This window comes from Fusobacterium ulcerans ATCC 49185 (genome assembly GCF_900683735.1).
GTDB classification, from domain to species: Bacteria; Fusobacteriota; Fusobacteriia; order Fusobacteriales; family Fusobacteriaceae; genus Fusobacterium_A; species Fusobacterium_A ulcerans_A.
Genome location: NZ_LR215979.1, coordinates 3,114,262 through 3,344,947, shown reverse-complemented (window position 1 = coordinate 3,344,947; position 230,686 = coordinate 3,114,262). Strand labels below are relative to the sequence as shown.

The 230,686-nt window shown below is 30.0% G+C and carries 191 protein-coding genes, 1 tRNA gene and 5 pseudogenes (1 of these 197 cut by a window edge); 118 read left to right on the top strand and 79 right to left on the bottom strand.

The genetic code is table 11. The features are described from left to right. Positions 1 to 48 precede the first annotated feature (48 nt). Entirely contained in the window at positions 49 to 1,644 is a 1,596-nt protein-coding gene (locus E0E45_RS15000) for a hypothetical protein (protein WP_130891911.1), read from the bottom strand. 53 nt (positions 1,645 to 1,697) lie between these two features. Next, a complete protein-coding gene (locus tag E0E45_RS14995; protein ID WP_130891910.1) occupies positions 1,698 to 2,198 on the bottom strand; it encodes a hypothetical protein in 501 nt (166 codons plus the stop codon). Positions 2,199 to 2,397: 199 nt separating this feature from the next. Between E0E45_RS14995 and E0E45_RS14990 the strand changes: the two genes are divergently transcribed. After that, the gene (locus E0E45_RS14990; RefSeq protein ID WP_130891909.1) at positions 2,398 to 2,940 is read left to right on the top strand and encodes a flavodoxin family protein; all 543 of its coding nucleotides are present in this window, start codon (positions 2,398 to 2,400) and stop codon (positions 2,938 to 2,940) included. A 56-nt stretch (positions 2,941 to 2,996) separates the two neighbouring features. On the opposite strand, the gene E0E45_RS14985 is transcribed toward E0E45_RS14990, so the two are convergent. The 3 genes from E0E45_RS14985 to E0E45_RS14975 form a co-directional block, all read right to left on the bottom strand. Continuing rightward, positions 2,997 to 3,278 (bottom strand): HU family DNA-binding protein, encoded by a 282-nt coding sequence (locus E0E45_RS14985; protein ID WP_130891908.1) that lies wholly within the window; start codon positions 3,276 to 3,278, stop codon positions 2,997 to 2,999. After that, a complete protein-coding gene (locus E0E45_RS14980; RefSeq protein ID WP_130891907.1) occupies positions 3,271 to 3,567 on the bottom strand; it encodes an HU family DNA-binding protein in 297 nt (98 codons plus the stop codon). The genes E0E45_RS14985 and E0E45_RS14980 overlap by 8 nt, the downstream gene beginning before the upstream one ends. Positions 3,568 to 4,247: 680 nt before the next feature. Then, the gene (locus tag E0E45_RS14975) at positions 4,248 to 6,854 is read right to left on the bottom strand and encodes an EAL domain-containing protein (RefSeq protein WP_130891906.1); all 2,607 of its coding nucleotides are present in this window, start codon (positions 6,852 to 6,854) and stop codon (positions 4,248 to 4,250) included. Between the two features lie 508 nt (positions 6,855 to 7,362). On the opposite strand from E0E45_RS14975, the gene E0E45_RS14970 reads away from it, so the two are divergent. Beyond that, positions 7,363 to 7,803, top strand: a complete 441-nt coding sequence (locus tag E0E45_RS14970; protein ID WP_130891905.1) for a MarR family winged helix-turn-helix transcriptional regulator — start codon at positions 7,363 to 7,365, stop codon at positions 7,801 to 7,803. Between the two features lie 68 nt (positions 7,804 to 7,871). Beyond that, entirely contained in the window at positions 7,872 to 9,248 is a 1,377-nt protein-coding gene (locus E0E45_RS14965; RefSeq protein WP_130891904.1) for an MATE family efflux transporter, read from the top strand. A 141-nt stretch (positions 9,249 to 9,389) separates the two neighbouring features. Here the strand turns inward: E0E45_RS14965 and E0E45_RS14960 are convergent. The 9 genes and pseudogenes from E0E45_RS14960 to E0E45_RS14920 all read right to left on the bottom strand — a co-directional run. Beyond that, a pseudogene (locus E0E45_RS14960) lies at positions 9,390 to 9,542 on the bottom strand (Tn3 family transposase); the annotation flags it as partial. Between the two features lie 471 nt (positions 9,543 to 10,013). Beyond that, entirely contained in the window at positions 10,014 to 10,247 is a 234-nt protein-coding gene (locus E0E45_RS14955) for a hypothetical protein (protein ID WP_130891902.1), read from the bottom strand. Between the two features lie 211 nt (positions 10,248 to 10,458). Continuing rightward, positions 10,459 to 10,731: an HU family DNA-binding protein gene (locus E0E45_RS14950; RefSeq protein ID WP_130891901.1), complete on the bottom strand. Its 273-nt coding sequence runs from the start codon at positions 10,729 to 10,731 to the stop codon at positions 10,459 to 10,461. Continuing rightward, positions 10,724 to 11,026: an HU family DNA-binding protein gene (locus tag E0E45_RS14945; RefSeq protein ID WP_130891900.1), complete on the bottom strand. Its 303-nt coding sequence runs from the start codon at positions 11,024 to 11,026 to the stop codon at positions 10,724 to 10,726. The genes E0E45_RS14950 and E0E45_RS14945 overlap by 8 nt, the downstream gene beginning before the upstream one ends. 441 nt (positions 11,027 to 11,467) lie before the next feature. Continuing rightward, positions 11,468 to 12,103, bottom strand: coding sequence for a lactate utilization protein (locus tag E0E45_RS14940; RefSeq protein ID WP_130891899.1), 636 nt, complete (start codon positions 12,101 to 12,103; stop codon positions 11,468 to 11,470). An 83-nt stretch (positions 12,104 to 12,186) separates the two neighbouring features. After that, positions 12,187 to 12,990, bottom strand: coding sequence for a Cof-type HAD-IIB family hydrolase (locus E0E45_RS14935; protein ID WP_130891898.1), 804 nt, complete (start codon positions 12,988 to 12,990; stop codon positions 12,187 to 12,189). Between the two features lie 144 nt (positions 12,991 to 13,134). Continuing rightward, positions 13,135 to 13,515, bottom strand: coding sequence for a RidA family protein (locus E0E45_RS14930; RefSeq protein ID WP_130891897.1), 381 nt, complete (start codon positions 13,513 to 13,515; stop codon positions 13,135 to 13,137). A gap of 161 nt (positions 13,516 to 13,676) precedes the next feature. Then, a complete protein-coding gene (locus E0E45_RS14925; protein ID WP_130891896.1) occupies positions 13,677 to 14,513 on the bottom strand; it encodes a class I SAM-dependent methyltransferase in 837 nt (278 codons plus the stop codon). A 342-nt stretch (positions 14,514 to 14,855) separates the two neighbouring features. Further along, positions 14,856 to 14,930, bottom strand: a tRNA-Gln gene (locus E0E45_RS14920). A gap of 189 nt (positions 14,931 to 15,119) precedes the next feature. Here E0E45_RS14920 and E0E45_RS14915 point away from each other — a divergent pair. The 4 genes from E0E45_RS14915 to speD all read left to right on the top strand — a co-directional run bounded on the left by E0E45_RS14915 (position 15,120) and on the right by speD (position 20,961). Further along, complete coding sequence (locus tag E0E45_RS14915; protein WP_130891895.1) at positions 15,120 to 15,428, top strand: hypothetical protein; 309 nt, start codon at positions 15,120 to 15,122, stop codon at positions 15,426 to 15,428. A gap of 202 nt (positions 15,429 to 15,630) precedes the next feature. Continuing rightward, positions 15,631 to 18,903, top strand: a complete 3,273-nt coding sequence (locus tag E0E45_RS14910; RefSeq protein WP_130891894.1) for a DUF4132 domain-containing protein — start codon at positions 15,631 to 15,633, stop codon at positions 18,901 to 18,903. Between the two features lie 495 nt (positions 18,904 to 19,398). Then, the gene (locus E0E45_RS14905) at positions 19,399 to 20,571 is read left to right on the top strand and encodes a bis-aminopropyl spermidine synthase family protein (protein ID WP_130891893.1); all 1,173 of its coding nucleotides are present in this window, start codon (positions 19,399 to 19,401) and stop codon (positions 20,569 to 20,571) included. 15 nt (positions 20,572 to 20,586) lie between these two features. Then, positions 20,587 to 20,961: an adenosylmethionine decarboxylase gene (speD, locus tag E0E45_RS14900; RefSeq protein WP_130891892.1), complete on the top strand. Its 375-nt coding sequence runs from the start codon at positions 20,587 to 20,589 to the stop codon at positions 20,959 to 20,961. 61 nt (positions 20,962 to 21,022) lie between these two features. Here speD and spoVG read toward each other — a convergent pair whose 3' ends face one another. Genes spoVG through mfd form a run of 5 tightly spaced genes read right to left on the bottom strand, consistent with a single transcriptional unit; the run spans position 21,023 to position 26,262 of the window. Further along, positions 21,023 to 21,307 carry a septation regulator SpoVG gene (gene spoVG, locus E0E45_RS14895; RefSeq protein ID WP_130891891.1) on the bottom strand — a complete coding sequence of 95 codons (285 nt, stop codon included), beginning with the start codon at positions 21,305 to 21,307 and terminating at the stop codon, positions 21,023 to 21,025. Between the two features lie 32 nt (positions 21,308 to 21,339). Beyond that, positions 21,340 to 22,200, bottom strand: coding sequence for a 4-(cytidine 5'-diphospho)-2-C-methyl-D-erythritol kinase (gene ispE, locus E0E45_RS14890; protein ID WP_130891890.1), 861 nt, complete (start codon positions 22,198 to 22,200; stop codon positions 21,340 to 21,342). Then, positions 22,200 to 22,490, bottom strand: coding sequence for an RNA-binding S4 domain-containing protein (locus tag E0E45_RS14885; protein ID WP_096404487.1), 291 nt, complete (start codon positions 22,488 to 22,490; stop codon positions 22,200 to 22,202). The genes ispE and E0E45_RS14885 overlap by 1 nt, the downstream gene beginning before the upstream one ends. A gap of 58 nt (positions 22,491 to 22,548) precedes the next feature. Beyond that, positions 22,549 to 23,307: a nucleoside triphosphate pyrophosphohydrolase gene (mazG, locus tag E0E45_RS14880; RefSeq protein ID WP_130891889.1), complete on the bottom strand. Its 759-nt coding sequence runs from the start codon at positions 23,305 to 23,307 to the stop codon at positions 22,549 to 22,551. Positions 23,308 to 23,310: 3 nt separating this feature from the next. Further along, entirely contained in the window at positions 23,311 to 26,262 is a 2,952-nt protein-coding gene (gene mfd, locus E0E45_RS14875) for a transcription-repair coupling factor (protein ID WP_130891888.1), read from the bottom strand. A 307-nt stretch (positions 26,263 to 26,569) separates the two neighbouring features. Between mfd and E0E45_RS14870 the strand changes: the two genes are divergently transcribed. Next, entirely contained in the window at positions 26,570 to 28,066 is a 1,497-nt protein-coding gene (locus E0E45_RS14870) for a glutathione ABC transporter substrate-binding protein (protein WP_130891887.1), read from the top strand. A 405-nt stretch (positions 28,067 to 28,471) separates the two neighbouring features. On the opposite strand, the gene E0E45_RS14865 is transcribed toward E0E45_RS14870, so the two are convergent. The 9 genes from E0E45_RS14865 to rpmH all read right to left on the bottom strand — a co-directional run bounded on the left by E0E45_RS14865 (position 28,472) and on the right by rpmH (position 35,396). Next, positions 28,472 to 28,978, bottom strand: coding sequence for an adenylate kinase (locus tag E0E45_RS14865; RefSeq protein ID WP_130891886.1), 507 nt, complete (start codon positions 28,976 to 28,978; stop codon positions 28,472 to 28,474). 106 nt (positions 28,979 to 29,084) lie between these two features. Further along, entirely contained in the window at positions 29,085 to 29,720 is a 636-nt protein-coding gene (locus E0E45_RS14860) for a CatB-related O-acetyltransferase (protein WP_130891885.1), read from the bottom strand. Between the two features lie 144 nt (positions 29,721 to 29,864). Then, positions 29,865 to 31,715, bottom strand: coding sequence for a tRNA uridine-5-carboxymethylaminomethyl(34) synthesis enzyme MnmG (gene mnmG, locus E0E45_RS14855; protein ID WP_130891884.1), 1,851 nt, complete (start codon positions 31,713 to 31,715; stop codon positions 29,865 to 29,867). Positions 31,716 to 31,786: 71 nt separating this feature from the next. Continuing rightward, positions 31,787 to 33,157: a tRNA uridine-5-carboxymethylaminomethyl(34) synthesis GTPase MnmE gene (mnmE, locus tag E0E45_RS14850; RefSeq protein ID WP_130891883.1), complete on the bottom strand. Its 1,371-nt coding sequence runs from the start codon at positions 33,155 to 33,157 to the stop codon at positions 31,787 to 31,789. Positions 33,158 to 33,166: 9 nt separating this feature from the next. Continuing rightward, positions 33,167 to 33,952: a protein jag gene (locus tag E0E45_RS14845; RefSeq protein WP_130891882.1), complete on the bottom strand. Its 786-nt coding sequence runs from the start codon at positions 33,950 to 33,952 to the stop codon at positions 33,167 to 33,169. Positions 33,953 to 33,955: 3 nt separating this feature from the next. Beyond that, entirely contained in the window at positions 33,956 to 34,582 is a 627-nt protein-coding gene (locus E0E45_RS14840) for a YidC/Oxa1 family membrane protein insertase (RefSeq protein WP_130891881.1), read from the bottom strand. Continuing rightward, the gene (gene yidD, locus E0E45_RS14835) at positions 34,579 to 34,824 is read right to left on the bottom strand and encodes a membrane protein insertion efficiency factor YidD (RefSeq protein WP_130891880.1); all 246 of its coding nucleotides are present in this window, start codon (positions 34,822 to 34,824) and stop codon (positions 34,579 to 34,581) included. The genes E0E45_RS14840 and yidD overlap by 4 nt, the downstream gene beginning before the upstream one ends. 2 nt (positions 34,825 to 34,826) lie before the next feature. Next, positions 34,827 to 35,177, bottom strand: coding sequence for a ribonuclease P protein component (rnpA, locus tag E0E45_RS14830; RefSeq protein WP_130891879.1), 351 nt, complete (start codon positions 35,175 to 35,177; stop codon positions 34,827 to 34,829). 84 nt (positions 35,178 to 35,261) lie between these two features. Continuing rightward, positions 35,262 to 35,396, bottom strand: a complete 135-nt coding sequence (gene rpmH, locus E0E45_RS14825; protein ID WP_005978558.1) for a 50S ribosomal protein L34 — start codon at positions 35,394 to 35,396, stop codon at positions 35,262 to 35,264. Between the two features lie 848 nt (positions 35,397 to 36,244). Here rpmH and E0E45_RS14820 point away from each other — a divergent pair. From E0E45_RS14820 to E0E45_RS14730, 19 genes are all read left to right on the top strand, one after another. Further along, a complete protein-coding gene (locus E0E45_RS14820; protein WP_130891878.1) occupies positions 36,245 to 38,035 on the top strand; it encodes a replication initiator protein A in 1,791 nt (596 codons plus the stop codon). A 185-nt stretch (positions 38,036 to 38,220) separates the two neighbouring features. Beyond that, complete coding sequence (yaaA, locus tag E0E45_RS14815; RefSeq protein ID WP_130891877.1) at positions 38,221 to 38,427, top strand: S4 domain-containing protein YaaA; 207 nt, start codon at positions 38,221 to 38,223, stop codon at positions 38,425 to 38,427. Between the two features lie 33 nt (positions 38,428 to 38,460). After that, on the top strand, positions 38,461 to 39,588 hold the full coding sequence (recF, locus tag E0E45_RS14810) for a DNA replication/repair protein RecF (RefSeq protein ID WP_130891876.1): 1,128 nt from the start codon (positions 38,461 to 38,463) through the stop codon (positions 39,586 to 39,588). Then, the gene (locus E0E45_RS14805) at positions 39,542 to 40,084 is read left to right on the top strand and encodes a DUF721 domain-containing protein (protein WP_130891875.1); all 543 of its coding nucleotides are present in this window, start codon (positions 39,542 to 39,544) and stop codon (positions 40,082 to 40,084) included. The genes recF and E0E45_RS14805 overlap by 47 nt, the downstream gene beginning before the upstream one ends. Positions 40,085 to 40,087: 3 nt before the next feature. After that, positions 40,088 to 40,357: an extracellular matrix regulator RemB gene (remB, locus tag E0E45_RS14800; RefSeq protein ID WP_130891874.1), complete on the top strand. Its 270-nt coding sequence runs from the start codon at positions 40,088 to 40,090 to the stop codon at positions 40,355 to 40,357. Beyond that, positions 40,350 to 42,257 carry a DNA topoisomerase (ATP-hydrolyzing) subunit B gene (gene gyrB, locus E0E45_RS14795; protein WP_130891873.1) on the top strand — a complete coding sequence of 636 codons (1,908 nt, stop codon included), beginning with the start codon at positions 40,350 to 40,352 and terminating at the stop codon, positions 42,255 to 42,257. The genes remB and gyrB overlap by 8 nt, the downstream gene beginning before the upstream one ends. A gap of 111 nt (positions 42,258 to 42,368) precedes the next feature. After that, positions 42,369 to 44,879 (top strand): DNA gyrase subunit A, encoded by a 2,511-nt coding sequence (gene gyrA / locus E0E45_RS14790; protein ID WP_130891872.1) that lies wholly within the window; start codon positions 42,369 to 42,371, stop codon positions 44,877 to 44,879. Positions 44,880 to 44,903: 24 nt separating this feature from the next. Next, positions 44,904 to 45,674: a hypothetical protein gene (locus E0E45_RS14785; RefSeq protein ID WP_130891871.1), complete on the top strand. Its 771-nt coding sequence runs from the start codon at positions 44,904 to 44,906 to the stop codon at positions 45,672 to 45,674. A 20-nt stretch (positions 45,675 to 45,694) separates the two neighbouring features. Then, positions 45,695 to 46,153: a metallophosphoesterase gene (locus E0E45_RS14780; RefSeq protein ID WP_130891870.1), complete on the top strand. Its 459-nt coding sequence runs from the start codon at positions 45,695 to 45,697 to the stop codon at positions 46,151 to 46,153. Between the two features lie 49 nt (positions 46,154 to 46,202). Next, the gene (gene pheS / locus E0E45_RS14775) at positions 46,203 to 47,219 is read left to right on the top strand and encodes a phenylalanine--tRNA ligase subunit alpha (protein ID WP_130891869.1); all 1,017 of its coding nucleotides are present in this window, start codon (positions 46,203 to 46,205) and stop codon (positions 47,217 to 47,219) included. Positions 47,220 to 47,233: 14 nt separating this feature from the next. Further along, the gene (pheT, locus tag E0E45_RS14770; protein WP_130891868.1) at positions 47,234 to 49,621 is read left to right on the top strand and encodes a phenylalanine--tRNA ligase subunit beta; all 2,388 of its coding nucleotides are present in this window, start codon (positions 47,234 to 47,236) and stop codon (positions 49,619 to 49,621) included. Positions 49,622 to 49,639: 18 nt separating this feature from the next. Next, entirely contained in the window at positions 49,640 to 50,848 is a 1,209-nt protein-coding gene (locus tag E0E45_RS14765; RefSeq protein ID WP_130891867.1) for an L-serine ammonia-lyase, iron-sulfur-dependent, subunit alpha, read from the top strand. A gap of 120 nt (positions 50,849 to 50,968) precedes the next feature. Further along, a complete protein-coding gene (pth, locus tag E0E45_RS14760; protein WP_130891866.1) occupies positions 50,969 to 51,529 on the top strand; it encodes an aminoacyl-tRNA hydrolase in 561 nt (186 codons plus the stop codon). Between the two features lie 98 nt (positions 51,530 to 51,627). Next, positions 51,628 to 52,938 (top strand): electron transport complex subunit RsxC, encoded by a 1,311-nt coding sequence (rsxC, locus tag E0E45_RS14755; protein WP_130891865.1) that lies wholly within the window; start codon positions 51,628 to 51,630, stop codon positions 52,936 to 52,938. A gap of 37 nt (positions 52,939 to 52,975) precedes the next feature. After that, on the top strand, positions 52,976 to 53,920 hold the full coding sequence (locus tag E0E45_RS14750) for an RnfABCDGE type electron transport complex subunit D (RefSeq protein WP_130891864.1): 945 nt from the start codon (positions 52,976 to 52,978) through the stop codon (positions 53,918 to 53,920). Further along, positions 53,910 to 54,443, top strand: a complete 534-nt coding sequence (locus E0E45_RS14745; protein ID WP_130891863.1) for an RnfABCDGE type electron transport complex subunit G — start codon at positions 53,910 to 53,912, stop codon at positions 54,441 to 54,443. Before E0E45_RS14750 ends, E0E45_RS14745 begins: the two co-directional genes overlap by 11 nt. Next, positions 54,443 to 55,054 carry an electron transport complex subunit RsxE gene (gene rsxE / locus E0E45_RS14740; RefSeq protein ID WP_008699068.1) on the top strand — a complete coding sequence of 204 codons (612 nt, stop codon included), beginning with the start codon at positions 54,443 to 54,445 and terminating at the stop codon, positions 55,052 to 55,054. Before E0E45_RS14745 ends, rsxE begins: the two co-directional genes overlap by 1 nt. A gap of 3 nt (positions 55,055 to 55,057) precedes the next feature. Further along, positions 55,058 to 55,642: an electron transport complex subunit RsxA gene (gene rsxA, locus E0E45_RS14735; RefSeq protein ID WP_005978520.1), complete on the top strand. Its 585-nt coding sequence runs from the start codon at positions 55,058 to 55,060 to the stop codon at positions 55,640 to 55,642. Positions 55,643 to 55,659: 17 nt separating this feature from the next. Further along, positions 55,660 to 56,661 carry an RnfABCDGE type electron transport complex subunit B gene (locus E0E45_RS14730; RefSeq protein ID WP_005951810.1) on the top strand — a complete coding sequence of 334 codons (1,002 nt, stop codon included), beginning with the start codon at positions 55,660 to 55,662 and terminating at the stop codon, positions 56,659 to 56,661. A 188-nt stretch (positions 56,662 to 56,849) separates the two neighbouring features. Here the strand turns inward: E0E45_RS14730 and E0E45_RS14725 are convergent. Both E0E45_RS14725 and E0E45_RS14720 read right to left on the bottom strand, forming a co-directional pair. After that, positions 56,850 to 57,800, bottom strand: a pseudogene (locus tag E0E45_RS14725) (IS91 family transposase); the annotation flags it as partial. Positions 57,801 to 57,815: 15 nt separating this feature from the next. After that, on the bottom strand, positions 57,816 to 58,058 hold the full coding sequence (locus E0E45_RS14720) for a transposase zinc-binding domain-containing protein (protein ID WP_130889764.1): 243 nt from the start codon (positions 58,056 to 58,058) through the stop codon (positions 57,816 to 57,818). A gap of 259 nt (positions 58,059 to 58,317) precedes the next feature. Here E0E45_RS14720 and E0E45_RS14715 point away from each other — a divergent pair, with 259 nt between their 5' ends. From E0E45_RS14715 to E0E45_RS14705, 3 genes are all read left to right on the top strand, one after another. After that, positions 58,318 to 58,587 carry a DNA-binding protein gene (locus tag E0E45_RS14715; protein ID WP_130891862.1) on the top strand — a complete coding sequence of 90 codons (270 nt, stop codon included), beginning with the start codon at positions 58,318 to 58,320 and terminating at the stop codon, positions 58,585 to 58,587. A gap of 354 nt (positions 58,588 to 58,941) precedes the next feature. Beyond that, the gene (locus E0E45_RS14710) at positions 58,942 to 64,218 is read left to right on the top strand and encodes an autotransporter domain-containing protein (protein WP_130891861.1); all 5,277 of its coding nucleotides are present in this window, start codon (positions 58,942 to 58,944) and stop codon (positions 64,216 to 64,218) included. Positions 64,219 to 64,470: 252 nt separating this feature from the next. Further along, positions 64,471 to 65,667 (top strand): MFS transporter, encoded by a 1,197-nt coding sequence (locus E0E45_RS14705; protein ID WP_130891860.1) that lies wholly within the window; start codon positions 64,471 to 64,473, stop codon positions 65,665 to 65,667. A 38-nt stretch (positions 65,668 to 65,705) separates the two neighbouring features. Here the strand turns inward: E0E45_RS14705 and E0E45_RS14700 are convergent, their stop codons facing one another. From E0E45_RS14700 to E0E45_RS14685, 4 genes are read right to left on the bottom strand one after another with little or no spacing between them, the layout of a single operon-like run. After that, positions 65,706 to 66,605 (bottom strand): MurR/RpiR family transcriptional regulator, encoded by a 900-nt coding sequence (locus E0E45_RS14700; protein WP_232044130.1) that lies wholly within the window; start codon positions 66,603 to 66,605, stop codon positions 65,706 to 65,708. Positions 66,606 to 66,638: 33 nt separating this feature from the next. Continuing rightward, entirely contained in the window at positions 66,639 to 67,481 is an 843-nt protein-coding gene (locus E0E45_RS14695) for a DMT family transporter (protein WP_130891858.1), read from the bottom strand. Positions 67,482 to 67,502: 21 nt separating this feature from the next. Beyond that, on the bottom strand, positions 67,503 to 69,173 hold the full coding sequence (locus E0E45_RS14690) for an amidohydrolase (RefSeq protein ID WP_130891857.1): 1,671 nt from the start codon (positions 69,171 to 69,173) through the stop codon (positions 67,503 to 67,505). Then, complete coding sequence (locus E0E45_RS14685) at positions 69,170 to 70,717, bottom strand: Na+/H+ antiporter NhaC family protein (protein WP_130891856.1); 1,548 nt, start codon at positions 70,715 to 70,717, stop codon at positions 69,170 to 69,172. The genes E0E45_RS14690 and E0E45_RS14685 overlap by 4 nt, the downstream gene beginning before the upstream one ends. A gap of 350 nt (positions 70,718 to 71,067) precedes the next feature. On the opposite strand from E0E45_RS14685, the gene E0E45_RS14680 reads away from it, so the two are divergent. Then, complete coding sequence (locus E0E45_RS14680) at positions 71,068 to 71,526, top strand: GNAT family N-acetyltransferase (RefSeq protein WP_130891855.1); 459 nt, start codon at positions 71,068 to 71,070, stop codon at positions 71,524 to 71,526. 139 nt (positions 71,527 to 71,665) lie between these two features. On the opposite strand, the gene E0E45_RS14675 is transcribed toward E0E45_RS14680, so the two are convergent. Next, on the bottom strand, positions 71,666 to 72,928 hold the full coding sequence (locus E0E45_RS14675) for a Glu/Leu/Phe/Val family dehydrogenase (protein WP_130891854.1): 1,263 nt from the start codon (positions 72,926 to 72,928) through the stop codon (positions 71,666 to 71,668). 459 nt (positions 72,929 to 73,387) lie between these two features. On the opposite strand from E0E45_RS14675, the gene E0E45_RS14670 reads away from it, so the two are divergent. The 20 genes from E0E45_RS14670 to E0E45_RS14575 all read left to right on the top strand — a co-directional run bounded on the left by E0E45_RS14670 (position 73,388) and on the right by E0E45_RS14575 (position 95,491). After that, positions 73,388 to 74,383, top strand: a complete 996-nt coding sequence (locus tag E0E45_RS14670) for a 2-hydroxyacid dehydrogenase (RefSeq protein ID WP_130891853.1) — start codon at positions 73,388 to 73,390, stop codon at positions 74,381 to 74,383. An 83-nt stretch (positions 74,384 to 74,466) separates the two neighbouring features. Continuing rightward, the gene (locus tag E0E45_RS14665; protein WP_130891852.1) at positions 74,467 to 75,951 is read left to right on the top strand and encodes a S8 family serine peptidase; all 1,485 of its coding nucleotides are present in this window, start codon (positions 74,467 to 74,469) and stop codon (positions 75,949 to 75,951) included. 139 nt (positions 75,952 to 76,090) lie between these two features. Beyond that, the gene (locus tag E0E45_RS14660) at positions 76,091 to 78,097 is read left to right on the top strand and encodes a BglG family transcription antiterminator (RefSeq protein WP_269472039.1); all 2,007 of its coding nucleotides are present in this window, start codon (positions 76,091 to 76,093) and stop codon (positions 78,095 to 78,097) included. A gap of 37 nt (positions 78,098 to 78,134) precedes the next feature. Then, positions 78,135 to 78,449 (top strand): OadG family protein, encoded by a 315-nt coding sequence (locus tag E0E45_RS14655; RefSeq protein WP_130891851.1) that lies wholly within the window; start codon positions 78,135 to 78,137, stop codon positions 78,447 to 78,449. A gap of 31 nt (positions 78,450 to 78,480) precedes the next feature. Then, positions 78,481 to 78,888 carry a biotin/lipoyl-containing protein gene (locus E0E45_RS14650; RefSeq protein ID WP_130891850.1) on the top strand — a complete coding sequence of 136 codons (408 nt, stop codon included), beginning with the start codon at positions 78,481 to 78,483 and terminating at the stop codon, positions 78,886 to 78,888. A 14-nt stretch (positions 78,889 to 78,902) separates the two neighbouring features. Then, on the top strand, positions 78,903 to 80,045 hold the full coding sequence (locus tag E0E45_RS14645; RefSeq protein ID WP_130891849.1) for a sodium ion-translocating decarboxylase subunit beta: 1,143 nt from the start codon (positions 78,903 to 78,905) through the stop codon (positions 80,043 to 80,045). Between the two features lie 71 nt (positions 80,046 to 80,116). Then, positions 80,117 to 81,082 carry a glutaconate CoA-transferase subunit A gene (gctA, locus tag E0E45_RS14640; RefSeq protein ID WP_130891848.1) on the top strand — a complete coding sequence of 322 codons (966 nt, stop codon included), beginning with the start codon at positions 80,117 to 80,119 and terminating at the stop codon, positions 81,080 to 81,082. A 1-nt stretch (position 81,083) separates the two neighbouring features. Continuing rightward, entirely contained in the window at positions 81,084 to 81,881 is a 798-nt protein-coding gene (gctB, locus tag E0E45_RS14635) for a glutaconate CoA-transferase subunit B (RefSeq protein ID WP_130891847.1), read from the top strand. Positions 81,882 to 81,905: 24 nt separating this feature from the next. Continuing rightward, positions 81,906 to 83,663, top strand: a complete 1,758-nt coding sequence (locus E0E45_RS14630; RefSeq protein WP_130891846.1) for an acyl-CoA carboxylase subunit beta — start codon at positions 81,906 to 81,908, stop codon at positions 83,661 to 83,663. A gap of 18 nt (positions 83,664 to 83,681) precedes the next feature. Next, a complete protein-coding gene (gene gltS, locus E0E45_RS14625) occupies positions 83,682 to 84,911 on the top strand; it encodes a sodium/glutamate symporter (protein WP_130891845.1) in 1,230 nt (409 codons plus the stop codon). Positions 84,912 to 84,939: 28 nt separating this feature from the next. Further along, positions 84,940 to 85,740: an acyl-CoA dehydratase activase gene (locus tag E0E45_RS14620; RefSeq protein ID WP_130891844.1), complete on the top strand. Its 801-nt coding sequence runs from the start codon at positions 84,940 to 84,942 to the stop codon at positions 85,738 to 85,740. Between the two features lie 74 nt (positions 85,741 to 85,814). Continuing rightward, on the top strand, positions 85,815 to 87,140 hold the full coding sequence (locus E0E45_RS14615) for a 2-hydroxyacyl-CoA dehydratase subunit D (protein WP_130891843.1): 1,326 nt from the start codon (positions 85,815 to 85,817) through the stop codon (positions 87,138 to 87,140). Positions 87,141 to 87,150: 10 nt separating this feature from the next. Continuing rightward, complete coding sequence (locus E0E45_RS14610; protein WP_130891842.1) at positions 87,151 to 88,299, top strand: 2-hydroxyacyl-CoA dehydratase subunit D; 1,149 nt, start codon at positions 87,151 to 87,153, stop codon at positions 88,297 to 88,299. A 14-nt stretch (positions 88,300 to 88,313) separates the two neighbouring features. Further along, positions 88,314 to 88,904 carry a leucine-rich repeat domain-containing protein gene (locus tag E0E45_RS14605; RefSeq protein WP_130891841.1) on the top strand — a complete coding sequence of 197 codons (591 nt, stop codon included), beginning with the start codon at positions 88,314 to 88,316 and terminating at the stop codon, positions 88,902 to 88,904. Between the two features lie 76 nt (positions 88,905 to 88,980). Then, entirely contained in the window at positions 88,981 to 89,961 is a 981-nt protein-coding gene (locus tag E0E45_RS14600) for a biotin--[acetyl-CoA-carboxylase] ligase (protein WP_130891840.1), read from the top strand. A 54-nt stretch (positions 89,962 to 90,015) separates the two neighbouring features. Continuing rightward, entirely contained in the window at positions 90,016 to 90,999 is a 984-nt protein-coding gene (gene bioB / locus E0E45_RS14595) for a biotin synthase BioB (RefSeq protein WP_130891839.1), read from the top strand. Beyond that, positions 90,989 to 91,675 (top strand): dethiobiotin synthase, encoded by a 687-nt coding sequence (bioD, locus tag E0E45_RS14590; protein WP_147391526.1) that lies wholly within the window; start codon positions 90,989 to 90,991, stop codon positions 91,673 to 91,675. Before bioB ends, bioD begins: the two co-directional genes overlap by 11 nt. Then, positions 91,668 to 93,005, top strand: coding sequence for an adenosylmethionine--8-amino-7-oxononanoate transaminase (bioA, locus tag E0E45_RS14585; RefSeq protein ID WP_130891837.1), 1,338 nt, complete (start codon positions 91,668 to 91,670; stop codon positions 93,003 to 93,005). The genes bioD and bioA overlap by 8 nt, the downstream gene beginning before the upstream one ends. A gap of 21 nt (positions 93,006 to 93,026) precedes the next feature. Then, positions 93,027 to 93,842: an EFR1 family ferrodoxin gene (locus tag E0E45_RS14580; RefSeq protein ID WP_130891836.1), complete on the top strand. Its 816-nt coding sequence runs from the start codon at positions 93,027 to 93,029 to the stop codon at positions 93,840 to 93,842. A gap of 494 nt (positions 93,843 to 94,336) precedes the next feature. After that, positions 94,337 to 95,491 (top strand): antiporter, encoded by a 1,155-nt coding sequence (locus E0E45_RS14575; RefSeq protein WP_130891835.1) that lies wholly within the window; start codon positions 94,337 to 94,339, stop codon positions 95,489 to 95,491. 126 nt (positions 95,492 to 95,617) lie between these two features. Here E0E45_RS14575 and E0E45_RS14570 read toward each other — a convergent pair whose 3' ends face one another. The 9 genes from E0E45_RS14570 to E0E45_RS14530 form a co-directional block, all read right to left on the bottom strand. Then, entirely contained in the window at positions 95,618 to 96,139 is a 522-nt protein-coding gene (locus E0E45_RS14570; RefSeq protein ID WP_130891834.1) for a GNAT family N-acetyltransferase, read from the bottom strand. Positions 96,140 to 96,256: 117 nt separating this feature from the next. Then, positions 96,257 to 96,733 carry a GNAT family N-acetyltransferase gene (locus E0E45_RS14565; RefSeq protein WP_130891833.1) on the bottom strand — a complete coding sequence of 159 codons (477 nt, stop codon included), beginning with the start codon at positions 96,731 to 96,733 and terminating at the stop codon, positions 96,257 to 96,259. Positions 96,734 to 97,058: 325 nt separating this feature from the next. Continuing rightward, on the bottom strand, positions 97,059 to 98,147 hold the full coding sequence (locus tag E0E45_RS14560) for an AI-2E family transporter (RefSeq protein WP_130891832.1): 1,089 nt from the start codon (positions 98,145 to 98,147) through the stop codon (positions 97,059 to 97,061). A gap of 561 nt (positions 98,148 to 98,708) precedes the next feature. Then, entirely contained in the window at positions 98,709 to 99,257 is a 549-nt protein-coding gene (locus E0E45_RS14555) for a GNAT family N-acetyltransferase (RefSeq protein ID WP_130891831.1), read from the bottom strand. A 16-nt stretch (positions 99,258 to 99,273) separates the two neighbouring features. Continuing rightward, positions 99,274 to 100,599, bottom strand: coding sequence for an MATE family efflux transporter (locus E0E45_RS14550; RefSeq protein WP_130891830.1), 1,326 nt, complete (start codon positions 100,597 to 100,599; stop codon positions 99,274 to 99,276). Further along, positions 100,596 to 101,219 (bottom strand): AAA family ATPase, encoded by a 624-nt coding sequence (locus tag E0E45_RS14545; RefSeq protein WP_130891829.1) that lies wholly within the window; start codon positions 101,217 to 101,219, stop codon positions 100,596 to 100,598. The genes E0E45_RS14550 and E0E45_RS14545 overlap by 4 nt, the downstream gene beginning before the upstream one ends. 62 nt (positions 101,220 to 101,281) lie before the next feature. Then, entirely contained in the window at positions 101,282 to 101,470 is a 189-nt protein-coding gene (locus tag E0E45_RS14540) for a cysteine-rich KTR domain-containing protein (RefSeq protein WP_130891828.1), read from the bottom strand. Continuing rightward, on the bottom strand, positions 101,467 to 101,961 hold the full coding sequence (locus E0E45_RS14535) for a MarR family winged helix-turn-helix transcriptional regulator (RefSeq protein WP_130891827.1): 495 nt from the start codon (positions 101,959 to 101,961) through the stop codon (positions 101,467 to 101,469). The genes E0E45_RS14540 and E0E45_RS14535 overlap by 4 nt, the downstream gene beginning before the upstream one ends. Before the next feature lie 333 nt (positions 101,962 to 102,294). Then, on the bottom strand, positions 102,295 to 103,395 hold the full coding sequence (locus E0E45_RS14530; protein ID WP_130891826.1) for a replication initiation protein: 1,101 nt from the start codon (positions 103,393 to 103,395) through the stop codon (positions 102,295 to 102,297). A gap of 256 nt (positions 103,396 to 103,651) precedes the next feature. Between E0E45_RS14530 and E0E45_RS14525 the strand changes: the two genes are divergently transcribed. From E0E45_RS14525 to pepV, 5 genes are read left to right on the top strand one after another with little or no spacing between them, the layout of a single operon-like run. Continuing rightward, complete coding sequence (locus tag E0E45_RS14525) at positions 103,652 to 103,972, top strand: PTS lactose/cellobiose transporter subunit IIA (RefSeq protein WP_005951865.1); 321 nt, start codon at positions 103,652 to 103,654, stop codon at positions 103,970 to 103,972. Beyond that, on the top strand, positions 103,972 to 104,937 hold the full coding sequence (locus E0E45_RS14520; RefSeq protein ID WP_130891825.1) for a N(4)-(beta-N-acetylglucosaminyl)-L-asparaginase: 966 nt from the start codon (positions 103,972 to 103,974) through the stop codon (positions 104,935 to 104,937). The genes E0E45_RS14525 and E0E45_RS14520 overlap by 1 nt, the downstream gene beginning before the upstream one ends. Before the next feature lie 13 nt (positions 104,938 to 104,950). Next, positions 104,951 to 106,261 carry a PTS sugar transporter subunit IIC gene (locus tag E0E45_RS14515; RefSeq protein WP_130891824.1) on the top strand — a complete coding sequence of 437 codons (1,311 nt, stop codon included), beginning with the start codon at positions 104,951 to 104,953 and terminating at the stop codon, positions 106,259 to 106,261. Positions 106,262 to 106,296: 35 nt separating this feature from the next. Next, positions 106,297 to 106,602, top strand: coding sequence for a PTS sugar transporter subunit IIB (locus E0E45_RS14510; protein ID WP_130891823.1), 306 nt, complete (start codon positions 106,297 to 106,299; stop codon positions 106,600 to 106,602). A gap of 20 nt (positions 106,603 to 106,622) precedes the next feature. Beyond that, on the top strand, positions 106,623 to 108,020 hold the full coding sequence (gene pepV, locus E0E45_RS14505; protein ID WP_130891822.1) for a dipeptidase PepV: 1,398 nt from the start codon (positions 106,623 to 106,625) through the stop codon (positions 108,018 to 108,020). A gap of 193 nt (positions 108,021 to 108,213) precedes the next feature. Here the strand turns inward: pepV and E0E45_RS14500 are convergent, their stop codons facing one another. After that, a complete protein-coding gene (locus tag E0E45_RS14500) occupies positions 108,214 to 108,567 on the bottom strand; it encodes a macro domain-containing protein (RefSeq protein WP_130891821.1) in 354 nt (117 codons plus the stop codon). Between the two features lie 151 nt (positions 108,568 to 108,718). Further along, complete coding sequence (locus tag E0E45_RS14495; protein ID WP_130891820.1) at positions 108,719 to 109,615, bottom strand: LysR family transcriptional regulator; 897 nt, start codon at positions 109,613 to 109,615, stop codon at positions 108,719 to 108,721. 166 nt (positions 109,616 to 109,781) lie between these two features. Here E0E45_RS14495 and E0E45_RS14490 point away from each other — a divergent pair, with 166 nt between their 5' ends. The 4 genes from E0E45_RS14490 (at position 109,782) to E0E45_RS14475 (ending at position 114,711) form a co-directional block, all read left to right on the top strand. Beyond that, positions 109,782 to 111,170, top strand: a complete 1,389-nt coding sequence (locus E0E45_RS14490) for a dihydroorotase (protein ID WP_197730061.1) — start codon at positions 109,782 to 109,784, stop codon at positions 111,168 to 111,170. A 261-nt stretch (positions 111,171 to 111,431) separates the two neighbouring features. Then, positions 111,432 to 112,844 carry a sodium:solute symporter family protein gene (locus E0E45_RS14485; RefSeq protein WP_130891818.1) on the top strand — a complete coding sequence of 471 codons (1,413 nt, stop codon included), beginning with the start codon at positions 111,432 to 111,434 and terminating at the stop codon, positions 112,842 to 112,844. Positions 112,845 to 112,855: 11 nt separating this feature from the next. Then, positions 112,856 to 114,076, top strand: a complete 1,221-nt coding sequence (locus E0E45_RS14480; protein WP_130891817.1) for a M20 family metallo-hydrolase — start codon at positions 112,856 to 112,858, stop codon at positions 114,074 to 114,076. Continuing rightward, positions 114,073 to 114,711: an aspartate/glutamate racemase family protein gene (locus tag E0E45_RS14475; RefSeq protein ID WP_130891816.1), complete on the top strand. Its 639-nt coding sequence runs from the start codon at positions 114,073 to 114,075 to the stop codon at positions 114,709 to 114,711. The genes E0E45_RS14480 and E0E45_RS14475 overlap by 4 nt, the downstream gene beginning before the upstream one ends. 66 nt (positions 114,712 to 114,777) lie before the next feature. On the opposite strand, the pseudogene E0E45_RS17960 reads toward E0E45_RS14475, so the two are convergent. Beyond that, positions 114,778 to 115,058, bottom strand: a pseudogene (locus E0E45_RS17960) (IS3 family transposase); the annotation flags it as partial. Between the two features lie 256 nt (positions 115,059 to 115,314). Between E0E45_RS17960 and E0E45_RS14465 the strand changes: the two are divergent. From E0E45_RS14465 to E0E45_RS14435, 7 genes are all read left to right on the top strand, one after another. Continuing rightward, a complete protein-coding gene (locus E0E45_RS14465; RefSeq protein WP_130891814.1) occupies positions 115,315 to 116,112 on the top strand; it encodes a DUF5131 family protein in 798 nt (265 codons plus the stop codon). A gap of 84 nt (positions 116,113 to 116,196) precedes the next feature. Further along, positions 116,197 to 116,667 carry a heme utilization cystosolic carrier protein HutX gene (gene hutX / locus E0E45_RS14460; RefSeq protein WP_130891813.1) on the top strand — a complete coding sequence of 157 codons (471 nt, stop codon included), beginning with the start codon at positions 116,197 to 116,199 and terminating at the stop codon, positions 116,665 to 116,667. A gap of 244 nt (positions 116,668 to 116,911) precedes the next feature. Next, a complete protein-coding gene (locus tag E0E45_RS14455; protein ID WP_130891812.1) occupies positions 116,912 to 118,249 on the top strand; it encodes an APC family permease in 1,338 nt (445 codons plus the stop codon). Between the two features lie 33 nt (positions 118,250 to 118,282). Next, positions 118,283 to 119,464 (top strand): M20 metallopeptidase family protein, encoded by a 1,182-nt coding sequence (locus E0E45_RS14450; protein WP_130891811.1) that lies wholly within the window; start codon positions 118,283 to 118,285, stop codon positions 119,462 to 119,464. Between the two features lie 164 nt (positions 119,465 to 119,628). After that, positions 119,629 to 120,252: a GntR family transcriptional regulator gene (locus E0E45_RS14445; protein ID WP_130891810.1), complete on the top strand. Its 624-nt coding sequence runs from the start codon at positions 119,629 to 119,631 to the stop codon at positions 120,250 to 120,252. Between the two features lie 36 nt (positions 120,253 to 120,288). Next, a complete protein-coding gene (locus tag E0E45_RS14440) occupies positions 120,289 to 121,620 on the top strand; it encodes an APC family permease (protein ID WP_172604205.1) in 1,332 nt (443 codons plus the stop codon). A gap of 357 nt (positions 121,621 to 121,977) precedes the next feature. Then, a complete protein-coding gene (locus tag E0E45_RS14435; RefSeq protein WP_130891808.1) occupies positions 121,978 to 122,370 on the top strand; it encodes a hypothetical protein in 393 nt (130 codons plus the stop codon). A 266-nt stretch (positions 122,371 to 122,636) separates the two neighbouring features. On the opposite strand, the gene E0E45_RS14430 is transcribed toward E0E45_RS14435, so the two are convergent. From E0E45_RS14430 to E0E45_RS14410, 5 genes are all read right to left on the bottom strand, one after another. Then, entirely contained in the window at positions 122,637 to 123,035 is a 399-nt protein-coding gene (locus tag E0E45_RS14430; RefSeq protein ID WP_130891807.1) for a PepSY domain-containing protein, read from the bottom strand. 374 nt (positions 123,036 to 123,409) lie between these two features. After that, positions 123,410 to 124,408 carry a hypothetical protein gene (locus E0E45_RS14425; RefSeq protein WP_130891806.1) on the bottom strand — a complete coding sequence of 333 codons (999 nt, stop codon included), beginning with the start codon at positions 124,406 to 124,408 and terminating at the stop codon, positions 123,410 to 123,412. Between the two features lie 119 nt (positions 124,409 to 124,527). Further along, positions 124,528 to 130,395 carry a hemagglutinin repeat-containing protein gene (locus E0E45_RS14420; RefSeq protein ID WP_130891805.1) on the bottom strand — a complete coding sequence of 1,956 codons (5,868 nt, stop codon included), beginning with the start codon at positions 130,393 to 130,395 and terminating at the stop codon, positions 124,528 to 124,530. A 169-nt stretch (positions 130,396 to 130,564) separates the two neighbouring features. Further along, a complete protein-coding gene (locus E0E45_RS14415; RefSeq protein WP_130891804.1) occupies positions 130,565 to 134,002 on the bottom strand; it encodes a hypothetical protein in 3,438 nt (1,145 codons plus the stop codon). Between the two features lie 562 nt (positions 134,003 to 134,564). Further along, positions 134,565 to 135,086, bottom strand: a complete 522-nt coding sequence (locus E0E45_RS14410) for a hypothetical protein (protein WP_130891803.1) — start codon at positions 135,084 to 135,086, stop codon at positions 134,565 to 134,567. Between the two features lie 47 nt (positions 135,087 to 135,133). Here E0E45_RS14410 and E0E45_RS17740 point away from each other — a divergent pair, with 47 nt between their 5' ends. After that, positions 135,134 to 135,283: a hypothetical protein gene (locus E0E45_RS17740; RefSeq protein ID WP_172604204.1), complete on the top strand. Its 150-nt coding sequence runs from the start codon at positions 135,134 to 135,136 to the stop codon at positions 135,281 to 135,283. Here E0E45_RS17740 and E0E45_RS14405 read toward each other — a convergent pair. From E0E45_RS14405 to E0E45_RS14375, 7 genes and pseudogenes are all read right to left on the bottom strand, one after another. Then, the gene (locus tag E0E45_RS14405) at positions 135,270 to 136,274 is read right to left on the bottom strand and encodes a filamentous hemagglutinin N-terminal domain-containing protein (protein ID WP_172604203.1); all 1,005 of its coding nucleotides are present in this window, start codon (positions 136,272 to 136,274) and stop codon (positions 135,270 to 135,272) included. The genes E0E45_RS17740 and E0E45_RS14405 overlap by 14 nt on opposite strands. A gap of 510 nt (positions 136,275 to 136,784) precedes the next feature. Then, positions 136,785 to 137,237: a toxin-antitoxin system YwqK family antitoxin gene (locus tag E0E45_RS17955; RefSeq protein ID WP_269472048.1), complete on the bottom strand. Its 453-nt coding sequence runs from the start codon at positions 137,235 to 137,237 to the stop codon at positions 136,785 to 136,787. Between the two features lie 808 nt (positions 137,238 to 138,045). After that, positions 138,046 to 139,253, bottom strand: a pseudogene (locus tag E0E45_RS14395) (FprA family A-type flavoprotein). A gap of 49 nt (positions 139,254 to 139,302) precedes the next feature. Next, a pseudogene (locus E0E45_RS14390) lies at positions 139,303 to 139,469 on the bottom strand (rubredoxin). A 65-nt stretch (positions 139,470 to 139,534) separates the two neighbouring features. Continuing rightward, positions 139,535 to 140,005, bottom strand: a complete 471-nt coding sequence (locus E0E45_RS14385; RefSeq protein ID WP_130891800.1) for an electron transfer flavoprotein subunit alpha/FixB family protein — start codon at positions 140,003 to 140,005, stop codon at positions 139,535 to 139,537. Between the two features lie 76 nt (positions 140,006 to 140,081). Further along, entirely contained in the window at positions 140,082 to 141,215 is a 1,134-nt protein-coding gene (locus E0E45_RS14380) for an acyl-CoA dehydrogenase (protein ID WP_130891799.1), read from the bottom strand. A 568-nt stretch (positions 141,216 to 141,783) separates the two neighbouring features. Next, on the bottom strand, positions 141,784 to 142,329 hold the full coding sequence (locus E0E45_RS14375; protein WP_130891798.1) for a hypothetical protein: 546 nt from the start codon (positions 142,327 to 142,329) through the stop codon (positions 141,784 to 141,786). A 655-nt stretch (positions 142,330 to 142,984) separates the two neighbouring features. On the opposite strand from E0E45_RS14375, the gene E0E45_RS14370 reads away from it, so the two are divergent. The 18 genes from E0E45_RS14370 (at position 142,985) to E0E45_RS14280 (ending at position 169,555) form a co-directional block, all read left to right on the top strand. Then, complete coding sequence (locus tag E0E45_RS14370) at positions 142,985 to 143,992, top strand: hypothetical protein (protein ID WP_130891797.1); 1,008 nt, start codon at positions 142,985 to 142,987, stop codon at positions 143,990 to 143,992. Then, positions 143,976 to 144,743 carry a hypothetical protein gene (locus tag E0E45_RS14365; RefSeq protein WP_130891796.1) on the top strand — a complete coding sequence of 256 codons (768 nt, stop codon included), beginning with the start codon at positions 143,976 to 143,978 and terminating at the stop codon, positions 144,741 to 144,743. The genes E0E45_RS14370 and E0E45_RS14365 overlap by 17 nt, the downstream gene beginning before the upstream one ends. A gap of 106 nt (positions 144,744 to 144,849) precedes the next feature. Further along, positions 144,850 to 145,488 carry a hypothetical protein gene (locus E0E45_RS14360; RefSeq protein WP_130891795.1) on the top strand — a complete coding sequence of 213 codons (639 nt, stop codon included), beginning with the start codon at positions 144,850 to 144,852 and terminating at the stop codon, positions 145,486 to 145,488. Positions 145,489 to 145,624: 136 nt separating this feature from the next. Beyond that, positions 145,625 to 146,224, top strand: a complete 600-nt coding sequence (locus E0E45_RS14355; protein ID WP_130891794.1) for a hypothetical protein — start codon at positions 145,625 to 145,627, stop codon at positions 146,222 to 146,224. Then, a complete protein-coding gene (locus tag E0E45_RS14350; protein ID WP_130891793.1) occupies positions 146,217 to 146,834 on the top strand; it encodes a hypothetical protein in 618 nt (205 codons plus the stop codon). The genes E0E45_RS14355 and E0E45_RS14350 overlap by 8 nt, the downstream gene beginning before the upstream one ends. 26 nt (positions 146,835 to 146,860) lie before the next feature. After that, a complete protein-coding gene (locus E0E45_RS14345; RefSeq protein ID WP_130891792.1) occupies positions 146,861 to 147,496 on the top strand; it encodes a hypothetical protein in 636 nt (211 codons plus the stop codon). Between the two features lie 14 nt (positions 147,497 to 147,510). Then, entirely contained in the window at positions 147,511 to 147,876 is a 366-nt protein-coding gene (locus E0E45_RS14340) for a hypothetical protein (protein WP_130891791.1), read from the top strand. 188 nt (positions 147,877 to 148,064) lie between these two features. Further along, positions 148,065 to 150,152, top strand: coding sequence for a hypothetical protein (locus E0E45_RS14335; RefSeq protein ID WP_130891790.1), 2,088 nt, complete (start codon positions 148,065 to 148,067; stop codon positions 150,150 to 150,152). Beyond that, complete coding sequence (locus E0E45_RS14330; protein ID WP_130891789.1) at positions 150,076 to 151,815, top strand: ShlB/FhaC/HecB family hemolysin secretion/activation protein; 1,740 nt, start codon at positions 150,076 to 150,078, stop codon at positions 151,813 to 151,815. The genes E0E45_RS14335 and E0E45_RS14330 overlap by 77 nt, the downstream gene beginning before the upstream one ends. Positions 151,816 to 151,830: 15 nt before the next feature. Beyond that, entirely contained in the window at positions 151,831 to 157,179 is a 5,349-nt protein-coding gene (locus E0E45_RS14325; RefSeq protein ID WP_130891788.1) for a filamentous hemagglutinin N-terminal domain-containing protein, read from the top strand. A 32-nt stretch (positions 157,180 to 157,211) separates the two neighbouring features. Then, positions 157,212 to 158,543, top strand: a complete 1,332-nt coding sequence (locus E0E45_RS14320) for a hemagglutinin repeat-containing protein (RefSeq protein ID WP_130891787.1) — start codon at positions 157,212 to 157,214, stop codon at positions 158,541 to 158,543. Continuing rightward, positions 158,516 to 163,036: a hemagglutinin repeat-containing protein gene (locus E0E45_RS14310; protein ID WP_420026345.1), complete on the top strand. Its 4,521-nt coding sequence runs from the start codon at positions 158,516 to 158,518 to the stop codon at positions 163,034 to 163,036. Before E0E45_RS14320 ends, E0E45_RS14310 begins: the two co-directional genes overlap by 28 nt. Next, positions 163,017 to 164,870, top strand: a complete 1,854-nt coding sequence (locus E0E45_RS14305) for a hypothetical protein (RefSeq protein ID WP_130891785.1) — start codon at positions 163,017 to 163,019, stop codon at positions 164,868 to 164,870. The genes E0E45_RS14310 and E0E45_RS14305 overlap by 20 nt, the downstream gene beginning before the upstream one ends. 102 nt (positions 164,871 to 164,972) lie before the next feature. Beyond that, positions 164,973 to 166,328 (top strand): WG repeat-containing protein, encoded by a 1,356-nt coding sequence (locus E0E45_RS14300; protein WP_130891784.1) that lies wholly within the window; start codon positions 164,973 to 164,975, stop codon positions 166,326 to 166,328. Then, a complete protein-coding gene (gene fliB, locus E0E45_RS14295) occupies positions 166,318 to 167,502 on the top strand; it encodes a flagellin lysine-N-methylase (protein ID WP_130891783.1) in 1,185 nt (394 codons plus the stop codon). The genes E0E45_RS14300 and fliB overlap by 11 nt, the downstream gene beginning before the upstream one ends. A 22-nt stretch (positions 167,503 to 167,524) precedes the next feature. Further along, complete coding sequence (locus tag E0E45_RS14290; RefSeq protein ID WP_130891782.1) at positions 167,525 to 167,956, top strand: hypothetical protein; 432 nt, start codon at positions 167,525 to 167,527, stop codon at positions 167,954 to 167,956. A 60-nt stretch (positions 167,957 to 168,016) separates the two neighbouring features. Continuing rightward, positions 168,017 to 169,045, top strand: coding sequence for a glycosyltransferase family 9 protein (locus E0E45_RS14285; RefSeq protein ID WP_130891781.1), 1,029 nt, complete (start codon positions 168,017 to 168,019; stop codon positions 169,043 to 169,045). 129 nt (positions 169,046 to 169,174) lie between these two features. Then, positions 169,175 to 169,555, top strand: coding sequence for an RrF2 family transcriptional regulator (locus tag E0E45_RS14280; protein WP_130891780.1), 381 nt, complete (start codon positions 169,175 to 169,177; stop codon positions 169,553 to 169,555). Between the two features lie 516 nt (positions 169,556 to 170,071). Here E0E45_RS14280 and E0E45_RS14275 read toward each other — a convergent pair. Next, entirely contained in the window at positions 170,072 to 170,503 is a 432-nt protein-coding gene (locus E0E45_RS14275; protein WP_130891779.1) for a C-GCAxxG-C-C family protein, read from the bottom strand. A 265-nt stretch (positions 170,504 to 170,768) separates the two neighbouring features. Between E0E45_RS14275 and E0E45_RS14270 the strand changes: the two genes are divergently transcribed. From E0E45_RS14270 to E0E45_RS14235, 8 genes are all read left to right on the top strand, one after another. After that, positions 170,769 to 172,232 carry a DNA-3-methyladenine glycosylase 2 family protein gene (locus E0E45_RS14270; protein ID WP_232044126.1) on the top strand — a complete coding sequence of 488 codons (1,464 nt, stop codon included), beginning with the start codon at positions 170,769 to 170,771 and terminating at the stop codon, positions 172,230 to 172,232. A gap of 23 nt (positions 172,233 to 172,255) precedes the next feature. Then, the gene (locus tag E0E45_RS14265; RefSeq protein ID WP_130891778.1) at positions 172,256 to 172,795 is read left to right on the top strand and encodes a methylated-DNA--[protein]-cysteine S-methyltransferase; all 540 of its coding nucleotides are present in this window, start codon (positions 172,256 to 172,258) and stop codon (positions 172,793 to 172,795) included. 23 nt (positions 172,796 to 172,818) lie between these two features. After that, positions 172,819 to 173,610, top strand: coding sequence for a hypothetical protein (locus E0E45_RS14260; protein ID WP_130891777.1), 792 nt, complete (start codon positions 172,819 to 172,821; stop codon positions 173,608 to 173,610). Between the two features lie 194 nt (positions 173,611 to 173,804). After that, entirely contained in the window at positions 173,805 to 174,686 is an 882-nt protein-coding gene (locus E0E45_RS14255; RefSeq protein WP_130891776.1) for a carbohydrate ABC transporter permease, read from the top strand. Beyond that, positions 174,676 to 175,494 carry a carbohydrate ABC transporter permease gene (locus E0E45_RS14250; protein WP_130891775.1) on the top strand — a complete coding sequence of 273 codons (819 nt, stop codon included), beginning with the start codon at positions 174,676 to 174,678 and terminating at the stop codon, positions 175,492 to 175,494. Before E0E45_RS14255 ends, E0E45_RS14250 begins: the two co-directional genes overlap by 11 nt. Before the next feature lie 16 nt (positions 175,495 to 175,510). Further along, the gene (locus tag E0E45_RS14245) at positions 175,511 to 176,593 is read left to right on the top strand and encodes an ABC transporter ATP-binding protein (RefSeq protein WP_130891774.1); all 1,083 of its coding nucleotides are present in this window, start codon (positions 175,511 to 175,513) and stop codon (positions 176,591 to 176,593) included. 34 nt (positions 176,594 to 176,627) lie between these two features. Beyond that, positions 176,628 to 177,932 (top strand): ABC transporter substrate-binding protein, encoded by a 1,305-nt coding sequence (locus E0E45_RS14240; RefSeq protein ID WP_130891773.1) that lies wholly within the window; start codon positions 176,628 to 176,630, stop codon positions 177,930 to 177,932. 20 nt (positions 177,933 to 177,952) lie between these two features. After that, positions 177,953 to 178,723, top strand: coding sequence for a sugar phosphate isomerase/epimerase family protein (locus E0E45_RS14235; RefSeq protein WP_130891772.1), 771 nt, complete (start codon positions 177,953 to 177,955; stop codon positions 178,721 to 178,723). A gap of 65 nt (positions 178,724 to 178,788) precedes the next feature. Here E0E45_RS14235 and E0E45_RS14230 read toward each other — a convergent pair whose 3' ends face one another. After that, positions 178,789 to 179,784 (bottom strand): MBL fold metallo-hydrolase, encoded by a 996-nt coding sequence (locus E0E45_RS14230; RefSeq protein ID WP_130891771.1) that lies wholly within the window; start codon positions 179,782 to 179,784, stop codon positions 178,789 to 178,791. 235 nt (positions 179,785 to 180,019) lie between these two features. On the opposite strand from E0E45_RS14230, the gene E0E45_RS14225 reads away from it, so the two are divergent. Then, positions 180,020 to 180,940, top strand: a complete 921-nt coding sequence (locus E0E45_RS14225) for an AEC family transporter (protein WP_130891770.1) — start codon at positions 180,020 to 180,022, stop codon at positions 180,938 to 180,940. A gap of 52 nt (positions 180,941 to 180,992) precedes the next feature. Here the strand turns inward: E0E45_RS14225 and E0E45_RS14220 are convergent, their stop codons facing one another. After that, a complete protein-coding gene (locus E0E45_RS14220) occupies positions 180,993 to 181,340 on the bottom strand; it encodes a cupin domain-containing protein (RefSeq protein WP_130891769.1) in 348 nt (115 codons plus the stop codon). A 566-nt stretch (positions 181,341 to 181,906) separates the two neighbouring features. On the opposite strand from E0E45_RS14220, the gene E0E45_RS14215 reads away from it, so the two are divergent. Continuing rightward, entirely contained in the window at positions 181,907 to 192,763 is a 10,857-nt protein-coding gene (locus E0E45_RS14215) for an autotransporter-associated N-terminal domain-containing protein (protein WP_130891768.1), read from the top strand. A gap of 95 nt (positions 192,764 to 192,858) precedes the next feature. On the opposite strand, the gene E0E45_RS14210 is transcribed toward E0E45_RS14215, so the two are convergent. From E0E45_RS14210 to E0E45_RS14200, 3 genes are read right to left on the bottom strand one after another with little or no spacing between them, the layout of a single operon-like run. Beyond that, the gene (locus tag E0E45_RS14210) at positions 192,859 to 193,116 is read right to left on the bottom strand and encodes a DUF3795 domain-containing protein (RefSeq protein ID WP_130891767.1); all 258 of its coding nucleotides are present in this window, start codon (positions 193,114 to 193,116) and stop codon (positions 192,859 to 192,861) included. Between the two features lie 16 nt (positions 193,117 to 193,132). After that, positions 193,133 to 193,966 (bottom strand): MBL fold metallo-hydrolase, encoded by an 834-nt coding sequence (locus E0E45_RS14205; RefSeq protein ID WP_232044125.1) that lies wholly within the window; start codon positions 193,964 to 193,966, stop codon positions 193,133 to 193,135. Positions 193,967 to 194,021: 55 nt separating this feature from the next. Continuing rightward, the gene (locus E0E45_RS14200; RefSeq protein WP_130891766.1) at positions 194,022 to 194,555 is read right to left on the bottom strand and encodes a helix-turn-helix domain-containing protein; all 534 of its coding nucleotides are present in this window, start codon (positions 194,553 to 194,555) and stop codon (positions 194,022 to 194,024) included. A gap of 362 nt (positions 194,556 to 194,917) precedes the next feature. Between E0E45_RS14200 and E0E45_RS14195 the strand changes: the two genes are divergently transcribed. From E0E45_RS14195 to E0E45_RS14185, 3 genes are all read left to right on the top strand, one after another. After that, positions 194,918 to 195,934: a PTS sugar transporter subunit IIC gene (locus E0E45_RS14195; RefSeq protein ID WP_130891765.1), complete on the top strand. Its 1,017-nt coding sequence runs from the start codon at positions 194,918 to 194,920 to the stop codon at positions 195,932 to 195,934. A 20-nt stretch (positions 195,935 to 195,954) separates the two neighbouring features. Beyond that, positions 195,955 to 197,166 (top strand): L-serine ammonia-lyase, encoded by a 1,212-nt coding sequence (locus E0E45_RS14190; protein WP_130891764.1) that lies wholly within the window; start codon positions 195,955 to 195,957, stop codon positions 197,164 to 197,166. A gap of 533 nt (positions 197,167 to 197,699) precedes the next feature. Beyond that, positions 197,700 to 199,037 carry a GGDEF domain-containing protein gene (locus E0E45_RS14185; protein ID WP_130891763.1) on the top strand — a complete coding sequence of 446 codons (1,338 nt, stop codon included), beginning with the start codon at positions 197,700 to 197,702 and terminating at the stop codon, positions 199,035 to 199,037. Positions 199,038 to 199,208: 171 nt separating this feature from the next. Here the strand turns inward: E0E45_RS14185 and E0E45_RS14180 are convergent, their stop codons facing one another. The 3 genes from E0E45_RS14180 to E0E45_RS14170 are packed head-to-tail and all read right to left on the bottom strand — an operon-like array spanning position 199,209 to position 201,390. Next, complete coding sequence (locus tag E0E45_RS14180) at positions 199,209 to 199,835, bottom strand: lactate utilization protein (protein WP_130891762.1); 627 nt, start codon at positions 199,833 to 199,835, stop codon at positions 199,209 to 199,211. Positions 199,836 to 199,846: 11 nt separating this feature from the next. Continuing rightward, the gene (locus E0E45_RS14175; RefSeq protein WP_130891761.1) at positions 199,847 to 200,575 is read right to left on the bottom strand and encodes an MBL fold metallo-hydrolase; all 729 of its coding nucleotides are present in this window, start codon (positions 200,573 to 200,575) and stop codon (positions 199,847 to 199,849) included. A 26-nt stretch (positions 200,576 to 200,601) separates the two neighbouring features. After that, positions 200,602 to 201,390 carry an IclR family transcriptional regulator gene (locus E0E45_RS14170; protein ID WP_130891760.1) on the bottom strand — a complete coding sequence of 263 codons (789 nt, stop codon included), beginning with the start codon at positions 201,388 to 201,390 and terminating at the stop codon, positions 200,602 to 200,604. Between the two features lie 327 nt (positions 201,391 to 201,717). Here E0E45_RS14170 and E0E45_RS14165 point away from each other — a divergent pair, with 327 nt between their 5' ends. The 6 genes from E0E45_RS14165 to E0E45_RS14140 all read left to right on the top strand — a co-directional run bounded on the left by E0E45_RS14165 (position 201,718) and on the right by E0E45_RS14140 (position 206,537). Then, positions 201,718 to 202,695, top strand: a complete 978-nt coding sequence (locus tag E0E45_RS14165) for a 2-keto-3-deoxygluconate permease (protein ID WP_130891759.1) — start codon at positions 201,718 to 201,720, stop codon at positions 202,693 to 202,695. Between the two features lie 45 nt (positions 202,696 to 202,740). After that, positions 202,741 to 203,019, top strand: coding sequence for a UxaA family hydrolase (locus tag E0E45_RS14160; RefSeq protein WP_005979865.1), 279 nt, complete (start codon positions 202,741 to 202,743; stop codon positions 203,017 to 203,019). A 19-nt stretch (positions 203,020 to 203,038) separates the two neighbouring features. Then, the gene (locus E0E45_RS14155) at positions 203,039 to 204,199 is read left to right on the top strand and encodes a UxaA family hydrolase (RefSeq protein WP_130891758.1); all 1,161 of its coding nucleotides are present in this window, start codon (positions 203,039 to 203,041) and stop codon (positions 204,197 to 204,199) included. Between the two features lie 91 nt (positions 204,200 to 204,290). Next, entirely contained in the window at positions 204,291 to 205,184 is an 894-nt protein-coding gene (locus E0E45_RS14150) for a fumarylacetoacetate hydrolase family protein (RefSeq protein ID WP_130891757.1), read from the top strand. A 32-nt stretch (positions 205,185 to 205,216) separates the two neighbouring features. Further along, positions 205,217 to 206,113 (top strand): dihydrodipicolinate synthase family protein, encoded by an 897-nt coding sequence (locus E0E45_RS14145; RefSeq protein WP_130891756.1) that lies wholly within the window; start codon positions 205,217 to 205,219, stop codon positions 206,111 to 206,113. A gap of 91 nt (positions 206,114 to 206,204) precedes the next feature. After that, entirely contained in the window at positions 206,205 to 206,537 is a 333-nt protein-coding gene (locus E0E45_RS14140) for a nucleoside triphosphate pyrophosphohydrolase (RefSeq protein WP_130891755.1), read from the top strand. A 38-nt stretch (positions 206,538 to 206,575) separates the two neighbouring features. On the opposite strand, the gene E0E45_RS14135 is transcribed toward E0E45_RS14140, so the two are convergent. The 5 genes from E0E45_RS14135 to E0E45_RS14115 all read right to left on the bottom strand — a co-directional run bounded on the left by E0E45_RS14135 (position 206,576) and on the right by E0E45_RS14115 (position 210,432). Then, positions 206,576 to 207,019 carry a GNAT family N-acetyltransferase gene (locus tag E0E45_RS14135; protein ID WP_130891754.1) on the bottom strand — a complete coding sequence of 148 codons (444 nt, stop codon included), beginning with the start codon at positions 207,017 to 207,019 and terminating at the stop codon, positions 206,576 to 206,578. A gap of 42 nt (positions 207,020 to 207,061) precedes the next feature. Further along, positions 207,062 to 207,682 (bottom strand): suppressor of fused domain protein, encoded by a 621-nt coding sequence (locus E0E45_RS14130; RefSeq protein WP_130891753.1) that lies wholly within the window; start codon positions 207,680 to 207,682, stop codon positions 207,062 to 207,064. A 100-nt stretch (positions 207,683 to 207,782) separates the two neighbouring features. Then, positions 207,783 to 208,445 carry a hypothetical protein gene (locus E0E45_RS14125; protein WP_130891752.1) on the bottom strand — a complete coding sequence of 221 codons (663 nt, stop codon included), beginning with the start codon at positions 208,443 to 208,445 and terminating at the stop codon, positions 207,783 to 207,785. Positions 208,446 to 208,460: 15 nt separating this feature from the next. Further along, positions 208,461 to 209,006: a DUF2271 domain-containing protein gene (locus tag E0E45_RS14120; protein ID WP_130891751.1), complete on the bottom strand. Its 546-nt coding sequence runs from the start codon at positions 209,004 to 209,006 to the stop codon at positions 208,461 to 208,463. A gap of 136 nt (positions 209,007 to 209,142) precedes the next feature. Then, positions 209,143 to 210,432 (bottom strand): serine dehydratase subunit alpha family protein, encoded by a 1,290-nt coding sequence (locus E0E45_RS14115; protein ID WP_130891750.1) that lies wholly within the window; start codon positions 210,430 to 210,432, stop codon positions 209,143 to 209,145. A 501-nt stretch (positions 210,433 to 210,933) separates the two neighbouring features. Between E0E45_RS14115 and E0E45_RS14110 the strand changes: the two genes are divergently transcribed. From E0E45_RS14110 to E0E45_RS14080, 7 genes are read left to right on the top strand one after another with little or no spacing between them, the layout of a single operon-like run. Beyond that, on the top strand, positions 210,934 to 211,644 hold the full coding sequence (locus E0E45_RS14110) for a GntR family transcriptional regulator (RefSeq protein ID WP_130891749.1): 711 nt from the start codon (positions 210,934 to 210,936) through the stop codon (positions 211,642 to 211,644). A 1-nt stretch (position 211,645) separates the two neighbouring features. Then, positions 211,646 to 212,128 (top strand): PTS N-acetylgalactosamine transporter subunit IIB, encoded by a 483-nt coding sequence (agaV, locus tag E0E45_RS14105; RefSeq protein WP_130891748.1) that lies wholly within the window; start codon positions 211,646 to 211,648, stop codon positions 212,126 to 212,128. A gap of 10 nt (positions 212,129 to 212,138) precedes the next feature. Next, on the top strand, positions 212,139 to 212,555 hold the full coding sequence (locus E0E45_RS14100) for a PTS sugar transporter subunit IIA (protein WP_130891747.1): 417 nt from the start codon (positions 212,139 to 212,141) through the stop codon (positions 212,553 to 212,555). Next, positions 212,545 to 214,068, top strand: coding sequence for an arylsulfatase (locus E0E45_RS14095; RefSeq protein ID WP_130891746.1), 1,524 nt, complete (start codon positions 212,545 to 212,547; stop codon positions 214,066 to 214,068). Before E0E45_RS14100 ends, E0E45_RS14095 begins: the two co-directional genes overlap by 11 nt. 15 nt (positions 214,069 to 214,083) lie before the next feature. Continuing rightward, positions 214,084 to 214,866, top strand: a complete 783-nt coding sequence (agaW, locus tag E0E45_RS14090; RefSeq protein ID WP_130891745.1) for a PTS N-acetylgalactosamine transporter subunit IIC — start codon at positions 214,084 to 214,086, stop codon at positions 214,864 to 214,866. Further along, positions 214,856 to 215,662 carry a PTS system mannose/fructose/sorbose family transporter subunit IID gene (locus tag E0E45_RS14085; RefSeq protein ID WP_130892359.1) on the top strand — a complete coding sequence of 269 codons (807 nt, stop codon included), beginning with the start codon at positions 214,856 to 214,858 and terminating at the stop codon, positions 215,660 to 215,662. The genes agaW and E0E45_RS14085 overlap by 11 nt, the downstream gene beginning before the upstream one ends. A gap of 29 nt (positions 215,663 to 215,691) precedes the next feature. Then, positions 215,692 to 216,591, top strand: a complete 900-nt coding sequence (locus E0E45_RS14080; RefSeq protein WP_130891744.1) for an endonuclease/exonuclease/phosphatase family protein — start codon at positions 215,692 to 215,694, stop codon at positions 216,589 to 216,591. Between the two features lie 77 nt (positions 216,592 to 216,668). On the opposite strand, the gene E0E45_RS14075 is transcribed toward E0E45_RS14080, so the two are convergent. The 5 genes from E0E45_RS14075 to E0E45_RS14055 all read right to left on the bottom strand — a co-directional run bounded on the left by E0E45_RS14075 (position 216,669) and on the right by E0E45_RS14055 (position 222,929). Next, the gene (locus E0E45_RS14075; protein WP_130891743.1) at positions 216,669 to 218,045 is read right to left on the bottom strand and encodes a Na+/H+ antiporter NhaC family protein; all 1,377 of its coding nucleotides are present in this window, start codon (positions 218,043 to 218,045) and stop codon (positions 216,669 to 216,671) included. 53 nt (positions 218,046 to 218,098) lie between these two features. Next, a complete protein-coding gene (locus E0E45_RS14070; protein ID WP_420026344.1) occupies positions 218,099 to 219,307 on the bottom strand; it encodes a trans-sulfuration enzyme family protein in 1,209 nt (402 codons plus the stop codon). A gap of 48 nt (positions 219,308 to 219,355) precedes the next feature. Further along, positions 219,356 to 220,348 (bottom strand): ketol-acid reductoisomerase, encoded by a 993-nt coding sequence (gene ilvC, locus E0E45_RS14065; RefSeq protein ID WP_130891741.1) that lies wholly within the window; start codon positions 220,346 to 220,348, stop codon positions 219,356 to 219,358. A gap of 152 nt (positions 220,349 to 220,500) precedes the next feature. After that, positions 220,501 to 221,184: a FadR/GntR family transcriptional regulator gene (locus E0E45_RS14060; protein ID WP_172604202.1), complete on the bottom strand. Its 684-nt coding sequence runs from the start codon at positions 221,182 to 221,184 to the stop codon at positions 220,501 to 220,503. A 191-nt stretch (positions 221,185 to 221,375) separates the two neighbouring features. Beyond that, a complete protein-coding gene (locus tag E0E45_RS14055; protein WP_130891739.1) occupies positions 221,376 to 222,929 on the bottom strand; it encodes an ABC-F family ATP-binding cassette domain-containing protein in 1,554 nt (517 codons plus the stop codon). A gap of 205 nt (positions 222,930 to 223,134) precedes the next feature. On the opposite strand from E0E45_RS14055, the gene E0E45_RS14050 reads away from it, so the two are divergent. From E0E45_RS14050 to E0E45_RS14025, 6 genes are all read left to right on the top strand, one after another. Next, positions 223,135 to 224,037 carry an AraC family transcriptional regulator gene (locus E0E45_RS14050; RefSeq protein WP_130891738.1) on the top strand — a complete coding sequence of 301 codons (903 nt, stop codon included), beginning with the start codon at positions 223,135 to 223,137 and terminating at the stop codon, positions 224,035 to 224,037. Between the two features lie 171 nt (positions 224,038 to 224,208). Next, complete coding sequence (locus tag E0E45_RS14045) at positions 224,209 to 225,030, top strand: HpcH/HpaI aldolase family protein (protein ID WP_197730060.1); 822 nt, start codon at positions 224,209 to 224,211, stop codon at positions 225,028 to 225,030. A gap of 21 nt (positions 225,031 to 225,051) precedes the next feature. Further along, positions 225,052 to 226,035, top strand: a complete 984-nt coding sequence (locus E0E45_RS14040; protein WP_130891736.1) for a tripartite tricarboxylate transporter substrate binding protein — start codon at positions 225,052 to 225,054, stop codon at positions 226,033 to 226,035. Between the two features lie 59 nt (positions 226,036 to 226,094). Beyond that, positions 226,095 to 226,568, top strand: coding sequence for a tripartite tricarboxylate transporter TctB family protein (locus E0E45_RS14035; protein WP_130891735.1), 474 nt, complete (start codon positions 226,095 to 226,097; stop codon positions 226,566 to 226,568). A gap of 9 nt (positions 226,569 to 226,577) precedes the next feature. Continuing rightward, positions 226,578 to 228,053 (top strand): tripartite tricarboxylate transporter permease, encoded by a 1,476-nt coding sequence (locus E0E45_RS14030; RefSeq protein ID WP_130891734.1) that lies wholly within the window; start codon positions 226,578 to 226,580, stop codon positions 228,051 to 228,053. Positions 228,054 to 228,067: 14 nt separating this feature from the next. Continuing rightward, positions 228,068 to 229,501 carry a four-carbon acid sugar kinase family protein gene (locus tag E0E45_RS14025; protein WP_130891733.1) on the top strand — a complete coding sequence of 478 codons (1,434 nt, stop codon included), beginning with the start codon at positions 228,068 to 228,070 and terminating at the stop codon, positions 229,499 to 229,501. A 100-nt stretch (positions 229,502 to 229,601) separates the two neighbouring features. Here the strand turns inward: E0E45_RS14025 and E0E45_RS14020 are convergent, their stop codons facing one another. Next, positions 229,602 to 230,686, bottom strand: partial view of an anaerobic sulfatase maturase gene (locus E0E45_RS14020; protein ID WP_130891732.1) — the 3' portion only. 28 nt of this gene lie beyond the right edge of the window; 1,085 of the gene's 1,113 nt are visible here — the last part of the coding sequence; the start codon falls outside the window, past its right edge — the gene reads right to left on this strand; the stop codon is at positions 229,602 to 229,604.

The following is a 230,686-nucleotide window of genomic DNA, read 5'->3' as shown; positions in this document are numbered from 1 at the left end:
TTATTATAGATCTTTATTAAAATATATGTATATGCTCAATAATAATTTTTATTCTGTTATGTATATTTTAAGTGGCTGACTGCACTTAATATTCCCTAAAGATTTCAGATTTGAATATTCTCCAAGCTCTATATACTCTTTGTAATCAGGTTCGCTCTCATCACATGGAACTATTTTATATGGCTCTTTTAAATTCAGAATATTATCCCTCATGACTTTCATATACTTAAATAAATCAGGATTTAGTTTCCTCTCCAATCCAAATTTTCTTCCTGGAGTAAGCACTCCAGCTGAATAATATTTAATATCAAAATATTCAAGAGTTTCTCTTTTTATTTCTAGCTTTATTCCATTTTTTACAATGATATTGTCATTCATCAATATTTTCATTTTAGCCATGATTACACTTTTTATACTATTTTTTACAAATTCTTCTCTCATTACTCCATATTCCAGATTTCCATAATTATTCATAAATATAATCACATCATTAAGCTCTTCAGTAAGAAAAGGCAATTCATATGGAGGTGCTTTTTTTCTTTTTACCCTCCTTCTCTCCGCCCTAATTCCTGTAGATATATCTATTACAGCTCCGATTCTATTTATAGCATGAACTGCCCATTCATCTTCAATTAAATATGTCTGTATAAGACTTTGCTTTCTTTTTCTTTCATAGTCATCATTATACAAATAATTTGTCAGAAGTATATAATACAGAACTTCTACATGCTCAGTAAGGTCTTCTTTATTTTCTATTTTTCTTGCTGCAATTTTTTTTATTTCTTTTTCTTCTTCAGCTTCTTCAAATGCCTGACAAATCTTATCTTTTGCATTTTCTTCTAAGATTGCAGGGGATATCCAGCCATCTTCCAAGATAAATTTTGAATAGATTCTTTCTATTACTTCTTTGGTAAATTCAGGATGTCCCCAGATATTTTTTAAATCATGAAGTTCTCTTGGGGGTCTTTTTTCATCTTTTATTTCTGAATTTATTCCAGAACCAATAGGATTCCATAATACAGTTTTGTCCTTTCCTCCAGTGGCCATATACACATATTGTGCAATAAAACCCCCATATTTATTTCCTGTAAGATGTATTTCATCTCCCTCTTCAAAATAGTTTTCCTGTACATATTTATAGAGCCAATATCCTGCTATTAGATGAGCACAGTTTCTCTCATAGATTTTCATATCATCAAGTGTAATTTCGTTCTTTTTTACGTCGATTAACTTTTCTCCCCCATTAAATGCAATAACTATTTTATTCTTTTTTTTGAAAACTACCCCTCTAAAACTTCCTTTATATCTGTTATTAGGAATTTTTTCTGTTTTCTTTAGATACAATCTATATATATCACTGTATCCTGTACCAAAAAGAAATTTCCACCCAGAAAAATTGAAAACAGGTTTTTTAGATTTTTCAAGACTATATCTCATAAAAACTCTCTTATCATTTCCTGGATACTCACTTAATTCTTTTCTCTTTAAATTTACACTTGGACTCAATATATTCCATAGTTCTTTTTTATCCAATATATTTGTCACTAAATCATCAGATCCAGCCTCTTCTATGCTTCTTTTGCTTAGATTTTCCCAGTTTAAATAACTCATTTGACTAAAAAAGGCATAATCTATATCTCTCATCTTTTGTCCTCCTAAACTGCATCTGTAATGATTTTTTATATTTCTATTATATACTATTTTTTCAATTCTTCCATCAATTTAAAAACTTCATCTATGCTCATATCAAACATTCTGCTGTTTTCATCTATTACAGAAAAATATTTTCTCACTTTTTCTATTCCAAATTCTTTTTCTAATTCTTTCCAGTATTTTGACTCCTTAGGAAAAAATCCCAAAGTGTCACTCCCTATTGAATCCATCCAGAAACGAATCTCATAATCAGGACTTAATACCTTATTCAATGCCTTGATAGTACTATCTCTGTCTGCTCCTTCTCCTTTATATTCTATAATATATTCCTTTCCTTTGAATTTTATAACTATATCAAATCCCTTATCATTTTCTGCTTCTCTTGCCTCTCCATCTAAATCTCCAGTCTGAAGAAATTTTTCACAGTATTTTATTATCTCTTCATCATATTCACGCCAGTCTATCCACAAAATTCCTTCATCTTCCCAAAGTATATCAATTCTCTCTTCTAAATCTGCCTTTAAATATTTTCTTATATTGTCCATCTTTCCTCCATAAGTATTGATTGTATTCTCTATTGTTTTATCCTCATTTTAATTTATTTTTTCTATATAGATATAGTTTACATTATTTTTACTATAAAATAAAGCTCCCCTTTTTAATCTACATTATTTTTACTATAAAAAAATATCTAAATACAGTATAATCAAAGTAGGTTAAATTTAAATATAGGAGGTAATTCTTATGAAAATTTTGATATTAAATGGAAGTCCGAGAATAAATGGGAATACTAGAACTGCTTTAAAAGCTATTGAATCTGGAATAGATACTTCAGGTAATCAGGTAGAATTTGTAGATATAACTAAATACAAATTAAGCGGATGTACTGGTTGCAACAGCTGTCATACTAATGGTGGCACTTGTATCATAAAAGATGACTGTATACCTCTAGTAGAAAAAATATGTGAAGCTGATACTGTAATATTTGGTTCTGCTGTTTACTGGTGGGGAATAACTGCCCAGCTTAAAATGCTTATTGATAAAATGTATTTTAAAAACACTGTTCTGCCTAAACAAAAGAAAAATATAGGAATAATAGCTGTTGGAGCTGATGAACTAAGTGGAGAGCAATATGATCTTATCAGCAGACAATTTAAATGTATCTGTGAATATCTGGATTGGAATCTCATAATAGATGAAGCTATCTCTGCTGCTGAAATAGGAGATATGGCTAAACAAACTGGAAGAATGGAAGAATTAAAAGAAATTGGAAGAAAATTAAAATAGAGTAATATAAATTTTATTACTATACATATACATATTAAAAGCTGGCTAAAATAAATTTAGTCAGCTTTTTCTTTAGTTAGTTTCTTAGAGGGTGTAAATTTTATACTCTTTTTAGGATATATTTTCATGAGTTCCTTTGTAACTGGGTTTGCTATTATTCGAGGTTTTCTCTCTAATATTTCAAAAGTTCCCTTTCCTACAAATTTTACTTTTCCACTTAATATTAAGGCTTCTTCTACAGTTTCAAGAAAAATTCCTATCTCTTTTATAGCTTGAGTTATATCAATCTCATTCTTGCTCATTTTTTGATATACTTTTGCAAGTCCTCTTTTATTCACTGCTCTCACCTCTTTTATTTACTAATTCTATCAATCCTTCTCCTGCTCTGAATTTTATTATTTTTTTAGACTGAGTATATTTTTTTTCAGGCTGTTTTGGAATAGATATTTTTCTTGGTTTTACATTTTTTTCTTCAAATACTCCCCAATTTTTAAATGTTACTTTTTTATCTTCATCTATTGCTTTTAATAAAGCCTTCCAGAAATTTTCTATTTTCTCTTTTGCTTCTTTTTTACTTTTTATTCCATTTCTTTCTTTATAGAATTTAATAAATCCTGATTCTGTCATTTGTACCTCCAATAGAATTATAGTATTTTCTCAAGTAATTTTGTCACATATACTCATGATTATTTTTAATATGACACTCAGCTTTTTTAATTTAAAAATATTCTATTCAAAAACATTCTATAAAACTAGTTTTTTAAAATTATGTTCTCTTTAATATAATAAAGCGAACTTTTAAAAAAAATTTTCTCATCCTATTATACTCTTTAATATTAAAAATATCAACTTAAAAAACAAATATGATCCTAGAGGGTCATAAAAACACTATGTAGAAAAAATAAAGGTTTTTACTCTGTTAGTGTTCGCTTTATTATATTAAAGAGAACTATTGATTTTTTATTGTTTTTTTCAGAGGTTTTTTCTTCCCCAAAAACAAAAAAGCAGAGGTTTTTTCTCTGCTTCCTTACTTATTTCGTTTTAATTATTCCAATCAATAGCTTTTTTAAAGCTTTTTCTATTTCTACTTTTCCTGCTAAAGTATCCTTTATTAACTCCCCCAAGATTTTCATAATTTTTAGCCTAAACTTTATCTACAATTCTTCCAAAATTTTCATATAACTTCAACAGTCCTAAATTTCCTAAAATCTATTTGTAGCTATGAGCTTTCATTAAATTTAACTAGTATTTTTTCAATATTATTTCCTTATTGTACTAGAATATCCTTGTAAGTCATCTGCCTTTCCTCATACTTTCTTATTTAAATAATGTATCTTGTATTTATTTCCTCCCCATTCCACTACTTTTGCTTTAATTTGAACAGGAGTTCCATCTAGCAAATTGGTTTCTTCATTATAAAATCCTTTCGTACAGTTAGATATTTTAGCACATCTTCCACATGGTTCTGAAGCTTTCCACATGAAATTATAGCATTTCTGTCCTATACATTCTTCTCTGGTTTTTCCAAATTTTTCACAAGCAGGCTGATTTATATACATAATTTCTGAAGTTTCTGCATCTGAAATAAAGACCATATCAAAAATCTGATCTAATATCCATTCAATATTTTTCAAATGATTAATAGGTGAATATTTTTCCATTCCTTCTGTGAAAACCTTATAACTGTTTTTTCCAGAAATTTTAGCAGCGAGAAGAGCCATATCTGCATTGTAATATAAAGAATCATAATCATCTCCAAAATATGTTCTGCACACTCCAGCAGAACATGTTATAGGCAAATCATTCCCTATATTTTTTATCATATCAAAAAACTTATTCAGCTTGTTTCCAAGAGCTTTTTCAGAAATAGTTCCTAAAACAAATACTACAAATTCATCTCCACCTATTCTTGAAATATTATCTACTTCTAAGAAGCTTTTTTTCAGACTGTCAGCTATTCCTTTAAGTACTTCATCTCCTTTTACATGTCCATGTATATCGTTTATCTTTTTAAAATTATCAATATCAATAATTATAAAAGTTCCCTCTACATTTCCACCTTCAAGGATATCATTAACTCTTGCTTTTATCTCTCGTCTGTTAAATAATCCTGTAAGTGGATCATGTTGCGAATGATATTTCAAATCAAAAATCATATTTTTTATATTTGAATCAATCTCATCAGATTCTACTACTTTAAATAGCTCCTTGTCTTCTAAATTTAAAAGTACATCCATTTTATCTGGAGAAATAATTTCTTTCTTATCAATAAAAAGTTTATCCAATTTTTCTTCAGATATTGGAGGGGAATAATAGTACCCCTGTGCGTACTGACAGCCTATATTTTTTAGTGTATAAACCTGTTCCTCAGTTTCCACACCTTCAGCAACTACTACAAGATTAAGTTCTTTTGCCAGATTCATTATTACTTTCAGCATAATTTTGCTGTTTTTATCTTTCTCTATGCTATGTACAAATTCCATATCTAATTTTAAAACATCTATTGGAAGCTTTGCCAGCATATTTAAAGAGGAATACCCAGTTCCAAAGTCATCCATTTCTATGACAAATCCAATTTTTTTAAGTTTTTTAACCCCTTCTATTATCTGCTCAGAATTTTCAGTATAAGCTGATTCTGTTATTTCCAGATGAAGAGCCCTAGGAGATATATTGTATTTTTTTACCAATTCCAAAAGTATATCAGCAAGATTATTATTATACAAATTTATACGAGATACATTTACAGATATTGAAAGATTGTCATAACCATTATCTGACCATTCTTTTAATTTTTTACAAGCCTCTTCCCATATAAAGCGGTCTATCTTTGTGATAAAACCATTTTTTTCAAAAAGATCTATAAATATTCCTGGCACTATCATTCCAAACTGAGGATGATCCCATCTTACCAAAGCCTCTGCTCCCACTATTTTTTCAGTTTTAAAATCATACTTTGGCTGATAATATGCCTTGAATCTTCTATTTTCAAGAGAATTTTTCATATCATTTATCAAAACCTGCTCTTGAAGAAGTTTTTTACGAACAGTATCATCATAATAGGCAAATTTTTCATGGTATTTATCCCTTACCATTCCTGCTGCAATTATAGCTCTATCACACATTAGCTCTATAGAAATTTCTTTATCTTCTACTTGATATATTCCATAGCGTATCACAATATTCATACTTTTATTAAATTCTGATACTCTCTTAGATATTGTTTTTAAAATATTTTCTATATTTTTTATATCAGCAACACACATAAGGAAATGATCTGCTTCTGATCTTCCACATATTCCAAATTCACTTATTACATCTTCAATAACTCTAGCTGTATATTTAAGGAGTTTATCTCCCTCTTTGCTTCCATATATATCATTTACAAATTTGAATTTCTCTATATCAACAAAGACAATAGTAAAATTCTTTGTTAAAAAATCCTTGAAAAGATTAGTACATTTAAAATAGAAAAACTCCTTGTTATATATTCCTGTAAGAGAATCTTTTTCTACTTTATTTATAAATGAAGATGTTTCACGTATTTTAATAATATTAGCTAATCTATGAAGAATAATAACTGGTCTATAAGGTTTTACTAAAAAACCTGCTGCTCCCCTTGATAAAGCTTCTACCTCTATAGCTTCATCTTCTTTTTCAGCAGTTACCATAACAGGTATATATACTAATTCTGGATCTTTTATTTTTTCAACTAGAAAATTATAACATTCTTCTACTGGAACAGTTATGTTTAAAAGCACTACTGAAATATTGTCTTTTTCCCTTCTCAATACTTCCAGTGCTTCTTTTCCATTTTCTACCTGTAAAACCTTGTAATCAAAGTCTAATATATCTTTTAATATCAATCTATTATTATAATCACTGTCAACTATCAACACCACTTTTTTTATGGGCATTATTTTCTCCTTTTATATTTCTCTTTTTAAAAAGAGAAAACTTTATTTATTTTATATTATTTATTTTAATTTCTTTGATTATTTTTTAGAATTAAAGATTGCTCTAGTTATTCAGATTATATATCCTTAATTCTAAAAATTCAACTAAATCATTCTTATTTTCTAAAAAGATTAACAAAACAAGCAATAAAGCATCTCAAAATCTTATATATATTATCAACTCAAATTATTTTATTATTATCCATATCCATATTTTCCTAGAAAATTTACATGCACTGTTCCCAAAAGATTTATTCTTTTAAATTCCTCTCATCTCTGAATGTTTATAAGCATATTTTTTCACATCTTCTACATCAAATAATTATTTATATTTCATATAAATTCAATTATATTTAAATACAAGAAGTAAATATAAAATACTTATTAAAAAAAATTTTATTGACAATTTTATATTATATCTATATACTTATTGGTAGAATTCTACCTAATTAAAATGAAGGAGTAAATTATGAAGAAAATAACTCAAAAATTTGGTTATGACTTTTATATAAGAGAAATTGGGCATAATATAAAATATACTAATGATCGAAAGCTTCTTGACCATAATATCACAAATCAGCAGGCACGTTTATTGGGAGAAATATATAATAGGCTTACAAATAATTTAGAAATAAGCCGGCTTATTTTGAGTAATTTAATGAACCTTAGTGGCCCTTCTGTTACAAGTCTTTTAAATGGACTTGAAAAAAATGGCTTTATTATACGACACCCAGGTAGTGAAGATGAACGAACAATAATAATAGAAATCACTTCTAAAGCACAAAAACTCATAGATAAATCAAATGATATATTTAAAGAGACAGAAAAAAAACTTTTATATAATTTTTCAAATGAAGAAAAAAAAATATTTTTAAAATTATTAGAAAAAGCTTATCTAAATATGAGTTAATACTCTTTAAAAACTTTTTTATATTTATTTAGGTAGAATTCTACTTTTTTTTTAATGGAGGAAATAAAATGGAAAATAAAAATAACACTTTATATTATTTAAAAGAAGCTCCTGTATCTAAAGCTATTTTTCATATGGCTATTCCAATGATTTTAAGTATGATAATTAATATAATTTATAATATTACAGATGCATTTTATATAGGAATGTTAAACAGTACTTCTATGCTTGCAACTATGGCTCTTGTTCTTCCATTTACTACAATTCTCATGGCTATTGGAGAAATATTTGGGACAGGAGGAAGTACATATATTTCACGTTTATTAGGCGAAAAAAATTGGGAAGGAGTAAAAAAAGCATCTGTTGTTAATTTTTATCTTTCAATATTTGCAGGGTTTATATTTATATTAATTATTATTCCAATGACCCCTTCAATTTTGAAAATACTTGGTTCTTCTGGAAGTAATCTTATTCCTACAAAGAATTTCATAACAGTCTATACAATAGGTGCACCATTTATTATTACAAACTTTACTCTTGCTCAAACTTTGCGTGGAGAAGGAGCATCTAAAGAATCATTAATAGGAATGTTAATCAGTATAATAATAAATATACTTCTTGACCCTATATTTATATTTTTATTTCAAATGGGAACCTCTGGTGCTGCTCTTGGTACTGTTATAGGAAATATTTTCGCTGTAATATATTATATTTGGTATTTAACAAAGAAAAGTACAGTTCAAAGTACTTCGTTTAAATATTTTAAGCCTGATAAAGATATTTTGACAAATATTTTCAAAGTAGGAATATCAGCATTTTCCTTATGCTGCTTTCTTATTATATCTGGATTAGTATTTAATAATTATACTATGATGTATGGAGAACATGTAGTTGCAGCATTTGGAATTGCAAATAGAATATGTCAGATTTCGGATTTTATAGGCATAGGTCTTTATGTTGGAGTTGTGCCACTTATAGCATTTGCTTATTCTGCTGGAAATACAGAGCGACTTAAAAAAATATTAAAAACTACAGTTTCATATTTAACTATTGCTATTCTAGGAATTTCATTTGTTTTATACATTTTAAGGAATCAAGTGATGAGCCTATTCAGTATTCAAAGTGATTTAATCGATGTAGGGACAAAAATATTAGTTATTCTATTAATTTCTACTTTATTTGCTGGAATATCTGGGATGTTTACAAGTATGTTTCAAGCATTTGGTAAAGGAATACAATCTAATATAATGTCTGTTACAAAGGGAATAATTTTTATTCCTATCATTATCATTGGAAATATTTTATTTGAGTTGGATGGTGTTATTTGGTCAATAACTATTTCAGAATTTTTAACATCTTTAATAGGACTTTTATTATGGATTTTCAGCAGAAAAAGTATTATTGATTCACCATTAGAAGAGAGAATTTCTGATAGTCTATCATAACTTTCATATATTAATATTTTTTACTTAAAAACCATAAAGGCCTCAGTTCGTTTTTCCTGAAAAAAGTCACTTTTTCATTAATTTTTTTAAACTTTATATTATTTATTTCCAAGGTTTCAAATACATAAAGTTGTGTTAATCTAAATTTTTTATTCTTGGTTTAAATTTGAAGCCTAAAAGGTATGTTAACGCAAACATCTGCTCTACATATTCTGCTGTATCAGTAGAATGTTCATAAATTTCAAGTTCAGTTTCATGATATAATAATCCATCTAAAATATGATTACTATCTCTACCTTCGAGCATTTGAACATAGTAGGGTGTCTATAGATTACCAATGTGTCTGTATATATCCCCACCTATATTCCCATTGTGAGCATTATAATATGCTGATTCTAACATGTTCATTTGAAATAAATCTGTAGTCCAAATTAAAGCTTAAAATTTTAATTGAATATAAGGATAACAAATGGGAGTATTTTAATTTGAAGAAAGTATAATAGAAACAAAAGATGGATTAAGAGAAATCATAATCAAGGCTTAAATAATCAACATTTAGGTCTTGATTTTATTGATATAGTTTAATATTTTGGGAAAAAAGTCACAAAAATTGGAGCTATCCCTATACTAATAAAAATCTATCTATATGATCTTTGCTAAAGTGTCTGTTTATAATTTTTTCCACATATTAAATTTTTTTTTTATTGTAAGGAGAGTGATTTTTTTATTTCATTCTATCTCCATTTGCAAATATTAAGCTTCTGCTCAGTATTGATATTCTTTCCCATACTTCCTTGTTATTAGAATTCCTTCATCTTTCATTCGATATATAGTACTTCTATGTCTTCCTGTTATTGCTGCCGCCTTATTTACTGTTGTCCACATTCCTAATTCTTCCTCATATCTCCTTTGAATATATTTTTCACACTCATTTCCCTTTTCCAATTTTTCAAATGCATTGTCTTCAATTATTTTTGCTAGTTCTTTTTCTTTTGTCATTTTTTTGTTCCTCCATAAATTTTAATCATATACTAAATATCTCTTTTTAATATACATAACTGATATTATACTTGTTTAATCCTTAAAGTCAAGAAATAAAGTCTTTCTCTTAACTCCATTTAACTAGGGTTATGCACATTTGCTTTTACAAAAATAAAAAACACTAGAATTTCTTCTAATGTTTCTTTATATATTTATACATTTTTATTTTTTAACTAAACTTTATACATTTAGAAACTCTTAATCTTACATTTTTTCTAGGATGAATTTCTATTTTTTCCCTTGTTTGTGGATTTGATATTTTTCTTGGCTTTTTCTCTATTACTTCAAATACCCCCTTTTCTACTAATTTTACTTGTCCATCAATCAACAAAGCTTTTTCCAGAATACGAAGAAATTCATCTATATTTTTTAAAGAATCCTTACCTGTTATATTTTCTTTACTTAATGCACTATAGACTTTAGCAAATGATTTTTTATCCATTTATTTCTCCTTTTTCTGACATTTTATTTATTCTCTCTCTTAATCCAGTACCACATTTAAAACTTAGAACTTTTTTAGGTGAAGTATAGAATGCTTTTTTCTCATTTGGAATTTTAACTTTTCTTGCTTTTACATTTTTTACCTCAAATTTACCCCAGTTCTTAAACATGACCTTTTCTTCTTTCAAAACTTCCATAAGTACTGACCAAAAAAAATATATTTCTTCTTTAGCTTTCTTTAAATTTTTTAATTTTCTCTCTTTTTTATAGAATCTTATAAATTCCTCTTCTCTCATAAAGCTTCTCCCTTCTTAATTTTAAAATCTAATTTATTCATAAATTACTTTAACCATAAAAATTTTTTCTACTGTTCGCCTTTATAGATAAAGAAGAACACTTTTACAAATTAGATTTTAAGATATTTTTCAAGGGTGATAAAAAAATATTGACAAATTAATTATAAAATAGTACTATGATTAAAAAAGTATAGTTTCAATAAAATTAAGCGTTTCTAAAGGTATAAAAAACTAAAAACTAAAAAGTTCTCTTTTATCTATAAAAGCGAACCATTTTTTATTTTTTTTCATTTCAAAACACTTTCTAATTCTTAGTTTAATCTCTTTTTATCATTTTTTTCTTAAGAATATTTTTATCCCATTTTTCTTAATTTTTTTACAATAAAAAAAGACTGCCAAAATTAGTTATCCACTAATTTATAACAGCCTCATATAAATTTTCTAGAATCCTAAATCCTCTTTTACTAAAATAACTTTTATTCTTTCGTTATGTCTGCTGTAACGTGTAATCAGTATCTGACAGCACACTGTATCTGGTTTTTTACAATCATAACAACATCCAGTCTTCTTACATGGAGTATCTATATCAAATCTCTGAGCATTAAGAGGTGCTGCAGTATTTCTAGCACGGGACATGGCATCCTCTACACTTTTTACTACTTTATTCATTCCTACTACGAGGACTACATGCTTTGGTCCATAGCATAAAGCTGCTACTCTATTGGAATTTCCATCTATATTTACCAACACTCCGTCTTCTGAAACAGCATTACTGCTGGCAAGAAAATAATCACAAAAGAAAATATCACGCATAAGCTTTTCAGCTTCTTCTTTAGAAGAACTCTGTTCTCTGTCTATCACAGTATAGTTTCCATTTTTTACAGCATCTTTTAATCCTATTTCCTCTATGCTGGCTGATCCTCCCCAGCCTACACTGCTTCCCTCTGGAATAAGTTCAAGAGCTTTTTTCAAAGCATCTTCTTTTGTATCCACAAAATATGCTTCCATATTCCTAGATTTCAAAGCTTTAACTACCTGCTCTCCACGTAGAGAATCTCTTATTTCTTTCACTGTCATAGTATTTCCCTCCCTGTGTAAAACTAAATCTATACTTATTTTATTATTGAGCATATACATATTATTATATTTTAATTATATCTCTACATTCCAAGTTTTTCAAGCATATGTAAAAGTCCTTCACTGTCATTATCCAAAGTTATTTTATCTGCATGTTTTTTTACCTCTTCTGGAGCATTTCCCATAGCTATCCCCATTCCAGTTGCTTCAAGCATATCTATATCATTATAGTTATCACCAAAAGATATAGTATCTTCAATAGGAATATTCTTCACTTCACATAATACTTTTACAGCATTGGATTTTAAAGCTCTTCCATCCATTATTTCCAGATATGTATCCTTTGATCTATACACTGAAAGTTCTGGATGCTTTACTTTTAATATATTTTCTATTTCAGCTATCTTTTCAGGCTCTCCCATACACATTATCTTATGTACTTCTGTATCTTTTTCAAGAATATCTGTAAAATTTCCTTTAATACATTTCAAAGTAGTAATGTCCTCTTCTTGTTTTATCCAGTAATCTCTGTCATCAAAAGATATCCATGAACTCCCTGAATATATACTTATGCACATATTATTCCATTTCTCTCTGATATATCCTGTTATTTCTTCAGCTTTTTTTTGACTCATTCCATTACTCTTCAGAATCTTTCTATCTGTATCTAATACTAATCCCCCACTATATGCAACTATGGGAGATTCTAAACCAGCAGCTTTCTGTATTGTATATATTCCCTCTGGCATTCTTGCTGATACCAGAATAAAGGGTATCCCCTGATTTTCCAGTTCCTTTATTTTTTTCTTAGTATTTTTTCTTACCTCATGTGTTGAATCTAAAAGAGTTCCATCTATATCACTGAATACCATTTTGTATTTCCCCATCATCCTTCCCTCCTGTAAGTATCACTTTAATCTCATTTAGCTTCATATTTTCAATTATTCTATATTTATTATAACTAAAAATAAGCATAAAGTATATTTTATATTTTAGAGAAATCAGATTTTTAAATACTATTATTATAATTACTATCTTTTAGCAATCATTTCAATTTCAACTTTTGCTCCCATTGGCAATCCTGTTACTGAAAAACATGATCTGGCAGGATAAGGACTCTTAAATTTTTTCTTATATAATTCATTCATCAATGGAAAATCACGCATATCTGTGAGGAATACTGTACATTTAATAACATTAGAATTATCAAGTTCAGCAGCTTTTAATACAGCTTCTAAATTTTTAAAGCATTGTTCAAATTGTTCCTCAAAATTTCCATCAATAAATTCTCCAGTTGCTAGATTCATAGATGGCTGACCTGAAAGATAAATCACTCCATCAGCTTCTGCAGCATGTGAAAATGGAAAAGTCATTCTAGTATTTTCTGGTACATTATATACAATTTTTTTCATAATAAATACCTCCTATTCTAATTTTCAATATAATTATTTAGAGTTCTAATACAGTATAATAAAAAATAATAATATAGTTGATATTTCAACTAAATTTAGTATAATTCATTTTAGTTGAATAGTCAACTATTTTTATAGTTATATCTTAGACCTATACAATACTAAATTTTTTCTGCATAAATACATAAAGTAGAATTATTTTGACTTTCTTTTTCTCCTGCAACATTATTAAAAAATCTGAATTCTGAAAAACCTCCTGTTCTTAATTCCATACTTATAGATTCCTTATCAAAGATATGGTTCCAGATATTGTAACACTCACAATCATTTTCTGTTATGATTATATACTGCTCTAAAGATGTCAATGTATCTCTGTATATTTTATTTCTTTGAATACATGAATATGGTATTTCACTCCAAAATCCACTGTCTTCATATGTTATCTCTGTTTTCTTTTCAAAATCTCTAAAGAATGCTTTTGTAAATACATCTAAAATCAATATTCCTCCACCTTTCAAAGATTTATATACTTTATTCAACAAAATTTTTCTCTCTTCTGGAGAAAGCACTCCAAAATCACAATATATTAAAATTGCCATATCAAACTCATTCTCATAATCTATTTCCAGATAATTCATATATTTATATTCTATCTTCAAGTTCTTTTCTGCTGCTGAATTTACAGCATACTTTATTGATCTCTTTGAAAAATCTATTCCTGTTACTTCAAATCCTTTCTTACAAAACTTCTCTGCATATATTCCAGGACCGCATCCTAAATCAAGGATCTTCCTTCCTTTTATCCCAGGTACTAGAGAAGTTATCCACTCTGCTGATTTTTCTATAAAGTTATGATTTCTTGAAGCACTTTCTATATCTGGATTAATATGAGCTTCCAACATAAATTTAGATATATGCTCATCATCCCAGAATTTTTTACTGCTTGGTGTATATTCTATTGGCATTTCTTTGAGGTATTTCATTATTTTTTTGTTCATAATATATCTCCCTTTTAATTTATTTAGTGATATGAGAATAAAAAAAGCTGTGGTTTTACCCACAGCTGGAAAATCATTATGCCCAGTGTGAAATAAAATGGCTGAAATCATATGAACACAAAAAAGCTGGTATCAACAGCTTAAAAATTTTGTTCAATTATGATTTACCTTTCATTTCCACGACATTCTCATATTACTGATTGTATAATATCAAGTATGTTGGATTACCTCACCTCAAATAGAATATTTTCTCATATCACTGAGAATATTCTACTACAGAAAAAATTTTTTGTCAAAAAATAAAAAAACTGTCTTATCTAAGACAGCTTGATTTCTAATTGGTGGCTGGGCTGGCTGGATTCGAACCAGCGCATGACGGAGTCAAAGTCCGTTGCCTTACCGCTTGGCGACAGCCCAACAACAGTATAATAGTATCAAATTTATCTCTGTTTGTCAATAAAATTTTTAAAAAATTATAAAAAAAGTTTACCTTTAACCTAGTTTCACTCCACTTTACTTGGTGCTTCTGTTTTATTTTCTAAAAAAAAGATATGATATATGTATCTAAAGAGCTCTTAGAAAACTAAAATATCAGGAGGTCAATTAATGACAAAAGAAAACTCAATAATTAAAACAGTGGTAGAAAAAGAAAAGGCAAAAGTTACTAATTCTATTAAAAGACAGGAATCTATAGAAAAAGAACTTCAAAATTCACAAGCTGCATTGGAACATTTAGCCGAACAGATTGAAGCAGGAACTCCTATCCCAGATGATTCAAAATTTGAAAACTATGAAGAATGGCAGACATTTCTTGAGAAAAAAATCAAATCAAAAAATTCCTCTCTGGAAACTATTGATAAGCAAAAAAGCCTTCTGGCTGCTTATGAATTTTATATTAAAAACAATGCTGAATAAAAAGTGATAGAAAAGCTGTAGGTATACATATACCTGCAGTTTTTTATTAAAATAATATTTGTTGTAAAAATACTATTTTAAGATATTTTACTTTAATTGCAACTGTGAATTTACAAAATTTCAACTTCACTTTCTTGTTTTTCAACTGTAAAAATGATATATTTTGAGTAATCTATAAATAAAATTTCAGAAAGGAAAAATTATGACTAAAAATGAATTATGGGAAATCTGGGAACTTGCAAAAAAAGGAAATACATATTCTAGGAAACCACTTCCTGTAGAATATATAAAAGAAGCTGAGGAATATATAAATGGCAGCAACAGTACTATTGAAAAGAAAAAAACATCTTGGTCTGCTGTATACCCTATGGTATTGCTTAAAGAGCTAGGGGGAGAAAATGAATCTATTGCTAAAAGGATACTTTTTGTTATTTCACAATGGAGAAGAGAAGGAGTTATAAGTGATTACTACTATATGTTTAATGATATAGATATTGCAGTAAAAATCGGTTACTCTCTTCCTGAAATTATTGAAGAGTCTATCATTAGATTTAAAAAAAATCTTTCTGTTGATTCCATAGAACCTTCTCTTGAAAAATTATGGAAATACTTTACTGATGAAAATTTTGCAAAATTTGCTGATAATCTTTTTAAGAATAATATAGATACTCTTATAGAAAAGAAAAATGAAAATCATATGTTTTTCACTCTTCTAATTACTGCTTCTCTTCTTTATAAGAAAGATCCAGTAAAATATGAAAGATATCTGAAGCCAATAATGGATTATGCAGAAAAATTTGCTGATATCTCTACATGTATGATTTTATCTAAAATTTATCCTATTTCAAAAGAAGCTGAAACTCTTCTTGTCAAATTGATAAAAGAAAATGAAGGAGCTAGAGTAAATATATATAAATTTGGTTTTCACAGAGATTTTAAAAAATTAAAAAAATTCTGTGATGATAAAAATATTCCTGAATCTTATCCTCTTTTACTTCTTATTCTTGAAGTAATGAATGAGTATAAAAGTGATACCAAAAAAATTGCTCAATATTTTACAGAAGCATATAAAGAAAATAGAGAAGAGTTTATGAAAGTTTACTATAGATTATCTAACAAGATTAACTCTATCAAATCTCTTTTCCTCCTTGCTGTTATGGTAAAAAACAATGGTGAAGAAGAGGAATTAAAGGAAGAAAAAATAAATGCTGATATTATGAGATATATAGAAGCTGGATTTAAAAATAAAAACACTAATATTTTAGAATATTTAAAAGGAAATATTTCTAAGGAAGAAGTAATAAAAAAACATATGAAAGATAATATTCCAATGATTGAACATTTTTATACTGCAGTTGCATCAATGTATACTCACAGTTCTATTGCCAGAAAATTCTGGGATATCTATATGGCAGTTGCAGGAAAAGACACTTATCATTCAAGTGAAATAATGCTATATAACTATTTCGTTGATGGAAGATACAAATGGCTTGATAAATCCCCAATAAACAGTGCTGAAGTTTTAATGAAATATAAATTTCCATTTAAAAGGATACTTGCCATCTACTGTATAGCTGGAGATGGAAACTGGAATGGAGAAAATCTTAATATGGCTGATGCTGTAGAAATCACAAGAGGACATGAAGATGAAGCCTTAGAACTCCTTGATGAGTGGAGAAAACTTGAAAAATGCTCAAGTGATGAAACTGCTTATCAGACAAGGCTTATGGAATTGTTATTTGATAAAAGTGATGTTTCAGACTACTCTCTTCTTGTAGAAATGATTAATCATAAATCTAAAGTTATTAAGAAAAAAGCTGAGGATATAATTACAAGACATAAAGAAGAAACTGAAAAACTTCTTGAATCTGCCAAAAATAAGGCAAAAGGTGAAACTCTTCAAATAATAAATCGTATTATGAAATTCTGGAATAACGAACACCTTTTCCATGATGGTTTCTCTTTTACTAATGAATCAGCAATAAAATTTTGTACAGAAAACTTTGATACAGCCAATGCTAAAGTTATTTCATGGCTCCCAAAAGATATACTCTCTGGAGTACGTTTTGCTGATATGAGTGGTACAGCTCCTGCTGTAATTATGGAATTTATCCTTGTAGAATATATGTCTTTAGCTGCACCATATCGTGTAAAAGCAGCTGATAAAGTTGCGGAGATACTAAATATGCAGGACATTCAAAAAACTCTGGAAGGAATATACAATATATGGCTGGACAATGGAGCTGATACAAAACTTAAAATGATTTTACTTCCTTATTGTGTTTTTGCTTCTGATACACAGATACTTAATTTAAACAAACAGCTTCTAAAATGGGCAGAGGCTTCTCGTGGGGCTTTAGCTGCATTTGCTGTATCTGTTGCAGCATTAAATGGAGGAAGTGTAGCTCTTATGATGGTGGACAGTATATCTGGAAAATTTCCTAACAATCAGGTAAAAAAGGCTGCTAAGCTGGCCTTCTCTGCTGCTGCTAAAATACTTGATCTTCCAGAAGATGTGCTTTCAGACCGCATTATTCCTTCTCTTGGATTTGATAGAGCTGGTAAAAAGGTTCTTGATTTTGGAGCTCATACATTTACACTTAGCTTAACACCTGATTTTGTACTTTCAATCTATGATAATGGAAAGGCAAAATTTGTTAAATCTCTTCCTAAACCAACTGGTGAAGATGACCCTGTAAAAGCTGAAACTGCTAAAAAAGAGCTTTCTGAACTTAAAAAACAGATAAAAGCAGTAGTACAGACTCAATCTAACAGACTGAAAAAAGTTCTTATGAATGGACGTTATTGGAATAGTGAAAGTTGGAATACTCTATTTGTAGAAAATCCTATAATGCACCAATTCGCCATTGGACTTATTTGGGGAGTATATGAAGATAATAAACTGACACAGTCATTCAGATATATGGAGGATGGCACTTTCAATACAGTTGATGAGGAAGAATTCACTCTTCCTGAAAATGCTCAAATTACTCTTATACATCCTGCAGAATTAGGAGAGGAACTTACTTCTTCTTGGAAAACTCAGCTGGACGATTATGAGATAGTTCAACCAATAGAGCAATTAGATCTCCCTGTTATTGAGCTTGCTGAAAATGATATGGCTGGAAAAAAAATAATACGTTACTCTGATAAATATATCACTGCTGGTAAAATGAATTCATCTGCTAAAAAATATGAATTTATTCGTGGAGAAGTTCTAGATGCTGGTTCTTTCTTCTGCTACCACATTGTTGATAAATTCCTTAACATCTATGTTCATATCAATGTTGATGATATGTATATGGGGCAGGATTTCGAGGAACAAATAAGTATAAAAGAAGTTACTTTCTGCCGTCTGCCAGAAGCTGGAGAACCACTTGATGATATAAAAGACAATATGATATTAGATGTATCTTCTCTTTCTCTGAGATTTGTAAGCAGTGTTATAGGATTGCTTGATAAGATAACAGAATAAAATTAATAAAACAGTTGAAGTCTTAAAATGATTTCAGCTGTTTTTATATAATAAAATAATGCCATTAAGAGTTCATCTTGAAATAAATATCTTAATATGTTATTATAAATAATATTGTAATATAAATTAAAAAAAGGGGAGGATTTGATGTCCTTAAATGTTTCTGACTAAACCAACTAAATAAAAAGTTGTTTTTTAAAAAGCTTACAAACCTTATTATTCGGTAGGTTTTTTTGTGATGTCTTTTTAAAAATGGATAAGAAGCATGGATATCATTAACCCAAACTTTATTATAAATTAATCATATATTAAGTCTATAATTATTTTAAAATTTTTATTATATTTTAAAATTAATTTATAAAGGCTTAATATCCATTATATTTGTTATTTAATTTAAGTGATAAAAGGTTATAGTGACTTTAATGTTATTATAGCCTTTTTTATTTTTATCCATCTTTCTTTTTTATTTTAATTAAAAATGGAGGATAATAGTCAATGCTTAATTATATAGAAAAAATTAAAAAAAAAGTAAACCTAGAAGAAGGAAATAAAACTATAGAAAATATATTGATAACAATATACCTACAGGAAGGCATATCAACTAAAGAACTGGCAAAAATAAATTTTCTGCCCCTCCCTGTTACAGCTGCTGTAAAAAAAGAATTTATTAAAGAAAAACTGGTTATTCAAGACAGGGGAACAAGGCTGACTCCTAATGGAATATCCTTTGTAGAAAATAAATTAGGATTTAAAAATATAAATAAAGAACTTTATCTTAAATTACTTACAGATACTCAAAAAGAACATAAAGTAATTAACGAAATAAAGGAAGAAATACATAAGATTTTTCAAGGTCGCCCCCAAGTAGATGTGACTTTAGATCAATCAAAATCAAGTGTAGATACTTCTTTAAAAAGAGCTATGCTGTGTCTTAAAAATTATGACCTAATTGGAAAAAATATTTTATGCCTAGGTGATGATGATTTAGTTAGTGTTGCTCTAGGTTTTTTGTTAAAAAAACTTTTTCCTCATACTTTTTATCAAGATACTAAAATTACTGTAATAGACATTGATAAAAGGATTATTGAATATATAAATGATATAGCTGTGAAGGAGTCTCTCCCAATTAAATGTGAATATGTAGATTTAAAAGCTCCTCTATCTAATAAATTTAAAAATAGATTTGACTGTTTTTTTACAGATCCACCTTATACATTAGAAGGAATGAACCTCTTCCTTTCAAGAGGAATAGAAGCTTTAAAGAATCATAGCAATCTCAATATCTATTTTTCTTTTGCTCATAAACCACCAGCTTATCAATTAAATATACAGAAAAGTTTTCTAACTATGAAGCTTGTTATTTCAACTATAACTCCTAAATTCAATACTTATGAAGGAGCTGGGATCATTGGAAATATAGGGCAGATGATAGTACTTAAAACTACTGATATAACAAATCCATTAATAAAAAATGCTCATAATGGTTTTCTGTATACTGGAGAATTTATGAAAACAGTACGTTTTTATAAATGCAGAGAATGCGGAAAAATAACAAAGATAGGTAATTATGAAAAAATAAAAAATATTGAAAGTCTAAAAAATACTGGATGTTACAAATGTAACAATAAGATATTTGATTTAGTTCAAAGAAAAAATATAACTACTTAAAGTTAAGGAGAATTTATGTTTAAATTAAAACAATTAGGAAAACATCTTTTAGTTGAATATTATGACTGTGATGTTGAAATATTAAAAAATACATTATTAATTGAAAAATATATGATAGAAGCAGCTGAAGCAGCCAGAGCTACAATAGTAAAAAGTGTATTTCATACTTTTAATCCTTGGGGTGTCAGTGGGGTAATTGTTATTGAGGAATCTCATTTAACCATTCATACATGGCCAGAATACAAATATGCCGCTGTTGATTTATTTACCTGTGGAGATATACTAGACCCTTTAGCAGCTTTCACTATTTTAGAAATAAAATTAAAAGCAGAAAGATTTGATTTAAAAAAGATGGCCAGAGGTTCTTTAAAAGAAATTTTTAAAAGATAAAAAAACAACCTGAAACCGTTTAAGGCTTCAGGTTATTTTTTTCCCCAGATTTTTTAATTAATTATTCTTCTACAACTTCTTCTTCTAGATCCATTTCATTGTATCTAGCTATAACTGAATCAGTTATTTCTTTTCTTAATTCAGGAGTGATTGGATGAGCTATATCTTTGTATTCACCATCAGGCATCTTTCTTGATGGCATAGCTACAAACATCCCCTTTTGACCATCGATTATCTTTAGACCATGGATAACAAAACATTCATCGAATGTTACATCAGCATAAGCCTTCAATTTCAATTCATTCTCATTTTTTACTGCCCTTAGTCTAACGTCTGTGATTTTCATAATTAATGCACCTTCCCTTATTTTAGTATCATCTATAAAGAACTGCAAAGATGTACTTCACAGTTTTTAAAATGCTCTTTTAATATTTTATATATATTTTCTTTCTCATTTTTGTCAGCGAAAGTATAATATGCACTTCCACTTCCTGACATAAAGAATTTCATATTACTTAAAGCTGCTAATCTTTTTCTGAAATCTATTATGTTTTTATCTTCAAGTAAAAGACCCTGTTCTAAATGATTTTCTATATTATTTTCCACTGTAGACAGGCTGTTTTCCTTTAGTCCCAGAACTATTCTATCTATATCAGCATCTTTTTTATTATTGAGCATATACATATTTTTATATGCTTTTCCTGTAGAAACTCCAAAATCTGGTTTTATAACTATCAACGCACTGTCCAGATTGTTTTCTATTATTTCAATACTTTCTCCTATACCTCTAACTCTGGCAGATTTATTTATCAGAAAGAATGGAATATCTGCTCCTACACTCTTTCCTATATCTATCATTTTTTCCATAGAGAAATACTTTCCATGAAAATCATTCAGCAGTTTAAGCAGGAATGCTCCATTGGAACTTCCTCCCCCAAGCCCAGCCTGATGTGGTATTCTTTTTTTAAGATACACATATACTTTTCTTCTTTCCAGATTACTTTCATTATAAAATCTGTCATATATCTTATACAAGATATTTTCTTTTCCTGTTGGTATAGACTTCTTGTTAGTTTTAATAGTTAATGTTCCACTTATATCTTCTATTTCTCCAGTCATAGTATCACTTAAGCTGATAGGCACCATTACCATATCTAGAAGATGATAGCCGTCTTCACGCCTGCCTGTCACATTTAAACCTATATTTATCTTTCCGTTGGAATTCAAAGAAAATTTCACTAGAAAATATCCTCCTCACTATCCAGATCTATTTTTATACCTCTGCTGTCTAGAACTTTTATAAGTTCAGAAGTTTTTTCCTTAGCTACATTTCCAGCAGGAACTTCCAGTATTTCAAATTTAAAATATTTATTGAAATATTCCAATTCAAGAATCTGTCCTACTTTTACCTCTGTTCCAGCTTTTGCTACTTTACCATTTAATTTAGCTTTTCCACCATCTACTACTACTTTTGCAATAGGTCTTCTTTTAATTATTCTGCTTACTTTTAAAAATTTATCCAATCTCATATATTATGTTCAAACCTCCTGTTCTTATTAATTATATATACTATATTTTTTGCATATGTCAATGTTTATTTTTTGCTTCATTCCAAAATTTTTCCATTGTATCTAATGAAGAAGTCGTTAAATCGCAGTGCTTTTCTACATACCTAAACCTTGTATCAAATTTTTTTATTGTCTTCTCCAAAGCATCTGTTGAATTTATTTTTAAAAATCTTGAAAGATTTACTATAGAAAAAAGTAAATCTCCAAGCTCCTCTTTCATATTTTCATCATCATTATTGCTGATAGCCTGTTTCAGCTCTTCCAGCTCCTCTTCCACCTTGGCTATAACATCTTTAGTGTCAGTCCAATCAAATCCTACCTTAGCAGCTTTTTTCTGTATTTTTTCCGCCTTAGCAAGTGATGGAAGATATATAGGAACACCATCTAATGCTGATTCTCTCTTTTCATGAATCTTCTCTGTTTTTTTGATTTCTTCCCAATTTACAAGTACTTCATCTGAAGTTATAGAATCATCTTTTTCTTTGAATACATGAGGGTGTCTTCTTATCATCTTTTCATTTATCCCTCTTGCTACATCTTCTATTGAAAATTTTCCCTCATCTTCACATATATCAGCCTGAAATACCACATTCATCAGAAGATCTCCCAGTTCACCTTTCAGTTCCTCTCCACCTTCATCCATAGCTTCCAGCACCTCGCAAGTTTCTTCCATAAGGCATGGTTTAAGAGTTTCAAGGGTTTGTTCCCTGTCCCATGGGCATCCCCCTTCTCCCCTCAATCTCTTTATTATTTCTACAAGTCTGTCAAATTCTTTCATTTACTACATCACTCCCTCATACTCATTAAAAAATCTGTTGATATTCCCTCTGTAGAATACCCCTTCCTCTCTATTGAGATATTTCAGATTTCCCATTGTCATCATTTGAGATATTTTTTCTATATTTACTTTTTCATTTAGAAATCTTACAAAGAATCCGTTTTTTTCCTGTCTGATTACAGAAATTCCAAGTTCTCTAGCTTTAATCTTAACTCCTATATAGTAGAAAAGATTTACTACCTCTCTTGGAGGATTTCCAAATCTATCTCTTACTTCAGACTCAAGTTCTTTTAATTCTTCCTGAGTTTTTAGTTCAGCTGCTCTTCTATAGATTACTATTTTTTCATCTTTTTCTATATAGTCATCGGGAATAAATGCTGGCATATCTATTTTTATCTCCATTTCCATCTCTTCTTCTGGAGCATTTCCTTTGATACGCTGTATCTCTTCATTCAGCATTTTTATATACAAATTATATCCAAAAGTCTCAAGAGCTCCATGCTGCTTATCTCCAAGTATCTCTCCTGCTCCTCTTATTCTCATATCTTCAAGAGAAAGCTGGAATCCTCCTCCTGAATCTCCAAGATTTTTGATGGATTCCTCTCTTTCCTTAGCTTTCTTAGTCTGATGCTCCTTAGTGAGAAGATAACAGTATCCCTTTCTTCTTCCTCTTCCTATACGTCCTCTCAGCTGGTATATTTGAGATAATCCCAGTTTTTCCACTCCATCTATTATCATAGTATTTGCATTTTCTATATCTATACCATTTTCAATTATAGTAGTAGAAACAAGCATATCTATATCTCCATTTTCAAAATCTTTTATCTTATTTTTTATTTCCTTTGGAAGCATCTGCCCATGTATATAGTCCAATTTCAGATAATTTGGAAGAAGCTTTCTAAGTTCATTGGTTTTACTTTCTATATTTTTTACAGAATTGAATATGTAGAAAACCTGACCTTCTCTGGCTATCTCACTCATAATTATCTCTTTTAGTTTTTTATCATCTTTATCTATAAACATTGTTTCGATAGGCTTTCTTCCTTCTGGAGGAGTATCTATTACAGAAAGATCTCTTATTCCCAAAAGTGAAAGATTCAATGTTCTTGGAATAGGTGTAGCAGTAAGGGTTATCATATCTATTTTATTTTTCAGTTTTTTCAGCTGTTCTTTAGCTTTCACACCAAATTTTTGTTCCTCATCTATTACTACAAGACCTAAATCTTTAAATTTTACATCTGATGAAAGTATTCTGTGAGTCCCTATGACTATATCAATAGTCCCTGCTGATATTTTTTTAAGTACCTCTTTCTGCTCTTTTTCACTTTTTAATCTGCTCAATATTTCAATAGTTACAGGATAGTTTTTAAATCTTTCTGTAAATCTCTCATAATGCTGTTGTGCAAGCACTGTTGTAGGAACCATTACAACTACCTGTTTTCCATCTATAGAAGCTTTAAAAGCTGCTCTCAAAGCTATCTCTGTCTTACCATATCCCACATCTCCACAGACTACTCTATCCATTATTCTATCTGATTCCATATCTCTTTTTACATCTTCTATAGCTTTTAACTGAGAAGCTGTTTCTTTATATGGAAAGCTTTCTTCAAATTCCTCCTGCCATACTGTATCATGAGAAAAAGCATACCCCTTTTCAAAAGCTCTCTTTGCCTGTATCTCAATGATTTCTTTAGCAAAAGCCACCATTTCCTCTTCCAGCTTCTGTCTTTTTCTTTTAAATCCTCTTCTCCCTAACTGGTATATATCAGGTATTACTCCAGGAGTAGATACATATTTTTCAATTTTATTTATTCCTTCAACAGGAACAAAAAGTTTATCTTCATCAGCATACTTTATCTTTAAATAATCCTGTCCATTCATAGTTTCTATCCCTTGATAGATACCTACTCCATAATTTTCATGAATTATAAAGTCATTTTCTCTGATTTGAGATACATCTTTATATTTTAAATTTACCTTTTCCCTTGCTTCTCTCTTTACTTTGATTCCTTTTAGTTCTCTGTCAGTGAGTATAAGCCTGTCTTTTTCTCTATATCCTTCATAATGAGGATATCTCTCTATCTCAATATTATAGTTTTCAAATATCTCCTTATATCTCTTTTCCTCTTCTGACATCAAAAGTATATTTTCTTTCTGGCTCAATTTTTTTATATAATCATAATCCTCAAATTTCTTTATTTCTTCTTCTGAGAATCTTTTTATTTCTACTTCCTCACCAGTTTCCAACAGTTCCTCAAATCTTCCTCGAAACTTTTCTTCCTCTTCCCTCTCTCTGAGTATATTTTCCTCTAATTTATATCTCAACAATTCATTATTTTCAAAATATATCTTCAATCCTTTAATTTTACTCTTTTTAACCAAATCAAAAAAAGATATTTTTCCATCTTTATTATTGTTTATATACACATTGATATTATCAAGTGTTTCTATACTCTTCTGACTTTCAAGATCAAAATATGTTATTCTCTCTATCTCATCTCCAAAAAATTCAACTCTTACAGGATAATCTCCATCACTTGAAAAGATATCCAAAATATCCCCTCTTACGCTATACTGCATTCTTTTTTCAATCATATATGCTTTATCAAATTTATTTTTTATAAGATCTTCCTGTATTTTACCTATGCTCATTTCCTTTCCCTTTACAAAAGAAAGCTTGTCTCCTTCCAATGCATAATCTCTGAGAAATGCTTCTAAAGATATGAGTATGGCAAATTTATTTGGGGATTTTAAAAGTTTAAGCAAGTCATAGTTAAGTTTTTCAAACTCTTCATTTTCATAACTGCTTTCAATTTTTAAAATTTTTCCATCATAAAAATCACTGAGGGTATTGTAATAATCCTCAATGTTCTTGTTGGATGAGCATAGATATACTATGTTTCCTTTTATATCTTTGAGCAGGAAAGGTATCCTTCCTCTATATTCTGTTATCATGACTCACTCCATAAATTTATTTTTTCATGTATATATTTTACTCTGTATTTTCAACTTTTCATAGTGAAAAAATATTTCTGTTTAAATATTTTGAAAAATACTCTTTTCCATATGTATATGTTCAATAATAAATTATCTTTTAACCAATTTTCACTATCTCCCAAACTAACCATATATATTTATTTTTTTCCTTTACAAATGGAAAAAAACATAATATAATCAAACAATAAAAAATATTTATTCATTTTTATCTAAAAAGAAATTTTTTTTTTAAAATTATATTAAAATAATAAAGGGGGAAACAACTATGAACAAAAAACTACTTGCTCTGCTCACAATGGCAGTCCTCACAGTATCAAGCTTTACTCTTCAAGCAAAAGAAACAAAACTTGTGGTAGCACAAAACTCAGATGCAAAAAGTCTGAATCCTCAAGTTTCAAATGACATTCCTACTCATAGAGTAAATATAAATATCTATGATAGACTTATTGAAAAAGACAAAGATATGAATTTGGTACCTGGATTGGCTGAAAGCTGGGAACAGGTAGACCCTCTTACTCTTGTACTAAAAATAAGAAAAGGGGTTAAATTCCATAATGGAGATCCTCTTACAGTTGGAGATGTAGTATTTAGTTTAAAACAGGCTACAGAAGCTCCTTCTTTAATGGCATATTTTGGTGACCTTGATAAAATAGAAGCTGTAGATGAAAATACGGTTAAAATAACAACTAAAGTTCCTTATGGACCTCTTGTTAACTACTTAGCCCATGTAGGTGCTGGTATAATGAGTGAAAAAGCTGTAAAGGCTGGTGGAAACGACTATGGACAGCATCCAGTAGGAACTGGACCATTTATGTTTGTATCTTGGACTTCTGCAGACAGAATAGTTCTAAAAGCTAATCCTGATTATTATAAAGGAAAACCTGGAGTTGACTCATTGACATTCAGAGTTATTCCAGAAGGAACAAACAGAACAATAGCTCTTGAAACTGGGGAAGCTGATATTGCTTATGATATAGATCCTATTGATATGGATATGGTAAAAAACAATCCTAAATTAAAAGCAGACCAGAATTCTGCTATGAGTATGACATATCTTGGGTTCAATACTCAAAGACCTCCTTTTGATAAAAAAGAAGTTAGACAGGCTATAGCTTATGCTGCTGATGTTGACAGTATCATAGATGCTGTTTTCTTAAAAGCTGCTAAAAAAGCTAATTCTCCTGTATCTCCTAATGTATTTGGATACAATAAAGATGCTAAACTTTATACTCAAAATATAGCTAAAGCAAAAGAATTATTGACTAAAGCTGGATATCCTAATGGATTTAAAGCTAGAATATGGACAAATGATAAAAGTGTAAGAAAAGATACTGCAGTTATCCTTCAAGATCAACTTAAACAAATAGGCATAGATGTACAGATTGAAGTTCTTGAATGGGGTTCTTATTTAGACAGAGTTGCTAAAGGGGAACATGATATGTTTATACTTGGATGGTCTTCTAGTGCTGACTCTGACTCAGCTATGTATGCTTTATTCCACTCTAAAAACTTAGGTGGAGCTGGAAATAGAACTTTCTATAAAAATCCAAAAGTTGATGAACTTCTTGATAAAGCAAGAGAAAGTACAGTTCCAGAAGATAGAATTAAATACTATAAAGAAATTCAAGATATAATTCAGGAAGATCTTCCTATGTTCTCACTTGTTTATCCTGATGAAATTACAGGAATGCAGAAAAATATAGAGGGATTTGTTTTCCATCCAGAAGGAACACACTATCTTGCACCAATTACAAAAAAATAATATAAATTAAAAATAAACAGCTGTCAAATTAACTTTGATGGCTGTTTTTATATTAAAAAAACTTTTTATATAAACCCCGCAGGGTTGAGGCTTAGTTTAGTAAACTAAGAAGCAAATCACCAAAACAGCAACGATTAAAAGGATAATTATTAAAGTACCCCCTTCAATCTTATTGTTATCAAAATGAAACTCCAGTTTAAACATACTAAACCTCCTTAAATGAATGTAATTTATCTACTATCAATAAGAAACGCTAATTACTTATTGATATGAAAAAGGCTTTCACATAGTGAAAGCCTATCTCATAGCGTTTTTTATTACATTCATTTAAGTACCCTTTCAGGTATCTTTATTATACCACATTTTCTTAAAAAGTCAATTTCATGCTTTTTTACTCTCTCTAAATTAAATTTCTATCACATATTCATCATCTATCAATATATAATCACAATCATATTTTTGACACATTTCAAAATTTTTAATATTTTCTTCTATCATCATTTCCTTTGTACAAAATGAATCATTAGCTCTTTTTTCAATAATATTTGCATAGCCTTTTATTTTAGAGAAATTTTTTTGAATATATTTTTCTGTCATAATAAGACAAAAGTATCTCATATGTTCCAAATATTTTTCCTCAAAATCTTTCTTCCAATCAAATGGTATATAACATCCTTCTACTATAAGATTTTGTTTGTTTTCAACTGCTGTCTTTATCATTTCTCTAACAACAGGCCACAAATAAGCAGTTAGTTCATTATCATCATTTGGAGTAAGAGCTGTTTTCCCACTCCTTATCAATCCCATTTTTAAGTGGTCAATGGATAAGTATGGAAACTTATATTTTTCTAATAACTTTTGTGCCATAAGTGTTTTTCCAGTATGTGAGCTTCCTGCAATCAATATAATCATAATTTATTCTCCCTCATTATATAAAAAAGAGAATAGCTAAAAACTCTTTTTTACTTAATTTAGTAGCCATTCTCTCTATAATTTAAAATGTTTTATTCTAGTATTATTATACTTTTTCTAATTTAGATAAATTTCCAGCCTGTATATACTCCAAGCTTTCAGCAATTTTCTCTTCTGGCCAGTTCCACCATTTCATTTTAAGTAATTTATCTATTATATCATCTGAAAATCGTTTTTTTATTATTCTGGCAGGACTTCCTCCAACAATTGTATAAGGTGGTACATCTTTAGTTACAACTGCTCTTGTTCCTATAATAGCCCCATCTCCAATAGTTACCCCTGATAATATCACAGCTTCATAGCCAATCCATACATCATTTCCAATTATAATATTTCCTTTGTTATCCCATGAATCTCTTACATTTATTTTATGTCCCCATTCTTCACCAAATAATGGAAAAGTATAAGTAGATAAAGAATGCAGTGTATGATTGCCACAGTTCATTAAGAATTTAGCTCCGCAGGCAATGGAACAAAATTTTCCAATGATAAGTTTATCTTTATTTATTGGATAATGATACAGCACATTATTTTTTTGAAACTCAGTTGGATCATTGTAAAAATCATTATAAATTGTGTAATCTCCAATTTGAATATTGGAATTTGTAATTACATTTTTTAAATATACTATCTGTTTATCATTTGTTCTTGGATATATTTTATCTACATCTGGAATAGTCATCACAATCTCCTTTTAAAATTTGATCTATTTTAAAACTACTCCAGAAAAAACAATGCAAAGCTTCATTTTTTCACCTCCATTAAAGTAACAGAGAATTTTTTATTAATATGTATATACATAATAATAATATATTTATTTTTATTTTTATTTTAAATACCCAACTAAAAGGGCTATATCATTTCCTGTAACGCCACTTATTCTAGAAGCCTCTCCTATTGAAAGTGGTTTTATTTCTTCCAGTCCACATCTAGCTATATTAGATATTCCTTTTACTTCAGAGAAATCAAAATCAACAGGTATTTTTACTTCCTCAAGTCTTTTAAATTTCTCGATTTGCTCATTTTCCCTTTGAATAAATATCTCATATTTTATTATTGTTTCTATCTGATTTTTTATAAATCCAGGATAATCATTTATCTCTGTTATATCTTTTAAGCTGTCATAAGTTACCTCTTTTATTTTTAAAAGATCTCCTATTTTGACACCTTTAGTAAGTTTCTGATCTGATCCAAGTTTTTCAAGAAGTACATTAGCCTGTACCATTGGTACACTTATCTCTTTTAATCTTGCTATTTCATCATTTACTATTTTTATAGAATTTTCTAGGTAATCAAGTTTTTCAGAAGATAGAATTCCTATCTCCTTAGCCTTTGTAAAAAGCCTCATAAAAGCATTATCAAACCTAAGAGTTAATCTATATTCAGATCTTGATGGAAGGACTCTATAAGGCTCTGGTGTCTTCTTGTGAATTATATCATCTATAAGTACACCTATATATCCTTCACTTCTGTCAATAATAACTGGTTCCTTTCCATCTACCTTTCTGGCAGCATTTACTCCAGCTATAAATCCCTGACATGCAGCCTCTTCATAACCAGATGTTCCATTTATCTGACCTGCAAAGTAAAGCCCCTCTACTTTTTTGCACTCCAGACTTGGATAAAGCTGAGCTGCAGGAGCATAATCATACTCTACTGCATAACCATATCTCATTATCCTTGCATTTTCCAGTCCTGCTATAGTTCTCATCATAGCTTCCTGAGCAAATGGAGGCATTGCAGTAGTAAGTCCATTTACATATACTTCCTCTGATTCTGCTGATTCCAGTTCCAAAAATATCTGATGATTAGATTTATCTGGAAAGTTTATTACTTTTCTATCTAGTGATGGACAGTGTCTAGGTCCATGAGTTTTTATTATTCCGCTTACTATTGGTGAATACTGCAGCATTTCTTTTGCTACTTCTATTGTTTTTTCTGTAGTATAAGTTAACCATGTAGGAACTACACTATTTCTATCTTTATTAGTAAATATAGAGAAATACCTTGGGTGTTCCTCCCCTTTTAATTCCTTCATTTTACTAAAATCTATGCTTCTTTTATCAAGCCTTGGAGGTGTAGCAGTCTGATATCTTTCAATATTTATTCCATGCTCTCTTAAACTATCAGAAAGTTTTTCAGCTGAGTTTTCTCCCTGTCTTCCAGCAGAATAAGCCACATCCCCTATTACTATTTTTCCCTTTAAAAATGTACCAGTAGCCAGAACTACACATTCAGCATAATATTTTATTCCAAGTCTTGTTATTATTCCTTTTATTTTTCCATCTTCAACTATAATTTCATCTACACAATCCTGAATTATTTCAAGATTATCTGTATGTTCAAGAATTTTTCTCATCTCTGTTCTATAGAGATATTTATCAGCCTGTCCTCTTGTTATTCTTGCAGCTGGTCCTTTGCTTTCATTCAGATGCTTCAACTGGAGATTAAATTTATCAGTGTGTCTTCCCATCTCTCCACCAAGTATATCCATTTCAGCAACAAGATTGCTTTTTCCTGGTCCTCCTATTGAAGGGTTGCATGACATCATAGCAATAGTATCAAGATATAGAGTAAACATAGCTGTTTTCTTTCCAAGTCTTGCTGCTGCCAGACTTGCTTCTACTCCACCATGCCCTCCTCCTACTACTATCACTTCATATTGTTTCATTCCCATTTTTTGTTTCCTCCAAATCTTAGGTATTAAAAGTAAGAAGAGAGTGACTAATTTTAAGCCACTCTCATTTATTATTTCCCTACACAGAAATTACTGAATATGTGATCCAGCAGATCTTCACTCGATATCTCTCCTGTTACTTCAGATAATGAATCCAAAGCTCCTTTGATATCAACTGCCATTAGATCCATAGGAAGTCCATTCTCTATAGTTTCAAATATATTTTCAATAGACTGCTTTGTTTTTTCCAGGGCAGACTTATGTCTTATATTTGTTATTGTCACCTTTTGAGAACTGTCTTCTACATTTTCTTCAATGATATGGTTATATATTTCTTCTTCCATCTCATCTATTCCTTGATTTTTTATAGCTGATATTTCCAGCCATTTATTTATCTTAGTCAAAGGTGAAAGATCTATATCTTCTCTTATATCTATCTTGTTCAGTATCCCTATAACTTTTTCAGCTTTTATAGCTTCATGTATTCTCATATCTTCCTCGTCTAAGACTCTTGAACCATCTACTACAAATAGTATCAGATCAGCACTTTCAATAAGTTGTTTAGATTTTTCTACTCCGATATTTTCTACAAGGTCATCTGTTTTTCTGATACCAGCAGTATCTACCAATACAAGAGGTATCCCTTTCAGGTTCACCACTTCTTCTATTACATCCCTTGTAGTTCCAGCTACATGAGTTACTATAGCTCTCTCCTCTTTCAATACAGAGTTGAGTATGCTTGATTTACCAACATTAGGTTTTCCAACTATTGCAGTTTTTATACCCTCTTTTATCATTTTTCCCTTATCATATGACTTGATAAGAATATCTGTAGTATCCATTACCTCTCTCAAATTACCTACAAGGTTTTCTGGAAGAGGATCATCTATCCCCTCTTCTGGGTAATCAAGTACCACATTTATGTGAGCAGCAACATCTAGCACTAGTTTTTTCAAATGTCCAATCTGCTCTTTTAAATCTCCTCTCAATTGATCCAATGAGAGAGATACTGATTTTTCTGTTTTTCCATGAATTATATCCATTACTGCTTCTGCCTGTGTCAGATCCAGTCTTCCATTTAAAAAAGCTCTTCTAGTGAATTCTCCACTTTCTGAAATTCTTGCACCATTTTTCAATACTGTTTCCAGTACTTTTTCAGTGATGACAAAACCTCCATGACAGTTTATTTCCACTATATCTTCTTTTGTATATGTATTTGGAGCCTTCATTATTGAAACAAGAACTTCATCTACTAAATTTTCTCCGTCATAAAGATGTCCATAATTTATACTAAAATTTCTCAAATCTTCAACATTTTTTTTAGATTTTGGTTTAAATATTTTCCCAAGTATTTCTAAAGCATGATTTCCTGAGATTCTAACTATTCCTATACCACCTTCACCACGTGGAGTAGAAATAGCTGCTATTGTATCGAAAAGCATGGTTCCTCCCTATTTTTTTCTCTTGATAACTATATATCTCTTAGGGTCTCTACCTTCACTGAATGTATCCAGTTCTGGATATTTATTTACAACTTCATGTATTACTTTTCTTTCTCTAGGAGGCATTGGATTAAGTCTTACAGCTTTATTAGTTTTCAATGCTTTTTCAGCCATTTTCTTACCTAATTCTCTTAAAGTCTGATTTCTTTTTTCTTTAAATCCTTCTACATCCACTTCTATTCTGTATTCTTTTAATAGAGAGTTCAATAGATACTCAAAACTATTTAAAGTCTTTCCTTTTTTTCCTATTATTATCCCATTATCTTCTCCATAAAGATTAACAAGATAGGTTCTGTCATGGACTTTATTTACATCTACACGAAGGTTAAGCCCTATATATTCAAGAAGCTCTTTTGCTTTAGCTTCCACAAGGTCACTTGCATCCACTGCTTCTTCCAATTTTTCTTTTACTATTTCTTTATGCTGCTTCTCTTTAACTTCTGATTTTTCTTTATATTCTTTGTGCTCTTTATGTTCTTTAATTTCTTTTTTCTTATGTTCTTTTATTTCCTGCTTAACCTCTTTTTTAGGTTCAGGTTTTACTATTTCTTTTTTTAATTCTTTATCTATTTCTATTTCATAAATACCTTCTCTATTAAATAATCCTAGAAAAGATAGGCTTTTCTGTTTTTCTTTTACTCTTACTACATGTTCTGGTGATGCTTCTAATATTTTTAAAGCTCTAGTTATAGCTTGTTCCTTATTCATGGCTTTGATTTCTATAACATTACTCATAAATTACTCTCCTCTTTTCATAATCAGATACTGCTGAATAACTCCTGCCAAACTTGATGTTAACCAATAAATTTGTAATCCAGCTGGCATTTTATAAGAGATAAATACCATCATGATAGGGAACATATACATCATATTTTTCATTTGAGGATTATCTGATGATCCCATCACTTTCTGCTGTACAAATGACACTACTCCGTTTAATACTGGAAGGATATAGAAAGGATCTGGTTTAACAAGTTCCATCCATAGGAATGTTGAATCTTGAGGTACAATTCCCCCTCTTAATACTCCAAACAATGCCCATAATATTGGTAATTGAACCAATAGAGGCAGACATCCACCAGCTGGGTTAACTTTATGCTGCTGATAAAGCTCCATTGTTTTCTGGTTAAGCATTTTAGGATCACCTTTATACTTTTCTTTCAATTTATCCAATTCAGGTTGTAACTTCTTCATACTTTTCATAGACTTATCTTGTTTTAAAGTCAATGGAAGAAGTATTATTTTCATTAAAATAGTTACTCCAATAATAGCAAGTCCAAAATTCCCTGTAAGATTGTGCATAAAAACCAGCATAGCTTCTATGACACCTTTTAATAATCCATAAATACCACTAATATATTTCATTTATCCTCCCGAAATTTTTTCTTTTCTCTCTTTTCAGGTACAGGGTCAAACCCTCCTGGGTTAAAGGGGTGACACTTTATTATCCTTTTAATTCCCAGATATACACCTTTAACAACACCAAATCTCTCAACAGCCTCATATGTGTAGGCTGAACAAGTAGGAATAAACCTGCAGTTTTTTCCTAAAAATATTGATATATACTTTTGGTAGAATTTTATCATACAAAGTATAATTTTTTTCATATTTAACTTTCCTGACTTTTAAAAAGTCTGCTGCTCTTCATTACTTTCATGAGATCTTTTTCCATATCCTGATACTTGAGAGTTTTCACTTTCTCTCCAGCTGTCCTCTTGGCTACGAAAATGATATCATATCCGTCCTTGAGCTGATCTTCAAATTTACGATAATACTCCCTAAATAATCTTTTAAGCCTATTCCGACAAACCGCATTTCCAGTTTTTTTACTTACAACGAAACCGCATCTCTTCAAATTTTCTTCATTCTTTTTAAAAAAAATAAGAGAGTAATAACCAAAACTTTTTCTTCCAGAATTGTAGATTATTTGAAACTCTCTGTCTTTTTTTAAATTATTCATAGTATTAAAACTCCCGATAATTTTGAATTATTATTTCACGATAACTATCTCTTGTAAAAACCCGGTGGTTTAAAACACCGGGTTCTATGCTGATAATACTTGTCTTCCTCTAGCTCTTCTTCTTTTTAAAACTTTTCTTCCATTTTTAGTAGCCATTCTAGCTCTGAACCCATGATCTTTCTTTCTTTTAGCTTGATTAGGTTGGAATGTTCTTTTCATTTTTTCACCTCCAAAAAAATTCTATATTTCAGATAGTAATTTTAAAGGAAAATTCTTGTTTTGTCAAGTGATTATTAGAAAATTTAATAAATTTCTACAGAATTTTTTCAAAAAAACTATAATTTTTTTTATTATTGCTTATATACATATATAAGAAAATCAGTTATTTTAGATATTTACAGTTAAATTTTTATATAAGATTTTCTAAATTATTTTCTTTTCAAAAAAAATAAAGAGACCAACCAAAAAAAATATTAGTTGTTATATTGTTTTTTTGTTTAATGTAATGACCAATATAAAAATTGGTCTATCAAAAAACCATTGATATCATTGAAGAAATATTCAAAAAAGATATGTATTTTATTTTTATTGATATACACATCATATATCTTAGTAAATTCAAGGATTGGAAAAAATAAAAATCTTGAGACTCCTCAAAAAAACTAGAAAGAAAAATATCAAAAAATATTATTATCAATATACACATTAGGTAAACCAGTATTTTCAATGAATTAAAAAAAATATTATTATCCATATACATTTTTAATCTTTATTTTATTTGAATTTTATGTTAAAATAAAATTCTGTTGTTTATTATTGAGTATATACAAAAGATCAAAACCTTGATTCTTAAGGGATTATAAAGAATTGGAAAAACACTTCTTTTTTAGAGTATATGTTAAAAATCCTTAAAAATCAAGAGCTTATATTTATACAAATTTAATATACTTATGATATAAAAAATATTATTGTGGATATACATAAAAAATGTTATATTATTCATTATATACATTTTATTAGGAGTATGCCTTATACATTTACTTACGACTTAGAGGGGAGAATAATTTATGAAAAAAGATGACTCTGCAGATAATAATTTTGAAATTTTAGATAGTTTCAAGATATCACAAAGTGGATCACTAGTAGAAGATATAAGGAATGTTGAAATAAAACTTAATACAGTTCCTGATATAGAAGTGAGAGAAGTGGTTATCAAAGAAACAGGAAATTTCTTAAATCTTAAAGAGAATATTATTAATATTCCTGTTGAAATGATTGTATTTCCTTTCTTTACTCCACAAAAACAAAATAAAAGGGTAAATTTTCAATATTCATTTGAAGATCTGGGAGTTACAATGTATTGTACTCTTGTAGCAAAAGATAATGCTGACAAAGTTTTCCAGCCTTCAACATTTGAAGAAAAAATATATACATATCTTATTTCAATGTATGAGATAAAAAAAGAGCTAGAGGATTCAGATGAATATATAGAGTTTGAAATTTCAGATTTTATAGTAAGCTTCCTTGGAAATAAAATGAATAGAACTTACTACTCAAAAGTAGAACAAGCTTTGAAAAATTTAAAAAATACAGAGTATCAATTTATCGTTTCTAATCATACAAAGCTTGGAAAATATAAATTTGAAGATGAGGAATTTAAACTTCTAACATATCAAAAACTTAAAAAAGGAAAAAAAATATATTATAGAGTTACTTTGAATAAAAATATAAGACAGAAGATAAAAGATAAAAGATATATAAAATACAATTCTAAATCACTTCTTGAAATATTGACAAAGGATCCTATTGCAGGAAGAATATATAAATACATAAGTAAAATAAGATATGAAAGTATGGATGGAAGAATAAATCTTAGAACTCTTGCAGCAATAATCCCTTTGAAAACAGAACAGGTCACTGAAAGAGTAAATAAAAATGGTGAAATAAAACAATATATCCTATGCAGAGTTAAGCAAGTATTGAAAAGAATAGAAAAAGCTTTTGATGTACTTGTAGAGATGGGATATATTATTAAATATAATTCAGACTACATAAAAGAAGAGGACAATTACTATATTAACTACATTTTCAATAAAGAGAAAGATGGAGAATGTCATGTATCTTCTTTCCTTGAAAATAAAAGTGCAAAGGATATGGGAAGAAAAAGACCAACAGCAATTGCAGCTAAAAATAATTTAGACATAGAAGATGCTGAAGTGGTTGAATATGGTTCAAAAGAAAAAATATCTAAACCAGAGATTAAACATAAAGAACCAGCTATAGAGTTTCCAGGAGATATAATGGAAAAGGTGCAAAAAGCTAAAAGAAACATCTATGTACAGAGGGCGTGGGACAGAAGAACTGACAATAAAATAAAGAAAATATGCAGAGAAGAGGGAGAAACAACAGCAAAAGAAGTTCTTTCTATACTGTATAAAAATCTTAATGGAAATATAAAAACAACTCTTGTACAATATATTAATGGGATACTTAAAAATATTTCTGCTGATGAAAGCAGTAGTAACAAACAGAATCTTACTCTTTTCAATAACATAGTAAAAGAAAAAGGATTGAAGAGTAAGAAAAAGATTAATCAAGCTAGAAGAAGTGTTAAAAAACCTGTTATAAGCAGTATTAAAGATATAATAAATGATACTGATATACCAAAGGATTTAATGGCTGAATATAATAACTATGATGAATTTGAAAAATTAAAGATAGAGGAAAAAGCATTGAAAATATGTTCACAGGAAGAGGGAATAGATGTTAATTTTCTTCTTACTATGAAATCAAAATCTAAGAATATATACTTAAATACTATAAAAAGATATATTGAAAGAGTAATAAAAGATGAATAATTAAAAATAAGCTGATCAGAATGTTTTGAAGATATATTTTTGATCAGTTTTTTTATTAAAATATTTATTTTTATTATTATTCATATACATATTTTTGAAATATAAAAACTATTAAAATATCAAAAAATATGGTATTATATATAGTGGCATCGTATTGCTTGAGTATAATTTTTTAAGGGGGAAAAATGGAAGAAGTAAAAATATCTACTGAATTTATTAAACTGGATCAATTTTTAAAGTGGACTGGGATATGTGATACTGGAGTAGATGCTAAATTTTTTATAACTGAGGGAAATGTAAAAGTTAATGGAGAATTAGAGATAAGAAGAGGTAAAAAACTTTACCCAGGTGATAAAGTTGAAGCTGAGGGAAGAGTTTTCATAGTAAAATAATTATGAGATATTGATTGGCCTGAGGTGAAAGGGTTGGAAATACTAGAGATAAATTATGTAAATTTTAGAAATCTTCAAGATGGAAATGTAAAATTTTTTCCTAAACTTAATCTTTTTTATGGAAAAAATGGTCAAGGAAAGACTAGTCTCCTGGAAGCATTGTATTTCAATTCTACAGGTAAGAGCTTCAGAACCAGTAAAAGCAATGAAATGATGAAGTATGGACATAAACGAACAGGTGTTTATATAGTTTATAAAGATAATATAGGGGAAAAGACCCTTACTGTAAAATTTAATAATGAAGATAAAAAAGAATATAGCTACAATGGGAAGAGAGTACAGTATGATGAATTTTATGGAAAGCTCAATGTAGTGACATATATTCCTGAAGACATAGTACTGATAACAGGATCTCCTTCTGTCAGAAGGAATTTTTTTGATGGGGAGATAGCTCAAACCAGCAATGAATATTTTCAAGAACTGAAAAACTTTAATAAGATATTGAAAATAAGAAATAAATATTTAAAAGAAAAAAAGCATAAAGAGCCTGAATTTGCTATATATCAAGATGAATTTGTAAAATATGGAGCTAAAGTTATAGAGAAAAGAATGGAATATGTAAAAAAAATATCTATCATTCTTAATCTAAATTATAGAAAACTTTTTGATGATAAAAAAGAACTGAGTCTTCAATATCAATGCCATCTTGGAAATATGAAAAAGATGACTCTGAAAGAAATAGAAGATGCACTTAGAAAAAGGGTAGAGGAAAAATTAGGTCAGGAATTGAGATATGGTTTTTCACTTTCAGGACCTCAAAAAGATGATTTTTTATTCTTTCTAAACTCTTATGAAGCTAAATCAACAGCTTCTCAAGGAGAAAAAAAATCAATTATTTTTTCTTTGAAGCTTTCAGAAATAGATATGGTACTGAGAGAGAAAAAAGAGAGTCCAATTCTTATAATTGATGATATATCTTCATATTTTGATTCTAACAGAAAAGATAGTATACTGAACTATCTGGAAAAAAGAAATATACAGGTTTTTATTAGCTCAACAGGAGGACTTGGAATAGACACTAAAAATTTCTATGTGGAAAAAGGTGAAATTAGCTATGATAGAGATAGAGAACATAGGGAGAATGATAGAAAGGGCAATTGAAAAGAGCAGAAGATTAAAAGAGGGTATCCTCAAAGCTCAATGGAAAAATATTGCAGGAAAACTTTCTGAGAAAAGTCAGGTTCTTTACATAAAAGAAAATGTACTTTATACTGCTGTGGAAAACTCATCAGTGCTTCACTTTATGGAGATGAATAAGAAAAAATATATAGAAAAAGTTAATGAAATATTAAATGCAGATATAATAAACGATATGTCATTTCGTATCTCTAAAATAAAAGAAGAAGAGATATATGATGATATGTATATGGATAATAATAATTTATCTGAAGAGAAAGTTTCTGAGGATAAATATTTAAATATAGATTTTAATGAAATGGATATATCTCAAAAAATAGAGCATCTGAAAAAATCTGCTGAAAAAAAGGAGCAGCGTTTATTAGAAGCGGGATATAAAAAATGTCCAGAATGCGGAGCATATTTCAAAGGCACAGAAGATATGTGCAAAATATGCCGAGATAAAAAAGGCAGAGGATGAAGTATGTATATTTATTTAGAAAATGAACTGATAATTTCAGCAAAGGATATTATAAGTATTATTGATTATATACATTTTAAAAGTAATGATAATAAAGAGTTTTATAATAGTGAAATAAAAATTAAAAAAATAATAAATTTAGCTCCAGAAGAGGAGAAAAGTGTAGTGATAACTGATGATAAAATATATTTTACATCATATGCATTATCAACTCTGATGAGCCGAGGAAATGAGTATCTTAGAATAAGCGGAGGTAGTAATAGTAATGAGTAGTAATTATCAAGCGGAAAATATTACGGTCCTTGAAGGACTGGAGGCTGTAAGAAAAAGGCCTGGAATGTATATAGGTACCACTTCTGAAAGAGGACTTCACCATCTTGTATGGGAAATAGTAGACAATGCTGTAGACGAAGCTCTTGCAGGATATTGTGATAAGATTATTGTAAACATACTTCCAGACAACATTATAGAAGTAATTGATAATGGAAGAGGAATACCAGTTGGTATCCATCCTAAGTACAATAAATCAGCTCTAGAGATAGTACTTACTGTCTTACATGCAGGAGGAAAATTTGAAAATGACAACTACAAAGTATCTGGAGGACTTCATGGAGTAGGGGTATCAGTAGTAAATGCCCTTTCAGAATGGACAGATGTAACTGTAAAAACTGATGGGAAAATATGGTATCAAAAATATAATAGAGGTATACCAGAAGAGGATGTAAAAGAGATTGGAGTGACAACAGAACATGGGACAGCAGTAAGATTCAAAGCTGACCATGAGATATTTGAAACTCTTATTTATGATTATAATACTTTAAAAAATAGATTAAAAGAGTTGGCTTATTTAAATAAAGGTTTAGAAATACATTTGAGTGACAGTAGAAAAGAACCTTATAAAAAAGAAGAATTTAAATTCGAAGGAGGTATAGTAGATTTCCTTAAAGAGATAACTGAGGAAACTGAAAAACTTATACCTGAGCCAATATATATGTCTGGAGAAGTTGATAATGTAGCTGTAGACATTGCTTTCCTTTATACAGTAAATCAAGCAGAAGTTATATACTCATTTGTAAATAATATCAACACTCATGAGGGAGGAACTCATGTAAGTGGATTCAGAACTGCTCTGACAAGAGTAATAAATGATGTAGGAAAGGCTCAAGGATATCTGAAGGAAAAAGATGGAAAACTTCAAGGAAATGATATCAGAGAAGGAGTTACAGCAATTGTTTCTGTAAAAGTTCCTCAGCCTCAATTTGAAGGGCAGACTAAAACAAAACTTGGTAACTCAGAGGTTACAGGTATAGTATCAACTTTAGTAGGAACTAATCTGAAAATAGTTCTGGAAGATAATCCGAATGATACTAAGATAATAATAGAAAAAATACTTAATTCTAAAAAAGCCAGAGAAGCAGCTCAAAAAGCTAGAGAGCTGGTACTTAGAAAATCGGTTCTGGAAGTTGGATCACTTCCTGGTAAACTTGCTGACTGTTCATCTAAAAATCCAGATGAATGCGAAATTTACATAGTTGAGGGAGATTCAGCAGGAGGATCAGCAAAACAGGGAAGAGATAGATCTCATCAAGCTATACTTCCATTGAGAGGAAAAATACTGAATGTTGAAAAAGCAGGACTTCATAAATCACTTGAAAATAACGAAGTAAGGGCTATGATAACAGCTTTTGGTACAAGTATTGGTGACAGCTTCAATATAGAAAAACTTAGATATGGAAAGATAATACTTATGACAGATGCTGACGTAGACGGTGCTCACATTAGAACATTACTTCTTACTTTTATATACAGATTTATGGTAGATCTTATCTATAATGGAAATGTATATATTGCACAGCCACCTCTATATAAGATAACTACTGGTAAGCAGATAAGATATGCTTATACAGATAAGGAACTTAAAGAGATAACAGAGGTTTTTGAAGGGGATGACAGAAAATATACTCTTCAAAGATATAAAGGGCTGGGAGAGATGAATCCTGAACAGCTATGGGATACTACTATGAACCCTGATACAAGAACACTTCTGCAGGTAACTATAGATGATGCAAGAGCAGCAGATATGCTTTTTGATAAATTAATGGGAGATAAAGTAGATCCTAGAAGAGAATTTATAGAAGAGAATGCAGTATATGTAAAAAATCTTGATATCTAATAATATGTATATGAATAATAATAAAATATTAATATATGAAAAATTTTTAGAATCAAAGAAGAAATGTATATATTCTGCTTTAGAAGCTGAGAAATTTTAGGAGGATTAATAATGTCAAATGTTAATAATAGATATATAGAAGACGAGATGAAAGAATCATATCTCGATTATTCCATGAGTGTAATTGTCAGCAGGGCACTTCCAGATGTAAGAGATGGAATGAAACCAGTTCACAGAAGAATACTTTTTGCCATGAGCGAACTTGGAATGACTTATGATAAAGCATATAAAAAATCTGCCAGAATTGTTGGGGAAGTTCTAGGTAAATACCATCCACATGGAGACTCAGCAGTATATGGAACAATGGTAAGAATGGCTCAGGACTTTAACTACAGATATTTACTTGTAGATGGGCATGGAAACTTTGGATCAATAGATGGGGACTCAGCAGCAGCCATGAGATATACAGAAGCAAGGATGGCTAGAATCAGTAATGAACTTATGGATGATATTGATAAGAATACTATTGATTTCAGAAAGAACTTTGACGATTCATTAGATGAACCAACAGTGCTTCCAGCAAAATTACCAAACTTACTTCTTAATGGAGCAACAGGAATCGCAGTAGGAATGGCTACAAATATTCCTCCTCACAACCTTGGAGAACTTGTAGATGGAATACTTGCTCTTATAGATAATCCAGAACTCACTCCTTTAGATTTAATGGAGTATATAAAAGGACCAGACTTCCCTACTGGAGGGATAATTGATGGTCAAAAAGGTATCAGAGATGCCTATATGACTGGAAGAGGTAAAGTAAGAGTAAGGGGTAAGGTAGAAATAGAAGAACAAAAGAATGGAAAAGCTTCTATTATTATCAGAGAAATTCCATATCAATTGAATAAAGCTACTCTTATAGAAAGAATAGCTGACCTTGTAAAAGATAAAAGAGTAACTGGAATAACAGATTTAAGAGATGAGTCTGACAGACATGGAATCAGAGTAGTTATAGAAGTTAAAAAGGGTGAGGAACCAGAGCTTATATTGAATAAGCTATACAAATATACAGAACTTCAAAATACATTTGGTATAATTATGCTTGCTCTTGTAAATAATGCACCAAGAGTCCTTAACCTTAAAGAGATACTTCATGAATATATTAAACATAGATTTGAAGTAGTAACAAGAAGAACTAGATTTGATTTGGATAAAGCTGAAAAAAGAGCTCATATATTGCAAGGTTATAGAATAGCTCTTGATAATATTGATAGAATAATCGAAATTATCAGAGGATCATCAGATGGAAACCAAGCAAGAGAACTTTTAATAGAAAAATATGCTTTCTCAGATGTTCAAGCTAGAGCTATACTGGATATGAAGCTGCAAAGACTTACAGGTTTGGAAAGAGGAAAGATTGATGCTGAATATGCTGAAATTGAAAAATACATAGCTGAATTAAGAGAAATTCTTTCTGATGATTCTAAGATATATGAAATCATAAAAGAAGAACTTCTTTATTTAAAAGAAAAATACAATGATAAAAGAAGAACTCTTATTGAAAATGAAAGAATGGAAATACTTCCAGAAGACCTTATAAAAGATGAAAATGTGATACTTACTCTTACAAATAAAGGATATGTAAAGAGAATGGAAGTAAGTAAATACAAAGCTCAAAAAAGAGGTGGAAAGGGAGTAGCAAGCCAAAATACTATAGAGGATGATTTTGTTGAAAGTATAGAATCAGCTTCAAACTTAGATACTCTTATGATATTTACAAATCAAGGAAGAGTATTTAATATAAAAGTTTATGAGATTCCAGAGACATCTAAACAGTCAAGAGGAAAACTTATGAGCAATATTATCAGAACAAGAGAAGATGAAAAGATAAGAGCTGTCATCAAAACAAGAGATTTCTCTAAGGAGAATGAAGTTGTATTTGTTACTAAAGAAGGATTGATTAAGAAGACTAATCTAAATGAATTTAAAAATATTAATAATTCTGGATTAAAAGCTATCAAATTAAAAGAAGATGATGATATAATATATGTAGGACTAATAGAGAAGATTGATCAAGAACAAGTATTTATTGCTACAAAACAAGGATATTCTATTAGATTCAACAGTGATAATGTAAGACCTACAGGAAGAGATACTATGGGAGTTAAATCAATAACTCTGAGACCTGGAGATTCAATTGTATCAGCACTTCTAATCAAAGATGAAGAAGGAAGCATTCTTACAGTAACAGAAAATGGATATGGAAAAAGAACAAGAATAGATGAATATCCATTACAGGCAAGATCAGGTAAGGGAGTAATTAATATAAGATGCAATGCTAAAACAGGAGCAGTTGTATCAGTACTTCCAGTAACAGAAGGAGAAGAATTAATGGCTATTACTTCATCTGGTATAGTTATTAGAATGCCTCTTGATACAATTGCACTTTATGGAAGAGCTACTCAAGGTGTAATTATAATGAAAGTTGATGGAACTGAAAAAGTAGTATCAATAACTAGAGTACAATCTGAAGAGGAAGAAATAGATGAAATATCAGAATCTAGTTCTGTAGAAGCAGAAGATAACATAGAAGAAGCAGAAGTAGTAGAAACAAAGGAAGACTAATATTTTAAAAATGGGGTGGTATATATGAGAAAAGCTTTACTATTATTTGGAAATGAAATGGAAAGAGATAATCTTATTGAAAGTGCAGTTTATTTACAAAACAGTTTAGGCTTTAAAATAATGCCTCTTTACATCAAAGATATGTCTAGAGACAAAATAATAGCTGCTTCTACTGATGGAATGATGATGAGTGGAAGATCACCTTTTATAATGCAAGGCTGGGCTGATATGGAGAAACAGGAGATAGAAGATATTGAAAAAGTTCTTAAATTAAAAGGAATTGAATCTGAACTTGAAGTAGATATTGGTCTTGTTCCTGAGATAGTTACAGACAGAATGAAAAGCTGTGATACACTTCTTATTGGAAAAAATGAAGCTATTACTGAAAGAATAGTGAGCATTTTGAAAGGAAATTATAAATCTATAATTTTTATAGGAGAAAAACCTTTGAAAAAAATGGATAAGGTAATTATAGCTAATGATGATGGAGTAAAAATTAATAGAAGCTGTTACCAGTTTACTAATCTCTTCCCAGAAGTTAAGGAATTTACTTCATTTGTAATCAATAAAGAGATTGAAGAAAATCATCTTATAGGTTATCTTGAAGGAAAAGGAAAAACTATAAAACATGAAGTGCTTAATACAGCAGATTATGATGAAGTTCTTGAAAAGATAAATGGATATGATTTCTTTGTAATGGGAAATCTGAGCAGAAGTTATTTCTTTGAAAAGATAATTGGAAAAAATGGTATAAAATTATTAGAAAAGAGTAAAACACCTATATTTATAGGATAGTTTTTAGATAGGAATAGATCATGAAAATATTAGTTATATCAGATTCACATGGAAAACTGGAAAAGTTGATTTCTGTATATGAAAGAGAAAAACCTGACATGGTAATATGTGCTGGGGATTTCAGTGATGATGCAGAGGAGCTTTCCTATGTCTTTCCAGAAAATACCTACCATATAGTTAAAGGTAACTGCGATTATTATGATATGCAGAGAAGTGATGAGATGGTTCTTGAGCTAGGGGGATATAAAATCTTCCTAGCTCATGGTCATCATTACAGGGTAAAGCTTGAATATGAAACAATAGAAAAAAGAGGAAGAGAATTGGGCTGTGATGTGGTTATATTTGGTCATACACATAGACCATATCTTGAAAAAAAGAAAGGTATAACCCTATTCAATCCAGGGGCTGTACTGGGAAACGATTATGGAATAATAAAAATAAATAAAGAAAGTATTGATTTTCTTCTAAAAAGAATTTAAAATAATTAGATATATAGAAGATTTTTAGCCTTTGACATAGGGAGGAAAAATGAAGGAAAAGGTAGCACAATTAAAGGAACAAGCACAATCTAGCATAGAGAGCGCTGCTTCTTTACAGGAACTGGAAGAAATAAGAGTCAGCCTGCTAGGAAAAAAAGGGGAACTAACAGAGATTTCAAAAGGAATGAAAACTCTTTCTCCAGAGGAAAGACCAGTTATTGGGCAATTAGTAAATGAAACTAGAGAATTTATCAGTCAAATGCTGGATGAGAAGAACAATCAGTTAAAAGAAAAAGAAAAGAGAGCAAGACTGGAACAGGAAATCGTGGATATCACTCTTCCAGGAGAAGATATTGAACTTGGAACAAGCCATCCTATCACAGAAACAATGAATTTTATGAAAGATATATTCATTGAAATGGGATTTGATGTTGCAGATGGACCAGAAATAGAAAAAGTTGAGTATAACTTTGATGCTTTGAATATTCCAGAAACACACCCATCAAGAGATATAACAGATACTTTCTATATTTCAGATAATGTAGTATTGAGAACACAGACATCACCAGTACAAGTAAGATATATGCTTGAACATAAACCACCTTTCAGAATGATATGTCCTGGTAAAGTTTACAGACCTGACTATGATGTATCTCATACACCAATGTTCCACCAAATGGAAGGATTGATGATAGGTGAAAATATTTCTTTCGCTAATCTTAAAGGAATATTGACTCATTTTGTTAAAAAAGTTTTTGGTGAAACAGAAGTAAGATTTAGACCTCACTTTTTCCCATTTACAGAACCAAGTGCTGAGATGGACGTACAATGTGCTGTATGTAAAGGTAAAGGATGCAGAGTATGTAAAGACAGTGGATGGCTGGAAATAATGGGATGCGGAATGGTAGACCCAGAGGTATTGAAGGCAGTAGGTTATGATCCTAATGAAGTAAGTGGATTTGCTTTTGGAGTTGGAATAGAGAGAGTAACTATGCTGAGACATGGAATAGATGATCTTAGAGCATTTTTCGAAAATGATATAAGATTCTTAAAACAATTTAAATAATTCTGGAGGGAACAATGTTAATTTCTTTAGACTGGTTGAAACAGTATGTAGACATAAAAGAAGATATAAATCAGCTGGAAAATGCACTGACTATGATTGGTCAGGAAGTAGAAGCTATAGATGTTCAAGGTAAAGACCTTAACAATGTAGTTATAGGGCAGATCATTGAATATGGAAAACATCCAAATTCAGATAAACTTACTCTTTTGAAAGTGGATATTGGAGAGGAAGAAAAGCTGCAGATAATATGTGGAGCTCCAAACCATAAATTAGGAGATAAGGTAGTAGTAGCTAAAATTGGAGCTGTACTTCCTGGAGATTTTAAAATCAAAAAAAGCAAAATAAGAGATGTTGAATCTTGTGGTATGCTTTGCTCACAAGTTGAGTTAGGGATAGGAGAAGATAAGGATGGAATAATAATTCTTCCTGAAGATGCTCCAATAGGTGAAGAATATAGAAAATATGCAGGAATGGATGATGTTATATTTGAACTTGAAATAACTCCAAACAGACCTGACTGTCTTTCTCATATAGGAATAGCCAGAGAAGTAGCTGCTTATTATGGAAGAAAAGTAAAATATCCATCTTATGCTTTGAATGAAGTTATAGAATCTACGAATAACTATGCAAAGGTAAGAGTAGAAGATAAAGAAAGATGCAAAAGATACATGGGAAGAGTTATAAAGAATGTAACTATTGCTGAGTCACCTGAATGGCTTAAAAAGAGAATAAGAGCAATGGGATTAAAACCTATCAACAATATAGTTGATGTTACAAACTTTGTAATGTTTGAATATAATCAACCTATGCATGCTTTTGATTTAGATAAATTAGAGAACCAAACTGTAGTAATAAGAGCTGCAGAAATTGGAGAAAAAATAACTACTTTAGATGGAGTAGACAGAGAACTTAATAATGGAGAACTTGTAATAGCAGATGAGGTAAAACCAATAGCTATTGCTGGTATTATTGGGGGACAAGCTACTCAGATTGAACCTGAAACTAAGAACATATTTTTAGAAGTAGCATATTTTACTCCTGAAAATATTAGAAAATCAGCAAAAAGACTTGGAATTGTAACTGACTCTGGATATAGAAACGAAAGAGGCGTTGATATTGAAAATATTAATGAAGTTATAGACAGAGCTGCTGCTTTAATGGCAGAGGTTGCTTCTGGAGAAGTTTTAGATGAAGTAATAGATAAATATATGGAAAAACCTACAAAATTTGAAATACCTTTAAATCTTAATAAACTTAATAACTTTATAGGTAAAAAATTAGAATTTGACCAAGTGGGAAAAATTCTTACAAATTTAGGACTTGGAATTAAAACTTTATCTCAGGACACTCTTGTAGTAACACCTCCTGCTTATAGACAGGACTTGACTAGACCAGAAGATCTATATGAAGAAGTAATAAGAATGTATGGATTTGAAAATATAGAAGCTGTAATGCCAGTAGAAAATATTGAGTCTGGATTGAAAGATGTAAAAATATCAGTTGCTGATAATCTGAAAGAGATACTTAAAGAGATAGGATTACATGAAGTTATAAATTATACATTTATTCCTAAGGAAGCTTTAGATATTCTTCATATAAAAGATAAAGCAATAGAAATTAGCAATCCTTTAAGTGAAGATATGTCTATAGTAAGACCTACTTTAGTATATAGTCTTCTTGCAAATATAAGAGATAACATAAATAGAAATCAGTTTAATTTGAGATTCTATGAGGTATCAAAAGTATTTACACCAGCTGAAGAATTGGCAAAAGAAGATTTGAGAATCTGTATTGCAATATCAGGAAAACCAGAAAGAACTCTATGGAATCCAAAACCAGAAGCATATAACTTCTATACTATAAAAGGATATGTAGAAAAACTTCTTGAATATACAGGTATCAGTAGATACAAGCTTGAAAGAAGCACTAAAGAGATATTCCATCCTGGAAGAAGTGCTGACATTAGAATAGGAAATGATATCATTGGAACTTTTGGAGAGATACATCCAGACGTTCAAGAGGCTATGGATATAAAAAGAGAAAGAGTTTATGTTGCTGACATAGATTTAACAAGAGCATTAAAATATATGAAAAATGTTGTAAAATATGAAAGAGTAGTAAAATATCCAGAGGTAACTAGAGATTTGGCCATCGTACTTGATAAAAATGTACTTGTAGGAAATATGATAGATGACCTGAAAAAAGTTTCTCCTCTAATAGAAAAAATAGATATATTTGATATCTATGAAGGAGAAAAAATAGATGCAGATAAAAAATCGGCAGCTATCAGTATAGTACTTAGAGACAAGAAAAAAACTCTTACTGAAAAAGAAATAAATAATGTTATTGAAAAAGTGTTAAACACTATCTCTAAAAATTACAATGGAGAGATAAGACAATAAATATTTAGGAGGGTTAAGATGGATTCCTTAAAAGAGTTATTCAAGATAGGAAATGGGCCTTCAAGCTCACATACAATTGGGCCAGAAAGAGCAGCTAAAAAGTTTAAAGAGAGAACACCAGAGGCAGCAAGATATATAGTGGAGCTGTATGGATCTCTAGCACTGACAGGAAAGGGACACCTTACTGATTGGATAATAAAAGAAACTTTAAAACCAGCTGAAACTGAAATTGTATGGATGCCAGAAGTAGTATATGACTATCATACTAATGGGATGAAATTCAAGGCTTTAGACAATAGTGGAAATGTAGCAGATGAATGGGTAGTCTTCTCAGTGGGGGGAGGAACTATCATGGAATTAGGGCAAGAAAGAAGAGGACCTTCAAAAATCTATCCATTTTCAAAGATGGATGACATCAAAAAATGGTGTGAAGAAGGAAAAAAAGAATACTGGGAATATGTTGTAGAACATGAGGGAGAAGAGATATTTGACTTCCTTAAAGAGATATGGGAAGCAATGGAGGCAGCTGTTGAAAGAGGAATAGAAAAAACAGGGGTACTTCCAGGAACTTTGAAATTATCTAGAAGAGCCCAAGGGTTCTATAGAAAAGCAAGAAATAATCATGGAAGAGGAGGATTCCTTGGAAGAATATTCGCTTATACATTGGCAGTATCTGAAGAAAATGGAGCTGGTGGAAGGGTAGTAACTGCCCCAACATGTGGAGCTTCTGGAATCATTCCAGGACTTTTATATGCGCTTAAAGAAGAGTATGAGATATCTGAAAAAGAACTTCTCAAAGGATTGGCAATAGCTGGTCTTATAGGAAATATAGTAAAAGAAAATGCTACTATATCAGGAGCTGAAGGTGGATGTCAGGCTGAGGTAGGAACTGCATGTGCAATGGCAGCAGGTATGGCATGTTTCCTTTTAGGAGGATCACTGGATCAGATAGAATATGCTTCAGAAATGGCATTGGAACATCATTTGGGACTTACTTGTGACCCAGTAGGTGGATATGTACAGATTCCTTGTATAGAGAGAAATGCAGCAGCTTCTGCTAGAGCATTGGACTCAGCAGCATACAGTCTTTATACTGATGGAAAACATACAATTTCTTTTGACCAAGTGGTTATAACTATGGGAGAAACAGGAAAAGACTTGAAGAGTGAATATAAAGAAACTTCTTTGGGAGGACTTGCAAAATTCAGATTTAATGCTGAATGTTAAAATAAATTTATAAGAATATATCAAGAGGCAGTTTCAGAAAATCACAGAGTTTTTTGAGCCGCCTCTTAAACTTTTTATATAATATGGAGTAAAAGTACAGAAAAAAGGAAGGAATAAGGTATGAAACTAGTTGTAGGCCTTGGTAATCCGGGAGATAAATATGCCAAGACAAGACATAATATAGGTTTTGAAGTTATCAATAAATTGCAGAAAGACTTGAATATAATAGGAGAAAAGGATAAATTTCAAGGTCTTTTAAGTGAGAAAAATATAGATGGAGAAAAGGTTTTATTTTTAAAACCTCAGACATTTATGAATCTCAGTGGAAATTCGATAGCTGCTGTTGTAAATTTTTATAAAATAGATGCTAAAAATGATATGATAGTAATCTATGATGATATGGACCTTCCAGTAGGAAAATTGAGAGTAAAAGAGAAGGGAAGTTCAGGAGGGCATAATGGAATAAAATCTATTATTTCTCATTTAGGTGATGAGTTTTTACGTATTAAATGTGGCATAGGAAAGAGTAAAGATGACACTATTGATTTTGTCCTAGGTCAGTTTGATAAAAGTGAACAAGAAATTGTTGATAAAATGTTGGAGAATGCTTCTGATTGTGCTTTAGATTTAATAAGAGATATTGAATTGGGCAGAATAATGCAGAAATATAACAAAAAGTAATGACTTACACTAGAAAAAAATAACGAAAACATATTGTTAAATAGATATAAATGTGGTAAACTGATTAGTAGAAATTAACTTTATGAAAGGAGATTCATATGAGATTTTTTGGTTTCAGAGGTGGAGTGCATCCGCCTGAAAATAAACTACAGACAGAAAATATGCCAGTAGAAAAACTAGCAGCACCAAAAATGTTGTATATATCTTTGTTACAACATATAGGATCACCACTAGATCCAATCGTAGCTATTGGAGATAAAGTACTTAAAGGTCAGAAAATAGCTGACTCTCAAGCATTTTTAACATCTCCTATACACTCACCAGTAAGTGGTACAGTTAAAAAAATTGAAGAACATGTATTTCCATTAATGGGAAGAATTAAGACTATCATGATTGAAAATGATGGGGAAGAAACTTGGGCAGAATTAACTAAGATAGAAAATTGGGAAACTGCTGACAAGAAAGATTTATTAGCAATGATTAGAGAAAAAGGAATTGTAGGTATTGGAGGGGCAAGTTTCCCTACTCATGTAAAACTTAATCCACCTGCAGATGTAAAGATTGATACTTTACTATTAAATGGAGCAGAGTGTGAACCTTACCTTAATTCAGACAACAGACTTATGCTTGAACATCCAGAAACTATAATTGAAGGTATTAAAATCATCAAAAAAGTTTTAGGAGTAGAAACTGCTATCATAGGTATTGAAGAAAATAAACCTGAAGCAATAGCTTCTATGAAAAAAGCTGCTGAAGGAACTGGAATAGAGATAGCTCCTCTAAAGACAAAATATCCTCAAGGAGGAGAAAAACAATTAATTAAAGCTGTTTTAGATAGAGAGGTTCCATCTGGTAAACTTCCATCAGCAGTAGGAGTAGTAGTTCAAAATACAGGAACTGCCGCTGCTATATATGAAGGATTAGTAAATGGTACTCCTCTAATTGAAAAAGTAGTTACAGTTTCAGGAAAAGCAATAGCAAATCCTAAAAATATAAAAATAGCTATTGGAACACCATTTTCTTATATACTTGACCAATGTGGAGTAAACAGAGAGGTAATGGATAAATTAGTAATGGGTGGACCAATGATGGGAATGGCTCAATTCTCAGAAGAAGCTCCAGTAATTAAAGGAACTTCTGGATTGTTAGCTCTTACTAAAGAGGAGACAAATCCTTATAAACCAAAAGCTTGTATAGGATGTGGAAAATGTATAGGAGCATGTCCAATGCTTCTGGAACCTATCATGTTTGCAAGACTTGCTGCTTTTGAACAGTGGGAAGAAATTGGAAAATACAACCTGATGGATTGTATTGAGTGTGGATCATGTGCTTATATATGTCCTGCTAACAGACCATTGACAGAAGCTATTAAAATAGGTAAATCAAAATTAAGAGCAATGAAAAAATAACATACAGTAAAGTTATTAAGTTATTAGGAGGGTACAAGTGACTAATATTTTGAAGATGGGGCCATCACCTCATATAAGAACATCAGAAACAGTTGAAAAAGTAATGTATGATGTAATAATATCTTTAATACCAGCATTTTTAGTTGCTGTATATGTTTTTGGAATAAGAGCATTTATAGTTACTTCAGTTGCTATATTATCATGTATTGTTACAGAGTTTGTTTGTCAAAAAATAATGAATCAGGATATATCTGTATTTGACGGAAGTGCAATTCTTACAGGTATTCTATTTTCTTTTGTTATACCAGTTAATATGTCTCTTATTTATGTAATTATTGGGTCAATAGTTTCTATTGCTCTTGGTAAAATGGTATTTGGAGGACTTGGACATAACATATTTAACCCTGCATTAGTAGGTAGAGCATTTGTTCAAGCATCTTGGCCAGTGGCTATCACTACTTTCACTTTAGATGGAAAAGCTGGAGCTACAGTATTGGATGCTATGAAAAGAGGGCTTCCTTTAGATGGAGCTTTATTAGAAGGTGGAAACCAATATGTTCAAGCTTTTGTAGGTAGAATGGGAGGATGTTTAGGAGAAACTTCAGCTCTTGCTCTTCTTATTGGAGGAATATATCTTATATATAAAGGACATATAGACTGGAAAATGCCTGTTTTAATAATAGGTACAGTATTTATTCTTACTTGGGCAATGGGGGGAGATCCTATAATGCACATCCTTTCAGGAGGGTTATTCTTAGGAGCTTTCTATATGGCAACAGATATGGTAACAAGTCCATATACACCAAAAGGTAAAGTAATATTTGCATTGGGATTAGGATTACTTATATCTTTGATTAGAATGAAAGGTGGATATCCAGAAGGGGTAGCTTATTCTATTCTTATCATGAATGGAGTTGTTCCATTAATCAATAGATATACTGCACCTAAAAAATTTGGTGAGGTGAAGTCTAATGAAAAATAGATTTGTGCATTATGGAGCAGTTCTTTTTATAATTGCAGCTGTATCAGCTGGAATACTAGCTGTAGTAAATGATCTAACTAAAACTGTAATAGAAAAAAATGAAATTGCAGCTGTAAACTTAGCAAGAAAGAATGTTCTATCTTCTGCTGATACATTCAAACCTGAAGAATCAGTAAAAGCTGAAGGGTTAGAATTCATACCTGGATATAATGCAGCTGGAGAGCTTACAGGTTATGTTGTATCTGTTGCTCAAGGTGGATATGCTGCAGATATCAACTTTGTTTTAGGAATTGATAAAGATGGCAAAATTGCAGGATTGGACATCATAGGAAGTCAGGAAACTCCAGGACTTGGAGCTAAAGTTATGGATAAAGCATGGCAGGCTATCTGGGTAGGAAGAGATTCATCATATGTGTTCAATAAATCTACAGATGCATTTGCAGGAGCTACTATATCTCCAACAGCAGTTTATACTGGAATGATGAGAGCTTTGACAGTCTATGACAAAGAGGTGAGAAAATAGTGGAGAAAAATAACTATGGAAAAATATTCTTTGAAGGTATATTTACAGGAAATCCTGTATTTATACTTCTATTGGGACTATGTCCTACACTTGGAGTTACAAGTTCAGCAATAAATGGTATGTCAATGGGATTGGCTGTTGTAGCTGTTCTTGCTTGTTCAAATGTTTTAATCTCTGCATTTAAGAAATTAATTCCTGATCAAGTTAGAATTCCTGCATTTATCATGATCATAGCTTCACTAGTTACAATTGTTGAAATGATTATGAAGGCATATACTCCTGATCTTTATAAAGTATTGGGATTATTTATTCCTCTTATAGTTGTTAACTGTATAGTATTGGGAAGAGCAGAAAGCTTTGCATCAAAAAATGGTGTACTAGCATCTTTAGTTGATGGAGTAGGAACAGGACTTGGATTTACTTTATCTCTTACAGTATTAGGTGCTATCAGAGAGGCTCTTGGTAACGGATCTGTATTCGGTATCAATTTTGCTCCTGCAAGCTTCACTCCTGCACTTATATTTATACTTGCACCTGGAGCTTTCCTTACAATTGGATGTATCATAGCAACTCTTAATTATCTAAAGATGAAAAAGAGTAAGGAGGGATAGAAAGTGACTTTTGGAAGTATTTTTAGTATTATAGTAGGTTCTATATTTATAAATAACGTTATCTTTGCTAAATTCTTAGGTTGTTGTCCTTTCATGGGAGTATCTAAAAAGATAGATGCTTCATTGGGAATGGGAATGGCAGTAACTTTCGTTATCACATTGGCTTCTGGGATAACTTGGCTTGTATATCATTTTTTACTTGCTCCATTTGGATTAGACTATTTGCAGACTATAGCTTTTATATTAATCATAGCAGCATTGGTTCAATTCGTTGAAATGGCTATTGCTAAGACTTCACCAAGTCTTTATAAAGCTCTTGGAGTATTCCTTCCTCTTATTACAACTAACTGTGCAGTACTAGGGGTAGCAATCATCAATATACAAGAAGGTTTCAATTTTATTGAAACATTAGTAAATGGATTTTCTGTTGCAGTAGGATTCTCACTAGCATTAGTATTACTTGCTGGTATCAGAGAAAGAATAGAATACTCAGCTATTCCAGCACCATTTAAAGGAGTACCAATTGCATTTATATCAGCTGGTCTTCTTGCTATGGCGTTTATGGGATTTAGTGGAATGCAAATATAAATATTTTGGAGGTTAATATGAACGCAGTAATAATGCCTGTGTTGGTTTTAGGACTAACAGGTCTTGCTATGGGGTTGTTCTTGGCCTTTGCTTCAAAGAAATTTGAAGTTGAAGTGGACCCAAAAATAGAACAAATAATGGGTATTCTTCCTGGTGCAAACTGTGGAGGATGTGGATTTCCTGGATGTGCTGGATATGCAGCAGCAGTTGTAAATGAAGGTGCAGGAATGTCACTATGTGCCCCAGGAGGAGCTAGTGTAGCTGAAGGAATAGGGCAGATTATGGGAGCTACAGTAGAAGTATCTGATGAAAAAATAGTTGCTAAAGTATTATGCCAAGGAGATAATACAAGAACTACTAAAATATATGAATTTGATGGAGAACTTCAAACTTGTGCTGCAATGATGCTTTATGCAGGTGGAGATAAATCATGTGTTTATTCATGTTTAGGACATGGAGACTGTGAAAGAGTATGTCCAGTAAATGCAATTAAAGTAAATGATAAAGGAATTGCTGAAGTAAATGAAGATAAATGTATCTCTTGTGGATTATGCCAAAAAGCATGTCCAAAGAAAGTTATCTCAATGCTTCCTCAAAATAAAAAAGTTACAGTACTTTGTTCTTCTAAAGAGAAGGGTGCTACAGCAAGAAAAGCTTGTTCAACTGCTTGTATAGGATGCGGACTATGTAAAAAAGCATGTCCAGTGGATGCTATTACAGTTGAAAATAATCTTGCTAAAATTGATCCTGAGAAATGTATCCAATGTGGTCTATGTGCTGCTAAATGTCCTACAAACGCAATAAAAAGCGAAATAAAGGAAGTTAAAAAAGCTGAAATCATAGAAGAAAAATGTGTTGGATGTACTCTATGTGCTAAAGTTTGTCCAGTAGGAGCTGTAGAAGGAGAACTTAAAGCTAAACATAAAATAGATCAAGAAAAATGTATAGGATGCGGATTATGTTTTGATAAATGTAAGTTAAAAGCTATCAAAATGAATGTAATTGAAAGAAGAGATTAATTGTATATAACCAATAATAAAAGACACTCATAATTAGTTGGGTGTCTTTTTTTATTTCTTAGGAAATTATAATTTGATAAATTTGTTGAAAAAATAAAAAATATTAATTATTTTGTATTCATATTAGATATATTAATTGAATAAGATTAAAATTGACAGCACAAAAAAGCTGATTGTTAATCAGCTATTTAGCGATATTCTTTCCAGCAAATGGAGCCTGTATGTATATTAAAATAAGATATTTTTTTAACTTTCATTCTGGTATTACATTTAAAACAATAAAAAGGATTTACTCCAAAAGCTTTCCATATTTCAAGTTGATAAAAAGTAAAATTGGAATATTTAGAGACATATTTTCTCATGAATTTCATGATGTTTTTAAGTTCTGATTTAATATTTCTAGAATAGATTCCAAAGCGCCTAATCATTTTGAAATGTTTAGGGGGAATGTGAATAATTAATTTGGAAAGAAATGTTTCTGCATCTAAAGTAAGCTCAATTCTTTGTTTATCATCAGCAAGACTTTCATAATAGAAAGTAACCTTATTATCATAAAAATCAATAATTTTATATTCTGCGATAGGAGCTCTTGCTAGATATCTGCCAATATATTTAATTGCATAAATATTATTATTTAAATCATTTTTTGCAACATTGAAAAAGAATCTTGTATTTTTGCGATAAAGGTAGTTAGCAGCAGCATAAGCTTTAGCTTTAATTTCAGGCTTGTCATAATTTCCAGATTTAACAATATCAATAACCATTTTTTTCCATTGTCCAGCAATGGAATTGACATGAAAATATTTTTTTTCAAGAAATTGGTAGTTTTTATTGAAACCACCTAAAGTAACAATAGCATGAATATGAGGGTTCCATTTAAGATCGCGTCCAAAGGTGTGAATAACAGTAATCAATCCATAATGAATGATATCTGAGTTAGTAAAGTATTTAGAAGAATATTTTGAAATTTTATGAATTCTTTGATTTTTTGCTTTAATGTTATGAAATTGATATTTAAAAACATCATTAACAGCATAAGCAAGCTTAGTTAAAAGATCTCTATCATAGAAGAAAAACATTCTAAGTTCTTCAGGAATAGTAAAAAGGACACTTCTATGTTTAACATCAATAAGAGAAGTGGAAGTTTTTTCAGTTCAAACAGCAGAATAACGTTTACCGCAGGAAGGACAAAATCTAGATTTACAAGTAACTTTAATTTTATGCGCATCATGACAATTAGGGCATTGAAGAGAGAGAAAAGATTTATCAATAGAACAAGCTAAGAATTTTTGAATAGTCTGTTTAACATCCTCAAAATGCTCATTTTTAAAATATTTCTTGATTTTACCTAAAAGATTTGTTATATTGATTTTAGAGATAATATGTTTGATTTGCATGTATGTCTCCTTTGTATAATTAGGGTGGTAACTATATTATACAAAAAAGAGAGCTGAGTAAAACATTTTTTTAAATGTTACTCAGCTTTTTTTATATATGAGATAAATTTAAATTGTGAAACCTTGTTAAATGGTATTAAATTAAGCAAATAAATTCTTTTTTATACTTGACTTTTAGAATTAAATAACTATAATATCGGTTGAATATATTTATTAAATGACTTTTATAAATATATGAAAAATGATTTTGGAGGATTTGATGAAAGAAAAAAGTTACAGTGAAACAATGGAAGAGTATATGTTCAAAAAACTAGAAGAAGGAAATAATTTTGAACTGCATATTCAACAAGTTTATGTGAATGAGTTAGGAGAATGGACAGATGTAAAAAAAGCTGCAAAAGCTACAAGAAGGCATACTAACACTATATACTATATGGCAAAAAATAATATGCTGATAACAAGAAAATATGGTAATAGAATCTCAATATTCAGCAGAAGTTTAATATTTGCTAATGGAGATAGAATGTAAAAAAAATTATATTATAGGGAAGTGAAAATGAATTACAAAATTACTTGCTTTAAAACGATCTTTAAATCGGAATTTTAATTATTGTTCGTGTAAATGTATAAACACGAACTTTTTTATTATACAATTATACTCTTTAAATTATATAATTTCAAGTTTAATTTTTTAAAAAAATAAATAGCTTGAAAAAATAAACTTATTTAAAATAGTCTATATTACGAGATTATTGTTCGCCTTTATACATAAAAGAGAACCCTATATTCTATAGAATGTGAAATTATTATAGGGGACTTTTCAAAGTATCCACAAAATTTGAAGAAAGAGTAAAATATGTTATTTTAACTGGGAGGAAATAATATGAAGAGAAGCAGTATTGAATCATCATTGAAAAGATTTTTGAAAAGAAAGGTAAAAATAACTCTGGGGATGGTAGTAGCATTTTTAATTACAGGAGCTGTAGGATATGGGGCAGATGATATAGCAGCACAAGGACAAAAAAAATCTTATAAAGAAGATGATATTAGTGGAAACCCTAAAATTATAGGTGGTTGGAATTATATAACAGATCCAACTAAAAATGAAGATCATTCAACTGATGAAACAAGTATTACTTTAGAAAGTGGAACAATAGATGAACTTATAGGTGGAAACCATCTAAAGAAAGTTGATTATAAAGGAGGAGCATATTTATATAGTATAGGAAATACAAGTGTAATTATGAATGATGGGAAAGTTCAATATTTAATAGGTGGAAGTAAATCTAATGGAACTAAAGCTGACATAACAAATGGAAAGACAAAAGTAATTGTAAATGGTGGAACAATAGGAGAAGCTAGTGCTAATATAGCCCTTATTGGTGGAAACTATATAAAATCTACCTCAGGACAAGGGACGCTAATAACAGCAAAAACAGATGGAACAGATGTAGAAATAACTGGGGGAACATTTAAGAATAAAGTTATTGGTGGAAGTTTTGCAGAAACTTATGGAACACCAGTAAGCGGACTATCAGTTGAAGATAAAGAAACTAACCTTAAAATATCAGGTGGAACTTTTGATAGTTTGGTAATAGGTGGAGGAGCGGCAGCTGGAACTGGGAATACAAGTACAGTAGGAACTTCTAACTTAGAAATAACAGGAGGAACTTTCAATGCCAATATATATGCAGGAGGAGCAGCTTTAGAAACAGTAACTGGAAATGGAGGATTAGGAACGGCTAATGTAACTAATTCAAATTTAACTATAGGTGGAAGTAGTGGAAATCCAAAATTAAATGGAGCAATTTATGCAGGAGGATTGGATTCTGGAGTTTCTAATGTTATAAAATTAATTATAAATAAGGTAACAAATATTTCACCTACTGGAGCTAATAAAAGTAGTAAAATAGGGATATATGGTGGTTCTAAAGCAGGATCTGCAAATACTCATCTTGTTGATGGAGATACTATAGTTGAAGTTTTAGATTCTGATCTTTATGCTGATATATCTGCTGGGGGAGGTTCTTTTGGAGCAGGAAGTACTTTAAAAGCAGGAGATTCTAAAATCACAGTATCAAATACAAGTGTTAGTGGATATGAAGATAATAAAAATAATACATGGACTGGGCGTATTTTTGGAGCGGGAAAAATTGAAGGAGGGGCTTCACTTGAGCAAAAATCTACAAATGTTGTAATAAATAATGTAACAGGAAAAACATATAATATTGATGCAGAAGGAGAAATCGGAAATACAATAGGAGCTCGTGTATATGGTGGTGGACAGAATTATAAAAAGGCTGTGGATTCACAATTAAAAGTAGAGTCTACTAAAGTTACTATAAATGGAAAAGACACTGCTCTTGCTGAAGTATATGGAGGAAGTATAATTTCTGGAACAGGAAATAAAGGAACAGCAGTAACAGGAAAAACAGATGTTACAATTAATGATGGAAAAATTGTAGACTATGTGGTTGGAGGAAATAACACAAACTGGAATGGATATTCTGTAGTAGGAATTGAAGATAAAAATGGAAACCATAAATATGTTAATAATAAAAAATATAATGATGGAAGTACAAAGATTACTATAAATGGTGGAGATATGTCTACAGCAGAAATTATAGGAGGAAGTCTTACTGATTATGGATGGTATTATGAATCTGAAGATAATGTTATACATGATGCAGTAGTTTATGGAACAACAAATATAGATGTCAATGGTGGAAAACTTGGATTAGTAGTAGGTGGTGGAAAAGCTTTATATTATAATGTTGATGCCCTTAAAGATAGTGTTAAAGTTTATCCAACAACAAGTAATGTAATAGGAACAACTAATGTAAATATAACAAATGGAGAACTATTAGAAAATATAATAGGTGGAGGATATGCATTCAGTAATCAAGATAGTGTTAAAAGTATAGCAAATGTAACTGGAACAACTAACATAAATATATCTGGTGGAACTATAGAAAAAAATATCTATGGTGGAGGATTTGCTGATGGAAAATCAGCTACAGCAAATGTAGAAGGAGATACAAATATAACAATATCTGGTGGAGATATTAAAGGAAATATATATGCAGGAGGACTTACAGCAAATGACGGAACAGCAGATGTAACAGGTAATACAGTTGTAACATTCTTAAATGGTTCAACTTTTGCAAATCATGTATCTGGATTAATTAAAAATATTGTAACAGATGGAATATCTGATGATGCTAAAATAGAATCAAAATCTACTTTAGCATTTGGCAATGATAAAGAAAAATTTGAGGGTGAATTTAAAGGAACATTCTCTGATTTTGATGTTCTTCGTACAGGAAAAGATTCTAAAGTAACTATAGGAGAATTGAATAAGGATAATATAAATAGAGATATAGAAATTACAGGATCAGGAAGAATAGAAACTAAAATTAATAATGTAGGTGGAGATATAGCACTTTCAGGTGGAACATTAGCAACTGATACTATAAATCTTGGAGGTAAAAAGCTTACTTTATCAAGTAAAGGAATACTGGAAACTAAATCAGAAAATATCTTTACAAATGCTCTTGATACTGAAGCTACAACAGTTAAAGATAGCGGAAATGTAAAAACTGATAATTCAATTGTATATGAAGGTGGAAGTGTAGCTTTAAATGACAGTAAATATAATTTAGATTATTTGACTTCAGCAATAGAAGCGATGAAAACTAAAAGTGAAAGTAAAACGTCTATTTTAATGCTTGGAACTTTAGTAAATACTGCTGGAGAAATACAAGGAAGTATAGGTATTGATACAGCTGCTGGATTGGGAGATAGTGCATTTTTAGATAATGTAATTGTAAAAATAGATGAAGGAAAGAGCTCTTTAGTAATTGGGGATAAAAGTGAAGGAGAAATAGAAGATACTGCAAGTACAAACAGCAATTTAAATGCTTCAACATTAAATTTTGAGAGCAAAGAAGATGGGGAAAAGTCGATAGCTATTAAGGAAGATTCAAAACTAGTACTTGGAGGATCAGGTGATGGAGAATTAGTAACAGTTAATGGAGCAGCAGCAGCAGAAAAAGTAAGTATTAATGTAGAAGCTGGAACATTGGTTTTAGGAAGTGCTTTAAGCAGTGGAGCTAATCAGACACTAAGTGCTGGGGTTAAAATAGGTTCTGGAACATTAGAAGTAAATGCAGGAAATCAAAATGTAACTGGAACGATAACTAGTGATACAACAGGAACTGTAGCAGTTAATAAAGATGCTGTTTTAACAGCAAAAGAAGTTTTAAATAAAGGAACTTTAAGTGTAGCAGGGAATGCTGAAATTAAAACTCTTACAGGTGGAGAAAATTCAACAATAACAGTAGGAGACAGCAGTTCAGCAGGAAAATTAGTAGTTGAAACTTTAAAACTAGATGGTGGAAAAATGTTCCTTGACCCAGCTTGGGTAGAAGGAGAAAATAACCCTATAGAGAACGCTTCAAAAGGAGCAGTAATATTTGATAAAGATGAAATAGATGGTCAAATAGCAGTGGGACAAAACTCTGTATTAGTAGTAGGAGATAAAGATACTGACTGGGCAGAAAAAGCTTTTGAAAATTCAGGGCTAAAATGGAAAGATGATATTACAGCTGCATTGGCAATTAGAGGAAATCAAACTTTAAGAACACTTGGAACTGTTGCAATAAATGATGGAAGTGGGACAAATGCAGGAAGTATCAATGTAGATGGAAGTTTAATTGGTCATAATGATGGAAATTATAAAGGAGCAGGAGAATTGAATTTTGCTGATAAATCTCTATTAATAGTTGATGTAGGAAGTTTGGATGGAGGAGCTGCAATATCTGGTGTCACTAAATTAAGTGTAGCAGATACTTCAAAACTATATCTTGAAAATGCAACAGTGGGAACTCATACTATTGTATCAACAGCAAAAGCAGAAGTTGGAACAAATATTGCTGAGAATTCATCTTCTGTATGGTCTAATGACAATATCATAAGCAGTGACAGAATGCTTAATGTAAGTGGAACTACAGAAGGAAATGATTTTATAGTTAATGCAACAGCTCAAAAAGCTCAAGATGTACTTCTAGGAGTAGTTGTACCAAATATGATTAATAATATTTGGGAAACAAAGGGAAATACTAATACTTCAAATGAAGGAATAAGATTCCTGTCATTAGCGGCGGATAAAGAAGTGATAGCTGATACAGCAGAAGCAGTGAGAACCATTAACAGTGCAGTACAAATATCAGCAGCAGGAGTAGTAAATAGAACTGCAATAGATACAGTAAGAAGAACTTCTGATACAGCAATAAATAATTTGTCATTAAAGAATGAATCTAATGTAAAAGAAGGACTATGGGCAGAGATGTCTTATGGAAGCACTGATGTAAGCGGAGTAAAAATAGGAAATACAGATACAGAATATAATGGAAGATATGAAGGTATAAGCGTAGGAAGCAACTTTAAAACTTGGGAAAACGGAGCTTTAGGAGGAGCATTCCATTATGTATTAGGAGAGAATAAATCTGATGAAGGAGTAAGCAGAACAAAGAATGAATATGAATACTTTGGATTATCTCTATACAGCAACTGGAGAAAAGGAAACTTTAACATCATAGGAGATTTGGGATATTCAATGGGAGATAATGAAATAAAACAAGATACATCAATAGTAGGAAGAATAAAAGCTGATGTAGATACAGAAGTAGCAACAGCAGGAGTAAGAGGAGAATATCTGATTCAAAAGGATAACTTTAATATTATGCCATATGCAGGACTTCGTTATGTAAGATTAAATGTAGATAGTTTTGATACTAAAAATGGAAATGGAAAAATGTTCCATACAGAAAAAGAAGATGCAGATCTATTCTTAGTACCAGTGGGAGTAAATATCAGTACACAAGCAGTAAATCAAAATGGATGGACAGTAAAACCTAAATTAGATCTAGCATACATAGGAGCTTTAGGAGATAAAAAATCAGAAACAAAAGTAGGGGTAGCTGGATACTCTGCAATAGATGAAATTAAAGTAAATATGGCAGACAGCTCAGCATTTTCTGGAAGTTTAGGAGTAGAGTTTAAAAAAGATAACAAAACTTTCGAAGTAGGATACAGTCTTTATTCATCAAAACATGAAACAGAAAATAGAGGAACTTTGTCATTTAAATATAATTTCTAATTGGTATTTGATGAAGCAGAAGCAAGAATTTTAAAGAGCTAATTAAAAATAGCAAAGGGCAGATTAATTTCTGCCCTTTGTTTTTCCAATGTTAAAAATCTACCTTTTAACATTGCTTATTTAATAAATTGACAATTAGAATAAAAAATGATATATCTTAATTAATATATATTCTATATTAAAAAATGACATTTAAAGAATATTTTTTAATATAACTAAAAATTATTTTCTTCACATAATCTGGGAGGTAGAATGGAGAAAAATATTATATTTAGAAATAAGATTTTTTTTTCTATAGGATTAATTATTACAGTATTAGGGAACATAACTTTTAATTTTTCCACCAATCTATACCTCTTGGAAAAAACAGAAAAAGGAATAGTTTTAGCAACAAATATATCTTTTTCAATTTTACCTTTAATAATATCAGCTCCAATTATGGGAAAAATTATTGACAAGATTCAAGAAAAGAAAAAAGTAATACTTTTTAGTAATTTCAGTAATTTATTGTTGATGACTACTATGTTTATTTTATGGGATAAAATAAACACAGTTTATATGATATATATAGGAATATTATTAAATAATTTTTTTTCTTTTTTAATATATTTAACATTTAAAGCTTCAAAACCACAGTTATTTCCTAGAGAATGGTTGATAAAAGCTAATTCTATTTCTTCAGCAATTGATTCAATTTGTGGAGTATTATCACCAATAATAGGAGGATTTTTATATTCTATTCTAAAAATACATTCTATTTTAGGGTTAAATATAATATGCATAATAATAGCTATTTTAATTAATACACTATTAGTTTTTGAGAAAAAGACACTTAATGAAAATTACACAGTTAAAGAACATAAAATTGAAAATATAGATATTTTAAAATTGATTGTAATTATAGGAATAATATTTAATATAGGATATGGATTGTCATTTTCAGTTACAATTCCATATATAATAAATAAAATTTTTCAATTAAATAGCAGATTATATGGAACTATTCAAAGTTTTTTTTATATGGGAATGATAGTGGGAGCTACTTTGTTCGCTGTTCAGATAAAGGAAGTTAGGGTAAGACAATTTTATGGAATATTTTATAGATTAGGAATAATCTTTATATTATTTCTATTACCTTTATTTATTAATTTTAATTCGAGTATAAATGTGATTATTTATGCAATAGCAATGATTTTATTTGGAGTAGAGACATCTTGCTTTGATATTTATTTAATGACATTTGTGCAAAAAAAAATATCAGAGGATATTATTGGAAAATATTTAGGAATTTTTATAAGTATAAGTAAAATGTTTTTTTTGATGAGTATATTTATTTCAGGAATAATAATTGATTATATATCTTACAAAATAATTTTTATAATTGGAATATTTTTATTTACTATTAGTGGTATTGCAATAGAATTACTGAATAGAAATTATAAAAACTAAAAAATAACCCAGCTCCATAATTTTGGAACTGGGTTATTTTAATATGTAGAAGAAGGCTCCTCATCTTCATAAAGAAAACTTTGATCCTTTTCATTTTGTTTGAAATATTGAAAATATCTATTTCTATCCCCTTCAAAAAGTTTTAAAAGAATAACATTACATACTTCAGCATGAAGTATGAAAGAGTTGAAGAAACTTGTATTATCTGTTTCAACTGGGATAAATATTGAAGCATAAGATGCAATTTTAGTAAAAAGATTATTTGTAATAACCACAGAAGGAACTTTTTTAGCATGAAGAAGCTCCATCATCTGCACTTCATCTTTTAGATATTTTGGTACACTGAAGAATATTACACAGTCATCTTTTGTTACATGGGCTATTTTTTCAAATAGGCCATATCCCCCTTCAGATATAGTTACAGCTTCAAGTCCGAGAACCATGCAATGCCACCCAAGCATTTCAGCAACAGCTCTGCTGCTTCCTACACCTATGACAAATATTTTTTTTGATGTCTGCATAAGTTTTACTACATTATCTATTTCTTCTAAATCAAGATCCATATAAAGTTTCTGCATATTCTTTATATCAGCATTTATCATTTTTTTAACACTATTATTATCCTCTCTGTCATTGTTCCAGTTATCCAGCATTTTATCAATGACACTCTTTCTTGCCTCTAATTCTTCTGCAAGATATTCTTTAAGTTCATTATATTTAGAAAATCCTATTTTCTTAGAAAATCTCAATACAGTTGCATCACTGACATTAAGTTCTTTTCCTAGTTCCAGTGAAGTCATCATAATAACTTTTTTAGAGTTTTCACATATGTATTCTGCTATCTGTTTTTCAGCTTTAGTAAGATTATTATAATTCTTCCTATATAGCTTTGCAATTCCGGTCATAGATAATACCTCGCATTTCTTTTCTTTTATCATAAAATAATTTAAAGATAAAAGCAAGGAATATTTCTAGACATTCATGCATATAAGAGCTAAAATGATGATACCTGTTCCTATATATTGACGCATTGTGAGCTTTTCTTTAAAGAAAAGAAAATTCACAAAATTAACTAAAAGTATGACTGAAATACTATATGCTGGGAATACCAGATAAGCAGGAAGTACAGCTACAGCTTTTAGTTGTGCCAGAGTAGTAATCTGATTGGGTATTCCTATAAAAAATCCAATAAGTATCTCTTTTTTACTCAGATTTTTAATGCTTTTTATGCTTAATATAATACTGAATATAAAAGAAAAAATAAATGTATAAAAAATAAAATGTCCTTGCAGATATGAACTGCCAAAGTGACCATATATTTTTGCCAAAGTGTCTACCATACCTCCAGCTAAAAATAAAGCTATAAGAAGAAAGGGAGAAACACTGGCATTTCCATCAGTTTTATCCTTTTTGTTGATGTAGTATATAGAAAAAATAGCCAGAATACATCCTATTATCTGCATTTGATTAGGGTATTCCTTAAAAAGGATAACGGATACAAGGATGGGGATAAGAAGCCCCAGTCTATTATATGTAGTAGTGAGGGGGGCTCCATTTTTTTTCATATTTACCTGCATAAGATAGAGGCAGGCAATATATAATACAGCATTTACCACAGCGAGAAGAAGTGTATATATGTAATCTCCACTAAAAGAGAATACGCTTTCCCTTCGAATGACAAAGTATGCCAATATACCACCAAAAAGATAATTAAAGGTATTTACATTGAAACGGTTGCTTTTTTCTTTTTCTGACAATCTTATGATGAAAGTCATAAATGTATTTGATAAAACTGCTATGATTAAATACAGCATTCATTCACTTCCTCAACTTCTCTATCTTTGATAGATGATTTTTCCATCAAGCATAGTGAAATCAACTTTGATATTTTTTATCTCTTCATCTGGTACTTGAGAAAGATCTCTGTCTATAATTACAAGGTCTGCTAATTTATCAGCTTCTATACTTCCTTTGAATTTCTCTTCTCCATTAAGTACAGCACCATTATATGTCATCATTCTGAGAGCTTCTGCCTTAGTTATTTTTTCTTCATCTCCAAGAGAATATCCCCTAGAACCTTTTCTAGTTACAGCTGCATACATATTTATAAATGGATTCAGATTTGAACAAGGCATATCAGTAGTTAAAGAAACTATTATTCCATTATCTTTGTAAGTCTTTAATGGAGTAAATGATGTTTGCTTATCTCTAGGGAGCAGAGAATCATATCCATCTGCTTCTACATAGATGAAGCTGGCTTGTGCAGCTACCATTATTCCTACTTCACTCATTTTTCTAAGAGTTTCCTCACTTGGATAATAAGCATGTATTATAGAGTGCTGATGTTTTCTAGGATTAGCTTTCACAGCTTTGTAGATAGCATCTACAGCTTTATCTATGGCAATATCTCCCATTACATGGATACCTATATCCCACCCAGAATCATGAGCTGACTTTATATATTCATCAAGTTTAGTGATATCCAATCTTAATGGAAATTCTCTCAATGAATCTTCCCCTTTATAATTCCAAGATTTTAGAGCTGTCATAGATGTAAGGCCTCCATCTATAGCCATTTTTAATGAAGAGTAACGTATCCAGTTATTTCCATAACCAGAAGAGAAATTATAATCATTAAGAAGCTGATCAAGTTCTTTTTCATTTTGCTGCAATGTAAATCCATGCCAATTAGGCATAAGATTTATTCTGCATTTAAGTTCATTTTTCTTTAATAAATCATGGTAGGCTTTACATACTCCAGAACTTACTCCTGGTTCTGTAATACTTGTAATTCCATATTTATTATATTCATTTATTGCAAGAGATATAGATTTTTCTAATACAGGAATAGAAGGCTCTCCTTCTCCTGCTCCAAAATCATCACTTCCAAAAGGACCAGGCATAACTTTTCTAACTAAAAGAACAGCATTTCCATGAAGGACACCAGTAGGTTCTCCATTTTCATCTTTTTCTATATGCCCTTTTGGAGGATCAACAGTATCTTTAGTGATTCCAGCTAATTTTAATGCTTTAGAATTTACAGAACAAGCTCCAAATATTCTTTCCAATACAACAGCATTATCAGGAGATGCAACATCCAAATCATAACGATTAGGAGCTCTGTTCTCCTCAAATTGAGATTCTATCCAGCTGCCTCCTTGTATCCATGTTCCCTCAGGAACTTCTTTTATTCTTTCTATAATCTTTTCTTGGAGCATTTTCATACTGTCAATACCAAAAAGGACAATTCCCTCAAGCATTAAACCAGTTTCCCAAGCATGATTATGAGCATCATTGATACCAGGGATAAGGCTTCTTCCTTTTAAGTCTATCAGTACAGTATTTTCAGTTTTCATTGACAGTATTTCATCATTGCTTCCAACTGCTGCTATTTTATTACCTGATACAGCTGCAGCCTCATAAACACTGTCTTTTTCATCTACTGTATGAACACTCCCATTATAGAAGATATAATCTGGAAAATATATTTTTGATTTATTCATCATTGTACTCCTCCTAAAATTTTACCATTTCTTTTTTCAGCTATTTTAGAAAATATGAAAAGAGCTGCTACTATTAATATTGCTGTAACTATAAGTCCTAGTATTGGAGAAATAAGTCCACCTACAAGGAAACCTACAATTGAAGATATTCCGACAGTCATACTGTAAGGAAGCTGTGTTTTTACATGTTCCACATGGTCAGAACCAGCTGCTGTAGATGCAAGTATAGTTGTATCTGATATAGGAGAACAGTGATCTCCAAATACTCCCCCACTTAAAGAAGCCCCTATCATAAGTTCCATTGGTACTCCAAATGTGTGAGCTATTGGCAGAGATATCGGCATGATTATAGCCCATACACCCCAAGAACTTCCAGTAGAGAAACCAACAAAAGCACCAACTACAAACAGGAATGCAGGCATAAGACCAGCAGCTATATTGTAATGTGCAACTATATTTATTAAATATCCTTTAAGGTCCATAACCCCTGTCAATGAACCAATAGACCATGCTAATACCAATATGATTGGAATGTCAGAATTTAAAGCTACTCCTTTACAGAACATAGGAACAATGTCAGCATATTTAAATATTTTAGCCTTTGCACCCATTATTCCAGCAGCTATTGAAGCAACTAAAAACCCAGTAGTGATAGAAAGAGATATATTTGAATTAACAAAAGCTCCTCCTATACCATTTTCACCAGCTTTTCCAGTCCATAATATCATAGCTATCAATGTAGCAAATAATGCAAGAAGTGGAATAACAAAACTAGCCAGTGTTATGTTTGAATCTTTAAATAAAGTTTCTTCATCCAAATCGTATTTTCCCATTGGGTTGTCATTTTCTCCTATAAGTTCTCCAGTTTCAATAGCTCTCTTTTCAGCTTTGTACATAGGTCCTATATCCAGATTGAATATAATAACAAAGAATAGAGCAAGCATACCAAACATAGCATAAAAATTGTATGGAATAGCTTTCAGATATGTAGTCCAAGGATTATCTGTTATCCCTAACATAGCAAACTGAGTAGCTATCAGCCCAATTGCATAAGTACTGTAACTTGTGATAGGAGAAAGAGTCGCAAAAGGACACCCCATAACATCACAAATATAAGCAAGTTTAACTCTAGATATTCTAAGTCTTTCAGTTATTGGTCTCATAATAGCCCCAAGTGTAAGAGTAGGTTCTGTAAAAATGAAGGCAAATGCTGCAAAGTAAGCTGTAAGCTGAGCGCCCTTTCTTGTTTTTACTCTCTTAGAAGCATAATCTCCAAATGCTTTTGCAGCACCAGAAACCTTTATCAAATATACAAATCCCCCACAAGATACAATAAGCATTATCATACCTGCATTCCAGCTGTTTCCAATCAGTGGAATAAAAAAATCAGAAATCATTTTTGGAAATCCAACTATAGGATTCCAATCAGAGATGATTGTAGTACCAATCCACAGACCTAAAAAAAGTGAAAAAACTGTTTGTTTTGTCACCAGTGCCAGTATAATAGCTACTAGCGGTGGGATGACAGATAAAATTCCGTACTCCATAATTTTGCCCTCCTTGATTTTAGATATTAAGTTATTAAATTTAACCAATGTAGTCATTACTATATTTATAATTTATAAATGTAGTAAAGTCAAGATAAATTTTTTTAAAAGTTTGTAATAAAAACTTTTTTTTAGGGTAATTATATAAAAAAAATAGAATGAAAGAATATTAACAATATAAATAAAAATTTTAGATAATATATAAAAAATTGTAAATATTTGATTGATCTGCTACAATTTAATAAGATAAAAGTTGTAAGAAAAAGGGGGGATTATTATGAAAATAAAAAAAATAGATAGAAAATCATATATATTTTTGGAAAAAATTAGATTAAATCAGGAGGAATTAAATGAGTGAATCAAATCAAGTAATTACTTTAAGAGAAATCAATGAAGATAATTATGATGAATGTATTAAGTTGGAAGTCAATGAGGAACAGAGCGCTTTTGTTGCTTCAAATATCTATTCCATAGCACAGGCATATATCTACAGGGAAACAGTTAAACTTTTTGGAATATATGCTGAAGAGATGCTCATAGGTTTTGTTATGCTTAATATGGAAAAAGATAAAGATGAGTATTGGATATGCCGTTTTATGATAGATAGAAACTATCAAAAAAGAGGTTATGGAAAGAAAGCTATGAAAGAGATAATTGAGTTTTTTAGGAAAGAAAAAGTCAAAAAAATAAATCTATCTTTTGAACCAGAAAATATACTTGCTATGAGATTATATTCTACTTGTGGATTTAAGGAAACAGGAGAAATGGATGAAGATAGGGAGATTATAATGGAAATGAAAATTAAATAGACTGGAATAAAAATTATTTAATTAATATTAAGAGGAAGAAAAAATATTGATTACAGAGAAATAAAGGAAAGAGAGAGTTGCATAACTCTCTCCTTCAGATATTGTAATTATTTAGATATTTTATTTTTTAATACTTTAATTAATACCATCCTCTAATTTTCATAACTTCAGCAATTTTTTTAATAGATTTCATATATGTAGCTTGTCTGAAAGAAACATTCTTTTCCACTTTTAATTCCCAAATTGGTTTGAAAGCATCTACCATAGCTCTTTCTTCTTTTTCCTCTACTTCTGCTTCTGTCCAATAATATCCATATAGGTTTTGTACCCATTCAAAATAAGATACTGTAACTCCTCCAGCATTTGTTAGAATATCTGGAGTAACTATGATACCTTTTTTATAAAGAATTTCATCAGCTTCTGGAGTAACTGGTCCATTAGCTCCTTCACAGATTAGGAGAGCTTTAATTAATTCAGCTTCTTTAGCAGTGATTGCATTTTCCAGAGCACATGGAGCAATAGCATCAACATCTAATGCCCAGAATTCATCCATAGTAATTTCTTTAGAATCAGGAACTTTTGTCAAACTTCCTTCAGCTTTGGCAGCTTCTAGTTCTTCAAAAGTAAAACCTTCAGCTTTATATATTGCAAAAGCTCCTTTTCCTTTTTCAAACTCAGCAACTGATACAACTTTTCCACCTAATTTCATAATATTTTTTACACTGAATTTTCCAACATTTCCAAATCCTTGAACAGCTACAGTTGCTTTAGACAGATCTTTTCCTAATGCTTTGAAAGTTTCTCTCATGGTTACTGCAACACCAAATCCAGTAGCTTCATTTCTCCCGGCAGATCCCCCATAACTTAGAGGTTTACCAGTAAATACTCCAATTGTCTGTTCCCCAGCTAATCTGTTGTATTCATCTTGCATCCATGCTATGATTTGTCCATTTGTATTAACATCTGGAGCAGGAATATCCATTTTTTCCCCTAAATAGCGGAACATTCCACGTACCCATCCTCTAGAAAGCTGTTCTAATTCTCTCTGAGATAATTCAGAAGGATCAACAGTAATTCCTCCTTTACCTCCACCATAAGGGATTCCAGTTACTTGGCATTTAATACTCATCCACATAGAAAGAGCTTTTACCTCATCAGCATTTACATTTTGATGAAAACGGATTCCTCCTTTGAAAGGTCCTACTGCATCATTGTGAGCTGATCTGTATCCCTTAAATGTTTTGAGAGAACCATCATCCATTTTTACTGGAATAGAAATCTCAATAATTCTTTGAGGTTCTTTTAACAATTCATATACAGCTGGATCAGCACCTAAAGCATCACATGCTTTTTTAACTTGTGCCTGAGCGCTCAATAGTGGGTTTAAAGTTTCTTTTACCATAAAATCCTCCTTAAAATAATTAAATAAAATATAGATTCCAAATTTATTGTGTCATTGCCCTTTACATTGTATTATAATTATAGCGATAAAAGAAAAATAGTCAATTTCAATAAATGAATTTTAAAAATTAAGAAAAGAAATATATGATATAAATATATAAAATATATTATTTTGTTAAAAAGTTCGCTTTTTTATGAGTATATTTTAAATTTATTAAATATATTTAGTATATTAAGATTGAAATAAAATTTTGAAAGACCATATAATTTTTCTCATTAAAAAATATAAATAATAAAAAAATAGAAAAATATGATAAGTAAACTTCAAATATTAAGGGGAATGAAGCAAAGAAATTTAAGTGTATGCTATCTTGACGAAATGAAATAAAAATGATATAAGTGATTAAATAAAATTGTAAATAAAAACAATAGTGTTTTAAAAATTGAAGGAGGAATTATAATGAAAGTGATTTTTTATGGAGTTCGTGATGTAGAGGTACCTATTTTTGAAGCTGTAAATAAGAAATTTGGCTATGATATGACTTTAATTCCAGAATATCTGACTGATGAAGCTACAACAAGAAAAGCTCTTGGAAATGATGCTGTAGTATTGAGAGGGAACTGTTTTGCTACAAAGGAAAGACTGGATATCTATAAAGAAATGGGAGTACAGTATGTTTTGACAAGAACTGTTGGAGTAAATCATATTGATGTTCCTTATGCAAAAGAATTAGGAATGAAAACTGCCTATGTTCCTTTCTATTCTCCAAATGCAATTGCAGAACTAGCACTGAGCTTAGCGATGAATCTATTAAGAAATATAAGTTATACTGTAAATAAAACAAAGGATAGAAACTTTACTGTAGATAAACAAATGTTCTCAAAAGAAGTAAGAAACTGCACTGTAGGTGTTGTTGGATTAGGAAGAATTGGAATGACAGCTGCAAAACTTTTCAAAGGATTAGGAGCAAATGTGATTGGATATGACTTATTTCCTAAAACAGGGGTAGAAGATATTGTAACACAAGTTTCTATGGATGAATTATTAGAAAAATCTGATATTATTACTTTACATGCTCCTTATATCAAGGAAAATGGAAAAGTAATTACAAAAGAAACTTTAGCAAAAATGAAAGATGGAGTTATCTTAATCAATACAGGAAGAGGAGAATTAGTAGATACTGCTGCTTTAGTAGAAGCTTTAGAAAGTGGAAAAGTATCTGGAGCTGGAATTGATACTTTGGATAATGAAGTATCTATTTTCTTCAAAGATTTTGGAAATAATGAATTAGAAAATCCAGACTTTGAAAAATTAGTACAAATGTATCCAAAAGTGTTGATTACTCCACATGTAGGATCTTATACTGACGAAGCTGCTTTAAATATGATAGAAACAACATTTGATAATATAAAAGAATACCTGGAAACTGGAGATTGTAAGAATAAAATAAAATAAATTTTATAAAAAGGGAGGTTTGTAGAGGCAAAGCTCCCTTTCATTTAAAATAAAAAAGTTGAAATTGAAAGAAAGGGAATAAAATGGGATCAAAACAACACTATAAAATAAAATTAAGAGAAGGAGCAGATAGCTGCTCTTGGGAAGAAGAGTTAAAAGAAAAAGGAATCTTCTTTGAAAAAAAAGAATATTTTCCTGAATATATTATTTATAAAATTGAAAAACCTAGTGAGGATATTTTAAAAGAAATTTCTCAAAGAAGAGAAATTTCTAAAATTGAAGTAATGCATCATTATTTTTTAAATTTTCAAACTCATTCTATAGAGGCACAAATGCCACCTTTTGAAAAAGCTTCTGTTAATAAAAAGTATCCTGTAGTTGGAGTTTTGGATAATGGAATTGCAAATATTGAAATGCTGTCTTCTTGGATATATCGAGATGAAAAACAATATTGCCCTGAAAGACAGCATCCTACTCATGGAAATTTTGTGGCAGGAGTAATCTTGTATGGTGATGAATTAAGCGATAAAAAATGGATTGCAGGAGAGAAAATTAAAATTTATGATGCAGCTATTATACCAGATTTTAGTCTTTGTCAATTGGAAGAAGATGAACTTTTGTTTAGACTGAGAAAAGCAGTTGAGGATCATCCTTGGATTAAAATATGGAATTTGGCAATTAGTATTCGAGTTGCTGTTGATTTAGAAAGAATCTCTGAGTTTGGATTGCTATTGGATTATTTGCAGGAAAAATATGATATTATTATTTGCAAATCTTGTGGAAATGGAGAATTTATAAAGGATAAAGAGGAAAAAGGGAGTATTTTACAAGGTTCTGACACAATCCGTTCCTTAGTGATTGCTTCATGTAATCAAGAAGGGGAGGTTTCTAGTTTCAGTTTAAGTGGAAAGGGGCATAAAATTTTAGAAAAACCAGATATTGCAATGTATGGAGGAGACGTTTTCTGGGATGCAAATGGAAAAAGAAAAGTAGCAGGAGTATATTCTTTTTCACCAAAGGGTGAAATTGTAAGCTCTTTTGGAACAAGTTTTGCCACAGCTCGTATGACTTCTCTGTTGGGAAATATTCTTTTTTGGAAAGAAAATGCTTCAGCTCTTTTTCTGAAAGCAATGGTAATACAAACTGCAAGTCATGGTGAAAAATATTTTTTAGGTTATGGATGTCCTAAAGATACTGATGGTATTAAGAAAGAATATGAAAACTCATATGTTTTAGAAGGGTATTTATTAGAAGAAGAGAGGATAACACTAGCTTATAGAAATGGAAAAATTCTATGTACTCTGGCATCTGATATCATTTTAGACTATTATCAGGAAGAAGATTATGTTCTTTGTGATATTGATTTAAGTTTTGAAAAAAATGGAAAAAAATATGAAGAAAATAATCTTTTTGGAAAGTATGACAGACTTAACAATTTGAAAAAATATGAAATTCCTATGGAGGAAGAAGAGGGAGAAATAGAAATTATTTTTTCGAAGAGATGGAGGAGAGATAAATATAAAGTGAAAGATAGAGGACTTTCGTATTGCTTTATTTTTCAAAAATAAAAAAGTGAAAAAAGATTTTTTGAATTTGAAATTTCACAAAAAAGTGAAGAAATTAAAACTACATTTTTTAGAAAATAGGTTGTATAATGAAAGGGAAAAATGAAATAATAGTTTCATAAGTAAAAATAATGTTTTATTTTTGGAGGGAATTTCTTTGGCACTAAATAAAAAACACTTTGAAATTTTAAAAGAGTTAAAGAAAGAGGACGATTTAAAGCGAATCGCAAATATATTTAATCAAACAGAAAGAAGCATTAGATATAAAATTGAAGAGTTAAATGAGAATCTAGGTCAGGAAAAAATTTTTATAAAAAAAAGAAAAATATTCTGCCTTCTGGATGAAAAAGATATTTCTTCACTGATTAAAGGATTGAATGAATATAACTATATTTATGAACAAAAAGAAAGAATAGATTTATTGATTTTAGAAAGTATTCTTCAACAAGATGAATTTCAAATTGAAGAACTTGCAGATTTACTACAGATAAGTAAATCTACATTGAGAGCAGATATTAAAATATTAAGTCCAAAGCTATCTAAAATGGGGATTCATTTGGAGCAATATAATAATAAAAAATACCATTTAAGTTATAAAAACAGTGATTTGATTTACTACTTATCAATTTTTCTATATGAATATGTTATCTTTGATGAAGGAGATGGCAAGGTAAGTTTTAAAAATACTAGCTATTTTGAAAAAAGAGTTTCTGAAAAATTGACAAAACAGTATTTGGAAGTTTTGGAAGATAGTTATCAAAAAATTAAAAGTATAGATCTGCCTTATATTGATGAAACATTAAACTTATTAATATTATTGATTTCTGTTTTAAAGTTGCGAAGTTTAAATACAGAAGAACTAGGTGTTTTAAATAGAAAAGTATTAAGAGAAACAAGGGAATTTAAAATTTTACAGAAAACTTTTGAAGAGTTTTCAGAAACACAGCTTTATTTCCTAACAGACTATTTACTGCGTATTTCTTGTGATGAAAAAGAAATTTTTTCACGACATCGTAACTGGCTGGAAATAGAACTTGGAGTTTATCGTTTAATTAAAGAGTTTGAGCATTTAAAGCAAGTTCAGCTTGTAAGAAACAGAAGATTACTGGATGATATTTTATATTATATCAAGCCGCTTATTTATAGAAGTTCCAAAAAAATTGAATTGAAAAATAGTGTTTTAAAAGAAGTAAAGTTGGTATATGAAGATACTTTCCACTATTTGAAAAAAGCTTTTCATAGTTTTGAAGCTTTATTAAATCTAGAAGTATCTGATAATGAGATTGGATTTTTAGTACCAATATTTGAAGTTGCTTTGCGAAATCGTATTAAGCAGGCAAAAAAAATAGTAGTGGTTTCTTCCTACAAAAGAAATTTAACCAATTTCCTATTGGCCCGTTTAGAGGAAGAGTTTTTAGTAGAAATAATAGAAGTAGTTTCTGTTAAACAACTGGATAAAATTCAAGGAGAAGAAATTGATTTGCTGGTTACAACATTAGATTTAACACAGATGAATTTGCCATATCCAGTATGTCAAGTCAATCCTATTTTGACAGATGTAGATAAAGCTCATTTGGAAGAATTTGAACTTCTGCCTCAAGATAAAAAGATTCCTCTGGAAAAATTGATGGGATTAATTGAAAAAAATATAGATAGTGAAAATTGGAATGGAAATAAATTGCGTGAAGAATTACTCCATACATTTCCTAATAACATACTAGATGAGAGAGAACAGGAGCCTCAAGAGGAATTGAAGATTTCTAAAAATATAAGAACTTCTATTAATGCTGTTGAGTGGAGAGAAGCTGTCAGGGCTGGAATGGAAATTCTATGGAAGCAAAAGTATATCAAAAAATCATACATGGAGGATAGTGTAAATAAGAAGGAAGAAGATAGTTTGATATTTTTCTTAAATGAAAAAACAGCTCTTTTTTATACAGAACCAAAAGAAAATGTTATTAAAACAGGTTTTTCTCTAGTAGAAGTAAAACATCCTTTATTGGTAAGGCAGAAAAAGATAAAGTATTTTGTATGTTTTGCTCCAAAAGGAGATTCAGAGGATCAGAGTTTACTGTTTCAGTTAAATGATTATTTTGAAGAAGAAAGAATTGAACAAAAGTTAAAAAAACAGGAAAAAATACTTAAGTAAAAAATATTTAAGTAAATAACAAATAAGGAGGAAAGAAATGATTACAACAGAGTACATTGGTTTTCTAGAAAGCTTATTCAGCTCATTGATAGGAATGGTTATTGTATTTATAGCTTTGATTTTTTTAGCCATTTTCGTTATGGTAGTATCAAGAATAATTTCAGTGTTGGAAAAGAATTTAATCAAACCAGCAGATACAACAAAAAATACAGCAGCAGTATCAGCTCCAGCAGCAAGTCCTAAGAAAGATAATAAAGAAGATGTAAAAATTGCTGTAATTACAGCTGCAATCAGTGAAGAAATGAAACAGCCAGTAGATAAATTTATTATTACAAGCATTCAAAAGATTTAAAAAAACTTAAAACATGAAAGGAGAAGAGATTATGAAGTATGTAGTGACAGTAAATGGAGAAAGATATGAAGTTGAGGTAGAAAGAGTAGATGGAAAATCATCATCTTTATCTAGAAAACAAATGGAAAGAGGAGTAAAAACAAGAGTAGAAACAGAACCAGCAGTATCAGCAGCACCAGTATCAGCCCCATCAGCGGCAGCTCCAGCAGCATCAAATGCAGGAGGGGGAAGTGCAGTTATAAGTCCTATGCCAGGAGTTATCCTAGATATAAAAGTAAAAGAAGGAGACAGCATATCTGAAGGACAAGTTGTTGTTATTTTAGAAGCAATGAAAATGGAAAATGAAATTGTATCAGAGTTTACAGGAACAGTATCTGCAATTAGAGTAAAAAAAGGGGATACTGTTGATACTGATGCAGTATTGGTAGAAATTAAATAACGGAGGAGGCTATAATGGAGTTTGTTAAAATTTTAGAAATTATGATGGCAAAATCTGGATTTGTTGCATTAACATGGCAAAATCTAGTAATGTTTCTCATATCATTTGTTTTAATTTATTTAGCCATTGTAAAACAATTTGAACCTCTGCTATTGTTGCCAATTGCCTTTGGAGTTTTCTTGACTAACCTGCCTTTAGCTGGTTTGATGAATGAAGCAGATCCTTGGTATGCATCTGGGGTTTTACGAATTATTTATAATGGAATTAAGAGTAATCTATTCCCTTGTTTGATTTTCATGGGAATCGGAGCAATGACAGATTTTGGACCATTGATTGCAAATCCAATTAGTCTCTTGCTGGGAGCAGCAGCACAATTTGGAATTTATATAACTTTTATGGCTGCAAATGCTCTGCCTTTCTTTTCTGCAAAGCAATCAGCAGCAATTGCAATCATTGGAGGAGCCGATGGACCAACTTCTATCTATTTGGCAAATAACTTGGCACCAGAATTGTTAGCGCCAATTGCAGTGGCAGCATATTCTTATATGGCGCTTATTCCTTTAATACAGCCGCCTATTATGAAGCTTTTGACAACAAAAAAAGAAAGAGCTGTAAAAATGAAACAATTAAGAAAAATCAGTAAGATAGAAAAAATTGTTTTCCCAATTGGAACAGTTTTATTTACATCTTTATTATTACCTTCTGTAGCTCCTTTACTAGGTATGCTAATGTTAGGGAATATTTTTAAAGAATCTGGAGTTGTTCAAAGACTTTCAGATACTGCTCAAAATGCATTAATTAATATAGTAACAATTATGTTGGGAGTTACAGTAGGAGCAACAGCAAATGGAGAATTATTCTTACGTTTGGAAACAATTGCAATTATCTGTATGGGATTATTTGCTTTCTGTATGTCAACAGTTGGAGGAGTTTTACTTGGAAAAGTTCTTTATCTGATAACAGGTGGAAAAATCAATCCATTAATTGGTTCAGCAGGAGTATCTGCAGTACCAATGGCTGCCAGAGTGTCTCAAACAGTTGGATCTTCTGAAAATCCAACAAACTTCTTATTGATGCATGCTATGGGACCAAATGTTGCAGGAGTTATCGGTTCTGCAGTAGCAGCAGGATATTTTATGCTGATTTTTGGAAAATAATATTAAAAAAATTTTAGTCTATATATAACACAGTGAAAATTATTGATAAAAAAATTTAGGAGGAGATTACTGTGAGTAAAGTAATGTCATTGCATGATGCAGTCAAAACTTATGTAAAATCAGGGGACAGTATTTGTATTGGTGGTTTTACAACTAATAGAAAACCATATGCAGCAGTGTATGAAATTTTAAGACAAGGATTAGGAGATTTTACAGGATATTCTGGACCAGCAGGTGGAGATTGGGATATGTTGATTGGAGAAGGTAGAGTAAAAAACTTTATCAACTGTTATATCGCAAACTCAGGATACACAAATGTATGCAGAAGATTTAGACATGAAGTAGAAAAAGTTGGGAAAATGAATTTAGAAGACTATTCTCAAGATGTTGTTATGTATATGCTTCATGCTTCATCATTAGGGTTACCATTTTTACCAGTAAAATTAATGCAAGGATCAGATATAGTAAACAAATGGGGAATTAGTAAAGAAGTAAGAGAAAAAGATCCAAAACTGCCAAATGATAAATTAGTAGAAATAGAAAATCCTTTGGTTCCAGGAGAAAAGGTAATAGCAGTACCAGTACCTAGGTTGGATGTAGCAGTTATTCATGTGCAAAAAGCTTCAATAAATGGAACTTGTTCTATTGAAGGAGATGAATTCCATGATATTGATATTGCAATTGCAGCAAAAAGATGTATTGTAACTTGTGAAGAATTAGTAACAGAAGAGGAGATTAGAAAAGAGCCAAGTAAAAACTCTATTCCTCAATTCTGTGTAGACGCAGTAGTTCATGTACCATTTGGGGCACATCCTTCTCAATGTTATAATTACTATGACTATGATGCTAATTTTTTCAAGATGTATGACACAGTAACAAAAACAGAAGAAGACTTTAAAGCCTTTTTACAAGAATGGGTATATGACATCAAGAATAATGATGAATATATTGATAAACTAGGAGCGAGCAGATTAACAAAATTGAGAGTAGTACCAGGATTCGGATATGCTGCAAAACTAGTAAAGGAGGCAAAATAAGATGGTAAATTATAAAAATTATACCAATAAAGAAATGCAAGCAATTACTATTGCAAAAGAAATCACAGATGGACAGATTGTAATTGTAGGAACAGGACTTCCATTGATTGGAGCCTCTTTAGCAAAAAGAATCTTTGCTCCAAATTGTAAACTAATTGTGGAAAGTGGACTTATGGACTGCAGTCCAATTGAAGTACCTAGAAGCGTTGGGGATAATAGATTAATGGCTCACTGTGGAGTTCAATGGCCAAATATTCGTTTTATTGGATTTGAAGCAAATGAATTATTAAATGGAAATGACAGAATGATTGCTTTCATTGGAGGAGCACAAATTGATCCTTATGGAAATGTAAATTCAACTTGCATTGGAGATTATTATCGTCCAAAAACAAGATTTACAGGATCAGGAGGAGCAAATGCAATTGCAACATATTCTAACACTGTAATTATGATGCAGCATGAAAAAAGAAGATTTATGGATAAAGTTGATTATATAACAAGTGTAGGATGGGGAGATGGACCAGGAGGAAGAGAGAAGTTAGGACTTACTGGAAATAGAGGTCCAGTTGCTGTTGTAACTGACAGAGGAGTATTGAGGTTTGACGAGGAAACTAAAAGAATGTATCTAGCTGGATACTATCCAACTTCATCTATTGAGGAGATTATTGAAAATACTGGATTTGAAATTGATACTTCAAGAGCTGTTTTATTAGAAGCACCAAGTGAAGAAGTTATTAAAATGATTAGAGAAGAAATTGATCCAGGGCAAGCATTTATTAAAGTGCCAGTAGCAGAATAAAAAGAGATGAAAGGAGAATAATATATGGGAAATTACTCAATGCCTAATTATTTCCAGAATATGGAACAAATTGGAAAAGAATTAACAAAAATTGATGAAGAAAATGAAAAGTTAGTAAAAGATGTAGAAGAAGAAATAAGTAAATTGATAGATGAGATGCATGATGCAGGAACTCCTGATGAAAAAATTGCTGAAAAAGGACAAATGACGGCTTTAGAAAGAATAGCAGAATTAATTGATGAGGGAACTTGGTGTCCATTAAACAGCCTTTACAATCCACAAGAATTTGCAACTGGAACAGGAATTGTAAAAGGATTGGCAAGAATAAATGGAAAATGGGTAGTAGTAGTTGCCTCTGATAATAAAAAAATTGTTGGAGCTTGGGTTCCAGGGCAAGCAGAAAATTTATTAAGAGCTTCTGATACTGCAAAATGTTTAGGAATTCCTTTAGTATATATTTTAAACTGCAGTGGAGTAAAATTAGACGAGCAGGAAAAAGTATATGCAAACAGAAGAGGGGGAGGAACTCCTTTCTATAGAAATGCAGAATTACAGCAATTAGGAATTCCAGTTATTGTAGGAATTTATGGAACAAATCCAGCTGGTGGGGGATACCATAGTATCAGTCCAACTATCTTGATTGCTCACGAAGATGCAAATATGGCAGTAGGAGGAGCTGGAATTGTTGGGGGAATGAATCCTAAAGGATATATTGATCAAGAGGGAGCAGAACAAATCATAGAAGCAACTGAAAAAGCAAAAGGAGCAGAGGTTCCAGGAACAGTATCTATTCATTATGATGAAACTGGATTTTTCAGAGAAGTATATTGTGATGAAGTTGGTGTATTAGAAGGAATCAAAAATTATATTGATTGCTTACCAGCATATGATTTAGAATTCTTTAGAGTAGACGAACCAGCAGAACCTGCATTAGATCCAAATGATTTATATTCTATTATTCCAATGAATCAAAAGAAAATATACAACATTTATGATGTTATTGGAAGACTAGTGGATAATAGTGAATTTAGTGAATATAAAAAAGGATATGGACCTGAAATTGTAACTGGACTTGCTAAAATAGATGGACTTTTAGTAGGGATTGTTGCAAATTTCCAAGGATTGTTGATGAAATATCCTGAATATAAAGAAAATGGAATTGGAATTGGTGGGAAATTATACAGACAAGGTCTTATAAAAATGAATGAGTTTGTAACTCTTTGTTCAAGAGATAAATTACCAATTATTTGGGTACAGGATACTACAGGAATAGATGTAGGAAATGAAGCAGAAAAAGCTGAATTACTAGGATTAGGACAATCTTTGATTTATTCAATCCAAAATTCGAAAGTTCCTCAAATGGAAGTTACATTGAGAAAAGGAACTGCAGCAGCTCACTATGTATTAGGAGGACCTCAAGGAAATTCGACTAATGCTTTCTCATTAGGAACTGCAGCAACTGAAATTAATGTAATGAATGGAGAAACAGCAGCAACTGCAATGTATTCAAGAAGATTAGTAAAAGATAAAAAAGAGGGAAAAGATTTAACTGCAACTATTGAAAAAATGAACAAACTAATTAATGAATATAAAGAAAAATCAACTCCAAGGTATTCAGCAGAAACTGGAATGGTGGATGAAATCGTAAATCTATACGATATTAGAGCTTATATGATAGCATTTGTAAATTCTGTTTATCAAAATCCAAAAGCAATTTGTGCTTTTCATCAAATGCTTTTACCAAGGGCCATTAGAGAATACAATACATTTACAAAAAAATAAAATAAATGGGGGAATCATATGGAAAGAATGGCGTTACAACTAGGCATGTTTGAAACATTGGCTTTAGCAGTTTTAGCAATTTACTTAGGAAATTTTCTTAGAAAAGTGTTTCCTGTCTTAAAGAAGTATTGTCTACCAGCGTCTGTAGTTGGAGGAACAATATTTGCAGCAATTTCCTTGATTTTATATTATTCTAATGTAGCAGAGTTAACTTTTGAATTTAAAGCAGTAAATTCATTATTCTATTGTATTTTCTTTGCTGCAAGTGGGGCAGCAGCCAGTTTATCTTTATTGAAGAAAGGTGGAAAACTAGTTGTCATTTTTGCTATTTTAGCAGCAGTTTTAGCAGCATGTCAGAATGCTTTAGCACTGTTTGTTGGTAATTTATTGGGAGTAAATCCATTAATTTCAATGATGACAGGAAGTATTCCTATGACAGGAGGTCATGGAAATGCAGCAGCTTTTGCTCCAATTGCAGTGGAAGCTGGAGCAAGTGCAGCAATGGAAGTAGCTATTGCGGCTGCAACATTTGGCTTGATTTCAGGATGTATTTTAGGAGGACCTTTTGGAAACTTTATAATTAAAAGACATAAGCTGGAAGATCCAGCTTTAGATGGGAAGGATGATACTTCAGAATTAGGAGAAGCAGCTCCTACACAGCCAATTGATAAAAACAGTGTTGTTAATGCAATGTTTTTAATGTGTATTGCTTTAGGAATTGGGCAAGTATCAACTCTGGTTTTGAAAAAATTTGGAATCAGTTTTCCAATTCATGTAAGCTGTATGTTAGGTGGAATTTTAATTAGATTATTTTATGATAAAAAAGCTGGAAACCATGAAGTGTTGTATGAGGCAATTGATACAGTTGGAGAATTCTCATTGGGATTATTTGTTTCAATGTCTATTATTTCAATGAAATTATGGCAATTATCTGGATTAGGATTTGCTCTAATTATACTATTATTTGTTCAAGTAATCTTTATTATATTCTTCTGTTATTTCCTAACTTTCAACTTGTTAGGAAGAAACTATGATGCAGCAGTTATGGCAGTAGGACATACAGGATTCGGATTAGGAGCTGTTCCTGTTTCTATGACTACAATGCAGACTGTTTGTAAAAAGTATCGATACTCTAAACTAGCCTTCTTTGTTGTTCCAGTAATTGGAGGATTTATAAGTAATATTTCCAATGCAATTATTATTACTAAATTCTTAAATATTGCAAAGGCTATGCTTGGAATAGGATAGTAGTTACAAAGAAAAAAGGGAGCATAAAATGAGTAAATTTACAATGGGAGTTGATGTGGGATCAACTACATCAAAGGCTATTATTTTAAAAGATGGAAAAGAAATTATTTCGCAATCTGTAATTGCAGTTGGAACAGGGACAAGTGGACCTGCTCGGGCTATTAAAGAGGTATTAGAAATGGCAGGATTTTCTTCAATTGATGAGTTAGATTGTGCTGTAGCTACTGGTTATGGAAGAAACTCATTGGAAGAAGTGCCATTGCAAATGTCAGAATTATCTTGTCATGCAAAGGGTGCCTACTTTCTTTTCCCTAAGGTAAGGACAATTATTGATATTGGAGGACAAGACTCAAAAGCATTAAGTGTTGGAAGTAATGGAATACTGGAAAATTTTGTTATGAATGATAAATGTGCAGCAGGAACAGGAAGGTTTTTAGATGTCATTGCTAAAGTTTTAGAAGTCAGTTTATCTGATTTAGAAACTCTTGATGAAAAGTCTAAAGAGGATGTTATAATTAGTTCTACTTGTACTGTATTTGCAGAATCAGAAGTCATTTCTCAATTAGCAAAAGGAACAAAATTTGAAGATATAGTAAAAGGAATCCATACATCTATTGCAAGCAGAGTAGGAAGTTTAGCAAAACGTGTAGGAATCAAAGATCAAGTTGTTATGACTGGTGGAGTAGCATTGAATCATGGAATGATAAGAGCTCTTGAAAAGAATATTGGCTTTAAAATCTATACAAGTGAATACTGCCAATTAAATGGAGCAATAGGAGCAGCACTTTTTGCTTATCAAAAATGTTTAAATGCAGAAAAAAATAAATAATATGAGGTGGACCTTGCTCGTATTTCACGAGCAGGTTCTTTCATTTATAAAAAAAGAAGTAGGAGGAAACTGAAATGGCTGGAAAAATGGAAAAATTACCTAATAAAAAACCAAGAGCAATTGATGGACATAAACCTGCTGCTGCTATTTTAAGAAAAGTAGTAGATAAAGTATATGCAGAAGCTTGGGAAGCTAAGAGAAGAGGGGAATTAGTAGGGTGGAGCTCTTCTAAATTTCCAATTGAATTAGCAAAAGCATTTGATTTAAATGTTGTTTATCCTGAAAATCATGCAGCATCTACAGCAGCAAAAAAAGATGGATTAAGATTATGTCAGGCAGCAGAAGATATGGGATATGATAATGATATTTGTGGTTATGCAAGAATAAGTTTAGCTTATGCAGCTGGAGAACCAACAGATGCAAGAAGAATGCCACAACCTGATTTTTTGCTTTGCTGCAATAATATTTGTAATATGATGACAAAATGGTATGAAAATATTGCAAGAATGCATAATATTCCTTTAATTATGATTGATATTCCATTTTCAAATACAGTAGATGTACCAGAAGAAAAAGTGGATTATTTGATTGGACAATTTAATTATGCAATCAAACAATTGGAAGAATTAACTGGAAAGAAATTTAATGAAGAGAAATTTGAAGCTGCTTGTACAAGAGCTAACAGAACTGCAGCAGCATGGCTAAAATCATGTTCTTACATGAGTTATAAACCATCTCCTTTGAGTGGATTTGATCTGTTTAACCATATGGCAGACATTGTAGCAGCAAGATGTGAAGAAGAGGCAGCTATAGGATTTGAATTGCTGGCACAAGAATTTGAACAATCTATAAAAGAAGGAACTTCAACTTGGGAATATCCAGAAGAACATAGAATTTTATTTGAAGGAATCCCTTGTTGGCCAGGACTTAGACATCTATATGAACCATTGAAAGACAATGGAGTAAATGTAACAGCAGTTGTATATGCTCCAGCATTTGGATTTAGATATAATAATGTAAGAGAAATGGCAGCAGCTTATTGTAAAGCTCCTTGCTCTGTATGTATTGAAACAGGGGTAGAATGGAGAGAAACTATGGCAAAAGAAAATGGTATCAGCGGAGCTTTAGTAAACTATAATCGTAGTTGTAAGCCATGGAGTGGAGCTATGCCAGAAATTGAAAGAAGATGGAGAGAAGATTTAGGAATTCCAGTAGTAAATTTTGATGGTGATCAGGCAGATGAAAGAAACTTCTCAACTGAGCAATATAAAACAAGAGTGCAAGGTCTAGTAGAAATCATGGAAGAAAGAAAAAAAGAAAAAATAGAAAAAGGTGAAGATGTATATACAAACTTCGAAAATACAAAAGAAACAGATTGGACAAAACCAACTTTAAAATAGGAGGATAAAAATGGACGAAATTAAAGAATTGTTAGAACAATTTAAATATTATGCAAATAATCCTAGAAAGCAATTAGATAAATATCTTGCTGAAGGAAAAAAAGCAGTAGGAGTTTTCCCATATTATGCTCCAGAAGAAATTGTGTATGCAGCAGGGATTGTACCTTTTGGTGTATGGGGAGGACAAGGTTCTATTGAAAGAGCAAAAGCATATTTCCCAACATTCTACTACTCTTTGGCATTACGTTGTTTAGAAATGGCTTTAGATGGAACTTTAGATGGACTATCAGCTTCTATTGTAACAACTTTAGATGATACTTTAAGACCATTTTCACAAAACTATAAAGTGGGTGTAGGACAAAAAATTCCTATGATTTTCTTAAACCATGGACAACATAGAAAAGAAGAATTTGGGAAGACTTACAATGCAAGAATTTTCAATAAAGCAAAAGAAGAATTAGAAAGAATTTGTGGAGTAACAGTTACAGATGAAAACTTGAAAAAAGCTTTTGAAGTTTATAATGAAAATAGAAGTGAAAAAAGAAGGTTTATCAAGTTAGCAGCAAAACATCCACAAACAGTTAAAGCATCTGACAGATGTTATGTATTAAAAAGTTCATACTTTATGTTAAAAGATGAACACACAGCTTTATTAAAACAATTAAATGCAAAATTAGAGGCCCTTCCAGAAGAATCATGGGATGGAGTTCGTGTAGTAACAAGTGGAATTATTACAGATACTCCAGGATTATTAGAAGTATTTGATGCTTATAAAATATGTATTGTTGCAGATGATGTAGCTCATGAATCAAGAGCTTTAAAGGTAGATATTGATTTATCAATAGAAGATCCTATGTTAGCTCTGGCAGATCAATTTGCAAGAATGGATGAAGATCCTCTTCTATATGATCCAGATATTTACAAAAGACCAAAATATGTTGTTAACTTAGTAAAAGAAAACAATGCAGATGGATGTCTGTTATTTATGATGAACTTCAACGATACAGAAGAAATGGAATATCCTTCATTAAAACAAATTTTTGATGCAGAAAACCTTCCGCTTATCAAAATGGGATATGACCAGCAAATGATAGATTTTGGACAAGTAAAAACACAATTAGAAACTTTCAATGAAATTGTACAATTAAATAGAATGTAGGGGAGGTAGAGGAAATGAGTCAAAATATATGGGAAAATGATGATTTTATTTTTAAAGGTGATGAGCTGAAAGGAATGACAGATAAAGGAAAAGACAAAGTCAAGACACAAGGCTTCACTGATATGGTAATTCCTCCAATAACTCCTGAAGGTGTAGCAATTAAAAGAATTGGAGATAATGCTTTTTATAGAAGAGGATTAACTTCTGTTGTTATTCCTGATACTGTAGAAAGTATTGGATATGACGCTTTTGGAGTATGTAAGTTAATAGAAGTAAAATTACCAAGCTCTTTAGTTACAATTGAAGGATTTGCTTTTTATAGAAATAAATTGAAGAAAGTAGAATTTGGAAAAGCAGTAAAAATTATTGAACCAAGTGCTTTTGCTTTGAATGAATTAGAAGAAATTTCTTTTCCAGAATCATTAGAGGTTATTGACACTTCAGCTTTTTATAAAAATGAATTAACAGCATTAAGTCTTCCAGCAACTATCAAAAAAATAAATATGTACGCATTTTGTAAAAATAATATCACAGAAATAGAGATTCCTAAATCTATAGAATTTTTACATGCAAAAGCTTTCGAGGAAAATACAGAATTAAAATAGGAAATTAAAATGAAAAAGAGGCTGACTTATTATTAAAATGGACAACCTCTTTTTTAATAGAAGATAGGAGGGACTTATGGCTTTATATCAATTTGATGTTCTGGATTCTACAAATGAGTATATGAAGGAAAATCGAAAAAAATTTCAAGACTATGATATTGTCCTTGCTAAAAACCAAACAGCTGGAAAAGGAAGACGTGGAAATATTTGGATTTCTACTGAGGGAATGGGTTTATTTACTTTTCTTGTTAGGAAACAGGAAAAAGAAGAAAATATTAACTATATGAAACTACCTTTGTTAGTAGGGCTTGCAGCTATTCGGGCATTTCAAAAAATAAAAAAAGCAGAATATCAATTTAAATGGACCAATGATATTTATTTACAAGGTAAGAAATTAGGAGGAATTTTAGTAGAAAGGCGAGAAAATGACTTTTTAATTGGAATAGGATTAAATATTAATAATCAGATTCCTTTAGAAATTAAACATATAGCAATTTCTTTACAAGAATTAGGAGAACAGGAGTATTCTATTCCTGATATTGTTTTGGAAGTAGTAGAACAGTTTCGAACTCTTTGGAAAGAATATACCTCAGGGAATTGGAAAGAGATTTTGACAGAAATTAATAAAATCAATTATTTATATGGAAAAAGAGTTGCTTTAAGAGCAGGAAATCTTTTTATAGAAGGAATTGTACAGCAGATTAATAATGAGGGTGAAATTGAGATTATGTCTGATGGAAAGATAAAAAGTTTTGCAATGGGAGAAGTAATCAGAGAACGTCTTATCTTTCCTTTAGAAGCAAATATAGAAAGCTTTGCAAAAGCTTATATTTTAAAGGAAGCTAGCTATGATGTTATTATATGTCTAGTTGGAGAATTTAATGAAAATTGGATGGAAAAACTGGAAACTTTACATTTGAAAGTAGAAAAGAATATAAGTTTAGAAGAAGCAATGAAAAAATATCAGGCAAAGTCTTTCTTAGATTTTCCAAATATCTTTCCGTTAGAGAACTATTCAGAGGAAAGAATTAAGAAAATTGCAAAAATGTTTGTTTGAGAAGGTACAAATATGGTAGCATAGAAACAGGGAATTAAAATTTAGGGAGGAAGCATGAGAGAGTTTGTACATCAATTGAAAGAACAGGTATTAAATGGATATTCAATAACGAGAGAAGATGCAGAAAAATTATTAAGTTTATCAATAGAAAAAGAGGAAGATTTACATGAATTATTAAAAGCAGCCAATGAAATTAGAGAAAAATTTTGTGGAAACTTTTTTAATCTATGTACTATTCTAAATGCAAAGTCTGGGAGATGCTCAGAAAACTGCAAATATTGTGCTCAGTCAGCTCATTTTAAAACAGCAGCAGAAATTTATCCTTTAGTAGTGAAAGAAAAAGCTTTGGAAGCAGCGAAAGAAGTGGAAGCAGAAGGAGCCCATAGATTTTCCCTGGTAACAAGTGGAAGAGGATTAAATGGAGGAGAAAAGGAATTAGATCAACTAGCAGAAATTTATCAATATTTACAGAAGAATACAAAGTTAGATTTGTGTGCTTCACATGGAATATGCACTAAAGAAGCTCTTCAAAAATTAAAAGATGCAGGAGTGAAAACTTATCATCATAATTTGGAAAGTTCAAGAAGATTTTATGGGACAATTTGTACTTCTCATACTTTTGATGATAGAGTAAATACAATTAAATATGCACATGAAGTTGGAATGCAAGTATGCAGTGGAGGTATTTTTGGATTAGGAGAAACAGAGGAAGACAGAATAGATATGGCTTTTGATTTACGAGAATTAGGAGTTCATTCTATTCCAATTAATATTTTAACTCCAATTCCTGGAACACCTTTAGAAAAGAATGAAGCTGTAGATCCAAGAGAATTATTAAAAGATATTGCCATTTTTAGATTTATTTTACCAAAAGTATCAATTCGATATGCAGGTGGAAGAGTGAAATTGGGAGAATATGCAAAGTTAGGACTAGAAGGAGGAATTAACTCTGCTTTAACTGGAAATTTCCTAACTACAACAGGAAATACAATAGAAAGTGACAAAAAAATGATTAAGGAACTTGGATATGAATACTAAAGGGTATTTTGTCATAGGAACAGATACAGATATTGGAAAAACTTTTTGTAGTACTTTGTTATATCATGGAGTGCGAAAGAAAAAAGGCATGTATTACAAGCCAATCCAAAGTGGAGGAATTTCTAAAAATGGAAAACTATATGCCCCTGATGTCTTATCTCTATGTCAAATTGAGAGAATGGATTATCAGGAAGAAATGGTTACTTATGTTTTAGAAGCAGAAGTTTCTCCTCATTTAGCAAGTGAATTAGAAGGAACAATAATTGAGATTGAAAAAATCAAAAAGCATTTTACAAAACTTTGTGAACAGTATGATTATTTAATTGTTGAAGGAGCAGGAGGGTTACAAGTACCTTTGATTCGTGATCAATATCATATTTATGATTTGATTAAAGACTTTGGCTTTCCTGTGATCTTAGTAAGTAGTGCAAAAGTTGGCTCTATTAATCATGCTATATTAACAATAGAATCTTTAGAAAAATTAGGGATTTCTCTTCATGGGATTCTCTTTAATAGAGTAAAGGATACAGAGGAAAGTAAAATCTATGAGAAAGACAATATTGAGATTATTTTAAAACATTCTCCTACAAAGAATCATTTAATTATATTGGAAAATACAAGAGAAATTCAGGAGAAGAAGTTAAATTTATTTTTAAAAGGAGAAGCAAATGGCTAAAAGAAGTCAATTACAAGAGAAAGATTTAAAATATATATTTCATCCTTGTGCTCAAATGAAAGATTTTGAAGAAACACCACCTTTAATTATTACTAAGGGAGAGGGATTATATTTATTTGATGAAACAGGAAAAAAATATATGGATTGTATTTCTAGTTGGTGGGTTAATTTATTTGGACATGCTAATCCTAGAATTAATAAAGTAATTTACAATCAAATTAACACTTTAGAACATGTTATTTTTGCAAATTTTGGACATGAACCAGCAATTGAGCTATGTGAAAATTTAGTAGAGGTTTTACCTGAAGGAATCAATAAATTTTTATTTGCAGATAATGGTTCTTCTTGTATTGAGATGGCTCTGAAATTAAGTTTTCAATATCATTTACAAACAGGAAATCCACAAAAAACAAAATTTATTTCACTAGAAAATGCCTATCATGGAGAAACTATAGGAGCTCTTGGTGTGGGAGATGTAGATATTTTCACAAAGACCTATAGACCTTTGATTCAAGAAGGAAGAAAAGTTCCAGTTCCATATTTAGATTCTACAATGACAGAAGAAGAATATTCAAAATATGAGCAGGAATGTATTTCAAAGCTGGAAAGTTTAATTGAAAATAATCATCAGGAAATAGCATGTATGATTATAGAGCCTATGGTACAAGGGGCAGCAGGAATGAAGATGTATTCCAGCTATTATTTGCAGAAAGTAAGAGAATTGACAAAAAAATATAATATTCATTTAATTGATGATGAAATTGCAATGGGATTTGGAAGAACAGGAAAAATGTTTGCTTGTGAACATGCAGGGATTACTCCAGATATTATGTGTTTAGCAAAAGGATTATCCAGTGGATATTATCCAATTGCTCTTGTATGTATTACAAGTGATATCTTCAATGCATTTTATGCAGACTATAAAGAAGGAAAATCTTTTTTACATTCTCATACTTATTCTGGAAATCCACTGGGATGTAGAATTGCAGTAGAAATTTTAAAAATTTTTAAAGAAGAAAATATTATGAATATGGTAGAAAAAAAGGGAAAATTTCTACAGGAGAAGATGAAGGAATACTTTCATGAAAAAAATTATATAAAAAACTATCGAAATCTAGGAATGATAGGAGCAATTGAATTAAAAGAAATCAAAGGAATCGAACGAGTTGGTCGTCATATTGCTGCTCTTGCTTTAGAAAAGGGAGTATTAATACGACCAATTGGCAATATTGTTTATTTTATGCCTCCTTATATCATTACAGAGGAAGAAATAGAAATAATGCTGCAGGTTTGTCAGGAATCAATCGAAGAATTTTTACAAACAATATAGAAGAAAGGAGGGTGAGTTAAAATGAAAGTTAAAAAAGTATGGGCTGCATATTTTAGTGGAACAGGAACAACAGAAAAAATAGTATGTGGACTTGCAAAATTCTTAGCAGAAAAATTAGAAGCAGAATTCTGTTGCTTTGATTTTACTCTTCCCAAAGCAAGACTAGAAAAGAGTCCATTTCAAAAAGAAGATCTAGTAGTTTTTGGAACACCTACAATTGCTGGAAGGGTACCAAATGTTTTATTAAAATATTTGGCAACTATAGAAGGAAGAGGAGCTTTAGCAGTTCCTATTTCTCTTTATGGAAATCGAAACTATGATGATTGTTTGATAGAGCTTCGAGATATTTTAGCAAAAGATGGATTTTATCCAATTGCAGCAGGAGCCTTTATTGGAGAACACTCTTTTTCCAGAATTTTAGGAGCAGGAAGACCAGATACAAAGGATATGCAGATTCTTATGGAATTTGCAGAAAAAATTGTAAAGAAAGTGGAAACAGAAGATAAGACTTTAATTGAAGTAAAAGGAACTCCAGAGCCTTATCGCTGGTATTATCAACCACGGGATAGAAAAGGAAATCCTGTGGATATACGTAAGGTAAAACCTTTGACAAATGATAAATGCACAGACTGTAAAATTTGTGCAGAAGTTTGTCCTATGGGTTCAATTTCCTTTGAAAATGTAAGGGAAGTTCCAGGAATTTGTATCAAATGTTGTGCTTGTATTAAGAAATGTCCTGAAAATGCAAAATATTATGAAGATGCAGGATATTTGTATCATCAACATGAATTAGAGGAAGAATATACTAGAAGAGCAGAGCCAGAATATTTTGTATAAAGACTTTTAGAATGGATTAAAAAACTATCCTCCATCTTAGTTGTCTAAAATAGAGGAGGTAATATAGAAAAATATTCATATTTTTCTGAAAATCAGCTCCGCTGGCAACGGAGCTTTTTTATGCCATAACTTTGAAAAAGAATTTGCTTGAAAATGCTCTTTAAATCAATTATTAAAAATAGTTCGCATATATGTATAAACACGAACTTTTATGTTATGTAATTATACTCTTTAAACTTTGAAATTTCAAGTTTAATTTTTTTAAAAATAAAATTCAAAAAAAGTATTAAACCCTTTAAAATAGCCTATATTATAAGGGTATTGTTCGTGTTTATACATAAAAGAGAACTCTATATTCTATAGAATTTAAAAAATAAAATAAGATCATTTTCTATTACTTTATTGTATTATTTTTAATAATATATTACAAAAATAATAGTAATATAGTTTTAAAAATCTTATATAAATTACATTATATTATTTAGGAGGTACGAATGGAAAGTATTGTTAAAATGTTTTTTTCTAATGGAGTTCTTATGATTTTTCTAGCATTAATGTTGGGATATCTATTTGGAAGAATATCTTTTGGAGGATTAAAATTTGGAACATCAGGGGTTTTAATAGTAGCACTTATATTTGGACATTTTGGGATGAAAGTTCCTGGTATAATTGGTTCAGTTGGACTTGTTTTGTTCTTAGGAAGTGTTGGACTATCAGCAGGACCATCTTTTGTTAGTAATCTTAAAGCTAACTTTTGGGGATTCTTAGGTACATCTTTTGCAATTTTGCTGTCAGCAGCTTTAACTATAGCAATGGCTGTTAAGTTTTTTGATATTCCTGTTGATTTGGCATTAGGAATTGCAGCAGGAGCTTTAACTTGTACAGCTTCTCTTGCAGCTACTGTTGAGATCACATCATCAACTGTTGCAAGTGTAGGTTATGGATTGGCATATGTTTTTGGAATAATAAGCATAGTAATGTTTGTACAAATAGTTCCTAAATTTTTAAAGGTTAACATTAAAGAAGAAAATGATAAGATGGTAGATCCACCTTTATCTCAAAGATTATCTAATTTAAAAGACTTAAAACTTATAGTAGTTGATGGACCAGGAGTATTTATTGTCGCATTTGCAATAGTTATAGGAGTTATAATTGGTTCTATAAAAATTCCTTTAGGTTCTGGAACATTTTTCTCTCTTGGAAATGCAGGAGGAACAATTATTGCAGGAATTATAGTATCTGCTATTGGAAGAATAGGAAAAATCAGTTTACAACCTGTAAAAACTACACTTATGCCTATAAGAGATTTAGGAATTTCTCTTTTCCTATTGCAAAATGGTGCACAGGCAGGAGCAGGATTTATAGCAACTTTATCTAAATATGGTGTAAAACTATTTATAGTTGGTGTAATTATGAGTTTAGTTGCAATTATTGCAGCTTATATAGTTGCTAAAGTTATATTTAAAATGCCATTGTTTGCTGCTCTTGGAGCAACAACTGGAGCAATGACTTCAGCACCAGCATTGAATGCTCTTATTTCAGTTTCTAATGATGACAGAGTAGCAGCTTTTTATGCAGCTTGTCAACCAGTTGCAACTGTAGGACTTGTTATATTACCACAAATTATGGTTTCTATTCTAGGTAAGTAATAAGATGAGCAAAAGGTATAGTGAATAAAGCGCTATATAAATTAATAAGGATTGACTTCTGTACAATGCAGAAATCAATCCTTTTAACTTTTATGGATAAAAATTTATTAAAAACTTTACTTTATATTATTTGCTGTGCTTGCTTATTAACTTTTGTAAATCTTTCCAAATAAATATTGTGGACATAGCAGAAGTATTGTCAAAATAATTAATAAAATCATTGAGATATACAGCTCCTAAATATTGATAAATCTTTTCAGCTCTGTTATTTCCTCTAAGAATAGAGATAGTCATACTGTCATAATTATTTTCCAAAGCAAAAGCAGCAGTTTTTAAGATCAGAGATTTTCCAACTCCTTTACTTTGAAATTCAGGAGATACGTGAAGCGAATCTAAATAAAGACAATTTTTAAGATGTCTGTAAGGTTTGCTTGCTGCAAGAGATGTAATAGCTCCTGCATCATCTAAATGAACAAAAATGACATTATTGTCATTTTTTAAATACTCTTCCCATTTTTTTTCTGCCTGACTATAAGTTAGTGAATTGAGATAATCATCTGGAAGAATATTTTTGTAAGTTCTTCTTCGGCTGTCTATATAGATTTTAGAAATGATTTCTATATCATTATTCTTAGCTTTTCTAATCATATCAACTCCTTGTGTGATATCCCTCAGCAAAAATTATTATTGACTATATACATATTATTTTATGATATAATTTAAAATAGAAATGATATACTTAAGTTTAATTTCTTATATAAAATTTTATCTTAATATATATTTTTCCATGACATAGTTAGTAAGAAAAATTCCTTTTCTTTCTACTTGCTGTTCTTTTATTAAAGTATATCCCAGCCTTTCAAAAAAGGGCTTTGCTGTGATTGAAGCTTCTGTTATTATTGTGCATATACATATTTTATCTGCATATTCTTCCAGTTTTTTAACTATAGCTGAGGCGATTCCCTTGTGCAGATAGTCTTTGTGTATAAATAATCTATTAAGATAACCAGTTTTTTCTATATCTCCAAAACCTACAATTTCTCCATTTATTTCAGCTACAACAGTAAAATTTTCAGAAAGAGATTTTTGCCAGATATCATATTTTTCTTCAATATAATTATCAGGAGCCCATACAGAAAGCTGTTTATCATTGTAGTCCTTTTTGTTTACAGTTCTGACTGTATCATAGAAAAGTTTAAGTAAATTAAGGCAGTCATCAGACTTATATTTTCTTAATATCATAGGCTCACCTCTTTAGAATATTATATAGCTAAAGTTAAAAGAAAACAACAAAATAAAATATATAAATTTTAATTTTAACTTTAAAGAGTAGTGGAGAAAAAATTATGGAATATAGTTTAAAATATATAAATTTAATAAATAGGTTTTTATGTTAATATTTTTTAGATACCATATTTTGGAAATAATCTGTTTGACAATGTCTAGTAAAAATCTAGGGAATGAAAAATTATCCTTTAAAAAGGAAAATAATATTTTTTCAATATTCACTTATAAAAAATAATAAGCTGATAGTCATAAATAAGTTTTAACTATCAGGCTCATATGTTTATTTAGGAAGATTATTATATAATTTAATTTTTTTGGTATCATGGAGTATTGTTAAAATATAGCTAATAATTGGAAATGAAATCATTCCTAAAACTCCTAACAGCTCATACCCAATTAAAACAGCAAGTAATACAACAATAGGATTAATATTAAGCTGTATACTTAAAATTTTTGCTTCTAATACCCTACGTATGATAGTAATTACAATATAAAGGATGAAAAGTCCACTAGCTAAAAAATAGTTTTTGTTTAGTAGTTCAATAACTGCCCATGGTATCATAATACCACCAGTTCCCAAAACAGGTAGAGCATCAAATAAAGCAATTCCTAAAGCAATTCCAATTGGATTATTTACTTTTATAATACTAAGTCCTATTGCCAGTTCAATGAATGTAATAAAAATTAAGATTAAAGATGCCTTAAGGTATTTTATTACAGAGTTTTTTAATAAGGGACTTATCTCTATGTAAAATGTATGAACCTTATTAGGTAATTGGTATTTCAAAAAAGAAACTACAATGTCATACTGAATCACTATAAAATATGAAAGTAGTATAGTCATTAAAATAGATAAAAAGCTAGAAGTTAACTGGTTAGCCATACTACCTAAAAAAATAAGACCATATTGTGAAATTGAAAATACTAAGTTTTCTACCCATGATACTATACTCATTTGTAACTCTGCCATATTTGGATGAAATTCATTTGGTATGAAAGAACATATCTGGATAATATAATTACCTAAAGAGTTAAGTACTGGTGCAATAGTATTTTTATAATAATGAGGGAAACTTTGAAAAATATCTTCTAGTAAATTTGTAATTTCTATCATACCAAATATGAAACCACTCCCTAGTGATAAATAAAAAAGAAATAGTATGATTGTGGATAATCCTTTCTTTTTTAGTCCTAATTTTTCTTTTAATAAATGTATAATTGGTTGCAATATAGTAGAAATAAATAGAGCAATCCAAAAAGGCATAAATAATTTTGCTGTAAAAATTGTCAGTAATATGAGTATGACAATAACAATAATATAAGCAATATTTATGATAAAGCATTTACGCTGTATAATTTTTTGTAGCATATTAGACCTCCTAATCAATAATTTTAAATAATTTATTTAATATATATTTTATAAATATCTTTTGGAAATACTTCTGAAATTGTTTTTTATTCTCTAAATAACCTTCTATTTTATATAGAGTAATTTATTGTATTGGTAGATTTTTATCTTAAATTTCTGAAAAAATTTTCTGTCATTTAGTATTTTAAGTGGGAGGTCAATTCATCCAAATATCTTTATTTTTTAATAATGTAATTTCAAAATTTCTTCACCTAATGATATTAATAGAAAAATATCTAATATTTTATAAATAGTTTCTTCTTAAAGATTTATAAAGCACACTTTTCTTCCAAAATCATATTTGTTAGTATATATTTTTTCATATTTCAATCAGTTCTTATATTCCTAGTTTATTTTACTGTAATTTAGATTTTTCTATTGGATATTGTCTTATCTTTATATCCAAACATATACCATTTTTTTATTTAAGGTAGCTGATTGACATAGGTAATGGAGGGAATCATAACTTTTTTGACTAATTTATTTTACTATTAGTTTTTTTAACTTTAATATCATTTCTTTTTATTTTAAATCCATTTTAGTTAATACAAATGATATTTTTTTTAATTTCAGGTTATTTAATAGTGCCTGAAAGTTATTTATATCTAACTTTACATCAGTACACAATACTTCCATTATTAAATTGTTATAGTTTAGAAAGAAGCCTGTTTCATAATAACCATTATGAAGATAAAATTTTTTACGAGATTTCCTTTGTTCAATATTTTCTGCTTCTTTATCAATAATCTCCATATCTAAAACAATCTGACAATTGACATACTGTTTTTTCATCAATGCCAATACCTTACTTCCATAGCCCAATCTGCGTTTAGAACCCTCTATTGCAAAAAAAAGTATATAAGCAGTAGATCTTTGAATAGATAGAACATAAAAACCAATAAAAGTATCATTATCATAAACAGCAGTTACTTCAATTGTATTTTGGGAAATTAACTGTATCATTTCATGAAGTTCCATACGTTCTTCTTTTGGGAATGCCTCATTATTTAAACTTTCAAGTATTTTCATATCTTTAAAATCAGAAGCAACATTTTTAATTAATAAATTCATATTTACACCTCAATTTTTAATAATGATATTTTTTCTGTTTATAAATTAGAAACAAGACTGTAACAATTGTCGCCATAATTTCTGCCCCAACAATAGAAAACCAAATACCATCTAACTGCCAAATTAATGGAAAGACAAGCACAGCTACAACCTGAAATACCAAAATACGTATAAAAGCAATGAGAGCAGAGACTAATCCATTATTTAGTGCAGTGAAAAAACTGGAACCCCAAATTCCAAATCCAGAAAATAGGAATGAAAAAGAATAAATCATAAAAGCATACTGTGTCATATGCATCAGTCCATGGTCATAACCTACAAATATCATTACAATAGGTTTTGAAAGCAGTTCTCCTATTACAAACATAGAGATAGCAAATCCCATTATAATGATAAGGCTTTTTTTACGTAAATTTTTTAATTCACCATAATCTTTTGCCCCATAATGATAACTTATAATAGGAGCTGTTCCCACAGAATAACCAATAAACACTGCTTGAAACAGTAACGCAACATATAATAAAACCCCATAAGCTGCAATGCCATCTTCTCCTGCATATTTTAATAATTGTACATTATAAAGCATACTAACAACAGAGGTAGAAATATTGGTCAATAATTCAGAAGACCCATTTGAAATAGTTTTCAATAAAGCTATACCATCAAAATTTGTTTTAGTAAGTCGGAGTAGACTACCATTGGGACGAACAAAATAAATTACAGGAACAATACCACCAATAAATTGGCCAATTGCAGTAGCTGCAGCTGCACCTACTAGTCCCCATTTAAATACAACAATAAATAGGAAATCAAGTATAATGTTTGTTATTCCTGCTCCAATTGCAACATATAAACCAAGTTTTGGTTTTTCTGCTGTAGCAAACAGACATTGAAACTCACATTGTAGAATATATGCAGGGATAGCAAGTAAAACCACTTGTCCATAGGTGATACTATCTTCTAATAGCTGGCCCTCTGCACCTAATACAGATATGATCCAGCGTAGTACTATAATACCAAATACAGCTAGAATAATACCAAATATTGCAGATGTATAGATTAATAAAGAAAACTGTTTACTGGCTTTTTCTCGTTTGCCTTCACCCATTGTTTTAGCAATCAATGCTCCACCACCTGTTCCAAATAGAAATCCTGTACATCCTAATATCAAAAGAAAAGGCATAACAAAGTTAATTGCAGTAAAGGGTATTTTACCTATAAAGTTTGATACAAAGTAACCATCAACCACACCATAGATAGAGCTGATAATTAACATGATGATGGTAGGAAAGGTAAAATGTAAAAGTCTTTTATAATTAAAATGATCTGAGAGCTGAATCATTGTTTTAACCTCCTAAACCAGCTTTCTATAAATACTGCAATTGCTGATGTTAATTCTTTTAAGTTCCAATTGGAAGCATTTACAATAAGGTGATAGGAAGTATGGAGTCCCCAACTTTTGTGGGTAATAATTTCACGAACTTCAGCACGGTTTTTATCAATGCTACGAATTTTTTCTTCCATTTCTTTTCTAGATAAATTTTCATTCTTTGTAGCTCGTTCTATACAACGGCGAATTTTTGATTTCATATCAGCACAGATAAAAATATTAAAAGGGTGATAATCCTTAAGTAATTCATCCGCATTTCGCCCAACAATAACACAATTTTTTCCAGCTTTTGCAATTTCTTTGATTACTTGTGTTTGCTCTACTAATAGATCAACTTTGATAGATTGCATTATATTCACCATTGTAAAGGAACAACAAAAAGTTAAGGGAATAGTTTGCCATCTTTTATTATCTAATATTTCAGACACATAGTTTTTATCCATATCATGTTTATCTGCAATAGCAGTAATAATTTCTTTGTCATAATAATCAAAACCAAGTTGATCAGCAAGTTGTTTTCCTATTTCTCTGCCACCACTTCCAAATTCTCGACTTATGGTAATAATTTTCATTGTATAGTTCCTCCATTTTTGTTTTATATATAAAAAGCCGATAATCATATCTAAAATACTGATTATCGGCTCTGTGTCTTTGCATCTGGCTCTTTACTTTCCAATATATTCATTTTTTCTACATCTATAAGTGTTTCATATTTACACTTAGGACAAAATAATGGAAAGTTTTTTAATATTGTATCATTTCGAATTTTTATTCGAGTTTTGCTTTTACAGAAAGGACATAGAATCCATTGTTCTAAACTCATTTCTGTATCTCCTTATTTATTAAATCAAAATTTATTATTTCATTTTGATAAATCATATTAAGTTCTGCTTGTAACAAACGCTGTTGTTTATTGGAAAGCTCAAGGAACATTTGACGTTCTTCTTCAGACATTTTTAATAATGCACGTAGTTCTGCATTAACTAATGGGGTAACAATATTTTTACATATATTTAACCCTTGCTCTGTTAATATTACAGCTTTACTATTTCTTGCCCCTTGTATTTGCTCAAGTTTTATATATCCAATTTTTACAAGATTCATGATTGCTGAATTAACTGTTTGCCTTGGAAAATACCACATTTCAGCAAGAATATTTTGTGTATAGACTTCATTTGCTTCATTCAAGGTGTATAATATCCAAAAAGATACTGAAGATAAATGACAATGAGTAGCATAAGTTTGATACAATTGGTCTTGCATTCTCCAAATACGATTTAATTCTAAATTTTGTTCTTTGACTATTTTCAACATAGCTGTTCCTCCAAAGTTTAATGTGGAATTTTAATTTTATTATAAATCCGAAATCGGATATTGTCAAGATAAATTATATATATTAATATTTGAGAAGAATAATATGTTTTGTTACAGATAAAATTATAGTGTATAAATTTACATTATAAAAATAAAGTAAATGATAAAATATAATATGGAAAATAAATATGGAATATAGTAAAAAAGATAATTTTAATAGTCTTAGTTATAGAATTCCAATTATATAGCTTAGATTCATAAGGAAATATAGTTTTACTAGGAAATTTTCTTTCTGTTTTTTATTGTAAAGAAGAGGGAGAACTTCCTGTTAGGTTAATCTATTTTTATATCATCTTCATTCATCTTTTGTCTGAACACTTCTATATATGAAAAATCATTTTTGTTATATGTTATCTTCATTGAGATATCTTTTCCATCACAAACAGTTGATTCACCATCTTTTAAAGAATAAATTTTAATAAGAAATTTTAAATTTGATGGATAATGGCTTTCTTTTTGTGCTATCTTTAATACTTCCATATGGAGTTCAAAAAGAGTTTTAAATTTCTTTTTAACTGTAAGAAATGCTTTTTCTACAGGAGTATTCTTAAGCAGGAGTTGCTCCAGATAGATATCAAAATTTCCAGTGAAATTCTTTAAAGCATAATCTGTGTTGTTTCTAACATATTCTTCCCCATGTTCTGCTAAAGCTTTTAATACAATAGAGTATATTTCAGTAAAATTTTTAACCTCTTTTCCTATTTTCGTCATAATATCATTTATTATAATGGTATTACTATTTTCTACTATCTGTTTTTCAAGAGTGATTCCTAGTATTTTTGCACTTTTATAATCTCCATTTTTATTCTTAGTATATAAAAGGGGAAGATGCCCATTATCTTCAAGATCTTTCAATACTGGCATAAGCAGGTTTTTTTCAATATCATAATATCTTTTATATGATTCTTTGATTTCAAGAAGATTTCTTAAAGTTTCCATAGGAATATATACACTGTTTTCAGTAGCTCTTTTCACATATTGATATAGACGATATGAAAATTTTTCTCTGAATGTAAGCATTCTATTGATTCCAAGTTTTTCATAGTTAGTTCCTTTTTTAAAAGAACTGGCTATTTCATCTGGGAATATCAGTGTTATATCATCACCAGATATATAAAAAGATTGAAGTATATTTAAATATGCAAGATATTTAGAATTAGTTGAGGAAAGGATAATATATTTATTCATAAATGAATTAAGAAATTTTATTCCCTCTTCCTGAGTTTCAAAATCTAGATACTTTAAAAATTCTTTAAAAGGAAGAGTTACATTTTTATCTTTTATAGTTAAAGACTTGATAAGAGTTCTTTCTTTTCTGTTGAGATATTTGGAAAATTCTATCTGGATATCTTTTTGAAGTATATCAAAATTCATAAAAAGCTCCTTCCTAAAAATTTTTTTATATTTTTGAATATTTTTTTTCTTAAAGTTAAACGAAATAAGAATATTTTATTTTCGTTATACCTACTAAATCATACCATATACTATATTTTATTTCAAGAATAATAATTAAATTGGAACTTTAAAAACGATATACGGTCATAAAAATGTGATTTTTGACATTTTATTTGACTAGTGCTAATATAAGTATGACCTTAAAAAAATCAAAAATATCAAGGAGGTAATGAACATGGATTTAGATTTAGAAGAAGTGGCAATGACAATAGTAGGTAACGCTGGTGAAGCAAGAAGTTTAGCTTATGAAGCATTAAGAGAAGCAAAAACTGGAAATTTTGATAAAGCAGAGGAACTTTTAAAAGAATCAAGAGAAAAATCTCTTGTAGCTCATGGGATGCAGACAGAACTTATATGTAATGAAGCAGATGGGAATGGAATAGCTATGAATCTTCTTATGGTTCATGCTCAAGACCACCTTATGAACTCGATCCTTGCTAGAGAATTAGTTGAAGAACTGATAGATGTATATAGAAGAATAGGAGTGGAAAAATAATGAAAAAATGGGCTATGATTGCTACGTGGAGAATGGCTGTTGAAGGGGTTACTCTGGGAGCTGATATATTAAAAAATGGTGGAAAATGTCAAGATGCTGTAGAAAGAGCAATAATGGAAGTTGAAGATTATCCATTCTATAAATCAGTAGGGTATGGAGGACTTCCAAATGAAGTATGTGAAGTTGAACTGGATGCTGCTTTTATGGATGGAAAGACACTTTCTATTGGAGCAGTAGCTGGAATAAAAGACTATAAAAATCCTGTGTGTATAGCAAGAAAACTCAGTGCAGACAGATTCAATATATTCCTTGTTGGAGAGGGAGCAGAGGCTTATGCTCATAAGAATGGTTTCATAAGACAGAATATGCTTACTGAAAGAGCGAAAAAAACTTGGGAATTAAGAATGAAAGAGATAACTGAAAAAAATCTTTCCCCTTATGATGGACATGATACAGTATGTATGATAAGTATAGATTCAGAGAAAGATATGGCAGCGGCTACTTCTACAAGTGGGCTGTTTATGAAAAAAAGAGGTAGAGTAGGAGATTCACCTGTATCTGGTTCAGGATTCTATGTGGATAATGAAGCTGGTGGAGCAGCAGCTACTGGACTTGGAGAAGATATAATGAAAGGATGTCTTTCTTATGAAACAGTTCAAAGAATGAAAAGAGGGATGTCCCCTACAGAAGCAGCTCAATCAGCAGTTGCAGACTTTTCTGATCAATTGAAAAAAAGAAGAGGTCATGCAGGGGCTATATCAGTTATAGCAATGAATAATAAAGGTGAATGGGGAATTGGAACTAATGTAGAGTTTTCATTTGTTGCAGCTGATCCAGATAATGAACCTAAAGTATATCTTGCATATCCTATAGAAGGAAACAATGAAGTAAAAATTGAAATAGCTTCAAAAGAATACATGGAAGCTTACAAAAAAAACATACAAAAACCATTAGAAGAAATATAAAAAGGAGACGATGATGAGTAAAGTTATAACTATACTGGAAGACAAACTTGTTCCTGTAGCTGCATGGATAGCACAGAACAAATATATCAATGGAATAAGAAGAGCATTTATAATGATGATGCCTCTTTTAATGATTGGATCTATATTTTTGATGATTTCAGCTTTCCCATTACCAGCATATCAAAGAGGTATGACTAGTTTATTTGGTGAAGGATGGAAGGATGTTCTTGATATCCCTGTAAGTGCTACATTTTCACTTATAGCTCTATATGTAGCTTTCTTAGTAGCTCAACAGCTTGCTAAACAATTTGAGCTGGACAGCATTGCAGTAGGGCTTCTGTCTTTAGCTTCATTCTTAATACTTACTCCATTGGGATATTCCACTGAACATGGAGCAGTTATTACATTTGACTGGCTTGGAAGTAAAGGGATGTTTGTGGCTATGGTTATTGGAGTATTAACAGTAAAAATATTTCAATTTTTCGTTAATAGAAATATTCTTGTAAAAATGCCTGATGGTGTACCACCTGAAGTTATAAAATCATTTGAAGCTCTTATTCCTGGAACAGTTATCCTTGGAGCAGCTCTTATTTTAAGACTTCTTATGATGCAGACAGATTATGGAACAATACATGACTTTGTATATAGAATGTTGGCTTTACCATTAAAATCTCTTGGAACTTCATATATAGGTTCTATATTTACAGTTTTTGCTATATCAATTCTTTGGTCTGTTGGAATAAACAGTGGTTCAATGGTAAATGGATTTGTAAGACCTTTCTGGTTGGAAAATCAAGTAGAAAATATAGCAGCACTGCAAGCTGGACAGCCTCTTCCTCATGTAATAACAGAGCAGTTTTTTGATATGGTATGGATGGGAGGAGCAGGAGTTACTCTTTCTCTTCTTATAGCTATATTAATCTTTGCAAAAAGTAAACATATAAGAAGTGTTGGAGCTATTGGAACTATTCCAGGAATATTTAATATAAATGAGCCAATTCTATTTGGACTTCCAATAATCCTTAACCCTATTATGCTCATACCATTTAATTTAGTTGCTATGGTAATGGTAACTACACAGTATATAACAATGAATCTTGGAATTGTATCAAAACCTTTGGGAGTAGCTTTTCCTTGGCCTACACCAGCAATAATCAGTGGATTTTTAACAGTAGGAGATATTACTGGATCTCTTATTCAAATAGTAAATCTTATCATTGGAGCAATGATTTATCTTCCATTCCTTAGAATAATAGACAAGGCTAGTAAAAAAGAGGAAGATGAAATGGAAAGATTAGAGCAAATGGAAAATGAAGGAAAATAATTAGAAATTTAAAATAAATAATTAGGAGGAAAACTATGAAGAAAATATTATTATTATGTGATGCAGGAATGTCAACAAGTCTTATGGTTAAAAAAATGAAGGAAGCTGCTGTAAAAAAAGGAATAGAAACTGAAATAAATGCTTTAAGTATAGCAAAATTTCAAGAAAACCTTAATAACTATGATGTATTTCTATTAGGACCACAAGTAAAATATAAAAAAGCCGAACTAGCAGCAGTAGCAGAAACTGTTGGGAAAAAAGTAGAAATCATCAATACTATGGATTATGGTATGATGAAAGGAGATAAAGTTTTAGAACTTGCTCTTTCTTTAATTGACTAATTGCACCACAGGAGAAAACTATGGATATAAAAAAATATATCGATATACATTTTGATGATGCTTTAAAAAGTATCCTTGAAATTATAAGAATAAAAACTGTAAAAGCAGAGAAAATAGGGGATGCTCCTTATGGAGCAGAGCTTAAAAGAGGTTTGAACAAAGTACTGGAAATAGCTCAAAGCCTTGGATTTAAAGTGAAAAATCTAGATAATTATATTGGATATGCTGAGTATGGAGAGGGAGAAGAATATATAGCTATTTTAGGGCATATAGATGTAGTGCCCGAAGGGGATGAAGCTAGCTGGAGTGTACCCCCTTATGAAGGGTGTATAGTAAATAATCAGCTTATAGCAAGAGGAGCTATTGACAATAAAGCTCCTATCATATCAGCTCTGTATTCTCTGAAAGCTGTAGTGGATACACATCCAGAATTTAATAAAAGAGTGAGGGTAATATTTGGAACTAATGAAGAGAGCGGAGATGAAGATATCAAATATTATCTGGCAAGAGAAAAAGAACCAAAATATGCTTTTACTCCAGATGGAAGATTTCCAGTAATATTTTCTGAAAAGGGGATATATACATTTTCATTTAGAAAAAAGATAGACTGGAAAAATTCAAAACTGATAGAGATAAAAGCAGGAACAAGATCAAATATAGTACCTGAAAAATGTATAGCTAAAGTGAGAAATATACCTAAAGAGAATATAAAGAAAGTTCTCAGTGAAATAAAAATATCAACTAAAGCAGGATATACAGTAAGTTATGAAGAAGATACAGCAGAAATAATCTGTACTGGAATATCAGCTCATGCAAGTTCACCTCATAAGGGAGTGAATGCACTTTTAGGAATGTATAGATTCCTTGATCTGATTATTGGGAAAGAAGATGCAGCAAAAGGATTTATATCATTTATTTCAGGTTATATTGGTGAAAGTTCAGATGGAGAGAAACTGGGTATAAAAACTGTCAATGAAGAAGTAGGAAATCTGACAATAAGTGCAGGGATAACAAATATTAAAGATGATGAGATATTTGTAAAATTTAATATAAGATATCCTGCTTCTATAGATGAGAAAACTCTTGATTCAAGTTTGAAAATAGCAGGAGAAAAAGGAGGAGTTGTATTCTTTAAAGAAAATCATAATGCACCTCTTTATTTTGAGAAGGCTCATCCTCTAGTAAAAGAACTACAAGATGTATATACAAGTGTGACAGGAAGAAATGAGGAACCTGCTGCATTAGGTGGGGGAACATATGCGAAACTAATGCCTAATACAGTAGCATTTGGTCCTAATTTTAAAGAATATAATGGTAAACCTCATAGCTTTGATGAATGTATGGATCTTGATATGTTGAAACAGGGAATGGAAATATATGCAAGGGCTATATTGAAGCTTGGAGTATTGATTAAATAATTAATAAATAAAAGAGCTATTACAAATTTGTGATAGCTCTTTTATATTTTGAAAATAAATATAAAAATTTAAATCTAAGAAATAAAAATTTTATTTTTAGTAAACCTTAAATCCTTATCTTCTTAATTTTTAGGTTTTAAATTTTCGTTATATTTTTACCAAGATTAAAAGTTCCATCATCAAATAAAACTGCTTATAGAGCTTTATCTCTGAGATATCTATAGGATTCAAAAGAAATAAAAGGAAAAGTTATAGATTTACAATTATTTTCTACAGCCAATTGAAAGGAATTAATATAACAATTGGTTGAAAGCTCTTCTCCATTCAAAACAACTTCCACAATATGGAGCACATATTTGGGATCAAGTAGACCAGCAGTGGTAATTACAGCTTTCTTATATTCATTGAGAATAATAAGGTCACTTTTGTAATGAATGTTACATATCTCACATCCATCCAAAGGAGATGAATTGGCAGCATTGATAATGGCATTTACAGACATTTTGGCAATATCATCTTTTATTATATCTAGACTCATATCATTCATCTTATTCCAAAATCACACCTAAAATCACCATCATAACATTTTCAATAAAAATATGAAATATATTAGCATAATTATAAACTAATAAAAAAATAATTTGGAAAAATAAATTTTACCAAGCTACTTTTGAGTATTTTTCCAAAAATATAAAAAATTAAAAAATAATATAGGGAGATTTTTGGAGAAAATTAGTAAGTTTTTCAATGAAATTCTCCATAACTTTTTTACTTAATGAAATGGAATTAAGCTGTCTTACTAAAAAAATTTTCCTTGTAGGTAAATGTTCTAAATTTAAAATGGAAATATTATTTTGAGATAAATCTCTTAATTCATAAGCTACACATTTTGGTACAATGGACCAAGCATTATTTGATTGGAGAAAAAACTCTATGAGATTTGCAGAGTCCACTTTAATTTTTGGAAAAATGATACTGGGAAAATTTTCATTGTGCCATAGATCAAAATCAGGTCCCCAGTCTAGAAATATTTCATTTTCTAATTTTAAATCATTTAAGGTAGTTTTTTCATTAAAATCAGAAAATCGCTTATCATAGATTAATACCATAGATTCAGAAAATAAATATTTTGTAATTAAGTTTTTTGATGCAAATGGTCTAGAAACAAGACCTAGATCCAATTGGTGGCTATCTAGCATATTATATATGATGTGATTCCAATGGGAACTTATAGAAAATTTAGTGTTATGTTGACAAGAATAATCTTTTATAAATTCTTTCAAAAGGTATGAATTAATACTATGGGGCATAGATATTTTAATGATATTGGGAGAAAGATTATTTTTCCATAGATCAATATCTTTCAGAACAGAAATATATCTATTGGCAAACTCTATAAATTCAATACCTTTGTGTGTGAGCTCTATTTTCTTGAGCCCTTTTTTTCTTAAGATAAGGGGTTCTCCTATTTCATTTTCTAGTGCAATTAGTCTATTGGTAATGGTAGATTGAGATACAAATAGTTTATTAGCTGCCATGGAAAGACTTCCAGTTTCTATAATCATAGTAAATGCTTCTATTTCTAAATTATTCATAATAAATCACCTCTTTTTATTAAATATTAGGTTTTATAATATTTAATATGTGATACTAATATTATTTTTTTATAAAATCTTATGATATATTTTTTAATAAGACATATAGATTGATATTAACACAAAAAAAGTAAAAACTCAATAAAATATTAAGGAGGTAAATATTATGAAATTTGATTTGTTGATTAAAAATGCAAAAATTTATTTAAATGGTACCTTTTGTTGTGGAAATGTTTTGGTAAAGGCTGGAAAGATCTCAGAAATAACTGATAATATTGAGGGGATTCAAGCTGAAAAAACTATAGATGCAGCTGGAAAATACTTGTTGCCAGGAATGATAGAATCTCATATGCACATAAGGGAACCTGGAAGACCAGATAGAGGAACTTTTTTTACTGAAACCATGGCAGCAGCAGCAGGGGGAGTTACCACTATTTTAGAGCATCCTATAGCTAACCCACCTCAATATTCTAAAGAAATTTTAGATAAAAGAATAGAAGATGCCAGCGATAAATGTGTGGTGGACTTTGCTTTTTATGGGGCAGCAGGAGCAAAATTTCCTGATAAAATAAAAGAAATGGGAGAAACAGGAATAGTAGCTTTTAAAACTTTTTTACATGAAGCTCCAGAGGGAAGAGATACAGAATTTATAGGGTTAACAATGGCCAATGATGGGGAAATGTATCATGGGTTTAGAGCTGTTGCTAAAACTGGTAAATTATGTGCAGTCCATTCAGAAAATAACGATATAATTACCAGTATGATAGCTAAATTTAGGGCAGAGGGTAAAACTGATCCTATTTATCATTGTTTGTCAAGACCAAAATTTGCTGAAATTGAAACTGTATCTAAATTATTGTTGTTGGCAAAAGATACTGGAGTAAAGCTAATCTTCTGTCATACAACAGTTCCAGAGGCCATGGAAATGATCAAAAAAGCCAAAGGTGAAGGAATGGAATTATACTTGGAAACTTGCCCACAATATTTATTTTTGACAGAGGAAGATGTAATAAAGCATGGAGTTTATGCAAAATGTAATCCACCTTTGAGAAAACAAGAAGATGTAGATGGATTGTGGAAATATGTTACTGATGGAACAGTGGATTTTATTGGCAGTGATCACGCTACATATACTGTGGAAGAAAAGGAAAAGGGAAGGGATGATATATTCAAAGCTCCATCAGGATTTTTAGGAGTAGATTTGAGATTACCTCTAATGCTCAATGCAGTAAATGAGGGGAAACTTTCCTTTGAAAAATGTATAGATTTACTGTCTACTAATATAGCCAAGGCTTTCAAAATATTTCCACAAAAAGGAGTAATAAATGTTGGATCAGATGCAGATTTTGTAATAGTAGATATGGACAAAACTATTACTGTGGATAAAAGTAAAAATTACTCAAAGGCAAAAGAAATTTCTAGAGTTTTTGAAGGTAAACAATTGAAAGGAACTCCCATTTATACCATTGTCAGAGGAAAGGTAGTAATGAAAGATGGTGTTGTTGATGAAAAGGCTAAAGGTTGGGGGAAATTAATAGAAACTTATAATAAATAATTTGAAAATAGCTTTGTTAGGTTAGGAGTTATGTTATTTTGTAAATAATGGAAGCTTTAGAGAACAAATAAATCATTGCTACAAAGATAATATTCTAAATAAAGCTTAGAAAAAGGAGGTAATTATGGGCAATATTATACCTAATTCATTAAAATTATTTTGGTTATTCTTTTTAGTATTGAGTTTTTTACCATTGATAGCAGCAATAGTAACAGATAAAACGGATAAAGATAATAAAAAATAATTTTTAAGGAGGTAAAGATGATATATATAGGAATTTTAATAACTTACCTTGCTTTGTTGGTTTTCATTGGTTATCGAGCTTCAAAATCTATAAAAAATAGTGAAGATTGGTCTGTAGCTGGCAGGACTTTGGGGGTGATACCCAGTGCAGCAGCATATTTTACAACAGTATTGAGTGCAGTATCTTTTATTGGTTATATGGGATATTATTATAAGTTTGGCTGGGGTGGCTGGTGGAATTGGGCAGGTACATTGATATTTACTGTGCTTTTGGCAGCAAGTTTTGCAGCTAAATTAAGAAAATTTGGTGGAGTGACAATATCAGATTTTTTAGATGAAAGGTATGGTAAAGTACATGGTGGATTAGCAGCAGTATTGATATTATTCTCCACAGTGGTATTTACAATGACTCAATTGATTGCATCAGCATCAATTATAAAGACTATAACAGGAATTTCTACTCAATGGTCAGCAATAATAGTAGGTTGTGTATTTATATTGTATACTATCATGGGGGGAATGGTTTCTGTTGCTTGGACAAGTGTTCTGACCACTGTTCTTATATTATTTGGAACATATTCTTTACTTTTTTCTATATTAAAGGCCACTGGAGGAATTGTTAATCTTCATGTATCATTATATAATATGGATAAGACACTTTTGGACCCTTTTGCAGGAGGGAAAATAAGTGTAGGATTAGCAATATCATGGTGTATCACTTGGGGAATAGGGAACTTTGGGTTACCACAATTGATAACAAGATTTAATGCTTGTAAGGATGCCAGTGTAGCTAGAATGAGTCAAGGAGTATCAGGAATATTATTTATATTATTTTACTTACCTTTAATGCTGATCGGTCTAGGAATGAGGATTTTAATGCCAAATATAGAGAATATTGATTTGGTAGCAAGTACTGCTATGGTAAAAATGGTGAATCCAGTGGTTGGAGGCTTGGTATTGGCTGCTATCTTAGGGGCTGCAATTTCCACAGCATCTTCAGTATTGTTGCAAGCTGGGACTGTAGCCACAAGGGATATTTATCAAAAATTTATAAATAAAGATGCTTCTTCAAATAAAATATTGAAAATATCTAAGGTAACTACCTTGGTAGTTGGGGTAATAACCATAGTATCTGCCCTTTATAATTCTTCTACTGTTTTGATGATACAGGCAAATATGGTTGGAATACTAGGTTCTATGCTGGCAATGACAATAATCATTGGGTTTACTTCCAAGAGATCTAATTCTCAAGGAGGATTAGCAGGAATGATAGTAGGAGTGGCAACAGCTATAATTTGGTATATATTGGGAAATCCCTTTGGTTGGATGCCTATATTACCAGCCATCTTGACATCAAGTATAGCAAATTTATTAGTAAGTTATATGACTCCACCACCTCCAGAGCGAGTAATGGAAAGATTCTTTAAATAAAAGGTGATAAAATGAAAATTAATATAAAAAGATTAATGGAAAATTTACATAAAACTGGAGATATTGGTTATAAGGAAAAAGATGGAATTACAAGAGAAGGTTTTAGTCAAGAATATTATCAAGCTTTGAATATTTTGGAAAGATTATTTTTAGAAAGTAATTTAAAAGTAATCAAAGATGAAGTTGGTAATATTTTGGGAAGAAGAGAGGGGAAAGATGTTAATAAAAAATCTATAATGATAGGTTCTCATTTGGATACAGTAAAAAATGGAGGGCTATATGATGGTAATTTAGGTATAATAGCAGCTTTGGAAGTTGTAAAATGCCTGAATGAAAATAATATATCTATGAAACATCCTATAGAGATAGTTGCTTTTAATGCAGAAGAAGGTAGTGAAATGGGAGGAACCTTTGGAAGTCGTGTAATGACTGGTAGACAAAATCTCAAAGAAAAAGATTTAGAAGAAAAGTTGTCTCATTATGGCTTAAACTTAGAAAATATTAAAAATTCAACTAAAAATATGAACAAAGTAGGTGTGTTTTTGGAATTACATATTGAGCAAGGAGGATTTTTAGAAGAAAACAAATATGATATTGGAATAGTAGATGGAATAGTAGGAATTACAAGATATAAGATAACCATAAAGGGAGAATCCAATCATGCAGGAACTACTCCAATGAACTTAAGAAAGGACCCAATAAAAGTATTGGGAAAAGTTATAGGGAAAATTAATGATTTGACTTTGGAATATAAACATCCTTTTGTAGTTACAATTGGAGATTTGGAAGTAAAACCTGGTATGTATAATGTAATCCCTAGAGAAGTCACTTTACTATTGGAATTAAGAGATTTGGAACAAAAAAATATAGATGATTTTATATTAAAATTAAAAGAATATTCTCAACAATTTTATAACTTTAAGTTTGATTTTCAAGAAACAATTAATAAACCTTCTAGATTATTGGATAAAAATATCATAGAAAAAATAAAAATAGTAACGGAAAAAAATAATTATAGAGGAGTTGAAATGTCAAGTGGTGCAGGACATGATGCAAAAGAATTCACCTATAAGGTTCCTACAGGAATGATATTTATACCCAGTGTTGGGGGAATAAGTCATTCACCATTGGAATATTCGACAGAGAAACAAATAGCCAAAGGAACACAGATATTGTTGGACACAGTTTTAGAATTGGATAAAGAAGAGATTTTAGGAGAGGTGATTCTATGAAAGTACTTATAATAAATCCCAATAGTGATGTAAAAATGACCAAGGCAATAGATGAAAGCGCTAGAAATTTTGTAAAGGATAGATTTATACTGGAGAGCATTTCTTTGGAAGATTCTCCTGCCTTTGTAGGAAGTTATGAAGATATTGCAATGGTAGGAAAGGGATTGATAGAATGTATAAAAAAAAATCAAGATAAATATGATGCCTTTATAATAGCTTGCCATCTTGATCCTAATCTAGATGCAGCCAAGGAAGTATCCAATAAATTAGTCATTGGAATTGGTGAAGCTTCTATGAAAATAGCTTCACTTTTAGGAAAAAATTTTTCTGTAATAGGTTCTAGTAATAAAACTACTCATTTGAAAAAGGAATTGGTAGCTAAATATGGCTTAAAGAAATATTTGAAGTCTGTAAGGACTCCAGATGAAGGGCTGGAAAATTCTACTTTGGAAGAAAAATTAATCTTTGCAGCTAAAAAAGCAATAGAAGAAGATAAGGCAGAAATTTTGGTACTAGGCTGTGCTGGATTTGCAGGAATAGATAAAACTATAGAAAAAATAGTTAAAGTGAAGGTATTGGATGGAATAGTTTGTGCTTTGATGATAGCAGAAGGAATGGTTAATTATCAAAATTAAACAATGAATTATAATGAAAAAAGAAAGTAAAAGATTTCTAATGAACCCTTTTTTAGACAAGTTATTTTAAACATTGATTAATAAGGATTGATTCCTGTATTGTATAGGAGTTAATCCTTTTAATTTTACCTTTATTTTTTAGTATTATAATAATCTATATATTCAGATATTGTTGATTTTAAATCTTCTATTGTCCTATAATTATTTTCTTGCTCATAGAACATTTCTGATTTCATTATGTCAAAAAAACTTTCCATTACTCCATTGTCTAGACTACTTCTTTTCCTTGACATACTTTAAAGCACCTTTCTTTCTTCTAAATTTTTTATGTAAAAGTTATGTTGATATAGTATGAGGAAATAAAGAAAAGATTGCACAATATATAAGAAAATAGTTGTAAGAAGATATAGTAAATAATCAATTGATTTTGAAGAAAAAACTAACTAGAGTACACTAGCTATTTAAGCTGCTAAATGAAGAATTATGTGGCTGGCAAATCATTATAAATAAAATATGAAAGTTATGAGATATAAAATTTGAAATCAAAGAATAAAAATGTTATTATGCAGATAAAGAATAGAAAAGCTTCATATAGGAGAAAAAATGAGTGAAATATGGAATCCATGGCATGGTTGTTATAAGAAAAGTGAAGGGTGCTTAAACTGCTATATGTATTATTTGGATGCTCAAAGAGGACAAAGAAGTGATGTAGTATACAAAGTAAAAAATAATTTTAACCTTCCTTTGAAAAAAGATAGAAAAGGGAATTATAAAATAAAAAAAGGGACTCTTCTTTATACTTGTATGACTTCAGATTTCTTTCTGGAAGAAGCAGATGAATGGAGAGAAGAAATATGGGATATAATACGAATCAGAACTGATATTATTTTCTGGATACTGACAAAAAGACCTGAACGAATAAAAGAAGTACTTCCATTTGATTGGGAAGAGGGATGGGACAATGTATGTATCAATATTACAGCAGAAAATCAAAAGAGAGCAGATGAAAGAATACCTATTCTTTTAGAATTGCCATTTAAATATAAAGGAGTAGTAGTAGCTCCTATTTTAGGAAATATAAATATCGAAAAATATTTGGAAACTGGAATAATAACTGATGTAAGTGCCAGTGGAGAAAATTATGTTGGAGCCAGACCTTGTGATTATGACTGGATAAAAAATCTTTATGAACAGTGCAAGAAATATGATACAACTTTTAATTTTTTTGAAACAGGAGAGCATTTCATAAAAGATGGAAAGAAATACCATATTCCTAAAAAATTACAAAGGGAACAGGCAGAAAAATCTGGATTAAATTATAAAGGAAAGAAAGCTTCAATAATACTTAAAGAAATAACTGAAGATGAACAGATGCAGCTTTTTAATATAAAAAATAATTAATCATAAATTTCAAAAAAATGTTGGATTATAAAAATATTTGTATTATAATATATTTCTATATTCAAATTATACTAGGAGGAATTTATGAAAGAAAAAATTGAAGAAATATTGAAAAATGAAGAGGGAGTATCTTTATCAAAAGTGTCTAAAGACTTGAATCTATCATTTATAGAGGTATTAAGACATGCACCTACAGTAAGAAAATATGACATAGCAAAATTAGATGAACTTTTTGATATATTGAGAAGTTGGGAAAAAGTATTTTTACTTGTTGTTACACCTAGTTTTGTTTTAGAGATAAAAGATAAATTTCCAAAAGGATTCTATTCACATGGATTTTTAAATTTTCATGATGAGGCATCTTCAATAGGAGGGCATTTATCAGCTTCTAAAATAAAGGAAATATTTATTGTGGAAGATGTAATGTATGGAAGAAAAAGCTGTTCTATAAAATTCTTTGGAGAAGATGAAAAAGAAATATTTGCTGTTTATGTTCCAAGAGATGAAAAGAAAGAACTTATAAAAGAATGTTTAGAAAGTTTCAATAACTTATAATAAAAAATTATTTCCCTTATAGCCGATTTTGCTGTAAGGGATTTTTTTATTTAATAAATACATTTTTTTAATAAAAAAAATACTTAATTTTATCATTTTTTTTAAAGAAAAAAGTAAAAAAACTAATTTAATAAAAATAAAATCTTGACTTTAAAAGAAAAAAGTCATATAATCACATTAAAAAAATGTATACATTTTATAGCGTTAAATGTATACATTTTAAAAAACATGTGGAGGGGTTTGAATGGCACAAGAAGCAGTGAATTTAAAAAAAGTTTTGACAAGAACAGATTTAATGTCTCATGCAATTGGTTCTGTTATAGGAGCTGGAATTTTTTCAACTTTACCTATCGCAATAGGAATGACTGGAAGATCAGCTGCTTTAGCATTTATTTTAGCAGCAGTGATAATAATAATATCTTTAGTTCCAAGAATTCTTGTTAATGGAAGTGTAAGATTAAATGGAGGTACTTACGCTCATTTAGGATTATTTGGCTATAAAAGATTAGCAGGGTCTTTTATAATAATAAGTATAATAGCAAATATTTCAATTAGTTGGTATGCAATTACTTTTGCTCAATATTTTAGCTCATTAGTCCCTGGGATGAGTATTAAATTTATTGCTGGAGCATGTTTAACATTATTTACAATTACCAATATAGTAGGGATTAAAGAAGCTTCAAGGGTTCAAAATTTAATGGTTCTTATATTAGCAATTTCTTTGTCTATGTTTTGCTTTTTTGGTATTTTTCACATTCAACCTGGTTTTTTTGAACCTCAATCTTTTATAACAAATGGACCAATGGGAGTTCTTACAGCAGCTGGAATGTTAACTTTTGCTTGCAGTGGAGCTGATGGGATAATTCCACTATCACCAGAAGCAAAAAATCCAACTAAGGACATTCCATGGTGTATTATTGTTTCAACTTTGGCAGTAGCTATTTTATATGCAATTATGGCTGTAGTTGCTTCAGGTGTATTTCCTTTAGCAGAAGTAATAAATCAACCATTAAGTTTAGTTGCATCTAAAATTCTACCAGGTCCTTTATACATATTCTTTATTGTAGGAGGAGCATGTTTTGCTTTGGTAACGAGTTTAAATTCTCAGATAGCATGGGTTACTAAACCAATACTAAAAGCATGTAATGATGGATGGTTTCCTAAATTTTTTGGTCATGTTAATGAAAAATTTAAAACACCTCATAATCTAATAATAGCTTTGTATATTTTGGGAATGCTTCCAATAGTAACTGGGGTAGATCTTGATTTTATAGCAGGAACAAGTGTGTTTACAAATAGATTTACAGATTTCATGATAGCAACAACAATAGTTTCAATTCCAAAAGTAATACCAGAAGAATGGAAAATAAGTAGATATCATATATCAGATTTAAAGCTAAAAGCTTTTGCAGTTTTAGCAATTATAACATCATTATTTGCATCATATTTAACATTGAGAGGTTTATCAAGAAACGCAGTAATAATAAATTTGGGAATGCTTGCGTGTGCGCTGTTATTTGGAGTTTTAAGAATGAAAAGTGGAAAGATACATATGGATATTTTATATGAAAAAGCTGAATAAATAATTGATGCTTATTAAGTCATGGGAGGAAATATGGAAAAATTTGATGAAATTAAAAGGGCTGCAAAGGCTATTGAAGATGAAATAATTGAAAATAGAAGATATATTCATGAATATCCTGAAATAGGTCTTGAATTACCTAGAACATCTGCATTTGTTAAACAAAAACTTTTTGAAATGGGGTATGAAATAGAAGAGATTTGTAAATGTGGAATTCTTGCTAAAATAGGAAAGGCAGGAAAAACTTTATTAATAAGAGCAGATATGGATGCACTTCCAATGGGAGAAATTAATGATTTATCTTTTAAATCTAAAAATGACTATGGACATACTTGTGGACATGATACTCATATCGCTATGTTATTGGGAGCAGCTAAATTATTAAAACAATATGAAAATGAATTAGAAGGAACTGTATTGTTGTTATTTCAGCCAGGAGAAGAAACTTTAGAGGGAGCTCAAGCAGTAATTAAGGGGGGATTATTAAAAAAATATAAAATAGATGCTGCTATAGCTATGCATATTGAAACTGTTGATGTTCAAACTGGACACTTGATTTATAAAAAAGGTAATCTGTATGCTTCTTCAGACAATTTTAATATTCAGGTTGAAGGAAAAGGATGTCATGGAGCTTATCCTAATGAAGGAATAGATCCAATTAATATTTTGACAAATATTTATTTGTCTTTGCAAAGTATAACAACTAGAGAAATATCTCCAATGCAGCCATTTGTTTTGAGCATAGGATCTTTTCATGGTGGAACAGTGAGAAATGTTATACCAGATACTGCTAGAATGGAAGGAACATTCAGAACATATTCAAATAAATTAAGAGAATTTGTAAAATTAAGAATAAATGAAATTGCAACTAAAACTGCAGAAAAGTATGGGGGAAAATGTATTGTTGAGTTTCTCCCAGGTATTCCTCCATTAGTTACTGACAGTGAGATTACAGAAGAAATGTTAACTTATGCTTCAGAAATAGTAGGAAGAGAAAATACAAGGGAAACTCATCAATCGATGGGGTCAGAAGATTTTTCAGTATATGCTGATGAAATTCCAAGTACATATTTTGGATTAGGAGCAGGGTCTAAAGAAGAAGGATATTTATATGGAGGACATAATCCTAAAGTTCAATTTAATGAAAAAGTTTTTTATTTAGGAAGTGCTATTTTTACTAATTGTGCTTTAAAATGGTTAAAAAATAATAAATAGTATAATTGATTTATAAATAAAAAGAGGTCAGTTAGAAAATATTTTTTCTAACTGATCTTTTGAAATATAAAAATTGATTTTAACTTCAAATAATCCTGTTGATTATTTCTAGATGCTAGATTATAATTTATACTATATAAACCTTTTTAGAAGGAGATGTAAAAATGGAACCCAAAATAGATACTATAAGAGAAAGAGTAGCTAAAGAAATTCGTCACTTAATTTTAATGGGAAAATTTAAACCAGGAAAGAAAATGTTAGAAACTACTATTGCTCAAGAATTAAATGTCAGCAGAAATCCTGTTAGAGAAGCTCTAAGACAATTGGAGCAAGAAGGAATAGTGGAATATATTCCACAAAAAGGATGTTTTCTACGTGAAATAAATTTAGAAGAATTAGAGGAAATTTTTAGATTAAGAGCAAATTTAGAAATAATTTCTTTAGAGTATTGTAATTTTAAAATAGCTGATGAAACTATAAAAAAGTTAGAGAGTATAATAGCAGAATTAAGTAATATAAAGAAAAGTAAAAATTTTGATAACATGTTTATATTAGGATTAAAATTTCATGAGCTTATAGTTCAAGAATGTGGGAAGAATATAATTTATAAAACTTGGAAAAATTTTGGCGGATATAATTATTCTATTTTTTTAAATATTTATAATTCTGATATTGATTCTTTAAAGCGAAATGTATTAACTCATAAAAAATTACTTGAAAAATTAAGAACAGGAAAAGAGAACCTGATCAAAAAAGCAATACTACAACATTATTTAGAAGAATTATAAAATGTTTTAATGGTGGTATTAAAGGAGAAAGTAATTATGAAAAGTGAGGGAAATCTTAAGAGGGTATTAACAAGAACAGATTTATTATGTCATGCAATAGGAACAGTAACAGGAGCTGGAATTTTTTCAACTTTGCCTATAGCAATAGGAATGACAGGAAGATCAGCAGCCTTAGCATTTATTCTAGCAGCAGCAATAATAATAATATCTTTGGTTCCAAAAATTTTAGTTAATGGAAGTGTAAGATTAAATGGCGGCACATATGCTCATTTAGGCATGTTTGGATATAAAAAACTAGCGGGAACTTTTATAATAATAAGCATAATAGCAAATATTTCGATTAGTTGGTATGCATTATCATTTGCTCAATATTTTAGTTCTTTAATACCAGGAATAAATTTAAAAGTAGTTGCTGGTGCATGTTTGACAATATTTACAATTACAAATCTAATAGGAATTAAAGAAGCTTCAAAAGTTCAAAATTTATTGGTACTAACTTTAGGAATATCTATGTCATTATTTTGTTTCTTTGGCTTTTTTCATATAGATAGCAATTTTTTTAATCCTAAGGAATTTATGACAAATGGGCCAATGGGAGTCCTTACAGCGGCAGGGATATTAACTTTTGCTTGCAGTGGAGCTGATGGAATTTCAGCTTTAGCAATAGAAGCAAAAAATCCAACTAAGGATATTCCATGGTGTATTATTGTTTCAACTTTAATTGTAGCATTTTTTTATGCAGTGATGGCTGTCATAGCTTCTGGAGTATTTCCTGTTAAAGAGGTAGCCAATCAACCATTGAGTTTAGTTGCATCTAAAATTCTACCAGGTCCTTTATACATATTCTTTATTGTAGGAGGAGCATGTTTTGCTTTGGTAACGAGTTTAAATTCTCAGATAGCATGGGTTACTAAACCAATACTAAAAGCATGTAATGATGGATGGTTTCCTAAATTTTTTGGTCATGTTAATGAAAAATTTAAAACACCTCATAATCTAATAATAGCTTTGTATATTTTGGGAATGCTTCCAATAGTAATAGGGGTAGATCTTGATTTTATAGCAGGAACAAGTGTGTTTACAAATAGATTTACAGATTTCATGATAGCAACAACAATAATTTCAATTCCAAAAGTAATACCAGAAGAATGGAAAATAAGTAGATATCATATATCAGATTTAAAGCTAAAAGCTTTTGCAGTTTTAGCAATTATAACATCATTATTTGCATCATATTTAACATTGAGAGGTTTATCAAGAAACGCAGTAATAATAAATTTGGGAATGCTTGCGTGTGCGCTGTTATTTGGAGTTTTAAGAATGAAAAGTGGAAAAGTACATATGGGGATTTTGTATGAGAAAAAATAATTAAATATTTTTGAACAACTCTAGCTAAAAATCATTTTAATGAATTTAAAATAGAATTTTTAAATAAACAGAGATATAAAAATATCAATAATTATTCAAAAAATAAAGAAAGCAGTTAATTAAAAAACCGCTTTCTTTATTTTTATATATAAAACATCTTGGGGAAAGATTTATTTTGTTATGTATTAAATATACTATTCTTTTGTGGCATTTATATTACAAACATAAGAACTTTAAAAACATTTTTTATAATAGGATATTTAAAATAAATTTTGTAATTTAATTTTGAAACACAAATATATTGACTATGAAAATAAAATATCTTATAATATTCTAAAACACCTAGGAGGTAGCAGAATGAGAAAAAGTTTATTGATGCTTGCATTAGTGAGCAGTGTTGTTTCATATGGTACAGAATTTAGAAATGGTCTTTATAGAGGAGTATTTGTATCAGGTCAGGAAACACAGGTTGAGGTACAGTTTAATTTAAAAGATGATACTGTGAGGAATCCTAAATATAGAACACTTGCATATAAAGGAATAGACTATCTAAAAGAAAAATCAGTAGCTGATCAAAAAGAAAGATATGAGAATATTTTAAAATTTACAGAAGGAAAAAAACTAAAAGAAGTTTTAGAAAAACTTTATAAACCAGAGGAGATAGAAGTGGCAGGAGCTTCTGTAAGAGGTACTAAAATAAGAGCTGCAATGCAGAATGCTGTAAATAGTGGAGTATATAAGCCTGATTAAAATAAATTAATTGAAATGAATCTAAACTATTGGTTAAAGTTTGATAGTTCAGATTCATTTTTTTATTTTTTTAAAAAGATTAATTAATTTTAGAAAATATTAGAAAAAAATATTGAATAAATAATAGAAAAATAGATAAATGAAAAGTTCTAAAGGGATTTAATAGTCATGATTAATATATTAATTTAAATTAAAAAAACTGTCTATTATACAGAATGTAAATTTATTATATATAGACAGTTTTTTCACTAAGTTTTAAATTGTTTTTAATCAAACCATGAATCTACATCAGATTTAAGAATTTTTTTATTTGTTGCATCAATATCAAATTCGTATTCCAATCCATCATGTACAAATTCTACTTCATAAACATATAAAGTAGGTCTATAATCATCTTCCTGATCTAATTTAATTTTAAAATACCTCACCTCACTTTCTTTGATTCCAACTGCTGAAAGTGCTACTTGTTTTGCTTCTTCTGAACTTATTAATTTTATTCCATTATTAATAGCTTGATTTTGGATAAGATTCATTTCAACTTCTCTAGCTCTTTTTTTATGCAATAAATCACTTGCAAAAGTCCCTGTTCCAACTAACACCATAAGTACAGCTGTAGATAATAATAGAGTTTTAATTTCTTTTTTTCCTTGTTTTAAAATATTCATAATTTTCTCCTTTCATCTATTTGATTTATATTTTGATTATATATTCTAATTATTAAAGAAACATTAAAATAAAATTTTTTTATATTTTTATTGGAAAAATAAATATAATTCTTGTATAAAGAACGCTTTTAGATTATATATAACAAATAATAATTAGAAATAAACTTTAATATCCCACTATATTTTCAATATGATGTGGATAATCTTTATATACGTTTTTTACTTAAAATACTCTTTTGATTCTTATAAATAAATATTAAAATTAGAGATATTAAGTTTAAAATAATACTTCTAACAAAATAAAAAAGTAAGAATGTATAATAGCTTCAGGTTGTAGATAGCTTTAATCATCTACAGCCTGAAGATACCAGTTTTTAGTTATTATTTTCTATAAATTCTTCTGGAAATTCAATTACTTGTCTCATAAGTAAAAATTTTAAATTTGGATTATTTAAATGATTTATATAGATATATCTAAGTTCTCTAGAAGTTATTGTATCGTAGTAATCTGAATCTGGATTGAATAATACATCTGCCAGTTTCTCTTTATCTAAATATAGTTTTCCTGTTGAATCAATAGAAGAAGCGATTTGATCTAAAGAAAAATATATTTTTCCTCCTTCCTTTAATACTTTATCCAAAATAGTTATAGTTTTAATTTCATTTAATTTATTAAAAGCATTGAAAATATCTTCTTCTAAGAAATTAAGATTTATAACTATATCTTCTGATTGTTCTTTTTCTAATTCTTTTTCAAGAGATTGTATTTTTTTATCAATAAAATCAATTTCTTTGAGAGTATCAATGTATTCTTTATCTTGAAGTAAAATATCAAGTAACTCCTTATCAGCAGTAGGATTGACTTTATCTGAATGAAAGAGCTTTTTATCAGCAGGATGTTGTTCAGTTTTTATTAATAACATTTCTTTAACTTTTTCAGATATTTGTCCATTGCTCTTCATTACTTCATCTATTAATGCTCTTACATTATTTTTGATAACATATTCTTTATCTAGATTTATGTCTATTCCCATATTGTAAATATAAGCATCAGCATAAAGAGGAGTATCCTTATTAGTTAAAGCAGTCTCAGCAATTCCATCTCTCCCAATTCCTTCATTAACTTCACTTACTCCATAAAGCAATATATTTTCTTTAAACTCAGGATAAGGAATTTGAAAAAGGTCTTCAATATTTCCAGTATTTATTTTAGGAAAATGTTTAATTTCCAGTTCTTTTATTTGGGAAAAATCATATTTTTCCTCCATTTTACTACTAAATTTTTGCATGTTTTCTTCTAATTCTACTAATTTTTCAAGATAGTCAATACCCATATTTTGATTACTTACTAGTTTTTCCCATTCATCTAACATTTGAAAAGCTTTTTCTTTTTCTTCAGAATTTAATTTTGATATTTCTTCTTCTTCAATAGTTGAAATTCCCTTTTCACTTACTAATTTTTTTATTTTTTCTAATAACTTATTCTCTATATTTAGTTTTTTTTTTGCTCATAATCAACAGGAGGTAAATCTAATCCATTATTAGAATAATCATTCATATTATCTTCATATTTTTCCTTATTGAAACTAGACTTTACAAAACTTGAAAAGTCATCTCCAAAGTCACTTTCAATATCAGATTGCTCATAATCAACAGGAGGTAAATCTAATCCATTATTAGAATAATCATTCATGTTATCTTCAGGTTTTTCCTTATTGAAACTAGACTTTACAAAACTTGAAAAGTCATCTCCAAAGTCACTTTCAATATCAGATTGCTCATAATCAACAGGAGGTAAATCTAATCCAATATTAGAATAACCATTGTTGTCTTCAGGTTTTTCCTTATTGAAACTAGACTTTACAAAACTTGAAAAGTCATCTCCAAAGTCACTTTCAATATCAGATTGCTCATAATCAACAGGAGGTAAATCTAATCCATTATTAGAATAATCATTCATGTTGTCTTCAGGTTTTTCCTTTTGACTATTTTTTATTTTACTATTTTCTAAAACCTTATCTGCCACAGTACTTTCTGCAGCATAAGCTTCTTTTTCAAGTGGTTGTAGCTTATATTCTATCTCATCATGTTTTATGTATCCACCAGGAGCACCATTTATAATAAATAATTTTTTTAAATCAGATACTTCTGGATTATTCGAATTAGAAATATTATTTTGATCTTGATGTGTTAATTCATGAACCATAGTTGTAAAATAATCTTTTATATTTTGGTTTTCTTTTAAATAAATATAGAGATTTTTTTTATCATTTCCGCCTAGTAAATTAGAATTACTACTAGGATCAGATATTATTTTAATTTTAATTTCTGAGTAGTTCTCTCCTAAAATATCTCTATACACTTCTCCTTTTAATTTTTGGATAATAGTTCCCATTTTTATTAAATTAGCTTCATTTACTTCATTATTTTTTAATAGCTGTTCTAATTGTTTATTATTAATTAATTTTTCAGCCAATGAATCATCTAATTTTTTTCTTACATTTTGATCTATTGAAGAAAAAATTTTATCATATATTTTATTTAAATTTTTTTCAGTGTTAATATCATTATTTAATACAGGATTTTTTAAAATAATATTATTTTTATTTTGAGTATTTTCAGTAATATCTTTAAATTCTTTGTTTTTAATAATATTATTCATATATGCAAGTAAGTGTTCTCTAGGAATATTTGTAGCATAATCAGCAACAGATTTAATATTTTTTCTGATATCTTCCTCTGCTCTTATAAGAATAGAACTATCTTCATTACTTTTACTTTGTTTTGAAGGTGAAGGAAAAAATTCTGGAAAAAAAGTTTCTTTATTTTTATTAAAAGATTTAATATTTTCCTGTATATATTCAAAAATAGATTCACCTTCTTCACTAAGAAAAATATTCTTACTTTCTTTTTCTTTTATAAATTTTTGCATATCTTTTAAAAGTATTTGAGATTCAGTTTCTAAATCTCTAATAGCAGATAGACTATTTTCTTTATCCTCTATAAGAGATTTTTGAAAATTAAGAATTTGATCAGAAACATCCATAAATTCTTGAACTTTAGCTAAATCTTCTTTAGTCAAAGAATTATTATTTTCTTTATTTTGGAAATCTGTATTAGAAGGAAGTGTAATATCCTGAGAATTTTTTTTATTTTCAATATTTTCACCAACAGTAACATTTTCTGCATTACCCTTTACAGAACTATTTCCTCCTGTTACTTCTGGAGTCTTCTTAACATTTAACTCTGTTACTGTACTTCCTTTTGCACTTTCATTTTTCCCTTTATTTAAGCTTTCAGCACCTTTTTGGAATCCATCTAATGCATTCTTGTTAGTAATAGCACCTCCAGTTAAGATTGCCCCTGGGTTTGATCCGCTTGCTGATTCCCACTTGCCAGTTTCAGGATTTTTTACATATTGTCCTCCGCTTACTACAGGTGTCTTATTACTGTTTTCTCCTCCTGTTACTTCTGGTGTTTGTTTTGTTCCATTTAGGCTTTCAGCACCTTTTTGGAATCCATCCAATGCATTTTTGTTAGTAATAGCACCTCCAGTTAAGATTGCCCCTAGGTTTGATCCGCTTGCTGATTCCCACTTGCCAGTTTCAGGATTTTTTACATATTGTCCTCCGCTTACTACAGGTGTCTTATTACTGTTTCCTCCTCCTGATACTTCTGGAGCTTGTTTTGTTCCATTTAGGCTTTCAGCGCCTTTTTGGAATCCATCTAATGCATTCTTGTTAGTTATAGCGCCTCCAGTTAAGATTGCTCCTGGATTTGAACCGCTTGCTGATTCCCATTTACCAGTTTCAGGATTTTTTACATATTGTCCTCCACTTACTACAGGTGTCTTATTACTGTTTTCTCCTCCTGTTACTTCTGGAGCTTGTTTTGTTCCATTTAGGCTTTCAGCGCCTTTTTGGAATCCATCCAATGCATTCTTGTTAGTAATAGCGCCTCCAGTTAAAATTGCTCCTGGTTTTGATCCGCTTGCTGATTCCCATTTACCAGTTTCAGGATTTTTTACATATTGTCCTCCACTTACTACAGGTGTCTTATTACTGTTTTCTCCTCCTGTTACTTCTGGAGTTTTCTTAGTGTTTGGCTCTGTTACTACATTTCCTTTTATACTTCCTCCATCAACTGTATCAGGTTTTTTAATTTCAGGAACTGGAAGTTTTACTGGTGGTTCTGTTGTAGGAAGTTTTAGTTCTGGAACATTACTTCCTCCTTTATCTACAACTCCTTTATTAGGTTGTGGAGATGTGCTTATTTCTGGATAAGAAGGTCCTCCTTCTACTTTTCCAGTAATTACCTTAGTTGAATTTCCATCAACTAAATCTACTACTGGTTTATCATTGTCTCCTTTTTTCTTCCTTCCAAAGCTAGGTACACTTGCTGTTCCAGAGAAAGTTCCTCCTCCTTCATATACATCCTTATCTGTAGTCAGACTGTTGCTTAGATCTGTATTAACTCCTTTTAATGGATCATTATCTCTAGTTACATCTTGAGCGCTTTCTCCATTTACTGTTACATCTCCTCCGATTTGAGTATTTCCAGGATTTAAGGCAACTGTTCCTTTTGCTGTCTTCTCTAGATCTATTACGTCTCCAACTTCTCCTTGAATTCCGCCACCTTTAGATCCTATATTTCCTCCAACTATAGCTCCTCCAGCTTCAAGATTTGATTTTACATCTTCAACATTTACATTTCCACCTATTGTAAGGTTTCCATTTGCATTTCCTGTTTCAGATCCAAAAACTCCTCCTTTTAGGTTTAGGTCTCCTTCTATCGTTCCTGTGATATCATTTTTAACAACAATTCCTGCTTGATTGTTTATAACATCTCCTTTTTTATAGATTTGTCCTCCACCAGCTGAAACTCCAAGGTCTCCTGTTCCGATAGTATTTGATGCTACTCCTAGAGATCCATCTACTCCTGCCCAAGCTTCTATTCTTGATTCATCATATTTATCTGTTTCAGTAGTTACATTTACATTTCCTTTTAATTCAGTATGTAAATTATCTGCAACTATGTTACTTCCTTTAAGATTAACATCCTTACCTTTTAATTCTACATTTCCAGCTTCAATAACTGAACCATGGCTATATTCATTGTTTACATCTGATTTGCTAAAGCTTGCATTTCCTGTTACTCCTAACTGTGCATTTCCTCCATCTATTGCTCCTACTCCAGCACTTGCTGTAACTCCTCCTGATGCATTTATACTAAATGAATTTTCTGTATATGTTTCTTTTGCACTATTAATATTTATATTATGTTTTTCATCTGCATCAAGAACTACTTCATTTCCTTTCATTTGTACACCATTTAGGTTAATATCTCCATCTGTAGTTTTGAAGTTTATTTTTCCACCTGATTGAATAACTGTTTCATTCTCTTTTGTGTGTTTAGAAGAACTTTCGCTATATCCTAGTTCTCCTGTAAGAGTAGATGTATTTGCTGCAAGATCTCCAAAAATTAAGTTTGTTGCAGTTCCTGCTACTTGCGCTGCTGTTAATCCTGCATTAAGTGATTTTTCTGGATCTGCTGCAGTTTCTGCTATTTGCATTCCTTTATTTACTGCATCTGCTATACTACTTGTAGTACTATTTGATACTTTTACTCCAAGAGAGAAATCTGAATTTGTTTTTTCAGTTACATCAGTATATTTTGTTGTATCTATTTGTTTAGCTGTAATATTGAAGTCTCCTCCAGTTGTAAAGTCTGCTCCTCCAATATCTACTGTACCTCTAGAGTTATCATCGCTTCCAGAAGTTATATTCAAGTTTCCTCCAGTTGAAACATTTCCTTTTGACCAAGTAGTGCTCTTTTCACTTGAATTTTTTACAGATACTCCAACAGTTGTTTGTGCAGATGTTAAAGAATCCATATAGTTTTTACCTAGTTTTCCATTTTTATTTTGACTGTCTTTAGCCACTTGAACTGCATCACCAGTAATAACTTCTGTTGATCCTCCATCTACATGATTCCAGCTAGCTTTTGCACTTGCACCTCCTGCTCCTGCGCTTGCATCTGCAGAAGTTACTCCAACTGTAATTGAGTTGCTGCTGTGCTCATATGTATTTTTACCAGCTTCAAATTTAACTTCTTTTCCATCTCCAACTTTTATATTTGTATCTCCTAAAGATGCAATATCACTTCCAACAACTTTTACATTTCCTCCAGCTTCAATATTTAGATCTCCCATTGAGCTTAGGCTGCTTTTTGTAGATGTTGTTCCTTTATATTCTTCATTTGATGATGTATATGAAATTGTTCCAAAGCTGCTTGAGCTTGATTTTCCTGATATTGTATCTTGGCCATCTAGAATATTTACATTTCCTTCAGATTTAATGTTAATTCCTTTTTCACCAGCAATTAAGTCACTTCCTTGTATAGTTGTATCTCCACCAGCCTTAACATTGAGACCTCCTACTCCACCTACTGTACTTCCAACTGATGTTGACTTAGTTTCTTCAAAACTGCTAGACTCTACTGTAAATAATCCATTTTTAAATCCTACAAAAGATGATTCTCCTGTTTCATGAGAATAATCTTTTCCATCAGTAATATTAACATTATTTCCTGCTTCTAGGTTTGCTTCATCTCCAGCTACAACATTACTTCCCTTAACATTAATATCATTTTTAGATTTAATATTAATATTTTCTCCAGCTACTGTAGATCCTGAAGATTTAGATGAAACTGAACTATATGAAGAATTATCTGTTTTTTTACTTTCACTGCTTATCAAGTTTTGGTCAGTAATATTAACATTTTCACCGCTGATATTGACACTTCCTTCTCCAGTACCTTCAATGAAAGCGCCTTTTAAATTAACATCTTTTTCTGCATCAACACTGATATTTCCTTTTCCTTGGATTCCTGCATTGTTAGAAATAATTTGATTTCCTTTATCATCATATCCTATTCCAGATTCGATATTAATTTCATTTCCAGCTTTAAGATTTATATCTCCATCACCTTTTACAGTTCCACCTTCCATATTAATATTATTCTTTTTGCAAAGAGATATATCTCCACCAGCAGCAATTCCGCCATTAAATCCACCAGTTGCATTATTTATAATTTCATTTTCAGATTTAATGTTAACGTTTCCTCCTCCAATAATATTTCCATTAGAGTTAACAACATTTTCTGCATCAATATTTATATCTCCATCTACTTTAATATTAGAACCTGCTCCTCCACCTTTGTCGCTTTCAGCCATTTTAATTCTTGTTTCTTTTCCAAAGTATACTTGTGGTACAAGAACTATATCTCCATCAACTTCCATTTCAACATACCAAATAATATCTTTTTCTAATTTATTTACTTGTTCTGGAGTCAATGGCATTCCAAGTACTAGTCCTAAATCTTTACTAACTAATGCTCCATTATCAAGTAAAGTTTTTACATTATCATTAGTTATCTCTCCAGCATATCCTAAACCTTCTCTTATACTTCTATCAATTAGTTCTTTTTCATAATATGCATCTCCAATAACTGTTGGTGTTTTATCTGGATCATATCCCTATCTGTTTGAAAAGGTAATCAGAACCATAGTACTTACTTAAATCTATAAATTCAAGATTAGTTTCATATTTATATGGAACTCTTTCTCCTGGCTTAGGAGTAGCTGGTCTAAATACTCCGTTTTCCCCTGTTGGTATTTCTATGTATATAACTGGATTTATTGTACCTGCTACAGCTATTGAAGAAATAGTTCCTCCAGTTGAACTAGAGATAGTAACTCCATTTATAGTTACTTCTCCTTTTTGAATTTCAACTTTATGAACAGTTTTTACTCCATCAACTTCAGTAATTTGATTTGGGTCGCTAATTGTTACGCCAAGATTTCCTGTACTTGCATCTACTTGTTGTCCTCCAATGTTTACTGTAACACTTTTATTTCCTCCAACGTCTCCAGAACCACCATTAATCAAAGTACCTTTTTCTTGAGTAAAGCTACCTCCTGCTAATATATTGGCATTTCCATTTGCAATATAGTAATGCTTTGTTCCTGAAAAGTTTATATCTACATTTTTATTAAAAGTATCTTGATCATAAGTTATCCAAGCTGAAGAACCAAATACTGTATTTAATATTTCTTGTATTTCTGTATTACCTGAATTATATACTCCTTTTAATGCAGCCAATGTTCCTGCATCTATTTGTGAATAATATCCAGTTAGTGCATTATTTGCCATTTCTCTCATAACTTCTAATAAACTTTTATCTTCATATGTTGTTCCACTTTGGTATATAGGAGATCCTACTACCCATCCATGATTTCTCCAGTATAAAGAGACTTTTATAGAGTCTAGAATTTCTTCCAGAGATTTAGTTGTTGCTGCACTTTCATTTCTAATATTTCCTGTTATTTTCATATTACTTGAAGTTTGTATTGTTCCAGCGCTATTAACTACATCAGATGTTTCTTTTGATTTACCTGAAATCGCTAAATCTCCTCTTGATGAGATAAATCCTCTATCTTCTGACTTTATATTAACATTATTAGCTTGGAAAACAGGAATTTTCATTGTCATTGAAAATTTATGGTCATATGTACTATCTCCCCATCCAGTTACCCAATTATCTTTTATTTCTAGTGTATAATAACTTGTTCCAGCATCTTGATATATTGTCTTATTTTCAACTTTATCTGCTTTAATTGTTAATTTTCCACCAGATTGTATTTTAGAAGCTTCATTTAGTAATGTTTCAGCAGTTATTGCCATATCTCCTTTTGATTCTATTACAGAATGATTTTTGTTTAGAACATTTTTATCTGCTTCTAAAGTTATTTTTCCATTAGCCCAAATTGTACTTCCACCTTTATCAGTACCTATATTACTAATATTTTGGGCTTTTAATTTGATATCTCCATTACTTACAAGCATTCCTGTATTTGTAATATCCTTCCCTGCAGAGAAATCTAAAGGTCCATAATTTTGAAATTTTCCAGAGTTATTAATATTTCCACCAGTTACTAGTGTCATTAACTTTTGTGAACTTAATTTTCCTGTTTCTCCTATAATGATATCTTTCTGGTTATTTCCAAGGTCAACTTTAAGAGTACCATTACTGATAATATTTCCTTTATTTTCAAAATTAGTATTTAATGTTGGAGCTTTTCCATCTATTGAAATATCTCCTCCAAGTATATTTGCACCTTGCGAGTTATTAAATCCTTTAGTAATTTTCAAATCCAGTTTTTTTGCTTGAATAATTCCATTATTCTTATTATCTACTTTTCCTGCGCTAACTATTAAATTTCCGCTATCATTTCTATCTTTAGATGTTCCAGCTGCTAAGAAACCAGTGTTTTCTAAATTTCCTGCTACTTCTACCCTTCCATTACCAGTAGTTACAATTTTTCCTTCATTTGTCATATTCTGACTACCTTTTAATGTTAAATCTCCAGTAGATTCTATAGAGGCATTAGCAGTATTTGAAATATTTCCACTTGCTGTAATATCTGATCCAGCATTTAAAATATTTCCTTTATTAGTGAAATCTTTTGCTGATACAGTTAAATTTTTTGTATTTTGCAGTTTAGTATTATTTGTTAAATTTCCTGTAGTTGTTATATTTAAATCTCCAGTTACTTCAAGACTTTCATTTAAAATATCTCCATTTCCTGCATTAATAGTTGTATCTCCACCAAATATTGCAGTTCCACTATTTTCAACACCATTAGATGTAATATTTACTTTTGAACCAGCTTGAAGGTTTCCAGTATTAACAAGTTTTTCATTACCAGCGTTAACATCTAAAGTTCCACCAGTAATCATTTTATTTGCATTATTAAAACCTTCAGTTAAGATGTTGGTATCTTTTGCAACATTTAAGTCTCCTGTGTTGCTAAAAGAAGAATTACTGTTACCTTTATCTACTTTTAAATTTTCTCCTATAGTAGTAGTTCCAGTATTTGAAAGCCCTCCTCCTTTAATGTCCAAGCTTTTAACAATATTAGCTGTTCCATTAATCTCTACATTTTGATCTGTACCAGTTAGAGTTATTTTAGCATCTCCACCAACTTCTAATTCTTTTTTAAATTTAGCATTTCCTGTTTCTAAGCCTATATTTTTTCCAACTTTTAAAGAATCAATTTCAAAGTTATTAATAATCTTACCAGTGAGATTTTCTCCAACTGTTATAGTTCCATTGCTTGTAACATTTCCTTTAGCGCTTAAATTCAAGTCATTATCTATATTTATGATACCATTATTATTGATATCCTTCCCAGCATCAATGTCTGCTTTATTAGCAATTATGATTCCAGCGTTGTCAATATCTCCACTCTCAGATTTTAATTTTAAACTTTCACTTGCGCCTATGATACCTTGGTTGTCTATTTTATCTTTAACATTTATAGTGAGATCTTTAGACTCAACTATTCCAAATCTAAGACTTGATAACTCAGCCTTTTTAACAGAGACATCCCATTTTTGCTTTCTTAGTGTTTCAATTTGTTTGCTAAGATCAGCAATTTTTTTAGCATCAGTTTCTTTTTGCAATTGTGCTTCTAATGCCTTTATTTTCACATCAAAGTCTTCAAATTTACTTACACCATATTCTTTTAATTTACTTTCATACTCTGAAAGTGCTTCTGTATATTCTTTTAGTGCATCTTCTCCACCAACAGATGAGAAGCTCTTACCTTCAATAGTAGCTTTATCACCACCATAAATTCTTCTGGTATTTTCTATATCTCCACCAGCTTTCATAGTTAGTTCTTTACTAGCTTCAATAATACCATTATTAGTAATTCCAGCTGCTGAATTAATATTTAACTTATTTTCAGCTTTTATTATTCCAGAGTTATCTAAATTATCATTAGTTTTTCCAGTAGTTCTTGTTCCAGTAGTAGTTATATCAATATCTTTTCCTGCTACTGTACCAAATGAAACCATTTTTAAGTCTTCAGTTAATTTTTCTAAATCTGCTTTTACAGCCACTAAATGAGCTTTTTTAGCTTCTAAAATTTCTCTTTCTTTTGGATCTGTAACTCTTTTTAATCTATCTTCTATATCTAATATATCATATTTTCAGCATCAGTAACGCTTTCATTAGTTAATTTATAGAATTCAGTTAAATATTGTTCTAATAGAGAAGCTCCACTTGGATCATATCCAGCATTTAAGAACTTATTAACTTGAATTAATACTTTTCCATAGCAGAAACCATACCATAGTTAACAAAATCCTTTTCAGATTTTATAGTTACATTGTTTCCAATGATTTCACCTTGGTTGCTTATATCTCCTTTGCATTAATAGAAGTATTACCTTTTGAGCAATGATATATCCAAGGTTATTTAAAGTTTGAGCTGTGATCTCAATATTATTAGAGTCCCCAAGTCCTCCTGTTAAAATAGATCCTTTATTGCTAATTGAAGCAGCGCTTATCTTTATGTTACCTGCTCCATATGGATAGACTCTGTCTGCAGCAACTATTGTTGCTCCTTTGTCATTAACTAAATTAAAGTTTTCACCTTTTATTTCAATATTATATCCAGAAACTACTCCTGTATTACTAAAGCTTCCATTTTTATATTAATTGTTAGTCCATTGTATAGGTCTACAGCTTCTCCTTTAGTATGAGTATTCTGTCTAATTTCACCTTCATTAGTTATTTCTTCAGTATTTATTACAACTTTTGCTCCAGACATAGAACCAGTTATATTTTTTTCTTGCAATTTATCATTAATCATTTTACTATTAGTTATTTTTTTAGCATTAATTTCTAAATCACCAGAAGATGCAATTATATTACTATTCTCTAAATTATTTGCTTTAATTTTAATTTTATTTTGTCTATATTCTCTTAAATTTCTAATAATTGTCTCATTTTTAATATTGTTTCCTTCTATATCTATATTTTGCGCGTAAATTCCATCACTTTCCCATCTATATTCATTTTCATTAAGAGTTCTATTTGTTTCTGGATCTACAACTTTAACATTACCATTAACATCTTTTAAAACAAGTAATGGAGGCTTACTAGGATTTCTTCCAGCCATAACAGGTCTCATGAGTTTCAATATTAATATCCCCAGAAATCTTCATTGTTAACCCAGCATTAGAAACAATGGCAGCAGTAGTTTTTCCGTTTCCATTTATTCTTAGATTTTTAGCAGTAAATTTTATTCCTTCTTCGCCAGTAGCAGATACAGCACTTTCAATAACTATATTTCCATCTACTGTAATATTGACACCATTATTAGCTAAAATACTATAGTTATATTTTTTACTTTGTCTAATTCATAAGCTCCATTAATAGTAGAGAAATCTCCTTTACCTTGCATCTTAATAGATTTACCAGCATTTAAACCTCCAATAGCAATATCACCATTACTTTGGATTTCGATATCTCCACTACTTCTTATCAAACCTTCATGTCTAACTCCAAGTCCTTCTGTAGTACTTATCATTTTAATATTTCTACCATACATGGCACCTAAATTATTGGCATAAATACCATACTTAGTGTCAGTTTTGTCATTACCTAAAATTTTTTCAACATTTGGAGTTTTTCTGTCTTTTAAGTTAACTTTATTTTGTCCAGCAATTAAAGTAATATCAGCATCTTGTTCGCCTTCAAAAGCTGCTATTTGTCCTTTTAATTCAATTGTTTTTGCAATTACATTAAAATAGTCTCCAGCAGTTCCAGCGCCCACTTCACCAATAGTTACCTTTCCTTTAGTAACATTAAGATTTAAATCATTTCCAGAAACAGAAGGTTTTCCAGTAGTTAAAGTAACACCACTAGTATTAATGAATCCACCACCATTTACAGAAATTCCATTTTCATTAGCAAGAATGAAGTCAGCTTTTTGACCAGCAATTTCAACAGTACCATCAATATTTGAAATTTTGTTACCAGTGACTTCAGTCAAGATAGCTTTGGCAGCAGTTCCAGGTTTACCTTCTTGACTAAGGTTAGGGTTATGAGTAACAATACCTCCAGTTTTAGATACAACAGGAGCACCAGTAGCATTGTTATTAAAGATAGCGCTATTTTCACTACCAACACTAAAGTCAACAAATTTATTATGAGATAACCCATTAGAATCAGGTTTAACAATATTAATTAGATCATTTCCATTAGCACTAGTGGACATGGAAGGACCACCAGTATCAGGTTTTATATTATTAGCAGAACGTTTTCTAGCTCTTAAATCTCTGGCAAAAACTTCTTCTCCAACAAAATCAATTCCACCAGTGATCAAAAAAGCAACTATTAAACTTAAGGTAATTCTCTTTTTATTTTTAAGAGAATGTTTTAAAATCTTTTCATTAATCTTTAAATAGTTCATAAAATATCTTCCTCCCTAAAAATTATAGCTTATATCAAATTTATACTATTTGTTTTTTTATAAAAATGATTGAAATACAAAATAATTACAAAAAGTAAAATTTTTTCTTTAAATACTAAATATGTTTATTACATAATAAATAAAAATACTTGATAAAATGTCTTATTTAGGAAAAATTAAATAATATAATATTAAGAAAAGTTACCAAAATTAGCTAAGATTTTTATATAGATTGAAATAATATAAAACTAATAATTTTTATACTAGAGATAACTAATTTATCAATATTTTAAAGTCTTTTAAGAAGTATTTTGAATTAAAATAGAAACTATAATTATAAAAAGGGTACTATCTGATTGATAGTACCATAATATATAAAAAATATTTTATATAATTTTTTAAATTTTATATGAACTTATTAAGTTATTCTAAACTTGTAACATAATTTTCACATTCAATTCCCTTTTTATTATACCATTTTACTGGAGATATTTCTTTTCCATCTTTATAATTTACTTCACTCCATATTATTCCATTTTCATGATATATTTTTTTTAAGCCATTTAGTTCATCATTTTTATATACTGCTTCAATTTGTAATTTCCCATTTTCGTAATAACTTTGTGCTAATCCCTCTTGTTTACCATCTTTATATGACATTTCAATTTGCAATTGTCCATTTTCATAATATGATCTATATTTTCCATTTAGTTTACCATTTTTAGCCATTGCTTTAATTTGTAATTGTCCATTTTCATAATATGATTTTTCAATTCCTTCTTCTTTCCCATTTTTATATTGTAGTTCAAACTGTAATTGCCCATTTTTATACTTAGTTGTAAGTATTCCTGTATATGGTTTATCTTCATCTAATATATAAACAATTCCATTTCTTATTTCTGAGTTAGAAGACTCTTCAATTCTTTTTTTTATACAGCTTGTTAATATTAATAATAATGTAATTAAGAATATTATAATTTTTTTTTCATAATTTATTCCTCCAAGTATTTATTAAATTTTAGAAATTTGTTATTTTCATTTTACTGCATAATTAAATAAAAGCTTTTAAATTAAATATACTATATTATGTTATAAAAGTTTTTTGATAGAGAAAATTAGTATAATTTTCTCTATATTAATTTTTAAAAGGTTAGTTTTCATTTTATCACCTCTCTTTTAAAGACTTAATTTAACCTAAATATTAAAAAAAAAAAAATTTTTAATATTTATCTTAAGTAACTTAAATATATTCTCATATTTTTTTGATTTTATCATTATTTTTATAATATTAAAAATTTCTTTAAATATAATAGCAGAAATAAAAATATGATTCTAGCCAATATAGGACTAAATATATTAAACACTTTAAAATGTCCTATAACATATAAAATACAAAAAAGCTAAGATATAAAAATAGACATGTTAGCTTAAGTTCTCAATGTTAAAAATTCAATACTATATAATGGAGGATAATTCAAAATAAATTAAGAAAAAATAGTTTACTTATGAAATAGAATAGTTATAAAACAATAGGAGAATTTATATTAATAAAACTTAGAAAAAGATTATAGATAATAAATAAAATTTTATTTGAAAGCTTTAAAAATATAATAAAAATATAGAAAATATAATTGATAATTTTGATTACAAGCTACCATATAAAGTAGTAGCTTGTAATTTTAAATTATTTTTTTTCTTTCATTGATTCAAGTATACTATCAACAAAAATATCCATCTCTTCAATTGTATTTTCATTCATAGAAGAAGTTAAAGTAACTCTTTCATTTAATACTGTCATTTCTCTCATATCTTCTAGGAATTCCTGCATTAACTTACCTGATTCACAAGCCCAAGAACCATTTTCTAATATACCAAATGTTCTTTTCTGTAAATTTAATGCTTTCATATCCATTAGATAATTATGCATCAATGGATAAATTCCTAAATTATATGTCACAGAAGCTAATACCACATGGCTGTATTTAAATGTTTCAGATATTAATTGAGATACATGAGTTTTAGAAACATCATACATTACCACATTAGTCATTCCTTTTTCCACTAATTTAGATGCCAATACAGATACAGCATTTTCTGTATTTCCATACATTGAAGCATATACAATCATTACCCCTTTTTCTTCAGGCTCATATCTGCTCCACTTATCATATTTATCTAAGAAATAACCTAAGTCATTACGCCAAACTGGACCATGTAAAGACTATAATTTTTATGTCTATTCCTCCAGCCTTCTTCAAAAGTGATTGTACATGAGGACCATATTTTCCAACTATATTTGTATAATAACGTCTTGCATCATCAAGCCATTCTCTATCAAATTTCACTTCATCATTAAATAATTTTCCATCTAGAGATCCAAAAGATCCAAAAGCATCTGCACTGAATAAAACTCCATTAGTAAGATCAAAGCTTACCATAGCTTCTGGCCAGTGAACCATTGGTGCTGCAACAAACAGAATTTCATGTTTTCCAAAAGATATCTTATCTCCCTCTTTTACTTCCTGAGTTTTTGAGCTATCTATATGGAATCCAAATTGATTCATAAGATAAAAAGCTTTTCATTACTGATAACTTTAACCTTAGGATAACGAAGCATTACTTCTTCAATCATAGCAGCATGGTCAGGTTCCATATGATTGATAACCATATAGTCTAAAGGTCTTCCATCTAAAACTGCTTGTATATTTTCTATAAATTGACGCCCTATTGACCAGTCTACAGTATCAAATAAAACAGTTTTTTATCTAATAAAAGGTATGAATTATATGAAACTCCTCTAGGAATGGGATGTATATTTTCAAATAAATGAAGATGATGATCATCTCCTCCTACCCAATATAAATCTTCAGTTACTTTTCTAACATTATGCATGAATTACTCCTCCTTTATGCTTAAAACAGCTTAAATTTTTACTCATATCTTAAACTTCAATAAACATATCCTTACTTTCTCCACATATTGGACAGATCCACTCTTCAGGAAGAGCTTCAAAAGTGTTCCTGGTTTAATATCATTCTCTTCATCTCCTACAGCTGGATCATACTCATATCCACATCCATTACAAACGTGACGTTTCCAAGTAGGAATTTCTTTTTAGGAACTGCTCTCTTCATTTTTTTCATTGGAGGAGCTTCTTTTTTTTAGGTTCTCCATTATCTAATGCAGCAGTAAGTAAAGGAAGTATCTCTTCTACGTTTCCTATTATTTCCATAGTCAGCATTTTTAAATATTGGTGCATTTGGATTATTATTAATTGCAACTATTGTTGTAGCATCTTTTATTCCTTTCAGATGCTGTCCTGCTCCTGAAATTCCACAAGCTATATACAAGTTCCCATTAAATTTTTGTCCTGACATTCCTACATAACGATTCAATGGAAGATATCTTAGAGTTTCAGCCACTGGTCTAGATGATCCTATAGCAGCTCCAGCTTGTATAGCTAAATTTTTAATAAGCTCCATATTTTCTTTTGGTCCTATTCCTTTTCCTGCACTTACTACACGATCAGCTTTTGAAATAGGAGTATCTAAATCTATTCCTACTGTAAAATCATATCCATCAGCCTTTAATGCTTCTACCAAAGCTTCTACTCTTTCTTTTGCACTTCCTTCTTTTAATATCATATTTTTACGAATACCTGTTGGATGACCTTTTGAAGATGGCTTTTAGATCCACCATCACTTTTAGGCATTTTCCCTATTAGATGAGAGAAGCAATAACTACTCTCTGAATTTCATTTGTTCCTTCATATATAGTACAGATTTTGGCATCACGATAAGCACGTTCTACTTCCATACCTTTAAGATATCCAGTTCCTCCAAATATTTGAAGAGCTTCATTTACTATTTCTAAACATACATCTGAAGCATACTGTTTTGCCATAGCAGATTCCATAGCATAATCTTCATGATTTTCTTTTAATTCAGCAGCACTATATACTAAGAATCTTGCTGCTCTTAATTTTGTTGCCATATCAGCTAATTTAAAAGAAATCACCTGTTGGAAAGCGATAGGTTTTCCAAACTGTTCTCTTTCTTTTGCATAAGCAAGAGCATTTTCAAAAGCGCCCTGAGCAATTCCCAAAGCCTGAGAAGCTATTCCTATTCTTCCTCCATCTAGAGTAGACATGGCAATTTTAAATCCTTCTCCCTCTTTCCCTAAAAGGTTTTCTTTTGGTACTTTTACATTATTAAATATCAATTCAGCAGTTGAAGATGAACGGATACCCATTTTGTCATAGTGATCTCCAAATGTAAATCCTTCCCATCCTTTTTCAACTATGAAAGCACTTATTCCTCTTGTTCCTATATCAGGAGTTGTAACTGCAAAAACTATATATGTTTCAGCTTTATCAGCATTTGTTATGAATATTTTCCCACCATTAAGAATGTAGTAATCTCCCTCTAATACTGCTGTTGTTTCAGTTCCACCAGCATCACTTCCTGCATTTGGTTCTGTAAGTCCAAAAGCTCCTAATTTTTCTCCTTTTGCCAATGGTACTAAATATTTTTGTTTTTGTTCTTCAGTTCCATAAGCAAAAATAGGATACGAACCTAAAGAAACATGAGCTGATAAAATTACTCCTGTTCCTCCATCTACTCTTGATAATTCCTCAACAGCAATTGCATAGCTAAGCATATCTAAACCTGCTCCACCATATTCTTTTGGAAATGGTGTTCCCAATACTCCCATTTCTCCTAATTTTTTTACAGCTTCTGTTGGAAATTCATTCTCCTTATCTAACATAAAAGCTATGGGTTTTACCTCTGTTTCAGCGAATTCTCTTATTTTCATACGCAAATTTTCATGATCTTCTGTTGTTTTAAAAAACATATACTGCCTCCTTCTGTTTTAATACCCTAAGTACTACAAGAATTCATCATATTTTTGTAATGAATACAAAATTGTTATAAATATTTTTTAATGATCATATAATATCACTGAGTATTTTGGATGTCAACTATTATTTTAAATTTTTTTTATTTTATAGCAAATAAATAATACAATTAGTTAAATATTAGGCTATAAATGATAGAATACTTACAAAATAATATATTTGTATTAATCAAAAATTATTTTTAAATAGAGTTTTTTAAACTATTTCTTTATATATCATAATATCTATTATCTATTTTTTTCTTCTACATTATTTTATGGATTTTTTTAATTTAAAAGCTCTTTTTTCTCATTTTATTAATTTAAAGAAAACTATATAAAATTAAATTTAATTATATAATTTTGTATATATGAATTAAAAATAACATAATATTAATAATTTTTTGTTCAATATATAAATTTTTATAACAATATTTAATTAAATCTAAATATTGATTATGAAGAAAAGACAAAGTTCTAATATTTATTTAAAAACTATGTCTCACCTAGCTTTTCTAAATAAGGATCAATTTTTTTTTTTTAAGTTGAGAAATATTTTATCATCAACTTCTGAAAGAAAATTTTCTTTTTTTAATTTGGAATAGATTAAATAAAACTGACTTTTGCTTATATTAAAATTTTCATAACTAATTTCTTTTTTATAAACATATCCATTATCATTAAGATGAAGCTTTAAAATAGCTAGGATATATCCTTTTGTATTATATAATTGTTGTAAAAATTTAATAATTGCTTTTTTTATCAATTGGGAAAATATTTTTTGAATATGAATATCATCCATAATTTTATCAAAAGAAAAAGCAAATTCTTCTAAAATTGTGTTATCTTCTAGAGCTTCTACTTCTATATCTATTTCAGGAACAAAAAAATTATTTTCAGGTAAAATATTAAAAAAATTACCAATGACTTCTCCTTTTCTTAAAGAATTTTCACTAGTTATTATTTTCCCATTTTCAAGAATATCTCTGGTAATAACTTTTCCTCTTTTTACTAAAAAAAACTTTCCATCTAAAAAATATCTTTCAGATTTATTTAAATTTATTGTACGCATCAAAACTCCCCCTCTAATGAATAATAATTTATTCTATATTTGATAATTTAAAAATAATATTTTTATTTTTTATTTTTTTCCTATTTAGAAACAATCAAATAAAAAAAATAAAATTTTTAGATAACATGGAAAATAGCTATGGAAAATAAAAATTTTAAAACATTAAAAATATTAAATATAATTTGTATTCATAATTTAGGGTAAATAAAGAATTATTTTTAATGAAGCTTCACATAAATTTTAATAGTTTTTAAAATATATGTTTGTTTCGTTTTTTTCTATATTTTATGCGTATATTTTTTTACATAAGTGATAATATATATTATTTTTTTTTTTTTTGCCAATTGTATACAAATTAAAAAGAATTTATAGAATTATAAATAATTAATATAGAAAGTAAAAGGAAGTAAATAATTTTATAAAAGTGTTTTTTATATGTTTAAGTTATGAAAATTTGAATTAAATTAAGAATTAAATTAACTATAATTTTATATTTTAAATAAATCTATTTTTATTTTATATTAATTCATATATATCTTAAAAACTAAAAAAATAGATTAATTTCCGAAATAGGAAAAAAATAAATAAAGAATCTGTATTCTTTTAATAAAGAATATATATTTAACCTATAGCTTAATATTAAGGAGGAATTCAATTGATTATGTGTGAAAAGAGGATAAAATATGTTTTATTAGCTGCATTATCATTACTAGGAACAGAAAATATAATATATGGGGCTGATGTAACTCCGAATAAAGATGAAATAAAGCTGAATTATGAATTAAAAGTTGGAATCACACCTTATGAAACTTATGGAGGAGATAGTCGATCTGAAAGTTTTAGTAATGGTCTTGACTTTGGAATGGAAGTATATAGACCATTTGAAAAATATTCAATAGGATTTGGAGGAGAGGTAAAAGGAAAATTAGAGAAAGATTATGTTAAAGAAGATGGAGAGAGGTTATATACGTATTACATTTTAGCTAAAAGAAAAATAGGAAAATCATACTCATTAGTAGCAAGACTTGGAAGAACTAGTCAAAAAGAATTTGATTCTAAATATTATGTAGCAGCAGGTCTTGAAAAAAGTTTTGGGAGATTTAATGTACAATTGCTTGCAGAATCAACAAAATTAAAAAACAATTATTATGATAAGGACTACAACATGATAGGTCTAAAATTTGGATATGTATTTGGAGATATATCTTCAACAACTCCAAAAATAGATATGCCTGTTATTGTTCCCCAAATAGAAAATATAGAGTTACCACCAGAACCAGTATTTAAGTTAACAATAGAAGGAGATGAATTAACAGGAGGATATGAAGCTTATAAGACACAAGTTCCTATTAAACAAATACAAAATATTCAAGATATGACAAATACATTAAATGAATATGATAAATCAGGAATATTAGAATTAAAAGCTTATTCGGATAATACAGGAAGTAAAGAACTTAATGTAAGATTGGCAAATGAAAGAATGGATAATTTAATACAAGAATTTAATAATAATGGATTAACTGAAAAAGTAAATATTATGAAAATTGATCCTAGAGAAACAGTGAAGAATGAATATAAAGTAGATAATGATACATTTGAAAATAGAAAATTGAATAGAAGAATAGAGGTGAGCTTCTACGAAGATGAAGACAATATGTAAAAATTTGAAAGATTTATGGAAAAATAAAATAATTATATTATTCTTATCTTTTATAGGAATAGGATTATCAACTTATGCAATAGAGATAATACCCCCTACTTTTGAATATCAACTAAGTGTTTTAGGAAATACTCAAGATGTAACATTTTTTAATAGAAAAGATAAACCAGAAAGAGTAAGAATATCTTTTAGACCATTTAGACAGGATTCAGATGAAAAATATTTGGGAAAATGGGGAACTATATATCCTAAAGTCATTACTGTTCCTCCTAAAGGGCAAAGAACTGTAAAATTTGCTATAGAACCTCCTGCAGGTTTAGCAAAAGGAGAATATAGAGCACTTTTATTTATGGAAGAATTAGAGCAAAAAGCATTAAATTCGGAAGGAAAAGTAGTATTAAAAGAGGGAGTTACTAGTAGCCAAGTAAATATGTTAATTAATTTAGGAGTTGTTGTGTATGGTTATTCAGGAGCTAAAGAAAATCTAAAAGTTTCAGGAACTGTTTCAAATGAAAAAGTCAAAAAAGATGAGATAGAGTTTACATTAAAAAATGATGGAGAAATAACAACAAAATATATCCTAGTATATGAGGGCAAAAGAAAAGATGGAAGCCCAAAAATAGAACAAAGAGAGATTTTAGTGGTAGAAGGATATGATGAAAAAATATCTCAAGATTTTCCAGAAGGTATGAGTGTTCAAAAAATATATTTAAAGGACTCAAAAGGAAATATTATAAAAAATTTCAAATAGGGGGATTCTACTTTATGATTAAAAATTAGAGTAAAAATTTCTAATATAAATAATTTAATTATAAAGTAATCTATATAAAAAAATATATTTCAAGGAGGAAATGAAAATGAAAAAAAAATTATTATTATTGTCAGCTTTTATGCTGGCATCTGCAACAGCATTTGCAATTAGAGAGGGGGTAGGACCAGCGATAACAGGAAGTACAGCAAATGGAAGTTGGGTAGACGTAAGAGTAACTGCTAATGTAGTTGATTCAATAGCAGTAAATGAGGCATCTCCAATTGATTTTGGGAACTTAGTAAGGGATACAAATAATGCAAATATATATGCTTCATTAGAGCGTATAGATGCAATAACACCTGGAGTAGTAACTTACAGATCAGCAAAAGATGCTACAGGAACATCTTTTAAAACATATTTAGATAGAGATAATCTTGATTTAGACTGGCATTCATTTAGTGGAAAAGAAGATACAGAAACAAGAACAGTAATTGGAAATGTCAAAGTAGAAGGAATAAAAGTAGCTACTGATGCAAATGGAGGAGATAATGTAAATATGGCTACAGGAATGGCTAGAAAAACTTTAACAGCACATTTTTATGCTTATGACAGTGCTTTAGCAGGAGCTTCAGCATCAACTGCTGATACAACCAATGGAAACTTAGGACAACATCAAAAACTAGGAAATTATGAAGGAACAGTAAGAGTATATGCTGAATATGCTGCTACTACTCCACAACCTTAAGATTATTAAAATAAAAAAATTTTTTAAACTCTAAATAGAGCATTTACTATAAAATAATAATATTAAACTTTAAGAAGGTAAAATTCTATAAAATTTTACCTTCTTAAAGATAAATTAAGGAAGAGAGGAATAAATTATGGGAAAAAAAATAAACAATAAGGTGATATTTTTTAACATAATTCCAATTTTATTTATTTTAATTTCAGTTTATAGTTTTTGTGCGTCTAGGGCAACAAACACGATAACAAAAGAAATACGTTTTGATTTATTTGTAACTGACAGCCTTTTAGTTGCGAAAGCTAAAGACTTAGATTTTGGAAATATATTAAAAGGTACCACAGATACTATATATGCTGAAACTGCAATAGAAATATCAAATGGAGAAAACAATGAAGTAAAGGTAAAATTAAGCTATGATTTACCAACAACAAAAGAAGTAGATAAAAATTATACATCAATTCAAATTAAATATAAAGAACCAGATACATCAGTGAATAAAAGTGAAATAAAAAATATAAATAAAGGTGAAAGAGCTGCAGTTGAAACCATAGATGTTTATTTAAAAAATTTTGAAGATAGTTACACAATCCATGGAAATAATAATGCAAATTTTATTCCAGTAAAGGGAGAAATAAGAGGAATAGGTGAAGCTAAAATAGGAGAGTATGAAGGTACAGTAAGAGTAAATATAGAAGTATTATCTAGTACTAGAAAACTGGAGGAAGTAAATGAATAAAAAGATTTTTATTTTTCTTTTGGGGATTATTTTAAACATTAGTATTTTTAGTAGTAGTGATTGGCAATTTACAAGTGGAATAAATGGAGATGGAGGATTAACAATTGTTTATAAAACTCTCCCTCCTTTAAAAGTAGAAGTAGATTCTCCAGAACCTATGCGAATAGCCTCGGGAAATCAAGCCTTCACTTATACAAATTCTAATTCTTCAGGAAAACCTCTTAGTGTTAAAATCGAAATTAAATTTAATAATGGAATTATAGACAATGATGCAATAAATAAAACTATAGTGACTACTATTTATAATAAAGTAAAACTTTCTTTTGAAAATAATGGAGAATTTTCTTTAATAAAAGATGGAAAACCTGAAGACAAAATAGCAGGAAAAATATATTTTTCTACTGCTGAAGGAGTAAAAATAAGTGAAGAATTAATGAAACCATTTAATCAAACTATTCAAAGTGGGACATTAAAAGTAGATACTGTATATATAAATGCTAATTTTAATGAAGATAATAAGATGATAACTCCTAAATTAGATAAATTAACTGAAGATAGCCCAGATTATAGTGGGACAGCAAGATTAAATGTTGAATTCTTAGGAATGTAATAACTTTATAAAAGGAGAATGTAATCATGAAAAAACTAAATGTAGTTAAAATTGGGATTTTTTTATTGATAAATATATTAAATTTTAAATTTTCCTATGCAGCAGCTCAAACTATAACTGTATCTTTAAGTCCTGATGGAGTAACAAGTTTTTATAAAATAGGAACAGGGACAGGAGGAAGACAGATAATTGACTTAGGGCACTTTGAAAATGGGATAAATGGAGAAATAGATATAGGAACTGTAGAAATTACAATTGAAATGGGAAAAAATGGGGAAACAGTAGATGGATCAGAAGATATACAGCTTGTTATGAATGGAATTGATAATACAAAAACATGGAGCTATAGTGATATTGTATCTTTTATAGGAGGAGGGAATCCTAATGGAACATTGAAAGTTAAAGGAGGCCAAATCAATGTGATAGAGGTACGTGGCAACACTACTGATACAAATGGAACATTTAAATTTTCTAATCCAAATTCTACTGGGCCTATTGATGTTTGGTATTTAAGATATAGTTTTAAATTAACAATAGAATTGGAGAATTTGGAAGAAGGAGCAATGTACGGATTTTCAGCAGAAAAACAAGATACTACTGGAAAAGCTTATATTAACCTTAAAGATATTGTTTTAGATCAATTAAGATCAGTTAGAAGATAAGGAGTATATTAGAGATGAATACAAAAAAAAATTTTAAAAAAAAATATTTTTTTTTCTTTCTTTTTTTCTTCTTTTTAAAGCTAACTTTATATTCAGAAACAGAAATAGGATTATATTCTTTTGAAATAAACAAAAAAATAAGAACTAGTGGAACAAAAGTACATATTATAAACGGAAACCTGTATATTGAACTTCAAAATATGTTGAATATTTTAGAAATAACAAATAATCAATGGATAAATGAACGATTTACACTAGATGTTGGAAATATATATGGGCAAGAAAAATATATAGATTTTGAAAAAAAATATATAAAAAAAGGAAACAATAAAATTTCTTTTATAGATGAAATTATAGAAAAAGAAGAAAAATATATGTAGATATAGATTTTTTACATAATCTTATAGGGATATCTGAAATTGATAAAGATGAAGATAGATTAACGATCAAAATAAAAACTTTATTTACAATTCCTGCTGAGTTAAATAATATTAGAAAATATAAGAAGGAAGAATTTTTAAAAGGAGATAATGGAAGTAAAAAAAATATCTATACTGAAAAAAAAATCTTGGCACCTGGAAACTTACGTTTAATTTATGATTATGGGAAGACTTATAAGCCAAGTAGAAATGAATATAAATATTTAGAAGCAGAATATTTAGGTCCAATGTTATATGGAGATTTAGAAATATATTATGGTATTTATCCAGATCTTAAAAATTATCAAACAAGATTGACATATAGAGATGTATATAAAAACCATGACTTAATTTTTGGTGATGTTGCTGTGAATATGCCAAGAAGTTTGAGAGGAACTGTAGGGGGGATAAGAGGAATTAGTTTCACAAAAGATTATAGAGTAATTACTGAATATGATGAAAATATGATAACTATTTCTGGATATGCTCCAATGGGAAAATTTGTAGAATTATATAAAAATGGGCAATTATTATCATATGAAGATGTTGTAAATGGACAATATAAGTTTGAAAATATTCCTTCATTATTTGGATCTGATTATTTTCAAATTATCATTTATAATCTTGATGGAAGTATAAAAAAAGAAACTTTAAATAGATATTCAGGTAATAGATTAGAGAGAAAAGGAGATTTTGGATATAACTTTCATGCAGGAGAATCAAGTTATGGAAGATATAATCAATTTATTGGAGAAATAGATTATGGATTAACTGATACAACTACTATAAAAACAGGATTTTACGATTTAGAATATGATGCACATTATACAAATAATAATCCTCAAAAAAACCAAAGTATAAAATTGGGAGTACTTCATACAAGTCAGTTTATGGAAAATCCTTATACTATAGAAATTGAAACAGTTAGAAATAATAAAGGAGAATCTGATTTTTATTATGACCTAAGTCATAATATTGGAGACTATATGTTTACTGCTGAAGGAGGAAAATATTCAAATACTACAGCAAAAAGAATTAATAAGAAACAAGAAGTGGCTTTGAGTGCAAGCAAATCTAAATTTATATTTAATGATTTAAGTGTTGGATTAAAATATTTTAGTGCAGATTATTTATATGGGACTAAAGATAGAGAAATAGGAGCTGTATTTAGAACAAGATTTAGATCATTCATTCCTGAATATGCTATATATAAAAATACTGAAAAAGATTCAATATCTCATGATTTTAGTGTAAGAAGTTATTATTTTAGAAACTATACATTATATGCAGGAGTTTATCATAGAAAAATTAGAGACTTTGATGACACAAGATATAGATTTGAAATAACAAGTAAAAGATATAGAGAAAATGGAATTAGATATAGAGCATATTATGAAAAAAGTGAAAGGTATGGAGATATATATGGATTATCATTTGATATAGATTATGATTATTGGTTTTCTGGTGGAGCTTCATTTATAAGATCAAATGGAAAAAGTACTATAAGTAATGGTTTTACAATAGACAAAGTAATTAATTTATCAGATGTAAAAAGTAAAACTACAAGTGTAGAAAATGGAAACATACATGGAAAGGTATATGTAGATAATAATTATAACGGGCAATATGATGAAGGAATTGACAAAGTACTTCCTAGGACACAAGTCATGGCATCAAGAGTAGCAGTGTCAAGTGATGAAAAAGGAGAATATAAAATTTCTAACTTATATCCTGGGAAGCATGATGTTAATATAGAGGCACAAAACCCTTTATATGTGGCTCAATATGATACATACAAAGCTAGAGTTAATCAAGCAGACACGTTAAAATTGGATATCCCTTTATATCCAAGGAAGCTTGTATCAGGAATGATAACTTTTAATGATGAAACATTGAGATATAAATACTTAAAAACATTATATTTAAATGTAATAGACATAAAAAACAATAAAAAAATAGAAGTATGCATTCCAGAAAATGATGGTTATTTTATAATAGAAAACTTAATATTAGGAAAATATAAATTAGTCCTAGAATCTGTTGATAATCAAGGAGTTGCTTTAGCTGAAAAAGAAATAGAAATAACAAAAGAAACTTCAGAAATGGAAATAGAATTAAAAATTGCAGAGAGAAAGAGTGAGAGTCAAGGAGAGAGGAAAGATGAGACTAAAATTGAAGAAAATTCTATACAAAACTCACAATTGGTTTATGATTTTATTATTCTTGCTAGGAATTAGTCAGATTATAATAGCAGAAACAACAAGACCAGGTCCTGCTATGAGAGATCCACTTAGAGATATTGAAAATACTCAAAGATTGCTTGAGATGAGAAGACAACAAGAGTATATTAATCAACAATTAATGTATCCAAACAAGAATGAAACTGAAAAAGAAGAATCAAAACTAGGATTTGAGGAAGGAAAAAAATATCTTTTTACTGATATAACAGTAATAGGATCAAAGCTTTTTAAAAATGAGATGGATAAAATAATAGCTGCGTATATAAATACTGAAATGAATGAACAAGATATATATGAGTTATTAGTAAAATTATCAAATGTTTTTTTAACGAAGGGGTATGTAACTACTTTAGTAACTCTCAAGTATGGCAATATAAATGAGGGGCAACTTATTTATGAAGTTAAAGAAGGAAAAGTTAGGAATATTAAAATGACAGGTAAAGAAGAAACAACATTAGATAAAATTAAACTTAAATTAGCTTTTCCAATGAAAAAAGGAGATCTTTTAACCACTCAAGATATGGATCAAGGATTAGAAAATATAAATGTTGGTGGATATAATAATATGACTGAGATTGCTCCTACAGAAGAATATGGATACTCAGATATTCTTATAGAGGAGAATTACACTTCTACTGGGTTTAGTGTAGGGATGGATGATAGTGGTTATAAAGATAAAGGAAGAAACAAAATAAATATAAATTTTTCACAAGATAATTTATTTGGAATAAATGACAGACTAACATTGAATTATATTGAAAGATTAACAGATGATAGAAAACTTGATAAGGAAGCAAACTATGATATAGGATATTCAGTACCAATTGGCTACTGGAGAATTTCATATAATTATAATATGGGTGATAATTATAATACCACTATAAGTGATTTGGGAAGTTATAAAAATAAAAGTAGAAGTAAAAAACATAAATTAAAAGTCAGCAAAATAATTTCAAGGGGGCAGTATTATAAAACAACAGTTCATGGAGGTATAACATATAGAGATAATTATAATACTATGAATGGAATTGTAATTGATGTTAGTACTAAAAAATATGCAAATACAGTAATTGGAATTGATCATAGTAATAGATTATTTGGGGGAACAGTTTTTGGAATAATCGAATATGAGAGAGGAGTTCCATGGTTTGGTGCTGAAGGAGATCCAAAAGTTTTAAAAGAAGGAGATTATAAAGTTGAATATGATAAGTTAAACTTTAATCTTGATTGGCAAAGAATGTTTTCTATAAAAGACCATCTTTTTCAATATAGAATGGGAATAGGAGGAAGCTATTCTGATGATAGATTATTATCAGCAAATCAGTTTACTATGGGAGATGAATATACTGTAAGAGGATTTAAAGAAAGTTCAGTAGTAGGGAATAAAGGTGTCTATATTAATAATACAATTACATATTTAGGAACTCAAAATGCAAATAGTTTTTTATCTGCTATAAAGCCATTTATAGGATTAGATGGAGGAATTTCAAGAGATAAAGACTTACCTAATTCTGATAAAATAGCTGGATTTGCTATTGGTTTTAGAATTGCTAGAGGAGCATTTAATCTTGGATTTACATATGGAATTCCATTAGTATGGGCAAAAGATATGCCAAGGGAACAAAATCCAATATACTTCAATATAAGCTATAATTTTTAGGGAGGAAGATATTTTATGAACTATTTAAAGATTAATGAAAAGATTTTAAAACATTCTCTTAAAAATAAAAAGAGAATTACCTTAAGTTTAATAGTTGCTTTTTTGATCACTGGTGGAATTGATTTTGTTGGAGAAGAAGTTTTTGCCAGAGATTTAAGAGCTAGAAAACGTTCTGCTAATAATATAAAACCTGATACTGGTGGTCCTTCCATGTCCACTAGTGCTAATGGAAATGATCTAATTAATATTGTTAAACCTGATTCTAATGGGTTATCTCATAATAAATTTGTTGACTTTAGTGTTGGTAGTGAAAATAGCGCTATCTTTAATAACAATGCTACTGGTGCTCCTGTTGTATCTAAAACTGGAGGTATTGTTACTCATAACCCTAACCTTAGTCAAGAAGGTAAACCTGGAACTGCTGCCAAAGCTATCTTGACTGAAGTCACTGGTAACAAAATTTCAAATATTGATGGTACTGTTGAAATTGCTGGTCAAAAAGCTGACTTCATTCTTGCTAATGAAAATGGAATTTCTGTAAATGGTGGTGGATTCATTAATACTAGTGGTGTTACTTTAACTACTGGAAAACCTTCTGTTTCTGGAAATGATTTAAATCTTAATGTTACTAAAGGAAAGGTAACTATTGGTGAAGTGGGCGCTGGAACTGCTGGAGACTATTTTAATGTAATTGCAAAAACAATTGAATTAAAAGGACAAATAGCAGCTTTTGAAGGCGAACAAGATGCTGATATTACTTTAATTGCTGGACAAAATAAAGTTAACTTAAAAGACAGAAAAACTCCAAATGTTGAAAAAATTTTAGGTAATGACAAAACTGACACTAAGTATGGTATTTATGCCAATAATTTAGGTGCCATGTATGGTAGAAATATTAAAATGATAAGTACTACAGAAGGACTTGGAGTTAGACATGAAGGTTTGATAAGAAGTAGTGGAGATATCGAAATCCAAAGTAATGGTGATATTGCTATTGGAGGTTTAAATGCTGGTAAATCTATTAAGATGCAAGGTAAAGGAGATTTCTCTACTATTAATGGAGCTTATGAATTAGACAAAGTAAAATATAACTATAGTATTTTAGCTAATAATGGTGTCAATATTACAGTAGATGGAAATATAGTTATTGAAAGTGCTGTATCTGCTACTGGCGAAGAAGGAATAAAATTTACTGCTAAAAATCTAAGAATAAATGGAAACGGAAAAACTACTGCTGCCATTGTTTCTAATGCTGGGTTAACAATGAAGATTTCTGGGGATATTAATATTGAAACTCTCATGAGACCTGTTATGGCTGGAAGAAATCCTAGTAAGCCTCCATTACTTGTTTTAAAAGATGTTAATGGTAATGTTAAAGTTGTAGATCCAGAAACAAATAGAACTCTTAATGAAAATGAATATAGATGGGAAAGTGATGGAATTTACGCGCAAAATATAGATATAGAAGGAAACAATATTAAAAATGAGACAATTATTAGAAATTTAAGAGAATATAGACAAAATAAAATTAAAATTAAAGCAAATAATTTAGAGAATAGTAATATAATTGCATCTTCTGGTGATTTAGAAATTAATGCTAAAAAAATAACTAATAGTAAAATGATTAATGATAAATTGCAAGAAAAAAATATAACTGGTTCTATGTCTGGAGCAAAAGTTGTAATAAATACTGAAGAAATAACTAATGAAGGTGAAATTAGACAGAATACTCATACTAAAGGAGAAGCTGTAGACCTATACAATGGACTAACAATTAATATAAAAAATGGAAGCTTTAGTAATACAGGAGTAGTTTCTGGATATAATATTGAAATAAAAGGTGAAAACTTTAATTTAGTTAATGACAAAGGAGCAACAATAGTTGCTGCAGACAGAGTCTATCCATATGGAGCAGGTAACATAAAGATAAGCGCTGCTTCAATTAGCAATAAAGGATCTATTTTAACAGGAGGACTTGGGGACTCTAATAATATTGAGATCACAGCTCAAACTTTAAATAACCTTGGATATATCATTGCTCAAAAAGGTAATACTTCTATTAATGCAAAAGGAGATATAAGCAACCAAGGTGAAATCATTGGAAACAATGTAACTATAAAATCTGAAAAGGATTTTGTTAACTATGGTATGGTTTCTGCTATGGAAAAAGTATTAATTCAAGTTAATAAGTTCTTAAATGCTGGATATGATCCAAGTGGAGCTTCTCTATTAGAACAATATTTAACTGAATTCTATAAATTAACTAATGAAAGCGTTACTGATGCTGAAAATATGATATTAGATATAGAAGATAGATTAAAAAGAGTTACAGATCCAAAAGAAAGAGAAATTTTAGAAGCTAAAAAAGCTCATTTAGTGGCTGTAAAAGCAGATTTAGAAAAATTAACTGAAGACTTAAAAATGGTTTCATTTGGTACAGTAGCAGGAAAAGATATTGATATAACTACTACTGGAACAAGAACTACTGGAAAAACTAATGATAATTTAGATAACTCTGGAATAATAAAAGCTGAAAATAAGTTAAATATTAATTCAGCAGCTGGAATTACTAATAATGGTATTATTGAAGCTAGTAAAGAACTAACTATGAAAGCTGGTGGAGATATAGAAAATACCAGAAGAATTTATGGTGGTGATAAAGCTACTATTGAAGGTAAGAGCTTCTCATCTGTTGGTGGAGAAGATGCACTAAAAGAATATACAGAAGCACTTTCAGAGTATGAAAGTAAATTAAAAGAATATGGTGTAAGTAAATTTGAAGACTTTGATGTGAAAATAAAGGCATTAGAAGCACAATTGCAAAAAGAAACTGATGCTAAAAAAATTGCTGATCTTAGCAAACAAATTGAAACACTAAGAAAGCAAAAATGGGATGTCTCTGTTAAAAAGGCTGAGTTATCAAGTCTTAGATTTGGAATAGTTGAGTCTAAAGATCTCACTATAAATGTTAAAGATAAAATAGACAACCAAGGTATCATAGGCGCAAGTGAAAGTTTAAAATTAAAATCTGAGAGTGGAGATATTGACAACGCTGGAATCATAATTGCTAATAAAGCAGACATTGATGCTGGGAAGGATATCAATAATAATGGTATCATAAATATAGATAATGACTTGAATTTAAGCGCTAAAGGAAATGTTACAAGCAATGGAACTATAACAGTTGGAGAAAATCTCACTGGTAAGATTATTAATAACTTTGAAATTGATTCTTTAAAAGTTGGAAAAAATATAGGCTTAGAAACAGGAAATGCTAAATTTAAAAAAGAATTAGAAGTTGGTGGAGATGCTAAAATAACTCTAACTGGTACAGATCAAAATGTAGAGATTAATGGAACAGCTAATATTGTTAAAAGCTTGGACATTAAAGGAGGAGGGCTTTCAAATACTGGAACTACTACTATAGGAGAAAATTTAAAAGTAGATAAAGGTAACAGTAATTCTTCTTTTAGCAACACAGGAGACTTAAATGTTGCAAAAGATACCAACATCTTAACTGAAGGTTTTAATAATGCAAATAAAATGATTACTGGTGGAACTTTAGATGTTAACGCTGGTAATGAAAAACTTGTTAATACTGGAAACCTTCAAGCTGGTTCAAAAGTAAATATTACATCTAATGGTGTTGAAAATAGTGGAACTGCAATATTTGGTGGAGATACAACTATTAATGCAGGAAATGGAGATATTTTAAATGAAAGTCTTGAAGTAACTGGAGATTTAAATATAACAACTACAGGAAATTTAACAAATAATACTAAACTGCAAAATACAAAAAATTTAACTGTATCAGCAAAAGATTTCACTAATAAAGGAAATATTTTAAATGCTGGATCAGATATTACAGCAAGTGGAAATATTTCAAATACTGCTAATGCCTCTATAGAATCTACTGGAGATTTAACATTAAAAGGTAGTCAGAATATGACAAATGAAGGAAAAATTGTAACTACTGGTAATGGAAGGGTAGAAGTAGCAGGAAATTTAGAAAACACTGGTTTCTTAGCAGCTGGAACATCTAAAGATAGAAATGATAGCGGAAATTTAATAGTTAGCGCAGGAAAAGTAGATAATAAGAATAATGGAATTATTCAAGCAGAAAAAAAACTGGATTTGAAAATTACTAAAGGATTTAATAACTCGCAAGGTGCAAATATACTTGGAGGAGATATTTCAATAGATGGAAAAGCTCCAACATTAAATACTAATTTTGAAAATAAAGGAAATATTATCAGTAATGGTACTCTTAAAGTTGACCTTGGAAATAACCAGAAAGATATCATTATAGGAGAAACAGGAAAATTAAGTTCACAAAAGTTAATGACACTAGTAACTGGTGGAAATATTAATAACTCTGGAAAATTTCAAAATTATGGACCTTTAGATTTCTCTGCAGGGAAGGATATTACAAATACAGGAATGCTTGTAAGTAATGGAGATATCAAATTAAAAGCCCAAAATATTAGTAATATAGGTACTGATAAAGGTGGAAGTACAATTTGGGCTAATGGAAAAATAACTTTAGAAGCAGATAAAAATGTTCTAAACAAAAATCATTCTGTAATAGAATCAAAAGGAGATATGGCAATAACTGCTGAAACATTACTAAATGAAGCTTCTAAAATACAATCTGGTGGAAAATTAACAATTAAAGCAGATAAAGTTGAAAATAAGACAATATATCAAGATGCTGGAACAAGTTATTATACACTAGAAATAAAAGATAATTGGGTAACTGGATGGGGAGATAGTACATATGACCATAAATTTTCAATGACAATGAAAATTCCTGTTTTCCAAGCTAATAATGTTAATATAAAGTCAGAAGATAGAGGATTTATCTCATCAAGAGGAGATTTAGCGATTTCAGGTAAATCAAAAGAAACATCTGATGTAGTTAATAGCGCTGGAACAATACAAACTTCAAGTAATATGAAAATAACAGGAAATATTAGAAATGAAAGTGCAGCAACAACTAAATCTCTGGAAGAAATTCTAGACTCTATAAAAGTCTCTTTATACTGGAGAAATCATGGATGGGTAGTAGGATCTCCTATATACCAAAGTGGAACAACATATGAAGATAAAAGTTTATTAGAAGTTATGAGAGAAATGGCAAATAATGCACTAACTGGATATTATTCACAAATAGATGCAGGAACATTGGCTGCATTAAAAGGAGTATATAATTCAGGTAATACAGAAATACAAGAAATATTAAATACAGTATTTGGTTCTTCAGCTTGGATAACTTATGATCAAGATACTTTTAATAAAAATGTAGATATAAACTTTTCAGAACAAAGCATTACTATATTGCAAATGGAAATGCCAATATATTAGCAGGAGGTAGCTTTACTCAAGAAAAAGGTACTTTGATTAATGGTGGTTCTGGAGACGTTGGAGGAAATAAAAGTGTTACAGTAAACATTGGAGGACAACAAGTAGATGCAAGTACAGGAAATCTTGGCGTAACAATTAGCGACCCAAATCAAATTACTGAAGTTGATGGAGTAAAAACTGTTCATAAAGTTGAAATTCAAAAAGGAGAAGTAACTATAAATGGAGTTACTATCTCTAGTTCAACTGGAGGAACTATTTCTTCAATAGCTGTAGCAGGTACAATAAATCCAGTTATATACATAGAAATACCAACAGGGGAAAACGGAGTATTTAGACCAGCTACTCCTAAGCCAGGAGAAAGAGTTCCATATAAATATGAAACTAATCTTGAATTTATAGATTTAAGTAAGTACTATGGTTCTGATTACCTTTTCAAACAGATAGGATATGATCCAGATAAAACACCAACAGTTATTGGAGATGCATATTATGAAAAAGAACTAATTGATAGAAGTATAAGAGAAGGTTTAGGATATGCTGGAGAGATAACTAATGATAATGTAAAAACTTTACTTGATAATGGAGCATTAGTTAGTAAAGATTTAGGACTAGTACTTGGAATGCCATTGACTCCAGAACAAGTAAATAAATTAGAAAAAGATATTATTTGGTATGTTGAAATGGAAGTTGATGGAGATATAGTTCTTGTACCACAAGTATACTTTGGAAAAGAAACAAGAATTAAAATGGCTGAAAGCGACAAAGGTGGAGGAGCAGGTTCTAATATTAAAGTAGATGGAGATATAAATATTGATGCAGAAAATGTTGTTAACTCTAATGGAAATATTATTGGAGGAGGAAACGTTAACATTAAATCTGAAAATGAAATTATAAATAATGCAACTGGTGGATTTAATGGCGGAATTGCTGCTGGTGGAGATATATCTCTTGATGCAAAGAATAATATTAATATGGAAGGTGGAACTGTAAAAGGTGATGGAGATATAAATCTTAAAGCTGGAAATGAAATTAATATCGAATCTGGAATAGGATATGATGATAAAGGAAATCAAATTATTTCTAACAATGCAGGAATCCAAGGAAAAGGAAATATCAGTGTTGATGCAGAAAAAGATGTTAATTTAAAAGGCGCTTTCATTGAAGGTACTGGAGAAGGAAGTGTCAATATCAGCGGTGAAAATGTTAATATTACTGACCAAAACTTGATAAGCAGTGAAAGTAAAAAAACAGATAATTCTTCATATAGTTCAGTTTCATCTAAATCTTCAGGATCTACAGTAGCTGGAGAAAATATTAATATTAAATCTAAAATGATATTAATGTTAAGGGAAGTAATGTTGTAGCTGGAGATGAAGCAAACCTAGAAGCAGGAAATAATGTTAATATTACTGATGGAAAAGATTATTCTCATGAAACAGGAGAATCATCTTTTGTAGGATTTAAAAATGGATTATTTACAGTAGAGTCTAGCAGTTTTGAAGAAACTAAGTCAACATCAGTTGGAAGTACAGTAGGTGGAGTAGGAGGTCTCAATGTTAAGGCTGGTGGAGATACAACTATACAAGGAAGTGACTTAATTGCTGGTGAAAAAGGAATTAACATTAAATCTGAAGGAAATGTAAATATTCTAGATGGCCAAGATACAATATCAGGAAAATCAAGCTCAAGCAGCTTTGGAACAATTTCATATACATCATCAAATGAAGAATATAAAGGAACAACATCTACAAAAAGCAGCCTAAGCTCAATGGGAGATCTAAATATTGAAGCTGGAGGAAATGTAAAAGTTGTTGGAAGTGATATTGCATCTTTAGGAGATACAAATATAAAAGTTGGAGATGGAAAAGAAGTTAAATTTGAAGCTGGTAAAAATACATATGAGCACAGCAGCAACTCAATTACAGTTGGAGTAACTTCTGCAGATGCAAGCGCAGGAGCAGGAGGTGCAAGTGCAAAAGCTAGCTGGAATCATGTAGATGGAGGATCAACAGAAGTTATTACTGGTGATGCAGTTCAAGTGGCTAAAGACAGTCAAAATAAAAATGGAAAACTAGGTAAAAACTATATGGATTCTTTAACATCTGCACAAACAACTGTTGGAGTATCTGTAAAAAATTCAAGTGAAAAGAGCACTACTTGGTCAAAAGGAAATGTTTCAACTGGAGGAAACTTGAATATAACTTCTGGAAGCGATGATAACTCTAGAGGTACAGTAGATATTGGAGGAGCAGACTTTACAACTGGAGGAGACTTCAATATTACAGCTAAACAAATAGATACAACAAAATATACTGATGTAACTGAAAAAACAAATTCAGATTTCTCTCTTGGAGTAAAAGTATCAAATAGTACTACAAGTAGTATAGCAGATGCAGTAAATAAAGGAATGCAAATAGCAGAAACTGCAGCAGATCCAGAAAAATCACTTAATGCAGGATTAACAGCAGCGCAAGTAGCAGGAACTGCAACAAACTTAATTTTTGGAGATCTTGCAGCAAATACATCTACTCTTACAGGAGAACTAGGATATAGCGAAAGTTCTTCTAAACACACAAAAGAGAATGAAACAGTTATTCAATCAGGTGGAAAAATAAACTTCAAAACTACAGATGGAGATATTAACCTAAATGGTGTACAAATGAAAGGAAATGAAGTAGTTCTTGATGCAGATGAAAAACATAATATAAATATTAATAGTGCAAAAGAAACATATACAGAAAATTCATTTAGTATAAATGCATCAGGAGGAGTTACAGCAAGTGCTGGAGTAGGAGCAATAGATGGAGGAAATGCACAGTTAGGAGTAACAGGAAATGCAAGCTTTAGCAAATCAGATGTAAACAATGAATATAGCCATGGTTCAGTTATTGAAGCTGGAAATGTAGAATTAAAAGGTAAGGATGTTAATCTTAAAGGAAGTAACATAATTGCAGATAATTTACATACTGAATTAAAAGGAAATGTAAATGTAACTACTGAAACAGATAAATATGATGAATCAAGAATAGAAGCTTGGGCAGGAGTAGATGGATCTTTAGGAGTAGCATCAAATACTATTGGAACAGGAGACCTTGGAGTTTCAGCTGGTGGAGGACAAATCTATAAAAAAGGAGATGTTATTAACAATCAAGCAGGAATTGTTGTTAAAAATAATATCACAGGAACTATAGAAGGAGACCTAAACCTAAAAGGAGGAGTTTTTGGATCTGAAACAGGAAATGCAAATGGAAACCTTACAATAGGTGGAAATGTAAATGTTGAAGATGTAAAATCAAATCTTGAAGCTGGAGGAGCTATAGTTGGAGGAAATATAGGATCTAAAGGTGGCGGAGTTCAAGGAGAAGTTGGAGATGTAATAGATCTAGAGAAGACAGCAAAAGGAACAGTTGCCTTAAATCCTGGAAATACTCAAATTGGAGGAGATGTAACAGTAAATGGAGAAAGCGCTCAAGGGCTAACTAGAGATAATGATCCATTAAAAGGAGTTAATACAGACCTAAGCAACAGTCTGACTACAGATAAGGATGTATATGAAGGAGGAGGAACTTTCTCTGGAACAGCAAGTGTCCCTAGCTTTGGAAGCAAGAAAAAAGGAGATAAAGATAAACCAATAGTTGATTCAGTTGATGGAAATTCAACTAAGGTAATTACTGGAAAAGTAGAAGGAGGACCTTCTTATCCAGAAATAAACACATCTCCACAGCCTAATAAAGGAGTTGTAGATAAAGGAGGAAGCAATGTTCCAGAATTAAAACTGCCAACAACAGAACCACCAGTAAAACTTCCAGTTCCAGAAATTAAAAAGCCTGATACAGTTGATGGAGGAAGTATAAAAGGAAATGTAGTAACAGAGCCAAACACTAAGAAAACACCAGAAGTAACAGGAGGAAATGGAGCAGTAAAAGGTAATACAGAAAATGTTGCAGTTGGTGGATATGTAAAAAATCCTGAAACTGGTAAATGGGAATCAACAAGTGGTTCAAAACCAGGAGCAATCTTGACTGGAGGCGCTATTACTAACAAAAATGCATTAGATGGATTCCAAAAAGGCGCTGAAAGCCTAAATGGAACAAAACAAACTCCAGAAGTATCAGGAGGAGAAAACAGCAATAAGACCCCTGTAGTAAGTGGAGGACAATATGTGAAGAATCCTGAAACTGGTAAGTGGGAATCAGCAAGCGGATCAAAACCAGGAGCAATCTTAACTGGAGGCGCTATTACTAACAAGAATGCATTAGATGGATTCCAAAAAGGTGCTGAAAGCCTAAATGGAACAAAGCAAACTCCAGAAGTATCAGGAGGAGAAAACAGTAATAAGACACCTGTAGTAAGTGGAGGACAATATGTAAAGAATCCTGAAACTGGTAAGTGGGAATCAGCAAGCGGATCAAAACCAGGAGCAATCTTAACTGGAGGTGCTATTACTAACAAGAATGCATTAGATGGATTCCAAAAAGGTGCTGAAAGCTTAAATAAAGGAAAAAATGAAAGTGCAAAAGGAAGTGTAGTAACAGAGTTAAATGTTAAGAAGACTCCAGAAGTAACAGGAGGAAATAGTTCTGCAAAAGGTAATGCAGAAAATGTTACTGTTGGTGAGAATGCAGGAGGATATGTAAAGAATCCTGAAACTGGTAAATGGGAATCAACAAGTGGTTCAAAACCAGGAGCAATCTTGACTGGAGGCGCTATAACTAACAAGAATGCATTAGATGGATTCCAAAAAGGTGCTGAAAGCTTAAATAAAGGAAAAAATGAAAGTGCAAAAGGAAGTGTAGTAACAGAGTTAAATGTTAAGAAGACTCCAGAAGTAACAGGAGGAAATAGTTCTGCAAAAGGTAATGCAGAAAATGTTACTGTTGGTGAGAATGCAGGAGGATATGTAAAGAATCCTGAAACTGGTAAATGGGAATCAACAAGTGGTTCAAAACCAGGAGCGATCTTAACAGGAGGAGCTATAACTAACAAAAATGCATTAGATGGATTCCAAAAAGGTGCTGAAAGCTTAAATAAAGGGAAAAATGAAGGTGCAAAAGGAAGTGTAGTAACAGAGTCAAATGTTAAGAAGACTCCAGAAGTAACAGGAGGAAATAGTTCTACAAAGGGTAATGCAGAAAATGTTACAGTTGGTGAAAATGCAGGAGGATATGTAAAGAATTCTGAAACTGGTAAGTGGGAATCAGCAAGTGGATCAAATCCAGGAGCAATCTTAACAGGGGGAGCTATAACTAACAAGAATGCATTAGATGGATTCCAAAAAGGTGCTGAAAGCTTAAATAAAGGAAAAAATGAAAGTGCAAAAGGAAGTGTAGTAACAGAGTTAAATGTTAAGAAGACTCCAGAAGTAACAGGAGGAAATAGTTCTGCAAAAGGTAATGCAGAAAATGTTACTGTTGGTGAGAATGCAGGAGGATATGTAAAGAATCCTGAAACTGGTAAATGGGAATCAACAAGTGGTTCAAAACCAGGAGCAATCTTGACTGGAGGCGCTATAACTAACAAGAATGCATTAGATGGATTCCAAAAAGGTGCTGAAAGCTTAAATAAAGGAAAAAATGAAGGTGCAAAAGGAAGTGTAGTAACAGAGTCAAATGTTAAGAAGACTCCAGAAGTAACAGGAGGAAATAGTTCTACAAAGGGTAATGCAGAAAATGTTACAGTTGGTGAAAATGCAGGAGGATATGTAAAGAATTCTGAAACTGGTAAGTGGGAATCAGCAAGTGGATCAAATCCAGGAGCAATCTTAACAGGGGGAGCTATAACTAACAAAAATGCATTAGATGGATTCCAAAAAGGTGCTGAAAGTTTAAATCCCAGGAATGGCAAGCTCGTTAAATAAAAATAAGGTAGAAAGTGTAGAAGGAAATGACAAATATAGCGTTTTAGATAAAGATAATGCATTTGATTTTCCTAAAGATGATGGAAAAAGAATAGAGATAATAGATTCTGCAAATGAAAAAAAAATTATCCCTGAGTATTATGAACCTTTAAATTCAATTCCACCAAAATATAAAAATCCTCCTTCATATGAAGAGGGGATGAAAAAGAAAGAGAAAGAAGTACTTAAAGAATTAGATAAAATAATTGCAGATGTAGAAAGTGATATCAAAAAAATTGAAAAAGAATCTATAAATAACTTAACAAAAGAAATTAAAGGTATGAAAAAAGATCTAGCTATTTTAGAAAAAGTAAAAAAAATTACTGGCGGAGATCTAGGTTTTAATACTACCATAGAACAGTTTAAAAAAGAAATGCAACAAAAAAAGAAAGAAGTTAATAAGCTAAAAAAAGAACAATTAGATAATCTTACTGAGAAAGAAAAAAAAGAATACATGAAATTATCTAAAAAATTAGATTCACTTTCGAAAGAACAAGAGAGACTGACAAGTAAAGGTACATTAACTGATTGGGATAGAACTAAACTTAATAAAATAGAAGTAGAGCTAAGGGATACTTTAACTTCTATGAAAGATATGGATAGTAAGATGAACCCTCAAGATATTTCAATTCCTTTGAGGACAGAAGATATATATGCAACTGTAGATAAAAATAATAAAGATAATCAAACAGAAGATATATATGCTTCAATAGAAAACATTCAATCTTCAGTAGGTAAAAATAATGAGGGTGAAAATGCCCCACCATTGCCACCAAGAACAAATGAAATAGAAAATTCTAAGAAAGAGAGCTCTTCTGTTTTTGATAAAATTAAATCACTTTTTACTAAAAAACAAAATAAAGATGATAATAAAGTTATACTAAGAACAGAGGAAGAAATAAAAAAAAAGATGGATATAGTTCTTAATAGTGGAAAAAATATTCCAAAAGAGCATCTTCAAGATTTTCTTGCAAAAATGTTACTAAATAAGGATGCTTTAGAAATTCAAAAAAAAATAAATAGTGGTGAAATAGGTACTGAACATAAGATCATAAAAAATGAAACAATTAAAGCAGAAACTACTGAGGATAATATTAGATTACATAAGTTCTATCAACAGTTAGAAAATAAATTTGCTAAAACAAGAGAAAAAATAGACAATAAGGTAGTAAGAGATTTAAGTACAAACAAAGAGTTTTCTGATTTAATTTTGGGAGAAATGCAAAGGAACCCTCAAAAACAAGAAGAATTTTACAATATATATAAAAATTCTCCAGAGGAAGCAATAAAATTATTAGAAAATGGACATTTTATGGAAGATAGTCTTAATGAGGAATTTATTGCAAAATTATTAGATATTGTTCAAAATAGTAAAAAGCAAGCTTTTGAACAATATACAGGAGAACAATATAAAAATGTAGAATTGAAATTTGTTAATGCCCCTTCAGAACTTTATGATGGATACTATAATCGAGAAGGAGCCATAGTTATAAATCTTGAAAGTAAAAACTTATCAATAAGTGAGTTATTAAGTGTTTTACTTCATGAAACTACCCATAGAGAACAGGAATTGATAATAAATGGAACTTCAGAAAAAATATCTGAAGAAATTAGAGAATACTATGCTATAAACTCTCATACTGGAGGATATATTAATCCAAACCATAATCCTAACGATTTATTTGAATACAATATGTATGCAAAACAGCCTATAGAAAAGGAAGCTAAAGAGACAATGAGAGGGTCAGAAATTTTAAGTAGAATTATAGCAAAAAAATTTGAAAATTTTAAATAAAATATATCATTTCCTAATAAATCTCTAATAGGTAATAATCAAATAAAAATGGATATAGGAGGGATAAAGTATCCCTCCTATATCTAAAATAAGGAGATAAAAGTGAAAAAAATTAATTTAATTATTTTTTTTATAATTTTAATTTTATCTATTTTAATAGCAATTGAAGTAATATATTTATTTAACAATTTTATAGAAAAAAATAAGGAAATTAAAAATTATAAAATTATTGAATTAGAAGTAGATGAAGCAACAGAAGTATGTGCTGGAAAAACTGTTGTTAAGGTTAAAGGAAAGTATGGAATAATTGACATTCAAGATGGAAAATATATAAAAGAACCCAAGTATGATTCAATTATAAGATTAGATGAAGAAAATTTTATTTTATCTCAAAAAGATAAAGTATATATCTTTAATTTTAATACTCAGAAAGAAATTTACGTTGAAAGTGTAAAAGTTATCAATAAAAAATTTTATAAGATTGAATTAGATGGAAAATATGGCTTATTAAATAAAGAGGGAGAAATTGTTATAGATATAGAAAATGATTTTATTCAAGGAAATGAAACAGATATTCTAGTAAAATCTAATAAAAATTGGTATTTATATGATATGGATTTAAATAAAAAAGAACTCAAAGGAAATTATGAAGATATCGAATTAGGTATAAAAAATTATTTATATGTTAAAAATAATGAAAAATGGGGGATAATAAATACTAAAGAAGAATATAAAACTAATTTTATCTATACTCATTTTATGAGTTTAAGTAATAATATTTTGATTGGGTATACTAAAGATAAAACTTATTTCATAAACTTAGAAAAAGGAATTGAAAAAAAAATAGATTATGATAATTTTAGTTCAGAGATAGATGGAAAAATTATGGTTTTAAAAAATGGGAAAATTGGATATATAACTGATTTAGGAGAAGAAATAATAAAACCAATCTATGAAGGTGGCTTTTTATTTAAAAAAGGAAAAGATTTTATTCATGTAAAAAAAGAGCATAAATGGTATTTACTTAATTTAGATGGAATATTAAAAGAGCTCTCATATGAAGATATTGGAGAATATAGTGAAGGCTATATGGTTGCTGAGTTAAATGGAAGATTTGGATATATAGATGAAAAAGGGAATATAAAAATTCCATTTGATTACTTAATAGCTAATAATTTTAAAAATGAACTTGCAATTATAGCAAAAGAGAGTGGATTTGGAGTAATAAATAAAAAAAATAAAGAAATAATAGATCCAATTTATGATGCTATAGAAATAATTAAAGATTATATTTATGTTTTTAAAGATAATAAGTTTGGGATATTTTCAATAACTGGAAAAACTATACTTCCTTTGAAATATAAAAAATTGGGAAAAATAAATGAAGATTTAGTATTTTTTAAAGATGAACAAAGAACAGGATTTATTAAAATAGATGGTGATAAAAATGGAAATTAAAAATTATGAATATGTACTTATTCCTAATATTCTTGCAAAATATAAATGTAATGCAAGTGGAGAATGTTGTAAAAATAAATGGAAAATAGATATAGATGAAGTAGCTTTTTTAAAAACAAAATCTTGTTTAGATGAATTAAAAGAAGATATAGGAACATATATTAATATAGATGAAGAAAATGGACATACAGTAAAATTTACAGATGGATATTGTAAATTTATAACTGATAAAAAATTATGTCGAATTCACAAAGATTTTGGATGGGATTGCTTAAGTGATACTTGTAAAGTATATCCAAGGATATTGAAATTAACATCTAGAGGAATGGAGATGAGTTTTGTTTTTTCCTGCCGTTCTGCTGCTAAACTTTTACTAACAAATGAAAAGTTTAAAATAATTAAAATAAAAAAAGAAGAATTATTTTTTATGAAACCATCTAATGTAAGTTTCATAATTCCAGAAAATAATTTAGAAACAAGTTTAGCATTTAGGTATTATAAATTTGAAGAATTGCTTATAGATATATTGAATGATGAAAATAAAATTTTAGGTCAAAAAATTCAATATATGGAAGAAATTTTTAGTAATATGAAACAAATGAATATTGCAGAATTTGATTTTGAAAAATCTTTGGCTGATTTTAAGACATATAAAGGTCAAGAAATAATTAGTCCAGATATAGCAGATTTAGTTATAAAAACAATATTAATCAAGCAAGAGAGAAGTAAAAATAGCGCTTTAGAATATATAAATCTTTTAAAGCTTATAAAATTAGAAAATAATTTAGAAGCAGATAGAGATTTCTTAAGAGATGATTCATTTATTTTAACTAATGAAGAATTAATAATGTTAAAAAAATTATGGAATAAAAAATATGAAAATATCTTAAAAAATTATTTGCTATGTTATGTTTTTAATAAAGATTTTTATTATACACTTGAGTATGCTTTTATGAAAATGATAATACTTGGAACAATGCTGAAATTTAAAATATTATTAAATAAAAAATATTTAAAGAGAGATTTAACTGATGATGAAATCATTTATACTATAAAATCACATGATAATGATTTTTCCCATGATGGAGAATTTTTTAATATTTTCTATACAGAAAATAAGATTGGAATGGATATAAGTCAATATATTAAAAAATTATTACCAATTTTTTATTAGATATTTGCTGGAGGATTGAAATATGAATGTAAAATTAAGAATGATTGGAGATAAATTAGATGCAAGATATATATTAGTTAATGCAGCTAAATTACAGTTAGGAACAACTATATATACAGAAAAATTTCCAATAACTAAAGATATAGGAATATTAACAATATTGGATAATTTTAGTGAAAATAAAAATAAATTTCAAATATGTGTAAAAAGTTCTGATGGAACGGTAATTGGAAAAGGAGAAATTTTTAGAAGTAAAGTTGTACTAAAGGGACAACAAGAAGGAATAATTATTTATAATATAAATAATGCATATTTTGAAAATAGAAATAATTTTTATGTAGTAGAATTATGGAATGAAAATAATTTACTAGATACTTTTGAATTAAGATGTGAAAGTAATATTTATAATATTTATGAAAATTTAGATGAAAAAGGAACAATATCTTTAATTTAATTAAAAAGAAAATAACTTGAAAAATATTAAATTCTATAAATATTAAGTAGAGGTAAAAATATGAAAATATTAATAGTACGTTTTAAACAAATAGGAGATGCTGTTTTAAGCTCAGTTATATGCAATACTCTTAAAAAAAGTTTCCCTGAATCTGAAATCGATTATGTAGTATATGAGCATATTGCTCCTTTATTTAAAAATCATCCATATATTGATAATATTATTCTAATAACTGAAGAAGAACAGAAGAACCCTCTTAAATATATAGCTAAAGTATGGAAAGTAACAAGAAAGAAATATGATATAGTAATAGATATAATGTCTACTCCCAAAAGTGAAATGTTTACTTTATTTTCTTTCGGAAGCGAATATAGAATAGGAAGAAAGAAAAAATATAGAGGATTTACATATACTCATAAGATTTTTGAGCCTGCTAATTCAAAAGATAAAGTTGATAAGTTTTTAAAAATGCTGGCTCCATTGGAAGAAAAATATAAAATACTATATGACAACACTTATATCACCTATATAAATGAAAATGAAAAAGAAAGTATGAAAAGAAAAATGAAAGAAGCAGGAATAGATTTTTCAAAGCCTGTATTTATATGTGCTGTAAATTCAAGGCGTCCAGAGAAAATTTACCCCCTCAATAATATGGAATGTGTTATCAAAAAAGTAATAGAAGAACTGAATCCACAGATTATACTATTTTATTCTTCAGCAGAAAAAGAGTTTGTTAAAAATTTTTATTCTAGGTTAAAAAACAGTAAAAATGTTTTTTCTAATATAGAAACAGCTTCAATAAGAGATTTGGCAGCACTTATTTCAAATTGTGATATGTTTTTTGGAAACGAGGGAGGACCAAGGCATATAGCTCAAAGTTTAGATATTCCAAGCTTTGCTATTTTTAGTCCTAAGAGCAGTAAAAAAGAGTGGCTGGCTAACCCAAGTAAAAAACATCAAGGTATAGAACCTAAAGATATTTATCCTGAATGTAAAGTTCTTAGTTATAAAGATTGTTATTCATTGATTTTACCAGATTATGTTGTTGCTGAAATTAAAAAGTTATATTTACAATGCTATAGATAGATGTAACAAAGTTAAATTATATCAAAAAAATCTATTTTTTAATATTAATTATATTTACTAAATATATATGGAAAATTTTCAAATTGAGAAAGGAGGGAATAAGGTAAAGTAAACCTTATTATAGAAAAAATGAAAGTAACTAAAGAAACTTATTATGCAATCAAAATGCTTAAATATTTATCAAAAGCAGGGAATGAAAAAGTTGTTCCTGCTAGAGAAATAAGTAATAATGAAATTCCATTTATATTTGCTTTAAGGATATTATCTAAATTAGTTGATAAAGGATTGTTAGAATCTTTTAGAGGTACTAAAGGAGGATTTAGATTAAAAAAAGATGAAATAAGCTATTATGAAATAATAAAAGTTATCCAGCCTGATTTTAATACATTAAAGTACATGAAAAATATTAAAAAAAATGATGAATTAATTTTAGAATTTAAAAATATTCGAAATGAAATAGATGAATCATTGAAAAAAATGAAAATAACGAAGATAAATAGTTCTATTTAATTTTATAATTACCCACCATTTTGAGTGGTGGGTTTAAAGTAAAAGAATAATAACTTAAATTCAAATATAGTTTTTTTAATTCTTCCTAATTTTTTTCTAATTATATTGGTCCAACCATGAGACTATTTACATATTATAATAAAGAAAAAGAACTTAAAATTAAGTTCTTTTTCGAGGGAAAGTTTTTTCAAGATCTGGGAGAGATCTGATAGTTAATATTTTATCAAATTATTTATAAAGAAAATTCCTATATAAGAATTTTAAAAGGTATTAATCTATTATTTATAAATATTTTTTTTATTAATATTGATTAATAGCTATACCTTATTTTTCGATATTTACAATAAGCATAGAATATATGATATTGAATTCTGTATTTATTAGAATTGAAATATGAAATTATCTTTTTTATTGTTTTTAGTATATATTTTTTCATAATTAACTCTTAAAAATGATAATATATTATTTTTGCTATAATATTTCAGGATGTAGTCATTAATTATTTTTTATAATATATTAGTTCAGAAACAGTTGAATTTTCTCTTTAGAAAATAATTCTTCTAGTTTTTTTGCAATTTCTTCAACTAAAGCATGGCAAGGATTATCAAAACCACTAATTTCAAGCTGCTGTAATTCTGCACAATGCAGAGTTGTGAAAAGACCTGTAAAAAAATCAGTAAGTTCACACACTATTTCATAGCCTTGCATATTATCATAATCCGTTTCTCCTTCTTTTGCTGTAACAAGCCCTATTACACCTACTGCAACAGTAAATGCTCCACAACATGATTTTTCTGTCTGCATTCCAATTCCCATTAAAGAAAACATTTTTCTAGTTTCCTCACTAAGATTTAGATGATAGTATTCATTACAAGCTTTAAACATTGCTTCAGCACAACTTAAATTTGTTCCAATATGATATTTATTTACCAATTTATATAATTCCATAAATATTCCTTTCTAATAATTCAGTTTATTGCTTAGTTTCTTTTATTATAGCACAATTCTAAAAGCATGAAAATGATAGTTTTTTCAATATAATTTCATATATATCAATCTTGCTACATATTTTTTTATAAAAGAATTATGAAATGATTTTCACAAAGAAATTAAAACTAAAATTGATTTTATTAAAAAAGATAAAAATTCATGTCCGAAAATAGCCAGATTTTTTTGAAAAAGAATGATATAATTATAAAAAAAGGAGGGTGGGATGATGCTGAAAGACAAAAAATATGCATGGTATATGGCATTTAAAGCAAAAGATACAAGATTTGATGGACGTTTTTTTGTTGGGGTATCTTCTACAAAAGTATATTGTCGTCCAGTATGTCGGGCAAAAATGCCGAAATTTGAAAATTGTACTTTTTTCTCTACAGCAGCAGCGGCAGAACAGGCAGGATATCGCCCATGTCTGATATGCAGACCAGAACTTGCTCCAGGAACTTCTGTTACAGATGCTACAGCTTCTCTTGTCAGGCATGCAGCTAAAACACTGGAAGAAGAATGTGGAAATGGTGATAGTATAGAGGAAACTGCCAGTCATCTTGGATGTACATCCCGCCATTTACGCAGGGTATTTGTATCAGAATATAATGTAACTCCAACACAGTATCTACAAACCTGCAGACTGCTTCTTGCTAAAAGTCTGCTCACTGATACAAATTTATCAGTTCTTGAAGTTGCAATGGCTTCTGGTTTTGGAAGCTTAAGACGTTTTAATGATGTTTTTAAAAAACAGTATAAACTTGTACCTACTGCTTTACGTAAACAGTCTGGAAATGAAAAAAAGCAAACTGATGAAATAACTTTGGCATTGGGATATCGGCCTCCTTATCAATGGGAGCATATTTTAAATTTTCTGGCTATGCGTGCTATTCCAGGAGTAGAAACAGTAAGAGATAACAAGTATTATCGTACTGTACATTTTATAAATGAAAAACAACAGATATATGGCTGGATACAAATTGAGCACCAGCCTGTTGGCAGTACTCTAAAGGTTACTATGTCAGCAACTCTTCTTCCTGTACTATCACAGGTATTAGCTCGTGTAAGGCATCTATTTGATTTGTCATGTGATCCATATGCAGTATATCAAGCTTTGGAATCAATGAATGAAATTAATCCTGAACTTTGTGTTTTAGGTATTCGTGTACCTGGATCTTTTAATCCATTTGAAATGGCAGTAAGAGCAGTATTAGGTCAGCAGATTACTATAAAAGCAGCAAGAACATTAGCAGCAAGACTTACAGAAAACTTTGGTACACCAATTCAAACTGGAATAGATGGATTGACTCATGTTTTTCCAGAACCAGAAGATATTTTGAATTTAAAGGATAAAATTAATGAATATCTTGGAAAAATAGGTATAATTCAAACAAGATCAAAGACGATTTTAGAACTTGCTCAAGCATTTCAAGAAAAAAGCATAGATTTTAATTCCTGCAATTATCCAGAAAAAGAGATAAAAAAATTAATGAATATTTCTGGAATAGGAAGTTGGACAGCTCAATATATTGCTATGCGTGCTATGGGGTGGACTGATGCTTTTCTGGAAACTGATTATGGAGTAAAAAAGACATTGGCACCTCGTACTTCAAAAGAAATACTGGCTTTAGCAGAAGTGTGGCGTCCTTGGAGGAGCTATGCAACAGTTAGCTTATGGAATTTGTTATAATAAGTGAATTAAGGAGGGGAAAAATGTATTACTCAACACACTACTCATCACCTTTAGGTGAAATATTACTTGCAAGTGATGGAGATAATCTCATTGGATTATGGTATGAGGGACAAAAATATTATGCTGCTACTATCAAAGAGGAAACAGCAGTTAAATCAGAACTTTCTGTATTCAAAATTACAAAAAAATGGCTGGATAGATATTTTAATGGAGAGAAACCAAATATTTCAGAACTTCCATTATCTCCAAAGGGTGGAGAGTTTAGAAAAGCTGTATGGGATATTTTATGTAAAATTCCTTATGGAAAAACTATTACTTATGGAGAAATTGCAGAAATTGTAGCTGGTAAAATGGGAAAAGAAAGAATGTCCAGTCAGGCAGTTGGTGGAGCAGTGGGGCATAACCCTATTGCTATCATCATTCCATGTCATCGTGTTGTAGGAAAAAATGGAAGCTTAACTGGATTTGCAAGCGGTATCAGTAAAAAGATTAAATTATTGGAACTTGAAAAAGTTGATATATCACATTTTTTTGTTCCTACTAAAGGGACAGCACTTTGAAAATATCAGGATATGGAGAGATTATGAAAGGAATTAGAATATTATTTGCTTTAAGTTTTCTGATTTTTGGCAGTTTTACTTTGAAAGCAGATAATCAAGGGATAAATAAAAAAACTAAGACAATACATATTTTTGTAGCTCTTTGTGATAATAAGTATCAGGGAATAGTGAAGGTACCAGAAAAAATAGGGAATGGACAGGATCCAGAAAATAATCTTTATTGGGGTTGTGCTTATGGAATAAAAACCTATTTTAAAAGAAGCAAAGAATGGAAATTCATAAAATCAGAAAAATTAAATTCCATAGTTCTTGAAAGAGTTGTATTTAAACATATAACAGAAAAAGATACTTATCTTGTAGCAGATGCCTATGATGGAAGGTATATTAAAGAATGCACAAAGGATTTTTTAAGTGCCAGTTCTGGAATAGAAAAAAATACAATAGAATTGAATGGAAAAACTATTGGAATAGATGGAAATGCTGGATTGATATCATATATTGGGCATAATGGATTTATGGATTTTAATATTAGAAATAAATATGTAAATAAAGATAAGAAAAAAAGAGATATAATCATACTTGCCTGTTACAGCAAACTTTATTTTTCTAAACATTTGAACTCTGCAAATGTTAATCCTTTGATATGGACTACAGGGCGTATGGCTCCAGAAGCTTATACTATTTATGAGGCAGTAAATGGATATCTGAAAAAAGAGGATAATGAAAAGATTAGGGAAAGAGGAGCAGAAGCTTATTCAAAATATCAGAAATGCAGTAAAAAAGCAGCTAGAAATTTATTAGTTACAGGTTGGTAAATAAGAATAGTATAAAATTAATATAAAAAGAGATTGGTAGATATTTCAATCTCTTTTTTTATTTTGATTATTTGTAAAATGTAAAATAACTGTAAAAAAGCTTTTACTTTTATTATACATTAATTTTATATCTTGTTTACATATGATTGCTAAAATTTCAATATAAAAATAATAAATATTGAGAGGAGATTTAGTTGAAAGTAAAAAAAGAAAATTACATGATTGCACTTTTAGTTCCAGCTATTAGTATTTTTACTACATTTGTTTTCTGGCCCATAGTGAGAACTGTTTATCTCAGTTTTTTTGACTGGAATATGATAAGTAGAAATAAAAAGTTTGTACTGCTGGATAATTATACAAGTATATTGACTGATTCAGTTATATATAAATCATTAGGAAATACATTCTTATACATAATATTTTTGGGAATATTTAATTTTATACTTCCATATATATTTGCTTATGCATTGGCACTGCTTATCAGCAGATTAAAGAGTTTCTATAGGGCAATGATATTTTTTCCAAGTATAATTTCCCTTGTGGTAGCTTCTTTGGTATTCTTATGGCTTTTCAATCCCATGTCAGGGCCTATATCAAAAGTTTATGAATTATTTGGGATAGAATCTCCATTTTGGCTAAAAACCAATGGATTAGTAATTCTTCTGGTAAGTATTATAACAGCATGGAAAATATTTGGATATAATCTAATACTTCTTTTAGCAGGGGTACTAGAAGTTCCATCAGAATTAATAGAAAGTGCAAAAATAGATAAGCTTTCCAATCTTCAAATATTTATATATATAGTACTTCCCATGACATCTTCAACAGCTTTGTATGTATTGATAATGACAGTGGTATATGGACTGCAGCAAGTATTTGTTCCTATAAATGTTCTTACCCAAGGAGGGCCAAACAATGGAAGTACAAACCTTGTATATAGTATATATCAGTATGCTTTCACATTTTTTCAGACAGGAAGAGCTTCAGCATTAGCTATAATCACTACTCTGTTTTTCTTTGTATTGATAAGTTTGAAGATAAAAATACTGGAAAAAGGAGTCTATTATGAAAACTAGAGAAAAAAAATGGCATATATTATTTTTTATAATTATTTTATTGCAGATATTTCCTTTGATATATATGCTTTCTATATCACTGAAAAGTATGGATCAGGTATTTTCTGAACCTTTGAAGTTGATTCCATCAGTAATTACATTTGAAAATTATAAACATATATGGAATAATGTGCCAATAATCAGATATATATGGAATACTTTCTTTATTTCAGCAATGGTTACTTTTGGAAAGATAATTACGAGCATTATGGCAGCATATGTTATGACATACAAGGAATTTAAAGGAAAGAAAATAGTTTATTCAATGATATTAATTACTTTATTTGTTCCTTTTACAGTAACAATGATACCAAACTATTTAACTATATCAAAACTGGGAATATTAGATACAAGTTTTGGAGTCATTCTTCCACAACTAGCAGATGCTTTAGGAATACTTTTAATGATGCAGAATATGAGAGGAATACCAAAATCTCTTTTAGAAGTGGCCAAAATAGATAATATATCTGAAACAAGAACTTTAGTACATCTCATAATACCCATGATAAAAAATTCTATAATAGCAATGGGAATATTATTTTTTATCAACTCATGGAACGAATATTTCTGGCCATTGATAATATTGAGCAGTAAAGAAAATTATACATTATCTCTTGCACTTCAGATGTTCATAAGTTCAGAGGGAGGAAATAACTGGGGAATAACTATGGCAATAGCTGGAATGACTATAATATTTCCAATAATTCTATACATATTTTGCCAGAGAATGATAATGACTAGTTTTGTTAAGTCAGGGATAAAAGGATAACTAAAAGGAGAAAAAAATGAGTAATATAATATTTAAAAATGTATGTAAAGACTATGGAAATACTCAAGTAGTAAAGAATCTTAATTTGGAAATTAATCCAGGAGAAAGACTTGTTCTCTTAGGTCCATCTGGATGTGGAAAAAGTACAACATTGAGAATGATAGCAGGACTTGAAAAAATAACATCAGGGGAATTGTATTTTGGAGATAAATTAATGAATGATATAGAGGCTGGAGAAAGAAATATAGCAATGGTATTTCAAAACTATGCTCTTTATCCTCATATGACTGTCTGGGATAATATAACATTTGGGCTCAGAATGAATAAGCTGGAAAGAGAAGAAATAGAAAAAAGAGCTAGGGAAGCTTTGAAAATATTAAATCTTGAAGGATTGGAGAAAAGATATTCCAAAGAACTCTCAGGAGGACAAAGACAAAGGGTTGCACTCTGCAGAGCTGTAGTAAAACAATCACCTTTTTTTCTTTTAGATGAACCTTTATCAAATCTTGATGTACAGTTAAGGAATAGTTCAAGAGAGGAACTTGTGAAACTTCATAATTTGTATAGACCTACATTTGTATATGTAACTCATGATCAGATAGAGGCTATGACAATTGGTCATAGAATAGCAGTATTAAATAAAGGGTATCTACAGCAAATAGATACTCCAGAAAAAATATATAATAACCCTGTAAATATATTTGTAGCAAAATTTATAGGAATACCCCAAATAAACATACTAAGAGTAAATATAAATGAAGGGGATATTCTGTTTAAAAATAATAGAATAAAATTGTCTGATGAAAAAAGGAAACTTATTGAGAAAAGAAGTGAAGTATATCTGGGTATCAGACCAGAATATGTAAAAGTAAACAGAGATAAAACTGAAAACAGTATGAAAGGAAACATAGCTAAAATAGAAAATTATGGAAGCCAGAAATGCTTATTGATAACAATAAATGGGGAAGAAAAAGTTATGGCTTCTGTACCAAATGACAGTGATTTTAAAAGATATGAAGATGTATATATAAAATTTTCAAAGAAAAATATGCTTTTCTTTGATATAGCTACTGAAAATAATATAGAAATGGAACAATAAAAATTTAAATAAATATTTAATAGGAGGAAAGAAATTGAAAGTAAATTTGAAAAATGGGTTGCTATTAGGAACAATGATGTTTATGGCTGCATGTTCACAGGGAGAAAAAACATCAACTGAAAACACAGGACAAGAGAAAAAACCAGTTCAAATAGAATATTGGCATGTAGCATCAGAAACTTTTGGCGGAGGAGCTATAAAGGAGTTAATAAAGGAATTTAATGAACAGAATAAAGATATTCAGGTAATTGAGAAATTCAATCCTGATATGTACAAAGGTCTTACTCAAAATCTTCAAGTATCAATAGCCTCTAAAAAATATCCTGCAATAGTTCAAATGGGGTATTCATACCTAAACTATGCAAAGGATAATTTTGAGTATACAGCAGCTCAGGATGTTATAAATAAATATTTTCCAGAGGATAAAGATTTCCTTGATAAAAATTTCCTTCCTAATATTCTTGAACTTGGACAGGTAGATGGAGAACAGGTAGGAATACCTTATTCTATAAGCAATCCTATTATGTATATCAATGCAGATTTATTTAAAGAAGCAGGTCTTAATCCAGATACTCCACCAAAAACTTGGAAAGAAGTGGCAGAAGCAGCTATGACAATAAAGATGAAAACTGGAAATCCAGGGTTCTTTATGCAGGAATATGCTGATAACTGGGCTCAACAGGCTTTGTTAGAAGGAAATGGAGGACAGATGCTGAAAATGGAAAATGGAGTCACAATACCTGCATTTTCATCAAAAGAATCAGCAGAAGCATATCAGTTGACAGCAGATATGGTAAATAATAAATCAGCAATACATGCAAGCAATGATGAAGGGTTCCAAACTTTTCTTAATGGAAAATTAGGAATGGTAGTGACAACAATTGGTAAAAGAGAAAATTTTGAATCAAGTGCTAAATTTGATTTAAGAGGAGCAAAATTTCCATTATTTGATGGAAAAGAAAGAAAACTTCCAGCTGGAGGGAATATGCTTATGATAATGGCAAAATCACCAGAGGAACAACGGGCTGCATGGAGATTTATGAAATTCCTTTTAAGTGCTGATTCTACTGAGAAATGGACTAAAGGTACAGGATATCTTCCACCTACAATTGTGGAAAAAGGAACAGGAATAGATAAATTTCTTACTGAAAATAAATTAATGAGTGTAGCGGCAAGTCAAATGCCAGATATGGGGCAATGGGCAAGTTTTTCAGGAAGTAATGGATTAAAGGCAGAGCAGATACTTATAGATGCCAGAGATATTATATTAAGTGGAGAAAAACCAGCAGATGAAGCTCTTGAAAATGCACAAAATGAAATTATGAAACTTATGAAGTAAATGAGATGAATGGAGATAATATGAATAAAATATATGTGAGCGACCTTATATGTGCAGGTGACAGTTATGAAGATACAATAAATTTTTTTGAGGAAAATAGAATAAAGAATATAGAATTTTTTATAGAATTTTCTGATAAAAAACATACTGAAAAGTTGAATAAAATTCTTGAAAATTATTCACTGGAAAACATTTCATTTCATGGACCATATAGATATTTTAAACTTACAGTATCAGAAAATAAATGGGAAGAAATGCTTGAAGATGTTAAAAAGGCTGTAGATATAACTAAAAAATATAAAGGGGAATTCCTGGTACTTCACACTAATGAAGTTTTAGAAAATACAATTGATAAAAATATAGTTGAGAAAAGAATAAAAGAAATAGTAAAAATAGCTGAAGAAAAATCTATACAGATAGCAGTGGAAAATGTAGGGATTGGAAAAAATATGCTGTATAATCAAGAAGAATATATTGAACTTATAAAAAAATATGGATTTTATTCTCTTATAGATGTAGGACATGCTCTGTTAAATAATTGGAATATAAAAACTTTAATAGAAATGCTGAAAGACTATATTATAGGATATCATCTGCATAATAATGATGGAGAAAAGGATATACACCAGTCAATTTTTAATGGAAAATTTGATTTTAAAGAGATAATAAAAAATATTTATGAGAAAACACCAGACGCAAATTTAGTATTAGAATACTCACCTGTTACACCTAAAAATGAACTCTTAGAAGATTTAAAAATATTAAACAGTTTCAGCAGAAATATAAAATAATAAAAAAGAACTAGTTGAAAGTGATATAAAAATTCACTTAAAACTAGTTCTTTTTATAAAAATTTTTATTTTAATTTATATCTATATATATCATTATCTCTAAATTTTTCTATTTTATTTTCGTTGAATAAAAAATCTAAATGAGATAATGTTTCACCAACAGCAAACCATTTTTGGTTATCTGGAAATTCTGCCCATGATTTCCCTCTCATATTCCACTTCATAAAAGCAGCTATTTCATATGCCGTTAATCCATTTTCAGTAGACTTTTCTCGGATTACTTCAAGAGTATCTGCTAATCTGGATTTGTGATGTTCTATCATTTTATCTATTCTGCTATAAACATCATCAGAAGTTGCTCTATGTCCTGGAAATGTTTTTGCTATTTGGAATTTTTTTATTTTTTCGAGGCTTTCAATATAGTCTTTTAGAGAATCTTTTACTTTAAGCCATGCAGTTATATTGGGAGTTATATCAAAAAGTATATGATCACCAGAGAATAAAAACTTTTCTTTTTCAAGATAAAGACATGTATGTCCAGGAGTGTGCCCTGGGGTAAGAATAATGGTAAATTCTAATTTATCTATATTAAATTTATCTCCATCTTCAAGTAAATTTGACTCAAATACTCTATCTGGAGCAAAAATTCTTGCCTGGTTTGTTTTTCTTAATCTCTCTATTATTTCATAAGGGAAGCCTTCTGAAGCAAATCTTTTCTCTGACTCTTTCCAATTTAAACCTTTTAGATTTTCAACTATATACTCATAATCAGTTTTTCCAATATAGATTTTACTATTTTTATGAGCAATCTTATTTATAAGTCCAGTATGATCAGAATGCAGATGAGTTAGAAAAATATCAGTTTTTTCCATATCCACATTAAGTTTCTTTAAATTTTCAATTAGTGCTTCATAACATTCAGGACGATTAAAACCAGTATCAATTAACAGATTTCTATTTTCTGATTTTATTAAATAAGAGTTTAAAGTTTTTAATGGATTTTCTGGCAATGGAATTAACATTCTATATATTTCTGGGTTTTTACAAAGTAATTCTAGCATATTTTATCAACCTCACTTATAAATTTAATATATAATGTAATATTCTTTACTTATAAAGTATATACTGATTTTTATTATTTTACAATTAAAATAATGATTCATAAAAAAACAGAAAGTATAAATTTTATATTTCTTAAAAAGCTTTGAGATAGTTTTTTACATAAATATGGTTAAATGAAGAAAAAAGGTATATAATATCAAATATTAAAAAATTAGACAACAGGGGGAAAGTTTTATGGAACAGGTATTGATGAAGGCATCAGCTTTTGTCTTTATAATAATAATGGGATATATGCTGAAAAGAAGAGGGTTTTTTGCACCAAATGATTATAGGATAGTTACAAAAATAGTCATAAATATAACTCTTCCAGCAGCTATAATAAATAGTTTTGGAAGTTTTCAGAAAGATGATTCACTCTTTATACTTGTACTTCTTGGATTAGGCTGCAATATGGTAATGATACTTATTGGATATCTCCTTTCAAAGAAAAAAGGAGATAAAGTAAGAGCATTGTATATGCTGAATTTATCTGGATATAATATAGGAGCTTTTACACTGCCCTTTGTACAGAATTTTCTAGGAGCATTTGGAGTAGTGGCAGTATGTATGTTTGATATAGGAAACTCTATAAGCTGTACTGGAGGTTCTTATGCAGTGACATCAGCAGTAATAGGAAGTGGAGAGAAAGCTTCTTTTGCTCAATCTGTTAAAAAACTTTTTTCCTCTGTACCTTTTGTTACTTATACTGGTATGTTAGTATTAGCTTTGCTGAATATACATATACCTAAAGAGATAATTTCTCTCACATCAGTAATAGGAGCAGCTAATGGATTTGCTTCTATGTTGATGATAGGTATGATGTTTGAGATAAAATTTAGATATGATTATCTTTCAAAAGCTGGATTTTTATTAATGATAAGATATATAACCTCTGGAATACTGGCATTTATATTTTATAAATTTATGCCATTTCCATTGGAAATTCGTCAAGTATTGGCAATAGCAGTATTTGCTCCAGTTTCAGCATTATCAGCAGTATTTACTGAAAAATGTGATGGAGATGTGGGAATAGCTGGATTTACAAGTTCGGCATCAATAATTATAAGTATAACAATAATTACTTTCCTTTTGGTATCAATGGGAATAGGAATATAAATAAAAAGCTGATTCATTGATAAAAAATGATATCAGCTTCTTTTTTATTCTTTTATTTATTTTGTGGGAATACAACTACAAGCAGCATTTTAAAAGCTTCTTCTGCAAAAACTGAATGAGGTTTCTTTGCAGGCATTACAAGAGTTTCTCCCTGATTTAAAATATATTTTTTTCCATCTACAGTAAAACTTCCTGTTCCCTCTAAAACTGTGACCATAGCATCTCCAGAGGAATCATGTGTTCCTATCTCTTCATTTTTATCAAATGCAAATACTGTTATACTTACTGCATTGTTTTGAGTAAGAGTCTTGCTTACTACTTGACCTTTCTGTATTCTTACAAGTTCTTTTAAATTTACTGCTTCTTCATGAGGAATATTTTTTAAAATATTTAGTTCCATTTTTTACCTCCTGGTTATCATTGATATATTTTTTATTTATATAAATATTATACAAAATATCTTTTACAGAGGCAGTAACATATGTTACTGTTCTTTTATTTTATTAGTTTTATATATCTTAATAGAAAAGATATATAAAAAGCAGATATAATAACACAATTTTCAAAAAAAAATAAGAGCAGATAGATTCTATAAATCTATAAAGAAAAATATATAGAATAACAAGAACACTTTAATGTGTTGTTTTCGTTTGTTAATGAAAAAATATTGTGTTATAATTTAAATATAAACATAATTTGTATATAATTTATTTGAGAAGAATGGATGAGGTTTGTTTCTAAAAGATTTGTTTTTAGAATATTTGTTTGTCTTTTTAAAAAAGTTATAAAAAATTTTATAAATTTACTTTAAAAACATCTAAGGAGGACAGAAAGAGAAAAGTATTTTTACTGATTCTTAGTTTAAATATTCTAGTAACTAAAGAAAAAACTAAGAATAAAGAATACTTGAGTAGACTTGATAGCATTGTATAAAAGATAAGAATTGGGAATTAAGGGGGAAGTTTTATGAGAAAGAATGAAATTGAAAAATCTTTAAAGAGATTTTTAAAAAGAAAAGTCAGTTATTCAGTTTCACTTTTGGTAGCATTTATGATAACAGGCGGAATAGCTGCAGGAGCAGGAGTAACAGCAGAAGAGATTCATGAAACAAAAGAAGAGCTGCTGACAAAGATTCAGAGGGAGAGAGAAGAGATAAAACAGAAATTGCTGGAGAATGATTCTAAATTGAAAGCATTGAATCTGGATTCAAGAATTCTTTTAAAAGAAGCAGATTTTTATTCAAAACCAGTAGAGCCAGCTTATGGTTTTACAATGATAGGAGGATTTAAAAAAGCTGATAGTGTAGGGAAAGACTGGAAAGGGAGTGTAAGAGGAGATACTCCAATGGATAAAATGAGAAAAAGATTTAATGAGGTACATGGAAACTCTACAGAAAATGGAGAAAAGGGAACACTTTTGGAAGCAGCCCAATATACACATAATAATAGAGCAGGAGGATATGCATCAAGTGGCTGGATAAATATGAATGGAAATTATCATTTAAATACTAATGTATATGATGCAGAGGCAAAATTATTTATTCTTCCAGTAGTAAAGGCACCAGTAGTAATAGAACCTACAATACCAAATGTATCATTTACAGTACCAACAGCTCCAACAGTAATACCAGTGACATCACCAGCAATAGCATCAATAACAGTAGGAGCAGTAAATGTGACAGCTCCAACAGTAGTAACCCCAACAGTGACACTGCCGACAACCCCAGCAGCACCAGGGGATATAACAGTAACAGTAAATGAACCAAATATAAATGTGAACATAGGGGCAATAAATGTAGCAGGACCAGGGGTATTAAATATCCCTAATTTAGTTACCCCTAATATAGTGATTTCTTTGAATCCTGTGGCACCACCTTCAATTATACCTCCATCACCAAGTGTATCTACACCAGCAGCACCAGCAGCACCAAATTTTGTATCATATGTAGCGCCTGGAGGATCATGGTTAGGAGGATATACAGCATACCAAGGAGTCAATTATTTTAATCCTGCAATTTTATATGCAAATACTAACTCTTTAGCTAGTTTAGGAACTACTGCAAATTTAGCTAGTGGAAGTGTAAGAAGACAAACAGATACTGCTATGCCTCTTTTTTCTAATATGCAGATAACAAATGGATCTGGGGGAGCAAGAGGAAAAGTATATGCCTATAGAACTGGAGGTGTAGCAAAAACTGGTTATAAGAATATAAAAAGTCCAGATACAGCAGTAGCATATACCCCTGTATATTATGGACCTTCTAATGGTGGGCTCACACCAATTGTTACAGGAACAGCATCGAATCCAGGATATGTTGCAAATACAACTCTTGCAGATAAAGAGATAGATCAGAAAAATAGATGGATAATGACTATTCATAAAAGAGCAGGAAATGCAAAAACGGTTGTAGAAAATATAGACTTTGAGATAGGAGGAGCTGATGGAGTTCCAGGTTCTACAGGTTGGAGCAGTGGAGATGCAGCAAAAACTGGAGAATCGGGAGTTCTCTTAATGAGAAATGATGGGGATGCCCTATTTAGAAATTCAACTATTGATCTTTTAGGAAAAACTACAATCAATGTTGATATTTTACATTATGGGGCTCACTACTTAACATCTTTAGAACTTGACAATGTAAAGATTAATATAAAAGGAGATGAGAATACATTATTCAGCAATGTTCCTCATTCAGATATTGGAGTGTGGGGAACTGTAGATGTAACTGCTAAAAATAGCAGTTGGGGATTACCACAACGTGATGATGGAGTAGGAAAACAGGGAATACATGGAAAAACAGATCTGAATATAGATACTAAAGTAAATACTATTTATTATATAAGAGCAAATGGCTCATACAGATGGAATGGATATAATGGAGGAAGTACAGTATTATCAGATGGGACTACAGCACAACACAGTCATATAGCCAACCCAGAAGCATTTTTAGTATATACTCCTCTTATGGGAAGAGTAAGATATGAAAATAAGGATTCTGGATTAAATAAGGGTATTTTCAATTTTAATGGTTCTGGAAATGTAGGAACATGGGTACAAAAATATGTTCCAGATAGAACTAAATATACATATAACTCTGCTATGGCAGCAACAGAAGCTCCTATTATAGATTTAGGGAAAGTAATGATGAATGGGGATGGAAATGTAGGTATATACTTAGCTCAACATAATACTAGGCCAGACTATAATGGAATTTTCCAAGGAAGCTTGCCAATTGACTTCTATATAGGAACTGCATTAAATAGTAGTGGAGGAAATCAGTCAATTGATGGAAACAAAGATGGAGATGCAACAAAATCAAGTGGAAATGTGGCCCTTTATGTATCTTCAGGACAGAGAAAAGAATTAACAGTAGCCAATGGATATTTTCCTGCTACAACAAATTTAGTTACTAATGGAGCAACTAATATATATGGAACAGGAGTTCCAGGAGGAACACAAATTGGATATAAAGATTTGGATACTTTGGCTCATGCTATACAAAATCTTAAAATAGATACATATAGTGCAGTGTTTGGAAAGTATTCTAAAAATAATATAGCAATTGTTGCAAGAAATGGAAGTGTTGTTGAACTATCACCATCTACAACTATAACAGATGGACAAGGGTCAGGAACACCAGATGCAGATAGAGCAGAAGGAACAATAATAGCTTTTGCAGAGGGGGTATGGTATAACCCTAGAACTGCAGCTGGAAATAGAGCTCCAAATGATGGGAATAATCATTTTGATGGAAAAGTAGTTATAGATGGAACATCGGGACAAAAATATGTGCCACAATATGGTTCTTCAGTTCTTGTTTCACAGAATATAGCTTTAGGAAGTAAAAAAGCTGTAGCAGTATTTGCTAAAGATGGAGCAAAGATAGAAACAAAGAGTATAACTGTTTATGGAGCTGAATCTACAGGAGCCTTTGCATCTGGACATAAAAGATGGTTGGATGTGGGAATTTCAAACTTAGAAGGAAATACAGCAATTGGTGGAGGAACAGCAGCTCCTTCAGTTATTAATATAGCTGGAGATATAGTTCTTACAAATGGTGATAAAAATAAAGGTGTTGTTGCTATGAGTGGAGCAACAGGAGATGGAGCTCAAATAACTGTAACAGGTAAGTTAAATGTAGCAGGACTTGGAGCTTATGTAGATGGGGCAAAATCAAAAATAATAATAAATGGGGTAGGGAGTACTCTTACATCTGGAGAAGATGGGGCTTTAGTAGCTTTAAATGGAGGACAGCTTGAATTTAAAGGTGGAATTATAACTCATGGAGTAGAAGATCAATTGGCATTTTATTCATCTTCAGCTGGAAATTCAAGACTGACATTTACAGGAGCTACAACTTTGAATATAAGTAAAGGGGTAGTTTTCTATGGAGATACTTCAGACTTTACTGCTGGAACAGGAACTACAGCATACAATGGAATGAATAATCTTACAGTTACTTTAACAGATAATGGAGTAAATCTTGGAGTGTTTAAAGATATAGATGTAACATGGGACGGATCAGTAACATATGTAAATGGATTAAAAACTATTCCTAAAGTTGCAGCTATAAATACAGGATCATACTGGTATAAGAGCAGTCTTGATGGGAAAAAACTTACTGTAGCAGTGGATGTAGATAGAGATGATATCTCAGCAGGAATAACACCAGGAGATGGATTTAATGATATAGTTATGGAAAGAAAAGAGGTAATTCTAAATGCTGGTAAAACTGTACGTTCTGTGGCAGGAAGAGGATTATATCTTGGTTCAAACACTATAGCAGTAGCTAATACTGAATCTGGTTATACTATCAAAGGAACAGTGGATATAGCAGATGGAGTAAATGAAGCAGTAGGGATATATACAAGTTATGGACATATAAATGTAGAGAATAATGGAGTTGTAAAAGTATCAAAAGGAGTAGGTGTATACGGAATTAATGGAAGTAAGGTAGAAAATAAAGCTGGTGGAAAAATAGAACTAGCAAGCTCAGATTCCACAAATCAATCTATTGGAATTCTATCACTTGCTACTAATAAATCTGGAACTCAAGATGCCTATGGAAAGAATACAGGGAAAGCTGGACTATGGGGAGAAGTTATTAATAAAGGAATTATTGATATAACTGGTACTCATGGAATAGGTATCTATATGGAAAATAATCATAATAGTGCACTTAAGACCCAAATGGCTATATATAATGAAGCTCCTATTACATTGGGAGATAATGGAAAAGGTATTGTAATAAGAAGCACTAATACAACTGGAGCTGGAGGAACTCTTACTCTGAAAGATTCTGGAAGCGGAAAAGATATCAAAGTTGGTAAAAATGGAATAGGTATCTATGCTCAAGGTTCAGATGTAAAAATGGATGGAAATTATGGAATAGAAATCCAAGAGGGAGGAGTAGCGCTCCAATCAGAAGGAAATAGTATAATATCTCGCACTAATGCAGCAGATAAACTTACAGTGGACTATGCAGGAACTTCTGGAACAGGGAACACAGCTATCGGAATAGCTTTTAAAGGAGTGACAGGAAATACATTTAATAATAATATGAATATGGATGTATTGAATACTAATGGTGCAGAAACTATAGTAGGTATCTATGGATCAGGAGCAGGAACTCTTACAAACTCTGGAGATATAACAGCAGAATCTACAGGTTCTTATGGAATAATTTCAGAGGGAGTAGATGTAGTAAATACAGGACTAATAACAGTTGGAGATAGTGGACTGCCAGTAAGTAGCGCAATAGGAATTTATGTAAAAGATGCTTCTGTAGATGCAGTTGGAAAAGATATTGTGATACAAGGAAATGGAGACAGCTCAACAAGTACACACCCTATAGGAATATATGCAAAGAGTAGTATTGCAGGGAACAGAGAAATAAAAGTTACTAATGGAGCATCACCAATGAGTATTGCAGGAAAAGCTGGAATAGGAATATATGTAGAGGATACTGTTGGAACAGCTTTGAAATTAAATAATTCATCAAATATAGTTTTAGGAGATTCATCAGCAGTAGCAGACAGAAGATTTGGAATATTTATGACAAATGCTAAAAATACTGCAAATGAAACAAGTGGAATAATAACTGTAGGAGAAAATAATATAGGTATCTACAGTAAAGATTCTATACTTAAAAACAGTGGAACAATAAATGTGACACATAATGCATCTGGAACAGAAAATATAGGGATACATAATGTAACAGATAATGAAAACTTTACATTTAGTAATTCTGGAACAATAAATGTAAATGGAGTATCAAATATAGGTATCTCTGCTAAAACAACAGGAACTCACCAAGGTTCAATAGAACTAAGTGGAGGAACATTAAATGTAACAGCAGCAAGTCTTGCTGATGGAGATATTCCATTAGGAATATATGCATCAGGAAATAATATAACAATATCTTCAACAGCTTCAAGTAATATAACTGCAGATCCTAATGCTGTTGGAATATACATAGATGGAGATAATACTTCAAAAACAAGTGGATTAATAAACCTTTCTCTTTCATCTGATACAGGTGGTAAGATGGGAATAGGAGCCTACTATAAAGGTGGCGCTTTTGCAGATGCGGGAACAATAAAACTAAACAGTACATCTACAGCGCTAAGTGGATCAGATCCAGTAAGACCTATTGGGTTATACTATGGAACAGGTTCTACACAAAATAAAACTGATATAGAAATTATATCAGGAAGCAATGAAATTATAGGAATGTATGGTTCAACTTTAGCACCATTTACTAACAGTGGAAATATAACATTGAATGCTAAAGGAATAGGGGCATACTTCATAGATACAGATGTAACAAATAGTGGAAATGTAACAGTAAATGCCAATGATGGATATGGAATGTACTTCAAAGGGGGAGATTCTTCATCAACAGGAACTATAACAGCCACAGGAAGTAATTCTGCTGGAGTTATTGTAACTCAGGCAGGAGCTGAGTTTACAAATAGTATAGGAGGAATAATAAATTCTGGAGGAACATCATCAATTGGTGTCTATGCAGAAAACGGAACTACATTTACAAATGCAGGAACTCTGAATTCTACTCTTGCAGGAGGAAGTATAGGAGCCTTTGCTAAAGGTTCTACAATAGAAAATACAGGAACAATTGGTTCACATAATCTTGGACTATATGGAAAAGATGCTTCAACTATTAACTATACATCTGGAACAATGACTATTAACAGTGGAGTAGGAATACTTGTTGATGGACTGACATCAACTGTTAATCTTAATGGTGGAACTATAACAGGAACTGTTAATAATACTACATCAGTAGTGGGAAAAAATACTGGAATAGTAAATCTAAATGGAACAAATATATCTCAGAGTGGTTCTGGAACAGTAGGAATAGTTATAGAGAATGGAAGTTCAACTCTAACAAGTGGAAATATATCTGTAGGAGCTGGAGGAACTGGAGTATATGCAAAAAACAGTGCAATAACTTTATCTGGATATAGTGGAAATATCACTATGGGAAATCAGGGAATAGCTATGTATTCTGAGGATTCAGCGCTGTCTTCAGGAACATTGAATGTAAACTATACTAATACTGCTAAAGGAGTAGGTATATACTATGAAGGAACAAATCCAGTAACAAATAACATAACAATAAATCATACAGGAGATAATCTTGTAAGTATATTTGCTGATGGAATCTCTCTTACAAATACAGCAGCTCAAACTATCAATGCTGATGGAATTGGAATATATGGAGACAATGGAGCAGCAGTTTCTAATCAAGGAACACTGACTTTATCTGGAGATGATACAATAGGTATCTATTTAGATGGAGCAAGTTCTACAGTAACAGATATGGGAACTATAATAGGAACTCCATCAACAGTTGGTAATAAGATAGGAGTTTATGTAAATAGTGGAGATATAATAGGAAATACAGCATATAACTTTGATATTGATGGAGGAATAGGAATCTATCTGAAAAACAATGACATAAGCTATACAGGAACTATGACTGTAACAGGAGATTCTACAATAGCAAACAGAACAATAGGTATATATGTAGATCCAGGTATAACAGGGACTCTTGGAGCAAAAATAAATGTAACAGGAGAAGATGCATTAGGTATATATCTTGCTGAAAACATGGGAGTAGCAGCAAATATAACGTATAATGGAGAACTTAATATTACATCTTCAAGTACAGCAAACAAAGGAATAGGGGCTTTACTTGAACAGGGAAGCACATTCACTTTAGGTGCTGGAGGAAAAGTAGATATAGGTGGAACAAATAACATGGGATTCTATGTTAAAAATGGAGCTAACCTTAATGTATCAGGAGGAACAGTAACAAATACAGCAGCAGGTATTTTTGCATACTTAGATAATGGAAATCTTCATTTTACATCGGGAACTCCTGTAAATATTAATTTTGCCAATGTAATAGTATCAGGAGTAGCAGGGAATATACTTAATGATACTGCTATAACTGTAGGAACAAGTGGACTGCAAGGAGATAGTGGAGCAACAATAACTAACTCTAACCTAGGAACTATCAATGGAAATGTAGTAAATGCAAAGGCTATGGTAGGAACAGGAGTGGGAACTACTCTTGTAAATGCAGGAACAATAAATCTTACAGGGGATACATCAATAGGAATGTATACTGAAGATTTTGCTGTTGGAACATCAACAGGACATGTATCAGTAGGGGATAAGTCAGCAGCATACTATGTTGGAACTGATGGAACTATGAATATAAGCGGAACAGCTTCAGTAGGAGAAGACTCGACTTTACTATTTGGCGCAGGAGGAACAATCAACTATACAGGTGCTGATATAGTTATGAGCAATAAAAGTATAGCTCTTACACTTTCTGATTCAGCTGCTTCAGTAGATTTCAACACTAGAGAAGTTACAACAGGAACAGAGGGAACGGGAATATTCCTTACAGGAACAGGAGATATTTCTAAAGTGACAAATCTTGCTAAATTAAATGTACATAATAAAGCAACAGGAATATTTATGGATAATAATGTAGCATTGAATACAGGAATGGCTATAAATATCATAGGAACAGAAGCTATAGGAGTATTTACTACAAATAATGGTAATATAAATTATTCTGGAAATATGAGTTCCTCAACTATAAAAAATAAAGGAATAATCAATACAGGAACAGGAACTACTGTAAATAGTGGAACTATTCAACTTACAGGAGATTCTAGTATAGGTATGTATGGTGAGAATGGAACTATGATAAACAACTCATCAATAGAAGTAGGAAATGGAGCATATACAGGACTGATACTTAATTCAGCAGTAGCTATGTATGGTAAAAATGTAACTTCTGTATCAAACAATGGAAATATAAAAATAGGAAAAGATGCAGTAGGTATATTTGGAGAAAATACTGTTGTAACAAACAGTAATTCTATTCAAAGTACAGGAGCAAAGAGTACAGGAATTTATGGACTTCAGGGAAGTGCTTCAAATACTGGAAGTATAGTGTTAGGAGATAGCTCTAATGGTATATTTGTAAAAAATGGAACTACAATAACAAATACAGGAAATATAACAGTGGGAAATACTAATTCAGCTGGAATCTATGGAGCAGGAACTACTTCAGTAGATCATAACAGTGGAACAATAACTGCTGGAAAAGAATCTGTTGGAATAGCTACGGAAAATGGAAACATAACAGTAGCAAATGGCACTGTTATCAATGTAGGAACAGATTCATCATATATATATTCTGCTTCAGGAACAGGAACAAATAATACTAATCTGTCATTAAGCGATCATAGTATAGGGATGTATACAAAATCAGGAACTATGATAAATAATGCTAATATAATAGTAGGTAAATCAACTGTAGTATCAGGACTACCTCCAAAGATTTCAGTAGGAATGGCAGCAGAATCAGGAACTGTGGAAAATTCTTCTTTGGGATATATACATGTACCTGATAATCATGGAGTAGGAATGGTAGCAAATGATCTAGGACATGGAATAAACAGAGGAACTATTCGAGTAGATGGAAATCTTGCTTATGGAATGCAGGCAACTAAAGGGTCAACATTGGAAAACCATGGAGCAATTATAGTAGATGGAGCAAATTCAAGAGGAATGGCAGCTACTGATTATTCAATAGTAAGAAATCATACTACAGGAACTATTACAGTAAATGGAGCAGACAGTGAAGGAATTTATGTAGACTATGGAGCAACTGCTGAAAACTATGGAACAATAAATGTAAATGGAGCAGGAAGAACAGGAATATATTTAGGTACTGATGGAGTTCTTCTTAATAAAGGAACAATAAATCTATCAGGAGAAGCAGATGGAGTTATAACAGGTAGTGGAAGTCTGACAAATGTAGGAGATATAACTATCAATGGACCAACAGCTTCAATAGATGGAATAACTATTACAAATACAGGAACAATAACAGTAAATGGAGCTCTTGATTTTGGAACTATAACTTTAGGAAGTACAGCAGGACATATAGGAACAATAAATGCTGATTCATTTAATAAAGGACAGTTTATAGTTCTTCCAAATGTAACTCAGGGAAGCAATCATGATATGTATACAGTACAATATCTAAATGGAATTACAAATGTACCAAATCATGGATCTATAACAGCAATATCTCATTCAGTTTCATTTATAGCAGATGTACAAAAAGATGATACTGATCCTAATTTAATAAGAGTAGTATTGGTAAGAATACCATATAAGAAACTTCTTGCTGGAACAGATGCTATAGAGTTTGGAAAAGGACTGGATGAAATTTTTGCAGGAGCGGCAGATAAAGAACTTGAAATGTTTGATGCATTAAAAAATATATCAGATAAAGATGAATTGGGAGCTACATTTGATAATGAGCTTAGAGGAAATGTATATGCAAATATCCAAACTAGAATGCTGGATATTAATGAAGTATTTACTACATCATATGAAAATCTGAGAAACAACAGACTTTATTCAAGAGAAACTCTTAAAATAGGAGCTATCATGACTGGAGGAGAAACAAAGAGCAGAAGAGCAGGGGTTGAAGATTATGAATCTAAATCTCTTGGAACAATGATATTAAAAGAGTATGATCATATGAAATATGGAAGAGTATCTAACTGGAGTGTAGGATTTACACAGACTAAATTTGATTTTGATCCTGGATCAAAAGAAACAGTTTACTCACTGAATGCAGGAGTAGGATTTGAAGACTACATAAAAGACAGCAAGAATCTGAAATACTACACAAGAGGAGAGATAAGTGTAAATCATCATGAAACAGACAGAAAGATACACTTAAGCAGTGGAACATATGAGAATACAGGAAAATTCTGGTCAGGAACAGTAGAATGGAAAAATAAACTAAGATATGATATTCCATTGGATAGTGAAAAGATAAATATAGGATTATTTGGAACATTCAACTTAGGATATGGAAAGTTTGAAGATTTCAAAGAAAGTGGAGATGGAATAGAACTGGATATAGAATCAAAAGATATGTACATAGTAAGACCAGGAGTAGGAGCAGATATAGCTTTCAACAAATATGCGCAGTCAGGAAAATATAGTCTGATAGGAAAGGCAACAGCAGAGTATGAACTGGGGAAAGTATATGATGGAGCAAATAAGGCGAAAATTAAAAATACAGATGCAGGATACTATGACTTGGAAAAACCTAAGAAAGTAAAAGATATAATAAAAATAGGTGCAGAGCTGAAATATGAGACAAGAGAAGGACACAGCATAGGATTTGAAGTAACAAGACAAGAAGGAAGTGTAGATGCAACTAGATATGGAGTAAATCTAATGTATAGATTTTAAGAATATGATTTTTAGAAAAAATAATCTGAAAAATTAAAGAAATAAAGAACAAAAAGGGGCTGTTGTAAATTTGCAACAGTCCCTTTTCTCTATTATTAATTCTGCCAACATCTACATTGTTCTATACGTTTTCCCTCATCTCCCTGTTCTTTATCATATGCAAATTGCATAAGAATTTCACATGGGAATATTTCACATTGTCCACAATGGGCAAGATTTTTATTTTCACAGCAAGATTTTACAGGACAGCTTTCTCCCCAAAAAGGTTTAGTAATATTAACACAACCATTACAATCTGTTTCTTCTTTATAGTGACATTCTTCACAAAGTATACCACATCTAGATTGAATCATAACCCCTCCTTAAATATTAATCTATAACAGTGACATTACCAGTATTATTGTAGATAAAGTTCTTTTTAGTTTCTTTTAATATTTTAGTAACTTTTTCTCCTGTACAATGAGAAACTCCAAAAAATTCTATGTTGCAGTCATTGAAATATTTGAGAACTTTTTCTATTCTTTCATCACTGGCTTTGGATAGATGAAGTCCTCCCATAATACCATATATTTTCTTTCCAGTACGTCTTTTTATATTTTCAACTATATTTGCTATACCAATGTGAGAACATCCGCAGATTATAAGAAGTCCTTTAGAAGTGTCAATTCCTAATACTAATTCATCTTCCATATTATCAAGGATATAACTATCATATATTTTTCTGAAATAATACCTAGTAGGAGTTTCAAAGTCATTTACAGATTTAAAATCTGTAAAGAGAGTTATATTTTTAGAAAGCTTATATTCACTGTTGTCTATGTAATTTATTTTCACTCCTTTATCTAATACATATTTTTCATTGAAATTATTTCCTAAGAATTCATGAATAACTCCAGTTATTCTATGTTTTTCTTCAAAAAATGTCTTACTAATATGAAGGGTAAAAGAATTATTAAAATTATCTAAAAGTTCTCTTATTCCTCCTGTATGATCAAAATGACTGTGACTTAATACCAAATGTTTGGTCTTATTTAACGGTACTTGAAGTTTTTGTGCATTTTTAGTGAAATCTCCACTTTTACCAGTATCAAAAAGCACAGATATATCCTCATCTTCAATAAATAAGGATAAACCAAATTCGTATTTTAATTCTGGATTAGAGCCAGCTTTATTTTCTATTAAAGTAGTTATTTTCAAATTCACACCATACCTTTGTAATTAAGAATTCACTATAATGGAATTTCATTATAGTGGAAGATTATTTTTTTATAGAAAACCAATAAACCACAGATGGATTATTTTTAGGATTTTTATATCTGTGAGTAGAACCATGCTTTATTACTATTGAATCTCCTTCATAAAGGTGGAAAAGTTCCTTGTCTATTTCAATTTCCAACTCTCCTTTGATTACTATTCCAATTTCATCATATAGATGACCCCATGACATATCACTAAAGTTATCCCCTTTTTCAATAGTGATAGCAATACCATTAAGATTTGATTTTCCATTAAGAAGACTTTCTATTTTTACATGAACTTCAGGATTTTCAAGAATTTCTTCTCTCTCTTCTTTTCTGGTAACTGGTGAGTGAGTATCAGTAGGATCTAATATTTCCATCAAATTTACAGCAAGAGCCTGACATATTTGCTGCAGATTGCTGATAGATGGACTATTTAGATCTCTCTCTATATTACTTAAAAAGCCTATAGAAAGCTTAGTCATATCTGATAGATCTTTTAAAGTATAATTTTTTCTTTTTCTAATTGTTTTTATTTTCTCCCCTAGTGTCATTATTTATAGCCTCCACCCTGTTAATTTTATATATTATATCATAATAACTAGAAAAATTAAAACAATATCACTATAATGAAATTTCACTTTTTTTAAAAAAATATTAAAATAATACTGAAAAAATAGATCTATTTTAAAAAAAAGAGGAAAATTTACTGAATAAAAACGTATACAATCGAAAAAACTCAGATCATATTTCAAAATAATGGAAAAAATTGTTGAAATAATTCAACTCATATGTTATACTTTTTCATGTATGTAAAAAAACAATAATATTCGTAAAAAGAACGAAAACTATTGTTAATTCATATCAAACAAAACGTAGAATTAAAATACACAAAAGAAAGAAGGAGATCTTTAAAATGGAAATGGTTAAAGGAATAGCATTATTACTTGTGGTTTTGGCAGGATTTTCTCTATTTAGTTTAAAAATGCCTAAAGGAATGAAGGCAATGGGAGCATTAGCAGGAGCAGCAACAGCTAGTTTTCTTGTAGAAGCTTTTCAGCTTTATGTAGGTGGAGATTTGTTAGGCTTTGAATTCTTAAAAGGTGTAGGTCAGGCAGCAGGATCTATGGGTGGAGTAGCAGCAGGAGCGTTAGTACCGATAGCTCTTGGAGTAAATCCTACTTATGCTATACTGATTGGAGTATCTGTAGCAGGATATGGAATTCTGCCAGGATTCTTAGCAGGGTATATACTTTCGTTTGTAGTACCTAAGTTAGAGCAAAAAATACCTCAAGGAGTAGACCTTATAGTAATAATATGTTTAATCGCTCCATTGGCAAGATTTATAGCAACTGTATCAAATCCAGTTGTTAACTCAACTCTTTTAAATATAGGAGGAATACTAGAAAGTGCTTCTCATTCTAATCCAATACTTATGGGAATTGTTCTTGGAGGAATAATAACTGTAGTAGCTACAGCACCTCTTTCATCAATGGCACTTACAGCTATGTTAGGCTTAACTGGTATCCCAATGGCTATTGGAGCTCTTGCGGTAATGGGATCATCATTCATGAATGGAGTTTTCTTCCATAGAATGGGATTTGGAGATAGAAAGACTACAATAGCAGTAGCAGTAGAACCTTTAACTCAAGCAGATATTATATCTGCAAATCCTATTCCTGTATATGTTACTAACTTTATTGGAGGGGCAGCAGCAGGAGTCATTGTATCACTGTTTGGACTTGTAAATAATGCAACTGGAACAGCAACACCAATAGCTGGACTTATGGTAATGTATGGATTTAATGATGCAATAGTAGTTACAAAAGTTGCACTTATGTGTGCATTAGCAGGGGCAGCAGCAGGATATTTAGGTTCAATAATATTTAAGAATTATAAGATTAAAACAGTTAATGAGATAAGAGGAAACTAAGTAATTGGAGGGAAGCAGTTTTGGATAGTTTAAAAGAATTGTTTAAAATAGGCTGTGGACCATCAAGTTCTCATACAATGGGACCTGAGAGGGCAGCTAAAAGATTTAAAACAGAAACAGAAAATGCATATTCATATAGAGTAGAACTTTATGGAAGTCTTGCAGCTACTGGAAAAGGACATCTTACAGACTGGATAATAGAGGAGACTCTTAAACCTAAAAAAACAGAAATAATATGGATGCCTGAATTTATTCATGAGTATCATACTAATGGAATGAAATTTGAAGCTCTTGATGAAAATGGAAATATAATAAAAGACTGGCTGGTATTCTCAGTAGGTGGAGGAACTATAAAGGAACTTTCTGATAAAAGAAATGGATCAGGAAGAACTTATACTCTTTCTAAAATGAATGATATTATAAAATGGTGTAAAGAAAATAATAAAGAGCTTTGGGAATATGTAGAGCACTGCGAAGGAAAGGAAATATGGAATCATTTAAAAGATATCCTTGATACTATGAATGATGCCATAAGCAGAGGAATAAAAAAAGATGGTGTTCTTCCAGGAAAATTGAGATACCCAAGAAAAGCTAAAGAGATATATGACAAAATAGATAAAAAGAAAAACTATCTAGTAATAACTAAAAAAATATTTGCTTATGCATTAGCAGTATCAGAAGAAAACAGCAGTGCAGGAACTATTGTTACAGCTCCAACATGTGGTGCAGCAGGAGTTATTCCTGGACTTTTGAGAGCGTTGATAGAAGAATATGAATTAGATGAAACGACATCACTTAGAGCTCTTGCAGTAGCAGGACTTATAGGAAATCTTATTAAAGAAAATGCAACAATATCTGGTGCTGAGGCAGGATGCCAGGCAGAAATAGGTTCAGCTTGTTCTATGGCAGCAGGTATGGCAGTATATATACTAGGTGGCACTATTGATCAAATAGAATATGCTGCAGAAATGGGGATGGAACATCATTTAGGAATGACTTGTGACCCTGTTGGAGGATATGTACAGATACCTTGTATAGAAAGAAATGCAATAGTAGCAGTAAGAGCATTGAATACAGCAGACTATGCACTTTCAACAAATGGGGAGCATACAATAAGTTTTGATCAGGTAGTTATAACAATGAAAGAAACAGGAAGTGATATGTGTTCTTCATATAAAGAAACTTCTACTGGTGGTCTAGCAAAGTATTATGATAAATTTTTAAAAGATTAATATATCAACCCTTTAAATTTAATATATATTTTAGAAAGCCTCTGAGCAATCAGAGGTTTTTCTATATATGTATATATACAATAATATAATTTTTTCAAATAAATTTAGACAACACTTCTATTGAAAGAAAAAATATCAGAAGTGTATTTTATTATAGTAGGATAAAAATCAAAAATAGATAGATATATTCAATGAAATGGGAATCTATAATTTTATTATGAAAATAATAAAATAAAAGAAATATTAACTAAATTAATTTAAAAGACCTCAGTATGGGATTGTATACAATGTTGTATAAATGAAATATACATTTTAAAGAAAGTAATTGAAAATAAAACAAGAGTTTTTGTATAGAAAATATGAAGAAATAATGTTATAATAAAGAAAATTAAAATACATAAAGCTAGAAATGTCATTGAATGATTTAAGACCATTTTATTTATTTTATGATTATACACTTACTTAATCAGTATTAATTTTATTCTTAAAGAAGAAAGGAGTAATATGGTCTTAGGGATCATATACATGTTACTATGAATTATGATGAATTAAGAGCTATTATTTTAAATGAAAGTGAAAATGTTATTTATATATCTGATCCAATTACTTATGAACTTGTGTATATGAACAGATATGGATTGAGTACATTAGGAGTTAATAATTTGGCAGAAGTAATAGGGAAAAAATGCTATGAATTTCTTCAATCAAAGAATGCTCCTTGTGAATTTTGCACAAATAATTTATTAAAAAAAGATAGTTTTCATACATGGACACACTATAATAATAATCTTGATAAATATTTTATCATACAGGATAAAATGATTGTACTGGATGAAAAAGAGCTTCGTTTAGAGATAGCAACTAATATTACTAAACATGAAAAGAAAAGAAAAAAATTGGAATTTGAACTTTCCAATGAACAAACTTTAGTAAAGTGTATACAGACACTAGCTGAGTATAATGATATAGCAGTAGCAATAAATAAACTATTAAATATAATTGCTGATTTTTATCAAGGGGAGCGTGCATATATATTTGAGATAGACTATGCTAAGCAAATAATTTCTAATACTTATGAATGGTGTGGAGAAGGTGTAAGTAATGAAATAGAAAATCTTCAGAAGATACCTTTGAAAGCAGTAATACATTGGCTGGATGAATTTAAGAAAAAGGGAGAATTTTATATTACTTCTGTTGGAAAAAATGTAAAAAAAGGAAGTCTCGAATATGAAATACTTACAGCTCAAGGAATAGAAAGTCTGGTAGTTGCTCCATTAATAGAAAATAATGAGATAGTTGGTTTTTTAGGTGTAGATAATCCATCATCTAATATAAATGATCTAACTTTATTAAAATCAGTAACTTTTTTTGTTATGGATGATATTAATAAACGTCAACTTTTAACTAAACTGGAAGAGATGAGTTTTACAGATATACTTACAGGATTAGCCAATAGAAATAAATATATAAGTACTCTTGAAGAAATAGACAAAAATCCTCCTGAAACTTTAGGGGTGATCTATTTGGATCTAAATGGACTTAAAACAATTAATGATACTCATGGACATGCTTGTGGAGATAAGTTGCTGAAACATATAGCTGAAATATTGATAAGTATATTTAAGAAAGATGTTTTTCGTATAGGTGGAGATGAATTTGTAGTATTCTGCAGAAATATAGAAAAAGAAAAATTTGAATTAAATGTAGAAAGTCTTAGGAAAAGAATAGAATCAGATAGAGAATTAAAAGTATCCATAGGAAGTAACTGGAATACAGGAAAAATAATGGTAGACGAACAGATAGCTTATGCAGATAAACTTATGTATGCTGAGAAGAAAAATTATTATAAAGAGAGTGGACAAATGAAATAATCATATAAAAAATCAGCATAATCTGCTGGTTTTTTATATGTATATGATTAATAATAAAAATTAGTCCTTTTTTCCTTCATATGAAATAATTTGATTTTTTTATAAAAATTTTTCTCCCCAGTTACATATATTGTCGAATAAAGGAACTACATTTTTTCAGTCAGCTTCTTTTTAAAATCCCATATTCATATCAACAATAATAATTTTTATTCTATCTTTTATAAACTGCCCTTCAATATTAACAAAGGAATTACATATTCTTTCAGGATGATGGCAGTCTATACAATATCCAAGTTTTGCACAAGGGGTAGTTTTTCCAAGACGTACAGCATCAAGAGGTGCAGCAGTCTGTCTGGCTCTGAGGACAGCATGACCTAGGTCAGGAACTATTTTATTTATTCCAACTACAATTATTACCTGTTTAGGTCCATATATAATAGGAGCTATTCTGCTTCCATTTCCATCTATATTAAATATTTTACCATCTTCTGTTATTGCATTAGTGCCACTAATAAAAGTATCAGCAGAAAAATTTTTAATATAGATTTCCCTTTTCTCCTCTTTTGTTAAATCTTTTTTATACTTATCCAAAAAGAAAAAATTCCCATTTCTAAAGATACTGTATATTCCAGCTTCTTCAAGAGTTATTGAATCACCACAGCCAACAATTGAGTTTTCAGGAACCAGTTCTTTTATTAACTTTACCAGTTGAGGTATATTTTCAACAAAGTATCCCTTCATATTTCTTTTTTCAAAATTTGAAAGTATATTATTAAGTATATTTTGAGAAATATTCATGATACCCCCTGTTATTTTAAGAGATTTTTTAGAATAGAAATAATATCCCCTGTTATTATACCGCCATGATAGCATATTATCTGCTGGACATCATATTCTAAAAATTTTCTTATGGATTTTATTGCTTCTTTCATATCTAAAGTATATTGAGGATTAGCCAAAAAAAGATTTTCATTTTCTGCCACCATAGCATCTCCAGTAATAAGTGTTTTAAATTTTTTAGAATAAATAGAGATATGACCAGGCATATGTCCAGGAGTAGAAATTATTTTTGTTCCACCACACCAATCTAATTCATGATCTCCATCTATTGTAATATCAATAGGAACATGTCTTATAGATTTTAGCATATTATGGAAGTATTCAGCATTTAACTTTTCTTCGTCAGAAAGAGTTGGATATATTTTTTCAGCTTGTTCCAATCTTAAAGATTTTTTTACTCCTTCAATATATGCTTTTTCCAATAAAGAAGATACAATCTGTATATGAGGATATTTTTCCTTTATTTCATAGAGAGCATCCATATGATCATGGTCATGATGGGTTATTATTATTTTTGTAAGTTTTGAAAGTTCAAAATTATTTTTCTGAGCTTCTTTTTCTAAAAGAGGAAGAGAACCAGAAGTCCCACAGTCTATGAGAATATTCTCTTTGTCACCTTGTAAAATAACAGGATGAACAAAGCTATTATTACCATTTCCAGAAATAAAATCTATATCTAAAACTATCAATCTATTCATAATTCCTCCTTAGAATAGGGATATCCCTAGTTAGAAAGTGTTAACTGAGTACTATCTATATCATGTTCTCGAAAAAAAGTTTCAATTTTAGTTTTAGTTTCTAAAAGCATTGATTTAATAAGTTCAGTTTTCTCTTCTGTCATTCTAAAAGAAGGAACACTTACACTGATAGCAGCAAGGATGTCATCTCCTTTAAAAAGAGGGACACTGATACAATCAGATTGTTCATTTACTTCTCCGTTTTCAGTAGCAATCATAGTTTGTTTTACTTCTTTAAGCTGATCTGCAAGTATCTCAAAGTCAGTTATGGTATTAGGAGTATATTTTTTTAATCCATTTGGGTAGAGTTCTTTTAATTCTTTGATATTTTTCTGGCAGAGCAAAGCTTTACCTAGAGCAGTACAATAAGCAGGAAGCCTTTTTCCTACATATGAGATAATACGAATAGGATCATCAGAATCTACTTTTGCCACATATAATACCTGTCCTCTATCAAATATACCCATTTGGCAGATTTCATTAGTTTTTTTCACAATATATTTCATCTCTGATTTTATAAATTGAAGAGCATTCATGTTGCTTGTATAAGCTGATCCAACACAAAAAGAACCTATACCTATACTATACTTATAAGTATGTACATCTAAAAATATAAATTTACGTTGAGCCATAGTATGAATTAAAGGCAGTATACTGCTTTTAGGTGCATCAATAGCTTCAGCGATTTCTGTCAAAGTCAGACCTTCTTGATTGGCAGCTAGCAGTTCAAGTATGTTAAGTACACGGGCTGTAGGTCTATGTTCAGTCTTTGCCATGAAAAGGCACCTCCTAAATATTAATAATTTGATTATACCAGATTTTAAATAGTTTGTATATACAGACAAAGCATACATATAAAAAAGTATAATTAATTAAACTGTAAAAAAATTTTTTTTCTATAAAATCAGCTTAAAATGGTGATTGAAAATAATGATAAAAATTTTTTAATAGAACATATTGACTTATATATAAAAGAATGCTATTATTATTTTATGATAATTCGTATATAAAAACTTAGTTTGTATATACAAATAAAAGTATGGAAGCTGAGTTGGAGGGCCACCAAATATAGCAGAAAATAAAATGTCAGGAGGAAAAGAATTATGATTATGAGGTTTTTAAAAAGAGTACCTGCTGGTATGATGATTGTTCCTTTGCTAATAGGAGCTTTTATGAATACTTTTTTCCCAGCAGCATTGAGAATAGGATCATTTACAACAGCAACATTTTCTAGTGCAGGGGCAGCAACAGCAATGGGGATACAATTATTCTGTCTTGGAACTACTTTACAGTTGAGAGATATGCCTAAAGTGGTAAAACGTGGAGGAATTCTTCTTATTTCTAAATTTATAATTGGAGCAGCTATTGGTATAGCAGTTGGAAAAATGTTTGGTTTTGCAGGAGTATGCGGACTTACAACATTAGCTATCATTAGTGCAGTAACTAACAGTAATGGAAGTGTATATCTAGCTCTTATGAAAACTTATGGAGATACTACTGACTGTGCTGCTATGGCTCTTTTGGCTCTTAATGATGGACCATTATTTACACTTATAGCTCTTGGTGCTTCTGGACTTGCAAATGTTCCATTTATGGCACTTGTAGCAACAGTTATTCCTATTATAGTTGGAATGATAATTGGAAACCTAGACAAAGAAATGCAAACTTTCCTAGAACCAGCTGGAAATATTTTGATTCCATTTGTTGGACTTACTCTTGGAGCTGGAATCAACTTAAGTAATGTTGTAAAAGGTGGAGTTCCAGGAATAATTTTAGGACTTATAACAGTATTTGTAGGTGGATGCTTCATAGTTTTTTGTGATAAAATTATAGGAAGAAGACCTGGATATGCAGGTTGGGCAGTTGCAACAACAGCTGGAAATGCAGTTGCAGTACCAGCAGCAGTAGGACTTATAGACCCAGCTTGGGCTCCATATGTAGGAGAAGCAACTACTCAAGTAGCAGCATCAGTAGTAGTTACAGCTATCTTAGTTCCATTGATGACTAACTGGTGGGCAAAGAAATATGGATGTCCGCAATCAGAAGCTTTAGAAGCTGCAAAATTAGAAACAGCAAAATAAAAACTTTTAAAATATAGAATACTAAAATCTTTAAGGAGGAATGTTATGATCAATGCTTTAATAATTGATGTGAAAGACAGTGTGGGAGTAGCTATTGAACAAATTGCTAAAGGAACAGAAATAAGCTATAAAGCAGGAGATAAAGTTTTAACACTTACAGCTCTTGGAGATATTCAGATATATCATAAATTTGCAACTAGAGATATAGCTAAAGGAGAGCCAGTAGTGAAATATGGAGAGCATATAGGAATTGCATCTGAAGATATAAAAGCTGGTGCACATGTACATACTCATAATGTAGAAAGTCACAGAGAGAACTTATAGAATAGGGAGGAAATGTAATATGAATTTTTTAGGATATAGAAGACCAGATGGAAGAGTTGGAGTAAGAAACAAGATATTTATTTTACCAGCAAGTGTTTGTGCATCAGATACTACAAGAATAATAGCTTCTCAAATAGAAGGGGCAGTTACATTCAACAACCAAAATGGATGTTCACAAGTAGCAGGAGACCAACAGCTTACAATGGATGTTATGGCTGGAATGGCAGCTAACCCAAATGTATATGGAATAATAGTTGTTTCTCTTGGATGTGAAAACTGCCAAATGGATTTAGTTGTAGATGCAATAAGAGAAAGAACAAATAAACCAATGGAAACATTCATCATTCAGGAAAATGGTGGAACTATAACAACAATAGAAAGAGCTGTTCGTGCTGGAAGAAAAATGGCACAGGAAGCTTCAAGACTTCAAAGAGAAGAATTTCCAATATCTGAATTGATAGTTGGAACTGAATGTGGAGGATCAGATCCTACAAGTGGTCTTGCATCAAATGTACTTATAGGAGAACTAAGTGACCGTTTAGTAGCACTTGGAGCTACTTCTATTCTTTCTGAAACTACAGAATTTATAGGAGCAGAACATATTCTTGCAGCTCGTGCTAAAACTCCAGAGATAAAAGAAAGAATATATGAAATTGTACATAGATATGAAAAAGCTCTTCAATTAGTTGGAGAAGAAGTAAGGGATGGAAATCCATCACCAGGAAATATAGCAGGAGGAATCACTACTCTTGAAGAAAAATCTCTTGGATGTATCCATAAAGGAGGACATACAGAAGTTACAGCTGTATATGACTATGGAAAACAGGTAGAGGAAAAAGGTCTTGTAGTAATGGATACTCCAGGAAATGACCCTTCATCAGTAGCAGGAATGGTAGCTGGAGGAGCTCAAGTTATAGTATTCTCTACAGGTAGAGGAACTCCTACAGGAAACCCTATTTCTCCAGTAATTAAAATCACTGGAAATAAAATAACATTTGCAAATATGTCAGATAATATTGATATAGATGCAAGCCCAGTTATATATGGACCACAAACATTAAAAGAACTTGGAGAAGAATTCTTACAAGAATTAGTAGAAGTAGCTAATGGAAAACAAACTAAAGCAGAAACTTTAGGATATACAGAAATGGCTATTGCAAGATTATGTAATTATGTATAGAATATAGATATAAAGATTGTTACAGTGAGCGGAGAAAAAATATTTCTCTGCTTACTGACTTTATATAAGCCTAAAATTCAGAAGGTGGAAAATGAAATTTGTAAGATTTAAAAATGAAAACAACGAGAATTTGGGTATTTTCAATAATGATGAATCAAAAATCATTGAGATATCTTCTGTATTAAATGGCAGAAAATTTTCTTCAATGATTGATCTTATAGAAAATATCACTGAAGAAGAAATAGAACTGCTTCAGAAAACTTTTGGGGGAAAGATTTCTGAGTTTGTTCAGTATGATGTTTCAAGAGTAAAAATATGTTCACCAATTAAAAGACCTATTCACGATATTATATGTGTGGGAGTGAATTATAAAGATCATTTAGAAGAAACAAAGGAAAGTTTTAAGGATGATTTTACTGAACCAGCAAAAACTGTATATTTTTCAAAAAGAGCTTCTGAAATAATAGGAGCAGAAGATGCAGTAAAAAGCAGAATGGACTTGGATACACATTTAGATTATGAAGTAGAATTGGCAGTTATTATGGGAAAAAGGGGAACAGATATAGCCAGAGAAGATGTTGAAAAATATATTTTTGGATATTCAATATTCAATGATATATCTGCTAGAGTGTTGCAACAATCTCATCTTCAATGGTATAGGGGTAAAAGTCTGGACACTTATTCATCTATGGGACCAAGTATACTGCATAAAACAGCTCTTCCATTTCCAATAGAAGTAGATGTAAAAAGTTATGTTAATAATGAATTAAGACAATCTTCAAATACAAAATTATTTTTAGCTGATATTCCTCAAATAATATCTGAAATATCAGCAGGAATAACTCTTGAACCTGGAGATATAATAATAACTGGAACACCATCTGGAGTAGGAATGGGAATGAAACCTCAAGGGTTTATGAAAAAGGGAGATATAGTAACTTGTGAAATTCCAGAGATAGGAAAACTTATCAATACTATAGAATAAAACTATTTTAAATATATAAAAGGAGACTAATTATGAAAAAAGCAAATTTTCTGACTCCAGTAGTGACTGCATTTGATGCAAACGGAAATCTGGATGTTCAGGCTAATAAAAATGTATGGGATCATCTTATTAAAGGTGGAGTAGATGGACTTGTAATTATGGGAAGTACAGGAGAATTTTTCTCTATGACTACTGAACAGAAAAAAGAACTTATTAAATTAGTGGTAGAGCATGTAAATAAAAGAACAAAGGTATATATTGGAACTAGTTGTATGACAGTTGAAGATACAGTTGAACTTTCAAATTTTGCAATAGAAGCTGGAGCAGATGCAGTAATGATTATCAGTCCATACTATTTTGCTCTTTCTGATGAAAGTGTAGAATTTTTCTATGACAAAGTAGCAGAAGCTGTAAAAGGATATATATATTTATATAACTTCCCTGATAGAACAGGACATGACTTAACTCCAGAAATTACATTAAATCTTCTTAGAAAACATAAAAATATAGTTGGATTTAAAGATACTGTAAGTGAAATGGGACATACTAGAAAACTTATGACTACAGTATTGAAAGAATTCCCAGATTTTATTGTATTATCAGGATTTGATGAAAACTTTGTTCACAATATTCTATGTGGAGGAAGTGGATGTATTGGAGGGCTTTCAAACTTATGTCCAGAACTTTTTGCTGATTGGGTAAAAGCAATAAATGCAAAAAATATGGATGAAGTTGCTAGAATTCAAAAGATAGTAGATAAATTAATGGATCTTTATCCAATAGGAACTCCATTTATTCCTATTATGAAAAAAGCTATGATACTTCATGGAGTGGAAATGAAAGATTATTGTACAAAACCTTTCTTACCAGCAACTGAAGAACAAACTGAACAAATAAAAGCAGTGATGAAAGAAGCAGGACTTCTATAAAAATAAGGGTGGCTATGCCACTCTTATTTTTACATAAAATTGCCAATTTTATCTTTTGATAATATAATAAAAGAAAAAAGAGGAGAATTTTATGAAAAAAAGGACTGTTTATAATAAACTTGTCAGAGATAATATTCTTGAAATTATTGCTGATAATCATCAAGAATATACATACCATATAGCAACAGATGATGAATATAAGATGAAATTATTAGAGAAATTAAAAGAAGAAGTTCAAGAATTTATAGAAGCAAAAAATATGGAAGAGATGAGTGATATTTTTGAAGTTATTGAACATATTATAATCGCTTTTAATTTGAATAAAAAAGATATTTTAGAAATTAAGAATAAAAAAGCTGAAACAAGAGGGAAATTTAATAAGAAAATTATTCTTGAATCTGTTTATGAAAAAAGTAATAAATAAATTTGAAGATAAAAAATAAGGAGCACCAGCTCCCTATTTTATATTTTCTTTTCTAAATAAATCATATCTATACACTGTACTCCATCATCATAGATTGGAATATCATAGTTATCAATAAAGAAATTTTTTATTTTATGAGATATTTTAAATCCACATTTTTCATAAAATTCTATTCCATTATCAGCAGTTCCTACTAATATAGAAGTGTATTTTCCTTTATAATATTCACAGATAAGAGCAATGAGGTTTTTTCCATAACCTTTTCTATGCATAGTTTTACAAACTGCTAGATTTTTTATTTCACATTTGTGTTTATCTATTTCAATGGCAGCACATTGACCTAAAACTTTTTCATTTTCAGTAAGATAAAATACTTCACAATCATTGATATATTTATCTATAGCTTTTTCTTCTGGATCAGCTAACAACAGTAGATCAATATATTTTTTCTTATTATCTGTTAGTTTTTTTAATTGCACCATTATATATCACCTGAATATAGATTATTATTGATAGTATACATATCAAACCAGACTTTTTCTTTTGAAATCAGTCATAGTGTGACCAAGTTTTTCTATCATTTCTTCAACACTATTTTTTTTATCAACAATAGCTTTAAGTTCTGTATCAGTCATACCTACAAGTTGTACAAATTGTAATAATCCATTAGGAGTATTTATCTCTCCAACTTCATCTGGAACAGTTACAAAACCTGTAATATTAGATATTGATTTAGAATCCATACCAGTTTTCTGCCCAGTATAGATATATTCAAAAGGCTGGAATATATCTCCATTTTCGAAAGTTATTCTTCCAAGAGTTTGTAAGATTCCACATATACAATTTAATTCTTCTTCTATATTTTTTAGAGAAGCTTTTTTTAATTTTAATGTAAGTTCAAAGCCATATCCACTGTAATCAAAGTCTTCAGATTCTTTATCATACAGTTCGGAAAGGCCATAAGTGACAAAATGGTAGTAATCTCCTCCATCATAGACACTTATGCCATCTAAAGGATCTTCCCCTCCTAGACGCCAAGATATCATAGGGGCATAATGAAGGGGATCAGTCTGCTCAGGATAAAGTTTTTCAAAAGCTCTAGTAATTGCATCCCATCCAGAAGTCTCTATATATTCTTTTTTCATTTTCTTCCCTCCTGTAAAAATATATATTAAATAGTTTTTTCAATATTTTGATTATTCTATCAAAGTATACCATGTATACTGTATTTGAGCAAAATATTTATTACCAGTTTATTACTAAAGGTAAATCAGGTCTAAAATCTTTTTCTTTTTTGTATGCTTCTTTGTCAAAAGTAAGTTTCAGATAATTTTCATTGTCTTTTATTAAAAGAAGATTATCCATATTATTTATTATTTTGGCTGCTTCAGAAAACTCATTTTTCTGGTTAATATGTACTTCTATATTCGTTACTTCTTTCAATGGAAGTTTATGTTTCATATTTTCTTTCTTTTCTAGAGGATATTTATCCTGTCTTTCAACGAAAGAAAGATAAAAAAACATAGGTTCACTGAGGGGAGTATTATCAGCAACCTGTATTTTTAAAAAATCAGGAAGGTATAAAGGATGGTAATCCCATACAGGAAAAGTAATTTTTATATTTTTTTCTTTTATAGGTCTGAGTCCAATTCCAAAAGGGGATATATTTGGATCAAATTTACTGCACCTTTCAAAAAGTCTCATAGGTTTAGTAAGGACACTCTTTACTTCATCTAAGTTTTCTATCCATAATAATTCGAGCATAAAATTATGAAAGAAAAATCTTCTATTAGCAGTTCCCTGCCCAGGATGAGTATTTGAAGTTCCTTCTGTCAAACCAAATTCTTTTAATAATTCACCAGCAGGTGCTTTATAATCGGTACAAATATAGATGTGGTCAACTTCCATTTCTACTACCTCCTTTTATTTTACTTCAGCACTTAAATCAGTTATCATTTTGCTGTTGAGAGCTTCTCTTGTAAAATCCTCTATAAATGGTCCAACTATATATGAATGTTCTCCTAAGGTAACAGTTCCACTAAAGAGAATTTTATCCTTCCAATGGGTACTTCCCTCTATAAAAAATCTATATGTTCCATCTGAAACAGGATTTTCGTTTTGATCAGTACAATCCCAAAGATATGTAAGAAAACTACTTTTAGGAGTAGCTCCAGAAATAGAGTCTATCTTTTCTTTAGAGTAATTCTTTACATTTGAACGTTCTACCCAAGTTGAAAGAGCTTCTTTTCTCTTTGAATAGCCATCAATAGCAGTAAATCTTGTAACAAAAATATTTTTTATCAATTCTCCATTTTCATTTTCAATCCATATAGCAAATTGGTTTGAAGCAAGTTTAAATTGTTTTTCATATTTAAAGGAGATAAGAACTTTTTTTTTGTGAATATTTTCAGAAAAAATATTAGTAAAAATAAATAAAAAAGCTAATATAAAAAACAGTTTTAAATTCATTGAGTATCTCCTTTTTATGTAAGTATTCTTAGTTGTATATTAAAGTATATACTGTATAAAAATATTTTACAAACTATTTTTAAATAAAAAATGCCTCATAATTTATGAGACATTTTTCTTATTAAACTTAAATGAATTATTTGTTTTTTATCATAATATCAAGGATAACATCATCAGTTATTTTCATACCAACCTGTCCAAGAGTTCCTACATTTTTAATAGTGGCTTCAATATTTCTTCCAACAATTCCTTCACCAAATTCAAATTTTCTATTTTTGCTTGCAGCATAGTAACCATCAAAAGCAGCAGCTACCCCACTAGCTATTTTTGTAGCACAAGAACTCTTTGCTCCATCACATACTACTCCAGAAAGAGTTGCAAGAGTTGTTTCAATAGCTGAATCTATTTGAGCTGGAGAGAATCCAGAAAGGAAAGATATAGCCCCTGCTACTCCTCCACTTGCACACACAGCTCCACAGTAAGCAGATAATCTTCCTATATTGCTTTTAATATGTATAGTTGTCATATGAGAGAAGAAAAGGCCTCTGATCAATTGTTCATATGGGACATTTTTTAATTCACAGAATTTTATAACAGGAAGAGAACAAGTCATTCCCTGGTTTCCACTTCCACTTGTAGTCATAACAGGAAGAGAACAACCATTCATTCGAGCATCGCTTCCAGCACTAGCAAAACTTGCCATATTGTTTCTTAAATCATTTCCATAAACTCCTTCTTCCATACCTTCTTTCATTAATTTACCAATAGAAAGACCATAATAGTTAGAAAGACCCTCTTTAGCTATAGCAGTATTGTAATCTATAACTTGTTTAAAAATAGGTTCTATAAGGGAAAATTCTATATTTTTAGCTAAATTGTGGATGAGTTCTACACTAAGAAAAGTTCTATCAGTCATAACATCAGCTGATGTACAGTCATCACAAAGACACCCTTTAACCTCTTCTCCATTTTTAATGATTTTAGTTATATTAGTATGGTAATTTTGGATTTCAACAGAAGCTGTATCATTTCCATAAATACCTTCTAATCTAATATAAAGTTTTACATCACTGTCATTAAGGAAAACATTTATTCTATTGTCACCAAGAAATTTTTGAACTTCAGGAAGACGATCAGTATCAACATGAGAGATTACCATAAGTTCTCTTTCGCATTGCCCTAAAATAGCTCCCATGGCTACAGAAGCTTCTATTCCTACCATTCCATTTGAATTAGGTATTTTTACACTTTTAACATTTTTGATTATATTTCCAGAAAGGTAAGCATCTATTTTTTCAGGAACATTTCCTAATATACTTGTAAGTTTGCTTGCAGCATAAGCTATTGCTATTGGTTCAGTACATCCTTCAGCAGGGACTATTTCTTCTGCTAAGATACTCATTATTTTTTCAATTGTTTTTTCCATGATCTTTTTCCTCCCATGATAATTTTAAATTTAATTAAGAGAATATACTCTAAGTTTAAAATTTATACATATTTAATTTTGCTACCTATTTTAATTTAGGCAGACTTTTCTTACTATGTATAATAAGCAAAAATTATGCCAATAAAAAAAATTCTCAATCAGTAGTATAACTACTAAATGAGAATTTTATATTTTTTTCAAAATGAAAAAATTTTCAAAATGAAAATAATTTACATATATTTTTTTCAAAATGAAAAATAAAATATGGAAAATTTAATGAACTTAGAGATTTTAATTCAAGATTTTATATGATAAAATTGAAATTTAAAATAAAAAATCAAAAAATACCTTTAACTTTTTTTATACTATAAATTTTATCTATTAGTTTCAAATAAAATTGTTGTTAATCAGTATATATAGCACAAGAAAAAACCACTTGTTAAGTGAAAAAAATGGTGATATAAATTGATTAAAATTAAAGGTATTTAATTTGGGGGACTCATGAGAAAAGATAAAAGTAATATCATTTACAAAAAAATTAAAAGAGATATTTTAAAAGGTGAATTAAAAAGTGGAGATGTTATTCCTTCAGAAAGAGAATTGATGCAAATATTTAATATGAGTAGAACACCTATTCGAAAAGCTTTAGATGAGTTAGAAAGGGAAAATTTAATTATTAGGAGAATAGGGGATGGAACATATGTCAATATACCAATATTAGACCAAGTAGTAAATAAATTTTACAGCTTTACTGAAGAAATGAAGAAAAGAGGGAAAACACCTACAGGGAAAGTAGTTAATTTTGAAGAAAAAGAAGATGATATTTATGGAATTTATAGTGAGAAGACACAAGTTTATGAAATTGAAAGAATTAAATATGCAGATGAAGAACCTTTAATGTACAGTCAAACAATAATACCTAAAAAAATAGTTACAGATCTTACAAAAGAAATATTAGAAAAAAAACCACTTTATGAAATATTGAGGGAAAAATGTGATTTTAGATTTTTGAAAGCTGAGCAGAAAATAAAACCTTGCTTAGTAAATAGAATAGAGGCTGAATATTTAAATGTTGCAGAAGGAAGTCTGGGAATTCTTATAGAAAGAAAACTTTTTATGGGAAAAGATATAATTGAGTATTCCAAAGGAGTAGTAAGAGGAGATAGATTTGAATTTACAATAAAATATAATATGGAAGAGGAGGATCAATAAAATGGCAGAACCCAATATAGTATTGACAAGAATAGACAACAGATTAGTTCATGGACAGGTAGTAACAGCCTGGATTCAGTATGCAGGAGCAAATCTTATAATAGTTCCTCATGATGAAATAGCAGAAAATAAAACAAGACAAGGATTAATGAATCTTGCAGTTCCTACAGGAACACAGATTAGATATTTTTCTATTCAAAAAACATGTGATATTATACATAAAGCTGCACCAAGACAGTTAATAGCTCTGATAGTGGAAACTCCACAAGATGTTCTCAAATTAGTGAAAGGCGGAGTGCCAATAAAGGTATTGAATATAGGGAATATGCATATGGCAGCAGGGAAGAAGCAAATTACAAAAGCAATATGCGTAGATGAAGATGATATAAATACTTTTAAAGAACTTAGAAAACTAGGTGTTGTTATTGAAGCTCAGAGAGTACCAACTGAGCAAAAAGAAGATATATTTAAATACATAGACTAGGAGAAAAAATATGAAGGGAATTATAGTTACAGGACATGGGAATTTTGCTTCTGGAATAGAAAGCACAATGAAATTAATTATGGGAGAACAAGAAAAAACTGTATTTATAGATTTTAAAGAGGGAATGACAAATATAGAACTTTCTGAAAATATAGAAAAAATAGTTAAGGAAATTGGAGAAAAGGGAGTTTTAATTTTCACAGATATATTAGGAGGAACTCCATTTAATGAAGCTGCAATGATTTCAACAAAATATGATAATATTCATGTTTTTGCAGGATTAAATATGGCTATGTTGTTTGAAGCAATAGATTGTAGAGAAGATGAAATAGATACTGATAGAATATTAGAAGAAAGTAAAAATGGAATGGGAATTTTTAAGATAGTTGAAGAATTATCTGAGGAAAGTGATAGTGATGGAATTTAAGAAAAAGCCAAATATTCTTTTGATAATGACAGATCAACAGAGATTTGATACATTGAGATGTTATGGAAATGATGTTATAGAAACACCTTGTTTAGATTGGCTAGCTGAAGAAGGGACTGTATTCACAAAAGCCTATACCCCATCACCATCATGCGTTCCTGCAAGAGCCTCTCTTATTACAGGAAAAAAACCATGGAAAACAGGAGTTTTAGGTATGGGGGGAAATCAATTAGAGATGGGAGTAAATTTTGGAATTACTATTCCAAGTTATTTATCAGAATTAAACTATCTTACAGTAGGTATAGGGAAAATGCATTTTTATCCTCAAAGATCACTTAATGGTTTCCATCAAACTATTTTAGATGAATCAGGAAGAATAAAAGATCCAGATTTTACTTCAGATTATAAAGAATGGTTTGATAATAATAAACCAGCAGAAGTGGGAATAATCGATCATGGAATAGATTGGAATGGTTGGGGAGCAAGACCATATCATCTTCCAGAATATTTGCATGCTACTAACTGGACAGTAAATGAAGGGATAAAATTTTTGAAAAAGAAAGATCCTAGCAAACCATTTTTTTTAAAGCTTTCTTTTGCAAGACCACACTCTCCTTATGATCCACCTGAATTTTACTTTAATATGTATGCGGATAAAGAGTTGCCTAAACCAGCAATAGGAGAATGGGTAGAAGAATGTGAACAAAAAGTTACTGCTCTTGATGCATGGAATAGAAAATTAACTGATGAGGAGTTAAAAAGAGCAAAAGCAGGATATTATGGAAGTATTACTCATATAGATACCCAAATAGGAAGGTTTCTATTTGCATTAAAAAGAGAAAAGCTTTTAGATGATACTCTAATAATATTCACTTCAGATCATGGAGATATGTTGGGAGATCACAATTTATTAAGAAAGACATATGCTTTTGAAGGATCAGCTCATATTCCTATGCTAGTTGTACTCCCTAAAAATATGAGAAATTCTATAAAAAATAGAAAAGTAAATGTTCCAGTTCAGCTGCAAGATATTTTTCCAACAATATTAGATATTTTAGGAGAAAGTATTCCAGAAGATCTTGATGGAAAATCTATGTTCAGGTTGATTAAAGGAGAGGAAATAGAAAGAAAGTACATACATGGAGAACATTCAACTTGTTATTCTGAAAATCATGAGATGCAATATATTGTTTCAGAGGATTATAAATATATATGGTATCCAAGAAGAGAAAAGAATGTAGAACAATTATTTGATTTAAAAAATGACCCATATGAATTAAAAGATTTATCAAAGGACGATAGCAATAAATCAATAATAGAAAAAATGAGAGGATATATGGCAAATGAATTATCAGAAAGAGGGGAAGAAGTGGTTAAAGATGGAAAACTTATTTCTCAAAAAGGAAAACCATATATGACATCACCTTTTTATGAAAAGAGATTGGACAGCTATGGCTGGGATTGGACTAAATATGGTAATTTTAAAAAGGGAACTTTAGAAACAATAAAATAGATTAGAGGAGGAAAGATGAGTTTATTACAAATGATTCTGATTGCTGCATTAGCAGGATTGGGAGGAATAGATTTATTTAATATGAAGATACACTTCCATAGACCATTAGTAAGTGGAGCTATAGTAGGTTGGATATTAGGAGATCTTCAAACAGGGCTTATAGCAGGAGCTATGTTTGAACTTATATGGCTTGGAGCAGTTCCAGTAGGTGGAGCACAACCACCAAATGTGGTGGTAGGTGGAATAATAGGAACTACATTTGCTATAATCACTAAGGAAGAACCAGCAACAGCTATAGGTGTGGCAATGCCAGTAGCAATAGCAATGCAGGCTGCTATTACATTCTTACTGACAGCTTTTTCAGGATTTATGCATAAAGCAGATAAATTTGCTGAGGAAGGTAATGACAGAGGGATAGCTAATATAAACTATTTGTGCTTGTTCATCTTGTTTATGTTCTATTTTATTCTTACTTTTATACCAATATATTTTGGAGCAGAGGTTTCTCAAGTAATAGTAGATTCACTTCCAAAATGGATTTTAAAAGGTCTTGGAATAGCAGGAGGATTGATGCCAGCAGTCGGATTTGCTATGCTTTTAAAAACTATGTTTAGAAAAGATTTGCTGATATTCTTAATAACAGGCTTTGTATTTGTTACTTTCTTGAAACTTCCTATAATAGCTTTAGCAACATTGGGAATATGTTTTGTGATATATGATTATAGAATAACTAAAAATCAACATGCAGTTCCAATAACTGCAGCTGAAGAGGAGGATGATTTTGAAGATGGCATTTAATAATGGAACTGATATGACAGAAAGAAAATTAACTGATAAAGATCTTACTAGAATGGCATGGAGATCATTTTTTCTTCAGGCATCATTTAACTATGAAAGAATGCAAGGTGGAGGTTTCCTTTTTGGAATGCTGCCAGCATTAAAAAAAGTATGTACTACAAAAGAAAAGTTTAGTGCAGCTATGAAAAGACATTTGGAATTCTTTAATATAAATCCATATTTTGCATCATTTATGATGGGGCTTGTGTTAGCATTGGAAGAAAAAGAAGAAGATCCAAATCTTATAAGAAGTACAAAAATTGCTCTTATGGGACCTTTGGGAGGAATAGGAGATGTACTATTTCACTTTTCACTTCTTCCGATTGCAGCAAGTATAGGAGCTTCTCTATCAATGGAAGGAAATGTGTTAGGACCATTTGTCCTGTTAATTGTATTTAATGTCTGCCAGTTTCTTGTGAGATTTAATCTTGGAAAATATTCATATAAACTTGGTTTAGGAGCCATAGATAAATTAACAACAGGAACAAAAGATATAGAAAAGGCTATGTCCATTTTAGGGATTTTTGTTTCAGGAGGTTTAATTGCATCATATGTCAGACTTTCATTGCCATTTATATTTAAAATGGGAGAAAAGGCTTTAAATATTCAAACTGATGTTATAGATAAATTATGTCCAAATATACTTCCTTTAATGTATACTTTTCTAATGTTTTGGATGCTGAATAAGAAATATAAACCTATTACACTTATACTGACAACTATAGGAATAGGATTAATATTAGGGTTATTTTCATAAAAATTTAAAATAAAAATAGGGGTGTTACTATGAAAAAATTAGTTGTTTTGGGTGCAATATTATGTTCACTTTTTTTAAATGCTGAAGAAAAAAAAGCTACTACTTTTGAAGTTTTGATTCCTACAAAAGAAGGAACTGTAGACAGAGAACTAAAAGGAAAGGAACAGCTTGAATTAACGGTTGCTTCATATAATATAGCTGCTTCTCGTGTATCTTCACCAGAAGAAATAGGAAAAGCGATAAAAGCAATGAAAGCTGATTTTGTAGCTTTAGCAGAAGTAGATGTAAATACAGAACGTAGTGGGCATAAAGATCAATTGGCTATTATAGCAAAGGAATCTAAAATGTATCCAGTATTTGGAAAAGCTATAGATTTTGAAGGTGGGGAATTCGGACCAGCACTATTATCTAAATATCCAATAAAAAAATCACAAAACTTTTTACTGCCAGTTCCAGGAGATGGACGTCAACATGTGTTGGTAGTTGCTGAAGTAGAAATACCTAATTTTCCAGAACCAGTATTATTTATGGCTGTTCATTTAGATTATAAAGAAGATCCATCAGTAAGAATAAAACAGATTAGAGAAATTAACAATGTAACTATTGCTAGTATTAAAACAGATTTTCCAAGTATAGAATCAAGAATAAAAATACTTGCTGGAGATTTTAATGAAGTAGATGGAACACCAGTAATGAATGAATTATATCGTTATTGGGATAGTGTTTTAGATAAAGAGGCAGATAATCGTACTTGGCCAGCTATTAATCCAGCTATTGCTATTGATCATATTTTAACTTATAAAGGACAAAAATGGGCTGTAGAAGAGGTAATAATTCCAAATAAAAATAAAAATTGGAATGGAATAAATTGGGCAGCAGTAAGTGATCATGTACCAGTTGTTGCAAAAATTCGTTTGTTAGAACAATAGAAATATAGTAAAATTGGGTTGTTGTAAATTAAGTTATTTTAAATCTGCAACAACCCCTTTAAAAATTAACTTCAATATTAAATAGATTCAAATTCTGCTACTTCACTATCTTCTGTATAGAGAGGAATTCCTTCTTTTTCTTCTTTTGTTTTTAATAGACCGAATTGAATTGTTATTATTGCAGCTATTCCTAAAGCATATTGGTAGTAATTTGCACTGAGAACTGTAAATGGAGATAATCCTGTTAAAGTACAGCAAAGAAGCATCTGTCCACCATGAGGAATTATACCTTGAACAACACAGCTAAATATATCGAGAAGGCTTGCAACTCTTTTTGGAGCTATATTGTATATTTTAGCAATTGTTTTAGTCAAAGGGGCTGCAATTATTATTGCAATTGTATTATTGGCCAAAGAAGCATCAATTAAACCTACAATAGCAGAAATTCCATACTCACCACCTTTTCTTGATTTTATTCTTCTATGTAAAATATTTATAAGCCAGTCTATTCCTCCATATTCTTTTACTATTCCTGTCAGTCCTCTTATAAGCATTGCTATGATAACAAGGCTGAACATTCCACTCATTCCATTAGTAACAGCTTGAGCAAAAGTTACTATATTCAATGTTCCAATAAACACTCCTATAATTCCAGAAATAATAGTTCCTGATAAAAGGACAACTATAACATTTACCCCCATTATGGCAGTGAGCATAACAGCAAAGTAAGGAAATATTTTTATAAAACTATATTCAAAGTTTCCTTCTAAAGTTCCATTTACTCCAATTAGACTATAAAGCAACATTGCAACTAATGCAGCAGGTAATGCAATTAAAAAATTCATTTTAAATTTTTCATTCATTTTGCATCCTGCTCCCCTTGTAGCTGCTATTGTTGTATCTGATATAATAGAAAGATTATCTCCAAACATTGCCCCACCCATAACTGCAGCTATTGCCACAGCAGAGGAAATATCAGCTTTCTCTGCTATTCCTATTGCAATAGGTCCAATAGCAGCAATTGTTCCCATAGATGTTCCCATTGCAGTGGCTATTAAGGCAGATATAGCAAAAATTCCAGCAAATATAAATTGTAAAGGACAAAGGCTTAATCCAAGATTAACTGTTGCATCCACTCCGCCCATGGCTTTAGCAGTTCCTGCAAATGCTCCAGATAAAAGAAAGATTAAACTCATCAATGTTACTCCTGGATCTCCTGCATTTTTAGCAAAAATATCAACCTTATAGTCAAGTTTATCTTTTCCCATAATAAGAGCTGTTATAACTCCTACAACAAGTGCTGCTTCTCTTGGAATTTGTTTGAAAGGAGAATCTTTTCCTAAATAAGTGAATAAAATACCTGCTCCTAAATATATAAATAAAAATATAAAGAGAGGCAAAAATGCCAGTATACCATAGTCTTGCTTTACTTTTTTATTGTTTCCTTCATCCATATAACACTCTCCTTTATTAAATTAGGTAATGTTAGTATTTCTAAATTAAGTAATTATAAATTTGCAAAACTTTGTTCAAAATCTTCTATTAAATCTTCGACATCTTCTACTCCTACTGAGATACGAATAAGTCCATCAGTAATACCAGATTTTTCTCTTATTTCTTTAGGTACATTTGAATGAGTCATACTTGCAGGATGCTGAATTAAAGTATCTGGATCTCCTAAACTTACAGCAATTGTTGCTATTTTTAATCCATTTACAAGTTTTTTACCTGCTTCAAAACTGTTCATACCATTTATATTTTCTTTAAGTTCAAATGAAAAAATACCAGTATACATTCCATTCATTTGTTCTTTTGCTAATTTATGGAATGGATTAGATTCAAGTCCAGGATAATATACTTCTTTTACAGCAGAAACTGTTTTAAGATATTTAGCTAAATCCATTGCATTTTGGCAGTGTTTTTCAACTCTCATTACTAAAGTTTTTAATCCTCTTAAAACAAGATAAGAATTAAAAGGACTAGGTGGATTTCCACATATTTTTGTAACTCCATTTCCTCTTATAAGAGCAATATCTTCTTTAGTTCCAACGACAACACCTCCTAAAACATCACCATGTCCATTTAAATACTTTGTAACACTGTGAAGTACCAAGTCAGCTCCTAGTTTAAGAGCAAATTGAATTGGTGGAGGAGCAAATGTACTATCAACTACAACACGTGCTTCTTTTTCATGGGCTATTTTTGAAATAGATTTTATGTCTGTAACTGTCATTAGTGGATTAGTTGGAGTTTCAAAATATACTAATTTTGTTTTTGGTGTAAAGGCTTTTTTTACTGCTTCTAAATCAGAGGTATCAACAAATGTAACATCTATGCCAAATTGAGCAAGATTTGTTCTCATGACAACAGAAGTACCACCATAGAGGGTATCACCACATACAACATGATCTCCAGCTTTTAAAAAAGCTATCATAACTGCTCCCACTGCTCCCATTCCTGAAGCTGTTGCAACACAATCTTCTCCACCTTCTATTGCTGCCATTTTTACTTCAAGAGCTCTTGTTGTTGGGTTTCCTCCTCTTGTGTATGTGAATCCTGGAATAGTTTTACTAAACTTTGCAGCTCCTTCTTCTACAGTTTCAAAGCAGAAAGTAGAAGTTTGATATATTGGTGTAGAGAGAGCACCTGTTTCAGGATCAAAGCTTTGCCCAGCATGAACCACTTTAGTGGAAAATCTAACTTTATTCAAGTCTATTTTACTCATATACTTAGCCTCCTTTAAAAAATAATTACACTTTAAGTTTTATTTTTGCCCACTAAGATTTTTCTTAACTTCTGTTTCAGCAATACTTATAGAACTTTCAAAAGCCTCTTTTTTTAACTCTTCAAAATGTTTAAGATTATTGTTCATTTCAGATTCCCATTCTTTTGCAAATTCTCCATCAACAATTTTATTATATTGTTCTTCTAAAAATGCTCTGATATATGTAGGATCTGTTTGCTTGAATCTAGAAATTTGCCCATATTGACTTGTTCTTGAATGCAGTGGAAGCTGTTTAAATAATCCCATATCTGCCATTTTTTCCATCATAATCATAGGCTCTTTTGAAAGATATAATTCTGTTAATGCAGCTTCTGGGGAATGTCCTTTTTCTACATAAAGTTTAAATGCTTGATCTATTACAGTCATGATAAGAGGCCATACTCCCTGTTCTGACATAAGATCAAGATAAGTTTCATCATTAAAAGTAACTTCAATAGCCCCAGCTTTGGTAGAACCTAAGGCTTTTGCTAAACCAATAGCAATATCTTTTGCATTTCCTGTTGCATCTTGATTAACAACAACAAATGTAGGGAAACCAATACCAGCCTGATAAGTTTCTCTAACTCCTTTTCCTATCATACGAGGAGCAACCATTATAACATTAAGATTACTAGCAGGTTTTATATAGCCATATGTTATATTATATCCTGATGAAAAATTAAGAGTTGTTCCCTCTTTTAAGTTAGGAGCAATTTCTTCATTGTAAATTTTAGGAGCAACCTCATCTGGTAAAAGAATAAATAAAATATCTGCTTTAGAAGATGCTTCAGAGATAGAATAAGTTTTAAATCCATCATTGTTTGCTGCTTCCCATGAATCGTCTTTTATACTTCCAACGATTATATTTTTTATACCAGAATCTCTCATATTAAGCGCCTGAGATCTTCCTTGATTACCATATCCTATAATAGCAACAACCATATCCTTTACTACATCAATATTTCCATCATTGTCATAATAAATTTTTCCCATATTTACCTCCTGTAATAAAATAATTTCAATAAGACATAAGACATCTGATATCTGATTTATTTATATCATATAAATATAAAAAATGCAAATTTATTTTGCTTTTTGTTTCAAAATAAATCTGCATTTTCTAAAATAAAATATTTTTGTAGATCTTAAAGTAACTCTATCCATGTATCTACACTATTTTCTATACATTTTCTTATGTCTTCCATATTTTTATTTTTAACAGCTTTTAAAATTAATCTATGATCATTTAATGCATGAACGGCATTTTTTTCAAGAGCTTTTTCTATTCCTTCTTTAAATAAAGAAAAAATGGCTTCTCCTAAATTTATAATAAAACTGTTATGTGTTGCCCTTAAAATTAATCTATGAAATTGAATATCATCATCTGAAGAAGTTTCTTTGTTTAATACTTTTACTTCAAATTCGCTTAAATTTTTTTCTAACTCTTCTATTTCTATAGCTGTAATAGTTAGAGCAGCCATTTCAGTATAAGCGATTTCAATCATTTTCCTAAAATTTGCAAGTTCTTTTTTAGTTCCAGTTTGCATAAGAAGTTGATAAAATAATACATTTACAAATCCTTTGCTGCTAGATTCAGATAATATTGTTCCACATCCTCTTTTTATTTCAACAACTCCAACAGCTTCAAGCATTTTTATGGCTTCTCTGACACTTGATTTACTTACATTAAGGGATTCTATTAATTCATTTTCAGTTGGAATTGTATCTCCTGGCTTAAGTTTATTTGTGATTATAACTTGTCTTAATTCTTCAATAACTTGCATTGGAAGGAGTTTGGCTTTTTCTTTTTTTGCAATTATTCCTTTCATTTTTCCTCCATATTTATTAATTATTTTAGATATAAAAAATCCCATTTAGTTTAGACATTACAACACTATTATATATGTGTTTTTTTTATATGTCTACCTAAAAGGGATTATATTTAGAATATAACAATTTTAGCTACCTTGTTATTGTTATATTTGAAAATAAGATATTTACAAATATTAAAAATTACTATTTATACTATCTTAGTTGTCCAGTCTTCTACATTCCATACATCAGTGACTACATCCATATAAAAATCAGGTTCATGACTTACTAAAAGTACAGTTCCTTTAAATTCTTTTATAGCTTTTTTCAATTCCTCTTTAGCATCTATATCCAGATGATTAGTAGGTTCATCCATTACCAATAGATTTATATCTCTAAGCATTAGCTTGCATATACGTACCTTTGCATTTTCTCCTCCAGAAAGTACCTGCATTTGGCTTGTAATGTGATCAGTAGTCAATCCGCATCTGGCAAGAGCTGCCCTTACTTCTCTATTTGTCATGCTTGGGTATTCGTTCCATATTTCATCTAAAGCAGTAACATTAGTAGATTTTTCCTCCTGTTCAAAGTATCCTATTTCAAGGAATTGCCCATGTTCAACTTCACCAGATACTGGTTTTATAATACCAAGAAGTGTTTTTAACAGAGTAGATTTTCCCAGTCCATTGACTCCTTTTATGGCTATTTTTTGATTACGTTCTACTGTGAAATTTAGAGGTTTTGTCAAAGGTTCATCATAACCTATTACAAGATTTACAGCAGTGATAACTTCACGACTAGGAGTACGAGCAGATAAAAATTCAAATGAAGGCTTTATTTTTTCTTTAGCTATTTCAATTATATCCATTTTATCTAATTTTTTCTGACGATCTTTTGCCAGATTTGTAGTAGCTACTCTAGCTTTATTTCTTGCAATAAAATCTTTAAGATGAGCTATTTCTTTCTGCTGTTTTTTAAATGCCTGTTCTATCTGTCTTTTTTTCAATTCATACATTTCTCTGAATTGATAATAATCTCCAGAATAACGAGTAAGTACAGCATTTTCAACATGATATATTACATTTACAACATCATTTAAAAATGGAATATCATGAGAAACAAGAATAAAAGCATTTTCATAGTTTTGGAGAAAATTTTTCAACCAGATAATATGATTTTCATCAAGGAAATTGGTAGGTTCATCCAATATCAATATCATTGGATTTTCCAATAAAACTTTTGCAAGAAGTATTTTTGCCCTCTGTCCACCAGATAACTCAGAAACATCACGATCAAGGCCAATGTCAACAAGTCCAAGACCGCTTGCATATTCTTCTATTTTAGAGTCCAATGAATAAAAATCACCACTTTCCAATATACTTTGAATTTCTCCAGCATCTTCTATAAGAACTTCCATTTCTTCTGGGGTACAGTCAGTCATTTTATCATAAGCAGCTATCATTTCTTTTTCTAGTTCATACATATGAGAAAAAGCTGAACGAAGAATATCACGAATAGTTTTACCTTTTTCAAGGGTACTGTATTGATCAAGATATCCAGTTGTAATATGGTTGCACCAAGTTATTTTTCCCTCATCAGGAAGAAGTTTTCCAGTGATTATATTTAAAAAAGTAGTTTTTCCCTCTCCATTGGCTCCTACCAGTCCAATATGCTCTCCTTTTAGAAGACGAAAAGAGGCATCTTCAAGGATTTTTCTTGATCCAAATCCATGGCTGACATTGCTTACATCTAAGATACTCATAAAAATTAAATTCTCCTTTATATATAAATTTTTTTATTTTTTATTTCAATATTATTAGTATATCAGAAAAAATATGTTTGACATAGAGAAAATATTGAAAATCTCAAAAGTATTAAGAAAAATATATGAAAAAATAGTATAATAAATTATAGAAGAATTTGGCTGAGATAGTTATTTGAGATATTGGAAGCAGAAGAGGAGAAGTATGGAAAGGATAAAATTACTTTGGATTATGCTTTTAGAATATAAAAAGGGATGGGGATTTAGAAGCCACTCTCATAGTTATTACCAGATATTTTTTATTATTTCTGGAAATGAAAAAGAGTATATAAGTGTAGGAAATAAAAAAATAAAGCTGAGAGATAATGAACTTGTTTTTATTAATAGAAATATATTACATGAAATAAATATGATAAAAGGAAAAAGTATAAATTTTATAGATATAAAATTTGATACTGAGAATGAAGAAATAATAAGTATGTTAAATGAGCTTCCTGAAAATATAAATATAAAAAATGATAAAATAGTAGATTTATTTCATGACATAAAATTATATTGGAAAGATGAATCTGAGTATACAGATAAAATTGTTTCTTTAGAAATGGAATTAGTCCTTAGTTTTATACTAAGAGAGCTAAAACCTAAAAATGAAAAAGAAAAAAAAGGAGAAAAACTAAAAAAATTAAAAAGGCATATTAAATTAAAGAAAGAAAATTCAGATGAAGTAACCTTAAAAGTAATAGATTATATTGAAAAGAATTATAAAATGGGAATATCATTAAATGAATTAGAAAAGGCTTTGAATTATAGTAAAGAATACCTATGTAGATGCTTTAAAAAGAATATTGATTGGACCATAATACAGTATTTAAATTATATAAAAATAGTGGAAGCAATGAAATTATTAAAGAATATGGAAAACTCTATTGAATTGGTAAGTGAAACTTTAAACTTTTCCAGTTCTCAATATTTTTCAAAAGTGTTTAAACAGGTAGTTGGAATAACTCCTAAAGATTTTAAAAAAAGTGAACTTCAAGAAATGATATTGGACACTTTAGAGCATGGGAAATTTGATTATAGATATCAAAAAGGAAATAAAAAAAGATAAAGTAAAAAATCTCTTAATCATTACAAATATATTAATAATGGTTAAGAGATTTTTTAAAAGTCAATATTTTATACAAATTAGTTAATTTTGAGGATTGTTCATCTAAAGTGAAAGTGATAATATTTAAATATAATAAATGTATTTAAAAAGAAGGAATTGTTTAATTATTATATGAAATATTTCAAAATAGAGGTGAATGATATGCTGGAAATGGATGAAGAATTTTTGAATTTAGCAAAAAGAAAGTTGAAAAATGGAGAAAAGGTTTCAGCTGGATGGTTACAAACTGGAAGTAATATTACTGCAGAAATAATGGCAAAATCAGGATTTGATGTACTGTCAATAGATATGGAACATGGTCCAGGAGATATAATGACATTAATACAACAATTGCAGGCTGTATCAAAATATGGGGTAACTCCTATTGTAAGAACTCCTTGGAATGATTTTGTTCAAATTAAAAAAATATTGGATGCAGGAGTACATGGGGTAATTGTTCCATATATTGGGAGTAAGGAGGATGCAGAAAATGCTGTTAAAGCATGTAAATATCCAACTGAAGGAGTGAGAGGAATTGCTCCAAGTCCACGAGCTGGAAATTTTGGAATGAATAGTATGAATTATTTAAAAAAAGCAAATGAGGAAATATTGATATTTATCCAGATTGAAAGTGCTGAAGGAGTAAAAAATATAGAAGAAATAGTAAAAGTTGAAGGTGTAGATGGAATATTTGTAGGACCGATGGATCTGGCAACGTCAATGGGATATTTTTGTAATCCACAAGCAGATGAAGTGAAGGCAGCAGTGAAAAGGATAGAAGATGTTGTTGCTAAAACAAATAAATTTATAGGAACTGTTGCAGGGGATTTTGAAGGAGCAAAAAAATTGTATGACAAAGGATATGATATGGTAGTAATGATGTCAGATAGTACTTCCCTTGGAAAATTAGCTTTGGAAAATGTAAATAAATTTAAGGAAAGCTACAGAAAATAAAAAAGGAGTTAGGTGAGAAAAATGACAAGTCTTAAGAAAAAGTTAGGATTATTAATGGCAGGGACTTTGGCAGTTATTGGATTAATAGGAAATACAGAAAAAATAGAAGCAGCAACAGATTTTCCTAAAAAGCCTATTCAAATTATAGTTCCTTTAAAAGCTGGAGGAGATACAGATTATAATACTAGAGTTTTAGCAAAATATTTGCAAAAATATTTGGAAAAACCTGTAGTTGTTACAAATGTAGATGGTGGAGCTACAATGATAGGAATGCAACAAGTACTTAGTTCAAAACCAGATGGATATACAATGGTTATTAATGGGTTAGACTTATATATTCCAAGTTTAATGGGAACAACAGATATAACACTTGATTCATTTAAAACAGTTGGAATTCCTTTATTTGATAATTGTACTGTATTAGTTACTAATTCTGCTTCAGGATATAAAAATATAAAAGATTTAGTTGAAAAAACAAAACTAAATCCTAATAAAATAGAATATGGAATGAAAATAGGAGCTGCTAATCAAATATATGGAATAGCAATGAATAAAGAGTGGGATGCTAAATTTAAACCTATGGATATAGGTAATAACGCAGCTAAATTAACTGCATTATTAGGAAGGCAGACAGATTCAGCAGTATTGACATATGGATTAGCGAAAGATTATTTTGAAAAAGGTAAATTTCAAGCATTGGTTTTGTTAGGTTCAGAGAAGAATCCATTATTACCAAATGTTCCACTAGCTTCAGAATATGGGCTTAAAAATATTGATTGCAGTAAATTTTTCTGGTTAGGGGTTCATCCAGATACTCCAGATGAAATTGTAGATATCTTAGCAAATGCTTTAGAAAAAGTGACTAAGGACCCAGAATATATAAAGACTATGGAAGAGAATTTTTTAACAGTAAAATTTATTGGAAAGAAAGATGCACAGAATTTTGCTAATAAATTTTATAAAGAGAATATAGAAAAATATAAAGATGAATTTTTACAAAAATAAGTTATAAATAATATTGCTAAGAGAAAATTCTCTTAGCAATATTTATAAAGGAGACATACATGGAAAAAAAGATGAATTACAAAGACTTAGGAGCAGGAATATTTTTTCTACTGTTTTCTATAATAATATATACTCAATCTTTAAAGATAAATGTAACAGTTGGGGATATAATGGGACCAAGATTTTTTCCACAACTTGTTTCTATTATTATGGGAATTTTATCTTTTATATTAATAGTAGTTTCATTTAAAAGCAAAGAAAAATCAGGAAAAATTTTTGAAAATAAATTATCAATGATTATGACTTTGATTATATTACTTATATATGCAATATTGTTAGAAATAGTAGGATTTGTAATTTTGACTATTTTCTATTTATTTATACAAATATTATTGCTCTTACCAAAGGAATATTTAAACAATAAAAAATATATAGTAATAACAGGATTTGTATCAATTATTACACCAATATTTTTATATCTTTTATTTTATAATGTATTTTCAATATTTTTGCCAGCAGGAATATTAGGATAAGGAGGTAGAATGGAATTATTAAATGGCTTTATTGATATATTTAGTTTTACAACTTTATTCTTGATAGGAGGAGGAGTTTTTGTAGGAATAATTTTTGGTGCTATTCCAGGGTTATCAGCTTTTACAGCTTTGGCATTATTTTTACCAATAACATTTGGAATGCAGCCTATAAATGGAATTTCATTTTTAATAGCTATATATGTAGGAGGACTTTCAGGAGGATTGATTTCAGCTATTCTTCTTGGAATTCCAGGGACACCATCTTCTATTGCTACTTGTTTTGATGGTTATCCTATGACCAAACGTGGAGAAGGAGGAAAAGCACTAGGAATTGCAATCTTATTCAGTTTTTTAGGTGGAATATTTGGAGCAATAATTCTTACATTTCTTGGACCTGTAATAGCAGGATTTGCATTGAAATTTGGACCATATGAATATTTTGCTGTTATTCTTTTTGCATTGACAACAGTTTCAGGATTATCTTCTGGTAATATTGTAAAAGGATTAATTTCGTGTCTATTTGGAATTTCTTTATCTTTTGTTGGAATAGATACTTTGAGTTCATATACAAGATATACTTTTGGAATAGATAACCTTGCAGCAGGATTTAATCTAATTCCTCTATTAATAGGAGTGTTTGCAGTTTCTCAAATAATTGAAGAATCAACTGTAAAATCTAAAGGGCTAGAACAACCAATAGTTACTCCAACAAAAGGATTTGGGATTTCATTTAAAGAAGTTTTAGGTCAGATGAAAAATTTTATTCCAGCTTCTATAATTGGTCTTGTAATAGGAATACTTCCAGGAATAGGAGGCAATGCTTCAAATTTAATGGCATATACATATTGTAAAAAAAGATCAAAAACTCCTGAAAAATTTGGAACAGGGTTTATAGATGGACTCATAGCTTCTGAAACCGCAAATAATGCAACAATAGGTGGAGCTTTAATAATACTTTTGACTCTTGGAATTCCTGGTGATAATGCAACTTCTATGATTTTAGCAGGATTTCAGATTCATGGATTGACACCAGGACCATTGCTTTTTGAAACAAATGGGGAACTTTTATATGCCTTATTTGCAGCTTTTATTTTTGCAAATGTATGTATGCTAATACTGGAAAAATTAGGACTTCCAGTATTTACCAAAATATTGAAAGTACCTACAGCTTTTCTTTTGCCAATAGTAATAGCATTTTGCTATGTAGGAGCATTTTCAGCTAATAACAGAGTATTTGACATAACAGTTATGGTAGCATTTGGAATAGTAGGTTTTATAATGAAATATTTTAAATTCCCATTAGCCCCATTGGTAGTAGGATTTATTCTTTCACCATTATTAGAAGAGAATATACGTCGATCTCTTATGAGAACAGAAGGATCTTTTATGCCAATTATGAAATCTCCGATAGCAGCATTATTTTTATTAGCAGCGTTGATGATGGTTGTACTGTCAATAAAAAGTGAATTGAAAGCTAAAGAATAGCAAGGAGTGGGAACATGAAAGAAATATTAAATTTTGAATATACTAAAGATCAAAAAAATGAAATTGAGGAATTATTAAAAATAGAGTTGAAAAAATTAGATAAAAAAATAATAGTTTTAGATGATGATCCTACTGGGACTCAAACAGTAAATGATATCATGGTTTATTGTGACTGGGAGAAAGAAACAATAAGTGAAGCTATAAATGAAAATAATAGGTTATTTTTTATTTTAACTAATTCCAGAAGTTTTTCTGAAGAAAAAACAATAACAGTTCATAAAGAGATAATAGACTCCATTATAGAAATGAGTGAAGAAAAGAATTTTTTTATATATAGTCGAGGAGATTCTACTTTAAGAGGGCACTATCCCATAGAGACAGAAACATTAAAAGCTGAATATGAAGATAAGCTTAATAGAAAAATAGATGGAGAAATAATATGTCCGTTTTTTTTTGAAGGAAAAAGAGTAACAATAGATGGGGTTCATTATATACTAAATAATGAAGAGTTAATACCTGTAGGGGAAACTGAATTTGCAAAAGATAAAAGTTTTTTGTATAAAAATTCTGATTTAGCAAAATGGTGTGAGGAGAAATCAAAAGGAAAATTTCAAGAGAAAAAAGCTGTAAAGATAAAACTTGAAGACATTAGAGAGATGAAAATTGATGAAATAACTAAGAAACTTTTAAATGTTTCTACTTTTAATAAAGTAATTGTAGATTCTGTAAATTATTATGATTTAAAAATATTTGCAATATGTTTTTTGAGAGCAATATATTTTGGGAAAGAATATATTATTAGAGGAGCAGCTTCGTTGGTAAAAGTATTATCTGCTTGTAAAGAAAGAGAATTGCTTACTAGAGATGATATTTTGAATTTAAAGACTAGAAATGGTGGAGTAATAATAATAGGTTCGCATGTAACTAAGACAACAGAGCAATTGGAAGAATTAAAAAAAAGTTCAATAATACAGTTGGAGTTTAATCAACATTTGGTATTAGATAATAAAAAATTTGAAAAAGAAATAGAAAGAGTTACAAAAAAGGCAGAAGAAATAATTTCTCAAGGAAAAGATATTGTTATTTATACAAAAAGAAAAAGATTAGATATTCCAAATGGAACTGAGGATGAACAATTAAAAATAGCAACAAAAATATCTGATGGGTTGATAGATATAATAAAAAATATAGAAATAAGACCTGCTTTTATTATAGCTAAAGGAGGTATAACATCAAGTGATACTGCTACAAAAGGCTTAGGGATAAGAAAAGCAAAAGTATTGGGGCAATTAGCTCCTGGGATTCCAGTGTGGCTTTCAGGAAAAGAAAGTAAATATCCAGATCTACCATATATAGTTTTTCCAGGAAATGTTGGAGAAAAAGAAACATTATTAAGTATATATGAAGAAATAGCAAGTGAAGTAAAGGAAAATAGAAAAACCAAATAAAAACCCTGAAATTTTTATAATAGATTACTAAATTTTTTTAATATGAATTGAAAAAAGAACAAGAGGATAATAATAAAAAATTAAATTATCCTCTTGTTTTCTATTGGTTTTTTAAAAGAAATTCTGCTACCTTAACTATTTTAGACATGTTCTTATTAAAGAAACTCATATAACTTGGACAGAATCTATTTTCCAATACATCTTCTGAATTCATTTCCTTATGTCTTCTACATCCGCTTCTACATAGTTTGAAGTATCTACAAATTTTACATTTGGTATTTGTATTGATAGAACTTTGTAAAAAGTTTTTTTCTATATCACTTTTAAATAGCTCTTCAATAGAAGTATCATTTATATTTCCTAGTTTATATTCGTCTAAAACATAAAAATCACAGGGATACATACTTCCATCTGCTTCTATGATACCATTTAAATTACAGTGTCCCACCATGTCACAAGATTCTGGTTCCTGTCCAAGAACCATTCTTATGAGGTTATCAAAATATCTTACGCTTACTTTTTTACCAGAGATAATATCTTTGTACCATTCATCAAAAGTATCGTTAAGAAATTTTCCATAGTCTTCAGCAGTCAATGAAAAATCCTCTTCTCCACCTTCAAAGCTGTCCAGACATGGAATAAACTGAAAATATCTAAATCCGTTATTTTTAAAAAAATTATAGATAAGCCTTCCATTTTCAGCAGCAACTTTATTTACTACACAAAGAACATTAAATTCAACCCCTGCTTTTGAAAAATCCTTGGCAGTTTTCAATACCTTTCTGAAAGTACCATTTCCTTTAGTATCTAATCTAAATTTATCATGAATTTCTCTATTTCCATCTATTGATAAACCAACAAGATAATTATATTTTTTAAACAATGATATCCATTCTTTATTTATTAATGTACCATTTGTCTGAAGAGAAAAATTTACAGTTATATTTTTGTTATTATGTTTCTCAATAAATTCATGAAATCTTTTGAAAAACTCTACACCAGCACAAGTTGGCTCTCCTCCCTGAAAGGCAAAATTGACAGAATTTTCAGCAGTTTGAAAAGCATTTTTCACCATATTTTCAAGGGTAGTATCATTCATTATTCCATAATTTGGTATCTTTCTGTTATCTGCTACATCATAGTAAAAGCAGTATCTGCATCTAAGATTACAGCTGCTAGAAGCAG

Bases quoted from the DNA above. Each gene is read 5' to 3' on its own strand.
- E0E45_RS14440 (WP_172604205.1), top strand. From the start codon at position 120,289: ATGAAAAGTGAGGGAAATCTTAAGAGGGTATTAACAAGAACAGATTTA.
- E0E45_RS14235 (WP_130891772.1), top strand. From the start codon at position 177,953: ATGAATAAAATATATGTGAGCGACCTTATATGTGCAGGTGACAGTTAT.
- rnpA (WP_130891879.1), bottom strand. From the start codon at position 35,177: ATGAATAATTTAAAAAAAGACAGAGAGTTTCAAATAATCTACAATTCT.
- E0E45_RS14530 (WP_130891826.1), bottom strand. From the start codon at position 103,395: ATGAATTTTGATATACTTCAAAAAGATATCCAGATAGAATTTTCCAAA.
- E0E45_RS14085 (WP_130892359.1), top strand. From the start codon at position 214,856: ATGGCATTTAATAATGGAACTGATATGACAGAAAGAAAATTAACTGAT.
- E0E45_RS14430 (WP_130891807.1), bottom strand. From the start codon at position 123,035: ATGAATATTTTAAAACAAGGAAAAAAAGAAATTAAAACTCTATTATTA.
- yidD (WP_130891880.1), bottom strand. From the start codon at position 34,824: ATGAAAAAAATTATACTTTGTATGATAAAATTCTACCAAAAGTATATA.
- E0E45_RS14095 (WP_130891746.1), top strand. From the start codon at position 212,545: ATGGAATTTAAGAAAAAGCCAAATATTCTTTTGATAATGACAGATCAA.
- E0E45_RS14620 (WP_130891844.1), top strand. From the start codon at position 84,940: ATGAGTAAATTTACAATGGGAGTTGATGTGGGATCAACTACATCAAAG.
- E0E45_RS14870 (WP_130891887.1), top strand. From the start codon at position 26,570: ATGAACAAAAAACTACTTGCTCTGCTCACAATGGCAGTCCTCACAGTA.
- E0E45_RS14705 (WP_130891860.1), top strand. From the start codon at position 64,471: ATGGAGAAAAATATTATATTTAGAAATAAGATTTTTTTTTCTATAGGA.
- E0E45_RS14510 (WP_130891823.1), top strand. From the start codon at position 106,297: ATGAAGAAAATATTATTATTATGTGATGCAGGAATGTCAACAAGTCTT.
- E0E45_RS14675 (WP_130891854.1), bottom strand. From the start codon at position 72,928: ATGGTAAAAGAAACTTTAAACCCACTATTGAGCGCTCAGGCACAAGTT.
- E0E45_RS14670 (WP_130891853.1), top strand. From the start codon at position 73,388: ATGAAAGTGATTTTTTATGGAGTTCGTGATGTAGAGGTACCTATTTTT.
- yaaA (WP_130891877.1), top strand. From the start codon at position 38,221: ATGGAAGAAGTAAAAATATCTACTGAATTTATTAAACTGGATCAATTT.
- remB (WP_130891874.1), top strand. From the start codon at position 40,088: ATGTATATTTATTTAGAAAATGAACTGATAATTTCAGCAAAGGATATT.
- E0E45_RS14380 (WP_130891799.1), bottom strand. From the start codon at position 141,215: ATGTTTTTTAAAACAACAGAAGATCATGAAAATTTGCGTATGAAAATA.
- E0E45_RS14040 (WP_130891736.1), top strand. From the start codon at position 225,052: ATGACAAGTCTTAAGAAAAAGTTAGGATTATTAATGGCAGGGACTTTG.
- E0E45_RS14285 (WP_130891781.1), top strand. From the start codon at position 168,017: ATGAAAATATTAATAGTACGTTTTAAACAAATAGGAGATGCTGTTTTA.
- E0E45_RS14580 (WP_130891836.1), top strand. From the start codon at position 93,027: ATGAAAGTTAAAAAAGTATGGGCTGCATATTTTAGTGGAACAGGAACA.
- E0E45_RS14865 (WP_130891886.1), bottom strand. From the start codon at position 28,978: ATGATTATATTGATTGCAGGAAGCTCACATACTGGAAAAACACTTATG.
- mfd (WP_130891888.1), bottom strand. From the start codon at position 26,262: ATGATAACAGAATATAGAGGAAGGATACCTTTCCTGCTCAAAGATATA.
- E0E45_RS14730 (WP_005951810.1), top strand. From the start codon at position 55,660: ATGAACGCAGTAATAATGCCTGTGTTGGTTTTAGGACTAACAGGTCTT.
- E0E45_RS14435 (WP_130891808.1), top strand. From the start codon at position 121,978: ATGAGAAAAAGTTTATTGATGCTTGCATTAGTGAGCAGTGTTGTTTCA.
- E0E45_RS14785 (WP_130891871.1), top strand. From the start codon at position 44,904: ATGAGAAAAGCTTTACTATTATTTGGAAATGAAATGGAAAGAGATAAT.
- E0E45_RS14995 (WP_130891910.1), bottom strand. From the start codon at position 2,198: ATGGACAATATAAGAAAATATTTAAAGGCAGATTTAGAAGAGAGAATT.
- rpmH (WP_005978558.1), bottom strand. From the start codon at position 35,396: ATGAAAAGAACATTCCAACCTAATCAAGCTAAAAGAAAGAAAGATCAT.
- E0E45_RS14950 (WP_130891901.1), bottom strand. From the start codon at position 10,731: ATGGATAAAAAATCATTTGCTAAAGTCTATAGTGCATTAAGTAAAGAA.
- E0E45_RS14445 (WP_130891810.1), top strand. From the start codon at position 119,629: ATGGAACCCAAAATAGATACTATAAGAGAAAGAGTAGCTAAAGAAATT.
- E0E45_RS14155 (WP_130891758.1), top strand. From the start codon at position 203,039: ATGAATTTTTTAGGATATAGAAGACCAGATGGAAGAGTTGGAGTAAGA.
- E0E45_RS14665 (WP_130891852.1), top strand. From the start codon at position 74,467: ATGGGATCAAAACAACACTATAAAATAAAATTAAGAGAAGGAGCAGAT.
- E0E45_RS14330 (WP_130891789.1), top strand. From the start codon at position 150,076: ATGAGACTAAAATTGAAGAAAATTCTATACAAAACTCACAATTGGTTT.
- E0E45_RS14650 (WP_130891850.1), top strand. From the start codon at position 78,481: ATGAAGTATGTAGTGACAGTAAATGGAGAAAGATATGAAGTTGAGGTA.
- speD (WP_130891892.1), top strand. From the start codon at position 20,587: ATGTTTAAATTAAAACAATTAGGAAAACATCTTTTAGTTGAATATTAT.
- E0E45_RS14245 (WP_130891774.1), top strand. From the start codon at position 175,511: ATGAGTAATATAATATTTAAAAATGTATGTAAAGACTATGGAAATACT.
- E0E45_RS14050 (WP_130891738.1), top strand. From the start codon at position 223,135: ATGGAAAGGATAAAATTACTTTGGATTATGCTTTTAGAATATAAAAAG.
- fliB (WP_130891783.1), top strand. From the start codon at position 166,318: ATGGAAATTAAAAATTATGAATATGTACTTATTCCTAATATTCTTGCA.
- E0E45_RS14175 (WP_130891761.1), bottom strand. From the start codon at position 200,575: ATGAATAGATTGATAGTTTTAGATATAGATTTTATTTCTGGAAATGGT.
- E0E45_RS14210 (WP_130891767.1), bottom strand. From the start codon at position 193,116: ATGATTCAATCTAGATGTGGTATACTTTGTGAAGAATGTCACTATAAA.
- E0E45_RS14170 (WP_130891760.1), bottom strand. From the start codon at position 201,390: ATGGCAAAGACTGAACATAGACCTACAGCCCGTGTACTTAACATACTT.
- E0E45_RS14605 (WP_130891841.1), top strand. From the start codon at position 88,314: ATGAGTCAAAATATATGGGAAAATGATGATTTTATTTTTAAAGGTGAT.
- E0E45_RS14560 (WP_130891832.1), bottom strand. From the start codon at position 98,147: ATGCTACAAAAAATTATACAGCGTAAATGCTTTATCATAAATATTGCT.
- E0E45_RS14355 (WP_130891794.1), top strand. From the start codon at position 145,625: ATGGGAAAAAAAATAAACAATAAGGTGATATTTTTTAACATAATTCCA.
- E0E45_RS14475 (WP_130891816.1), top strand. From the start codon at position 114,073: ATGAAAGTACTTATAATAAATCCCAATAGTGATGTAAAAATGACCAAG.
- E0E45_RS14130 (WP_130891753.1), bottom strand. From the start codon at position 207,682: ATGAAAAAAGAATATATAGAGACTTCTGGATGGGATGCAATTACTAGA.
- E0E45_RS14610 (WP_130891842.1), top strand. From the start codon at position 87,151: ATGGACGAAATTAAAGAATTGTTAGAACAATTTAAATATTATGCAAAT.
- E0E45_RS14375 (WP_130891798.1), bottom strand. From the start codon at position 142,329: ATGCGTACAATAAATTTAAATAAATCTGAAAGATATTTTTTAGATGGA.
- E0E45_RS14030 (WP_130891734.1), top strand. From the start codon at position 226,578: ATGGAATTATTAAATGGCTTTATTGATATATTTAGTTTTACAACTTTA.
- hutX (WP_130891813.1), top strand. From the start codon at position 116,197: ATGAAAGAAAAAATTGAAGAAATATTGAAAAATGAAGAGGGAGTATCT.
- E0E45_RS14140 (WP_130891755.1), top strand. From the start codon at position 206,205: ATGAAAAAAAGGACTGTTTATAATAAACTTGTCAGAGATAATATTCTT.
- E0E45_RS14520 (WP_130891825.1), top strand. From the start codon at position 103,972: ATGAAAAAATGGGCTATGATTGCTACGTGGAGAATGGCTGTTGAAGGG.
- E0E45_RS14965 (WP_130891904.1), top strand. From the start codon at position 7,872: ATGGAAAATAAAAATAACACTTTATATTATTTAAAAGAAGCTCCTGTA.
- E0E45_RS14270 (WP_232044126.1), top strand. From the start codon at position 170,769: ATGATGCTGAAAGACAAAAAATATGCATGGTATATGGCATTTAAAGCA.
- E0E45_RS14570 (WP_130891834.1), bottom strand. From the start codon at position 96,139: ATGATTAGAAAAGCTAAGAATAATGATATAGAAATCATTTCTAAAATC.
- gyrA (WP_130891872.1), top strand. From the start codon at position 42,369: ATGTCAAATGTTAATAATAGATATATAGAAGACGAGATGAAAGAATCA.
- mnmG (WP_130891884.1), bottom strand. From the start codon at position 31,715: ATGGGAATGAAACAATATGAAGTGATAGTAGTAGGAGGAGGGCATGGT.
- gctB (WP_130891847.1), top strand. From the start codon at position 81,084: ATGGTAAATTATAAAAATTATACCAATAAAGAAATGCAAGCAATTACT.
- E0E45_RS14425 (WP_130891806.1), bottom strand. From the start codon at position 124,408: ATGTTAGATGAATGGGAAAAACTAGTAAGTAATCAAAATATGGGTATT.
- bioA (WP_130891837.1), top strand. From the start codon at position 91,668: ATGGCTAAAAGAAGTCAATTACAAGAGAAAGATTTAAAATATATATTT.
- E0E45_RS14840 (WP_130891881.1), bottom strand. From the start codon at position 34,582: ATGAAATATATTAGTGGTATTTATGGATTATTAAAAGGTGTCATAGAA.
- E0E45_RS14690 (WP_130891857.1), bottom strand. From the start codon at position 69,173: ATGATGAATAAATCAAAAATATATTTTCCAGATTATATCTTCTATAAT.
- E0E45_RS14540 (WP_130891828.1), bottom strand. From the start codon at position 101,470: ATGAGTTTAGAACAATGGATTCTATGTCCTTTCTGTAAAAGCAAAACT.
- E0E45_RS14195 (WP_130891765.1), top strand. From the start codon at position 194,918: ATGGAAATGGTTAAAGGAATAGCATTATTACTTGTGGTTTTGGCAGGA.
- E0E45_RS14545 (WP_130891829.1), bottom strand. From the start codon at position 101,219: ATGAAAATTATTACCATAAGTCGAGAATTTGGAAGTGGTGGCAGAGAA.
- rsxC (WP_130891865.1), top strand. From the start codon at position 51,628: ATGAGATTTTTTGGTTTCAGAGGTGGAGTGCATCCGCCTGAAAATAAA.
- E0E45_RS14165 (WP_130891759.1), top strand. From the start codon at position 201,718: ATGATTATGAGGTTTTTAAAAAGAGTACCTGCTGGTATGATGATTGTT.
- E0E45_RS14275 (WP_130891779.1), bottom strand. From the start codon at position 170,503: ATGGAATTATATAAATTGGTAAATAAATATCATATTGGAACAAATTTA.
- E0E45_RS14990 (WP_130891909.1), top strand. From the start codon at position 2,398: ATGAAAATTTTGATATTAAATGGAAGTCCGAGAATAAATGGGAATACT.
- E0E45_RS14600 (WP_130891840.1), top strand. From the start codon at position 88,981: ATGGCTTTATATCAATTTGATGTTCTGGATTCTACAAATGAGTATATG.
- E0E45_RS14160 (WP_005979865.1), top strand. From the start codon at position 202,741: ATGATCAATGCTTTAATAATTGATGTGAAAGACAGTGTGGGAGTAGCT.
- E0E45_RS14465 (WP_130891814.1), top strand. From the start codon at position 115,315: ATGAGTGAAATATGGAATCCATGGCATGGTTGTTATAAGAAAAGTGAA.
- E0E45_RS14455 (WP_130891812.1), top strand. From the start codon at position 116,912: ATGGCACAAGAAGCAGTGAATTTAAAAAAAGTTTTGACAAGAACAGAT.
- E0E45_RS14150 (WP_130891757.1), top strand. From the start codon at position 204,291: ATGAAATTTGTAAGATTTAAAAATGAAAACAACGAGAATTTGGGTATT.
- E0E45_RS14350 (WP_130891793.1), top strand. From the start codon at position 146,217: ATGAATAAAAAGATTTTTATTTTTCTTTTGGGGATTATTTTAAACATT.
- E0E45_RS14230 (WP_130891771.1), bottom strand. From the start codon at position 179,784: ATGCTAGAATTACTTTGTAAAAACCCAGAAATATATAGAATGTTAATT.
- E0E45_RS14035 (WP_130891735.1), top strand. From the start codon at position 226,095: ATGGAAAAAAAGATGAATTACAAAGACTTAGGAGCAGGAATATTTTTT.
- E0E45_RS14280 (WP_130891780.1), top strand. From the start codon at position 169,175: ATGAAAGTAACTAAAGAAACTTATTATGCAATCAAAATGCTTAAATAT.
- pheS (WP_130891869.1), top strand. From the start codon at position 46,203: ATGAAGGAAAAGGTAGCACAATTAAAGGAACAAGCACAATCTAGCATA.
- E0E45_RS17740 (WP_172604204.1), top strand. From the start codon at position 135,134: ATGGCAGCAGTAGTTTTTCCGTTTCCATTTATTCTTAGATTTTTAGCA.
- E0E45_RS14220 (WP_130891769.1), bottom strand. From the start codon at position 181,340: ATGGAACTAAATATTTTAAAAAATATTCCTCATGAAGAAGCAGTAAAT.
- E0E45_RS14820 (WP_130891878.1), top strand. From the start codon at position 36,245: ATGAAAAAAGATGACTCTGCAGATAATAATTTTGAAATTTTAGATAGT.
- E0E45_RS14980 (WP_130891907.1), bottom strand. From the start codon at position 3,567: ATGACAGAATCAGGATTTATTAAATTCTATAAAGAAAGAAATGGAATA.
- pth (WP_130891866.1), top strand. From the start codon at position 50,969: ATGAAACTAGTTGTAGGCCTTGGTAATCCGGGAGATAAATATGCCAAG.
- E0E45_RS14930 (WP_130891897.1), bottom strand. From the start codon at position 13,515: ATGAAAAAAATTGTATATAATGTACCAGAAAATACTAGAATGACTTTT.
- E0E45_RS14485 (WP_130891818.1), top strand. From the start codon at position 111,432: ATGATATATATAGGAATTTTAATAACTTACCTTGCTTTGTTGGTTTTC.
- E0E45_RS14925 (WP_130891896.1), bottom strand. From the start codon at position 14,513: ATGAACAAAAAAATAATGAAATACCTCAAAGAAATGCCAATAGAATAT.
- bioD (WP_147391526.1), top strand. From the start codon at position 90,989: ATGAATACTAAAGGGTATTTTGTCATAGGAACAGATACAGATATTGGA.
- E0E45_RS14915 (WP_130891895.1), top strand. From the start codon at position 15,120: ATGACAAAAGAAAACTCAATAATTAAAACAGTGGTAGAAAAAGAAAAG.
- E0E45_RS14910 (WP_130891894.1), top strand. From the start codon at position 15,631: ATGACTAAAAATGAATTATGGGAAATCTGGGAACTTGCAAAAAAAGGA.
- pheT (WP_130891868.1), top strand. From the start codon at position 47,234: ATGTTAATTTCTTTAGACTGGTTGAAACAGTATGTAGACATAAAAGAA.
- agaW (WP_130891745.1), top strand. From the start codon at position 214,084: ATGAGTTTATTACAAATGATTCTGATTGCTGCATTAGCAGGATTGGGA.
- E0E45_RS14490 (WP_197730061.1), top strand. From the start codon at position 109,782: ATGAAATTTGATTTGTTGATTAAAAATGCAAAAATTTATTTAAATGGT.
- E0E45_RS14550 (WP_130891830.1), bottom strand. From the start codon at position 100,599: ATGATTCAGCTCTCAGATCATTTTAATTATAAAAGACTTTTACATTTT.
- E0E45_RS14200 (WP_130891766.1), bottom strand. From the start codon at position 194,555: ATGACACTAGGGGAGAAAATAAAAACAATTAGAAAAAGAAAAAATTAT.
- E0E45_RS14340 (WP_130891791.1), top strand. From the start codon at position 147,511: ATGAATACAAAAAAAAATTTTAAAAAAAAATATTTTTTTTTCTTTCTT.
- E0E45_RS14080 (WP_130891744.1), top strand. From the start codon at position 215,692: ATGAAAAAATTAGTTGTTTTGGGTGCAATATTATGTTCACTTTTTTTA.
- E0E45_RS14720 (WP_130889764.1), bottom strand. From the start codon at position 58,058: ATGCAAATCAAACATATTATCTCTAAAATCAATATAACAAATCTTTTA.
- E0E45_RS14535 (WP_130891827.1), bottom strand. From the start codon at position 101,961: ATGTTGAAAATAGTCAAAGAACAAAATTTAGAATTAAATCGTATTTGG.
- E0E45_RS14120 (WP_130891751.1), bottom strand. From the start codon at position 209,006: ATGAATTTAAAACTGTTTTTTATATTAGCTTTTTTATTTATTTTTACT.
- E0E45_RS14700 (WP_232044130.1), bottom strand. From the start codon at position 66,605: ATGATAAAAGAAAAGAAATGCGAGGTATTATCTATGACCGGAATTGCA.
- gltS (WP_130891845.1), top strand. From the start codon at position 83,682: ATGGAAAGAATGGCGTTACAACTAGGCATGTTTGAAACATTGGCTTTA.
- E0E45_RS14265 (WP_130891778.1), top strand. From the start codon at position 172,256: ATGTATTACTCAACACACTACTCATCACCTTTAGGTGAAATATTACTT.
- E0E45_RS14710 (WP_130891861.1), top strand. From the start codon at position 58,942: ATGAAGAGAAGCAGTATTGAATCATCATTGAAAAGATTTTTGAAAAGA.
- E0E45_RS14975 (WP_130891906.1), bottom strand. From the start codon at position 6,854: ATGCCCATAAAAAAAGTGGTGTTGATAGTTGACAGTGATTATAATAAT.
- E0E45_RS14110 (WP_130891749.1), top strand. From the start codon at position 210,934: ATGAGAAAAGATAAAAGTAATATCATTTACAAAAAAATTAAAAGAGAT.
- mnmE (WP_130891883.1), bottom strand. From the start codon at position 33,157: ATGCTTTTCGATACAATAGCAGCTATTTCTACTCCACGTGGTGAAGGT.
- E0E45_RS14100 (WP_130891747.1), top strand. From the start codon at position 212,139: ATGAAGGGAATTATAGTTACAGGACATGGGAATTTTGCTTCTGGAATA.
- E0E45_RS14215 (WP_130891768.1), top strand. From the start codon at position 181,907: ATGAGAAAGAATGAAATTGAAAAATCTTTAAAGAGATTTTTAAAAAGA.
- E0E45_RS14575 (WP_130891835.1), top strand. From the start codon at position 94,337: ATGGAAAGTATTGTTAAAATGTTTTTTTCTAATGGAGTTCTTATGATT.
- gyrB (WP_130891873.1), top strand. From the start codon at position 40,350: ATGAGTAGTAATTATCAAGCGGAAAATATTACGGTCCTTGAAGGACTG.
- E0E45_RS14780 (WP_130891870.1), top strand. From the start codon at position 45,695: ATGAAAATATTAGTTATATCAGATTCACATGGAAAACTGGAAAAGTTG.
- spoVG (WP_130891891.1), bottom strand. From the start codon at position 21,307: ATGAAAATCACAGACGTTAGACTAAGGGCAGTAAAAAATGAGAATGAA.
- E0E45_RS14055 (WP_130891739.1), bottom strand. From the start codon at position 222,929: ATGAGTATCTTAGATGTAAGCAATGTCAGCCATGGATTTGGATCAAGA.
- E0E45_RS14025 (WP_130891733.1), top strand. From the start codon at position 228,068: ATGAAAGAAATATTAAATTTTGAATATACTAAAGATCAAAAAAATGAA.
- E0E45_RS14645 (WP_130891849.1), top strand. From the start codon at position 78,903: ATGGAGTTTGTTAAAATTTTAGAAATTATGATGGCAAAATCTGGATTT.
- E0E45_RS14125 (WP_130891752.1), bottom strand. From the start codon at position 208,445: ATGGAAGTTGACCACATCTATATTTGTACCGATTATAAAGCACCTGCT.
- E0E45_RS14655 (WP_130891851.1), top strand. From the start codon at position 78,135: ATGATTACAACAGAGTACATTGGTTTTCTAGAAAGCTTATTCAGCTCA.
- E0E45_RS14075 (WP_130891743.1), bottom strand. From the start codon at position 218,045: ATGGATGAAGGAAACAATAAAAAAGTAAAGCAAGACTATGGTATACTG.
- E0E45_RS14360 (WP_130891795.1), top strand. From the start codon at position 144,850: ATGAAAAAAAAATTATTATTATTGTCAGCTTTTATGCTGGCATCTGCA.
- E0E45_RS14450 (WP_130891811.1), top strand. From the start codon at position 118,283: ATGGAAAAATTTGATGAAATTAAAAGGGCTGCAAAGGCTATTGAAGAT.
- E0E45_RS14060 (WP_172604202.1), bottom strand. From the start codon at position 221,184: ATGAAAGGAATAATTGCAAAAAAAGAAAAAGCCAAACTCCTTCCAATG.
- E0E45_RS14805 (WP_130891875.1), top strand. From the start codon at position 39,542: ATGATAGAGATAGAGAACATAGGGAGAATGATAGAAAGGGCAATTGAA.
- E0E45_RS14225 (WP_130891770.1), top strand. From the start codon at position 180,020: ATGGAACAGGTATTGATGAAGGCATCAGCTTTTGTCTTTATAATAATA.
- E0E45_RS14495 (WP_130891820.1), bottom strand. From the start codon at position 109,615: ATGAATAATTTAGAAATAGAAGCATTTACTATGATTATAGAAACTGGA.
- E0E45_RS14250 (WP_130891775.1), top strand. From the start codon at position 174,676: ATGAAAACTAGAGAAAAAAAATGGCATATATTATTTTTTATAATTATT.
- E0E45_RS14630 (WP_130891846.1), top strand. From the start codon at position 81,906: ATGGGAAATTACTCAATGCCTAATTATTTCCAGAATATGGAACAAATT.
- agaV (WP_130891748.1), top strand. From the start codon at position 211,646: ATGGCAGAACCCAATATAGTATTGACAAGAATAGACAACAGATTAGTT.
- E0E45_RS14515 (WP_130891824.1), top strand. From the start codon at position 104,951: ATGAGTAAAGTTATAACTATACTGGAAGACAAACTTGTTCCTGTAGCT.
- E0E45_RS14185 (WP_130891763.1), top strand. From the start codon at position 197,700: ATGAATTATGATGAATTAAGAGCTATTATTTTAAATGAAAGTGAAAAT.
- E0E45_RS14565 (WP_130891833.1), bottom strand. From the start codon at position 96,733: ATGATATTAAGAAAATATAAGTCTGATGACTGCCTTAATTTACTTAAA.
- E0E45_RS14325 (WP_130891788.1), top strand. From the start codon at position 151,831: ATGAACTATTTAAAGATTAATGAAAAGATTTTAAAACATTCTCTTAAA.
- E0E45_RS14615 (WP_130891843.1), top strand. From the start codon at position 85,815: ATGGCTGGAAAAATGGAAAAATTACCTAATAAAAAACCAAGAGCAATT.
- E0E45_RS14970 (WP_130891905.1), top strand. From the start codon at position 7,363: ATGAAGAAAATAACTCAAAAATTTGGTTATGACTTTTATATAAGAGAA.
- E0E45_RS14715 (WP_130891862.1), top strand. From the start codon at position 58,318: ATGAAAGAAAAAAGTTACAGTGAAACAATGGAAGAGTATATGTTCAAA.
- E0E45_RS14680 (WP_130891855.1), top strand. From the start codon at position 71,068: ATGAGTGAATCAAATCAAGTAATTACTTTAAGAGAAATCAATGAAGAT.
- E0E45_RS14365 (WP_130891796.1), top strand. From the start codon at position 143,976: ATGAAGACAATATGTAAAAATTTGAAAGATTTATGGAAAAATAAAATA.
- E0E45_RS14765 (WP_130891867.1), top strand. From the start codon at position 49,640: ATGGATTCCTTAAAAGAGTTATTCAAGATAGGAAATGGGCCTTCAAGC.
- E0E45_RS14135 (WP_130891754.1), bottom strand. From the start codon at position 207,019: ATGGTGCAATTAAAAAAACTAACAGATAATAAGAAAAAATATATTGAT.
- E0E45_RS14345 (WP_130891792.1), top strand. From the start codon at position 146,861: ATGAAAAAACTAAATGTAGTTAAAATTGGGATTTTTTTATTGATAAAT.
- E0E45_RS14525 (WP_005951865.1), top strand. From the start codon at position 103,652: ATGGATTTAGATTTAGAAGAAGTGGCAATGACAATAGTAGGTAACGCT.
- E0E45_RS14555 (WP_130891831.1), bottom strand. From the start codon at position 99,257: ATGAATTTATTAATTAAAAATGTTGCTTCTGATTTTAAAGATATGAAA.
- E0E45_RS14885 (WP_096404487.1), bottom strand. From the start codon at position 22,490: ATGAGATTGGATAAATTTTTAAAAGTAAGCAGAATAATTAAAAGAAGA.
- E0E45_RS14500 (WP_130891821.1), bottom strand. From the start codon at position 108,567: ATGAATGATATGAGTCTAGATATAATAAAAGATGATATTGCCAAAATG.
- E0E45_RS14480 (WP_130891817.1), top strand. From the start codon at position 112,856: ATGAAAATTAATATAAAAAGATTAATGGAAAATTTACATAAAACTGGA.
- E0E45_RS14945 (WP_130891900.1), bottom strand. From the start codon at position 11,026: ATGAGAGAAGAGGAATTTATAAGATTCTATAAAAAAGAGAGAAAATTA.
- E0E45_RS14045 (WP_197730060.1), top strand. From the start codon at position 224,209: ATGAAATATTTCAAAATAGAGGTGAATGATATGCTGGAAATGGATGAA.
- E0E45_RS14935 (WP_130891898.1), bottom strand. From the start codon at position 12,990: ATGGGGAAATACAAAATGGTATTCAGTGATATAGATGGAACTCTTTTA.
- E0E45_RS14845 (WP_130891882.1), bottom strand. From the start codon at position 33,952: ATGAGTAATGTTATAGAAATCAAAGCCATGAATAAGGAACAAGCTATA.
- E0E45_RS14260 (WP_130891777.1), top strand. From the start codon at position 172,819: ATGAAAGGAATTAGAATATTATTTGCTTTAAGTTTTCTGATTTTTGGC.
- E0E45_RS14385 (WP_130891800.1), bottom strand. From the start codon at position 140,005: ATGATATTAAAAGAAGGAAGTGCAAAAGAAAGAGTAGAAGCTTTGGTA.
- pepV (WP_130891822.1), top strand. From the start codon at position 106,623: ATGGATATAAAAAAATATATCGATATACATTTTGATGATGCTTTAAAA.
- E0E45_RS14305 (WP_130891785.1), top strand. From the start codon at position 163,017: ATGGCAAGCTCGTTAAATAAAAATAAGGTAGAAAGTGTAGAAGGAAAT.
- E0E45_RS14695 (WP_130891858.1), bottom strand. From the start codon at position 67,481: ATGCTGTATTTAATCATAGCAGTTTTATCAAATACATTTATGACTTTC.
- mazG (WP_130891889.1), bottom strand. From the start codon at position 23,307: ATGAAAGAATTTGACAGACTTGTAGAAATAATAAAGAGATTGAGGGGA.
- E0E45_RS14420 (WP_130891805.1), bottom strand. From the start codon at position 130,395: ATGCCATTGACTCCAGAACAAGTAAATAAATTAGAAAAAGATATTATT.
- E0E45_RS14905 (WP_130891893.1), top strand. From the start codon at position 19,399: ATGCTTAATTATATAGAAAAAATTAAAAAAAAAGTAAACCTAGAAGAA.
- bioB (WP_130891839.1), top strand. From the start codon at position 90,016: ATGAGAGAGTTTGTACATCAATTGAAAGAACAGGTATTAAATGGATAT.
- E0E45_RS14955 (WP_130891902.1), bottom strand. From the start codon at position 10,247: ATGACAAAAGAAAAAGAACTAGCAAAAATAATTGAAGACAATGCATTT.
- E0E45_RS15000 (WP_130891911.1), bottom strand. From the start codon at position 1,644: ATGAGAGATATAGATTATGCCTTTTTTAGTCAAATGAGTTATTTAAAC.
- E0E45_RS14940 (WP_130891899.1), bottom strand. From the start codon at position 12,103: ATGACAGTGAAAGAAATAAGAGATTCTCTACGTGGAGAGCAGGTAGTT.
- E0E45_RS14290 (WP_130891782.1), top strand. From the start codon at position 167,525: ATGAATGTAAAATTAAGAATGATTGGAGATAAATTAGATGCAAGATAT.
- E0E45_RS14115 (WP_130891750.1), bottom strand. From the start codon at position 210,432: ATGGAAAAAACAATTGAAAAAATAATGAGTATCTTAGCAGAAGAAATA.
- E0E45_RS14745 (WP_130891863.1), top strand. From the start codon at position 53,910: ATGAAAAATAGATTTGTGCATTATGGAGCAGTTCTTTTTATAATTGCA.
- E0E45_RS14685 (WP_130891856.1), bottom strand. From the start codon at position 70,717: ATGGAGTACGGAATTTTATCTGTCATCCCACCGCTAGTAGCTATTATA.
- E0E45_RS14180 (WP_130891762.1), bottom strand. From the start codon at position 199,835: ATGAATATTTCTCAAAATATACTTAATAATATACTTTCAAATTTTGAA.
- E0E45_RS14860 (WP_130891885.1), bottom strand. From the start codon at position 29,720: ATGACTATTCCAGATGTAGATAAAATATATCCAAGAACAAATGATAAA.
- ilvC (WP_130891741.1), bottom strand. From the start codon at position 220,348: ATGGGAAAAATTTATTATGACAATGATGGAAATATTGATGTAGTAAAG.
- E0E45_RS14145 (WP_130891756.1), top strand. From the start codon at position 205,217: ATGAAAAAAGCAAATTTTCTGACTCCAGTAGTGACTGCATTTGATGCA.